At 58.5% G+C, this 195159-nt stretch carries 105 protein-coding genes, 17 pseudogenes and 1 other annotated feature; of the genes and pseudogenes, 76 read left to right on the forward strand and 46 right to left on the reverse strand.

The features are described from left to right. The 3 genes from KPG66_RS14720 to KPG66_RS14730 all read left to right on the forward strand — a co-directional run. A partial coding sequence (locus tag KPG66_RS14720; RefSeq protein WP_237071282.1) for a nodulation protein NodU occupies window positions 1-767 on the forward strand: 767 nt, incomplete at its 5' end. Next, window positions 742-1794, forward strand: coding sequence for a methyltransferase (locus tag KPG66_RS14725; protein ID WP_237071283.1), 1053 nt, complete (start codon window positions 742-744; stop codon window positions 1792-1794). The genes KPG66_RS14720 and KPG66_RS14725, both read left to right, overlap by 26 nt. A gap of 217 nt (window positions 1795-2011) precedes the next feature. Continuing rightward, window positions 2012-15538 (forward strand): non-ribosomal peptide synthetase, encoded by a 13527-nt coding sequence (locus KPG66_RS14730; protein ID WP_237071284.1) that lies wholly within the window; start codon window positions 2012-2014, stop codon window positions 15536-15538. 337 nt (window positions 15539-15875) lie between these two features. On the opposite strand, the gene KPG66_RS14735 is transcribed toward KPG66_RS14730, so the two are convergent. The 5 genes and pseudogenes from KPG66_RS14735 to KPG66_RS14755 form a co-directional block, all read right to left on the reverse strand. After that, window positions 15876-17162, reverse strand: coding sequence for an ATP-binding protein (locus KPG66_RS14735; protein ID WP_237071285.1), 1287 nt, complete (start codon window positions 17160-17162; stop codon window positions 15876-15878). Then, window positions 17163-17806, reverse strand: a pseudogene (locus tag KPG66_RS14740) (response regulator). 601 nt (window positions 17807-18407) lie between these two features. Beyond that, entirely contained in the window at window positions 18408-18575 is a 168-nt protein-coding gene (locus tag KPG66_RS14745) for a hypothetical protein (RefSeq protein ID WP_237071286.1), read from the reverse strand. A 107-nt stretch (window positions 18576-18682) separates the two neighbouring features. After that, the gene (locus KPG66_RS14750) at window positions 18683-19879 is read right to left on the reverse strand and encodes an amino acid aminotransferase (RefSeq protein WP_237071287.1); all 1197 of its coding nucleotides are present in this window, start codon (window positions 19877-19879) and stop codon (window positions 18683-18685) included. Between the two features lie 23 nt (window positions 19880-19902). Continuing rightward, entirely contained in the window at window positions 19903-21291 is a 1389-nt protein-coding gene (locus KPG66_RS14755) for an amino acid permease (RefSeq protein ID WP_237071288.1), read from the reverse strand. Between the two features lie 157 nt (window positions 21292-21448). On the opposite strand from KPG66_RS14755, the gene KPG66_RS14760 reads away from it, so the two are divergent. Next, complete coding sequence (locus tag KPG66_RS14760; RefSeq protein WP_237071289.1) at window positions 21449-21757, forward strand: Lrp/AsnC family transcriptional regulator; 309 nt, start codon at window positions 21449-21451, stop codon at window positions 21755-21757. Between the two features lie 35 nt (window positions 21758-21792). Here the strand turns inward: KPG66_RS14760 and KPG66_RS14765 are convergent, their stop codons facing one another. The 3 genes from KPG66_RS14765 to KPG66_RS14775 form a co-directional block, all read right to left on the reverse strand. Further along, complete coding sequence (locus KPG66_RS14765) at window positions 21793-22674, reverse strand: alpha/beta fold hydrolase (RefSeq protein ID WP_237071290.1); 882 nt, start codon at window positions 22672-22674, stop codon at window positions 21793-21795. Window positions 22675-22681: 7 nt separating this feature from the next. Next, window positions 22682-24286, reverse strand: coding sequence for a benzoate-CoA ligase family protein (locus KPG66_RS14770; protein ID WP_237071291.1), 1605 nt, complete (start codon window positions 24284-24286; stop codon window positions 22682-22684). Between the two features lie 114 nt (window positions 24287-24400). Beyond that, window positions 24401-24868, reverse strand: a complete 468-nt coding sequence (locus tag KPG66_RS14775) for a DUF4863 family protein (RefSeq protein ID WP_237071350.1) — start codon at window positions 24866-24868, stop codon at window positions 24401-24403. A gap of 223 nt (window positions 24869-25091) precedes the next feature. Here KPG66_RS14775 and KPG66_RS14780 point away from each other — a divergent pair, with 223 nt between their 5' ends. The 4 genes from KPG66_RS14780 to boxA all read left to right on the forward strand — a co-directional run bounded on the left by KPG66_RS14780 (window position 25092) and on the right by boxA (window position 30524). Next, the gene (locus tag KPG66_RS14780; RefSeq protein WP_237071351.1) at window positions 25092-26012 is read left to right on the forward strand and encodes a helix-turn-helix transcriptional regulator; all 921 of its coding nucleotides are present in this window, start codon (window positions 25092-25094) and stop codon (window positions 26010-26012) included. A gap of 120 nt (window positions 26013-26132) precedes the next feature. Continuing rightward, window positions 26133-27803, forward strand: a complete 1671-nt coding sequence (boxC, locus tag KPG66_RS14785; protein WP_237071292.1) for a 2,3-epoxybenzoyl-CoA dihydrolase — start codon at window positions 26133-26135, stop codon at window positions 27801-27803. A 50-nt stretch (window positions 27804-27853) separates the two neighbouring features. Then, a complete protein-coding gene (boxB, locus tag KPG66_RS14790; RefSeq protein WP_237071293.1) occupies window positions 27854-29281 on the forward strand; it encodes a benzoyl-CoA 2,3-epoxidase subunit BoxB in 1428 nt (475 codons plus the stop codon). 22 nt (window positions 29282-29303) lie between these two features. Then, window positions 29304-30524 (forward strand): benzoyl-CoA 2,3-epoxidase subunit BoxA, encoded by a 1221-nt coding sequence (gene boxA, locus KPG66_RS14795; protein ID WP_013428443.1) that lies wholly within the window; start codon window positions 29304-29306, stop codon window positions 30522-30524. Between the two features lie 116 nt (window positions 30525-30640). Here boxA and KPG66_RS14800 read toward each other — a convergent pair whose 3' ends face one another. Beyond that, complete coding sequence (locus KPG66_RS14800; protein WP_041754678.1) at window positions 30641-30844, reverse strand: hypothetical protein; 204 nt, start codon at window positions 30842-30844, stop codon at window positions 30641-30643. Window positions 30845-30939: 95 nt separating this feature from the next. On the opposite strand from KPG66_RS14800, the pseudogene livG reads away from it, so the two are divergent. After that, window positions 30940-31122 (forward strand): annotated as a pseudogene (livG, locus tag KPG66_RS14805) (high-affinity branched-chain amino acid ABC transporter ATP-binding protein LivG); the annotation flags it as partial. Beyond that, a pseudogene (locus KPG66_RS14810) lies at window positions 31110-31277 on the forward strand (branched-chain amino acid ABC transporter ATP-binding protein); the annotation flags it as partial. The pseudogenes livG and KPG66_RS14810, both read left to right, overlap by 13 nt. Before the next feature lie 66 nt (window positions 31278-31343). Here the strand turns inward: KPG66_RS14810 and KPG66_RS14815 are convergent. Together KPG66_RS14815 and KPG66_RS14820 are read right to left on the reverse strand one after the other, a co-directional pair. Then, on the reverse strand, window positions 31344-31745 hold the full coding sequence (locus KPG66_RS14815) for a GreA/GreB family elongation factor (RefSeq protein ID WP_041754681.1): 402 nt from the start codon (window positions 31743-31745) through the stop codon (window positions 31344-31346). Between the two features lie 553 nt (window positions 31746-32298). Continuing rightward, window positions 32299-32806: pseudogene (locus KPG66_RS14820) on the reverse strand (transposase); the annotation flags it as partial. Between the two features lie 793 nt (window positions 32807-33599). Here KPG66_RS14820 and KPG66_RS14825 point away from each other — a divergent pair. Together KPG66_RS14825 and KPG66_RS14830 are read left to right on the forward strand one after the other, a co-directional pair. Then, complete coding sequence (locus KPG66_RS14825; protein WP_237071294.1) at window positions 33600-47120, forward strand: non-ribosomal peptide synthetase; 13521 nt, start codon at window positions 33600-33602, stop codon at window positions 47118-47120. A gap of 67 nt (window positions 47121-47187) precedes the next feature. Then, a pseudogene (locus tag KPG66_RS14830) lies at window positions 47188-47655 on the forward strand (IS110 family transposase); the annotation flags it as partial. Window positions 47656-47726: 71 nt separating this feature from the next. On the opposite strand, the pseudogene KPG66_RS14835 reads toward KPG66_RS14830, so the two are convergent. Beyond that, window positions 47727-48121: pseudogene (locus KPG66_RS14835) on the reverse strand (transposase); the annotation flags it as partial. A 401-nt stretch (window positions 48122-48522) separates the two neighbouring features. Here KPG66_RS14835 and KPG66_RS14840 point away from each other — a divergent pair. From KPG66_RS14840 to KPG66_RS14860, 5 genes are all read left to right on the forward strand, one after another. Further along, window positions 48523-48675: a hypothetical protein gene (locus KPG66_RS14840; protein ID WP_237071295.1), complete on the forward strand. Its 153-nt coding sequence runs from the start codon at window positions 48523-48525 to the stop codon at window positions 48673-48675. A gap of 628 nt (window positions 48676-49303) precedes the next feature. Next, window positions 49304-53044 (forward strand): Tc toxin subunit A, encoded by a 3741-nt coding sequence (locus KPG66_RS14845; protein ID WP_237071296.1) that lies wholly within the window; start codon window positions 49304-49306, stop codon window positions 53042-53044. A gap of 61 nt (window positions 53045-53105) precedes the next feature. Further along, a complete protein-coding gene (locus tag KPG66_RS14850; protein WP_237071297.1) occupies window positions 53106-57854 on the forward strand; it encodes a neuraminidase-like domain-containing protein in 4749 nt (1582 codons plus the stop codon). Between the two features lie 255 nt (window positions 57855-58109). After that, window positions 58110-65501, forward strand: a complete 7392-nt coding sequence (locus KPG66_RS14855; RefSeq protein ID WP_237071298.1) for a SpvB/TcaC N-terminal domain-containing protein — start codon at window positions 58110-58112, stop codon at window positions 65499-65501. Continuing rightward, window positions 65494-65715: a hypothetical protein gene (locus tag KPG66_RS14860; protein ID WP_237071353.1), complete on the forward strand. Its 222-nt coding sequence runs from the start codon at window positions 65494-65496 to the stop codon at window positions 65713-65715. Before KPG66_RS14855 ends, KPG66_RS14860 begins: the two co-directional genes overlap by 8 nt. On the opposite strand, the pseudogene KPG66_RS14865 reads toward KPG66_RS14860, so the two are convergent. From KPG66_RS14865 to KPG66_RS14875, 3 genes and pseudogenes are all read right to left on the reverse strand, one after another. Beyond that, a pseudogene (locus KPG66_RS14865) lies at window positions 65676-65951 on the reverse strand (ISNCY family transposase); the annotation flags it as partial. The gene KPG66_RS14860 and the pseudogene KPG66_RS14865 overlap by 40 nt on opposite strands. Then, window positions 65947-66735 (reverse strand): Fic family protein, encoded by a 789-nt coding sequence (locus KPG66_RS14870; protein ID WP_237071299.1) that lies wholly within the window; start codon window positions 66733-66735, stop codon window positions 65947-65949. The pseudogene KPG66_RS14865 and the gene KPG66_RS14870, both read right to left, overlap by 5 nt. A gap of 872 nt (window positions 66736-67607) precedes the next feature. Then, window positions 67608-68483 (reverse strand): J domain-containing protein, encoded by an 876-nt coding sequence (locus KPG66_RS14875; protein WP_237071300.1) that lies wholly within the window; start codon window positions 68481-68483, stop codon window positions 67608-67610. Between the two features lie 813 nt (window positions 68484-69296). On the opposite strand from KPG66_RS14875, the pseudogene KPG66_RS14880 reads away from it, so the two are divergent. From KPG66_RS14880 to KPG66_RS14915, 8 genes and pseudogenes are all read left to right on the forward strand, one after another. Further along, window positions 69297-70670: pseudogene (locus KPG66_RS14880) on the forward strand (sigma 54-interacting transcriptional regulator); the annotation flags it as partial. Between the two features lie 442 nt (window positions 70671-71112). Further along, window positions 71113-71364, forward strand: coding sequence for an acyl carrier protein (locus KPG66_RS14885; protein ID WP_237071302.1), 252 nt, complete (start codon window positions 71113-71115; stop codon window positions 71362-71364). Next, complete coding sequence (locus tag KPG66_RS14890) at window positions 71361-72611, forward strand: acyl-CoA dehydrogenase family protein (RefSeq protein ID WP_237071303.1); 1251 nt, start codon at window positions 71361-71363, stop codon at window positions 72609-72611. Before KPG66_RS14885 ends, KPG66_RS14890 begins: the two co-directional genes overlap by 4 nt. Before the next feature lie 742 nt (window positions 72612-73353). Beyond that, complete coding sequence (locus tag KPG66_RS14895) at window positions 73354-74163, forward strand: Crp/Fnr family transcriptional regulator (RefSeq protein WP_237071304.1); 810 nt, start codon at window positions 73354-73356, stop codon at window positions 74161-74163. A 23-nt stretch (window positions 74164-74186) separates the two neighbouring features. After that, the gene (locus KPG66_RS14900; RefSeq protein ID WP_237071305.1) at window positions 74187-75563 is read left to right on the forward strand and encodes an undecaprenyl-phosphate glucose phosphotransferase; all 1377 of its coding nucleotides are present in this window, start codon (window positions 74187-74189) and stop codon (window positions 75561-75563) included. Window positions 75564-75709: 146 nt separating this feature from the next. Further along, the gene (locus tag KPG66_RS14905) at window positions 75710-76990 is read left to right on the forward strand and encodes a polysaccharide biosynthesis/export family protein (RefSeq protein WP_237071306.1); all 1281 of its coding nucleotides are present in this window, start codon (window positions 75710-75712) and stop codon (window positions 76988-76990) included. A gap of 70 nt (window positions 76991-77060) precedes the next feature. Then, on the forward strand, window positions 77061-79397 hold the full coding sequence (locus KPG66_RS14910; RefSeq protein WP_237071307.1) for a polysaccharide biosynthesis tyrosine autokinase: 2337 nt from the start codon (window positions 77061-77063) through the stop codon (window positions 79395-79397). Further along, complete coding sequence (locus KPG66_RS14915; protein ID WP_237071308.1) at window positions 79381-80565, forward strand: glycosyltransferase family 4 protein; 1185 nt, start codon at window positions 79381-79383, stop codon at window positions 80563-80565. Before KPG66_RS14910 ends, KPG66_RS14915 begins: the two co-directional genes overlap by 17 nt. Window positions 80566-80746: 181 nt before the next feature. On the opposite strand, the gene KPG66_RS14920 is transcribed toward KPG66_RS14915, so the two are convergent. Then, window positions 80747-82798, reverse strand: coding sequence for a sigma-54-dependent Fis family transcriptional regulator (locus tag KPG66_RS14920; protein ID WP_237071309.1), 2052 nt, complete (start codon window positions 82796-82798; stop codon window positions 80747-80749). A 488-nt stretch (window positions 82799-83286) separates the two neighbouring features. On the opposite strand from KPG66_RS14920, the gene KPG66_RS14925 reads away from it, so the two are divergent. After that, a complete protein-coding gene (locus KPG66_RS14925) occupies window positions 83287-84117 on the forward strand; it encodes a response regulator transcription factor (RefSeq protein ID WP_237071310.1) in 831 nt (276 codons plus the stop codon). Between the two features lie 30 nt (window positions 84118-84147). On the opposite strand, the gene KPG66_RS14930 is transcribed toward KPG66_RS14925, so the two are convergent. The 4 genes from KPG66_RS14930 to KPG66_RS14945 all read right to left on the reverse strand — a co-directional run bounded on the left by KPG66_RS14930 (window position 84148) and on the right by KPG66_RS14945 (window position 90599). Continuing rightward, window positions 84148-84357, reverse strand: a complete 210-nt coding sequence (locus tag KPG66_RS14930) for a dodecin (protein ID WP_041754685.1) — start codon at window positions 84355-84357, stop codon at window positions 84148-84150. 196 nt (window positions 84358-84553) lie between these two features. Further along, on the reverse strand, window positions 84554-86146 hold the full coding sequence (locus tag KPG66_RS14935) for an efflux transporter outer membrane subunit (RefSeq protein ID WP_336886366.1): 1593 nt from the start codon (window positions 86144-86146) through the stop codon (window positions 84554-84556). Continuing rightward, window positions 86146-89373, reverse strand: a complete 3228-nt coding sequence (locus KPG66_RS14940) for an efflux RND transporter permease subunit (RefSeq protein WP_237071312.1) — start codon at window positions 89371-89373, stop codon at window positions 86146-86148. Before KPG66_RS14940 ends, KPG66_RS14935 begins: the two co-directional genes overlap by 1 nt. After that, window positions 89370-90599, reverse strand: coding sequence for an efflux RND transporter periplasmic adaptor subunit (locus KPG66_RS14945; protein WP_442929453.1), 1230 nt, complete (start codon window positions 90597-90599; stop codon window positions 89370-89372). Before KPG66_RS14945 ends, KPG66_RS14940 begins: the two co-directional genes overlap by 4 nt. A gap of 108 nt (window positions 90600-90707) precedes the next feature. Here KPG66_RS14945 and KPG66_RS14950 point away from each other — a divergent pair, with 108 nt between their 5' ends. Continuing rightward, a complete protein-coding gene (locus tag KPG66_RS14950; RefSeq protein WP_237071313.1) occupies window positions 90708-90857 on the forward strand; it encodes a hypothetical protein in 150 nt (49 codons plus the stop codon). Between the two features lie 23 nt (window positions 90858-90880). On the opposite strand, the gene KPG66_RS14955 is transcribed toward KPG66_RS14950, so the two are convergent. The 6 genes from KPG66_RS14955 to KPG66_RS14980 form a co-directional block, all read right to left on the reverse strand. Next, window positions 90881-91099: a DUF2795 domain-containing protein gene (locus tag KPG66_RS14955; RefSeq protein WP_013428475.1), complete on the reverse strand. Its 219-nt coding sequence runs from the start codon at window positions 91097-91099 to the stop codon at window positions 90881-90883. Between the two features lie 57 nt (window positions 91100-91156). Continuing rightward, window positions 91157-91297 carry a hypothetical protein gene (locus KPG66_RS14960; RefSeq protein ID WP_237071314.1) on the reverse strand — a complete coding sequence of 47 codons (141 nt, stop codon included), beginning with the start codon at window positions 91295-91297 and terminating at the stop codon, window positions 91157-91159. A gap of 97 nt (window positions 91298-91394) precedes the next feature. Beyond that, complete coding sequence (locus KPG66_RS14965) at window positions 91395-92732, reverse strand: C45 family autoproteolytic acyltransferase/hydolase (protein WP_237071315.1); 1338 nt, start codon at window positions 92730-92732, stop codon at window positions 91395-91397. 75 nt (window positions 92733-92807) lie between these two features. Then, entirely contained in the window at window positions 92808-94562 is a 1755-nt protein-coding gene (locus KPG66_RS14970) for a ClcB-like voltage-gated chloride channel protein (protein WP_237071316.1), read from the reverse strand. Continuing rightward, entirely contained in the window at window positions 94559-95320 is a 762-nt protein-coding gene (locus tag KPG66_RS14975) for a glutathione S-transferase (RefSeq protein ID WP_041754692.1), read from the reverse strand. Before KPG66_RS14975 ends, KPG66_RS14970 begins: the two co-directional genes overlap by 4 nt. A gap of 143 nt (window positions 95321-95463) precedes the next feature. Beyond that, window positions 95464-96561 (reverse strand): YeiH family protein, encoded by a 1098-nt coding sequence (locus KPG66_RS14980; RefSeq protein ID WP_049786574.1) that lies wholly within the window; start codon window positions 96559-96561, stop codon window positions 95464-95466. Between the two features lie 110 nt (window positions 96562-96671). Here KPG66_RS14980 and KPG66_RS14985 point away from each other — a divergent pair, with 110 nt between their 5' ends. Both KPG66_RS14985 and KPG66_RS14990 read left to right on the forward strand, forming a co-directional pair. After that, entirely contained in the window at window positions 96672-97553 is an 882-nt protein-coding gene (locus KPG66_RS14985) for a LysR substrate-binding domain-containing protein (protein ID WP_013428481.1), read from the forward strand. A 135-nt stretch (window positions 97554-97688) separates the two neighbouring features. Further along, the gene (locus KPG66_RS14990) at window positions 97689-98645 is read left to right on the forward strand and encodes a sugar kinase (RefSeq protein ID WP_013428482.1); all 957 of its coding nucleotides are present in this window, start codon (window positions 97689-97691) and stop codon (window positions 98643-98645) included. Between the two features lie 190 nt (window positions 98646-98835). Here KPG66_RS14990 and KPG66_RS14995 read toward each other — a convergent pair whose 3' ends face one another. After that, window positions 98836-99483 carry a phosphatase PAP2 family protein gene (locus tag KPG66_RS14995; protein WP_041754695.1) on the reverse strand — a complete coding sequence of 216 codons (648 nt, stop codon included), beginning with the start codon at window positions 99481-99483 and terminating at the stop codon, window positions 98836-98838. A gap of 186 nt (window positions 99484-99669) precedes the next feature. Between KPG66_RS14995 and KPG66_RS15000 the strand changes: the two genes are divergently transcribed. Then, window positions 99670-100035, forward strand: coding sequence for a DUF3022 domain-containing protein (locus KPG66_RS15000; RefSeq protein WP_049786515.1), 366 nt, complete (start codon window positions 99670-99672; stop codon window positions 100033-100035). Between the two features lie 37 nt (window positions 100036-100072). After that, a pseudogene (locus KPG66_RS15005) lies at window positions 100073-100251 on the forward strand (saccharopine dehydrogenase family protein); the annotation flags it as partial. Here the strand turns inward: KPG66_RS15005 and KPG66_RS15010 are convergent. The 3 genes from KPG66_RS15010 to KPG66_RS15020 all read right to left on the reverse strand — a co-directional run bounded on the left by KPG66_RS15010 (window position 100238) and on the right by KPG66_RS15020 (window position 101713). Then, a complete protein-coding gene (locus tag KPG66_RS15010) occupies window positions 100238-100876 on the reverse strand; it encodes an AAA family ATPase (RefSeq protein ID WP_237071317.1) in 639 nt (212 codons plus the stop codon). The pseudogene KPG66_RS15005 and the gene KPG66_RS15010 sit on opposite strands and share 14 nt — an antisense overlap. Before the next feature lie 82 nt (window positions 100877-100958). Further along, window positions 100959-101087: a cytochrome bd-I oxidase subunit CydX gene (gene cydX, locus KPG66_RS15015; protein WP_237071318.1), complete on the reverse strand. Its 129-nt coding sequence runs from the start codon at window positions 101085-101087 to the stop codon at window positions 100959-100961. Window positions 101088-101227: 140 nt separating this feature from the next. Then, complete coding sequence (locus KPG66_RS15020) at window positions 101228-101713, reverse strand: universal stress protein (protein ID WP_041754698.1); 486 nt, start codon at window positions 101711-101713, stop codon at window positions 101228-101230. 292 nt (window positions 101714-102005) lie between these two features. Between KPG66_RS15020 and KPG66_RS15025 the strand changes: the two genes are divergently transcribed. The 3 genes from KPG66_RS15025 (at window position 102006) to KPG66_RS15035 (ending at window position 104328) form a co-directional block, all read left to right on the forward strand. Then, on the forward strand, window positions 102006-102185 hold the full coding sequence (locus tag KPG66_RS15025) for a hypothetical protein (protein WP_237071319.1): 180 nt from the start codon (window positions 102006-102008) through the stop codon (window positions 102183-102185). 87 nt (window positions 102186-102272) lie between these two features. Beyond that, on the forward strand, window positions 102273-102902 hold the full coding sequence (gene ribA, locus KPG66_RS15030; RefSeq protein WP_013428490.1) for a GTP cyclohydrolase II: 630 nt from the start codon (window positions 102273-102275) through the stop codon (window positions 102900-102902). Between the two features lie 292 nt (window positions 102903-103194). Next, window positions 103195-104328 carry a hypothetical protein gene (locus KPG66_RS15035; RefSeq protein ID WP_013428491.1) on the forward strand — a complete coding sequence of 378 codons (1134 nt, stop codon included), beginning with the start codon at window positions 103195-103197 and terminating at the stop codon, window positions 104326-104328. A gap of 292 nt (window positions 104329-104620) precedes the next feature. On the opposite strand, the gene KPG66_RS15040 is transcribed toward KPG66_RS15035, so the two are convergent. Together KPG66_RS15040 and KPG66_RS15045 are read right to left on the reverse strand one after the other, a co-directional pair. After that, window positions 104621-105235: an OmpW/AlkL family protein gene (locus KPG66_RS15040; protein WP_237071320.1), complete on the reverse strand. Its 615-nt coding sequence runs from the start codon at window positions 105233-105235 to the stop codon at window positions 104621-104623. Between the two features lie 423 nt (window positions 105236-105658). Next, window positions 105659-106546 (reverse strand): LysR substrate-binding domain-containing protein, encoded by an 888-nt coding sequence (locus KPG66_RS15045; protein ID WP_041754700.1) that lies wholly within the window; start codon window positions 106544-106546, stop codon window positions 105659-105661. A 200-nt stretch (window positions 106547-106746) separates the two neighbouring features. Here KPG66_RS15045 and KPG66_RS15050 point away from each other — a divergent pair, with 200 nt between their 5' ends. From KPG66_RS15050 to rpsU, 11 genes and pseudogenes are all read left to right on the forward strand, one after another. Then, window positions 106747-107502 (forward strand): sulfite exporter TauE/SafE family protein, encoded by a 756-nt coding sequence (locus KPG66_RS15050; RefSeq protein ID WP_013428495.1) that lies wholly within the window; start codon window positions 106747-106749, stop codon window positions 107500-107502. A gap of 77 nt (window positions 107503-107579) precedes the next feature. Beyond that, window positions 107580-109142, forward strand: coding sequence for a 4-hydroxyphenylacetate 3-hydroxylase family protein (locus KPG66_RS15055; protein WP_237071321.1), 1563 nt, complete (start codon window positions 107580-107582; stop codon window positions 109140-109142). Window positions 109143-109153: 11 nt separating this feature from the next. Then, complete coding sequence (locus tag KPG66_RS15060) at window positions 109154-110230, forward strand: aromatic ring-hydroxylating dioxygenase subunit alpha (RefSeq protein ID WP_237071322.1); 1077 nt, start codon at window positions 109154-109156, stop codon at window positions 110228-110230. Next, window positions 110223-111629 (forward strand): diaminobutyrate--2-oxoglutarate transaminase family protein, encoded by a 1407-nt coding sequence (locus KPG66_RS15065; protein WP_237071323.1) that lies wholly within the window; start codon window positions 110223-110225, stop codon window positions 111627-111629. Before KPG66_RS15060 ends, KPG66_RS15065 begins: the two co-directional genes overlap by 8 nt. Beyond that, complete coding sequence (locus KPG66_RS15070) at window positions 111626-113065, forward strand: SidA/IucD/PvdA family monooxygenase (protein ID WP_237071324.1); 1440 nt, start codon at window positions 111626-111628, stop codon at window positions 113063-113065. The genes KPG66_RS15065 and KPG66_RS15070 overlap by 4 nt, the downstream gene beginning before the upstream one ends. Beyond that, the gene (locus KPG66_RS15075; RefSeq protein ID WP_083813560.1) at window positions 113025-113672 is read left to right on the forward strand and encodes an FMN-binding negative transcriptional regulator; all 648 of its coding nucleotides are present in this window, start codon (window positions 113025-113027) and stop codon (window positions 113670-113672) included. The genes KPG66_RS15070 and KPG66_RS15075 overlap by 41 nt, the downstream gene beginning before the upstream one ends. Next, the gene (gene zapE, locus KPG66_RS15080; protein WP_237071325.1) at window positions 113662-114732 is read left to right on the forward strand and encodes a cell division protein ZapE; all 1071 of its coding nucleotides are present in this window, start codon (window positions 113662-113664) and stop codon (window positions 114730-114732) included. Before KPG66_RS15075 ends, zapE begins: the two co-directional genes overlap by 11 nt. Before the next feature lie 2 nt (window positions 114733-114734). Next, a complete protein-coding gene (locus KPG66_RS15085; protein WP_237071326.1) occupies window positions 114735-115124 on the forward strand; it encodes a tautomerase family protein in 390 nt (129 codons plus the stop codon). Window positions 115125-115508: 384 nt separating this feature from the next. Next, window positions 115509-115887, forward strand: a pseudogene (locus KPG66_RS15090) (transposase family protein); the annotation flags it as partial. A gap of 96 nt (window positions 115888-115983) precedes the next feature. Then, window positions 115984-116271 (forward strand): hypothetical protein, encoded by a 288-nt coding sequence (locus KPG66_RS15095; protein ID WP_013428506.1) that lies wholly within the window; start codon window positions 115984-115986, stop codon window positions 116269-116271. Between the two features lie 108 nt (window positions 116272-116379). Continuing rightward, window positions 116380-116592: a 30S ribosomal protein S21 gene (gene rpsU / locus KPG66_RS15100; protein ID WP_013428507.1), complete on the forward strand. Its 213-nt coding sequence runs from the start codon at window positions 116380-116382 to the stop codon at window positions 116590-116592. A gap of 126 nt (window positions 116593-116718) precedes the next feature. On the opposite strand, the pseudogene KPG66_RS15105 reads toward rpsU, so the two are convergent. The 6 genes and pseudogenes from KPG66_RS15105 to KPG66_RS15130 all read right to left on the reverse strand — a co-directional run. Further along, window positions 116719-116922 (reverse strand): annotated as a pseudogene (locus tag KPG66_RS15105) (hypothetical protein); the annotation flags it as partial. Window positions 116923-116942: 20 nt separating this feature from the next. Beyond that, the gene (locus tag KPG66_RS15110; RefSeq protein WP_237071327.1) at window positions 116943-119402 is read right to left on the reverse strand and encodes a mechanosensitive ion channel family protein; all 2460 of its coding nucleotides are present in this window, start codon (window positions 119400-119402) and stop codon (window positions 116943-116945) included. Between the two features lie 430 nt (window positions 119403-119832). Then, window positions 119833-121080 carry a 2-hydroxycarboxylate transporter family protein gene (locus KPG66_RS15115; protein WP_237071328.1) on the reverse strand — a complete coding sequence of 416 codons (1248 nt, stop codon included), beginning with the start codon at window positions 121078-121080 and terminating at the stop codon, window positions 119833-119835. A gap of 641 nt (window positions 121081-121721) precedes the next feature. Continuing rightward, window positions 121722-124397, reverse strand: coding sequence for an amino acid adenylation domain-containing protein (locus KPG66_RS15120; RefSeq protein ID WP_237071329.1), 2676 nt, complete (start codon window positions 124395-124397; stop codon window positions 121722-121724). 311 nt (window positions 124398-124708) lie between these two features. After that, the gene (locus tag KPG66_RS15125; RefSeq protein ID WP_013428512.1) at window positions 124709-125533 is read right to left on the reverse strand and encodes an SDR family oxidoreductase; all 825 of its coding nucleotides are present in this window, start codon (window positions 125531-125533) and stop codon (window positions 124709-124711) included. Continuing rightward, the gene (locus tag KPG66_RS15130) at window positions 125523-126236 is read right to left on the reverse strand and encodes a thioesterase II family protein (RefSeq protein WP_237071330.1); all 714 of its coding nucleotides are present in this window, start codon (window positions 126234-126236) and stop codon (window positions 125523-125525) included. Before KPG66_RS15130 ends, KPG66_RS15125 begins: the two co-directional genes overlap by 11 nt. A 916-nt stretch (window positions 126237-127152) precedes the next feature. Here KPG66_RS15130 and KPG66_RS15135 point away from each other — a divergent pair. The 8 genes and pseudogenes from KPG66_RS15135 to KPG66_RS15170 all read left to right on the forward strand — a co-directional run. Then, window positions 127153-128178, forward strand: coding sequence for a cupin-like domain-containing protein (locus tag KPG66_RS15135; protein WP_237071331.1), 1026 nt, complete (start codon window positions 127153-127155; stop codon window positions 128176-128178). Window positions 128179-128654: 476 nt separating this feature from the next. After that, window positions 128655-136202, forward strand: a complete 7548-nt coding sequence (locus KPG66_RS15140) for a non-ribosomal peptide synthetase (protein ID WP_237071332.1) — start codon at window positions 128655-128657, stop codon at window positions 136200-136202. Window positions 136203-136249: 47 nt separating this feature from the next. Then, window positions 136250-137497 (forward strand): TauD/TfdA family dioxygenase, encoded by a 1248-nt coding sequence (locus tag KPG66_RS15145; RefSeq protein WP_013428516.1) that lies wholly within the window; start codon window positions 136250-136252, stop codon window positions 137495-137497. Between the two features lie 173 nt (window positions 137498-137670). Continuing rightward, the gene (locus KPG66_RS15150; protein WP_237071333.1) at window positions 137671-138993 is read left to right on the forward strand and encodes an aspartate aminotransferase family protein; all 1323 of its coding nucleotides are present in this window, start codon (window positions 137671-137673) and stop codon (window positions 138991-138993) included. Between the two features lie 250 nt (window positions 138994-139243). After that, entirely contained in the window at window positions 139244-140641 is a 1398-nt protein-coding gene (locus tag KPG66_RS15155; protein ID WP_013428520.1) for an MATE family efflux transporter, read from the forward strand. 193 nt (window positions 140642-140834) lie between these two features. Then, a pseudogene (locus tag KPG66_RS15160) lies at window positions 140835-141095 on the forward strand (dihydroxy-acid dehydratase); the annotation flags it as partial. Between the two features lie 96 nt (window positions 141096-141191). After that, on the forward strand, window positions 141192-141668 hold the full coding sequence (gene mscL, locus KPG66_RS15165; protein ID WP_013428522.1) for a large conductance mechanosensitive channel protein MscL: 477 nt from the start codon (window positions 141192-141194) through the stop codon (window positions 141666-141668). Between the two features lie 153 nt (window positions 141669-141821). After that, a pseudogene (locus KPG66_RS15170) lies at window positions 141822-141956 on the forward strand (divalent metal cation transporter); the annotation flags it as partial. Window positions 141957-142022: 66 nt separating this feature from the next. On the opposite strand, the gene KPG66_RS15175 reads toward KPG66_RS15170, so the two are convergent. Further along, a complete protein-coding gene (locus KPG66_RS15175) occupies window positions 142023-142517 on the reverse strand; it encodes a CoA transferase (protein ID WP_013428523.1) in 495 nt (164 codons plus the stop codon). 20 nt (window positions 142518-142537) lie between these two features. Here KPG66_RS15175 and KPG66_RS15180 point away from each other — a divergent pair. The 8 genes and pseudogenes from KPG66_RS15180 to KPG66_RS15215 all read left to right on the forward strand — a co-directional run. Beyond that, window positions 142538-143516 (forward strand): annotated as a pseudogene (locus KPG66_RS15180) (acyl-CoA dehydrogenase family protein); the annotation flags it as partial. Between the two features lie 1178 nt (window positions 143517-144694). Then, window positions 144695-147979, forward strand: coding sequence for a Tc toxin subunit A (locus KPG66_RS15185; RefSeq protein ID WP_049786526.1), 3285 nt, complete (start codon window positions 144695-144697; stop codon window positions 147977-147979). Window positions 147980-148001: 22 nt separating this feature from the next. Then, window positions 148002-151610 (forward strand): neuraminidase-like domain-containing protein, encoded by a 3609-nt coding sequence (locus KPG66_RS15190; RefSeq protein WP_013428528.1) that lies wholly within the window; start codon window positions 148002-148004, stop codon window positions 151608-151610. A 227-nt stretch (window positions 151611-151837) separates the two neighbouring features. Beyond that, a complete protein-coding gene (locus KPG66_RS15195) occupies window positions 151838-158983 on the forward strand; it encodes a SpvB/TcaC N-terminal domain-containing protein (protein ID WP_237071334.1) in 7146 nt (2381 codons plus the stop codon). 1045 nt (window positions 158984-160028) lie between these two features. Then, window positions 160029-163490: a Tc toxin subunit A gene (locus tag KPG66_RS15200; RefSeq protein ID WP_237071335.1), complete on the forward strand. Its 3462-nt coding sequence runs from the start codon at window positions 160029-160031 to the stop codon at window positions 163488-163490. 83 nt (window positions 163491-163573) lie between these two features. Continuing rightward, the gene (locus KPG66_RS15205; protein WP_237071336.1) at window positions 163574-168340 is read left to right on the forward strand and encodes a neuraminidase-like domain-containing protein; all 4767 of its coding nucleotides are present in this window, start codon (window positions 163574-163576) and stop codon (window positions 168338-168340) included. A 203-nt stretch (window positions 168341-168543) separates the two neighbouring features. Next, window positions 168544-173007 carry a SpvB/TcaC N-terminal domain-containing protein gene (locus KPG66_RS15210; RefSeq protein WP_041754713.1) on the forward strand — a complete coding sequence of 1488 codons (4464 nt, stop codon included), beginning with the start codon at window positions 168544-168546 and terminating at the stop codon, window positions 173005-173007. Window positions 173008-173046: 39 nt separating this feature from the next. After that, a complete protein-coding gene (locus KPG66_RS15215; RefSeq protein WP_237071337.1) occupies window positions 173047-176343 on the forward strand; it encodes an RHS repeat-associated core domain-containing protein in 3297 nt (1098 codons plus the stop codon). A 282-nt stretch (window positions 176344-176625) separates the two neighbouring features. Here KPG66_RS15215 and hydA read toward each other — a convergent pair whose 3' ends face one another. From hydA to KPG66_RS15235, 4 genes are all read right to left on the reverse strand, one after another. Then, window positions 176626-178083, reverse strand: a complete 1458-nt coding sequence (hydA, locus tag KPG66_RS15220; RefSeq protein ID WP_237071338.1) for a dihydropyrimidinase — start codon at window positions 178081-178083, stop codon at window positions 176626-176628. A 127-nt stretch (window positions 178084-178210) separates the two neighbouring features. After that, window positions 178211-179488, reverse strand: coding sequence for an NAD-dependent dihydropyrimidine dehydrogenase subunit PreA (preA, locus tag KPG66_RS15225; RefSeq protein WP_237071339.1), 1278 nt, complete (start codon window positions 179486-179488; stop codon window positions 178211-178213). 71 nt (window positions 179489-179559) lie between these two features. Continuing rightward, a complete protein-coding gene (locus KPG66_RS15230; RefSeq protein ID WP_237071340.1) occupies window positions 179560-180960 on the reverse strand; it encodes an NAD(P)-dependent oxidoreductase in 1401 nt (466 codons plus the stop codon). Between the two features lie 90 nt (window positions 180961-181050). After that, window positions 181051-182316, reverse strand: coding sequence for a Zn-dependent hydrolase (locus tag KPG66_RS15235; protein ID WP_237071341.1), 1266 nt, complete (start codon window positions 182314-182316; stop codon window positions 181051-181053). Window positions 182317-182632: 316 nt separating this feature from the next. Here KPG66_RS15235 and KPG66_RS15240 point away from each other — a divergent pair, with 316 nt between their 5' ends. Both KPG66_RS15240 and KPG66_RS15245 read left to right on the forward strand, forming a co-directional pair. Beyond that, complete coding sequence (locus KPG66_RS15240) at window positions 182633-183046, forward strand: DUF6306 domain-containing protein (protein WP_013428545.1); 414 nt, start codon at window positions 182633-182635, stop codon at window positions 183044-183046. A 276-nt stretch (window positions 183047-183322) separates the two neighbouring features. Continuing rightward, the gene (locus KPG66_RS15245) at window positions 183323-183676 is read left to right on the forward strand and encodes a hypothetical protein (protein ID WP_013428547.1); all 354 of its coding nucleotides are present in this window, start codon (window positions 183323-183325) and stop codon (window positions 183674-183676) included. 115 nt (window positions 183677-183791) lie between these two features. On the opposite strand, the gene KPG66_RS15250 is transcribed toward KPG66_RS15245, so the two are convergent. After that, on the reverse strand, window positions 183792-183944 hold the full coding sequence (locus KPG66_RS15250) for a hypothetical protein (protein ID WP_237071342.1): 153 nt from the start codon (window positions 183942-183944) through the stop codon (window positions 183792-183794). Window positions 183945-184553: 609 nt separating this feature from the next. Here KPG66_RS15250 and KPG66_RS15255 point away from each other — a divergent pair. From KPG66_RS15255 to KPG66_RS18105, 8 genes and pseudogenes are all read left to right on the forward strand, one after another. Further along, on the forward strand, window positions 184554-184889 hold the full coding sequence (locus KPG66_RS15255; RefSeq protein ID WP_237071343.1) for a hypothetical protein: 336 nt from the start codon (window positions 184554-184556) through the stop codon (window positions 184887-184889). A gap of 160 nt (window positions 184890-185049) precedes the next feature. Beyond that, a complete protein-coding gene (locus KPG66_RS15260) occupies window positions 185050-185670 on the forward strand; it encodes a uracil-DNA glycosylase family protein (protein WP_237071344.1) in 621 nt (206 codons plus the stop codon). Window positions 185671-186122: 452 nt separating this feature from the next. Further along, window positions 186123-186746, forward strand: coding sequence for a cupin domain-containing protein (locus KPG66_RS15265; protein WP_237071345.1), 624 nt, complete (start codon window positions 186123-186125; stop codon window positions 186744-186746). Between the two features lie 25 nt (window positions 186747-186771). Continuing rightward, entirely contained in the window at window positions 186772-187161 is a 390-nt protein-coding gene (locus tag KPG66_RS15270; protein WP_013428552.1) for a DUF488 domain-containing protein, read from the forward strand. Between the two features lie 152 nt (window positions 187162-187313). Then, window positions 187314-187510 (forward strand): annotated as a pseudogene (locus KPG66_RS17800) (winged helix-turn-helix domain-containing protein); the annotation flags it as partial. 225 nt (window positions 187511-187735) lie between these two features. Further along, a complete protein-coding gene (locus tag KPG66_RS15280) occupies window positions 187736-188056 on the forward strand; it encodes a DUF4148 domain-containing protein (protein ID WP_041754716.1) in 321 nt (106 codons plus the stop codon). A 302-nt stretch (window positions 188057-188358) separates the two neighbouring features. Then, complete coding sequence (locus KPG66_RS18100; RefSeq protein WP_370645103.1) at window positions 188359-188595, forward strand: acetyltransferase; 237 nt, start codon at window positions 188359-188361, stop codon at window positions 188593-188595. A gap of 9 nt (window positions 188596-188604) precedes the next feature. After that, on the forward strand, window positions 188605-188865 hold the full coding sequence (locus KPG66_RS18105; RefSeq protein ID WP_422393289.1) for an acetyltransferase: 261 nt from the start codon (window positions 188605-188607) through the stop codon (window positions 188863-188865). Window positions 188866-188940: 75 nt separating this feature from the next. Here the strand turns inward: KPG66_RS18105 and KPG66_RS15290 are convergent, their stop codons facing one another. Then, window positions 188941-189816, reverse strand: coding sequence for an AraC family transcriptional regulator (locus tag KPG66_RS15290; protein WP_237071347.1), 876 nt, complete (start codon window positions 189814-189816; stop codon window positions 188941-188943). 301 nt (window positions 189817-190117) lie between these two features. Here KPG66_RS15290 and KPG66_RS15295 point away from each other — a divergent pair. The 4 genes and pseudogenes from KPG66_RS15295 (at window position 190118) to KPG66_RS15310 (ending at window position 191714) form a co-directional block, all read left to right on the forward strand. Beyond that, window positions 190118-190462: pseudogene (locus tag KPG66_RS15295) on the forward strand (S-adenosylmethionine:2-demethylmenaquinone methyltransferase). 15 nt (window positions 190463-190477) lie between these two features. Next, window positions 190478-190942: a gamma-glutamylcyclotransferase family protein gene (locus KPG66_RS15300; protein ID WP_237071348.1), complete on the forward strand. Its 465-nt coding sequence runs from the start codon at window positions 190478-190480 to the stop codon at window positions 190940-190942. Window positions 190943-191187: 245 nt separating this feature from the next. Beyond that, complete coding sequence (locus tag KPG66_RS15305) at window positions 191188-191448, forward strand: type II toxin-antitoxin system Phd/YefM family antitoxin (protein ID WP_041754717.1); 261 nt, start codon at window positions 191188-191190, stop codon at window positions 191446-191448. Continuing rightward, window positions 191445-191714, forward strand: coding sequence for a Txe/YoeB family addiction module toxin (locus tag KPG66_RS15310; protein WP_013428562.1), 270 nt, complete (start codon window positions 191445-191447; stop codon window positions 191712-191714). The genes KPG66_RS15305 and KPG66_RS15310 overlap by 4 nt, the downstream gene beginning before the upstream one ends. A gap of 154 nt (window positions 191715-191868) precedes the next feature. Here KPG66_RS15310 and KPG66_RS15315 read toward each other — a convergent pair. Continuing rightward, window positions 191869-192284, reverse strand: a pseudogene (locus KPG66_RS15315) (IS3 family transposase); the annotation flags it as partial. After that, window positions 191872-191988 (reverse strand) — a sequence feature (AL1L pseudoknot). (Overlaps the previous pseudogene by 117 nt.) A 639-nt stretch (window positions 192285-192923) precedes the next feature. Here KPG66_RS15315 and KPG66_RS15320 point away from each other — a divergent pair. Then, on the forward strand, window positions 192924-195159 hold a 2236-nt coding region (locus KPG66_RS15320), incomplete at its 3' end, for an AMP-binding protein (protein ID WP_237071349.1).

Raw genomic sequence — 195159 nt, forward strand, 5'->3', positions numbered from 1 at the left:
GCGTCAGCAATTCCGTCATCAAGGAAAGCGGCTTGTTCTCTCAAATGTATGTCCCCACCGCGCCCCATGACGCAGGCACGGCGGTTGGCGCGGCGCTGCATCTTTATTATTCGCTTTCCGGCCAACGTCCATCGCAGGCCGATGACAACCCGTACCTGGGCCCGGCGTTTTCCGATGCGGCGATCGATGCCGCATTCCGTGACGCCGGTCTGTCGCCCCGACACAGCGCCGATCCCGCGCGCGATGCGGCCACGCTGATCGCCGACGGCAAGATCGTAGCTTGGTTTCAAGACCGCATGGAATTTGGTCCCCGCGCGCTGGGTAACCGTTCACTACTGGCCGATCCTCGCAGCGCGTCGATGCGCGAGGTACTCAATGTGAAGGTCAAGCACCGCGAAGAATTTCGTCCTCTCGCACCCAGCGTACTGGCTGAAGAAGCGGCCAACTGGTTCGAGCTGGGCCAAGCGTCGATGAGCCACCAATCGATGCTGTTCGCCTGCCCGGCCAAACAAGATCGTCAAGCATCGATCCCAGCAGTCCTGCATAAGGATCATTCCGCCCGTGTGCAGATGGTCAGTCGAGAGCGCAACCCTAAATTCCACGCGCTGATCCAGCATTTCTTTGAAATGACCGGTGTACCCGTGGTGCTCAACACCTCATTCAACGATAGCGAACCCATCGTCTGCACGCCATCGGATGCGATCAAGACGTTCCAGGGAACGGCCATTGATGCTTTGTTTATTGGCAATCGGTTTGTCGTCAGATAAACTAGGGTTCGATCGCCAGACCAACAACAGCCAGACCAACAACAGGATGGTACGGGACATCGCGATGCACCACACAAACGAAGAAAAATGTATTTTTTTCATCACGAAAAACCATGGCCAGACGGCAAGCCATCATCAAATAGCTGACTGCTTGCCGATAGCCCAGTGGAATTCAATGCATCATGGCTTGAATGGTCAACATGACGAGAAAAATAATTTATTGTCGTCGCCCTATCCCATCAAGGTCGTGACGGATGCCTTTCACTATCCTCATGCTGATCAGGTTCTTCCTATACAGCCGGAACAGTTATTTTTCATGGACTACACGTCCGCAGAAGATTTGGAACAAGCCAGCGTCCTAGACATCGGCGTTGGCTCGGGCGTATTGAGCATTTTTTGCCTACTCAATGGTGCCACTTCTTGTGTTGGATTGGATGTCAACCCAAGAGCGAAAATATTGGCCGGACACAACGCCATCCTCAACCATATCGATAAGAATTTCGATATTCGGGATGGCAGCACTTCGGATATTTTTGCATCTGTCAAGGATAAGCAATTCGATTTTATTTGTTCTAACCCGCCGTTCGAGCCTACGCCACCCGGAATCGATTACTACGTCAATTCCGCAGCCGGCATTTACGGGATGGATTTTGCTGAAAAGATATTGTCCAATATCAACCCGCACTTAACAGATGATGGCACGCTCCAGGTGGTCACGATGGCGCCGGGAGATGCGAAGAGGCCATTCAAACTATATGAAATTCTCGAGACTCATTTGCCAGGCCAAGCGGTGGAGATTATTCTAGACCGGCAGCCCATTCCCTATGATGATTTTGTCGGCAGGTTTAACACTATTTTTGGATACGGCGAAGGTGTCGTTTCCCAAATGAAAAAGACTGCTCGCGATGACGGCGTCACGCATCTCCATATGCTGATATTGAAATATAAAAAAGGACGACACGGCAGCATCACGGAAAAGGTGGCCGGTAGAATTTATGAAAATTGGACAACCCCACTTGGGTTATAGCACCCAATGTTGCACTCATCCTAGTGGCATGCTAGGGGGTGTACATATCTTTAATAAAGGCATAATTAAAATTATGTCTCGCTACATCATGCTGGCAGTATTCTAATCTGCTAATCCTTTTCAATGCCTCATCTTTTAAGCAGTATGCCATAGTCGCTTAGCCTACTCGGTAAGTGGCAAGTAAAGATAAAACTTTTATCTAAATTGGAGGCCGTTGATGCCTGCTTGCGTTGCCCCACTCACCCATCCGTTATCCACCGCGCAAACAGAAATTTGGCTTGCCCAAGAACTCCATCCTAACAGCCCCGTCTACAACATTGCTCAGTACACGACCATTGACGGTGCTGTTGACCCGGTTCTATTTGAAGTGGCGCTGCGGCAGGTGATCAACGAAGCGGATAGCCTGCGGCTGCAATTTGTCGAAACCGATCAGGGCCTTCAGCAGACGGTTGGCTCAGTCGATGGGTTTCTGCCGTTCATTGATGTGAGCCGAGAAGCAGATCCCCAAGCAGCCGCCCACGCATGGATGCGTACCGATTACGAGCGGCCAGTGAATGTTCTACGAGATCCGCTATTCTGTTATGCGTTGTTGAAAGTCGGGCCCGAGCATTTTTTTTGGTATCAGCGCTACCATCATATTATGATGGATGGGTTTAGCCTATATCTCATTGCGCAGCGTGTCGCGCAGCTCTATAGCGCGCTATGCAAACATGCCGAGCCGCCGCCGTGTCCTTTTGGATCGGTCTTTCAGCTGTTAGAAAGCGACGTGCAGTACCGCACTTCCGCACAATGGGTACAGGATGAATCGTATTGGCTCAAACGTTGCATGGACTGGCCCGAACCCGCTACATTGGCGAGCCGGTCCGCGCCTGCGGTTGCTCATCGGTTCCGGCAAACCATCTACCTTGATTCTAAATCAATAGGTATTGAGACGGCGGATAGTAGAAATTTAGCCCAGTTCGGCGTTGCTACGCTGGCTGCTTACCTGTGCCGTTGGACCAGTGTGCAAGACATCGTATTCGGTTTACCAGTTAAAGCCCGGTTTGGGGCAAACCGACAGATTCCTGGTATGCAGTCCAATGTACTCCCTTTGCGGCTTACGGTACAGCCGGATATGAGTTTGTCATTGTTGATGCAGCAAGCCGCTCAAGCAATACAAAGCGCTCTTGAACATCAACGCTACCCCAGTGAAAGAGTGCGGCGCCAGCTTGGGTTGGTGAACCACCAACAACTGTTTAATACGGCGGTCAATGTAATGCCGTTTGACTATGATTTGTCTTTTGATGGTAACGCATCGACAAACCATAATTTGCTCAACGGTCCGGTGGATGATCTAATGATTGTCATTACCCAACCTGACGCCAATACGCTACAAATTGACTTTGACTTTAACCCCGCTCGCTATACTGAAGATGAGTGCATTGCTCACCAACGCCGTTTTATTCAGTTTTTAAGAACGCTGGCCGCCAATTCCACGCAGCCGCTGCGCAGTATCGATATTCTCACTGTCGATGAGCGCCAATTAATGCTTGAAACGTGGAATGCCACACAGCAGGATTATCCGGCGCACCAATGCATTCACCAGGTGTTCGAAGCGCAGGTTGAGCGCACGCCCGACGCCAGGGCGCTAGTGGCTGAAGGGCAGACACTGAGTTATGCGCAACTGAATGCACGAGCCAATCGCCTCGCGCACCAGTTGATCGAATTGGGCGTCAAGCCAGAGGCGCGCGTGGCGATTTGTGTCGAGCGTTCACCCGCTATGATCATTGGGCTGCTGGCGATTTTGAAGGCTGGTGGCGCGTATGTGCCGCTCGATCCCGCGTATCCGAGCGAGCGCCTCGTGCATATTCTTGCAGACGCAGCACCGGCCATTGTGATCGCGGATGCAACAGGCCGGGCCGTGCTGGGAGACGCGACGCTCGCATCCCGCACCGTGCTGGACCCGAACACACTGTCGGAGCTGGCCGACACCAATCCATGGGTACCAGAGATCACCGCTCGGCATCTTGCGTATGTGATCTATACGTCCGGCTCCACTGGCATGCCCAAGGGCGTGATGGTCGAGCATGCTCAAGCGGTCAATTTATTGTTCTGGGCTCTTCAAGCCTTTACCCCATCGGAGACACAGCATACGCTGTTTTCAACTTCAATCAATTTTGATCTTTCCGTCTACGAATGCTTCGTGCCGCTCGCGCAAGGTTCAACCGTGCGCTTGGTCGATAATGCATTGGCTTTGACAAACCATTCCGAGCCCATTTCACTGATCAATACGGTACCTTCTGCAATGCGGTCCTTGTTGGATCATCGAGCAGATTTGTCGTCGGCAACTACCATCAATTTGGCAGGTGAGCCGCTAAAAGCACAACTGATTCAGCAAATTTTTGAGCAGACACCAGTCCAGCGTCTATGCAATCTTTATGGGCCTTCAGAGTGTACTACTTATTCAACCTGGCTCTCAATCCATCGCGAAGAACCGTGGATTGAAAGCATCGGCCGACCGATTGCGAACACTCGCATTTACCTGCTCGATGCGCAGGGCCAGCCGGTGCCGCTCGGTGCGGTCGGGGAGCTGTATATTGGTGGTGCGGGGGTTGCGCGCGGCTATTGGAACCGGCCGCAGTTGACCGCCGAGCGTTTTGTGCCGGATCCGTTCTCGATGGTACCGGATGCGCGCATGTATAAAACCGGTGATTTGGCGCGTTACTTGCCCGATGGCAATTTGCAATACTTGGGGCGCAATGATGAGCAAATCAAGCTGCGCGGTTTTCGCATTGAGCCTGGCGAAATCGAGGCGTGCTTGACTCAGCACCCGCAAGTGCACGACGCAGTCGTGCTCGCGCGCGAAGGCTCGGATAAGCGGCTTGTCGCGTATGTGGAGGCTGCGCCCGATGAGCAGCTGGCCAGCACGCTGCGCTCACATGTGGCAGCGGCGCTGCCCGAGTACATGGTGCCCAGTGTGTTCGTGCGGCTCGATGCGTGGCCACTGACGCCCAATGGCAAGCTGGACCGGCGCGCGCTGCCGGCGCCCGATGATGAAGCATTAGTGCGTCAGGTGTATGAAGCACCGCAAGGTGAGCTTGAGACGACGCTGGCGGCGTTCTGGGCGGAGTTGCTTGGTGTTGAGCAGGTGGGCCGGCACGACAACTTCTTCGCGCTCGGTGGCCATTCGCTGCTCGCGATGCAGTTGATTGAGCGCCTGCGACGCCGGGGATTTGGGGTGTCCGTGCGCACGCTATTTGACACACCAGTGCTCAGTGCGTTGGCGCAGACGCTAGGCCAGCATTGTGGAGTGGTCGTGCCACCCAACATGATCACGTCCGACACGGCCGCGCTCACACCATCGATGCTGCCGCTGATCGACCTGTCTCAGTCCGATCTTGACCACATCGTTGAGCAAGTACCTGGTGGTGTCGCCAATCTCCAGGACATCTATGCGCTCTCGCCGTTGCAGGACGGTATCTTATTCCACCATTTGCTGGCCAGTGACGGTGATCCGTATCTGCTAATCACACAACTAGCCTTTGACTCTCGAGAGCGGCTAGACCAGTATCTGGACGCACTACAGCAGGTCGTCAACCGCCACGACATTCTGCGCACCGCGTTTGTCTGGGAAGGGCTGTCCACGCCCGCGCAAGTGGTTTGGCGCCATGCGCCGCTGTCGGTGACCGAGCTTGCGCTGGAGGCGAAGGAGGGGCCCGTTGCCGAGCAGTTGGCGCGGCGCTTCGATCCTCGGCACACTCGCCTAGACCTAACGCAAGCGCCGCTGCTGCGCTTGGCGATTGCGCAGGATACCGATGGCCGCTGGCTGTTGGTCCAGTTGCTGCACCACTTGATTGGCGATCACTCGACGCTGGAGGCGATGCACACGGAGATACGAGCGTTTATCGAAGGAAAAGGTGAGACGCTGCCGGCGCCGCAGCCGTTCCGCAATCTGATTGCGCAAGCGCGTCTGGGCGTGGGTCAAACCGAGCATGAGCGCTTCTTTACCGAGCAGCTCGCCGACATCGAGGAACCGACGTTGCCGTTTGGTCTGTCGCAGGTGCATCGCGACGGTGCACAGGTCGCCGAAGCGCAGCGGATGTTGCCGCAGGCATTGAACGATCGGCTGCGTGCGCACGCTAGGCGGCTGGGTGTGAGTCTGGCGAGCCTGTGTCACCTGGCGTGGGCCCAGGTGCTCGCACGCGCCAGTGGCCAACGACGTGTGGTGTTTGGTACGGTGCTGTTTGGCCGGATGCAAGCGGGTGAGGGCGCCGTTAGTGCGATGGGCCTCTTTATCAATACGCTGCCGCTGCGTGTGGACTTGGAGGGCACTGTGGAGTCAGCCGTGCGCGCCACGCATGCGCGGCTGGCGTCGCTGCTTGAACATGAGCATGCGTCGCTGGCATTGGCACAGCGCTGCAGTGGGGTGCCGGCGGGCACGCCGCTGTTTAGCGCACTGCTCAATTACCGGCACAATGCGCCTAGCTCAAGCGAGCGCAGCATACTGCCCGGTGTCGAGTTGCTCAGTGTCCAAGAACGTGACAACTATCCGATCGGACTGTCGGTAGAAGACTATGGTCAAGTGTTGGGGTTGACTGCACAAATCGTTGAGCCAATGGATCCTGACCGGGTGTGCGGGTATATGCAGCAGGCGCTACTTAGCCTGGCTGAGGCGCTCGAGACAGCGCCTGAGTGGCCGGTTGAACAGTCAGAGGTACTGCCCGCAAACGAACGGACCTTACTGCTTAAGACGTGGAACGCGACGCAGCGGGACTATCCAGCACACCAATGCCTTCACCAGCTGTTCGAGGCGCAGGTAGTCCGCACGCCCGAGGCGACAGCATTGGTCTATGAGGGCCAGACGCTGAGCTACGCGGAGTTGAATGCGCGGGCGAATCGCTTGGCGCATCAGCTCATCGTGTTGGGTGTCCAACCGGATGCGCGGGTGGTGTTGTACGCGCAGCGCAGTCCGGAAATGGTAGTGGGCATGCTTGCCACGCTCAAGGCCGGCGGCGCGTACGTGCCGCTCGATCCCACCTATCCGCGAGAGCGCTTGGCCTATATGGTGACGGACAGTGCGCCGATAGTCCTGCTTAGTGTGGGTACACCACCTACCGCAGTGACGCAACGCCTAAGGGCCGGGGTTCCGGTACTGGACCTGCAGGCTGATGCAGCACAGTGGGCACATCAAAGCACACACAATCCTGGATTGGCACTGACTGCACAGAGCCTGGCCTACGTGATTTATACGTCAGGTTCCACTGACCAGCCCAAAGGGGTGATGGTTCCGCACCAGGGTGGGGTAAATCTCGTCACCGCTATAGCGCGAGAGCTTGAACTCACCGCACAAGACAGGATGCTGCAATTTGCGCCATTGTCTTTTGATACATCAGTCGAGGAACTGTTTACGCCGTTGACTCAAGGTGCGACAGTTGTGCTGCGCACGGATGCCTGGTTGGCTGAAGCCGAACAGTTCTGGGCGCTTTGTGATACTCATCATGTAAGCGTGGTGGATTTGCCGGTGCAGTTTTGGACACAGCTGGTGCAAGAAGCGGCTCCCATAGCAAGCAGTGTGCGCGTGATCCTTATTGGGGGAGACGCGTTGAGCGCGACGGCGCGTGATGCCTGGTTTGCAAATAATGGCCACCGGCCGCGCCTGTTGAACGTTTATGGTCCGACAGAGACGACGGTGACCTCCACGGTGCATGAGGTCACCGACGACGAAAATAGCTGGCGCACGATCGGCCGGCCGCTTGACAACACTCGGCTCTATATCCTAGATGCCTACGGTCAGCCGGTGCCGATGGGTGCGATCGGCGAGTTGTATATCGGTGGCGCGGGGGTGGCGCGTGGCTACCTAAACCGTCCCGAATTGACCGCTGAGCGCTTCGTACGCGATCCGTTCGTAGCTGAGCCGGATGCGCGGATGTACAAAACGGGGGATTTGGCGCGCTACCTGCCCAATGGGAACTTGGAATTCCTGGGCCGCAATGACCATCAAGTCAAGATCCGGGGCTTTCGCATCGAGCCGGGCGAGATCGAGGCGTGCTTGGGCCAACACCCACAGGTGCGCGAGGCGGTCGTGCTGGCGGTGGGCGAAGGCAGCGCCAAGCGCTTGGTGGCGTATGTGGTGGCCGAGCCCGATGATGCGTTAGCCGGTACATTGCGCGCCCATGTGGCGGAAGCGTTGCCTGAATACATGGTGCCCAGTGCGTTCGTGCGGCTTGATGCATTGCCACTGACGCCAAACGGCAAGCTCGACCGGCGTTCTCTGCCGGCGCCTGATGTGCAGGCGTTTGCGCGCCAGGCGTATGAGGCACCGCAAGGCGAACTTGAGACCACGCTGGCTCAGATTTGGTCTGAATTGCTCGGTGTGGAGCAGGTAGGCCGACACGACAGCTTTTTCGCCCTGGGCGGGCATTCGCTGCTGGCGGTGCGCTTGATGAACCGAGTTGCCGCGCTCGGTATCGCATTGCCGCTGGCGACCTTGTTTGCTGCTCCGACGCTGGCCGGGTTGGCTGCCGCGCTCGATGCGCAGCACACATCAAATGGTGCGGCGCTGCCGGCGATCACGCCCGTGTCGCGTGACGGTACGTTGCCGCTGTCGTTCGCGCAGCAACGGCTGTGGTTCCTCGCGCAGCTCGATGGCGCGAGCGACTCATATCATATTCCACTAGCGCTGCGCCTGCGCGGCACCTTAAACCGCGTGGCGTGGCAGCACGCGCTGGATGCACTGTGGGCACGCCATGAAGCGCTGCGCTCGGTGTTCGTAAGTGTCGAGGGTCAGCCGCAGGTACAGCTGTTGCCCGCCGAAACAGGCATGCCGATGAGCTGGCATAACCTGCGCGGCGCGCCCGACGCCGACGTGCAGCTGGCACAACTTAGCGCTGAGGCAGCCCGCACGCCGTTCGATCTGGAGCGCGGGCCGCTGATTCGCGCATGCGGCATTCAATTGGCTGAAGACGAGTACGTGGTGTTGCTCACACATCACCATATCGTCTCGGATGGCTGGTCAATCGGGGTGCTGGTACGCGAGTTGAATACCCTATACACTGCTGCGTGTGCTGGTCAAGCCGATCCGTTGCCACCACCTGCAATCCAGTATCCAGATTACGCAGCCTGGCAGCGGCAGTGGCTCACAGGCGAACAACTCCAGCGCCAGAGTCACTATTGGCGCACAACGCTGGCCGATGCACCGGTGCTGCTCGAGTTACCGACTGATCGGCCCCGTCCGCCGCAACAATCATTTGCCGGCGCGCAGGTGCCCATTCACATTGATGCAAAAACGACGCGCGCGCTCAAACGCCTCAGCCACGCGCACGGCACAACGCTGTTCATGACGGTACTTGCCGCGTGGGGCGCGGTGCTCTCGCGCCTGTCCGGTCAAGAGGATCTGATTATCGGCGTTCCGAGCGCCAATCGCAATCACCGCGAGATCGAGCCGCTGGTCGGCTTTTTTGTCAACACGCTGGCATTGCGCCTCGATTTATCTGGTGAGCCGGACACTGCGCAACTGCTTGAGCGGGTGCGGCGCACGACGCTGGAAGCGCATGCGCACCAGGATCTGCCGTTCGAGCAGGTAGTCGAAATCGTACAGCCGCCGCGCCGGCTCGACTATACGCCGCTGTTTCAAGTGATGTTTGCATGGCAAAACAATGAAATAGCAAACTGGCGGCTGCCGAATTTAGCGGTCACGCCGGTCGAACTTAATTACGATACGGTCAAGTTTGATCTTGAACTAGGTCTGTATGAGTCGGGCGAGGAGATTATCGGAGAATTAGGCTATGCAAGCGCATTGTTTGACCAATCCACAATTTCGCGGCACGTTGGTTATTTCAAGGCGATGTTGCAAGCGATGGTCGCCCATCCACGGCAACCGGTGGCAACGTTTGAGCTGCTTGCTGACGATGAACGTAAACTGCTGCTTTACACGTGGAATGCGACGCAGCGCGATTATCCATCGCAATTATGCGTTCATCAACTGTTCGAGATGCAAGCCAAGCGTACGCCAGAGGCAATCGCGCTCATGTACGAGCAACAAACGCTCAGTTATGCTGAGCTGAACGCACAAGCTAACCGCCTCGCACATCAGCTGCGAGAGTTGGGTGTGCGCGCCAACAGTCGCGTAGCACTGTATGCATACCGCTGTCCGGAAATGGTAGTTGGCATTCTTGCTACGCTTAAGGCGGGAGGAGCTTATGTGCCGCTCGATCCCACCTATCCGCCAGAACGGTTAGCTTATATGATGGCGGACAGTAAACCAGTCGTTTTGCTCAGCGTCGGCACCCCGCAAGCTGCAGTGACGCAATGCGTGGAAAATGGCGTACCAATACTAGATATACAAGCGGGTACAGCGCAGTGGGAACACCGAAGTGCATACGGTTTTGAGTCGCATAAACTAGCACTGAATGCACAGCATTTAGCTTATGTAGTGTACACCTCGGGCTCCACGGGCCAACCTAAAGGGGTATTGATTAAACATCACAGCTTGGTCAATCTTGTGACGGCCATGGCTCGCAGACTTGACTTGGCTGCGCAAGACCGAGTTTTGCAATGTTCTTCGCTGTCCTTTGATGCGGCGATTGGGGAAATCTTTGTCACCTTAACTCAGGGTGCGACGCTAGTGCTACGCACCGATGCCTGGTTAGCCGGGGCCCAGCAATTCTGGGCGCTTTGCAAAGCCAACCGTGTAAGTGTGACGGATTTACCCACTCAATTTTGGACACAATTAACGCAGGAAAAAGTCGCTGTTCCAGATTGTGTCCGCGTGGTCATGATTAGTGGAGATGCGTTAAGTGCGGCGGCACGCGATGCATGGTTTGCCGGCGGTGGCCATCGGCCAAGGTTGTTTAATGTTTACGGTCCGACCGAAACAACGATAACTGCTACTGTGCATGAAATCACCCGAGACGATGACAACTGGCGCAGCATTGGCCGACCGATTGACAATACGCAACTTTATATTTTAGACACGTACCGGCACCCCGTCCCGATGGGTGTGGCCGGGGAGCTATACATTGGCGGAGTGGGTGTCGCGTGCGGCTATCTGAACCGTCCGGGCTTGAGCGCCGAGCGCTTTATACCTAATCCATTCTCGGTGATGCCCAGCGCGCGGATGTATAAAAGTGGGGATCTGGTGCGTTATTTGCCCAATGGCAATCTCGAATTCTTGGGTCGCAACGACCACCAAGTTAAGGTTCGCGGCTTTCGGGTTGAGCTTGGCGAGATCGAGGCGCACTTGACTCAGCACCCACAGGTGCGTGAGGCGGCGGTGTTGGCGCGGGGTGAAAGCAATGAAAAGCGGCTGATTGCATATGTGGTCGCTGAGCCCGATGAGCAGCTAGCGAGCACGCTGCGCACGCACATCGCAGCCCGCCTGCCCGACCACATGGTACCAGCCGCATTTGTGCGGCTCGATGCGCTCCCCCTGACGCCCAATGGCAAACTCGATCGGCACGCTCTGCCCGCGCCGGACGATGCAGCGTGGGTCCGTCAAGTATACGAGGCACCGCAAGGCGAACTTGAAACCACGCTTGCAGCCATTTGGAGCGAACTGCTCGGCGTTAAGCAGGTGGGTCGGCACGACAGCTTCTTCGCGCTCGGTGGACATTCGCTGCTCGCGGTGCAGTTGATTGAGCGCCTGCGCCGCCGCGGCTTGGGGATGTCCGTGCGTGCGTTGTTTGACACACCGGTGCTCAGTATGCTGGCCCAGTTGCTGGGTCAGCATCGCGAAGTGGCTGTGCCGCCCAATCGCATCATGCCTGAGACGAGCGCGCTGACACCGGACTTGCTGCCGCTGATCGAGCTGACGCAGGCCGAGATCGATCGCATTGTTGAGCAGGTGCCAGGTGGCGTCGCCAATATCCAGGACATCTATGCGCTGTCACCCCTGCAGGATGGCATCCTGTTCCATCATCTGCTGGCCAGCGAGGGTGATCCGTATCTGCTGACCACACAACTGGCTTTCGACACGCGAGCGCGGCTCGATCAGTATCTCGATGCTATTCAGCAGGTTGTCAACCGCCACGACATTCTGCGCACCGCATTTGTCTGGGAAGGGCTATCCACGCCCGCGCAAGTGGTTTGGCGCCATGCGCCGCTGTCGGTGACCGAGCTTGCGCTAGATGCGAAGGAGGGGCCCGTTGCCGAGCAGTTGGCGCGGCGCTTCGATCCTCGGCACACTCGCCTGGACCTGACGCAAGCGCCGCTGCTGCGCTTGGCGATTGCGCAGGATACCGATGGTCGCTGGCTGTTGGTCCAGTTGCTGCACCACTTGATTGGTGATCACTCGACTGCTGAGGTCATGCAGGCGGAGGTGCGCGCGCTCATCGAAGGGCGAGGTGAGACGCTGCCCGCGGCACAGCCGTTCCGCAATCTGATCGCGCAGGCGCGACTGGGCGTGAGTCCAGCAGCACACGCGCGCTTCTTTACCGAGCAGCTCGGCGACATCGAGGAACCGACGTTGCCGTTTGGTCTGTCGCAGGTGCATCACGACAGTGCACAGGTCGCCGAAGCGCAGCGGATGTTGCCGCAGGCATTGAACGATCGGCTGCGTGTGCACGCTAGGCGGCTGGGTGTGAGTCTGGCGAGCCTGTGTCACCTGGCGTGGGCACAGGTGCTCGCACGCGCCAGTGGCCAACGACGTGTGGTGTTTGGTACGGTGCTGTTTGGCCGGATGCAAGCGGGTGAGGGCGCCGATAGTGCGATGGGGCTGTTTATTAATACGCTGCCGCTGCGTGTGGACTTGGAGGGCACTGTGGAGTCAGCCGTGCGCGCCACGCATGCGCGGCTGGCGTCACTGCTTGAGCATGAGCATGCGTCGTTGGCACTGGCACAGCGCTGCAGTGGGGTGCCGGCGGGCACGCCGCTGTTTAGCGCAATGCTCAATTACCGGCACAATGCGCCTAGTTCAAGCGAGCGCAGCATACTGCCCGGTGTCGAGCTATTGACGGCGGAGGAGCGCACTAATTACCCGTTGACACTGTCGGTGGAGGACTTTGGCCAAGCGTTGGGGCTCACCGCGCAAGCGGTGGCATCGTTGGACCCAGATCGGATATGCGGGTATATGCAGCGGGCGCTGCATAGCTTGGCTGAGGCGCTCGAGACGGCGCCTGAGGGGCCGATTGAGCAATTGGAGGTATTGCCCAATGAGGAGCGGGAACTGCTGCTGCAGACATGGAACGCGACGCAGCAGGACTATCCAGCACACCAATGCATCCACCAATTGTTCGAGGCGCAAGTCGAGCGCACGCCAGAAGCGACAGCATTGGTCTATGAGGACCAGGCGCTAAGTTACGCTGAACTGAATGCACGAGCGAATCGCTTGGCGCATCAGCTCATTGAACTGGGTGTCCAACCGGACGCGCGAGTGGCAATCTGTGTGCAGCGCAGCCCGGCAATGGTGGTGGGGCTGCTGGCGATTTTGAAAGCGGGCGGGGCGTATGTGCCGCTGGACGTGGCGTACCCGGGCAAGCGACTCGCGCATATTCTACAGGATGCGGCACCGGAGATTGTGCTGGCCGATGCGGCGGGCCGGGTGGCACTGGGTGAAGCGGCCTTGACCAATCGCACGGTGCTGGACCCGAACACGTTGCCGCAGCAGGCGAGAACGAATCCGCTGATACCGGCGCTAACGTGCCGTCATCTTGCGTATGTAATCTATACGTCCGGTTCGACCGGTACGCCCAAGGGCGTGATGAATGAACACCAGGCGTTGGTCAACCGCTTGCTTTGGATGCAACAAGCCTATGGCTTAACGGTTGCTGACCGCGTGCTTCAAAAAACACCCTTTGGTTTTGATGTGTCTGTTTGGGAGTTTTTCTGGACGTTGCTCAATGGTGCAACTTTGGTTGTGGCGGCTCCCGAGGTCCATAAAGATCCTACCGCCTTGATGGAGCTGATTATTCGGCAGCGCATTACCACCGTTCATTTCGTGCCGTCCATGCTTGGCACGTTCCTGCACAATGAAGGAGTTGAGCAGTGTACATCCGTAAAACGGCTAATTTGTAGTGGTGAAGCGTTGCCAGGAACAAGTGTGCGGCTTTGCCAAAGGCGGTTGCCGGGGGCGCAGTTATATAACCTGTATGGTCCGACGGAAGCTGCAATTGACGTAACAGCCTGGAATTGTCCATCGGATTATGCGGAAGACACCGTGCCAATTGGCCGCCCGATTGCGAATACGCAAATCTATCTATTTGATGCCTACGGCCAGCTGGTGCCATTAGGCGCGGTCGGGGAGCTATATATTGGGGGGGCGGGCGTGGCGCGCGGCTACCTGAACCGCCCGGAGCTCACGGCTGAGCGTTTTGTGCGCAATCCGTTCTCGGCTGAAACCAACGCTCAAATGTACAAGACAGGAGACCTTGCCCGCTACCGGTCCGACGGCAATCTGGAATTCCTGGGCCGTAACGACGATCAGGTCAAGATTCGCGGCTTTCGCATCGAGTTGGGTGAGATCGAGGCGTGCTTGGCGAAGCACTCGCAGGTGCGCGAGGCGGTGGTGCTCACGACAGGTGAAGGCAGCGTCAAGCGCCTGGTGGCCTATGTGGTGGCCCAGGCCGATGAGCAACTGGTCAATACGTTGCGTGTGCATGTGGCGGAAGCGTTGCCTGAATACATGGTGCCCAGTGCGTTTGTGCGGCTTGATGCATTGCCACTGACGCCAAACGGCAAGCTTGATAGACGTGCCCTACCGGCCCCCAATGCCGACGCGTTCGCGCATCAAGCGTACGAGGCGCCGCAGGGTGAGCTCGAGACCACGCTCGCGGCGATCTGGGCCGAGCTGCTGGGCGTGGAGAAGATCAGCCGGCACGACAATTTCTTTGCGCTTGGCGGCCATTCACTGCTGGCGGTGCGAATGGCTAGCTGCAGTCGCACAGCACTGAACGTTTCTATCCCGATACGGATGCTGTTCGAAACTCCCACCGTCGCTGCATTGGCACAGCGCTTATTGACGCACCGTAGCATGCAAGACGATTCCTTTGCTGTATTGCTACCGATTCAGACCAATGGTAGCCGTCCCCCGCTTTTCTGTGTCCACCCTTTTAGTGGACTCAGCTGGCATTACCGGGGCCTGGCAAGCCATTTAGATGCCGAGCAGCCCGTTTATGGTTTACAAGCCCGGGGTTTTGATGGCGAGACGTTGGCACCCACGCTCGACGCAATGGCCGCGGATTATATCCAGCAAATTCGACGCATTCAGCCTCATGGGCCTTACTATCTGCTTGGATGGTCTTTGGGCGGTAACATCGCCTATAACATGGCCACACAACTTGAAGAGCTAGGCGAACAAATTGCGCTACTGGCACTGTTGGACAGTGCACCAAAGCATGTGCAACGAGACGATGAACCGGAGATGGATTTGAAGGAGGCTTATATTAAGCTACTGGCTCATGATGATGGACAAATTAAGTCAAATGTCGGTCACGATTTATGGGAAAAAAGCCGGACAGTTGTTCAAAATAATTATAAGCTTTTGAAGAGTTTTTCCCCCCGCATGTATGCGGGTAACATGCTGTTTTTCCGGGCAACGGTCGTGCAGGATGCATCGACTGATCTCATTCCGTCTGACGCATGGCGGCCGTACGTGTTAGGGGAGATTGAAATACAAAACATTCCATGCAAACATCATGACATGGATAAGCCTTTGCCAACTACGATAATTGGCCAGATTTTACAACGCAAGCTCAATATATTACATAAGTGTGATAAAAAAACCTGCAGTTGTTGTGCGAAAAGTAAAAATGAGCCACTTCGCGCAAAGTAAATCTGGACCACCTTTCAGTACAGTCAGCCTTTTTCGCGAGAAGGCTGGCGACGCTCCAGAAGGAACAGGGCGCCAGCCGTGCTGCGTATACTGCGTCGTAGTCGTGGCCGATACCTGCCGCGAATCGCCGCATTTCCGGCACGCCGCTGGCCTGCACTTGACGCATCCAGCTTGCCAGCGCTTCGTGTGAACGACGCTTTACCCTATCGGCGAACTCAAGCGACAATCGTCGGAGCGCTGCGATGTGCTCGAATCCTTGAGAACATGAAGACGATAAACAAATCGAATCGATCTTTCGCTCAAGTCCGGGGGCGCACCGTCCACAGGGGGAGCCGCTTCACGCCGCGGCGGGTACAGGCTCCTCCGTCAGCGATTGTTGGGGTTCCTCGCCCGGCAGCGCAGGCAATGTCATGACAAAGCGCGCGCCGCCAAGTTCACCGTGCTCGAGCCATACACTGCCGCCGTGCAGCAGCGCGACGCGTCGCACGATCGCCAGTCCTAAGCCGAAGCCGCCGGTTTGCCGGTCGCGGCTGGAGTGCGGCCGGTAGAACGGCTCGAGTATCCGTTGCCGATCTTCGACGGGGATGCCCGGGCCGTCGTCCTCGACAGCAAGCTGCAGCGCGCCATGCGCGTCAGTCGTCGCGCTCAGCGTGATGGTGTTGGCTGCATAGCGCAGGCTGTTGCGGACCAGGTTTAATAACGCGCGGGCGACCAGCTTCGGATCGCATACGTGCCACTGTGGCGCGCCCTGCGTCGATACAGACAGTGTTAGCCCTCGGTTGCCGACGTCATGTGCGACGCTGTCGGCGACGCTATCGAGCAGCTCGCCGACTGCCACGCGCATCGGCGTTTTGTGCGACGCCCGCTGCTCAAAACGGCATAGTGTCAGCAATTCGGTAACCAGATCGTCGAGTTCCCGCACGTCAGCGTGTAGCGCGTCGTAGCGTTCGCGCTGGCGCTCAGGCGAGTCCGGCGATGCAAGCAGTGCCAGCCCAAACTCGAGTCTGGCTAGCGGCGTCTTCAGCTCGTGCGAAATACCGTACATCATGTCACGTTGCTGCAGGATCGAGGCTTCGATCTGCTCGGCCATCTCGTTGAATTGCCGCGACAGCTCATAGATGCTCGACTTGCTGGATATCGGGGCCCGCGTGGACAGCTTGCCTGCGCCGAATGCACGGGCGGCGGCCTCGAGCGCGCGCAGATCGCGCCAGTGGTAATGAACCCATGCCCCGACGGCCAGCAGCGTGGCGAGCACGATGAACCCGTATGCGTAGATCTGGATGTCCAGATTGGTCGGCTCCTGCGGATTGGCGTGCACGACCTTGCTGGCACGCAGCTCGCTCAACTGCCGCGCGTCGAGCAACTGCTCGACGTCCTGCCATGTCATGAGGCTGAAGCCCTCGGTGTCATGCTTGCTCAACGCGCGTAGCGCCGCGGCGCGCTGATTGCCGGCGTGCCGCTCGAGATAGTCGGTCAGTACAAACGCGTAGGTGCTCAGCGAATGGCGCGCCTGCTCGCTGGCGCGCTCGGAAAAAATGCGAACGGACGACACGTCGACCAATACGATGGCGGCGCCTGCGACGATGATGACGGCCAAGTACAGACGGATCAGCGAACGAAGCATTTACTCCTCCCACGTGGACGGGCTGAACAGGTCGCCGCGTCTCCAGATGGTCTTGACCTTGTGCGGCTCCGAAGAAGTTTCGAAGCGTCGCCTGACTCGCGAGATGCTGGAATTGACGGAATGGTCCAGTCCGTCGAATTCGATGCCGCGCAGCGCTTTTAGCATTTCGCCGCGCCATATGATCTTGCGATTGGGCGGCGAGGTCACGATCTCGCCGGATCTCAGCGCGTCGCCGACCGGTGGAGCGCCAACCGCCGTCGGCGCTGGCTGCATGCGGCGCAGCAACGTTCGCGCCCGCGCGATTAGCAGCCGCGGCCCGAGGAGCTTGATCCTGTAGTCGTTCGCGCCGGTCTCTAGACCGGCGATCTGATCGTGGGCGTCCACGCGTGCGGTCAGGATCAGCACGGCACGTTGGACAGCTTGCGGATGCGGCGGCACACTGCCATATCGTTCAAGTTCGGCGGCATCGGCTCCAAGATCATCAGCGCGAGACGGTGCTCGCGCAGCGCATCCAGCGCGACGTCACCGCGCCGGTCTCCATGGACCGAGAATTTGTAGTTGTCGAGGTACTCGCGCACCCACTGCGCGAGCCGGTCGTCATCCTCGACCAGCAGGACCTTGTGTTTGAGTGGTACGTCTTCCATGGTCTTTCTTGCGTCACACTGGCCGATTCTATCCGGCCTGGCGGTGCCATGGATAGTGCGCAGACAGCCCAGGACAACCTGTCAAACGTGGACACCAATCTGCACCACTTCAAAACAAATGTAAAGTCGGTGCGCTCCTAGACTATCGTTTCCACCACAACCTTTTTCCGACCTGCGTTTCGACCTGCGTTTCGACCCGCGTACAAACGTCTGCTCTCCCTAGCGTTACCGCTGGCCACGCTGCCCGTCGCGCCACCGGCCCATGCTGAGAACACCGATACGATCGTGGACGGCAGCGGTGTAGCACCGCGCTACCTGGGCAGTCGCCGTTATCGGCCGGAGTTCGACTTGGGCTTTTGCGCGCAGTTTGGCAATGGCTTTTTATCAGCGTAATAGACGGCGCCGGCTACCACAAGCCATTCGACAACGACATGTTCGCGCAGATCGCACGAAACTATGACGACGGGCGCGCTGAGCGCCCCACCGCACCGATCGCGTTAGTTCGACTCACTGAAAAGAATGGGCAACCTCCTGAGTGCAGTGATCGTGCCAGTTGTTTGGTGCACGGGTGGTCGAGCCTCAATAAAGCACGGCAGGATCGCTAGCGCATGGCCTTGCAGCGCCGCGTAATATTGCGCGATTTGTCGAACAGCACGGCGCCCAGCGCGGTTTCGAGGAAGTAGCGCAGGTCGTCCCAATTCAGCGGTCTTGGGGCCCCGTTGTGTTCTTTGGCGTGCCAGGCGTGTTCCTGCTCTGCGTATCGCGGCAACGGGCGTTACTATCACTATACTTGGGTTCGTCGCGGGCCGGCTGCGACGCGGGCCACGCCTTTTTCAGCGGGCGAGTGAGCCGTACGGGCCTAGCGTCTGCCAGCCATCACGCGCGCAGCACGCTTGCGATGGCGTTGGCGACCACGCCGACGTTCTGCTCGTTCAGGCCCGCGACGCACATCCGCCCGGAGCGAACCAGATACACGCCGTGCTCGGTGCGCAGCCGGTCCACCTGCGCGGCGCTCAGTCCGGTATAGGTGAACATGCCGCGCTGTCGGATATAGCGCGACAAGGCTTCGTCGGCGATATGGCCTTGCAACCGCTGGTGGATCGCGCGGCGCATCGCGGCAATGCGCTTGCACATCGAGGCGAGTTCGGACTGCCAAGACGCGCGTAGCGCCGGCGTGCAGAGCACCTTGTGCACCACCTTGGCGCCATAGGTCGGCGGATTGCTATAGTTAGCTCGTATCGCGCCGGTCAATTGCCCGAGTACGCGTGTTGCCTCGTCGGCGGATCGGCACACGACGCTTAGGCCACCGCAGCGCTCGCCATACAGCGAAAAGTTCTTCGAAAACGAGTTCGCGACTAGGCACGATATGCCGCGCGCGGCCAGTTCTCGCACCGCGAAGGCATCATCGTCCAGATCTGTGCCAAAACCCTGGTATGCCATGTCGACGAACGGCAGCAGCTCGTTTTGCTCGATTAGCGAGATGACCTCACGCCATTGGTTGTGGTCCAGGTCGACGCCGGTCGGGTTATGGCAACACGCATGCAGTAGCACGATGTGGCGCTTCGGAATCGCGCGCAACGCATCGAGCATCGCATCAAAGCGCAAGCCGCCGGTGGCGCCATCGTAGTACGGATAGGTGTTTACCGTGAAGCCGGCGCGTTCAAACACCACGCGGTGGTTTTCCCAACTGGGGTCGCTGATCCACACCTGCACATCGGGGAAGGTGCGTCGCAGAAAGTCTGCGCCGACTTTCAACGCACCTGAGCCGCCCAGTGTCTGCAGCGTCGCGATGCGCCGCCCGGCGCGCGCGCCGCATGTGTCGCCGAACACCAGTTGTTGTACTGCGTCGCGATACGCGGGCAGTCCCGACATCGGCAGGTAGGGGCGGGGTCCGATCGCGCCGGCCAGCGCCTGCTCCGCATCGCGCACGGCAGCCATCACCGGCAGCTTGCCGTGCGCGTCGAAGTAGATGCCAATGCTCAAATTCACCTTGTCGGACCGAGGGTCAACCTGAAAATCCTCGTTGAGCGACAGGATTGGATCACCGGGAAACGCTTCGACGTGCTCGAACATGAACTATCCTGAAAAATAAGATGTTACCGCTTGGAGGTCCCGCCGGATATCGTCAACGGCGCACTGGGTTGGCGAAAGCGATAGCTTACCGCCAACACTGCCAGCCAGACAGGAATTAAGTAGACCGACAGGCGCAACGGCGGCGTGCGGTACATCACGATCAAGATCGCGGCGAGGAACGCCAGGCACAGGTAGTTCGTGAACGGATGGCCGACGCTGGCGAAGTGGCTCGTCTGGCCGGTCCTGCGCTTATGCTGCCGGAAGCGCAGGTGGATGATGCTGATCATGGCCCAGTTGATCAGCAGCGCCGATACCACGAGCCCCATCAACAGTTCAAGCGCCTGGGCTGGCATCACATAATTAATGACCACGCACACGCCGGTGATTGTCGCCGACACAGCGAGGGCGGCGACCGGCACGCCGCGCCGGTTCAGCGCGCCGAGTGCGCGCGGCGCATTGCGTTGCTGCGCGAGCGCGTACAGCATCCGACTGTTGCTGTAGACCCCGCTGTTATAAACCGACAGCGCGGCGGTCAGTACCACGACGTTGAGCACAGTGGCCACCACGTTGCTGTTCATCGCGTGGAAGATCATCACGAACGGGCTGCTGCCGCTAGTGATATTCTGCCATGGATAAAGCGACAGCAGCACGGCGAGTGCGCCGACATAGAAAATCAGGATTCGGTAGACGACCTGGTTGGTGGCGCGCGGGATACTGTTGTGCGGATCGTCGGCCTCGGCGGCCGTGATGCCGACCAACTCCAGGCCGCCAAACGAGAACATGATCACTGCCATCGACATCGCCAGGCCAGTGGCGCCGTTCGGAAAAAAGCCACCGTGCTGCCACAGGTTGGCAATGCTCGCTTGCGGGCCCGCCGAGCCGGACAACAGCAGGTAGGCGCCGAATACGATCATGCCGGCGATCGCGGCCACTTTGACGATCGAGAACCAGAATTCCATCTCGCCGTAGGATTTCACGCTGCCCAGGTTGATCGCGTTGATTAGCACGAAAAACGCCAGCGCCGAGGCCCACGTCGGCACGCCGGGCCACCAATATTGGATATAGATGCCGACCGCCGACAACTCGGCCATGCCCACGAGAATGTACAGTACCCAGTAGTTCCAACCGGACAGGAAGCCGGCGAAGCGGCCACAGTACTTGTCGGCGAAGTAGCTGAACGAGCCGGCGACCGGCTCGTCGACCACCATCTCACCGAGTTGCCGCATGATCAAAAAAGCAATGCCGCCGGCCAACGCGTAGCCGAGTAATACTGACGGTCCCGCCATTTGGATCGTCTGCGCGATGCCCAGGAACAAACCGGTGCCGATGGCGCCGCCCAACGCAATCAACTGGATATGCCTGTTTTTCAATCCGCGCTTGAGTGCGGTATCTGTATCGTTTGCTACTACCATGTGACCCTCTATTCTTGTGGAATTCGGTGTGGTGCCGTGTCAATGGGGAGGTCGGCCGGCCATGCGGCCCTTGAGTACACGCTGAGTTTATCGATTGCGTTGGGAAAAAGTATTGTGCAACCCGCTGAGGTAAACCCTTGCTATAAAGTTCCGTGTTTTGCGAAAACCGGGAATCAAAGTGCAGATACTCGAGTTCGATTGTACGGTCCGCCAGTTATTGAGCGTACTACAGGAACAGGCGCGTGCATCACACTTGGAGTGGGCTAAGACGATCCGGCTATCGCTGGCGCAGAGGCTGTGTTGCCATCGGCGCCTGGAGGAGCACGGTGTGATCAAGCGGTACGAGGTCCGCCGCGCTGCACCAAAAATGGGCATTGACGTCGTCGCGTCCGTCCATGTGACGATGGAGCGCGGGTCTATCCGCCACAGGGCGCCGTTTCGCGAACGGATTGTCGAACTTACGTAGATACAGGAGTGCTTCTCGATAACAGGGAACATCGACTACATGTTAAAGGTCGTGGTGCGGATGAAGTCCGCAATCACCCGATTGAGTTCGACCGGTGCGTCTCGGTGCGGCAAATGGCCGCAGGTGGGCAGCTTAGCCACCCGCGCGTGACGCACGTTGTGCTGGATTATATCGATCTGTGCCATCGTGCCGTACTTGTCGTCGTAGCCTTGAATCGCCAGCAGGTGGCATTGGATGCGCGGTAGCATGCCGGTGATGTCCCAGTCACGGAACGCCGGGTCCAGCCAGATGTCATTCCAGCCGTAGAATGCGGAATCGACATCGTCGTGGTAGCGTGCAAGTTTGTTGCGCAGGCTCGCGCGTTCGTAGTCAATCTTCATTTGCGCGATGCTGTCCACCGATAGCTGCTCGACCCTCACGTGCGGTGCGATGACGACCGCACCGGCCAGCGCGCGAGGAAACGCGCTGGCGTACAGCAACGCGATCGAGCCGCCGTCACTATGCCCAATGAGCCACATCCGCGCGCGCTCGCTCGCGTCGATGCCCAGCGCATCGAGCAGCGACGGCAGCACGTCGTGGGCCTGCTCGTGCATGAACCGCACGGGCCACTTAACGCCCGGCTCGCGCGGCGTGGAGCGCCCGTAGCCGGGCCGCGAATAGAGGAGTGCGCGCCAGCCGAGCGCGTCGCACAGCGTTTGTGGCCAGTCCCTCCACATCGCCACGCTGCCCAGTCCCTCATGCAAAAATACCGCGATCGGCGCGTCGTGACGCGTGCGGTTCAGCCAACGATACTCAATTTGCAGCGTGCCGCGCGTCGCACCGGCGGGCAGCGTCGTCAGCCCGCCATCTGTGGTGACTGGGCCCGGTGTGCCGGCCTTGGCGGTGTGTGCCCTGGCGGAGCTTGCGCAATGATGCATGAAGACCTCAGGATTGTGCTCGCAACTTGAAGCGTTGGATTTTACCTGTCGCGGTCTTCGGCAACTCGTCGACGAATACGATTTCGCGCGGACACTTGTGTGGCGCGAGCCGTTGCTTGGCGAATGCTCGGATCTCATCGGCCAGCGCATCCGACGCACTCACGTGAGCCTTGAGCACGACAAACGCGTACGCCTTCAGCAAACCGTCGCGCTCGACGCCGACGACGGCGGCCTCCAGCACCGCCTCATGATGCGCCAGCGACATCTCGACCTCAACGGGTGAGACGTACTGGCCGCTGACCTTGAACATGTCGTCGCTGCGGCCCGCGTACACATAGCGGCCGTTGGACTGACGGCGGAATTTGTCGCCGCTGCGCAACCAATCGCCCAGGAACGTCGTACGGGACTTTTCGCGGTTGCACCAATACATCAGCGCCGCGCTGGGGCCCTTAATGAACAGGTCGCCGATCTCGCCGTCCGCGACGGGCGCGCCGGTCTCGTCGCGTAGTTCGACCTCGTAGCCAGGTACCGGCGTGCCGGTGGTGCCATACTCGACGTCGCCCGGCCGATTCGACAGGAAAATATGCAGCATTTCCGTCGAGCCGATGCCATCGAGGATCTCGCAGCCGAAGTGTGCGCTGAATCGCTCGCCGACCGCCTTGGGCAGCGCTTCGCCGGCGGACGTGCAGAGGCGCAGCGCAACCTGCTCGCGTCTGGGCAGGCGCGCACAGGCAAGCATGCTTGCGTACAGTGTGGGCACGCCGTAGAAGATTGTGGCGCGATGCCGTACGAGCCGTGCGAACACCGCCTTTGCGCTGGGGCGTTCGGCCATCAGCACGGTGGTTGCGCCGACCGAGAGTGGAAAGGTCAGCGCGTTGCCCAATCCGTAGGCGAAGAACAGCTTGGCCGCCGAGAACACGACATCATGCTCGTTGATGGCCAGCACCGACTTGCCATACAGTTCTGCGGTCCAGTACAGGTTGGCGTGAGTATGCACGGTGCCCTTCGGCTTGCCGGTCGAACCGGACGAATAGAGCCAGAACGCGATGTCGTCGCGGCTACTGCGGATCGGCTCGGCCATGGGCATCGCGGTGTCCAGCAAGTGTTGCAACGTAGGCGCAGTATTGTGGTGAGACGCTGGCATCGCACCGTGGTCGACGCCGCTGATAATGAGCTCGCATGAATCGGCCTGTGCTTGGTCCAGTGCTGGCAGGACGGCGGGCAGCAGTGACGCGGAAGCAATCACGATGCGTGCGCGGCTGTGCGCGATCATGTACGCATATTCGCTTGGGCCGAGCAGCGTGTTGGCAATGACCGGGACCACACCGGCATAAAGTGCGCCGAGGAACGCGATGGGCAACTCGACGGTGTCCAGCATCACCAGCAAAATCCGCTCTTCCGGCCGCACCCTTCGTGCACGCATGATGCTCGCGAAGCGGCGTGCATGCTCCTGCAACGCCCCATAAGTGAGTGTGCCGGCGTCGTCGATGTAGGCCAATCGCTGCGCGCGCTGGCGATTCAGCTCGAACAGATGCGTGGCGAAGTTAAACTGGGCCGGCGGCGAGCTGGCCGAAATCGTCGCGCCAGCGTGGGACTCCATTAAGGCTTGCATTTTTCCTCCGACAATGACGCGAAAGGGGGCCATGACACGCCAGCGCGCAAGCACGCGCACGGCAGGTGTGCGTGTGGTGGACCGCCGCGCATGCCGTGCAGCCTGGTATGTTGATCAGGCGGGGGAGAATTCGATTGCGCCGTGGGGTAGCAGATACATCACCAGCGCGCGGCCGTTCGAGACCGTTGGCCGATGCGCGCTGCCGGGATCGTAGACGCACCAGCCGGCAGCGTGGCCGTCAAACGTTGCGTTCGGCGTGAGCGGCATGATCAAGTCGATCTCGCCGTGCGGATGGACGTGATGTGGGCCGGCCACGTCGGCCATGTCGACGACGTCGCCGGAGAAGCCGCCAATGCTGGCGTCGGGTTTGAAAATCCGGCCATAACGGATGCCCGCGTGTTCGCGGTTGCACATCCAACCCTGTGAGACACCGGCCCGACAGGCTTGCGCCAACTCGCGGTATTCGGTGCTCTCTGGCGACCAGCGGGTATTGAGCCAGTCGGCCAGCGCGCCGTCAAGTTCACGTCCGACCAACGGTTCCGTTACACGCGCGATCATGCGGTGAAAGTCTTGTGGCGACATGTGGGCCTCCGGGTTAGCGTTGTGGGCGTCGGTCAGCGGCGTCGGTATGCCGCCGTGATGCGATGCCGGTGGCTGGCCACGGTTATCATTCAATACGATGGGGATGAAATTAGTCGTTGAGCATGCTGTTGTCAAGCAATATAGTGCATATATAGTGACAGGGTGACAAAAGTGGCTGAAGATGAAGCACAGTGATACATCGCGGCGGCTTGCCGACTCGCCCATGGAGTACAGTCCCGAGTCGCCCGCCAACGACGGCTCGCTCGCCGGACGTGATCCGCGCGATCCGTTCCTGACCGCCATGGGCGAGCGCGTGCGACTGCTGCGGGCACGACGCGGGATGACGCGCAAGAGCCTGGCGGCTGAAACCGGCCTGTCGGAGCGGCATCTAGCGAATTTAGAGTCCGGCGTCGGTAACGCTTCAGTGCTGGTACTGCGCCAGATCGCGCTGGCCTTGAATTGCCCGCTCGCGGAAGTGATCGGCGACGAGACCACGTCGTCGGCCGAATGGCTGTTGATTCGCCAGTTGCTGCACGGGCGCGATCCGGCGTCACTACAACGCGCACGCATGGCGCTCGCTGACCTGTTCGAGCAGACGCAGCGCGACCCCGACCGGAATCACAGGATCGCGCTGATCGGCTTGCGGGGCGCCGGTAAGTCCACGCTTGGCCGGATGCTGGCGCAAGAGCGCAAGGTGCCGTTTGTCGAACTCAACCGGGTGATCGAGCAGCTAGCTGGGTGCTCCCCGTCCGAAATTCACTCGCTATATGGCGCTAACGCGTACCGGCGCTACGAGCATCGCGCGCTGGAGGCGGTGATTGCCGAACACCCGCGCGCGGTGATCGCGACAACGGGCGGCCTCGTGTCGGAGCCGGCCACGTTCAACATGCTGCTCGCTCATTGCTTTACGGTATGGCTGCAAGCCAGCCCGGATGAACATATGCGTCGCGTCATCGCCCAAGGTGATCTGCGTCCAATGTCCGGCAGCAGCGAGGCCATGGAAGATTTAAAGCGGATCCTGGCGGGGCGCGGCGAATTGTACGGCCGGGCCGACCTGAATTTCGATACCAGTGATAAGACGTTGGCCGATGCTTATTTGCAGTTGCGCGATCGGCTGGCCGTGCGGTTGGCGGCGGATAATTAATTTATGAGTCTGAATGTCAACCAAAATATGAAATAAAATTCATTAATCGTCTTTGAGGTGGCGTTGACATGCACTATTATTCAAATAAACAATCGTGTACTGCCTTATTCGGAGACGCCTATGGCCACGCTGGAACCCGCTGCTGCCCCCGTCGACTTTCGTACTGATCCGTCGCACTACAAGCATTGGAAACTGCGCTTCGACGGTTCGGTGGCGACGTTGGCACTCGATGTGGACGAGGGGGGTGGCATTCGCAGCGGCTATAAGCTCAAGCTCAATTCCTATGATCTGGGCGTGGACATCGAACTGCACGATGCATTGCAGCGTATCCGCTTTGAGCATCCCGAGGTATGTGCTGTTGTGGTCACGAGCAGCAAAGCGCGGGTGTTTAGCGCCGGCGCGAACATTTTCATGCTTGGCATGTCGTCGCATGCGTGGAAGGTCAACTTCTGCAAGTTCACGAATGAAACCCGCAACAGCATCGAGGATGCATCGCGCCATTCGGGGCTGAAGTTTTTGGCTGCCGTGAATGGCGCGTGCGTCGGTGGAGGCTACGAGCTTGCGATGGCTTGCGATGAGATCTGGCTGATCGATGACCGGACATCGTCTGTCGCGTTGCCGGAGGTGCCGCTGCTTGGCGTGCTGCCCGGCACCGGCGGCCTCACGCGGCTCACCGATAAACGCAAGGTCAGACACGACCGGGCCGATTTGTTCTGCACTGTGGTGGAGGGTATTCGAGGCGAGCGCGCGAAACAATGGCGGCTGGTCGACGAGGTGGTCAAGCCCAGCCAGTTTGCGCAGGCGGTCCAGGCGCGCGCGCTCGAACTGGCAGCACAAAGCGATCGTCCCGGCGACGCGCGGGGCGTCGCATTGACCCCAATCGAGTGCAGCACCCGCGACGACGGCATCGTGTACCAGACGCTCGAGGTCAGGCTAGATCGGGCCGCGCGCACCGCGACGTTGACCGCGAAGGCGCCGTGTGGGCCGCAGCCCGCGGACCTCGATGCGATCGTTGCGACCGGGGCCAACTGGTGGCCGCTGCGGTTCGGCCGCGAATTGGATGATGCGATCCTGTCGCTGCGCACGAACGAAGGCGAGATCGGCACGTGGGTTCTTAGAACATCGGGCGATGCGCAGGCCGTGCTTGACGTCGATGCTGCGCTTATAAGCCATCGTGATCATTGGTTCGTGCGCGAGACGATTGGCTTGCTGCGTCGTGCGCTGGCGCGCATCGACGTGTCGTCGCGATCATTGTTCGCGCTGATTGAATCCGGGTCATGCTTTGCCGGCACACTCGCTGAACTCGCGTTCGCGGCGGACCGTTCATACATGCAGGCGCTGCCGGGCAGTCCGTCGCGGCAGCCGGCAATCGTGCTGTCCGAGGCCAATTTCGGCCTATACCCGATGGTCACGCAGCAGTCGCGGCTGGCGCGGCGCTTCTACGGTGACGACGCGCTGCTCGAGGCGCTGCGCGACAAGTTCGGCATACCGGTCGATCCGCTGCAGGCGGAACGACTGGGTCTGGTCACCGCCGCGCCCGACGACCTAGACTGGCCCGATGAGATCCGCATCGCGCTCGAGGAGCGCGCCGCGATGTCGCCGGATGCGTTGACTGGTCTGGAAGCCAACCTGCGCTTCAACGGTCCGGAAACAATGGAGTCGCGGATCTTCGGACGCCTCAGTGCATGGCAGAACTGGATTTTCAATCGCCCGAATGCGGCCGGCGACAAAGGCGCGTTGAAGGTTTATGGCGAGGGCGTCAAGCCTCAATTCGATGTCGCTCGCGTTTAAGGCGAGTTGCTGGCGCACGCATGCAACGTTTTTCGATCAAGGAATCGATCATGTCTTCGATCAATTACAGCGACAAGATTCCCAATAACGTCAACCTGGCCGATGACCGCATGCTGCAGCGCGCGCTCGAGCAGTGGCAACCGAATTTCTTGTCGTGGTGGAATGATATGGGACCATCTGGCAGTCAGCTTGACGACGTCTACCTGCGCACCGCGGTGAGCGTCGAGCCCGGCGGCTGGGCACATTTCGATTACGTCAGGATGCCAGATTACCGGTGGGGCATCTTTCTGGCGCCCGGCGAGCCCGATCGTAAGATTCAATTCGGCGAGTACCGCGGCGAGGCAGTGTGGCAGGACGTGCCTGGCGAGCATCGCGCGAAACTGCGGCGCATCATCGTTACGCAGGGCGATACCGAGCCCGCGTCAGTCGAGCAGCAGCGGCACCTCGGGCTGACCGCGCCGTCGCTGTACGATTTGCGCAACCTGTTTCAGGTCAACGTCGAGGAAGGCCGTCACCTGTGGGCGATGGTGTACCTGCTGCACCGCTATTTTGGCCGCGACGGCCGCGAGGAAGCGCAGGCGCTGCTGGAGCGCCACTCCGGCGACGAAAACCATCCCCGCATTCTGGGCGCGTTCAACGAACGCACACCGGACTGGCTAGCGTTTTTCATGTTTACGTACTTCACCGATCGCGACGGTAAGTTTCAACTGTCGGCGCTGGCCGAATCGGGCTTCGATCCGCTGGCTCGCACTACCCGCTTTATGCTGACGGAGGAGGCGCACCATATGTTCGTCGGTGAGTCTGGCGTGTCGCGAGTAATTCAGCGCACCGCTCAGGTCATGAACGCGTTGTGCACAGACGATGTGAGTGCGCTGCGGGCGGCGGGCGTGATCGACTTGCCGACGATCCAGCGCTACCTGAATTTCCATTACTCAGTGACCATCGACTTGTTCGGCGCAGACCAGTCATCCAATGCCGCGACGTTCTACTCATTGGGCCTGAAGGGGCGTTTTGGGGAGAGCAAGCGGGACGACGATCATCGGCTCGATACACAGCGCTACTGGCTGCTCGACGTGCGCGACGGTCAACTGGTCGAGCGCGAAGTGCCGATGCTTAACGCGATGAACGAAGTGCTACGTGACGACTATATCAAGGACTCGATAGCCGGCGTTAACCGTTGGAATAAGGCGTTGGAGAAGGCGGGCATTGAATCTAGACTAAGCGTGCCGCACAAGGCATTCAACCGCAGGATCGGCTCGTTTGCCGGCGTGCGCGTGTCGCCGCACGGTCGGGTGATCGACGAAGCCGAATGGGCGGCCAACCAGGCAAGTTGGCTGCCGACGCCGGAAGATCGCGCGTTCGTGGCCTCGCTAATGGGCCGCGTAGTCGAGCCGGGTCGGTTCGCAAACTGGATCGCGCCGCCGGCGATGGGCATTAACCGGCAGCCCATCGACTTCCAATATGTCAGGTTCAATTGACCGCTGACATGCGCCGGCGCCAATGGCTATGCTGAATCAACACTTGATCGATCCGCAGGTCTGCATCCGTTGCAACACGTGCGAGGAGACGTGCCCGAATGATGCGATCACGCACGATGCGAACAACTACGTCGTGAACGCGCAGGTTTGCAATGGCTGCATGGCGTGCGTGCCGCCGTGTCCGACCGGCGCGATCGACAATTGGCACCAAGTGCTCGAGGCCGATGCGTACAGTATCGACGCCCAGCTTGCCTGGGAAGAACTCCCGCCCCGACAGTCGCCCGCCCAGCAGGGTGCCGGCGTGGGCGTCGCGAGCGCCCTGCACCGGCCGGAGCACTTGGCGGTCAGCAGCAGCGACGTACTGCGGGGCGCCAGCGTGGCGCCGGGGTCGGCGGCTAGACCGCATGTGAATTTGTATACGTGCGATGCGCCCGCTACGGCAATCGTGGCGGACAATTATCGCTTGACGGACGAGTCTGCCGACAGTGCCATCCATCACATCGTGCTGGACTTTGGCGCGACGCTCTTCCCCGTACTCGAAGGCCAATCGATCGGTGTCGTGCCGCCGGGCGCCGCGCCCAACGGCAGGCCGCACCACGCGCGCCAATATTCGCTGGCCAACCCGCGTGACGGAGAGCGGCGCGGTTACAACAATGTATCGCTCACGGTCAAGCGTGTGACTTGCGACCACGAGGGCAACCCTGCCCTCGGCGTGTGTTCGAATTACTTGTGCGACCTGCGCAAAGGTGACCGGGTTGCGGTGATCGGTCCGTTCGGCAGTACGTTCCTGATGCCAAACCATCCCGGTTCACACCTGTTGATGATCTGCACCGGCACGGGTGCCGCGCCGATGCGCGCGATGACCGAATATCGCCGCCGACATCGGGGCGATGGCGCGAGCGGCCGGTTGATGCTGTTCTTTGGCGCGCGCACGCCGCAGGAGTTGCCGTATTTTGGGCCACTGACGACCCTACCGAAAGACTTTATCGATGCCGAGCTCGCGTTCTCACGCATGCCCGGGCGGCCAAAGCGGTACGTGCAGGATGCGCTGCGCGAACGAGCGGCCGACGTGGGGCCATGGCTGGCGGACCGCAATACCCATGTCTATGTGTGCGGGCTGAAGGGAATGGAAGAAGGGGTACTGCTCGCACTCAGGGATATTGCGCAGTGTTATGGATTGGATTGGCAACGGGTGTGGGCTGACCTCAGACGTGAAGGGCGCCTCCATTTGGAGACCTACTGATCGGCGGCGGATCGCGCTACGTTAGCGCCAAGTTCATCCCCGGCAAGGCGTTCAAGGACGCGGTGAGCGCCGCGTGACGCCGTGCCGCGCGCAGGCATGTTGCCCTGCGCTCGATGTCAAAACAGCTGCCTGCCCAGGCTGGACAGGCTGATCCATTTGACCGTGCTTATCAGCGTCCGCCCCGTTTCATCGATCGATTCGATCATCGCGCGCTGTCCGCGGGCTTCGGCGACGACGCGCACGATCCGTTGTCGATAGCGCATCAGCGCGCCGATGGGGGGACATTCGATGTTCTTTCGTCTTTTGACGGGCTTGGGCATACGGGCGAGGACGCGAGTAGGCAAACGCGGCCGGGATTATCGCACGAAGGCGGGCGGACGTTGTCGCCCGCAGCGGCGGCAGCCTCGATCCGCACCGCGGGCTGGTGCGCACATGCCAGAACATCCGACTGTTCAAGTCGTTGGCCGTGATCGAGAACCTGCTAGCCGCGCAGCACCGGTTGACTCAAAGCGGGCTATTGCGCGGGTTGCTGGCCACGCCGGTATATCGGCGCGTGGAACGCGATGCACTAAAGCGTGCGGCGCGCTTCGCGACGAGGGCGTGACGGTGTTTCTGGTCGAGCAGAACGCGAACAAGGCACTGCAGGTGGCCGATCGCGGCTCCGTAGTGGAAACCGGCCGCGTGATGCTGGCCGATACCGGCGCGAATTTGCTGGCTAACGAACGCGTTAAAAGCGCGTACCTGGGTGGCTGACCGGGGGCACGCCCGCGGCCACACCCGACGGCATGGCTGCGCCGTCGGGCCGGCGCGGCCACGGCGTCAAAGCCGATAGTCGCCAGCCGCCTCGGGCTGGAATACGATCTGCTCGACCTTGAGCGTTTGCGGTGCCCCGCTGGGGGGCGTCACGCGCAACTCGTCGCCCGGCGTTGCGCCGAGCAGCGCGAGGCCGACCGGCGAGAACACGTTCAACCGTCCCTGTGAGAAGTCGGCGTTCGGTGGGTAGACGACGGTCCACGTCATGCGTTCGCCGGACGACGGATTCGACAGCGTCACAGTCGAATTCATCGTAACGACGCTCGGGTCGATGTCGGTGGCTTCGACCACGGCCGCGCGCTCGAGCAGGGCATCGAGCATCGTCTGGTAGCCGGATTGCGGGCTCGCTTGTGCCGCATGGCGCTCGAGTCGGCTGACGTCGGTTTCTGTCAGATAGCAGGTCTTCATCTTGTTTCTCCAACGCAACGAAAAGTCAAATGGTTGGGTGTGCCCGGTACCCGCCCAGGCAGCGGCTGAAACAAGGGGCCGCTTAGTGCGAGTGCCGGGCCAATGAAAGCGGTGCCGCGGCGATGTATCGGAGCAGGTTGATACCAGGTCGGTCCGTTCGGATCGCGCGCGCCGCTGCCGCCGCACGCATGGCGTGGCGACGTCGCAACGGCACTGGGAACAGGAACGCGCGCATGGCGGGTCTCAACCGGAGAACGGGGAATGAAGAAAACAACACGATGCTATCACAGCGTGCCGTATCAGGTAGCCCGGATGCGGTATTGTTACGCGTGCGCGTCGCGATGCGGCGACATTGCGCGCATGATAGTTGGCGCCCCGCGTCCGGCTCCGTATTGCGCTTGCGTACGGACTAGCGAGGATGACTCGCATGGGCATGGGGTTGAAGTGGCCGGCGCGTGGGGGCAGGATACCGCGTTCATGGCATCGCACGTCGGCGGGAGTGCTGCGATCGCGATGCTGGTCAATGCAAGCGCGCTGCTCGTGGTCGGTATCGATCTCGAATCATGCCTATGATGCTGCGACTGCCAGCACAGCTTCGGCTCTCGACGAACAGCTCGTGCACGCGGCAGCGCAGCGCCATGCGCGCGACATTAACGCGCTGGGCACGCTCCCGGTGTGCATACAGGCAGGAGCGCGATACGTCGAATACCGCACAAATCAGCCCGACCGATTCGCTTCTACAGATCTGATCGATTACCTCGTGCGTTCGATGCCTTCCGACATCAAGCGTGCGGTAGCTTTTTTAAAATGGCTTTTTCTCGCTCGAGGCGTTCGATGCGCGCCTCAAGTTCCTGGATGCGTTGCTGATCCGGCGTGATGGTCTTGCCGTGCGGCGTGATGCCCTGACGTTCCAGTTGAACGTGTTGCACGCAGCGACGCAGCACGGACTCGCCGACGCCGACCGAGCGGCTCGCCTCCCTATGGCTATAGCTCTGATCCAGCACCAGACAGGCCGCCTGCTGTTTGAACTGGGGGGGAAATGAACGACGTTGCTTGGTCATCAGACACCTCTTCGTGGTGAATATTCTCGCCTAAATTAGTGTCCGGGTTCATTAGACCACTACAGTCTCAGCTAAGAGCGTGCCAAACCTTGCGGATAGGTTAGCACAGTGGCGAACCGCAATGGCTTGCCTTCCGCTGTTTGTTGCAAATTTCGGCTTTATCGTTTCATTTGTTCAAGACCTGTCGTTTTAAGCAAAGATAATAGGCTTGAGTGCATCATAGCGAGTGCTTTACAGTCTTTCAACCAGGCGCTAAGCGTTGCAATGACCTCAATCTTTGTAGCGGCTCCTGACAGTTGGGTGCAGTGCTTGCGAGACGTCAAGCAGTTAACGTTGTGCTGATTAATCAGCGAACGGTGCGTTGCTGTAGCCGTATGGCTAAAAAAGTAATATCTGGAGGGAGAAATGAAGCAGTACCCCAGTACTGAACCCAATGACGCCGCGCCAGTGCGGTGCGGTTGCTTGCCCTATTCTTTTGACTGTCTTGCTTGGCCGACTGCAATGCCAATTCGCGCACAGCCTCACGCGTGTGATGCTCAGCGTCTTCGCTAAAGCTTGGCATAAATTGGTCATGGCGTGATCAATGGCCAATCAAGCGACACGAACGACACACCGACGCGTGCCGATAGGTGGCCCTGATCGCCGCAGTGAATGACTAAAAATTGCACGCGACGTGTCATCAAAGCCGTCGTGGTTCCTGAAGAGCAACGATAGATTCTTGGTACCGTATTAATATCTGTTCGTACAACTATTAAACATCAGGCTGCTCGGTTGCCTGAATCGGAGCTTTGTTATGGACGCTAGCATCACGCCTGTTACACAGCCGTTATCCAGTGCGCAAACCGAAATCTGGCTCGCGCAGCAGCTGCATCCAGACAGCCCCGTGTACAACATTGCGCAGTACATAGTTATCGAAGGCGCGATTGAACCGGCCGTCTTTGAAGCGGCATTGCGTCAAGTGATCGATGAAGCCGACACCCTGCGCTTGCAATTTGTCGACAGCGATGATGGGCTGCGGCAGAGGATCGGTGCACCCGCATGGTCAATGCCGGTGCTGGACCTCACGGCGCAAGCCGACCCTCAGGCAGCGGCCCAGGCGTGGATGTGCGCCGATTATCAGCAGCCGGTGAATCTGATGCAGGGCCCGCTTTTTTGCTATGCGTTGCTGAAAGTGGCGCCCGCGCAATGGATTTGGTACCAGCGCTATCACCATATCATGATGGATGGCTATGGCCAGTCCCTGATCACCCAACGCGTTGCACACGTGTATAGCGCGCTGTGCGCGGGCGTAACGTCAGAGCCGTGCACTTTCGGCTCCGTCCTGGAGTTGTTGGAAAGCGATGCGCAATACCAGGCGTCTGCTCAGCGCGCACGGGACGAAGCGTATTGGCTCAAGCACTGCGCCAATTGGCCCGAGCCCGCAACGCTGGCAAGCCGCAGTGCCCCTGTTTTACAGCAGCGGCTGCGTCAGACGACTTATCTGGCCACCCAGGCGTTGGGCGACACTGCGTCGGATGCCCGTCGGCTAGCACAGTTTGTGACGGCGGCGATGGCCGCGTATCTTTATCGATTCACGGGTGAACAAGACGTCGTATTAGGTCTTCCGGTCAAGGCCCGCTTCGGTGCCGACCGCCATATTCCCGGTATGATATCCAACATACTGCCACTGCGGCTCACAATGCGACCAGGGATGAACCTATCGTCGTTCATGCAGCAGGTCGCGCAGGAGATGCAAAGTGGGTTGCAGCACCAACGCTACCCGAGCGAAGCGCTGCGGCGCCAACTTGGGCTGTCGTCCGGGCAACAGCTGTTTGGTACCACAGTCAACGTGATGCCATTTTACCAGGATCTATTGTTTGCTGGGTATCCGTCGACAAGACATAGTCTGCTCAGTGGTCCGGTCGAGGACTTGATGCTGTGTGTCTATTGGACACCGGGCAGCCATCAATTACGGATTGACTTGAACGCCAATCCTGCCTGCTACACCACGGAGGCACTCGGCGCACATCAGCGTCGGTTTATCCGGTTCATGCAGGTGTTAGCTGCCGATGCTACGCAACCGATTGACAGCATCGACCTGCTCGACGCCAACGAGCGGCATCGGCTGCTGGTCGAGTGGAACGCAACACAGCGCGATTATCCAGCGCATCTGTGTGTCCACCAATTGTTTGAAGCGCAAGTTGAGCGCACGCCCAAGGCCACGGCGTTGGTCTATGAAGATCAAACACTGAGCTATACGCAACTGAATGCGCAGGCCAACCGCTTGGCACACCAGCTCATCGAGCTGGGCGTTAAACCCGATGTACGAGTGGCGATCTGTGTCGAGCGTTCGCCGGCGATGGTCGTCGGACTGCTGGCGATCCTGAAAGCCGGCGGCGCGTATGTGCCGCTCGACCCAAGCTATCCGGGCGAGCGGCTCGCGCATATTTTACGGGATGCCGCGCCGATGACTGTGCTGGTCCAGACTTCGACACGAGACTTGATTGGCAAGCAACTAATACCGGTCATCGATTTGGATGCCGGCGCTGAATGGAATTACCCGGAGCATAACTTACGAGTGCCGTCTTTGACACCGCACCATCTAGCTTATGTGATTTATACCTCTGGCTCTACGGGCCAGCCCAAGGGGGTTGGAGCAACCATTGGTGGACTGACTAACCGCCTGCTGTGGTTCACTCAAGATGTACTAGAGGAACCCCCGGTCACTGCATTGAAGACGAGTATCGGTTTTGTGGATTCGATCACCGAGACGCTCGGGGCGTTGCTCGCAGGTGGCATGCTAGTCGTATTTGACAACGCCACCGTTAAAGATGTGCCTTTGTTCGCGCGACGCTTGCGGCAGACTGGCGTGACCCATCTAGTTATCGTGCCGTCATTGCTCAAATGCTTTTTGGAAAAAGAAAAAAACCAACTCGACAGACTGCGAGTGCTCATATGCAGCGGTGAGCGGTTAGCACCCGAGTTGGCGCGACAGGTTATTGCCACATGGCCGAGTATTCAGTTGTTCAATTTTTACGGGTCGTCGGAAGTGAATGGTGACGTCACGAGTTATCAATACGGCCGCGTGGACCAAATATTGCCACAGGAGGTCATCGGCCGCCCAATTGCAAACACACGCATTTATCTGCTCGATGCGCAGGGGCAGCCGGTGCCGCTGGGCGCGGTCGGCGAATTGTATATTGGCGGCGTGGGCGTGGCGCGTGGTTACCTAAACCGCCCGGAGCTGAGCGCCGAGCGCTTCGTGCGCGATCCATTCTCTCAAGAGCCCTATGCGCGGATGTACAAAACGGGCGATCTAGCCCGTTATTTACCGGACGGCAACCTGGAGTTCCTGGGCCGCAACGATGATCAGGTCAAGATCCGCGGCTTTCGCATTGAGCCGGGCGAGATCGAAGCATGCCTCACTCAGCATTCGCAGGTGCGTGACGCGGTGGTGCTCGTGCGAGGCGAAGACAACGGCAAGCGTCTGGTCGCGTACGTGGTCGCTGAGGCCGTTGAGCACTTGGCCAGCACGCTGCGCGCGCATGTGGCGGCGAGTTTGCCTGAATACATGGTGCCCAGTGCCTTTGTGCGGCTTGACGCGCTCCCCTTGACGCCCAATGGCAAGCTAGACCGACGTGCGTTGCCCACCCCAAGCGCTGACGCGTTCGCGCATCACGCGTACGAGGCTCCGCAAGGCGAGTTCGAGACCACACTGGCTCAAATCTGGGCCGAGCTGCTAGGCGTCGAGCGTGTAAGCCGGCATGATAGCTTCTTTGCGCTTGGTGGCCATTCGCTGCTCGCGGTGCGATTGATTGAGCGCCTGCGCCTACTAGGCTTGGACCTGTCCGTGCGCGCGCTATTTGACACCCCGGTGCTCAGTGCGCTGGTGCAAACGTTGAGCCAGCATCATGACGTAGTGGTGCCACCCAACGTCATTACGCCCGACACGACGGCGCTCACGCCTTCGATGCTGCCGCTTATTGAGCTGACGCAGGCTGATATTGACCACATTGTCGAACAGGTGCCCGGTGGCGTCGCGAATATCCAGGATATCTATGCGCTGTCGCCGCTACAGGACGGGATTCTCTTTCACCATCTGCTCGCCAGCGAAGGTGATCCGTATCTGCTGATCACGCAACTAGCCTTTGATACGCGAGCGCGGCTCGATCAGTATCTGGATGCGGTCCAGCAAATCGTGAATCGCCACGACATTTTGCGCACTGCGTTTATTTGGAAAGGCTTGTCCACGCCCGCGCAGGTGGTCTGGCGTGATGCGCCGCTGTCGACCACTGAACTGACTCTGGATCCTGCCAACGGGCCGATTGCCGAGCAGTTGGTGCAGCGCTTCGATTCTCGCCATACTCGGCTGGATCTGACGCAAGCGCCGCTGCTGCGTTTTGCAATTGCTCAGAACACCGATGGCCGCTGGTTGCTGGTGCGACTACTGCACCATCTGATTGGCGATCGCTCGACTGCTGAAATGATGCACGCGGAGGTGCAAGCGTTCATTGCAGGTCAAGGCTGGACGCTGCCTGCGGCACAGCCGTTCCGTAACTTGGTCGCGCAAGCGCGCCTGGGTGTAAGCCAAGCCGAACACGAGCACTTTTTTACCGACATGCTCGCCGACATCGAGGAGCCAACGCTGCCGTTCGGCTTGGCGCAAGTGCATCGTGACGGCGCACACGTGCGTGAAGCGCACCGCAGGCTACCGCAGGCACTAAACGATAGGCTGCGCGCGCATGCGAAGCGCCTAAACGTGAGTGTCGCGAGCCTGTGCCATTTGGCGTGGGCACAGGTGCTCTCATGCGCCAGTGGCCAACAGTCGGTTGTGTTTGGTACGGTGCTGTTTGGTCGGATGCGCGCGGGCGACGGTGCCGATTGCGCGATGGGGCTGTTTATCAATACGCTGCCGCTGCGCGTGGACTTAGAGGGCAGTGTGGAGGCAGCGGTGCGTGCCACGCATGCGCGTCTAGCGGCGCTGCTCGAGCATGAGCATGCGTCGCTGGCGCTGGCGCAGCGCTGCAGTGGGGTGCCGGCCGGCACGCCGCTCTTTAGTGCGCTGCTCAATTACCGGCACAATACGATGGGCTCAAACGAGCGCAACATCCTCCCGGGTGTGGAGCTGCTGTATGCCGAAGAGCGTGACAATTATCCGATCGGGCTGTCGATTGAAGATTTTGGACAAGCGTTGGAACTAATTGCGCAAATCGTTGAGCCACTGGATCCCAACCGGCTGTGCGGATATATGCAGCAGGCGCTGGAAAGCCTGGCTGATGCGCTTGAGGGAACGCCCGGCCAGCCGATTGGGCAGCTGCAGGTACTCCCCAGCGAGGAGCGAACCTTACTGCTTCAGACGTGGAACGCGACGCAGCGTGATTACCCGGCACATCAATGCGTTCACCAACTGTTCGAAGCACAGGTGGCGTGCACACCGGAGGCAACCGCGCTAGTCTATGAAAGCCAGACACTGAGCTATGCGCAACTGAATGCACAGGCTAACCGTTTGGCGCATCAGCTGATCGAGTTAGGCGTGAAGCCCAATACACGCGTGGCCCTATGCGCTCAGCGCAGCCCGGAAACGGTCATGGGCATGCTCGCCACGCTCAAGGCTGGCGGCGTGTATGTGCCGCTCGATCCCACCTATCCGCCAGAACGCCTGGCTTATATGGTGACGGATAGTGCGCCCATCGTATTGCTCAGCATGGGAGTACCGCCTGCCACAGTGACGCAAAGCTTAGGCGCTAGCGTGCCGGTACTGGACCTGTACGCTGATGCAGCGCAGTGGGCCCATCAAAGCGCGCACAATCTTGACGCGTGCAAGTTGTCGCTGAATGCACAGCATTTGGCCTATGTAATTTATACGTCAGGCTCCACAGGCCAGCCCAAAGGGGTCATGGTTCCCCACCAAGGCGTCACCAATCTTGTCACCGCAATCGCGCGAGCGCTTGGCATCACGGCGCAGGACAGGATGCTGCAATTTGCGCCGCTGTCTTTTGATACGTCGGTCGAGGAGATCTTTACGCCGTTGACACAGGGGGCGGCAGTGGTGCTGCGCACGGATGCATGGTTGAGCGGGGCCGCACCATTTTGGACGCTTTGTGAACGTCACCAGGTGAGCGTGGTGGATTTACCCGTGCAGTTTTGGACACAGTTGGCGCAAGACGCAGCGCCCGTTGCCAGCCGGATACGCGCCATTCTCATTGGGGGAGAGGCGTTAAGCGCGTCAGCACGTGATGCCTGGTTTGCAGGTGAGGGGCACCGGCCACGCTTGCTGAACGTTTATGGCCCGACCGAGACAACGGTGACTGCGACTGTGTATGAGGTCACCGACGACGAAAGTAGCTGGCGCACGATTGGACGGCCCATTGACAACACCCGGCTCTATATCCTAGATCGCTACGGCCAGCCGGTGCCGCTGGGCGCAGTCGGCGAGTTGTATATTGGCGGTGCGGGCGTCGCGCGCGGTTACTTAAACCGCCCGGAGCTGACCGCTAAGCGTTTTGTGCGCGATCCGTTCTCGGTTGAGCCCGACGCGCGGATGTACAAAACGGGCGACTTGGCTCGTTATTTGTCTGATGGCAATCTTGAATTTTTGGGCCGCAACGATGATCAAGTCAAGATTCGCGGCTTTCGCATTGAGTTGGGGGAAATCGAAGCGTGCTTAACGGCGCACCCGCAGGTGCGTGATGCGGTGGTGCTGGCAACAGGGGAGGGCTCGGCTAAGCGGCTGGTGGCGTATGTGCAGGCCGAAGCGGACGAGCAACTCGCAAGCACACTGCGTGCACAGGTGGCGGCGAGGCTGCCTGAGTATATGGTGCCCAGTGCGTTCGTGCGGCTCGATGCGTGGCCCCTGACGCCCAACGGTAAGCTGGACCGGCGTGCGCTGCCCGCGCCAAGCGCGGACGCGCTTGCGCATCAAGCGTATGAAGCGCCGCGAGGCGAGCTCGAGACCACACTGGCGCAAATCTGGGCCGAGTTGCTGGGCGTCGAGCAGGTGGGCCGGCATGATAACTTTTTCGCACTGGGCGGCCATTCACTGCTCGCGATACGTTTGATGAATCGGGTGACCGCACTCGGTATGCCATTGCCGCTCGCGGCATTGTTTGCCGCGCCCACGCTGGCTGGGCTAGCTGCCGCGATCAGTGCGCAACGCACGTCAGGCAGTAGCGTATCGTCGGCGATTACGCCGGTGTCGCGTGACGGAGCATTGCCGCTGTCGTTTGCGCAGCAACGGCTATGGTTCCTCGCGCAGCTCGACGGGGCGAGCGACGCCTATCATATACCGCTTGCGCTGCGCGTGCGGGGGCCGCTAAATCGGGGCGCATGGCAGCAGGCGCTGGATGCGCTCTTGGCGCGCCACGAAGCGCTGCGCTCGGTGTTTGTGAACATTGACGGTCAACCGCAGGTGCAGCTGTTGTCCGCCGAGACAGGCGTGCCGATGACTTGGCATAACCTGCGCGGCGTGCCCGACGCGGATACCCAACTCGCCCGGCTCAGCGCGAGAGAAACACAGGCGCCGTTCGATCTGGCGCGTGGCCCGCTGATGCGCGCCTGCGGCATTCAATTGGCTGATGACGAGTACGTCATGCTGCTCGTGCAGCACCATATTGTGTCGGATGGCTGGTCGATCGGCGTGATGGTGCGCGAACTGAATGCGCTGTACCGCGCAGCCTGTGACGGCCAAGCCGATCCATTGCCGCCGCTGGCGATTCAGTATCCGGACTATGCAGCCTGGCAACGGCAGTGGCTTTTGGGTGAGCGGCTGCAAGCGCAAAGCGACTATTGGCGTACGACGCTCGCGGATGCACCGGTGATGCTGGAGTTGCCCACTGATCGGCCTCGTCCGGCGCAGCAATCGTTTGCCGGTGCGCAGGTGCCGATTCGTATCGATGCCCAAACCACGGGGGCGCTCAAGCGCGTAAGCCAAGCGCACGGCGCAACGCTGTTCATGACGGTGCTCGCGGCGTGGAGCGCGGTGCTCGCGCGGCTGTCGGGGCAGGATGATCTGGTCATTGGCACACCGAGCGCCAATCGCAACCACTATCAAATCGAGCCGTTAATTGGCTTTTTTGTCAATACGCTCGCACTGCGCGTAGATTTGTCCGGTGAGCCCAGTGTGACACAGTTGCTCGAGCGCGTGCGGCGCACGACGCTGGACGCACAAGCGTATCAAGATTTGCCATTCGAGCAAGTCGTGGAGATCGTGCAGCCGCCGCGCCGGCTCGAGCATACGCCGCTGTTTCAGGTGATGTTTGCGTGGCAGGACAGTGAGATCGCGGCTTGTAACCTACCCGGCTTGACTGTGCAGCCGATGGAGCTCGTCTATGACGTTGCCAAGTTTGATCTGGAGTTAGGTCTGTACGAGGCGGGCGAGGAAATCGTCGGTAGTCTGGGCTATGCGACGGCGTTATTTGATCGCGTGACGATCGAGCGGCATGTCGGGTATCTGCAGGCCATGTTGCAGGCGATAGCCGCTGACGACCAGTGCCTGGTTAATCGCGTCGAGTTGCTGGCGCCGGCTGAGCGCACCCTGTTGCTTGAGACGTGGAACGCGACGCAGCGCGATTATCCAGCGCATCTGTGTGTCCACCTATTGTTTGAAGCGCAAGTTGAGCGCACGCCCCAGGCGACGGCACTGGTCTACGAAGACCAGACGCTCAGCTACACAGAGCTCAATGCGCAAGCTAACCGCTTGGCACACCAGCTGATCGAGTTAGGTGTGAAGCCCGATGCACGGGTGGCGCTATGCGCTCAGCGCAGCCCGGAGACGGTCGTGGGCATGCTCGCCACGCTCAAGGCCGGCGGCGCGTATGTGCCGCTGGATACCACCTATCCACCAGAACGCTTGGCTTATATGGTGAAAGATAGTGCCCCTGCAGTATTGCTCAGCGTGGGGACACCGCCTGCCGCGGTAACGCAAAGCTTAGGAGCCGGTGTGCCGGTACTGGATCTGCACGCTGATGCAGCGCAGTGGGCCCATCAAAGCGCGCACAATCTTGACGCGTGCAAGTTGTCGCTGAATGCACAGCATTTGGCCTATGTAATTTATACGTCAGGTTCCACAGGCCAGCCTAAAGGGGTGATGGTTACACACCACAGCTTGGTCAACCTGGTGACAGCGATGGTGCGCAGCCTTGGCTTAACTGCGCAAGACAGGATGTTGCAGTGTTCGTCTTTGTCCTTTGATGCGTCAATTGGGGAAATGTTCGTCACGCTCACTCAGGGCGCGACTTTAGTGCTCCGCACTGATGCTTGGTTAGCCGGGGCCCAGTCATTCTGGGCACTTTGCCAGGCCAACCGTGTCAGCGTAATGGATTTGCCGACTCAATTCTGGACTCAACTGGTCCAGGAAAAAATTCCCCTCCCCAACAGTGTACGTGTGGTCATGATTAGTGGAGACGCGTTGAGCGCGTCAGCACGTGATGCATGGTTTGCCGGCGAGGGACACCGGCCGCGTTTGCTGAACGTTTATGGCCCGACCGAGACGACGGTCACCGCAACTGTGTATGAGGTCACCGACGACGAAAGTAGCTGGCGCACGATTGGACGGCCCATTGACAACACCCGGCTCTATATTCTGGATGCGTATCAACAACCCGTCCCGTTGGGCGCGGTCGGCGAGCTGTATATTGGCGGTGCGGGCGTTGCGCGCGGTTACCTGAACCGGCCGGAGTTGAGCGTCGAGCGCTTCGTGCGTGATCCGTTCTCGACTGAACCCGATGCTCGGATGTACAAGACGGGCGATCTAGCCCGTTACTTACCGGACGGCAACCTGGAGTTCCTGGGCCGTAACGATGACCAGGTCAAAATTCGCGGCTTTCGCATTGAGCCCGGTGAGGTTGAGGCGTGCTTGGTGCAACACCCCCAGGTGCACGATGCGGTGGTGCTCGCACAAGGCGAAGGCAACGCCAAGCGCCTGATCGCGTATGTGGTCGCTGAGGCGGATGAAACGCTGGCGAGCACATTGCGCGCGCATGTGGCCTCAGCGTTGCCCGAGTATATGGTGCCCAGCGCGTTTGTGCGGCTCGATGCGTTCCCCTTGACGCCCGGCGGCAAGCTCGATCGTCGTGCGCTGCCGGCACCGGATGCGCAAGCATTCGCGCATCAGGCGTATGAGGCGCCGCAAGGCGAGCTCGAGACCACGCTGGCTGCGATTTGGTCCGAGCTACTGGGTGTAGATAAGATTAGTCGTCGCGACAGCTTTTTTGCCTTGGGCGGTCACTCGCTGCTGGCGGTGCAGCTCATTGAGCGCCTGCGCCGTCGCGGTCTGGGGATGTCCGTGCGCGCATTGTTTGACACGCCGGTGCTCAGCGCACTGGCCCAGTCGCTGGGCCAGCATCGTGACGTGGTGGTGCCACCCAACGTCATGACGCCCGAGACGACGGTGCTCACGCCCTCGATGCTGCCGCTCATCGAGCTGACGCAGGCCGATATTGACCACATTGTCAAGCAGGTGCCCGGTGGCATCACGAATATCCAAGACATCTATGCACTGTCGCCGCTGCAGGACGGTATCCTGTTTCACCATGTGCTGGCCACCGAAGGCGATCCCTATTTGCTGATCACGCAGTTCGCTTTTGATAGTCGTGAGCGGCTTGACCAGTATCTGCACGCGCTGCAGCAGGTGATCGATCGTCACGATATTTTGCGTACCGCGTTCGTGTGGGAAGGCGTGTCTATGCCCGCGCAAGTGGTGTGGCGCTACGCGCGGCTGCCGGTGACCGAGCTGACGCTCGATCCGACCGATGGACCGATCGCCGAGCAGTTGGCGCAGCGCTTCGATCCGCGTCACACTCGGATGGATTTGACGCAAGCGCCGCTGCTGCGTTTTGCGATTGCTCAGGACAACGATGGCCGCTGGCAGGTAGTCCAGCTGTTGCACCACCTGATTGGTGACCACTCGACTGCTGAAATGATGCACGCGGAGGTGCAAGCGTTCATTGCAGGTGAAGGCCGAACGCTGCCTGCTGCACAACCGTTCCGTAATTTGGTCGCGCAGGCACACCTGGGTGTAAGCCAAGCCGAACACGAGCACTTTTTTACCGACATGCTCGCCGACATCGAGGAGCCAACGCTGCCGTTCGGCTTGGCGCAGGTGCATCATGACGGTGCACACGTGCGTGAAGCGCACCGGATGCTGCCGCAGGCATTGAACGATCGGCTGCGCGCGCACGCCCGAGGCCTGGGCGTGAGCTTAGCGAGCCTGTGCCACCTGGCGTGGGCACAGGTGCTCGCACGCACGAGCGGTCAGCAGCACGTGGTGTTTGGCACGGTGCTGTTCGGGCGGATGCAAGCGGGTGAGGGTGCCGATCGTGCGATGGGGCTCTTTATCAATACGCTGCCGCTGCGCGTGGATTTGGACGGCAGTGTTCAGGCGTGTGTGCGGGACACGCACGCGCGGCTGGCGGCGCTGCTGGAACACGAGCATGCGTCACTGGCGCTCGCGCAGCGCTGCAGTGGGGTGCCGGCGGGCACGCCGCTGTTTAGTGCGCTGCTCAATTACCGGCACAATGCGATGGACTCAAACGGGCGCGGCGGGCTACCGGGTGTCGAATTGTTGAGCGCGCAGGAGCGCACCAATTACCCGTTGACACTGTCGGTGGAGGACTTTGGGCAGGCGCTGGGGCTAACGGCCCAGAGCGTGCCGTCGCTGGAGCCCGAGCGAGTGTGCGCGTATATGCAGCAGGCGCTGCACAGCTTGGCCGACGCGCTCGAGACGGCGCCCGACACCGCCGTGCAGCAGTTGCAGGTGCTGCCCGAGGCCGAGCGCCAGTTGTTACTTAACACGTGGAATGCGACGCAGCGGGACTATCCGTCGCACTTATGCATCCACCAGTTGTTCGAAGCGCAGGTTGAGCGTACTCCCGAGGCGCCAGCGCTGGTGTATGAAGACCAAACGTTGAGCTATGCGCAGCTGAACGCACAGGCCAATCGCCTCGCGCACCAGTTGATCGAGTGGGGCGTCAAGCCCGATGCGCGCGTGGCGATCTGCGTGCAGCGCAGTGCTGCGCTGGTCGTGGGGTTGTTGGCGATTTTGAAGGCCGGGGGTGCGTATGTGCCGCTGGATCCGAGCTATCCGAGTGAGCGCTTGGTGCACATCCTCACCGATGCGGCGCCGAACATTGTGCTGGCCGATGCGGCCGGGCGCGCTGCGCTGGGCGAGGCGGCGCTGGCCGAGTGTACGGTGCTCGATCCGGCCACCCTGCCGGCGTTGCCAGACACGAATCCGTCGGTGGCGGGCCTGACGGCCCGGCATCTGGCGTATGTGATCTATACGTCGGGCTCCACCGGCACACCCAAGGGTGTACAGAATGAGCACCAAGCGCTCGTCAATCGTCTGGTGTGGATGCAACAAGCTTATGGTTTGACGACGGCCGATCGTGTGCTGCAAAAAACACCCGTGAGTTTTGACGTGTCTGTGTGGGAATTTTTCTGGACTTTACTCAATGGCGCTACCCTGGTTGTGGCGGCACCCGATGTGCATAAAGATCCGGCTGCCTTGATAGAGTTGATCATTCGGCAGCGCATCACTACGGCTCATTTTGTGCCGTCCATGCTTAGCGTGTTTTTGCACAATGAAGGGGTTCAGCACTGTACGTCTGTAAAACGGCTGATTTGCAGTGGCGAAGCGCTGCCAGGGGCGAGTGTGCGGCTTTGCCAAACGCTGTTACCGGGCGCGCAGCTGTATAACTTGTATGGTCCGACGGAAGCGGCAATTGACGTGACGGCCTGGAGCTGCCCGGCAAACTATACAGGGGACACTGTGCCAATCGGCCGGCCGATAGCGAACATAAGGATCTATCTGCTCGATGCGCACAGCCAGCCAGTGCCACTGGATGCGGTCGGCGAGTTGTATATTGGTGGCGCTGGGGTGGCACGGGGCTATCTGAACCGCCCGGCGTTGAGCGCCGAGCGCTTTGTACCTGATCCGTTCTCAGAGGACGCGGATGCACGGCTGTATAAGACTGGGGATTTGGCACGGTATTTACCGGATGGCAATCTGGAGTTTGTGGGGCGCAACGATGAGCAAGTGAAGATTCGCGGCTTTCGGATTGAACCGGGCGAGATCGAAGCGTGCTTAACGGCACACCCGCAGGTGCGTGATGCGGTGGTGCTCGCGTGCGGTGAGGGCACGGATAAGCGGCTTGTTGCGTATGTGGTCGCTGAGGCCGATGAGTCGCTGGCGAGCACGCTGCGTGCGCAGGTGGCAGCAAGCCTGCCCGAATATATGGTACCCAGTGCGTTTGTGCGGCTGGATGCGTGGCCGCTGACACCGAACGGCAAGCTCGATCGACGTGCACTGCCCGCACCCGATGATCAGGCGCTTGCGCGGCAAGCATATGAAGCGCCGCAAGGCGAACTCGAGACGACGCTCGCGATGATTTGGGCTGAGCTATTGGGTGTGAAGCGTATCAGTCGGCACGACAGCTTCTTTGCGTTCGGGGGCCATTCGTTGCTCGCAGTACAGATGATTAGTCGCAGCCGCACGGCATTAGGCTTGTCCATTTCGATGCGCACGCTGTTTGAGGCGCCGACTCTCGCGGCACTAGCACAGCGTGTATCCGCGCAAGACAGCGAGCAGGATGACTCGTTTGCTGTTTTGCTGCCGATTCAGCCGCACGGCACTCGCCCTGCGCTTTTCTGCGTCCATCCCGTCAGTGGACTGAGCTGGCACTATCGAGGTCTATCGAGCCATTTAGAGGCGGATCAACCGGTCTATGGCTTGCAAGCACGTGGACTTGATGGCGTTTCGTCGCCTGCTCCCACAATCGAGGCGATGGCGGCGGACTATATTGATCAAATCCGCCGTATTCAGCCCAATGGGCCTTACTATCTGCTGGGCTGGTCGTTGGGTGGAAACGTCGTGCACAGCATGGCCACGCAGCTTGAACAACAGGGTGAGCGGGTCGCATTGCTGGCGGTGCTCGATGCCACGCCAGACCATGCTCAACGACATGATGAGTCGGAAGTCATCGAAGGAGCGGATTTTTATATCTCTCTGTTTGCGCGCCACGATGCAGCCAGTTCGTCAGACGCAGGCCATTATTTGTGGGAGAAAATCCGCGCGGTGATTCAGAACAACCAGCGCATTGTGACGAGCTTTTCGCCACGTATTTATGGTGGCGACATGCTTTTTTTCCGTGCCACGATGCTACAGGATACGTCTGATAAGCTCATTCCACCGCAGGCATGGCAGCCTTACGTTCGGGGCTATGTTGAAGTGCACGACATTGCCTGTAAGCATTACGATATGGAGTTGCCGACCCCGACTGCCCAGATTGGTCATATTCTTCGCCAGAAGTTAAATGCATTACATAAGCATCAAAAATGATGTTAGAAAGAATATGTATTATATTAATTAATAATTGGATTTTATAAAATCGGTTTGTATAGCCAGCATGGACAACGATAGCACGCTATACGTTGGTTTGGATGTACATAAGGAATCGATCACAGTCGCCTATGCCATCAATGGGGGCGAAGTCGAATCGATGGGCAAGATTGGAGCGACTGCGACGAACATCGATTGCCTATGTAAACGGCTACAGTCGAGAGCACGGCAGGTGTGCGTCGTGTATGAAGCGGGTCCTTGTGGCTACGGCCTGTATCGGCGTCTGAACAAGCAAGGTTTCGACTGCATGGTATGCGCGCCGTCACTGATTCCGCGCAAGCCCGGGAAACGCGCGAAGATGGATCGGCGTGATTCGATCAAGTTGGTGCGTTCCCTGCGCGCTGGAGACTTATCGGCAGTCTACGTGCCGAGCCTTGAAGATGAGATGTTCAGAGATCTGGCGCGGGCCTGGACATCTGCCAGGGATAATTTACGGCAAGCTCGGCAGCGGCTGAAGTCATTTCTGCTGTCGCACCGGTCCGGCGCGCGCATCTCGCTTGCGATGACCGCGAAGCCGCGCCGCTGTTCCTCGGCGCGCTGTTTCCACGGCCGCGCTCGATAATACGCGCTCGATCTCGCGATGCCCACTAGCCGCGCTTGCTGCAAAACCGGCAGCGCATGCGTACGCTCGATCATCGCTTTGCGCTCAGCAATCCCGCTTGGGTGAGCGCACCTTCTAAAAAATCGTTCTCCAGGGTCAAATGGCCGATCTTCGCATGCAGCGCCTTCAGGTCTACCGGCGGCTCACTCGACAACATGCCAGCCGTGCCGAACACGTCCGCCGCGTGTTCCTGCAACTGCCGTTTCCATTGCGTGATCTGGTTCGGGTGAACATCGAACTGCTGCGCTAGTTCGGCCAGCCTCCGCTCGCCTTTGAGCGCCGCCAGCGCCACCTTTGCTTTGAACGTCGCTGAATGCGTCCGTCTCGTTCTCTTCGTCATCTTCCAGGTTCCTTTGCCAGCATTATCGCCGGTTCAGGCCCCCGTCCTTTCCACTTATCCAACTGTCCGAACTTGCGCAGCCACCTCTGCGAATTGCGGCAACCAATGCGATGCAAATGTTAAAGGGCTGGTGCTAAGAGTTAAACAATGCTAGATAAAAGAGGGATTCAGTCATATGATAAATGGCACAATATATGAACACTGCCAGCTAAACTGTTTATTGAAGCTCTTGGTGCAGTATGCTTAACGCACAGGCGTGATGTGCTATGCCTATCCCATAAGGAACGACGAAATTGGACGTGAATTTTTCGCAATAAGATGAATAACCCTATATTTCATTCATGTGTCGTTAATTCATGTAATTAAAATCGGGCCGCTCTTTTGCCTGGGCTGGAGCTCACATGTCGGTTGGCGATACGTCCGTTACCTATCCGTTATCCACTGTCCAAACAGAAATCTGGCTCGCGCAGCAGTTTCATCCCGACAGCCCAGTCTACAACATCGCCCAGTACAAGGTGATAACTATTGTTTCGAAAAATCCTCCGTCAAGCTAAATTTTATTTAATTGTTTCTTTGTGTGGATCACTGTTTAGATGCTTTTTATTCTAATTTTGGCGGATTTATAAAAGCAAAACTATTTGAATGGTTTGCGATTTGGGCCTATAGTGGACCCACCTCATTGGCAAACTGTGCACGTAAGAAGAGGTTTCATCTTCGTACGTGGTGCGGGCCATTAAGAAGAATGGGGTGATTCGTCGGCAGCCAAGACTGCCGTTTCATACAGGCGATGTCTGGAGTGAAAGCAATGACGAAGTACCTCATCGTAGCCCGAATAACGTTGTGCCAGTGCGGTCCCAGCTTTTCTTTTTTCAGCACCTAGATCGATCCTGTCTAGCCTGCTGTGCAGCGATTTTACGCTGAGCGCATTTCATATCACTGCAAAGCCTTTGCGGCTCGACAGAAGTTTGTGGTTATCGCTGACGCAATCAATCCCATTTAGAAGTTGCACTGCGTAGGGCTGGCATCTCATCGGCCTGCGAAGCCGAGGCCTTGCGCGATGCTTGCAATGTGACAGTGCATGCATGTTAGCGGCGCGCTTCGCGCTGTCATGCCAGTTGTAGCGCATTCAATCACTGTTGCCTCGTTACAGCAGGCAACGCTTGTATTGTTCCAGGAGCTTGCATGAATGACACCACCGTTTCTGTCCCTTCCTCCGACGAGCCGCCAGAGCGAGGCGAGCAAGGTGCAACCGACACGCAAGCGGCGCCAAGTCTGGGGCCGGTCAAAGAGGTGGCGTCCAGTCGCCTGCTCCAGCAGCTTGCCCCTGAGCATGGCGTGAAAGCCCAGCATACCGACTTGTCTCTTCAAAGTGTGCTGGAACAAACAGGCTTTCGGTCAGTGTTTGATATCGTTGCCAAGCCAAAGCATACGTTCATGGGAGTGCTTGGCGTCCAATGGCGGGGCGATACGGAGCAGGTGTACGACAACGCGTTGCGTTATGCGGTTCAAATTGCGCGAATCTATCGCGAGCACGCCGTTACGCGTCCCAAAAGGGAACCAGGTCAAGCCACTCGAGGTTTGGTTGATGAAGGACCGTTTTACGCAGACCAATTTCAGGAAAAATGGTTTGAATTTTGCGAGAGTGGAGCACTAGAGGCGTGGGATGCGCCGCTAGCTTATTTGTACGACATCTACAAATTTGCCCAGAAATTAGAAAGCGAGCATGCAGAATCAGGAGGGAGGCGTATCCCGCTGGATCTGCGCAGACCTGATTTAAAGGATTTGCGCATCGATCACGCGTCAACGTATGAGGTTGTGCCGGCACTGGCCATTGTCAATCGTGTTCTGACGGCGCTTGTTGACGCATACAAAGAAGACACGGAAGATAAAGGAAAGACGGTTCATCAACTTTTGGCACAAAGGCATCATCCGTTTCGCTTTCCCTATGAGTTTGCGCACCATCAAACCATGTTAGGGCTTGCGGAACTGAAAGCGCCGCTTGGCACACTGATTTATCGTTTGCAGCCCAATGTGCCAATCGAAATTAAAACCATTGACGATCAAAAGGCATTTGGCTATGCGCTACCCGCGCTGTCACAGCTTTCTTCGGCGCAGCAAGCGATACTGACGCACCCTCCCTTTTTTGCCAATCTCTATTTTGTGACGGGATCGGAATTCGATTCTACCTACTGGCTTAGCCCAGGTACCCATGCGCGACCTGAATGGGCGGAGCGGGCTAACCAAATGTTATACGTCATACCGTCCCAGCCAGATATAGAAGGGCCGGGCGAGCCCAGCGAACAAAACGATGACAAGAGCGAGACGTTCGTCACATTTAACATTACCAATGCCGACGGCGAGTCACACCAGGTTAAGTTGCTGGCTCGAAAAGATATTAGATTTATAGATTTTTATGCGATGAACGCTGGGATTGGGCATAAGGAAAGGCCGGTTTCCTTTCGGCTTCAATATCGCCCAGAGGACAACGAAGGTCAGAACTTGCCAGAAAATGAAAAAACCTATACAGGTTCGTTTGCGGTCGACGCGCAGACGCGTTGGTCGATAAGGCCGCCTGGATACAATAAATTTTTGCGTTGGCGTATTGGCTTTGTTCATAACAGTGAGCAGAAAGGTTTTTTTAAATTGTCGGATGATGCGCAAGATTTTTTCAAAAATTATTATGGTCTACCGATTGCAGACTCGAGTGCGATCGAATTGACCCACTTGGTCACATTTTTAAAGCAGACTGATCTAGAGGGCGACGCATTAGACGCACTCCTTGCTCGTGGCCAGTACGCGCCAGTTGTTTCTGCGAACGTCCCGCCACTTAACAGTTTTTTGTTGCAACAAGGATATGAGCAGCCGGCGTGCTGCCGCTATCCTTATCCCCACCACTATGGGGCAGTCTATGTCAATGGCACTGGGGTGGATAATAAGCCAAAGGACTGGTATTCAGCCTCGATGGACATTGAACCCGCTACAGGCGACCCGACCCAACAGTATCTTGTGAATACCTCGTTGGACCGTTTTGACAGGCTGCAGCGCATGATTCGATTGCAGCGCTGGACAGGTCTTTCTTTTGCCGAGTTAGATACGTTGATCGTTGCCGCAATGCGCGCGGAATTCGATGATAATCTGAGTCTGGAAACCAATTTAAACACCGTTCGCACGCTGGGCGCGTTCAGTTACTTCAATGGAAAATACAGTATCGAGGCGGAGGAATTTGCCGCGTTTTTTTATGTCATCAGTCCATACGCGTCGGCAGGGCGACAAAACTTATTCGACCGCGTGTTCAACGACCCGCCGTTATTGGAAGTACCACTCGTGCCAGATGGCACACCAATGGGAGAGCCTGATGACGACGCGTACCGGCAAACTGCAATACAGCTATGTGCGGCATTGAACCTTACCGATACGCCTGAATCCTTCGGTCGTGTGGCAGAACTCATGCGCAAGCTGTGTCCTAACCATCACTGGTCACGGACCGTTGAACTGTTCTCAATGTTTTACCGGCTGGCGCGCATCGCGCAAATGTTTGGGTTGTCTACTGAGCATTGTTTAGATTTGTTAGAGGTGCTCGGCGGCGAAAACTATACGCACATAATCGCATACGGGCGTCTCACTGGCCGCCCTCACTCTACGCCGGTAGGGGGGCAGCAAAGCGTGGACAACGCCGCACTTAGCGAGGGGAAAGCGGTAGATGCACTAGATATTCTGATGCAGTTGGACTGGGTCATTGACTGGCTGTGCGACGCGAAGTTAAGTGTCGAGCAAGTGCGGCACTATCTTGGGCATGAAACGGCCAATGTGCTGGCGACGGCCGCAGTCGCGCAGATGATTGAGCGGATCACGCAGGGGGCTGTAAGTCACGCAGTCACGCCAACGATGCTGAATAATCTTGATTTGCCTCGATACGAAACGGAAGGAACGGCAGTCAAGAGCCGCAATAAATCAGATCGTCAGCCGATCAACTGGATGGAGGTAATTACGACGACAAGCGTTGAAGAAGGTGCTGGAGGCGGCACGCTAGTGGACGACTACGGGTTGGTCAACCCGTTTTCATGGCCGTATGGACAAGTAGAAGACGTGATGCTTCGAGAGCGGGTGCAGAGCGTCGTCGGTTCGTTGGAACTGACAGAGCAAGAAGAGGACAAGGCGACAGAGTTGCTGACGGCGGCACTGGCCGGTGCGCAGCGTCAGCAAGCTGCGGTGGTAGAAGTCGAGCTGGATCAGCTTATTGGCTTACCGTATGAGATGGCGCCAAGCGTGTTGGCCTTGAGCGGCTATACGATTCACGCTTTTTTGGTGAGCACGCTTGAAGAAAGTGAACATGCAGCCGGCCCGGTCAATGAAGACGACATTTCCAGTGATTACTTAAGGTTACTAGGCACAGTTGTGCGTCATGCTCAGGCCGTGCTTGAGCTTCGCTTGTTCAGTACGTCGTTACATGCACTGACGAGTCGACCGGCTTGGCTCGATGCTCGCTTGGACCCAGCGTTACGGTTATCCGATTTGCGCACCTTGTATCTACTACAGCGCTATCAGGCATGGCTGCCCGACGTGGCAGGCGGAGAAGATGCGGTGCTGCGGTACTTCGCATTGGCCAACCCGGAAGAGGCTAAAAACAATGACGAGTGGTTGTGCGCTTGCCATCGTGCACTGGCCGATCTGCTTGGATGGACGCTTGCTGATGTGGAAGCGGTCACACGGCGCTTGCCGCAGCAGGTGGCACGCAGCTTTGCCGATGTCGAGTGGCTGTTGCGTATCGATGCGCAAGCAAAGCGCACGAACCTCAGTGTAGCGGCGCTGCTTGCCCTATCCGGCATGCACGCGGCGAGCGATGCCAGCGACTGGCAGCAAGCCGGTCAATGGGCGATGGCTGCCCAACGGGCGCAATCTTCACCCACCGCCGCGCAGCGCTAACCATTTTCTCATCACTGTGATTCTGCCCGCCATGATCCGCGGGCATCCCGGGAGAATTCGCATGACAACAAGCATTGAAGGCAAGTTGAATGAAACACTACGCGACGCGCTGGTGGACTATGTCTTAGAAGAAGTGATCCCCAATCACAAGGGTTTTCGGTCAGAGTGGGAGTTGACCCACAAGGTTAAGACGCCAAATGATCTTTACCAATTTTTGTTATTAGATCCGCTGGTCACGCAAAACGTGGAGACTAGCTGGGTGACCTCAGCCATCGCAAGCGTACAGCAGTACGTCAATGCCATTATGATGAACATGGAACCGGGCTACACAACCCGTGGCGTAGAGTCCCACGATGTGGCTGAGTGGCGCGATCAAAAGAGCCAGTATCCGATTTGGGCGGCTAGTCAGCAGTTGAGCTTTCACCCGTCGATCTACCTAGATCCGGCACTGCGCCTAAAAAAATCTGCCTACTTTGAGGAACTTGAAACCGCGATTACGCAAAATCGCATTCAGGCTGACTCTGTCCAAAGTGCGGTGCTCGCGTATCTTGCCAAATTCGAGGAGGTGGCCAACTTATCGATCATCAATGGATATGCGAGCAGCGATGACTTTGCAAACGCCACCTACTACTTCGTTGGCCGGTCCAGTGCCGAGAACGCGTACTACTGGCGCAGCGTCGACATGTCTGACCGAGCAAAAATGTCCGGATCAATTGAACACAAAGTAGACACGATCAATCCGGGCGCTTGGTCGGATTGGAAGCGTATCGATTTACCGGTGGGGGAGGCCACAATCGAGCGCACCATCCGCCCGATCTTTTTCAACAATCGTCTATTCATCGTGTGGTTGGACTGGTATCCGACTGGAGCGCCAAAAGGTGAGCCGTTGCCCATTGTAGACAAAACGTCACGCCTGGCCGATGATCCGCCCTCGATGATTCGCCCACAGATAAGGCTTAATGCAATTTACAAAAAATATGATGACAGTTGGAGTGCCATTCGGTCCTATATTGATACGATGGTGCCAGCCGGCATTTCATTAGATAAATTTGACACCATTGCGGTGCATGACAGCTCGGCGCAACCGTACAAAATGATGTTAAGTGTATATGGGGAATACGAAAAGGGAGAAAGTTCAGAGGGTAAGCAGGATAAATGTGTATTTTTGCATAATATTGCGGTTGATCCCAGCTTTAAGATTGAAAGGATTTGGCCGCAAGACGAAGAAAAAATGGATGCTATGGCGGAGACTCAAGAAGTTGGTATCAAGTCGTCGCCGGGCACTGAACACTATATGCGTAGGATTGTCCGTCACTTTGCTCAGGATATCAACATTGAACGACGATTTCAGCATGCATTTTCTATCTTCCCGAAACTCAAGTCTGCTTGTACAACGTCGCCACACCGTGATCAGAACGCTAATTGGAACTGGCAAGACAATCAACAATATATCTCTGACATGCGGGTAGATAACGAAGTAATATTCGATTCAGAAAATAAAAAACTTAATTTAACAGTTAAAATAAGCAAAGATATTGTATTTAATGATAAAAAATATGTGATAATTGGCCGTCAATTAATCTACACTGAAATTTATGAAAAGGGGTTTTATTTTTTAAAAAATATCTCATCAGAAGATATTAATACTAAGATTTTCCTTGTCATCTCAAATAAGGAAAACTCAGGATACAGGGGTTTTGAATTCGAAGATGGATTAAAATTATCTCCGGGCCAAGAGGTTGATATTACGAAATATTGCGCCAGCGGCGATGGGGAATTTATTAATAATGATTTTTGTCTTATGGGCAATTTTTATCCATTAAGAGATTCTGGTTACGTATCTACAACCTCTATCCCTAACCCCAATGCCATTTTCCGTCTCGTGCTCTGGCACTCGAACAACCAAGCTCCAGACGCTAACAATGACCCGCCCATCCCATTGAACGGGAACGCGACAACTGTTATTGTTGGTGATGACCATAAAGAGATGTTGCCAAACACAGCAAGTCTATCTGCCACGATCGACATTAATCCAAACACGCTGGTCCCCGATGGATGGGGGCATGCTGATAATAATAAAAAAATTTATCTTCAACCTGGTATTTGGGTTCAAGACGATAGTAAAGATATTGCTTGGCCGCGCCGATTAACCGAGATCGAACTCGAGGTGGGCGGTTTTAACGGCAAGTCGCCGCGAATTGCAAGGAACGCTGATAATCGGCTTGGCGTGGTCGAATTTATCGACTTTGCCGGCTCGACAGCAGAAAAAAGTGACGACGGTCAAACCCCACGCCGGCCTATCCGGATGAACACGTTGTTCGTCAAGGATTTGATTAACCACGCCAACATTGCGCTGGAGCGTCTGCTGTCATGGGACTCTCAAATGATTGAGGAGCCGGCCATAACGGGTACTGAGGTAGAGACAATGGATTTCAAGGGCGCTAACGGGCTGTACTTTTGGGAGCTCTTTTTTCATCTGCCGTTCATGATTGCGCATCGCTTTCATACGGAACAAAGCTTTGCCGACAGCGACGAATGGCTCAACTTTGTCTTTAACCCAGCGTATCGTCGCCAAGAGGGCAGTGATCGACCGGATTACTGGAACGTACGCCCGATCGCGCCGGAGTACGAGCGCCCCGCGCTAGAGTATGCGGTCCGTGCGCCAGTGGACCCCGACGGGGTGGCGGCGGCCTATCCGGTGCACTATCGCAAGGCGGTGTTCATGCTCATGATCCGCAATTTGATCGCACGCGGAGACTGGGCGTACCGCGAGCTGACACCAGATAGCCTGGGCGAGGCCAAGCTATGGTATATGCGGGCGCTGAATTTGTTGGGACCGCGCCCGAATGCAGGGGCAACAAACCACTGGTCGCCTATCACGTTAGGTGAGTTGGCGCAAACGAGAAACCTTGCGCTGCGTGAGCTGGAAAACGAGGTGGCGCAGACGCCGTCGATGTTTGATGACGATCAGCGCTTGCAGAAGGCGAGCCCCGCGTCATCGTCTGGTGGCCAATTGATTCCATCGACGGGGCGGCCATTGCCCAAGGTGTTGCTCATGCACACCGAGCCGGATCCCACCATGTCAGTACTCGACACCGACAAGTTCAAGGTGCCGATGAACAAGCTGTTGGTTGAAATGTGGGACATAATCGAATCCCGTCTACGTAATCTGCGTGACAGTCGCACCATCGATGGCAAGGCGCTGCAGTTGCCGCTGTTCGCGCCGCCGCTTGATCCCAAAGCACTGCTGGCGCGTTTTGCCGCAGGTGGCACAGCGCGCAGTGGCGGACGGCTAGCGCTGGCGGTAGTGCCGCACTACCGCTATTCAGTTATGTACGGCCGTGCACTGAATGCGGTGGAAACACTGATCCAATTTGGTAACACGCTGCTGGCGATGCTCGAGCGGCGCGATCAAGCCGAACTCCAGGAGCGTGGGCAGGCGCATCTGTGGGAATTGTCAGAGTTTGCCATCGAATTGCAGCGCGCGACGCAGGCTGTTGACGCGACCAACGAGGAAGCGCTAAAGGCGAGCCAGCGTATTACGCGGGCACGGATTCGTTTTTATGAACAGCTGATCAGGGAAGGCGTGCTGTCGGAAGAAAATCAGGCCGATGAGATGCGCCGTGCAGCCGGCATTGTTGAGTCAACATACGGCATAGCACGCGGCACAGCGCTGGCACTGGATATTGCACCGAACGTATTTGGTTTGGCAAACGGTGGCAGTAATTACTCATCGGTGCCGGAGGGCATTGCCACAGGTGTTGCCGCCGTTGCACGAACGATGTACACGAGTGCAGAATCGTTGGCGACGACGGCCTCCTATAAGCGTCGAGAGCAGGAGTGGAAGCTTGCGCTTGAGCAGGCGCAGCTCGAAGAGGAACAGATCGACGAGCAGCTAAAAGTACTACAGGCACAAACACAGGCGACGCGGGTTCAGTTGCGGCACGCGGAGCGCGCGCAGGAACAGGCGCGCGAGCTGATGGATTTTCTCGCCACGCGCTTTACCAAAGCTTCGCTCTACCAGTGGCTGGCCAGCCAAACCTCGACGTTCTACTACCAAGCCTATGACGCAGTGCTGTCGTTGTGTCTGGCCGCCGAGGCCGCTTGGCAGTATGAAATGGGGGACTTTACCACGCGCTTTATCCAACCCGGCACTTGGAAGGACGCGTATCGCGGCTTGCTAGTGGGCGAAGGGCTGAAGCTCAATCTCATCAAAATGGATGCCGCGTATTTGGCGCGCAACGAGCGCCCGTTAGAAATTGTCAAGACGGTGTCGCTTAAGCAGTTGCTGGGTGCAGATTGGAAAAAATCGCTAACTGATTCGCATAAAAATGAAGACGATTACGGTCGCATCACTTTTAACTTGTGCGAGAAAGATTTTGACGACGACTATCCGGGGCTCTATCAACGGCGCATTACGCGCGTGAGCGTCTCGCTGCCCGGGATCTTGGGCCCCTATGAGAATGTATGCGCAACGCTCACGCAGGCGTACAACGCCTTCCTAGCTTCGCCCGATCCCGACGGAGCTAAGTTCTTACGCGGTGAGGTCCAAGTGGCGCCTTCCAGCGTCGTGCAAAATCTGCGGGCTAGCCAACAGGTGGCGCTGTCCACAGGCCTTGATGACGATGGGCTTTTTATCATGCGCTTTGACGATGAACGTTATTTGCCGTTTGAAGGTACGGGCGCCCACTCTAGCTGGGAACTGGCGTTTCCCAACCCGCTCCGACAACAAGCGCTTTTAGCCTCGCTCACGGATGTGATTGTGCGCGTGCACTATACGGCTAAAAATGGCGGTGAGGCGTTTGTATAGTCAGTTGTTCGGACACGTCATGAATAACGCATGTGCCCAAGCTCATGGGATTCGATGCAAATTAGTGCGTGGCTAAAACGGCTGATGCGCGTCGAATGACGCGACGCGGCGGCATGCATTCCCATGAAGCAGTCGTTGACCAACCGATATTGTGGTGGGCCACTTTTGCATGGGAAGCAGGCGTGGCTTGAACGCTTGATAACGCCCAACTCAAACGCGGTTCGCTTAAAACTGCATTGACCAAAGGATAACGCGATGGACATGGCCACACGCACTGAGACAACCGCATCCCCCGCAGTTGGGCTGCCATCGCTGTCGCTGCCCAAAGGCGGTGGCGCGATTCAGGGCCTTGGCGAGACAATCAGCGCCGGGGGCGTCAGTGGTACCGCGTCTTTAAGTCTGCCGCTGCCGCTCACCGATGCCGGCACGGTCACGCCAGCGCTCACGCTTACCTACCACAGCGGCGCGGGCAACGGCGCGTTTGGGCTTGGGATGACACTGAGCGTGCCCAGCATTAGCCGACGCACCGCGACAGGTGTGCCACGCTACACGGAGTCGGACGAATTCGTCGATGCAAGTGGCGAAGTGCTGGTGCGGGTTGATGACGCAGCCACGCAGACGTTGAACGGGCGCAGTTTTCAAGTCACGCGGTTTATGCCGCGCGTCGAGGGCCGCTTTGATCGGCTCGAGTACTGGCAGGCGCAAAATGACGATACTTTTGTTTTTTGGCGTGTGGCAGCGGCCGATGGCACCCAACACGTGTTCGGCTATACCCCGGCGGCGCGCGTGGCCGATCCGGCCGCACCCAAGCGCATCGCACGCTGGTGGCTTGAAGAGAGCGTCACCCCGCACGGTGAGCATGTGTATTATGACTACAAGAGCGAAGATGATGCGGGTGTTCAGCTCAGCGACGCCGTCGAGCAGTCGCGCGAGCGGTGCGCACAGCGGTATCTCAAGCGCGCGTGCTATGGCAATCGTCAAGCTTGTCGCGACTTGTATCTGATCAGCGGCACGCCGGTGCCCACCGACTGGCATTTCGAGTTGGTGTTCGACTACGGTGAACATGCATTGTGCATCGAAGCCACGCCCACCTATGAGGGAGAGCATGACTGGCGAGCCCGCTTAGACCCGTTCTCCGACTATGCGAGCGGCTTTGAAGTGCGCACGCATCGGCTGTGCCGGCAGGTGCTGATGTTTCACCGCTTCGATGCGCTAGGGGAAAAGCCGGTATTGGTGCGGCGTCTGGCTTTTGAATACGATGAAGAGCCGGTACTGAGCCGCCTGCGCGCCGCGTGGGTGACCGGCTATGGGCCGGATCCGGCGAGCGACAAGCCGGATCCGGTGGCGGTCAGTTTGCCGCCCGTCGAGCTTGGTTTTGGTGCCTTTGCACCGGATCAAGGGCAGTTTAAGCCGTTTGAGCCGCTCGCGGGGCTTAATGATGGTGCCCTGTATCAACTGGTCGATCTGTATGGTGAAGGCGTGCCGGGCGTGCTGTACCGCGATGGTGTAAGCTACTGGTATCGTGCGCCAGTGCGCGCTGAAAACGGCGAAGACGCGATCACGTACGATGCGTGGCAGCCGTTGCCGCAACTGCCTGCAGGAGGTCTGGGTCCGTCAAGTCGATCTGCGCTGATGGATTTGACCGGCGACGGCCAGCTCGATTGGGTGATCGCGCAACCGGGGCTTGCGGGCTTTTTCTCGTTGGGCCCGGACAAGCAGTGGCAAGCGTTCGTGCCGTTTGATGCGTTTCCGACCGAGTTTTTGCACCCGGACGCGCAACTGGCCGATCTGATCGGTGCGGGGCTGCCAGATTTGGCGCTGATTGGCCCCAAAAGCGTGCGGCTGTACGCGAACCGGCGTGAGGCCGGTTTTGCTGGGCCCAAAGACGTGGCACATGAGCCCGATCGATTGCCCAGCGGGGCGAGCGTCTCCAATGAACTGGTTGCGTTCAGTGATGTGCTCGGCTCGGGCCAGTCACACCTGGTACGGATACGTCACGACGCAGTGGTGTGTTGGCCGAATCTGGGACGCGGGCGGTTTGGCGCACCAATCACGTTAGCGACATTGCCGTTCGAGGCGCGCACTTTTCACCCAGCCCGGGTGCGGCTGGCCGATCTGGACGGCTCGGGTGCGGCCGATCTGATTTATCTGGAGAGCAATCGTTTCCGAGTATGCCGGAATCAGGGGGGGAATGGCTTTGCTCCCCCTGTCGATCTGGCTTGGCCCGATGGCGTACACTATGACGACACCTGTCAAGTCAGCTTCGCGGACGTACATGGCACCGGCTGTGCGGCACTGGTGCTGACCGTGCCCCATCCCACGCCGCGGCATTGGATCGTGGATTTTGTGGGCGGTAAAAAGCCGTATTTGCTCGAGCGTGTGAACAATAACCGTGGACTGGCCATGCAGCTCACGTATCGCAGCTCCGCGCAGGTGTGGCTCGACGAGAAGCAGGCGATGCCCGATGCCGTCAGCCATCTGCCATTTCCCGTGCAGCTTATCTCGCAGCTCACGCAAATCGATGAGATCACCGGCAATACGTTGATACAACGCTATACGTATCGGCACGGTTTTTACGACGGACACGAGCGCGAGTTTGCAGGCTTCGGTTACCTCGAACAGTGGGATACCGAGCACAATGTATCAAACCATAACGACGACGACACGCTTACCGCGCCGGTGCTCACGAAGACATGGTTTAGGGTCGGTGCTGCTCAAGACGACGGCTATCGAGCCGACTACTACACGAAGGACGACAAAGCGCCGTCATTGGCCGATACTCGTTGGGTCGATTGCGACGATCAGCCGATCACGCGCCCCGATGCAGAACAGTTACGCGCGATGCGTCGCGCATTGCACGGGCGTGTGATGCGCGAGGAGGTGTATGGCGTTGATAGCACGCCCGAAGCCCTGCATCCCTATACGGTGACCGAGTACCGTTACCAGGTGCGCGAGGTACCGGACACATCCGGCGCGCGTGTATTGTTGCCGATGCAACTCGAGCAGTTCAGCATGCAGTACGAGCGTACGCCGGATGACCCGATGAGCGCGCACCAGGTGCTGCTGGCCGCGGATCGGTATGGCCATCCGACCTGCTCCGCCACCGTCCACTATCCGCGTCGCGCGAATACTGCCACATCGGAAGAGTATAACGACCCCCAACAACAAATATTGCGTGTGACGCGCACTGAGCAACGGCTGATTCACTTGGACCAGGATCCCGACCACTGGCGGCTGGGACTGCCATGCGAGACTCAAACAGTGGTGTTGGAGCCGCAAGCCAGCGAGGATGAATGGCTCGGCTACGAGCGGCTGACCGACGGCAGACTTGAGACGGCACCGTGCGAGTTAATCGGCTGGCAACGCTTTGCCTATGTCGATGCGGAAGATGCCGAGCTGCCATTCGGTCAGGCGACACTCGAAGGGTTGCTCGCTGGTACATGTCAAGCTGAGGTGACGCTGGATCAGTTAAAGCAAGCCTGCAAAGACTTGCCATCGCCTAGTGACATTGATCAATGGATGACGCAAGCGAAATATCGGAAGTTCAACGAAGACAGCAACGACTATTACTGGATCGAGTCGCCGCGCGCGCATTATTTTGGGGCAAGCGACTTTTATCGGCTCAGCCACCAGACCGATGCGTTCGGCGCTCAAACGCGGCTCGAATACGATGCTTCCGGCTACTGTGTGACATGCATCACGGACGCGTTGGGCCATGTCACCCAGGCCGACTATGATTATCGGCAGCTGCAGCCGATGCGCGTGACCGATGCGAACGAGAACCGGCATGAAGTCGCGTACGATCCGCTTGGCCGATTGCGCGTGTCGAGCTTTTATGGCACGCAAGGTGATGACACGGTCGGCTTTGCACCGGTGAGTGACTATCGCACCGACGTCACGACGCTCGATGCAGCACTGGCCGCACCCGCCGGCGCGATCCAGCACGCGGCCAGCGTCTGCTACGATGCGCTGTTCAGCTGGATGGGCCAGCTTGGGGCTGACGCACTGAGCGAAGCTGAACAAGCTACGCTGTATCAACAGGGGCTGTTCACGCCCGGCGGTCAAATCCGCGCGCGTTGGCGATGGTTGACTGCCACGCCCCCCGGCCTGTCTCCCGAGCGTTGGGTTCAGATTCAAGCACTGCTCAATGGCGCGTCTCGTACACCGGTGCATACAGCGAGCTTCATGCACGACAGTTATCTGGATGATGCGCGGCAGATCCGCTGCACGGTCGCGTTTACCGATGGCTTTGGCCGCGCGCGGCAAGCCAAGCAACGTGTTGCTTCAGGCCCCGCATGGACGACCGATGCGCACGGCAATTTGGCGCTCGAAGCAGGACAGCCAGTGAGCCAGGAGACGCAGACGCGTTGGGCGGTCTCGGGCCGCGTCGAGTACAACAATAAGGGACTGGCTGTGCGCGTGTATCAACCGTATTTTGTGGATACGCCCCGCTATTTGAACGATGCGTCGCTGCGGCAGTTCGTGCCCCATGACACATTTTATTACGATCCGTTGGGCCGTAATACGCGGGTGCACACCGCGGCTGGCCATCAGCGGTATAGCGAGTTTGGTGTTTGGTTCGACGCACACGAGGACGAAAACGACACGTCGGACAACCCTTTATATCACGACACACCAACGATACAGGTACGCGATAATCGGGGCTTGACGGTGCGGGACGTGCAATACAACCGTGTGGCCGAGGAGGACGGGCGACAGGTTCTGGTGACCTGCCATACATTCGATGCGAGTGGTGCGCTCGTGAGTAGCGCCGATCCGCGGCTCGGCGCGCAAGGCAAATGCAATTTTAGTTACCTGCGCACACTGTCCGGTCAACTATTGCGTACCGACAGCGTTGATGCGGGCGCGCAACTGCAACTGTACGATGCGCGTGGGTTGACCGTGTGGACGGCGACCGGCAACGGACATCGGCAGCGGTGGACATACGATAACCTAGGCCGTCCGAGTGCGCGGTTCGAGCAGCCTGCCGATGCTGAAAATGAAGCCTGTCGCGAACGGTTTGGCTATGGGGCGCCGGATAGCGATGCGCGCTACAATTGCCGCGGCCAATTGATCCGCCATGCGGATCCCGCTGGCCTCACCATAATCGGCAGTTACAGCGTCAGTGGCCCGCCGCTGAGCGAGACGCGCGGCTTTTTAGCGATCGCTGATGCGCCCGATTGGCCCGAAGACGACGATGAGCAGCGTGATCTGCTTGAGTCCAAGCACTATACGACCTACTGGACTTATAACGCATTGGGCGAGACGCGCACGCACACCGATGCCGGCGGGCATCGCCGACGTTATGAGGCGGATATCGCCGGCCAGCTTCAGGCCGTGTGGCTGCAACTCGCTAACCAAGATGAGCACTGTGTCGCGTCGCATTTTACGTATAACGCAAACAGCCAACCGTTGCAGATACGCGCCAGGAATGGCGTGGTGCGTACCTACGCGTATGAGCCACGCACCCAACGGCTGGCGCGCTTATGCACACGACGCGAGCACGATAGCGCCACGTTGCAAGATCTAAGCTACACGTACGATCAGGTGGGCAATATCACACGGATCGAAGACGCGGCCCAGCCAGTGCGTTATACGCGCAACCAGCGGGTCGAAGCGGCGAGCGATTACCGGTACGACGCACTGTATCAACTCATCCAGGCCAGCGGCCGCGAGAGTGCTCAGGCAGGTCAGCAAAGTGCCGCGTTGCCGCCGTGGCAAAGCCTGGATGCCACACAACGGGTGAAATACACGCGTCATTATGCTTATGATGCGAGCGGTAACCTACACCGAATGCAACATGCGGGCGCGCAAAACTATACGCTGGAGATGACCGTGGCAACTGGCGCGAACCGCGCGGTGCCGCGCAATTGGACCGAACACCCTGATCAAGTGGATCAGTATTTCGATAAGCATGGTAATTTGACGCAATTGCAGTCGGGCCAGCCGGTAGACTGGAATGCGTGCGCTCAGCTGAGCCGTGCCGTGCAAGTCGAACGCGGCGAGAGCAATGATGACGACGAGCGCTACGCATACAACAGCGCGGGCCAACGCGCGCGCAAGGTGCGCCGCTGGCTGGCGGGCTCTCAGCAGCATACCGAAGACGTGCGCTATCTGCCGGGGCTGGAGTGGCGCGAGCATCGGCAGGCCAGTACGGGCAATCCTGCGCAGGCCAATGTTACCGAAGCGATGCAGGTGATCGTTGTGGATGCGGGCGGCATTGCGCTGCGCGTGATGCATTGGGAAACGGGAAAACCGGAGCAGATCGCTCCTGATCAACAGCGCTACAGCTTGGATGATCACCTGAGTTCCAGCACGCTGGAGCTCGATAGTGAGGCGCAGCTGTTGACATATGAAGAGTATTACCCCTATGGCGGCACGGCCGTGTGGGCGGCAAAAAGCGAGGTCGAGGCGAAATATAAAACTGTACGCTACTCGGGCAAGGAGCGAGATGCAACGGGATTGTACTATTATGGTTTGCGCTATTACGCGCCATGGTTGCAGCGTTGGATGAGTCCCGATCCGACGGGCGTCGTGGATGGTACGAATCTATATCGGATGACACAGAATAATCCGATAACTTACGTAGATAATGAAGGTGCAAAAAGCCAAAATAGAAATAAACATATATTCTGGGCCTCGACGTTTCTTTCCAGGAAAAAAGGAGAGGGATTAGGAAGCTCACTAAAACGGGGGCACACTATTGCGCGAACTCTGATAGGAGGACTGGTTGTCGCTGGCCTCGCCATTACTGCTGCGACAACCTTGGGTGCTGGAATCGGTGTCATTGCAGCTGTCGCGGCGATCGGTTTTGGTGTGGGTGCGCTGTTAGGATACAACACAAGCAAAATCACGGAGTCTGTTGCAGGGGGCGCGCGCGACTGGCTGAAAAAAGGAAAATCCCCAAAAGCGCATGCGGCCGCGGGCGGTGGTGTGGCAGCGCTTGCTGCGACTGCCAATGGAGCGAGGGTTCAAGGCATCGCGACGGCGACTGGAGTAGGTGCTGTCTCAGGTTTGGCAGGCGGATTGATCGATAATCCCGATCGGGGCATGGGAGGGGCGAATGCCGCTGGTACCGCGGTTGGAACGGTTGATCTTCTCGCAGGTAAACAAATCAGCACTGCAATGGAAGTCTCGGCCGCTACGTGGGGAGGCGTGGGTGGCTTCATAACCGGCGTAGAAGGGAGTGCGAACGTCGGGGAAAATGCAGGATATGGTGCTTATATAGGCGGGATGGCTGGACGTTATGCTGATAATGCCGTGAGTTATACGTTTAAATGGGCTGGGGGTGAAGCGATGAAAGCCACGCTCCAGCACTATGCAGATGGCTATCTTCCTACCTGGTCCACCAACGCAGTAGCGGACAAGGTTGTCAACAGCGTTGTCTCAAAAACGGGATCTGCTGGAGCGTTGGAGTGGACAGGCAGTATGGCGGGGGCTGCCGTTGGTGGCGTGGGCACCGCACTGATCGAGGCCGTGCCTGACGCTAGGGCTAGGGAGTGGCTGGAATGGGGGGCGCAGGGTATCAGCGCCGCGGGCGGATATGTCATGGATTTGGTTAGCACAAGAGTGATAGAACATTCGTCCCGAGAGCTTGCCAAGGAGGCCATTAAGAAGGCAGCCAGTACTGCATTGTCCTATGCTTGATGTCCTAAAAGAGGTGTTCGACGCTGCGAACAGGCGGAGCGGCTACCATGGAGGAGGCGCGCACGGCGTCCAGATCGTTGCGCGCGGCGAGCTGCGCAGTCTCGCGCGTGCCGCGATGGGTGCCGTCGCACCCGTCCAAATGCTCGGGCAACGCGAGCGCCTCGACCGGTTGCACGGCGCTTTACCGATCCGGCTGCTGTCGCGTTGCGCTTGAATATACTGTCTGCTGGGCAACACATGGCCGTTGGCTCGAAACTCAATGCGGCCATCCGTATATTCTTATACGTCGATGTATTGATCGATCAGCTTTCGGTGCTCCGGCGTATCGTCCAGCAGGTACATGACGCGGTCGTATTGCACCGTCAGCGACTGCGTTACCCTGCGCGGCTTGCGCCATGTGAGCACGAAATCAAGACTCTCGTCAAAGCGCAGCGGCCAATGTGCATCAAATAGAACGTATCGATGTCCCGGATAATGGCGGCTCATCGTTGGGCCGGTGATCCTCGCGCAGACCGAGCACGTCGAGGTATGTGCCGAGAGCACGCTGAACCGACGCAGCGACCAACTGTGTAATGCCGCTGTAATTGCCTGTCATGCACGCCTCATCCAATGAGTCGTAGTAAGCGAGGCGATCTTCTTTACGGATAACGGCAGGTGGATAACCAAACTTCATCAACTCAAAGTTGAGCAGCAGTCGGCCCGTTCTGCCGTTACCGCCCACAAACGGGTGGATTTTTACAAACCGTGTATGCAGCTCGGCTGCACGCGTGACAGGATGCACCGTCTGAGCTTGCGTGTGCCAATCAATTAGCGCAGCCATTTCAGCCGGCAGATGCAGGAAGTCCGGCGGCGTTGTACTAGCGCCTGCGATCACCACGTTCTCATGGTGATATTGGCCGGCTTCTTTGCCATCGATCCCTTTCAGCACTAGGCTGTGAAGGTTGCGAATCTGCCATTCAGACAGCGTCTCGTTCTTCGCGACGATCTCTTCGACGTAGAGAATAGCGTCGCGATGGTTCGTGGCCTCGAAGTGCTCGCGCAGCGACTTGCCCCCCACCGTAATGCCTTCCAGTACCACCTTCGTCTCACGCAATGTTAGCGTGTTGCCTTCGATTGCGTTCGAGTGGTACGTCCATTCCAGCATCAGCTTCTCGCGCAGTGATGCGACCGTATGCGGCGGCAGTGGACACGCCGCATCAAGCTTCGCCTTGTCGGCGTCAACCGCTTCCAGCATAGGCTGTATTCTTAGTAGGACAAGATAGACTGGCCGTTTCAAATGCGGTTTGCGCCTTCTTCACGGACTGCGCAGCATTGAGCTTCGTCTTATACGTGATGTGTTGCTATGTTGCAAGGTGGTCGTGGTTGCGGCATCCTGATTATGCAGTTAACAGTCATTGCTTCAGCGTCGCCACAACGGCGCTGCTGTGCAATAGATCAAAATGCAGCCATGCCCGGCGATGCGGATCGTTGGGCATGACTTTTTTCTTGCGCGTCTAGATGGTAGAATGCGCTCCGCCCTTTCCCGGGGTGATGAAATTGGTAAACATAGCGGACTTGACAATTTGAGTGCACGGCCGGAAACGGCCGATGTAGAACCCTTCAAATTCGGCGAACCCCCTGGCGCATGAGCCGAGGCAACGCCGAGCCAAGCCGGTCGGGCCTGCTGGGCCTGGCAGGAAGGTGTAGAGACTAGACGGAGGGCGCCTAATGCGCGATACCGCAGTAACACGAGCGGTGCCGCGCGATGGCGAAGGCATAGTCCAGCGCACGAACGCCGGTCATTGCGATGATCAGCGGCGCCGAAAGGCGTGGTGTGAAGAAAATCCGCCGCTTCACGGCTTGCCGGTTCGAGTCCGGTCCCCGGGACCACAAATTACGTCAGCGAAACTACTAAATGACGGATGATGTGCTCTGCAGGGCCAGGCTACGCTTGTGTGATTAGCCGCTCGAGCACCTGACGCTTCGTCACCGTGTAACGTCACATCAGCCGCACAAGTGCAAGGCCGGCTTTCCGTAATGATTGGCATGCCTAGCTGGCAATCTTCGTTGCCATCGTTGCCTGCCGTGGCTCGTATTGCCTGTTAGGCTGCCTGTCGAATTGCTCATTTATGTTCGTTGCCGAACTGAATGCCTCGGCGGGCCGCGCCGGCGCGTTGCGCGAGCCGACGCGGCGGGTCTCACGAACGAGGCCGGTTGTGGCTGGCGGCCGGCAGGCGACGTACGAGGCTGAGCCGTGCCGCCGCGTATGGAACGGGCCGCAGACAAGGCGGGATCGCGGGGCTCGTGCCGTGGTGAGCCTGCCGCGGCGCGGCCACGTGAGGCGACCAACGGTGAGCTGGCCATGATCGGGGCGGTGGCGGGCGGCGTGGCCGCCTCAGCGTTGGCGCGCGGATGACGATCGCGTCCCGCCGGGGCTGTATCGTCGCGCGCGGTACGCGCCAGCGCGCGCAATTGTGCGAGCGCAGTATGCATCTCTTCCAGCGCAGGGTCGGCTTCGGACGTCGCCGCCGCAGCGCCGGTCGTGGGCACGAAATTTGAGCGCAGTGGCGCATCGTCGACGCTCAGCTCAGCAATCAGCACGACGGCGGCGATCGCGGTACCGATACCGGCCATCCAGTGCGAACGTGACACGTCTCGTGCGGCCCTACGCGCGTGTGGCACCCGGCGTGCGTTGCGTAGAAACAGGCGCATCCACTTGCTCCACCGCCACCGCCACCGCGATGTTCGTCGATGGCGGCCGTGGGACTGCGGCGCAATACGGCGCACGCCGGCATGCAGTGCAAGATCGTATTGGGCGCGGCGTAACGGGTGGGTCAACGCGGCGTATGCGTCGTTAATCCGCTGGAATTGCGCTTGCGCATAGTGTTCCCGCCCGCGATTGCGGTCCGGATGCCACTTCATCGCTGCACGCCGCCACGCCGCCTTTAACTCGGTTGGCGTTGCGTGAGGCGTGACCCCCAGGATGTCATATAACGTTTTCATCGCGGCGTTCTTTATCGGCACGCCACGCCCGTCGCGTACCGAGGGTTTTACGGATGCGGGGCACGAGTGTTTGTACGCGAACGCACGCTGACAGGCGGGCTGCTTCGCGCGAGTTGCCTTCGCTTCGCACGGTTTCTCCTTGCCCGCCGTGAACCGCTGCCTAATTCGGACGGCCTAAACGATCTATCAGACACGCCAGGGGAAAGAAATGTTTCGAGTGGTAACCCGGGATGGATGGGCAAGCATAGCAAAAACGAAGCTGACCATTGCAGGTGTCGCGAAATGGAGTCTTTGCGGCACGAACGCGCCAATGCCATACCGGATTTTCATGGGACTGCGAAGATACAAAGATTTACAAACCGTCGGCGTCCGTAACGCTTCGACGCCATAATGACGTCGTGCTCGCTTACTATGGGTTTTGTTTCGGCGGTGCTTGTAAGACCGGCGCCTTTTTACAGAACTTTGCAGAGGCCAGGATCGGTGACTGACGGTCTCAGCGATCGGACGCGCGAGCGCCGTGTACCGCTCGGGCCAGCCAATAGGCAATGTGAGGTGGTGATGTCCGAGCGTGGGGCGCTGCGTGCCGTAGGCCGTGCGCCAACCTGGCTTGTCGCCCCGTCCAAGAGGGCATTGACATGACGCAACGCAACGCTTTTTGTCACGGGCTGAATTTTCGTACGCAGTCCGTGATGATGGCATGGCCGTCACTCAGATAGGGTTGTGTGCGGGATCAGGGCAATTGTACGCTCAACGAGGTACAGGTTCGCCGGGACAGGGTGCCACGCGCTATCCTATCGATAAGGGGCAGAGTGAATGAACAGCGGACACAGGCGGCAACTCGTCTATGTGACGCGGTCAGCGGACCGTGCGCTACAACGGTTGCTGGCCCGGCATGGATGGAGCGTCGCGACGTGCGATACGGCGCGTCAGGCAGAGCGCCTGGTGAACACCACTGGCGCACGCGTGGGCATCTTTGATGTCAGCAGCGGCTTTGATGAGGCAATCGCGCAGTTCGAACCAGTGCTGCTGCGCCCGGACATGATGTGGGTGGCCACGCCTACGGCCGCGCAATTGGCGGCGGCGCATGTGCGTCGATGTGTGCGCAGCCATTGTTTTGACTTCGTGGCGATGCCGGGCCCCGCGCAATTAGTGGTAGATGTGGTCGCACGCGCGTACCAGATGGCAACGCTTGACGCGGGGGACGACGCACCGCGTGCACAAGGTGAGATGATCGGCGCCTGCGAGGCGATGCAGCAATTGTTCCGCGTGATTGGCAAGGTTGCCAATACTGACGCGCCAGTGTTAATTTTTGGAGAGTCCGGCACGGGCAAGGAGCTTACGGCCAAGTCGATCCACGATCAGTCGATTCGCGCAACGGGGCCGTTCGTTGCAATCAACTGCGGTGCGATTCCGCCTCATCTGCTGCAATCCGAACTGTTCGGCTACGAGCGGGGAGCGTTTACCGGCGCGAATCAGCGCAAGATCGGCTACGTCGAAGCGGCCAATGGCGGTACGCTTTTTCTAGACGAGATTGGCGATCTTCCGCTTGAGAGCCAAGCGGGCCTGCTGCGCTTTCTGCAGGAGCGCACGATACAACGCCTGGGCGGACACGATGCGATTTCGGTGGATGTGCGAATCGTCTCTGCCACGCACGTCGACTTGGAGGCGGCGGTGAGCGCGGGGCGCTTCCGTTCAGACCTCTATCATCGATTGTGCGTGCTCAGGCTCGAGGAGCCGCCGTTGCGCGCCCGCGGTCGTGACATCGAGTTGCTTGCGCAGCGCATGTTCGAGCGCTATCGTGGCGACAGCCCGAGGCACATACGCGGCTTCTCTGCGGCGGCGCTCAACGCGATGTATCGTTATGCGTGGCCGGGCAACGTGCGCGAGTTGATCAATCGAGTGCGCCGCGCGATCGTGATGGCCGAGGGGCGGGTGATCACCCCCGAGGACCTGGAGCTAGAGGATGTCCTTGAGCAACGGGCACCGACGCTGGCGCTCGCTCGCGAGGACGCCGAGCGCCGCGCGATCGAAGGGGCGCTCGCGCGACATCGGAACCGGCTTGCCGGTGCCGCGCAGGAACTCGGCGTGTCCCGCGCCACGCTGTACCGGCTGATGCTCGCGCACGGTATGCGCACGCGCCAGGGCCAGGATAATACCCGGCCGAGGCCGTCGCGCGCCGTGTCGGTGGCGCGCGATGTCGATCCCCACCGGTCGTGTTCATCGACGACAGCGCGGGCTGACGCCACATCGTTGCATGCGCATCGGCGCAATCCATGGCTTCCCGGCAGCCCGCATGCCGGCGCCGATACGCTGCCCGATTCAGACGAACGTAGCTGGCACGGCGTTTTCGACCTTGCCGGCAGCGGTCGCCGCACGATGCTTGACGAGGCATTGAACGACATCGTCAAGGATCTTCGGCTCTTGCAGCGCAATTAACGCGCTGTGGCTGCTGATACGCGTCGGGCGTGCGCGCCCCCGGTCCCCAGGCCGGCGGCGCTGCGACTTTGTTCGCAAGCGTACTGAATGCAATGCCTCTCAACGGATTAAATCGGTTCGGTTATTAACGAATCTTTAAGAGGCAGGCTCTGCCGCCGCCGAGTAGCGGTGCCGGGCCGTACCTGGGGACACCATGAATAGCAAGCTGCGAGAAATCCTTGCCCAATGGGCCGACCTGGACGTGCCCATCGCGTCCCTGTCCGACGATGCCAGCCTGTACGATGCCGGTATGTCGTCGCTGGCCACCGTCAAGATTCTGATGGCGATTGAGAACGCCTTTAATGTTGAAATTCCGGACGAGTGGCTCACGCGCGAGTTGTTTACGAGCGTTGCTTCGTTGAGCCAGGCCATCAAGCAGCTCCAGTCCGACGAGGCAGCCGCATGATGGTGGCGCCCGGGCGGCAGAAAGCGGTAGCGATCGCGCGAGGCCCAACGCGGGCGATGCCGGCCAGGGCCGGCGGCGTGGCCCGCACGAGCTTACGGCGATGGTCCGGGCTGGCCTCGGCCGAACACGCCCACCTGCAGCCGCTGCTGTACATCGCGTCCGAACATGCCACCGATGTGGATCGCGACGCGCGCTTTCCCACCGAGGCGCTGGGCGCGTTGCGTGAAGCAGGCTTGATGTCATCGCTGGTGCCGGCGTCACTGGGCGGAGCCGCAACATCGCTCAAGACCGTTGCGGGTATTTGCGAGGTGCTGGCGCGCGCTTGTGCATCCAGCGCGATGATGTTCGCGATGCATCAGGCGAGCGTCGCATGGCTCGTGCTGCATCACGAAGCGCATGAGGCCAGTCGCGCATTGCTGCAGCGATTGTGCGCCGAGCAAATGCTGTTCGGCATTGCCGGTATGGCCGACGCGACCCCGGCCGCGGGCACCGCCAGTGGGCCCAGGCCCGCATTGCTGCAGCACCATGCGGGGCAATTCACACTGGTGATCGACGGCACGACGATCCCGTATGGCGCTTACGCGGACGCTCTATTGCTGCCGGCGAGCGAAAACGGCTTTATCGCCGTGTCCAAGGAACAGTACAAGCTGGAGCGGCGCGAAAGCTGGGATGCGCTTGGCATGCGAGGATTGTGCAGCGACGAATTCTGTGTGGTCGTCACGGGCGAGTCGAGCCAGATTCTGCATACGGCGCGCCATGGCACAGGCAACCTTCATGCGATTGTCCAATTGCTGCACAGCGCCGTATGGGTCGGCATCGCCGCCAGCGCATTGGAACGCGCGCAGGCTTACTCGAGAGGGCAGGGCGAGGCGGCGCACGCGCTGATGCCTGGTGCCGCGCGCCTGGCCGAAGCTAATGCGCTGTTGCAGATGATGCGCGCGCATCTGGGCAGTGCACTGGAGCAGGCCAGCAGCGGTCCGGACGGCTTGCCGCCGCGCGATGGCGCCTTCGTCGATGAAATGCAGATGTTGAGGACCGGCGTATCGAGAAGCGCGCTGGCGCTGGTCAATCACGCGATGATGGTCTGCGGCATAGACGGTTATCGCAACGATACGGAGGTCAGTGTCGCGCGGCATCTGCGCGATTTGTACGCTGCGCCGCTTGGGTTGGGGGCCCCCCGTCATGCAGCAATTCCTTCCGCCTCCGCCTCCGACGTCACGCCGTCGAGCGATATTCTCCCCGAATAATCTCTCTGGTGTTGCGCATGCACCGCCGCGCGCGCAGTCCATGCGTTTCAAACTGTAAATTCGATGTCGATAGTGTTACATCGACGCCATGGATCACGATCGAGATGGCGGCGTCTAGACCATTATCGGTAACTATTACGCGGATCCGCGGGTTACAGTTTATGCGTTTCGCTAAATTAATAAAAACTATGACTAATCAATCGATTGCGATTGGAGTGTGGGGTAGCGAACATAGACTGGCCCTAGCTTAGCAATTCAGATTTGAAACAGTTTTGCGTGTTTTATCACGCCGCTTTTCAGGCGTCGATCCGGTGCCTCGACGGGGTGTTTGGTGATGCCGAACGCGTCTTAACCCGCGTGCAGGAAAGCGATAAGCGGTAAAGCGCACGTTTTGAACCGGGCCATGCTCATGGCGCAATGCAACATCTGGTGTGTCCCGCGGCAGCTAGTCTGTTCATAAATGCGACGCTTTTGGGCGGCGCGGCGGTGTCGCGGCGGCGCCCGTCACGCGCAGATCTTTATTAATCAAGGACTTCTGATCTAGTGGCACACAACTCGCTGAATCAAGGCTATGTCCCCTTCAGAGGGCGACACGGCAACGTGACAGAAAACGTTCAACAGGCCGCGGATCCGAGGTCAAGGTAAAGATTGCAGCGGTTGCAATTGTCCTTGGATGGTGATCAGCGAAATTCGACGGACACCACGCTGCGTTTGCGCAGCATAGCCAAACCGGAACACGAATATGCTCTACCCCAGAGAGGATCTGCATGTGAACCACTTGCTCGGCGCCTTGAGCGAGGAGGACTGGCGATCGCTCGAGCCGCACCTCGAGCTGGTTCGCGTCAAGAGCCCGCAACTGCTTTGCGATGCCGACGAGCCGATCCGCCACATGTATTTCCCAACGACGGCGGTGATGTCGATGTTGTATTTGATGGAGGACGGCGCGACGGTCGAGGTCGCGGCGATCGGCAACGAGGGCGTGGTCGGGGTACCCGTGCTCACGGGCGGCGGTACGATGCCCAGCCGTGTCGAGGTGCGCAGCAGCGGTTTTGCATACCGCGTGCCTGCCAGCGTATTCCGAAAGGAGTTCGAAAGGTCGATGGGTATTCATCGACTGATGCTGTTGTACATTCAAGCGCTGATGACGCAAATCGCTCAAAGTGCGCTATGCAACAGACACCATTCGGTGAATGAGCAACTCTGTCGTTGGCTCCTGCTTGCGCATGACCGCTTGGCTACGGATGAACTGGCGGTCACCCAACAGATGATTGCGAACATGCTGGGGGTACGTCGCGAGGGGGTGACCGAGGCGGCCGGCAAACTGCAGGAAGCAGGTTTGATCAGGCAACGCCGAGGGCATATCACCGTGCTTGACCGGCAGGGCCTCGAGGCGCGTGCCTGTGAATGTTACAGCATGATCCGCCGAGAATTTGATCGGCTGTTGCCGCGTGCCGCCGATGTCGTGGCGCTGGAGCGCTCGCGCACGAACGCGCCGGCCGAGGGACGTGCACTGCGCACGCTCGGCTACGTCCGTGTGCTGCAACCCGCCTAAGCGTTCGCGCGGAGAAATTCATAATGCTAGGAATCGTTGCAAGGCTATCGGACGTCTTGCTCGTTGCGGCGGGCGCATGGCTGGCGCATGCGTTGCGCTACAACGGCTCATTCGACCTGACTGACGCGGAGCGCTCGCTGGTGGCGCTGTCGTGTGCATTGACGCTGCTGGTCTTCCCGCCATTGGGTATCTACCGCTCGTGGCGGGGGCAGACACTGTACCGATTGTTGTCACGCGTCACACTTGCTTGGTCCGCGGTGGTCGTGCTCGGCTTGTGTTTCATCTTCACGCTGCATCGCAGCAACGACATCTCGCGCCTGTGGCTGGGTACGGCGGTGTTGGCCTGCGGCGCGTTGCTGCTCGCGGGCAAGTTGTTTATCCATGTGGTATTGCGCAAGGTCCGGCAAAGCGGAAAGAACCAACGCTCGGTGATCATCGTCGGCACCGAAAGCTATAGCCGCGCCGTTCTCGACCAGATGCATGCGGCGTCGGAAGCGGGTTTTCGGCCGGTGTATGTGTTCGACGATAGCGGCACGGCGCCTTCGGCTTGCATTGGCGGCGTGCCGGTACTGACGGACTTCGCGCAACTTGCTCGCATCGTGCGTGCCGGCGGGATCGATGAAATGTGGCTTGCGTTGCCGTTGTCGCATGAACGTGCGATTCAGCGCATCGTGCGTGAGTTTCGCCACGATTTCGTCAACCTGAGGTTCTTGCCGGACGTGCGAAGTATGACGCTGTTCAGTCAGTCGGTCACCGAGGTGTTAGGCATGCCGGCGATCAACCTGGCGGCCAATCCGGTTTCCGACCCGCAACTGTGGCCCAAGCGGGTGTTTGACCGGTTGTTCGCCTTAGCCGTGCTGGTGCCTTTGTTGCCGCTGTTCATTGTGCTGGGCATCGCGGTGAAGCTCTCGTCTCCCGGCCCGGTGCTATTCAAGCAAAAGCGCAAGGGCGTTGATGGACAGGAGTTTGAGATCTTCAAATTCCGCACGATGCGCGTGCACCAGGAGCAGCATGGTGTGGTGCGCCAGGCTTCGCGTCATGACGCGCGCATCACCAAAGTCGGCGCGTTCCTGCGCCGCACGTCGCTGGACGAGCTGCCGCAATTTTTGAACGTACTGCTGGGGCAAATGTCGGTGGTTGGCCCGCGGCCGCACGCGATCGAGCACGACGACCTGTACAAGGAATTGATCGACGGCTACATGTATCGCTACCGCATCCGCCCGGGGATCACCGGGTGGGCTCAAGTCAATGGTTACCGCGGTGAGACGCGCAAAGTGGAAAAGATGGAAGCGAGAGTCAAATTTGATTTGTTCTACATACAAAACTGGACGTTCTGGTTCGACATCAAGATTATCTTAATTACGCTGGTGAAGGGTTTTGTCGGCCGTAACGCATTTTGAGCCGTACCGATCGATGTACCGCGCGTCGGCCCGGTGGCCCGACGCATTGCTGCTGGACGAAGTGGAAAGAAAATCTGCGCCCAAGGCCATCCGCCGCGCATGTCGCGCGTTTGCTCCGGCCAGCCGCGCAAAAAGGAGAAACGAAGATGTTGAAGTGCCCCATGTGGATGACTGTCGCCATGACGGTGGCATTGTCCGGCTGTGCGTTGGCTCCGGGACCGACATTGGACTCGAGCCGCATGCATGACGATCTAAGCAAACCGACTGATACGACGACCTACGACGTGAACCTGATCACTCCGGAACTCGTCTTCAAGCTGAAAGAATCGGATGCGGCCGATGCGCGCGCGCGCGAAGCGAGCCTGCACGCGATGCCGGCTGATGAGGTAAGCGACTACCGGGTCGGGGTGAACGACGTGCTGGGCATCACCGTATGGGGGCATCCGGAGCTGACGCAAGGCGGCAATGCGGCGACGGCTCCGCTGCCGGACACGGGCACGCTGCAGGGCATGGGCAGCCTGGGGGCCGGCCAGCAGCAGCCGCAAAGCGCATTCAGCACCAATGGTCCGGGCGAGCTTGACGCGCAGGGCCAACGGGTCGCCGCCGATGGCGCGATCTTCTTTCCGTCGCTGGGTCGCGTGCGGGTCCTGGGACAGAGCACGGTGCAGATCTCGCGACTGTTGTATAACCGGTTGAAGGGCCGTCTAAAGAACCCGCAGATTGACGTGCGCGTGATCCAGTATCGCAGCCAGCAAGTACAGGTGACTGGCGGTGTGAAAAATCCGGGGCAGTTGTCGCTGACCGGCTCGCCGATGCGGGTGATTGATGCGATCAATCGTGCCGGCGGTGGTAATCCGGACGCGGATTTGCAGCGGGTGCTGGTGTCGCGTGGCGGTAAAGTGATCACGATCGATGCGACGCGAATCCTGAACCGGGGCGATATGCGGCAGAACATCGTGTTGCAGAACGGCGACATCGTGAACGTGCCGGACCGGACGCAGAACCGCGTGTTTGTAATGGGCGAGGTACCTAAGCCGCAGACGGTGTTCATGAACCAAGGCCAGTTGACATTGGCTGACGCGCTGACCGCAGCCGGCAGTATTGATCCGGCCGGGGCGAACCCACGGCAGATCATCGTGATCCGCCATCCCAATCCGCCGCTCACGCAAATTTCCAATGGGCAGGATGGCCTGGAGGAGGGCTTTAAAAAGGCCAGCTACGCGCCGGCCGACAACAAGCCGGAGATCTTCCGACTGGACATGACACAGGTCGATGCCATGATGCTGGCCACCGAGTTCGACATGAAGCCGTTGGACGTGGTCTACGTCGGCACCGCACCGGCTGCTCGCTTCAACCGCCTGCTTGCACAAATCCTGCCTTCGGCCGAATCGTTCTATCTGGTCTGGTCGGTGGCGCACAACCGCTAACAATCGATCGACGCAGACACCCTGGGCATGATTCGAATCTATGGCAACGAGCGATAACTGAGGATTTCACATGGAAGCGCGACACATCGACATGGGCTATTTGCCGCCGTCGGGCGCAAGCGAGGGGCTCGTACCGCGAGACCTGGTTCGCGTGATCACTGACAACCTGTGGGCTGTGGTCGGCATCGCGGCGGTGATGACGGCGCTGGCGAGCGCGTACGCGTTCTTCGCCACGCCGCTGTATTCGGCAGACACGCTGGTACAGGTCGAAGTGCCCAAGCAAAACGAGTTGGCAGACCTGGTCACCAAGCAGCCAAGCCAGAGCAACAGCTCGCCGAATGAACCGCCGACGCAGACCGAAATGGCGATCGTCACCAGCCGCGCGGTCCTTGCACCGGTGATCGCTCAGTACAAGCTGGACGTGCTCGTGACGCCGCATCGGTTTCCGGTGCTGGGCAAGATCGCCGACGCGTTAGCCACGCGTGGCGAGCCGTCGCGGGCGTGGTTTGGCCTGTCTAAGTACGCATGGGGCGGCGAACTGGTGGACATTGCCCAACTGAACGTACCGCGCGAGTTGCAGGACAAGAAGCTCGAGCTTAAGGTGCTCGGCGCTCGGCGTTATCAGTTGCTGAACGAACGGGGCAACCTGCTGGTGAATGGTGTCGAGGGCCAACTGGCGCAAGCCGGCCCGGTATCGATGCTGGTCGAACGGCTGGCGGCGCGCGACGGCGAGACGTTCACAGTCGAGCGTTTGAACGAAGTGACGGCGGTACGGCGCTTCATCAATCAGCTCAAGGTCGTGCAGATCGGCAAGGAAACCGGCATCGTGCAGATCAGCTACGAGAACGGTGATCCGGCATTGGCCACAGCGGTGGCCAATGCGGTGACGCAGAATTACATCGGCTCGCGTGTCACGCAGACGCAGGAAGAGGCGAGCAAGATGCTGGCGTTCATCAACAATGAGCTGCCGCGGCTGCGCGACGACCTGAAGCAAGCTGAGGCGCAACTGCAGTCGCATCGGGTTGCATCCGGCTCGATGCAGGCGACTACCGAGAGTCAGAGCTATCTGCAAGGCAGCATTGAATTCGACCGCCAGATCGCCGCACTGAACCTGCAGCGTACTCAACTGCTGGATCGGTTTACGCCGCAAAGTCCTGAAGTCAAGACGGTCGATGCGCAGCTGGCGCAGTTGCGTGCGGCCAAGGGCAAGTTCGAGTCGCGTTTCGATTCGCTGCCAAGCGCTGACCGGCAATCTGCCGATCTGGCGCGTGATGCGAAGGTGGCTGAGGAAATTTACGTAGCGATGGTCAATAAGGCACACGAGCTGTCCGTGTCGCGCGCCGGCACGGTAGGCAACGTGCATGTGATCGACACCGCGGTGCAACCTTCCACGCCGGTCAAGCCGCGACGCGCGTTGATCATTTCGGCCGCGATCGTGCTCGGTCTGATGCTCGGCGTGCTGTATGTGATATCACGCCGCTATCTGTCGCAATCGGTCAGCGAGCCCGAGCAGCTCGAGAGCAAGCTGCGCCTGCCGGTGTTCGGTGCGGTATTGTTCAGCGACGAGCAGGTGCGGCTGGCGCGCACGCCGCCGCTGCCCGTGTTGCCCGGGGCACGCGAGCCGTCGCTGCATGGCGACGCGCGCGGCGCGACGGCGCTGGTCGCGTCGCCCGATGCAGTAGCGGGCGGGTATCAGCCGCGTCCGCACGCCGGCGGACTGCTGGCGGCCACGCGCCCACACGATGTCGCGACCGAAGCGCTGCGCGGCATTCGCACGATGCTCAACTCAAAACTGCTCAGTGCTACGAACCGGATCGTGATGGTGACCGGCGCGACGCCTAGTACCGGCAAGAGCTTTATTTCCGCCAATCTCGCTTTGCTGTACGCGCAAGCGGGCAAGCGCGTATTGCTGGTCGATGCGGATCTGCGCCGTGGCCGGCTGGGCATGCATTTCGGACTAGCGGCGGATACGGTGGGGTTGGCCGAGCTACTCGGCGACGGATTGGCGCCGGAACAGGCGATCCATCCGACCAGTGTGGCCAACCTGTCGCTGCTGCCGGCCGGCGCACGTCCCGGCAACCCGTCAGAGCTGTTGGCGATGGAGCGCATGGCGGAGCAACTCACGCAGTTCAATGAACGGTATGACTTGGTGTTGGTCGATACACCGCCGGTGCTGGCGGTCGCCGATGCGTCAATCGTCGCCGGCTACGCGGGCGCAACGGTGCTCGTGATGCGGGAGAACGCGCAGACCGAACTGGAAGTGCAGGAAACGCTCAAGCGCCTGGGCCGGGCCGGCGCCCAGATAGCCGGCGCGATCTTTAACGGGATGTCGGCGCGCCGCAGCGACCGCCGCAGTTACGAGTACATCTACGCTTATACGCGGGAAGGCGATGCGTCGGCAGCCTGAGCGTAAGTGTTCGCATGGTGGCGCCGCGCCGCTCGCGGCCGTCTCGCCGCCGCGCGTGCGGCCCGCCGCTGGCGGCGCCGCGCCGGCGCCCATCACAATCAACGGCAAGTTCACGTCGCAGCGGCTCACCGGCGTACAGCGCGTGGCGCGCGAATTGACCGCGGCGTTATCGCAGCAGTGCGGCACACTCGCTGCGTCGCCGCTGCTGCTGGTGCCCCGCGACCACATAGACAGTGAACTGCCGGCCGCCACGCCGCGGCACGTGGTGCCGTATCTGCGCGGTATGCTCTGGGAGCAGCTCGCGCTGCCGTTTGCCGCTGGCTCGCGCACGCTGCTCAGCCTGTGCAACATCGGCCCGCTGTTTAAGCGCCGCCAGGTCTTGATGATCCACGATGCTGCCGTATTTGACTTGCCGCAAGGTTACTCGACCCAGTTCCGCCTGTGGTATCGCTTCGCGTTCGCGCTGCTCAAGCGTAACGTGCAGCATATTATCACGGTCTCGTCGTTCTCGAAGGGGCGCATCGCTGCGCGGCTCGGCGTGCCGCCCGAGCGCATTTCCGTGATTCCGCCCGGTGTTGACCACTTTGATCGACTCGAGAGCGACTATGCCGTGCTGCAGCGGTTGAGCCTGTCGTTTGACCGTTTCGTGCTAATCGTCGGTTCGCTGGCGCCGGGCAAGAATCTCGCACGCACGCTGGAAGCAATCGCCTTGCTCGAGCGCGAGCATCCGGGGCTCACGTTTGTGATCGCCGGCGGGCAAAACGTGAAGGTGTTCGGTTCATCGTTGCCGCGCGCCGCCAGCGTCGCCAAGCACATCGTCTGGGCCGGTTACGTCAGCGATGGTGAGCTTAAGGCGTTGTACGAGAATGCGGCATGCTTCGTGTTTCCGTCGTTATACGAAGGGTTCGGCTTGCCGCCGCTCGAGGCGATGTACTGCGGCTGCCCGGTAATCGCCTCGCGTGAGGCGTCGTTGCCCGAAGTGTGTGGTGACGCGGCACTTTACTGCGACGCGCATGATGCAGCTGACATTGCAGCGAAGATCGTCGAGTTGATGGGCGACGTTGAGCAGCGCCGCGCAATGCGCGAGAAGGGTCGCGCTCATGCGCAGCAGTATCGCTGGGATACGTCTGCGAGCCGCTTGCTACAGGTGCTACGCCAGTTCGGATGAGGGCAGCGCCGCGGCGCACGGCCGCCTGGCGGAGGACCACCGCCAGGGTGTGCCCGTGCGATGCTCGCTCGGCATCGCCGCCGTTGTCGCAGATCAACGCGTAGATGAAAGATGTGGACGGCGCGTTGCCGAAGTCAGGCCGCCGCGGTGCTTCACGTCGGCACCATAGGCGCGTGTTGTGTCAGCCGGCTTCGCCGAAGCGGGGGCGAGCGATGCCCAGCTTGGCCAGTCGCCGATACAGTGTGGCACGCGACATGCCCAATGCACGCGCGGCGCGCGTGGCATGCCAGCGATGCTCAGCCAGTGCGTCCAGGATCCTGGACCGCTCGATGGCCAGCATATCGTAGGCATGCGTGTTGCCGAACCGCTCGCCCGTTGCATCGCCATTCGTAGCGTGCCATGCTACGCTTGCGTGCGGCGGATGTGGATGCGAATGCGGTGATTGCGCCAGAGTATCGAGCTGCGTGCGGACATCAGCCGGCAAGTGCGCTGCCGTGATCAGCTGCGTATCGCAAAGCAGGCACGCGTAGCGCAGCACGTTGCGCAGTTGCCGGACGTTGCCCGGCCACGGGTGGCGCGCCAGCCGTGCGAGCAGCGTGCTGTCGAGCGTGAGCGCGCGGGGCACACGCCGCGCCTCGTCCTGAAATACGGCGACGATCACATCTTCGATATCGGCTCGATCGCGTAACGCCGGCATCGTCAGCACGACGCCGCTGAGCCGATAATACAAATCCTCGCGGAACTGCCCGGAAGCGACCATCGCGTCCAAGTCGCGGTGGGTCGCGCAAATCACGCTCAGGTCGACCTGCACTGGCGTATCGGCACCCAACGGCAACACCTCGCCTTCGGCGAGCACGCGTAGCAACCGCGTTTGCAGATCGATCGGCATGTCGCCGATTTCATCGAGGAACAGCGTGCCGCCGTCGGCTTGCGCGATGCGCCCGCGCGCGCCTTTCGAGCGCGCGCCGGTGAACGCGCCAGGCGCGTAGCCGAACAACTCGCTCTCGATCAGCGATTCCGGAATGGCGCCGCAGTTCACCGCAATGAAGGGCTGTTTGCTTCGTTCGCCGGACGCATGGATGGCTTTAGCGAACATTTCCTTGCCGGCGCCTGTTTCGCCCAGGATCAGGATGGGTAGATGTTCGCCCGACAGACGTAATGCGATGCGCGCATTGCGCGCGATCACCGGGTCACGGCTGTCGAGAAATACGCGCATCGACGGCGGCGCCGAGCGCACCGATGTATCGTCGGCCGCGCGAGGGGAGGCCGGTAAGGTTAGCGGCGACGGTTGCCACGGCGACATGCCTGCCTGTGGCGCGCGTATCCGCGCGTACAGCATATCGCTCGTGGCATGCGAGCGCAGCGCAGTCATTCGTTGCAGCCCGTCGATGGAAAACAGGTCCGCGTCACGCACGTCGAACAGCATCGACAGGTGCGCGGGCGCGCCCGACGCGAGTATCGGAAACCGCTGCTTGGCCTCGCGGTTTGCCGCGACAATGGCGCCACGCTCATCGAACGCAATCAGCACTTCCGGATTCACCTCGACGAAGTGCGGGTTGCCGTGACCGAACAACAGCCAGTACTGCGCCGTCTGCTTCACGAAGTACCCATCCTCGATCAACTGCGCGGTATGCCGTACCAGTTGATGAACGATGCTCTGGCTGTCCGCGCTATCGGGCGACTGCAGCGCGGACGCATCCACAACGCCGATCAGCTTGCCGTCCGGCGCGAGAATCGGCGCGGCGGTGCACGTGAGGGTCGTGAACAGCGAACGGAAATGTTCGACCTTATGCACGGTCATCGGCGTGCATTCGGCGAGCGCGCTGCCGATGCCGCAAGTGCCTTGCTCGCGCTCGGACCAGCAGGACCCAATGTACAGTCCCACCTCTTTGTACTGACGGCGTAAATGCGGATCGACTCGGTAGTCCACCGTCACGCCTTGCGCGTTGGCCAGCAGCACGCAGTAGCCCGCGCTGCGCAGCGTGTCATGCAGGCGTGATAGGTATTGACCGGAGGCGAGCAGGAAATCCTCTTCCTGTTGCTGGATCTGCTTGAGTTCGTACGCCGTCAGGATCCGCGGCGATACCGGCGATGTCGGGTCGATGCCATACAGTTGCAGTGACCTGTGCCACGACGACAGCAGCCGCGGGCTGGTATCCGGAGAATCACTCGTGCCATTGCGGACCGCATCGATCACACGGTCTACGTGGGCGGTTTTCGGATCCCTTGCCATGAAGTCACCACCCTTCGGCCGTCATGCGCCTGATTGTTCCTTCGTATCCCGCAGGCATTCGAGGCCCATATCCCGCCACCCGTCTTTCATTTGCGAATGTATCAGTGTATCGATGCGTGAGATACTGTGTGCCAGGCCCATGAATCGCCTTGCCGGCCCCGTCAATCGCGGCTGGCGGTCCGAAGCGCGTGCATCCGGCACTCGGCCGGCGGTGCTGCATGGGTCAAAACTGTCTCAAGCCATCGTTTGCATGTGAGCATGCCGAAACTCGTAAACGTTTGCAAGAGTTCGTTTTTTACGACAGCTCGACGCCAATGGCATGGTCGTTGCTTTTAGCAGTCTGAATCGGACAGCGATCGTTGCTTCGCCGTCAGATAAATGAAATAAGTTGAAAGAATAATGAAATGTTAGCGTAAGTCGTTGCCCGCAGCAATGGGTCGATGTGGTTCAGTGCGACGTGGGTAGACGTCAACACCTTATGGACTACTATGTTTTGTGTCACCGATCGAAATAGTGACCTGCTCCAGTCACCGCGCGCGGGGCAACGGGGCGTCCCGGCCAACGCCACGTGCCTGTTGGATGAGGGTGCCGCGGGCTTGACCGTCGCAGTGCTGGTCCAGGACGTGGGGCTTCATGCGCGTGTGAGGGCTGTGCTGCAGGAATATGGGATCGCCTGCCGCCAATTCGACGACGACATCTCGCTGGTCCGTGCGGTATCTCGCCATGCATTCAGTGCGGTGCTGCTCGACGCGACGGCAGGCGTCGATCCATTGCAACCCATCTTGGCGCGCCGGCTTTGCTATCGCGCGCTGCTGATGCCGGTGATCCTGATTGGCGTGGCAGGCGACGTGGCGGACAGCACGGCGGTGTTCGAGTCGGGCGCCGACGACGTCGTGTTGGCGCCGGTCAACGCGCGCGATTTAATGATCCGGCTGCAACTCGCGATACTGCGTCATCGCCGCGACGCGCGCGCGCGCGACGGTCTGGAGCCTGTATTGCAGCGTGGCGAGTACCGGCTGGATCGGGGCGCATGCACCGTATCGCTGCAGGACAGACAGGTGCGGCTTACGCCGCGCGAATTCGAAGTCGCATGGATACTGTTCTCGAACGAAGGCGAATACGTTAGCCGTGAACATATCGCGCGCACGGTATGGGCCGGTTCTGACAAACGCGTCGATGGCGCGCTGGACCAGCACATTTACAAACTGCGCAAGAAGCTCGCGCTCAACGGCGAGAACGGATGGGCGATTCAGCCGCTATACGGGCATGGGTACCGCGTCGTCGCACTGGATGCGACGGGGCCGCGGCAGGCGGCGTGAGCGGCACCACGTCGGTTCGGCAGCGGTGGATCAGTCCTCGATCCGCAGCCCGACTTTGAGGCTGACCTGCCAGTGAATGACCTTGCCGCTCTCGATATGGCCGCGCGTGTCGGTGACCTCAAACCAATGCAGGTTGCGCAAGGTCCGTGACGCCTTCTCGATTGCGTTTTCGATGGCGTGCTGGATGGATTGCGTCGACGATCCGGTCAATTCGATCTGTTTATACACGTGGTCGCTCATGGCTTTCTCCCGGCAAGGTGGACAACGCTGGTGGCGCGTCGTCGCGTTCAGTCTCGTATGGTCGTAGCACGGCGTATGCCAGCTGCTACCTGCGCCGCGTGGGTGATATGGCGGTGCGCCAATAAGGCATGGCATGGCAGCGAGGGCAATCCGCATGTCGCTCGAACAGCCTGACGTCTGCGCACGGCGAGCGGCGCTAGCGTTGCGCCGATGTGTCGACGGCGGGCGAGCCCATGGCCTGGAACAACGATGCGGTATTTGCCAGTCTCGCGGCGCGCGCGCGTACCGCATGGATACGTGCGGACTGCGTTTGCTGTTCGCTGGCGCGCACCGCCGATATCGGTAATGCACCCGACTCATAGCGTTGTCTTGCCGCTTGCGTGGCTTGTTCGGCCGCCTGCTGCGCGGCAAGCGCGGCTGCCTGCGTGCGGGCATCCTGCTCCAGGGCGACAAGCGTATCAGCCACGTCGCGGAATGCGTTCAGCACGGTTTGCCGGTACTGGTCGAGCGCCGCATCATAGGCGTGGAGTGCGGCCCTGCGCTGCGCGCGCAGGGCACCGCCATGGAACAGCGGCTGAGTTAGACCCGCGCCGAGGTTCCACAGACGGCCGGCGGCACGGGTCGCCAACGGCCAGCTCAAGCCGCCTTGGCCCCACGATGCCGACAAGGTCACGCTCGGAAACATCTGTGCAGTTGCGACGCCGACCTCGGCCGCTGCCGCCTGCACCGCCGCGTCGGCGGCGAGCACGTCTGGACGCTCGTGTAGCAGCGTCGATGGCAGTGATACGGGCACGGTGTCCGGCAATGTGAGGCGGTCCAGCGCGAGGTCTTCAGGCGCTGCATCCGGCGTGCGGCCCATCAACACGGCCAGGGCATGCCGCGCCGCTAGCCATTGCGCGCGCAGTGGCGGCACCGCGGCCGCGGCCGCCTGCGCGCTTTGACGTGCATTGAGCGTATCGATCTGCGAGGCGGCGCCCAGTGCGACGCGCTTGTCCGTGTCGTCGGCTTCGGCCGCCGCCAATGCGGCGATGCGCGCTTGGGCATCCCATTGTTCGTGCAGCGACGCCGCGGCTAGCGCGGCGCTGACGATGTTGGCCGCGAGCGTGCGACGCGCGGCGTCGAACTGGTACGACTGGACATCGACCCGCCGAGACACTGCCTGGTTGGCCAGCCGCGCTGCGCCAAACAGGTCGATCGTGTAGTTTGCGCGAATTTGTCCGACAAAGGTGTTGTAGCGCAATGTCGGCGGCCCCTGGGTGGGCATGCCCAGCGCCCGTTGGCGCTGCACCTGCCCCCCAGCGTCGATTGACGGCAGCATGGATTCGCCGATCTGCGCATGCAGCTGTTCACGCGCGGCAGCGAGGGTTTTTTCTGCTGCCGCCAGCGTGGCGTTGTTGCGCAGCCCTTCATCGACCCACGCGTTGAGGGTGTCGGACTGGTACAGCATCCACCAGCGCGGCACTGCACGCGCGCCGAGCGCGAAGCGCTGCGCTACGCCTGCCGCTGTTACGCTCTGCGCCGCACCGGGCTGTGCGGCATAGTGGGGCGGCGCAGGCGGCGCGGGCCGTTCGCTCGGCGCGAAAGCGCACCCGCCGAGCAGCGTGGCGCATGCCGCGGCGACGCAGGCTGTCGTGGCGAGCGCCGCTCGCCTATTGACGACGCGGTACGGATGGATCCTGCAGGTGGGTGATGCGCGTAAGCCAGGCCACCGCCTCGACATGAAGAACAAGCTCGACACGGGCTCCGGCGTTGACATGGGTGACAACAACACTCTTGGAAAACGACGCATCATCGTGCCTCCTGCGGCGGCTGGGTTTCGTCGTTACGCACACGGAACCACGTGGCGTACAGCGCGGGCAGGTAGAACAGCGTCAATATGGTGGCGCTGGTGATACCGCCCATCAGCGCAGTCGCCATCGGGCCGAAGAAATTGCTGCGCAGTAGCGGGATCAGTGCCAGCACCGCAGCGGCGGCAGTCAGTGTGATGGGCCTGAAACGGCGTACCGTCGCGCCGACGATGGCGGCAAGGCGGCCATGTCCGGCCGCGATATCCTGCTCGATTTGATCGACCAGGATCACGGAGTTACGCATGATGATGCCGAACATCGCGATCACGCCGAGCAATGCGACGAAGCCAAACGGCTGGCCGAACGCGAGCAGTGCGGCGACTACGCCGATTAGCCCGAGCGGTGCGGTCAACACCACCATCATCACGCGAGAGAAGCTTTGCAACTGGATCATCAGCAAGGTCAGTACGGCGATGACCATCAGCGGCAGTTGCGCATTGATCGATGCTTGCGCCTTCGCGTTTTCCTCTACCGAGCCGCCGACCTCGATGCGATAGCCTATCGGCAGCTTCGCACGCAGCCCCGCCAATGCCTTGTCGATCGACTTTGTGACGTCGATGCCCTGGGCGCCGCCGCGCACATCGGACTGCACCGTGATCGTTGGTTGCCGATCGCGCTCCCAGATCACCGCGTATTCGAGCCCATACGACAGTTGCCCGAGCGTGCCGAGCGGCACAGGCCCGGACGGCGTGGGCATCGCCAGCGACGCGAGCGCCGACGGGTCAACACGCTCGTTGCGGGGCGCGCGCAAATCTACCCCGATCAGCTTGTCACGCTCGCGGTATTGCGTGACCGTGTAGCCGGACAGCGACATCTGCAGGAAGCTGGCAATATCCTGCGACGATACGCCCAACTCGCGAGCCTTGGCCTGATCGACCACCCAATGCACCGAGCGCTGCCCGGGCTCGTCCCAGTCGAATTGAACGTTGCGCGTGCGAGCGTCGTCCTGCATCACCGAGGCGACTTGTGTGGCGATTGAGCGTACCGTCGCGATGTCGTCGCCGCTGACGCGGAATTGCACCGGATAGCCGATGGGTGGGCCATTCTCCAGTCGGGACAGCCGCGTGCGAACGCCACTGAAGTCGGTCGTGAGTTTGTCGTCAAGGAAGCGCGCGAGCGCGTCACGGTCCTTCACGGACTTTGCGGTGACGACGAACTGCGCGAAGTTGGGCAGTTGTAGTTGCTGGTCTAGCGGCAGGTAGAAGCGCGGCGCGCCGCTGCCCACGAAGCTGACCGCATGATCGATCTCCGGCCGCCCTTTGAGCAGCGCCTCAATGCGCTGCGTTTCCCGCAACGTCGCGTCGAATGATGCGCTTTCGGTCAGCCGCACGTCGATCAACAGCTCTGGCCGCTCCGAACTCGGGAAGAACTGCTGCGCGACCAAACCGAAGCCGCCGAGCGCGACCACGAAAAGCACGAGCGTCACGACTAGCACGGTGAAGCGGCGCTTGACGCACCAGGTAATCCATACGCGCAGGCGTGCATAAAAGCGCGTGTCGTAGATATCATGCTCGTGTTCTTGTTCTTGTTCTTGTTCTTGTTCTTGTTCTTGTTCGTGCCCATTCCGTTGCTTGTGTCCGTATACTTGCTTCTGTTCGCGTTCGTCTGCGTGCCTCCGTGCTTCGGGAACAGCAGGCCGCTTGCGCTCGGGCAGCAGGTGATAGCCGAGCAGCGGGATCACGATCACCGCGGCGAGCCACGATAACAGCAACGCGATCGCGGAAACCTCAAAGATCGACCGGGTGTATTCGCCGGTGGCCGACTTGGCCAACGCGATCGGCAGAAAACCGGATACGGTTACCAGCGTACCGGTGAGCATGGGAAACGCGGTGCTGGTGTACGCGAATGCAGCCGCTTTCGCGCGGCTCCAGCCTTGTTCGAGCTTGACTGCCATCATCTCGACCGCAATGATCGCATCATCGACCAGCAGGCCGAGGGCGAGCACCAGCGTGCCCAGCGACACCTTATGTAGCCCGATATTGAACACGCCCATCACCAGCGCGGTCACGGCCAGCACGATCGGGATCGAGATGACCACGACCATCCCGGTGCGCAGCCCGAGCGATACGAGGCTGACCACCAGCACGATGCCGACCGCCTCGGCGACGGCCTCCATAAAGTCGTCCACCGAATGCGACACGGCGTGCGGCATGCTGGAGACCTCGGTCAGCGCTAGCCCGGCAGGCAACTGCGTGCGCAACTGCTGGACGCGCGCGTCCAGCGCCTTGCCGAGCTTGATCACGTCGCCGTCTGGCTGCATCGTCACGCCGATGCCGAGCACTGGGCGGCCGTTGAAGCGCATCTGCGTGACCGGCGGATCATCGTAGCCGCGGCGGATCGTGGCGATGTCCCCCAGCCGGAACGAACGGTTGTTGATGCGCACCAGCGTATCGGCGAGCGCGTCGACATGATTGTATTGGCCACTCGGCCGCACGAACACGCGGTCATCGGCGGTGGTCAGCACGCCGGCCGCAGCGACGGCGTTTTGCGTGTCGATCGCATGGGCGAGTTGTTGGGGGCTGATGCCGAGCCGGGACAACTGTGCGTTCGAAATTTCAATATAGATGCGCTGGTTCGGATCGCCGAAATAATCGACTTTTGCGACGCCGGGCACGCGCAGCAACTCGCCGCGCAACTGGTCCGCATAGTCGTGCAGCTGCGCGGCAGAAAATCCGTCGCCCTCCAGCGCATAGATGTTCGTGTAGACGTCGCCGAACTCGTCGTTGAAAAAGGGTCCCTGCACGCCGGGCGGCAAGGTAGGGGCGATGTCGCTGATCTTCTTGCGGACCTGGTACCACGTGTCTGGCACGGTCGAGGCTGGGGCCGAATCCTTGATCGTGAAGAACAGCAGCGACTCACCAGGGCGCGAGTAGCTGCGCAGGAAGTCGATCTTTGGGGTTTCCTGCAGCTTGCGGGCGAGCCGGTCGGTGATTTGCTGCTGGACTTGCTGGGCATCGGCGCCGGGCCACCGTGTCTGGATCACCATCACTTTGAAGGTGAAGGGCGGATCTTCCGATTGCGATAGATTCCGGTACGACAGGATGCCGGCAAGCGTCACCAGCACCAACAGGAAGACCACCAATGCCTGGTGTCGCAGTGTCCAGGCGGACAAATTGAAGCGTCCTTCGTCATGTGAATGACCAGGCGGTTTGTATGGAGCGCCGGTCATAGTGCGAAATCCTCCGGATGCAGCGGCGCAACGGGCTTGACCTGCTCACCCGCGCTGACCGTGTGCACGCCGCGTAGCACGACGCGCTCGCCGTCGGTCAGGCCGGCGCTGACCACTACGCTGCGCTCCGTGTAGTGCGACACCGTGACCGGGCGCAGTTCCAGCGTGCCCACGTCTTGTTTGTGCGCATCGCGCGGCTGGCCGGCGTCGCGCGACGCGGCATTGGCACGAATCACCCATACCGCCGGGTGTTCGTTTTGATGAAACAGTGCGGTGGCGGGCAGGACGATGTCATGGTTGAGCGCCGCGCGCGTGGCGTCCGGCTGAAAGGCCACGCGGGCAGTCATGCCCAGGCGCACCGTGTCGGCGCTGCCGTGAGGCAACTCGAGCGTGAGCTTGGCGCGATAGGTCCGGCTGGCCGGATCGGCGCACGGCGCCAACTCGCGCAGCGTCGCGGTGAACGCCTGGCCAGGCAACGCGGCAAGCGTGACGCTGGCCTTCGCGCCGAGACCGATGAAGGCCAGGGTGCGCTCCGGCAGGTCGCAGATCACGTCCCGCGCGCCAGACCACGCGAGTTGGTAGACTGCTTGTCCGGCCGACAGGTTCTGTCCAGTGTCGGCTAGTTCCTGCGTGATTACCCCCTCGTGGTCAGCGACGAGCGTGGTGTAGCCGAGTTGATCCTTCGCCAGCGCGGCTTGCTGAGCGGCGACATCGCGCTGCGCGAGGGCCGCGGCATGGTTGTCCTCGGTTTGCTCCAGTTGCAGCTTGCTAATCAGGTTTGACTGCGCTTGCGCGCGGTCGCGCTCGAGCTGCTGCCGGGTGAACAGCAGCCGGTGTTCGGCCGCGCGCAACTGTGCGGCGGCGCTCGCGGCGTTCTTGCGCGCATCGGCGGGATCGAGTTGCGCGACGATCTGACCGGCGCGCACGGCGTCGCCCAGGTGGACCCGGCGCTCGATCAGTTTGCCGCCGACGCGAAACGACAGCGGCGTCGAGAATCGTGCGGCCACCTCGCCGGGAACGGTTGTCGCGGCCATGGCGCCGGCTGTGGCACTGTGCACGGTAGCCGCCACGACTGGTCGAGCGGGCGCGGCCGGTGCAGCACGGTCGCGGCACGCGTTAAGCAACACGAGCGCGCTCAGCACGCTGGCGATCGCGGTGCAGTACGACGAGTACGGCGCCAGGCGCGGGCGACGACGTGAGGCGGAAGGCAAGACAAGAGCTTTCACAGCAACTCCGGCGAGGGGCGACGGACGCAATGAGCCGATGCGTCGCCCGGACACGCCTGTGATGCGCGTGGCGCCGCATCTGCCCGCTAGATACTGGGTCGCATTTTAATGCACTGTCTTGGCCTGGTGGCGCTGTGCGACGGCATCCAGCTCTTCCACGCGTCGGATCCGCACGTGACCGACGAAATGACAGAGAAGGTGCTGGCGGCGTTCTTCAGCGCGGCGGTGTTCGGTCATCGGGCGGCAGGGCCCCGCTGAGTGCGTCGCCGCGCGCATACACGCTAGGCGGATAGGCCGGGGCCCGCGGCACTGCCGATCCAGCGCGCGACCGACTGCGGATCCGGGTAGTCACGCTCGGGCAGCGCCTGCAGCGCGAGCAATACGTCGTTGCTGGCACCCGCCGAGCAGGCAGCAGCCACCAGCGTATCCCGCGTGGCCGGGTAGCGCACGTTGCGCAGCGTCTGGCTGATTTGTTGGTCGATTGGGTCGGTGGTGCTCATTCGTTAGGTCTCCAGATGAGGCAACAGGGGGTAGGCGCATTGGCGATACCGTGCCGCTCATGTTCGGATCTTGACATGCCGCGCGAGCTTGGCGACAGCGTTGGGCACACCGCTGTCGCACGGCACGATGGCGACGAACGGCGTGCTGACAATGGCCGCGGCCAGTGCCGCCATCGGATGTGACACGGACAGATTCATGGCGTCGGGCCTCCACTGAAGCGCAATGGCGATGCTCATGCAACCTGCGTGCCCGTGTTCCTCGAGGGCACGCGCCGCGCTGCGCGCCGGCATGCGGTCAACGGACCGCATCGAACAGCGTCCACGGCTGGGACGCGCGATCGCGCATGTAACCGTTGAGCCAATTCCACTGTGGATGGCGGCACATAAACGCTTGTGCGTCGAACGGCCGGCCGCATGGGTGACCCCAGCGGGCCCACAATTCGAGCCGCACCGCCATGTCGCTGTCGACCACCTTGCCGTCGTTGGCCCCCCACGGATTGAACGGACCCTGAGTGGCGCCGCCAAAGCGTGCGTCGTCCAGTTCCAGATGGCCGCAGAGGGTGCGCGAACTCGGATGATCATCGCGGTCGAGGTACACATCGTAATGGTCGGCGATGATTTCTTTGGCCAGTTCAACATCGATCCGGCCGTGGTGCTTTTCCATCAGTTGCATCCAGCGCAGCCGGCGCGCACCATTGCGCCGCACGTCGTTGTAGTCGTCCCCCTCGCTGACGCATTCCTGGTTGCGGATCTTCAAGTCATTGGCCGTGTTGAAGCCGCTGTAAAAGCCATCCTTGGTGACCTCGAACCCGGAATAATGCAGCCCGAGTTCATAGCGCGCGATTTCGCCGGTTTTGGTGTCGCCAAGCAGCCAGCTGTTCGCGTAGCCGCCGTTGTTGTCGGTCGCGAAGCGCTCGCACCACGAGCCGATGCTATCCGCGTACTGCGTCGCCTTGCGCGAGCGGTAGAACTCCGGCGAGCCGGAGGTGTTGTAGCCGACAAAATTGGAGATCGTCGTCTCGGTCACCATTAGGCCCGCCGACGTGATCCAGAAGTCCGTCAGGCTGGAGATGCAGCCGGGCAGCCCCTGCATTAGGATCCGGTTGCCCTGCTCGGGCACGATATCGAAGATCACGTTGAACGCATCGCCAACCGCATAGCGGTCCCACGAGTTGTGCGCCATCACGATGCGACCATCGCGCGTGGCGCTGCCGGTTGCAATGAACGCACTGCAGTGATGGCCGAGGCGCCCGCGCCATGGCTTGCCGGCAAGCTGTGGCCGTGTTTGGCTGACATGCGTGGGCCACCAGCTTTGCAGCAGGTCCATGTAGCCGTTCCAGGCGAGCACCAGTTCGTAGGGCAGCTGCGCGCCATCGGCAATGCCGCGCATCTCGGCGGTGAACTCGTCATCGACACGGTCGGTGAACTGATCGATTGCAGCGTTCACAAAGGTGTCGAACTCCTCGCCAGTGTCCCACTTGGCCAGGTATTGCGCGGTGCGGATCGCGCTGCTGATCTCGCGGGCGAGTAATTGGCCGTGCTGCAGGCCGCGCTCGTACGGCGCGCCCTCGATATGCACGAAGATCCAGCCGGCCTGGTCGCGCCGCAGTGCAGGAGTCGATTGTTCGGACATGTTGCACCCTCCGAATCCATTGTAGTGAATCCGTTGCGCTTTGCCATCGCGGCGGCGCGCCGCACATGGCGTGGTTCAGTCGCTGGCATTCATCTGGAAGTATGCCTGCAGCAGCGCGGTTTTGTAGACTACGCCTAGCAATTTAGGCGCCTGCGTCGATGCGACGACAGGCAGCCGCTCGCCTTGGAAAGCGAGAAAGTGCTGCAACGCGGCGGCAAGCGGCATGTCCGGTGTCAGCGCGGCGAAATCTCGGCGCAGGTAGTCGCGCGCGCGGCGCTCGCGCGGACCGTGCTTGTCGAGCAGGTCGGAGGTGATGTCCTTTAACGCGACCACGCCCTGGAACCAGCCGGCGGCGTCGACGATATAGATGTACTTGACCGGATACTCGAGAAAGACACGCGTCATGTCCGCCACGCTCGCGTCCAGGCCAAGGACAGTGTCGGCCGGGCGCACCAGTTCGCGCATCTGCGTGGCCTTCAGGCGCAGCCGTTCACGACGTTCGCGGTTGCGCCGCAGCGTGACCTCGTACATTGAGGTCTCGGCCAGGGCCCGCGCGATGAAATAGGCGATCACGCTGGCCAGCATCAACGGCAGCACGACCTGGTAGCTGAGCGTCATCTCGAAGATCATCAGGATCGCCATCAATGGCGCATGGGTCGCTGCCGCGAGGAAAGCGCCCATCCCGACGATCGCATACGCGAGTGGCGCCGACGTGGCGAGCGGCAAGTGCGCATGGGCCGCGAGTCCGTAAATCGCACCAAGCGCCGCGCCGACGAACAGCGTTGGCGTGAAAATACCGCCGACCGCGCCTGAGCCGGCTGTCGCGCAGGTCGCCGCCACCTTGAGCACCAGCACCGCGACGAGCGCTTGCCAGGTCCACGGCTGGTGCAGGATGGCGTTCACCACGCTATAGCCATTGCCCCACACTTGCGGTGCCTGGATCGACAAGGCGCCCACTAACGCGCCGCCCAGCGCGAGCCGCCGGGGCAAGGGCGCTACCCATCGGCCGAACAGCCGGCGCGATGCGCTCAGCAAAAGCAGGAACGCCGGCGCGAGCATCCCGCACAGGATGCCGAGCCCGACGAACCACAGCACTTCGAGGCCGGAGATGGCCGGAAAGGGCGGCATCTCGTAGGGCGCTTGGTAGCCGGACAATGCGCGCATCGTGACATTGGCGACCACGGATGACACGATGATCGGCCCGAAGCTCTCCATCGCGATCGAGCCCAGCACGATTTCGGTGACGAACAGCGCGCCGGCGATCGGAGCGCTGTACGCGGACGTGATGCCGGCCGCGGCGCCGCACGCTACCAGCAAGCGCAGACGTTCGGGGTCGACATGCACGAGGCGGCCGAGCAGCGACGCGCTGAGCGCGGCAAGCTGCACCATCGAGCCCTCGCGGCCGATCGAGCCACCGGAGGCGATCGTGACCAGCGACGAGCCGCTGCGCCACAGGCTTTGTCGCACGGGTACCACCCCTTCGCCGATGGTCATCGCTTCCATATAGTCGGCATGGCCCTTGCCATCGTCGTTGCGCCGGGCCGCCAGCAGTAGCATGCCGGCCACGGCGCCTCCAGCGCTGGGCAGCGCGAGCCGCGCGTACCACGGCAAGTCGCGCGCGATCTGCACCAATCCGCTCGCATTGGGGTCGATGAGCGATTCCAGCCAGTCGATGCCGAGGCGGAACACGAGGGTCGCGGCTGCGCCGACCAAGCCGGCGAGGGTAGCCCACAGCAGCATCGTATGCTTGTCGGACAGCTTGAACAGGCGTTGCGCACGGGTGCGCAGCCTGAGCAAGAAGGCCAGTACGGCGCGGTGACGATGGGTCAACGCGTGTCCAATTCCGCGTAGTGCCGGAACACGCACGACTCGTTGTGCGGGACGCGGCGAGGCGACGCCAGGTACGCGGCGATGCGCGGCCGCGTGCGCACCGCTTCATGTAGCGCCGTGAGCTTCGGATACTGTGTCGCGAAGCGAGCGGTGGCACGCGGAAACGCGTAGTGCAGTCCATCGATGAGTTGGAACATCGACAGGTCTGCGTAGCTCAATGTCGCGCCAACCAAGTGCGTGCATCCCGCGGGATTCTGCTCGAGCACACGCTCGAAATAATGCATGAACTTCGGTATTCGGTTGGCGATGAAATCGGCGGCGCGCTGCCGGGCGGCGTCGCGCTGCTGCTCGAAATACAGCGCGCTGGCGATCGGGTGGTGCGTGTCGTGTGCCTCGGTCACCATGTCGGCAATCGTCAGCTGTAGCCCGTGGACCCAGTGGCGTAGCGCTTCATCGGCGGGCGCCAGGCCGAGCCGGGGCCCTAGGTACAACAGGATGTTAGCGGTCTGCGCGACGAGCGTCGTGCCGTCGCGCAGGAAGGGGGGAGCGAATGGGAGGTAGGGCTCGGTTTGGCTTTGCAGGATCGACATCATCGCGCCGATGCCGTGCTCCGTGCCCTGCGGATTGGCGTCCTCGCGGCGACCGGACGGCGGCAGGCGCGCGACGTCGAGATAATCCGCACCCGCCTCTTCGAGCGCTAGGCGGACGAATTCACCGCGGCCCTGCAAGCCCGGCCAGTAGTACAGTTCGTAGCTCATAATCACAGTGCTGGGACAGTGTGCCGACGGACAGCGGCCGTCGGCAGCCGGTGACCCGGCGTGCAACGGCCGCTGTACCCGCGCGGCGCCGCAAGTCGGGCCGCGCCTGTCGTTACGATACCATTGACTGCCGTATCGCTGCGCTAGCCGAGCCAGCGCTCGACGCCGAGCGTCAGCGCGTAACCCCCGGCGATCAGCCAGAGCTGCAGCAGCGCGCCGGCGATCAGCGCACGCGGCCCGGCCTCGCGAATCTGCGCGACCCGGGTTTCGATTCCGAGCGCGGTCATCGCCATTGTCAGCGCGAAGGTGTCTAGGCTATTGAGGATGTAGGACACGTGCGACGGGATCACGTGCAGCGAGTTCACCAGCACCAGCACGAGAAAGCCGAGCGCGAACCACGGCACGGGCAACTTGCCGCGCCGTGTGCTACTGCCGGCCGGTTGCGCATTGCGCGCGGCCCGGGCGATGAAGCCGGCGACCACGAAAATCGCCGGCACCAGCAGCATTACACGGGTCATCTTGACGATCGTCGCCACGTGTACCGTTTGCGCGTTGATCGCGCTGGCGGCGCCGACCACCTGCGCTACCTCGTGGATGGTGCCGCCGAAGTACAGACCGAGCCCGGTCGCGTCCAAATGAAGCCATCCGGCATTGGCCATCAGTGGATAGACGAACATCGACAGCGTGCCGAACAGCACCACCGTGCCGACCGCCATCGCACTCTTGTGTGGCTTGGATTGCAACGTGGACTCGAACGCGACGACGGCTGCCGCGCCGCAGATCGCGCTGCCCGCGGCTGTGAGCAGCGCGGTGTCCCGGTCTAGCTTCAGCCATCGGGTTCCGACCCACCAGCCAATAGCCAGCGTCGCAGCGACGACCACGACGGACATCGCCAGCCCGGTTAGTCCGACTTGCGCGATTTCCTGCAGACTGACGCGTAGCCCAAAAAATGCGACCGCGATGCGCAGCAGTTTGCGCGCGGAGAAGTTCACGCCGGCGGCCCAACTGTCCGGCATGGCGACGCGCAATGCGTTACCGTACACCGCACCGCACGCAATGCCCACGATCAGCGGACTCATGCCGAGTCTGGCGATGGGCGGCCACGCGGCCAATTGTGTGACTGCAAAGGCAAACAGCGCGACGAACAGCACGCCGTTGAGCAGCCCGCGGCGTGATGCCGCGCCCGCGCCCGCGGGCGTGCCCGGCGACAGCGAGGATGACTTGGAAATGAGGATGGACATGGCGTTCAAGTGACAGGTGACCTCGACAGTCCCATCCTAAATTGGATATATCGTTATGAAAAATCGTCATTTGAAATGTAAACTATCGGCTTAACTGATGGTTTGAATGCATGACCCCTGATCAACTTTTGACCTTTGCCGCCGTCGCGGAACATCAGAACATCAGCCGGGCGGCCGAAGCGGTGCATTTGTCGCAACCCGCGGTGTCCGGTCAGCTGCGGCTGCTGCAAGAGGAATTTGGCGAGTCGTTGTACGTGCGCAACGGCCGCGGCGTGCGGCTCACGGATGCCGGCCGGCAACTGGCCGTCCATGCCGCGCGGCTGCGCGATACGTGGCAACAGGCGCATGCGCTGCGCGACGCGTTGCGGGGTTTGGAGCGTGGCACATTGCGCATCGGGGCCAGCACGACGCCAGCCAGCTATCTGCTGCCGTATCTGGTCGCGCACTTTCACCGCGCCCATCCCGATATCGAGATCCGCACCATCTATGGCAACACGAGCGATGTCTGCCATGCGCTACAGGAGTTGGACATCGCGCTGATTGAAGGCAGTGTGCCCGCTGAGCTACCGGCCGACACGCACGTGCATCCGTGGCACGACGACGAGATTGTCGCGATCGTGCCAGCCGGTCACCCGCTGGCAAGCGATGGAGCCGCACCGTTGTCGCGGATCAGCCAGTTTCCACTGATCTGGCGTGAGTCCGGCTCCGGCGTGCGGCACGAGGTCGAGCGCGCGTTCGCGCGGGCCGGTGCGAGCGCGCGGGCCGCGTTGGAGTTGGCCGGCGTCGAGGGGGTGAAGGAGGCGGTGCGCGCCGGCATGGGCGTGGGTTTCGTGTCGGCGATGGCGATGCGGCATGAGGATGCGCGCCTGATCAGCGTGTCGCTGGCGCCGCAACCGCTGACGCGGCGTTTCTCGATCCTGGTCATGCACGGTTCGGCGGCGTCGCGCGCGGCGCTCAAATTCCTGGCCCTATGCGGCATCGACTCGGGATAGTCTCTATGGCGTGATGTGCAGCCTGTGCGGACCATTTCTGCCTCAATGAGGCACAGACCTCGCGCCTTTTGGGTGTGGACTGGGAACCGGTTCCCCGACATAGATTAAGACTGCACTGGCAGTCGAGGACGAACGATGATCGAAACCCTGTTGCCGCTGGATGTGGTGACCTACGGCGAAGCGATGGCGCTGTTCGTGGCGACTGAGCGTGCTCATGACCTTGCCCACGTCAGGCATTTCACCAAACGCATCGCCGGCGCGGACCTGAACGTCGCCACTGGGCTCGCGCGGCTCGGTTTCCGTGTTGGCTGGATCAGCCGCGTCGGCGCGGATTCATTTGGTCGCTATGTACTGGACGTATTGGCCGAAGAGGGGATCGATGCAACGCATGTGACGGTCGATCCGCGCTATCCGACCGGCTTCCAACTGAAAAGCCGCGCCGATGACGGCCGCGATCCGCAAGTAGAGCATTTTCGTCGTGGCTCGGCGGCAAGCCACCTGTCGCTCGACGACTATGCGGCCGATTACGTGCTCGGCGCGCGGCACCTGCACTTGACCGGCGTCGCCGCGGCCATCTCGGAGAGCTCCCGCGAGTTGGCATTCAAATTGGCTCGCGAAATGCGCGGGGCCGGCAAGACAGTGTCGTTCGACCCGAATCTGCGTCCGACGCTATGGCCATCGCGCGAAGCGATGGTCGAGCAGATTAATGCGTTGGCGGCGCTCGCCGATTGGGTGTTGCCGGGCGTGGCGGAGGGCGCGGTGTTGACCGGCAGCGGCGATCCGGCCGCGATCGCGCGCTTCTACATCGAGCGGGGCGCGCGTGGCGTGGTGGTCAAGCTGGGGGCGCACGGCGCGTACTATCGGCACGGCGATGATGAGGGCATCGTGCCGGGTGTTTACGTCGAGCGGGTGGTGGACACGGTCGGCGCCGGCGATGGCTTTGCGGTCGGCGTGATCAGTGCGCTGCTGCAGGGGCGCACGGTCCGGCACGCAGTCGAGCGCGGCAATCGAATCGGTGCGTTGGCGATCCAGGTCATCGGCGACAGCGAAGGCTTGCCTACACGGGCGGCGCTGGATGCGCTTGAGCAGTGAGTGTCATCGTGCGCGATCGGTGTACAGGAATCGGTCCCGTGTCCGTTGCGCGATGGCGAGTGGCCTGCCGTGCTCGTTGACCGCACCCTTGACGGGCAGCCGGGCGACACGGTTGGCTTGGACAATAGGCAGGCGACAGGCAGGTGATAGGCAAGCGACGCGCGTCGACACAGCAGTGCTGACGGCCGTCCTACGCGACCGCCCAGCCGCGCCGGATCAGCGCCGCGCACAGGAACCGATAGGGCGGCTCACTGCGGCGCAACAGTGGCGGCACGACCCGGGGTGCGAGACGGTGAGCGAGCACGGCGCACGCCATGCCGAGCAGCATGCCGCAGCCGACATCCAGCGGGAAGTGGATGCCCGCATAAATGCGGGCCCAGCCGACCAGCAGCCCGGCCAACGCCAGGGCCGCTCCGGCCACCCGAGTGCCGGCGTGCAGCAGTAGGCTGCAGGCGACTGAAAAGGCGAGCGTGGTATGGTCGCTGGGCAGCGATGCGTCGTCGATGTGAGCAATCCATGCGTGTCCCAGGCCGATCGCGAACGGCCGGGGGTGGGGCCACATTGCCCCGATGATCTGGGCGATTCCAACGCCGAGCGCGGCGGCCAGGGCGGCTTCGACGAAATGGCCGCGGCATGCTTGTGAGCGGCCGGCGGCAGGGGTGGGGACCCCCACGTGTGTTGGACGCGTGCGGCTCGGCACGCGCAACCAGCCGGCGACGAGCGTCGCCGGCATGGCCCAGATCAGCGCATTCGCGCAAAATGACATCAACGCGTGCATCGCCGGCGACGGCGCGCTTGCGTTGAGTAACAGGAACAGCGTTTGATTCAAGGATTCCATCGATGGGGGCGGCACGATTTCAGAAATGACGAACGCCCAAGGATATCGCAGCCACCTTAACGTGCGCTTAGCGCTGCGGCCACGGCAAGCTTGTCGCGGCGGCGGACTTCATAGGGCCGATACCTTCCCGACTTGCATGCGCGGCCCGTTATGATAGCCTCGGCACTCTTTCGAGGCTCCCCATCCATGGCCCGTCCGCCTTTTCTTTTTAATGATCCGCTGCGCGAGCACCTTGCCCGCGTCGTCAGCGACCTGTTGCCGGAAACCGCCCATTTCACCGATACGCAGACCGAGGCCGGCCATCCGGCGCTGCGCATCGACTGGACAGTCTCGCCCTTTTCGCGGCGGCACTCGAAGGTCATGCTCGATGTGGTGTTCGTCGATTCGAGTCTGGCGCGCTATGCGGCCGCGCCGCCCAACGAGCGCGCTCGGGCCGAAGCCGTGCTGCGCGCCTACTTAGAGGCGGTGATCGGTTCGATGGAAGAGCAGTACGCGCTGGGCAAGGAGATCGAGCCGGTGTCTGAGGTCGAGCTCGGGCGCGAGTTCGCATGACACGCGCGTTGCGGCCAGGCGCACGCCATGCCATACCAGTGCGATCGAGCTGACGAGCGCCGGTGCAGTCTGTGCGGTCGTGGCGCTGTTTCGTGAAGGCAGGTTGCCACAAAGCCGCTTTATCCGGCAGAAGCAGGTCGAGCTCGATGCCTTCTGGAGAATTGCTTTGGCCGCCTATACACGGGACAGCCGAAGCGGGAACTCATCCTGGCTTGAACGGCGGCCTGTTGGCAGCGGGGGCGGCGGGCGCAGCGGGACGGGCCGGCGCGAGGAGCCGATCTCGCAGCGCACGCCGGTCTGCGTCGCGTGGCGCGCTGTTGTCGAAAATCAGCAGTTGGGGGTAGTCGGCCGGATCGGGCTCGAAACATCGTTGGCGGTAGGTTTCCCAATGCGCGAGCTTGTACGCGTCATGAACGTTCGCGCGCCGCACGATGCGCTCGTGCGCGATATGTTCCGGCACACTGACCCAGACCCAGTGCACGTCGACATGCGCTGGCACGCGCAGCCATTCGCGATCGAAGATCCGCCGGTCACGCACCTCCCGTGATAGAGGGCCGACGACAACTGCGCTGATGCCCAGCGACACGTTTTCGCGCGCGGTGTCGAGCAGCCCCTCGTATTCAGGGTCACGCAATGTCTGTAGATAGACTGGGCTGTCGCGGTCGTTCGGGTCGTGCGTGAGGGCCTGCATCGCGGCTGCGCTGTAGCGGCCGTACAGCGTGTCCTTGTCGAGTAGGCACAGCGGCTCACGCGTGGCCTCGAGCAACGCCGGGACCAGTTGCTTGGCCAGCGTGGTTTTGCCGGTGCCGGCGTGCCCGCAAAAGAAAAGTAATCGTGTCATCGTCGTGGCCGCCCGCAGCCCGCCCGGTGCAGCGCGACCAGGGCACGCGCGGGGCGGCTCATGCGGACCAGTCGCGCCAACGTCAGGCGCGACCGTCCAGCGAGTCGGATCGCATCCGCGCCAGGTTTCCTTCGTTTTCCAGCCACATCGCGTTGATCACGCCGAAGCCCAGCGCCACGCCGATACCTAGTATCCAGCAGAAGTACCACATTGCGGTTTCCTCCATTGGGTTGGATGCTGCCTCGTGGCCGGCCGCAGCGGCACGCAACCGTACCCGATAAAGTCATAATGACCGCGTAAGCGTGCGCACGCAAGCATCACGATGCGCGATGCGTGGTGCAGTGCGCGGCGTTAACCGTTCGCGATGCTCGACGGCGCCGCTTGCGGCGCGTGACTTGCCGAGGGAATCAGCAACACCGGTCGCTGCGCGAGCCGCAGCGTCTGTTCCGCCACGCTACCCAGCACCAGTCGGCGCACGCCGCGCCGTCCATGGGTACCGAGCACGAGCAGATCCGCGTTGAACGCTTGCGCCGCCCGCACGATACACTCGGCAATCCCTTCGAGGGACGATGTCGTCAATATCTGCGGCGTGCCGGCGATGCCTCGAGCACGCATCGCGTCAGCTGCCTCGTCGATCACCCGTTGGCCTTCCTCGGTCTGCGCGCGCACGACGATGGACGGATCGTAGCCGGGCACCGAATAGTAGAGCGGGACGTCGTCGATGATGAAGACCGGCTGAAGCTGCGCGCCCTCGGACGCTGCAAGATCGAGCGCGGCGTTGAGTGCATGGCGTGAGGTGTGGCTGCCGTCGATGGCCACGAGGATGCGGTGGTACATGCTGGCGTTCTCCTGGTGTGATGGACCATTTGTGCGCCCGGGCGCGCGCACGCACCCTTGCATTATCGTCGCAAAGGAGCGCGCGCGCAGCGTATGCCGCTCCAGGGGCTGAGAAATGGCTGCATATGGACCAGACTGCCCGTGTGCACGCGCAGCGGCTCCGGCGTCCGGGCTGGCGCGCCTTCGCACCTGGGGTAGCCACATCGAGGCTCGCCGTGCCAGGACTTGCGCCGGCTTGCGCGTTGGCGTGGTCCGCATCGTGCAAGCCGGCGGCCGCATGCGGCAGCGAGAAATGGACAAGCAAAAAGTCGCGCGCGACATCGTCCGGCAATACCGCTTTCGGGCAAAAGCGGCGTGCGTCAATGTGAACGGTAACGCGGTGCCCACCGGCAGGTTGTCGGCTGTCAATGGCGTGCAATTATCGCCCGCGCGTGGCGCAATGCGAGTGCAGACCAGCGCCTGCAGCCGGTAACCAGCGCGCGCAGGCGGCAGCCGACGCCACGACGCGGTAGACTTGCATCCGAAGCCCCTGTGGCGGTGCGAATGATTTGAGGTTACGATGCAGCAACAACATTTTGACGAGGCCAGCGAATGCGCGGCACACATTGCCAGCGCGACGCTGCCGACCCGCTATGGGATTTTTGCGTCCCACGTGTTTCGCGTCAGGGGCGATGGCACGGAGCACCTGGCATTGGTCATGGGGGAGGTGCGCGCGCGCGAGGCGGTGCTCACACGGCTGCATTCGGAGTGTCTGACCGGCGACGTGCTCGGCTCGTTCCGCTGCGATTGCGGCGAGCAGTTGGACGCGGCGCTGCGCCAGATCGCGGCTGAGGCGGCAGGCGTGCTGCTGTACCTGCGCGGACACGAAGGACGCGGCATCGGATTGTCGAACAAGATCCTCGCGTACGCATTGCAGGAGCAGGGCCGCGACACGGTCGATGCAAACCGGGACCTCGGGCTGCCCGATGATGCGCGCGAATACGATTCAGCCGCGAGCATCCTGCGCTGGCTCGGCGTGTCGTCGGTACGATTGATGAGCAACAATCCGGACAAGTTCGACACGCTACGGCGTCATGGTATTCCCGTGCATGACCGCGTCGACCTCGCCATCCCAATGCGCGAGGAAAATGAACGCTATATCTGGACCAAGCGCAAGCGCTTTGGCCACTATTTCAGCGAGAACGAATAGTGTACGAGTTGGTTCTGCGAGGCGCCCATCTGTCGATATTGGCAGGCACTTCAAAGGAAGTTCTGGCCGAAATTGGAAAACCGCTTGCCGGCCGCGTGTGAAAGCGGCCTGCGTTAGCAGGCGTGCGCCGCTGGAATAAGGCTTGATTTCGTCCTCTATGTACATATCATGTGCCTGTAGTATTGGAAGCGACGTTGGGATTGTTGTTGGGCGCAGGCGCAGAGAGTAAGAAGCTGCCGCGCTCGTAAGCAGGAAAACAAGGCAGGGAAATCGTTGTTCAGACCGGCACGCCATGACCATGCTTGACGAGGTGTCCGCACTGTCAAGCCCCGGCTCGCTGCTGTCGCCACACGCCCACGTGGTGGCTCCGTATGACCTAGAGGTGACCGGCAAACGGGCGCATGGCTATCGGCCGTTGTCGACGGTGAGCTGGATCCGCAATGCGAATGCGGCGCCCTTCACGATTGACTATCGCCAGCAAACGCATTTGCATCTGATCAATGGCATGGGCGTCACGCTCGGCGACTCGATTATTGGTTTGAGCGCGCTAGATGCAATCCGACGTCTGCATCCGTCGTTGTCGGTGACGATCTATCGGCCCGCCCATGCGCCGGATTACGTGAAGCAACTGTATGCATTGGCGGCACCCCGCTTCGGCGGCATGATCGACTTGCCGGTGCCGCTCGACTCGATTCCGGCAACCGAGCTTGCCATCGACGTTGGCAACCATCTTTTCTGGCCGGGCTTCGCGACCCTACCAATGATCGATTTTTTCCTGTGCGCGCTCGGCATGGCGCCCCACACCGTGCCCGCGCGGTACAAGGCGAACGAATGGCTCACCACACTAACATTACCAGCTCCCGGCGGGGCGTGGCGTGCGCGTGGCTACACGTTGCTTTGTTCGGAGGCGAGCACGCCGGTGCGCAGTATCCCGGCCGCCGTGCGCGTGTCGATCGTCGATGAGATGTGGCGCACCTTTGGCTTGCCGGTGCTGGGCTTCGGCACGCTGGAGCACGATCACTATACGGATATTGCCGCACTGTCGCCCGATACCGCGAGCTTTCTAAGTTGGATCGCCCATGCCCGCCACGTGGTGACGTCCGACACGGCCGCGGTACACGTGGCGGCAGGCTTTGGCGTGCCAAGTACTGCGTATTTCACGACGATTGCACCGGCGCTACGCGTGCGCGACTATCCATACTGCGAGGCGTTCGCACTGGACGTGCCGGAATTGGACGAGATGCATGCGAGCGGGCGGGAGGCCGACTTGCGTCGGGTCGAGCGCGCATACCAAGAATGGCATGCGGCCCGCGGCAACTGGTTGCCACCCCGTGATTGCGCGCCGGGGCAATCGGTGCTGAGCCAATTGATGACGAGCCAACCGAAACTGACCCTGCCGGAAATGACGCCGAGCGGGCTCGGCTAGCCGGCGACGTCGGTCCGCAACCCATAGTCGCGCGTGAGTCGATACAGCGAGACCGAGTTGGCCGCCAGGTGGGCCGCACGATGGACGCGATCACGCTGGCGGTGTAAACGTCTGCTTGTTGCTGTAAGCCTTCGCGCCGGAAAGCCATCAAAGCGCTCCAAGCTGGTATGCGTTCTTGGCGGCCTGGTCAGCCGGGAAGCCGCGTCGATCGGCGGTTGTGCTGCGGGCCACCGCACGACAGGCTGGCAGCACACGCTCGGCGCGAACGCCGGCTGCGCGTGGCGCGAGCGTATCAGAAGCGCATCCCGACGCCGATGCCCGCCACCAGCGGGTCGATCTTCAATGAGCCAAGCTGCGTGTCGCCGATCGATGCGCTGGTGCGCATCCAGATCTTCTTGATATCGGCGTTGACGAAGACGCGCTTGGTCACTTGCACGTCCACGCCAGCCTGCAGCGCCGGGCCGAAACTGGAATGCTTGATTGACACCGGCGTGTCGCCCGCATGCAGCCCATCATTATAGAAATAGGTGTAGTTCAACCCGGCACCCACATACGGGCGGATCGTGCCGGCTGGATTGAAGTGATATTGCAACAACAACGTAGGCGGCAGCACGTTGACACCACCCAATGCGCCGATGTTGGACGTGACCTGGTGCCGCGATGTCCCAAGGATCAACTCGATGCCGATGTTGCGTGTCGCCATGTACGTAAAATCGAGTTCCGGAACGATCGCATTGTTGATCCCGGTGCCAAGTTGGCCGAGTGTGCCACCGGCCGACACGTCGGGTTGAATGCTGATAGCGCGCAAGCGGGCCAGGATATCACCCTGCTCGGCATGGACGGGCGCCGCGAATACAACGGGCGCCGCGAGCAGCAGGCCGGCTGCGATACGATAAAATGCGTTCATGGTGTAGTCCTCTTGTGCAATGTTGTGGGTGGGCCATGCATATTGTCGAACGCACGTTCACACCCTGTATTGACGTGAGTCAATACCCGTGCTCTTGCTGGGGGATGGGCCGCCGCGAGTCGGGATCGGTGCGGGAAGCGGCTACGTCAAAGTTGCGCGTGCAACCAGCGTGGCGGCGTGAGCGTCGATTGCGCCACGGTCGCCGGCACACTTCGCTTGCTTGCTGGCGGGCGCCCATCTGACGGATGAGTGCGACGCCCGGCAGTCCTTGCGCACACGACTAGCCTTGAGGCTTACTTATCGATGCGTTGCCGCGCACCGGAAACGGCAAGCTCAAACGGTTCGCGTTGCTGCGGGGGGCCGGATGACGCCAAGCGGGCAGTGCCACGCCATGGGCGTGGACCGCGCCGGCGATGACCGTACTCAGTTTTTCCCCATGGTTGCCGCCACGAACGCTTGGACGAGTGCGGATGCATTGCTCCGATACAGCATCGCAACGGCAGTGGTATTGCCGGTGCCGGCCAGCCGAATGAAGCGCACGCCTGCCGGCGCGATCAAGCGCATGCTTTCCGCAACCAGTGATACGCCGAAACCCGCTTCGATCAGACTCAGTTGCGTGGTCTTGCGTGACGTTACGCGAGCCGAACGCGGAAAATAGCCGTTTTTCATGCACAATTCCGCGACACGAAAACTGAGCCCGCCTCGTTCGTGATGCGGCAGTGACACGAACGGCTCCTCGCGTAGCTCGGCAATCGAGACTGCTTCGCGTCCCGCAAGCGGATGCGTGGCACTGACGGCAAGCATCAGTGGCTCCGAATAAAGCTCGTCAGCACGCACACCGGGATATTCCAGGTGAACGGGCAGTCGTACAAAGCCGACATCGTTCACGCCTTGCTCGATACTCGCCATCTGCTCCTCGGACGGCATTTGGGACACCTGCGCTGAAACGTGCTCGTTGGCGTCAAGATAGCATCGAACGCGTTCCAGCAAGGGTCCAGCAAATGGCACCGAGCTTGAATGAACCAGGCGGATGATGCCTTGCTCGCCACGATTCGCATGACGCGTCTGCACAAGCGTTTCATTGAGGTTGAACAGTAGACGCTTGGCGCCATCATACAGCGCCTTCCCAGCCCGGGTCAGTTCAACCCGGCGCGCACCGCGCACGAGTAACTGCACTTGTGCCGTTGCCTCTAGCTCCTTGATCTGCCTGCTCAATGCGGATTGCGCGATGAAAAGCCGCTCGGCGGCAAGACTGTAGCTGCCCGCCTCGACAATTTCCACAAAGTAACGCAGTTGCCGTAGCGACATCATGCTCCATGCCTCATTGAGATAGCACTTTGCCAAAATTATATTGGTTGGCCCAAATTTAGCGCGATATATTGCCTGCGGATTTGGCGGTTAGGCTAAATAAATGGGCTGATAAATAAGGGACATAACATATTCTGTGGTTTTCCCCTATTTCTAGTGACTGGTGGATAACACCAAAATAGCAATAAATCAAGGGGCCGCAATTGATATTCGATCTGACTGTAACGCATGTGTTCATCGTATGGTTAGGGATCGCATTAGCGTACGTCGTGTTTGGCATGACTGGATTTGGCACGGCACTGGTGGCCAGTCCGCTGTTGGCTCAGTTCATACCGGTATCGCACATCGTCCCGCTGCTCGCATTGCTGGATTTTTGTGCGGCCACCACGAATGTGGTGCGAGACGGCAGAAAAGCCGAGCTTGGCGAATTGAAGCGACTGGTTCCTTTGATGGTTGCCGGCAGCGGAATGGGTGCGGTGATTTTGTTGGCGACGAAACCGGATTTGCTGTTGTTGCTACTTGGGATTTTTGTGATCGGTTACGCGGCATACTCGCTAAGTGGCTATCGGCCAATGACCCAATTGAGTTCATGGTCGTCGGTGCCTTTCGGCCTTGTGGGTGGCATCTTCAGCGCGTTATTTGGTAGTGGCGGTTTTATTTATGCGATTTACCTGCAGGGCAGGCTTGAAAACAAGGAGCATATCCGCATCACGCAAACCACGCTGATTGGATTGTCGACGCTCACCAGGCTGGTGATGTTTCTGGTGGCCGGCGTCTACGCCAACCGCAGCCTGCTGCTGCTCGCGGTGCTGCTCGCGCCAGGCATGCTGGCTGGCGTGTGGATGGGACGCCGCATCACGCTGAAGCTCTCGCGTGAGCAATTCGTCAAGCTGGTGAATAGCGTCATTCTTGTATCCGGCGTGTTTTTGCTGGTGCGGTATTTTTCGTCAATTTCATAGGCTATACCCGGCCGGATCGGGCGGTTCCATAGCGCTGTAGGCAGTCGCGGTTAGACTCAACGTTACCAGGAGTATTCATGACTCAAAGCACATCCGCGGCATTGAAGTTGAAAGCCGCAGAGAAGGACGAAATGTTGACGGCTGACGAGTATCTTGCCAGTCTCGACGACGGCCGTGAAGTGTTCATCTATGGTGAAAAGGTTCGATCCGTCACGCAGCACGTGGCGTTTCGCAATAGTGCGAGATCAATCGCTCGGTTATACGATGCGCTGCATGCACCGGCGTTCCGAGACACCATGACGACACTGGATCCGGCCGGTTATCGCACGCATCGCTATTTCACCCCAGCGCGTTCGGCCGACGACTTGCTGCGGGCCCGCGCCGCAATCGCACACTGGTCGCGGCTGTCATATGGCTTCATGGGGCGCACGCCCGACTATAAGGCGGGCTTTACCGCAACGTTGCTGTCCGATCCTGACTTCTATGATCCGTTCCGCGATAATGCGATCCGCTGGTATCACGAGACGGCGCGCAAGGTGCTGTTTATGAATCATGTCCTGGTGAATCCACCGGTGGGCCGGGCCAAGGCGATTGACAGCATGCGTGATGTCTATCTGCATGTGGAAAAAGAGCGTGACGACGGTATTGTCGTGCGTGGCGCCAAGATGGTGGCGACTAGTGCGGCGATATCGAATGCCACGTTCGTAGCACAGAACAGTGCAACGCAGTACCAGCAGGGTCGGGAGGAGGATTTTGCGCTGTGCTTCATTTTGCCAATGGGCACGCCAAACTTGAAGATTGTTTGTCGGCGCTCATACGAAGCTTCGTCGTTAAGTCCGTTTGACAATCCGTTGTCCAGCCGTTTTGACGAGAATGACTCGGTGCTGATTTTCGATGGCGTGTTCGTGCCATGGGAAAACGTGTTGATCTACCGGGACATACCGAAGGCGCGCAGTTTCTATTCGGCCTCGGGATTCCTGAATCGTTATCCGTTGCAATCCGGCACGCGGCTCGCGGTCAAATTAGATTTCCTATGCGGCGCGTTGATTAAGCTGCTCGAATCGAACGGCAGCTACGAATTCAGGGGCGTGCGCACGAAGGTGGCCGATGTAGTCGGCTGGCGCAACGCGATGTGGGCGATGACCGAAGCGATGTGCATGGCGCCGCAAAAGCGCAGCGACGGTTCTGTCGTACCGCGGCTCGAAGCGGCGGCGACAGTGCGGCACTTCGGCGCGCAGGTGATGACCCACATCAAGCCGATTTTCGACACGATTCTCGGTGGCTCGCTAATCATGCAGGTGGCCAGTTTCGCGGACATGCGCAATCCAGAATTGCGTGGGCTCATCGATACGTACTTTCAAGGTACCGATTCGAGCGCACAGGAGCGGCTCAAGCTTGTGAAGTTGCTGTGGGACGCGATCGGCAGCGAGTTTGGCGGCCGGCATGAGCTTTACGAGTACAACTATGCGGGTAACCATGAGCAGGTACGGCTAGACATGCTGAACCATTCCACCGCATGTGGCGCGATCGACCAATGTAAGTCGCTCGTCGAGCAGTGTCTTGCCGATTACGACCTCGATGGCTGGCACGATCCGTCGTGGCAGTTTGACGGCCAGCGTGAAGTCCACCCGTTTGCGTGATGAGGCGAATAATGATCTATTCTGGAAAGTGGGACCGGGATGCACTCGACTACCGGGCACTGCGCGACCAATGGCACGTGGTCGCCCGCTCGGACGATGTGGCACGCGATATGCCGCTCGCTGTGCGCTTGCTGGGTGAGGACTTGGTGCTGTGGCGGGACCATGCCGGCATCAACGCGTGGCTCGATTATTGCGGCCACCGCGGCGCGCGGCTTTCGCTGGGTTGTGTGCGCGATGGGGAAATTGAGTGCCCTTATCATGGATGGCGTTATGCGTCGTCGGGACAATGCACGAAAGTACCTGCGCATCCGGGCCAAACGCCGCCCGCGCAGCGGCTTGTCCGCGTGTACCGTGTCACTGAGCGCTACGGACTAGTCTGGGTCTGTGTCGGACAACCGGTGATCGACGTGCCGCCGTTCCCCGAATGGGATGACGCGAGCTTCCGCAAGGTGTATGCGGGACCTTACCGCTATCGGGCCAACGCATTGCGCTCAGTAGAGAACTTCCTCGATGCTTCGCATTTTCCATTCGTGCATGCGAATCTGAACGGCGATCCAAATTGTCCCGATAAAATTGAGGACTACGAAGTGAAAATGACGAAAAACGGTCTTGAAACATCGGAAATCGAGGTATTTCAGCCGTATGGCGATCACCGTGGGATCCCGGTTACCGCTCGTTATACCTATCACGCTTTTCGGCCCACGACCGCCTATTTCTCGAAGAAGACCGGTGTGACTGAACGCTTTTGCACGTTTTTGAATGCGACGCCCGTTGATGAGGACGAGTGCGTGATACAGCTTATTGTGGCGATTAACTTCGGTGAAAACTTGAGCGACGCACAAATCCTCCAGCGCCAGGACCGGGTGTTTGAACAGGATCGCCACATCGTCGAATCGCAGCGTCCCTATCGACTGCCACTGGACTTGCGCGAAGAGATGCATGTGCGCAGCGACCGCCTCGCGGTGGAGTATCGACGCTGGTTGCGTGCGCTAGGTGAGGCTGCAACAGCGGATTGCGGTGTGCGCCAATCTGCTGGCGCGCAGCAGCATGCCAGCAGTGAGCGTTCAAAGGAGTCGTATCATGCATAAGCAGACGCTGGACGCATTGTCCATGCTCGAGCATCGTGAGTCCAATGCCCGTACGTATGCGCGCTCGATCACTCGCGTCCTCACGCGAGCAGAGCTTGCGACAGTCTACGATAGTGAAGGCCGTCAGTATTTGGACTGCCTCGCGTGCGCCGGCGCGCTGCCGTTGGGACACAATCACCCGTACGTCATGGAACGGGTCAGCCAGTTTCTCGCATCGGGCCATCTCCTACAGGCACTGGACATCGCGACGCCGGCGAAGATTGAATTTGTTGAAGCGTTATATCGCGTATTGCCGCCGCAGTTTGCCAACGATGCCAAGCTTCAGTTTTGTGGGCCGACCGGCTCGGACGCGGTCGAGGCGGCAATCAAGCTATTCAAGACGGTCACGGGCCGTCGGTCGGTACTGGCATTTCATGGCGCGTATCACGGCATGACGATGGGCGCGTTGAGTCTGATGGGCAACCGGGGGCCGAAGGAAAGCGTGGCCGGGGCGATGGCGGAAGTGCATTTTTTGCCTTATCCGAATGCCTATCGATGCCCGTTCGGCGTGGGCGGTGCACAAAGCGATGCGTTGTCGTTGACGTATATCCGCCACCTTCTTGAGGATCCGGAGAGCGGCATCACGAAGCCCGCGCTGATCCTGCTGGAAGCGGTGCAGGGCGAGGGCGGCTGCATTCCGGCCAGTGCCGGCTGGTTGGCCGGATTATCTGAGCTGGCGCTGCGTCATCAGATTCCGCTTGTCATTGATGAGGTGCAGACCGGCTTCGGTCGTACCGGCACAATGTTCGCGCATGAGGTGGCTGGCATCATACCAGACGCGATCGTCATGTCTAAGGCAGTGGGCGGTGGTTTTCCACTGTCCGTGCTTGCCTATCGGCGCTGCTACGACGGTTGGCGACCTGGTGCCCATGCGGGGACGTTTCGCGGCAACCAAATCGCACTGGTCGCGGGTGCAGCCACGCTCGAATTTCTACGTTCGCAGGGCATCGCGCAGCAGGCAGCTGAGCGTGGGGCTAGGCTGCGCGCCGGCCTCGAATCGTTGCAGCGGCGCTACGCGTGTATCGGCGATGTGCGTGGCCGCGGCCTGATGCTCGGCATCGAGATCGTTGATCCGCACGGTCCGCCGGATGCGCGCGGATTACCGCCAGCGGCGGGGGAACTGGCGCGGCGCATCAAGCATGCTTGTCTGGACGAAGGCTTGATCATTGAGACGGGAGGACGTCACGGTGCAGTGCTACGGCTGCTGCCGCCGCTGATCATTACAGAGGCTGAAACGGACGAAATACTCGCTCGTCTCGAACGAGCGTTGTCGACGGTGATCAGCGCGATGGATGCGCCGTTGCTTGCCCCTGCTGGCGTGAGCTGCAACGCTCACAATCCTGTATCGGAGACCTTATGAAAGCAGGACACGACGCCGCCACGGCGCTTGAACCTTGCGTTCACGATGTGATTGGAATCGGCTTTGGCCCCGCCAACATTGCGCTTGCCGTAGCGATCGAGGAGCTGACCGACGGCCTCGACGTTTTGTTTCTCGAAAAGCACGATGCGGCTTACTGGCAGCAGGGCATGCTGTTGGAGGAGTCGGACATTCAGAACCATCCGCTGCGCGATCTAGTCACGCCGCGCAATCCACGCAGTCGCTATTCGTTCACCAATTTCCTGTTTGAGAACGGGCGATTATTCGAGCACTTGAACCTCGGGTTATCGTTTCCATTGCGGATCGAGTATGCGCAGTACGTGCAGTGGGTGGCCAGCTTCTTCGCGCATCAAGTCAGCTATGGCGTGGACGTGACGAGCATCGAGCCGGTCATCGACGCGCGCTCTGGGCTGCTGGATGGCTATGTGGTGCGCGATTGCACCGGCCGCGCATGGCGGGCCCGCTCGGTCGTCGTCGCGCCGGGGCGTACGCCGAACGTGCCGGCGCAGTTCGCCAGCTTGGACGATCCGCGCATTGTCCACTTAAATGACTATCTCTTTGCGCTGCGACGGGTGTGTGACGGCGGCCGCAAGCCGCGAATCGCGGTCATTGGTGGTAGCCAGAGCGCAGTTGAGATTTTGCTGCACGCGTACGGTACCGGCTCGTGTGCTTCGGTTGTCGGTATCACGCGTAACTTTGCATTCCGGCAGAAGGACACGAGCCCATTTTCCGACGAAGTTTATTTTCCTGAGTTTGTCAAAACATTCTTTTTTGCGGATCAAGCAACGCGCAATCGGCTGCGCGCGGAACTGATGCCGACCAATTATGCTTCGGCGGACAAGGACGTACTCGATGCGCTGTACGTCAAGCGCTACGTGAACCGGATATTGGGACGCGAGGGTCTGGCGATACGGACCAATACGTACGTCGACGCGGTGACGGCCACAGCAGAGGGGATTCGCCTGGCGCTCGTCAACTCGGTGAGCGGTGAGCATGCGCTCGACTGCTTCGACCTGGTCGTGCTGGCAACGGGCTTTCTTGACATTGGCGATGGTCCACGGTACGAGCCCTATCCACCGCTGCTGCGGCAGCTGGCGCCGCTGCTCGACTTAAGCCGCGGGCACCTGGACGTGTCGTTCGACTACCGCGTGCATTTCTCGTGTGCCGTGGCGCCGGATGCACCGTTGTATCTAAACGGGCTATGCGAGTCATCCCACGGCATGGGGGACTCTGGTTCGTTCAGTCTGCTGGCGTTGCGCTCCGAGGCCATTGCGCGGTCGCTCTATGCGCAGCTGTCGCGCCCCGCGGCACGTGCCGGCTCGAATACCGTCGCGCCTTCTGCCACGGCCATTACGGCCATCCACGATACGGACAAAAATGGAACCTCTAGCGAATCAACCCGTTTCGTTTCATTATGATGCGTTCCGCTTTACTGATCCGGAGCGGATCGACGCGATCATCGACAGCTTTCCGCTGGCGTTGATTGCCAGTACGGACGCGGGGCTATCTCACGCGAGCCATGTCCCGCTTTTTCGCGAGCGCCAGTCGCGCAATCTATTCGGTCACGTTGATGCGGCAAATCCTCAGTTCTGTGGTGCCAACACGACGCGTGCGCGTATCGTGTTCACCGGACCCGACAGTTATATTCCGCCCGAAGCGTACGTGACACGACAGCTTCCGACGTGGAACTACGTGGCCGTCCATCTGGTGGGCACTGTGCATGTTGTGACCGATCTGGCGCAGAAGATCGAGGTGCTGCGCGAGACAGCGGCCCGCTTGCAGCCCGACGATGCGCGATGGCAGTTCGATGCGAATGATGAACGGGTGGCGCGGTTCGCGCCGGGCGTGCTCGCGTTGCGCGTGCACGTCGAGCATGAGGAGGCGCGCATCAAGCTTTCGCAGGACAAGGGCTTAGAGGACCAGTATGCGGCGCTCGACTGCCTGTTGTCTACGCGCGCGCGTAGTTTGCGGCCGCTGTTGGAGACATTCCTGCCGCCCTGGGAGGAGGCCGCGCATGCTCGATGACGCGCAGGTCGTAACCTCGCTTCGCAGCAGCGGAATCGAGCCGGATGCAAGCCAGCGCCGGGCGATCGAAGCGTTATGCATGCTACTTGTGACACCGGGTCGGCGCTGGTTGGGTGCGCTGCACCGGTTACATGGCGTGTATTGCTATGGTCTACCCGGACGAGGCAAAAGCATGGTCGTCGATGCGGTTTTTCAGCTCGCGCCAGGATCGAAGCGGCGGATTCATTTTCATGAGTTTCTGCGGGACATCCACTGCAGGTTGGTGAAGGCACCGCGCAGCAGCGATCGGCTCGCGGACGTCGCGAAGGCTTGGCTGCATGGCGTCGATCTGCTGTGCTTTGATGAATTTCATGTGCATGACATCGCCGATGCGTTTCTCATTGGGCGCTTTCTGACGACCGCCGTCGCCGAGGGCGTGCGTATCGTGCTTACATCGAACTATGCGCCAGACGATCTGCTGCCGAACCGGGAATACCACGCGCGTTTCGCACCGACGATCGACATGATTAAGCGTCATTTCACGATCGTGCACTTCGATGGACCGCGCGATTATCGGTTCAGTGAGGCGGATACCGCGCAGCCCCGGTTTTTTTCGCCGCTTGCGCTGGCTCGCGAGCCGTTGCGCGCCATTTTCGTCGCTCGAGAAGGCGAAGCTGTGCTGCAACCTGGCGTTGTGGAGTTGGCTGGTCGGCCGTTGCCGGTGAGCGCCGCAGGTGAGTCAACGGTGTGGGTGGATTTCGACGCGCTTTGTATGGCGCAGCGTTCGCATGTCGATTACCTGGCGATGGCTGATCGCTGGCGATGGGTCATCATCGACAACGTCCACGCGACGGCACTGGAAAATCCCGATACATTGCAGCGTCTGGTGTGGTTGATCGACATCCTGTACGACCGCAAGTGCGGTGTCTGTATCGCATCGGACATCGCGATCAGCGATGCGCTCAATGGTCTCGAAGGTGCGCATGATCTATCGAGGACAGTCAGCCGCCTTGCCGAGATGCAGTCTCGTGCCTACGCCTGTTTCACGGAAAATCCACTGATCATTGCTCAGGAAAACTGATTATGCCCCTCATTAAAATCGAAGAGCAGCGGCCGCGCACAGCGGACGAGAAGGCTCGACTCGTCGACTTGCTGTTCAGCGTACTTCGACAAACACTGGGTGTCAGCCCGAACGAATTGCAAGCGAGATACCAGACGTTCAAACCAGAGGATTTTTATCCGCCGGCGGGCACCGGCGAGTATCTAGGGATCGAGATTACGTTGTTCGCTGGACGCTCGCTCGATGTCAAGCGCCGACTTTACGAACGCATTGTCGCGGAGGTTGCGCAGGCGCGCCAGATTGATCCATCCCGCATCCTAGTCCTGTTGCGTGAAGAGCCGCTCGACAACTGGGGATTACATGGCGGCCATGCCGCCACGGACCTGAAGTTCGATTACGCGATTGCGATATGAAATGCGATGAATCCGGCTCGGCGGATTCCGACGCCGGATCGACGCACGTGCCGGCAGAAGACACTTTTCCGTCGGCCGGTATTGCGTTCTGGTGCCAAGGCACCGGCCTGGTCGTGTCCGCCGTCGATCGACGACAGCTCGCCTCCCCGACGTTATGGCGCATGCTGGAGGCAGCGCGGCGATCGCTTCAAGGTGCCGCTTGTGCGGCGGCAGCGCCCGGCTCTGACGGTGGTGACGGGCATGCGTCTGATGAGTCGCCGGTGAGGTCGCGCGACCCATGAGCGGCAACCATTTGCCGGCATGCCGCGCCGGTATGGACACAGCACTCGCTGTTTGTCGCCAACGGCTTTATCCTTTGTCGGTTGCAAAAATGGGATTCTTAAATTACCGCGCTTGATCAAGCCGGACAATGGGAGCGAATTCCTCTCCAAGGTGCTCGACAAGTGGACGAATGAAAACGGCGTCAAGGATCGACTTCTCTCGCCCCGGCAAGCCAACCGATAAAGTGAAGAACGAGTCTTTCAACGGGCGCTTCCAAGAGAAATGCCTGAGCGCGCATGGGTTCTTGTCACTTGAGGACGCCAGGCGCCAAATCGAGGCTTGGCGCTGGTATTATAATGAGGCGTTTTCCCACTGGGTATTGGTATTGCAGAGGATATTGCAGTGGAGGACGCCGTCAGAGTGCGCCCGTCAGTGCGGGCCCCAGGACGATTCTGTCACCCCGAAGCGCTGGAAATTCCACTTGAGAACGGCCTTGATGTGAGGGTAGCCTCACCGATATTCTCGGAGCATCAGAATATCGGGACCTGCTCCGTGATTTGCGTGTATAGTGGCCGACGTCCCCTGTTGAGGAGCGACTATGTCGACACCGCTGCGACTTCTATACAAGGGGTTCGAGCTTCGTCCGCTCGTTTTCGCGCGCCAATTCAGCCGTTTCGACGGCCACTCGCGCTATGCCGAAGGTTATGATGTTGCTGTGCGCATCTGCCGTCTGGGAACAGACGGCGTCGCGGGCGCGGGCCGCGTGTTCAAGGTAGACCAGGAACATGTGTTTGCCGATTTCGGCGTGGCTCGACGCGCCGCTTGTCAGCGAGCGCAGGACATCATCGACGGCAAGGTGGACGGCGCGTCGGTGATCGGCATGTGAGCGGGCCAGCCGCTACTGGCTTTCGCTGATGTTTCGCACGAGTATGCGGCGCCTTTGGTTTCGCACAGGCGTGCGGTGCTTTTTTCCCATTGAACTCAAAGGAATGATTTGACTACTGTTATCCCGAAGCCCAATGAGCCCGTCGAGGTTGCACTCCGGCGTTTCCGCCGTTCGATCGAAAGCACCGGCTTGATCAAAGAGTTGCGTGCCCGTATGGCATATGAAAAGCCCACCACAGAGCGCAAGCGCAAGAAGGCAGCCGCCGTGGCGAGATTGCGCAAGCAGATGCGCCGCTCTTTGCCGCCCCGGAAGTTGTATTGACCCATATCGCGCGCGGCGAGTCAGCCGCCCGGTGCGCGCATCCAATACAGCGATAGCGACACCAGGGAGCCAGCCGTGGACAGCAGGATCATCTGCGACGTCACGGCGGCTGCGCGGCGGTAAAACAACAGAGAACGTGACGACCAGCGCCAGATTGGCCAGTTGCGACCAGTCCGAATGGGCGGTGATGTCGAACAGCAGCGCTGGCAGCGCGAGCCATACGACAAAACGGTTCAATTCGGACGCGGCCGTCTGGCCAAGCAGTGCGCGCCGGCGGCACACGAAGCCGGGCACCTGATCGGCGCGCCGGGATTCGCGTCTACGGTTCAGTCCATCTTTCGAGCGGAATCCTACCGGTTCGGTGACGTGCCCGCATCCGGCCCGCTCGGCTGCTGGGCCGTCGCGCGCGCATCGATTACGAAGTTGCGCTGTGGATTGGCCAACTCGATGCCCCGTTCCGTGAAACGCTCCAACACGCGCCGGTTGAATTCACGCTGAACCGGCCAGCGACGGGTATCGCGGCACGCGATCTGACCGACCAGCGTAATGCTCGCGCCATCGATTTGGTCGACGCCCCAAAAGCTGAAGTCGGACAAAATACCATCCTTGAACTTGTCATCGCTGCGCAACTCGGCACCGATATCGACCAGTGTCTGGATCGCGTACTGGACGTCTGCTCCTGCTGCGATCACCACCTTTACCGCGGCGTTGCCGATGCCGCGATTGGTGTTGTTGACCGTCGTGACAGAGCTGAATGGCACCGTGTACAACGAGCCGTCACCGCCACGCAAACGAACAGTGCGGATAGACAAATACTCGACAGAGCCCGATACGCCGGCGACCGTCACCCAGTCGCCAACCTGCATCGCGTTTTCCATCAATAGGAAAATGCCGGTGATGAAGTCTTGCACCAGCTTTTGCGAGCCGAATCCAAGCGCGACGCCGAAGATGCTCGCGCCGGCCAGCAAGGGGCCCGTGTTGACGCCAATTTGGCTCAGCGCGGTGAGCCCGACGATCATCAGGGTCGCGATGAACAGCGTGGTACGCAGCATCGGCAATAGCGTGCGCAGCCGTGCCGCCCGGATCACGTCGCCAGCCGCCGTCCAGCGCTCAAGCCGACGCTCGGCTCCCACGTTTGCGATCTCCCAGACCAACACGGCGACCAGCGCCGCGATCGCGATCGTCACCAGCGCCGAGCCAAGTCGGTTGCCGATCGGATTGTGGACAAGAAACGTGCCGACATGTAGCCCCCATATCGACAGCAGCACCAACAAAGTTGCCACGCCGATCACTACGGACAAGACTTTGCGCAGCAGCGGATAATAGCGGTACGCACGTCGACGTCCGACGCTGGAAATGCTGTCGTCCACGCCTTGTCCAAACACGCGTCCGAGCGCGCCGAACACAACAATGGCAACGACGCGTGCGGCGAGCAGCACGGCGAGTGACAGTCCGCCCAGGTGCAACACCATCTCGTAGCCGTGGCGCACGTCGAGCGCCCAGACCAGCCACAGCGCGAGGATCACGAATACTGTCGAGCCTGCCCAGATGTCCGCCAGCCAGTGGCCCAGGTACGCGAGCGCTGGCCGTTTCGTGAAATAACCACGGATTGCCCGCGCCACGGGTACCCGGCATTGTAGGATCGCGATCGCCGCCATGATGTGTACCGCCAGCGCGACCAGCTTGACCAGTGCCAACTGCGCCTCCTGCGTCATGCCGAGCCGGCCGGCTGCGCCCGCCAATGCTCCGCTGGCCCCTGCGACGACCACTATCCGAGTCATCCAGCCTTGTGCAAACGACGCCCAGCGATCTTGCAAAGGAAGTAGCCGCAGGTGTGGCGCGTTGGGCGCAAAGAAGAATGCGCATGCGAGTAACACCGCTCGTCCAATCACGTACGCGTCAACGACCACGCCCACCGCGCTCGCTGCCTGAGTGTTGGAATCGTCCAACACGGACAGCAGCATGGACGCACACAGCGCAAACGCAGTCAATGGCACCGCGCCAAGTAACAAGTGGACCAGCGCGCGCGGTAGCACTTGTAAGCGACTCCAATGGTGTGCCGCATGCGACGCAAACGCTCGCGGCGCGCTTGCGTCGCCGGGCCGGAGGTCACTTTGGCGCGATGGGGCAGGTGGCTCATGCGGTGTGGCATGATGGGCCGCGAGCGCACTGCGTGAGCGCCGCACCGTCCGTCGAACCAGCATTTCTAGCATCAGTGACGGCACCAGCGCGGCAAGCAGTAGTTCCAGCAGCCCTAGCAACGTATGCCTGCCCTGTGGGCTAGATAAATGCCACGCCCACCATTGACGCACGGACGGAAAGTCGAGCAGAGCCGAGCTTGATAGGCGCACGCGCTGCCCGAAAGTGGAAGCGGATTGTGCAATGTGCCGCGATAACTGTGTCACCAGTCCATCCGCGTCGAGTGCCTTGGCCAACGACCCAGCCGGACCACTGGCGGCCGGCGGCGCACTCGCGGCGACGGCAAGGGGCGGCGGTACGGTCGGGCTTGCCAGCGTACCCGCCGCGGCGATCGCCCGCAGCGTGTCCTCGAACTGCGCGCGGCGCCGAGGATCGTTCAATACTTGCAGAGCGGCACGCGCCTGCTCCGGCGTGAGTGCGACTACGGCGTTGCTCGCGGGCGTGGCCGGCGTGCCAGATGACGGTGACGCAGCGGCGCTAGGAGCGGGGGTGGGCGCTGCGCTTACTCGCACTGCGACAGACAAAGCGACCACCATCACTACGAATACGGTTGCGACCCAGGCAAGCTGACGGGCGGGTTGGCAAAGCGGCGGGCGGAAAGGAACGAGCATGGCAGTGATTCGAAAAGGCATAGACCGATTACGACAGCGTTCGCGCAGAGGAATTCAACCTTGACGCCATTTCAGGCCGATGCAGCAACATGTCGATGTCCTATTGCTACGGTACGCTACGCTGCAACAGATACGTTGGACATCCCAAGAAAACCGGCGCCGATCAGCTAAGCATTTTTTATCATCGAATCGTCAAGCGATGTGTCCTGCTTTCAAGCGGGGTCGGCTTTGGCGGATGAGTGCAGATAAAATGGCGTCGGGTCGTTTAATTTTACCTGAAACGGAACGTGCTTTTCCAACCCGAGGCGGATAATTCCGGAGCCGAATGACGGCCACAATGACATGCGACGTGATTATTGTTACGATGCGAAGGCAACAACATGGCTGGCGTTGGTTAAGCAATTGACGCAGAAAACATTTTCATTTTGCATCAAACACATTGGCCTAATAATAACAGCGCTACCATCACCGTAAGCGCGCCACCGATCCGAGTGGCAAGTTGCGCAAACGGCATCAATGGTAGACGGTTGGCTGCGGTGAGAATCGCCAGGTCCCCGACACTACCCATGCCACTATGACATGCGTTGATCAACGCGCTTTCAATCGCCGGTAGCCCCGTCCAACGTCCAACGAGAAAGCCGGTTGTCATCAGTACAAGCACCGTGACAAGTGCTGTGACAAAGTGCACGGGACTCAGAGCGGCGATGACTGCATCCCATGGCATCAATGTGATGCCCACGCCACATAGCAATGGATAGGACACTGCGCAGGCGAAGAAACGATAATTCCAGTGCGCGCCATGTTCAAGGTGAGAGGGTACTGCACCGATTAGCTTAATCAAAACGGCGAAACCTAGCATGCCGATCGGTGCGGGCAAGCCCGTAAAATGTTGGGTAACCAGGCCAGCAAAATACAAGCTAATGGCAATCGTTGCGGCTGCTGCAATGTGCTCAATGGGAACAGACTTACGGCATAACAGTGTCGGGTTATCCGCCGTCTTCAGCCAAACCTGGGTGTCTTGGGGCCAACTTCGGCTGACTCGATGCAGTATCGCGGCACTAGCGACGGCACCTAAATTACCTAGTACAATCGCCGGCACCACTTGCGCAAACAATTGGCCTTGTGGCTGCTGTAATAACGCGGCATAACCGATGGTAAGAGGAATCGCACCTTCGCCGATTCCGCCGGCCATAATAGGTACAACAATGAAAAAGAATGTATTGTGCGCACTTAAGCCGAATGCAATGCCCGTTGCGGTGCCAGCCAATGCAGCAGTCACTGAACCGGCTACGACGGGGACGCAAAATCGCGTAATGCCTCTGATCAATACTTGTCGATCCATGCCCAGTAGGCAGCCCGCGATCACGAGGATGCAGAATAGATAAAGGATATTCGTTGCCGCCCACAGCTCGCGGATTGAAACAATCAAGCTTGTTGGCAGCCATTGATGATGGGTCAAACAAGAGGGTAATAATAGTGTCACGATCACCGGACCACCCATGTGACGCAGCACAGGCACCCGGGCGCCGATTTCAAAACAGGTGAACCCGACAACTGCAAGCGCGGCGATGAGCACCGGCAATTCGCTCGGTAGCTTCTCAAGCGCAATAAGTGCGCTTAAGCATGCGAGGGTGAGCCCATACGCTGGCAATGGGATAATGCCAATATGTCGCTTCATTAGTCGTTGCCAACACGCAGAGGCATCGAATCCGCGAAAACGGAAAAGAAGTGCTTGGCGAAGGAACTGCCGAGTCGAGCGAACAGCACTAGGCGGCATAGCCATGGCTTGGCTCCTTGAGCAGGGTTTTGTATTGCCCCCCCTTCTCTTGCAGGGACGCGAATCGATTGAATTGACAACTTGAGAGCAAGAAACTGGCCTAGCCGAGATACTGCCAGCCCGGGTTTGAGTGCAACTTTGGCCGTGTGATGACTGTCGATCAATCGCTTGTTTAGCCTCCTCCCGACTATGCTGAACAACGGATGCTGCGAAGTTTCATAGATAAAGACCTCGCCGTTGTAGAGGTCCAATGTCGGTGCAAAATACAGCTTCTGGCCGCCATTTTGCGGTTCGTCATGTCGGTTACGCGCTTTGGGTCCAGACGTTGCACGTTGAACTGTCGCTCAAGAAAATGGGGCGTACTGTGGCCTTTGTACGCTCGGTTTTTCTTTATTCGAACGTAGCCCTTTAAGCTTCAGTTCAGTCATCAGGCGTTAGACGGCCTTGCGGTTGATCGCAAGGCCGTCTTGAAGGAGCCTGACCGTCATGCGCCGATACCTGTATCGCTATGCGTTCTCTATAGCGTTAGGACAGACCCTCGCTTACGCAGGCTCGTGAACATCGTTCAAGTAGTCGACAACACTGCGTAGCGTTTGGCGCAGATAGAGCTCACGCGGTGGCAATGGCGGCAGGCCTTGCTCGCGCATCACCCTTGCAATGCGCACCGCGAAAAGCGAATTGCCACCCAACTCAAAGAAGTTGTCGTCATGGCCTACCTCCACGCCGAATGCATCGCCCCAGATACACCGCAACTTCTCCAGTAGTGTGTCGCTGGCAGGATCCTGCGAGACTTCGAGGGCCGGCTGGCGAGTGGCCTTGTCCGTCGACGAGCTGAGTTTTGGCGCGGGTAGCTTGGACACATCGAGTTTTCCATTGGCCGTTAATGGTAGAGATTCAAGCGCCGTAAAAGTCGACGGCACCATATGCTCTGGGAGCAAACGCATAGCATGGCAACGGACGTCAGCTATCCTATCTTGGTCGATTACAACATACGCATCGAGCCGGGCGGATGCGGCGTCGTCAACGCTTGCGCGATTCACCACAACAGCCGCAGCGCTGACGTACGGGTATTCGAGCAGGACGGCGCGGATTTCGTCGAGCTCGATACGAAACCCACGAATCTTCACTTGATTGTCAAGACGGCCTAGGTGTTCGAGGCGGCCGTCGATTCCCAAACGTCCGCGATCGCCGCTGCGATACATGCGGCCATCGACAAACGGATCATTCAGAAAACGCTGCGCGTTTAGGTCTTCACGGTTCAGATAATGCTGCGCGACGCCGGCACCGCCGACATAGATTTCTCCCGGTACACCTGGTGGCAGCATGTGTCCGTAAGCATCCATTACGTACACTTTCCAACCCGGAAGCGCGCGGCCGACTGTGCGCGAATTGGTCAGCGCATGGGCACGCGTTAAGGTTTCGGCAGTCACGTGGACAGTGGTTTCTGTGATGCCGAACATGTTGACGAGACGACATGCGGTTTCCGGATAGCGGTCGAACCAACGTAGCAGCATGCGCGTATCCAGCGGTTCGCCACCGAATATCACCAATCTGACTGCGAGCTTCTCGCAGGAACGGCTTTCAGACGCAATCAGTTGAGCAAACGCCGAGGGTGTCTGGCTCAACACCGTCACGTGTTCACGCACGAGCAGCTGCACGAATTCATCAGGCGAACGGGTGACCCAATAGGGCGCGACGACCAGATGGCCGCCCGTCGCGAGACAACCCCAGACTTCCCAGACGGAAAAATCGAATGCGCTCGAATGAAACATTGTCCAGGTGTCTTGACTCGACAGTTCGAAGTCGTCCGCTGTTGCGGCGACAAGCGAGGCGACGTTTCGGTGTGGGACGACAACGCCTTTCGGGCGCCCGGTCGAGCCCGACGTATAGATGACATAGGCAGCGACACCCGACTCTGCCGCCGGTGGTCGCACAGCGCCGTCAAACGCCGCTGCGCGCTCAAGCAAGGAGGCGACGTCGATTGTCCGAATGTTCTGTGCCACTGCCGTGGCCTTGTCTGAGATGACGAGCGACGGGCATGCGTCCTCGAGCGTATAGGCGATTCGATCCGCCGGATAACCCGGGTCGATCGGCACATAAGCTGCGCCCGCTTTAAGAACCGCAAGCATCACCGGTACGAGTTCCAGCGAACGGGCAAGGCAGACGCCAACACGATCGCCTTCACGAACACCCAACATCCCTAAGACGCCTGCTATTCGGTTTGCCAGCTCCTCTAGCTCGAGGTAAGTGAGGCTTCGATCCTCAAAAGTTAGCGCTTTTGCGTCGGGCTGGCTGAGCGCAAAGGACGCGATCCGTTGCTCGATTCGAAATGGCGTGAAGTCGGCCGGCAGCACGCCGCAGGTGCCGATCGCTGCGACCTGCGATGCGCTTGCCGCGTCGAGTAGGCCAATGGTTGCGAGAGCCTTGTTTTTCCCGCTGCCTTGTTCTCGGGTAAGCTCGGCGCAAACAATGGCGAGCGCGCGGTCGAACGCACGGACCATCTCTAGTGAGAAACAGCTTTGATTGAAGCCGTACGCAATCCTGACAACACGCCCATCTTGCACGCATGGTTCGAGGGTTAGATCAAACGGTGGTGTCAAGTAGGATCGTACGTGGATTGCCTCGTCATATGCTTCGCGTTTGTCATCCCAGACGATTCCGACTGGAGTGATGTTCACATCGCCTGAGATTTTTGTTTCGGGAGCGAACGACAGGCAGCGATTGACTTCGGCGGCCAGCTCCGCAACGCTTGTGTCATCCTTGACACTGACGCGCACGACGCATGCCGCAGGCAATCCAGCATCGCCCGTCATGTCCGGGTGACCGATCATGCCAAACTCAGCTTGGGTTTGGCCATCGAATCGCGTTAGCACGACGCTGATCGCTTCGACCAAGCACCGTGGGTTCACCGCTAAATCCCACACGTGCCCTATGGTTGCGCTGTAGCCTGGCCGAGCGGGCTGACCACCCAGTCCCCATTCGGGGATGCTTGCCGAACGATGGCTATCAGGCACGTTGTCGGTGGCAGGATAGCTCCGGACAAACGGCGCACGCGTATCCGGCAAATCCGTTCCCGTCAGCCATTTTGCGATTGTGCGCAGCGCGGGGCTGTCAATGAAGCGACGACTGCCAATCAAAATCAATTCAGCAACATCGTCTGCAAATGCGAGCACTACCGCGCGCAGCGCGCTGCTGCCTGAATCGATTGGTCGGCTCAATTCGAACGTAATTCTGCGGGCTGCCGCCGCAGAGTGTGACGAGATCGGCAGCTCCTCATGCCATAGCGCGGCCTGATCGGAGGCGAGTCCTGCACAGGCAATACATTCGTGGAACCGTGCGATCAGCCGGCTCGCATCGCTGCGGTTGCCGACTCGAACGTGCATTCCGTGACAGAGTGCACTAATCGGCCGGCCCTTGCTAAGAAGGGGCAAGTAGTCGTAATTGTCAGTCGCTTCGTCGCAATGTGGCTCGGCTTGAAGCGAGACGTTGGGTGTGACGTGAAGTGACATAGCATTAGAAAGTTGGATGATCAACGAGCCGAGAAACCGCCATCGACGGTGACGATTGAACCCGTAACCTGACGAGCTCCGTCCGACGCAAGCCAAACCGCTGCGGATGCGATATCTTCAGGTTCGATCAGCGCGTTCATAGGCTGGGCTTGGACAAAAGTCGCTTCGTGCTCGTCCACCGACACCGACAGCGATCGCGCAATTTCGGAGAGCATTCGCCCTTCGACGCCTGCGTCGTCACGGACCGAGCCTGGACAGATCGCGTTGACCCGCACTTTGAATGGCGCAAAATCGAGCGCGGCCGCACGCGTCAAACCGATTACGCCGTGCTTAGCCGCCACATAACCCGCAAAGTGGCGATAGCCGACAAGTCCGGCCGTCGACGATACGTTGATGATGCTTCCTGAGCGGCGTTCCAACATCGACTGGCCAACCGCGCGAATCATTCGCCATGCGCCTGAAAGGTCGACATCAATCATCAGCTGCCATTCGTTTTCGTCGATTTCATGTACAGCCTTACCGGAAGGGGCGGCGATACCCGCGTTGTTCAAGAGAACGTCGATGGAGCCGCACCGTTTGATGGCAAACTCGATGGCTTCGTGGATAGCATGTGGGTCGCGTACGTCAACCGATAAAGCCCATGCGGGTGCGCCTTCTGCACGGCACAACGCTTCGGTGCAAGCGAGCTGGCTCTGTGAGCCTAGCGGATAGGGCACGCCATTGATGTCGTTTGCGATGTCCAGCAAAATGAGTTGAGCGCCTTCGCGCGCGAATTGTTGCGCGCAGGCTCGCCCGATGCCACGCGCGGCACCCGTAATGACGGCAACCTTCCCGTTAAGCTGCATAGCGTTTTCCCGAAAGCATTCGGTTACCGGCCTGCCTAAACAGATCGAATAGCCTCTCAGGCGTCTCGGTTAGATACATGTGGCCACCCTCTACTTCGACATACTCGAAAACGGATTGCGTTGCGTCGCCCCACGCCACAACGTCCTCGCGACTCACAAGCTCGTCGCGATCGCCGCGTACACCCACGATCGGCATCTTGAGCGCCGTGGTGCTAATCGGCTTATATCCTTCATGCATTTCTACATCTGCACGCAGTGTCGGAAGTAGCAGTTCGCGCATGTCCGGGTCTTCAAGTGCTGGGTGACTGTAGCCTGCAAGCTCCCTCACGCGCTCGACGAATTGTTCATCATCTAAACCCGTCGCGCGTTGTTCGCGCATGCGGCTTGGGGCTGGAGAGCCGCTGACCATTAGCAGACAAGACTTATCCGCGTGTATCGTTTTAGCGAATTCGTAGGCAAGAACTGCTCCAAGGCTGTGCCCGAAAACGACGATTTCATGCGCTTCGGCAACGGCTGGGGCCAAATGGGCGCTTATCTTAGAAATGGCTTGATGGACATTGGTAAACGGTGGTGCCGCAAGCAATTGCTCTCGACCTGGCAATTGCACCGAAACGACTTCAATGCTGTCCGAAAGCGGCTCGATCCATGGCCGGAAAACGGAGGCCCCTGCACCAGCAAATGGAAAGCAAAAGAGTTTTCGCATAGTTGGGCTAACCAGAAAGGAAAGGTTTCAGTTTTTGAAATAATTGCAGATGAAACGTCAGTCTTTTTCAGCTGAACGTGGCTCGGGTGCTGTCAATGCGCTACTAGCGTTTCAGCTGTCAGCTGTATTCGCTTTGGCATGTGAGACAAGCGGCCCCTGCCACGTAGAGCATAGTCGTCAAAAACCAACATCGCAAGCAAAGAAAGCATCTCGAGAGTGAATCGAAAGTGAATAGTCCGCTAGTCAATAGGTGTGACTGTATGAGGCCTGATGTAAGTCCCGCTCCTTGTTGGTCGGTCGTCGATCTTTGTGCATAATTTGTCCGATTAAGCAAAGGTTAAATGTTTGATATGGTCTGACTAATGTTCTAGAGTGATATTTAACTTATGGTGAGTTTGCTAGTAGTATCAGCTGGGCGGCTATAAGAAAGCGTGTGTGAGCGGTAAGGTGGTTCGTTGTAGAATTAGGTAGATCGTAGCTGGCCGGTTCCTGTTCATAAACGATGTGTGGAGTTAACAATAATGACGAAGTGCCTCGGACTAAACCAAAAAGTGTCATACTTGTATAACGCGGCTCTTTGTTCTCAAACGAATACTACTGGTACTCAACTGTCTGCAATCATTTCTTGTTGTTGGCTGGACGTTTTTGCCCTGTACGGGTAACGGGGTTATGGCACGGGTCGACCTCTCAATTGAATTTTCAGCGGGTACGGCAAGCTGCCGCTCGATAGGTCGAAGTAAGATGTAGAAGTTAGTGTGCCAAGATAAGGCTTGTGTTTGAAGATAAGGCGCGTGCCTTAAACCAATGCTTATGCTACAAGAAGGGGCTTTGCTTTTTATAAGAGTTGTGGCCATTGCAATCCTTAGAACAAAGGATTTAGGCGTAAAGCAAGGTAGATAATCAACCTAAATTGAATATGAATAATCATATGCAAATCAATAGGGTAAGGAACATATCGACCGATGATTTCAATGAACTTGTCCAGCTTTATCAGCCATTTATCTTAGAAAACGCGATTGAAGATTGGGGTGCCTTGACTAAATGGACGCCCGCTTATCTTCGTCACGCTTTGGGAGGTTTGCAAGTAAAATGCAAACATTCTGATACTCATATCCACCCTAATATTGGCTCCTATTATGAAACGCAAAAGCCAATATCAAGGTGGAGATATTTTTTGAAACGCATTCGCCCCAAATCTTCAAAAGAAGCAATGTCCCTAAAAAGCATGAGCTTTGGGGAATACTTGGATTTGATCAGTGACCCAGTCGAAGGGGCTCGTTATTACCTAACTGGCGACGAACTATTAATTTTTAATGGGAAGTGGTCTCCTGAGCTTGAGGTTCTGCGCGATGACTTTATCTTGCCAAAATATTTTGATGAGCAAAGCATGAACTCGGCAGGGTTATGGTTTAGCGCAAAGGGTGTGCGCTCTCATCTTCATTTTGATGGTGGTGGGTCTCATAATCTGAATGCACAAATCACAGGAAGAAAATATGTGCAAATGTATTCTCCATATCAGATGAGTTCTTTGTATCCCTATTATTTTACCCATTTCTCGAATATAGGTAGATATAATTTCTCAAAAATCGACGTAGAGAATTTTAGCAAGAAAAAATTTCCTCTTTTTGACGGCGTCGAGTGCCACGAAGGGGAAATTAAGAAGGGGGATTTGCTATTTGTTCCTGCTTATTGGTACCATTCATTCAAGCATCTTGATGAATTTAATAGTAATATTAATTTTTGGTGGGTTCCGGAATCCATTCAATTGTCTCCTGTCTCCGCTAGGGATGCATTAATGCGAGCTTCGCAAAAAATTCTATCCAAGGATAAGGTTGCGCCGTTTGGTTTATTAAAATTGATAAACCGTCTTGAAGAAAATATTATAAAAGAGACATTTGAAGAGAACGGCGGTAAGCTATCCAGGTCTGGTGTGCAGATTTGACGTAAGTTAGCGCTTATTAACGCTTCCTGATTTGGCTGCCAGCTTATCAAAGTATTCTAGATGTCACCAAGGCTGGAGCGATTTTCAATATGGTGGCCGATTACTATTTAGATAGCTAATTTCTATCGGAATCGGCATCGCCGAAACGTACGGGTAATTTGCGTTGGCGGTTTTGAGTGGCCCCTTTAGTGCCAGGTGACTAGCTATGCAAGCCTTTTTGAAGAGCGTTTTCCGGATGATGGCCCATCGCTCGTCACCAAGCTTATCCTCGTTGCATCATCAAAATTCGCTGAGGCGATAGGTGGCCAATGCAGCCCTCTCCATAGGGGCTATATCTCTATAGGTTCCAACGTAGGAATAGGCTACGTCTGTGTCTTTGGTTCTCGAGGCCCAAATTTTGCTAACGATGCTAATGGTATTTAGCTAGTGTTCGTATTTAGATCGGGCAATCCTTTTGCCTGGATTGGAGCTCAATTATGTCTGATAGCATCACATCGTCTATGCATCCGTTAACCACAGGGCAAACAGCGATTTGGCTCGCGCAGCAGCTCCGCCCAGACAGCCCTGTCTATAACATCGGGCAGTACACATCCATCGAAGGTGCTATTGATCCGGCTGTGTTTGAAGCGGCAATGCGGCAGGTAGTTGATGAAGTGGACAGCCTGCGTTTGCAATTTGTCGAAAGCAACGAGGGTGTTCGACAGTATGTTGGTTCCCCGGAATGGTCCTTTCCATTGGTCGATTTTAGTGCAGAATCGGACCCGCAAGCGGCCGCCGATGCATGGATGCGTGCTGATTATGAGCAGCCGGTGGACATATTAAAAGGGCCTTTGTTCAACTATGCATTATTAAAAGTTGCACCGGATCGGGTGCTTTGGTACCAGCGCTGTCATCATATTGTGATGGATGGGTTTGGTTTCTTCCTTATCGCGCAACGCGTCGCCCATCTGTATAGCGCGATGTGCGAAGGTACCGAGTTGGAGCCGTGTCCTTTTGGGTCGGTACACCAGTTGTTTGAAAGCGATGTTCAATACAGTGCCTCCGCACAATGGAAACGCGACGAAGCGTATTGGCTCAAGCGTTGCGCGGATTGGTCGTCGCCAGCGACACTGGCGAGTCGATCTGCTCCTCCTTTACAACATCGACTGCGTCAAACAATTTACTTTTCTGCTCAATCGATAGAGCGCTATGCGGATGACGCCAATCGGTTAGCACAGCTTATCACAGCGGCGATGGCCGCGTATTTTTATCGGCTAACCGGCGTGGAGGACGTGGTATTGGGCTTTCCGGTTACGGCACGCTTTGGTGCTGATCGGAATACGCCTGGCATGATGTCTAATGTGTTGCCCGTTCGGATAGCCGTGCAGCCGGACATGAATCTGTCATCGTTGATGCAGCACGCAGCGCAAGAGATCCAGCGTGGGTTCCGGTATCAGCGCTACCCTAACGAAGCGTTGCGGCGCAAACTGGGATTGATGCCTGACCAGCGGCTGTTGGGTACCATGGTCAACGTGATGCCGTTTGACTACGACCTGAAATTTGGTGGGTGCAAATCGATTAACTATAATCTACTGAATGGTCCAGTCGAAGATTTGATGGTCGCAGTATATACGCTTCCGGGAAGCCATCAGTTACGGATTGACTTTAACGCGAATCCCGCATGCTATACAAAGGATGAACTTGTTGCCCATCAACGTCGTTTTATTCAATTTTTAGAAACGCTTGCTGCTGATTTTGAACGGCCGATTAAAGACATTGAATTGCTTGATGCCGCCGAGCGGCATTTGCTGCTGGTCGAGAGAAACACGACACAATGTGATTATCCTGCCGATTGGTGCGTGCACCAGATGGTTGAGGCGCAAGTCGCACGCACACCAGATGCGACTGCGCTAGTATACAACGCACAAACGCTTAGCTATGCGCAGCTGAACGCACAGGCTAATCGTCTCGCGCATCGGTTGGTTGAGTTGGGCGTGAAACCCGACGCGCGTGTTGCAATTTGTGTTGAGCGTTCGCCCGCGATGGTCGTCGGACTGCTGGCGATTCTGAAAGCTGGTGGCGCCTATGTGCCGCTTAATCCGGCCTATCCAAACGAGCGTCTCGCGCACATTTTGGCTGATGCTGAGCCAGTGATCGTACTGGCTGACATGGCAGGCCGTGCGGCGCTTGGTGAGACCATGCTCGCGTCGCGCACGGTGCTTGATCCGAATGTGCTATCGCAGTGTGCTGACACCAATCCGTCGGTTGCGCAGCTCACTGCGCGCCATCTCATGTATGTCATCTATACGTCTGGCTCGAGCGGTGCTCCCAAAGGTGTGCAAAACGAACACCAAGCGTTGGTTAACCGCTTGATATGGATGCAACAAGCCTATCAGTTGACGCCCGCTGATCGGGTGCTACAAAAAACGCCTTTTGACTTTGACGTGTCCGTCTGGGAGTTCTTCTGGACGCTAATGAGTGGTGCGACTTTGGTCGTGGCAGCGCCCGATGCTCATCGGGATACTGCCGTCTTGACCGATCTCATCATTCGGCAGCGTATCACCACTGTTCATTTCGTGCCGTCCATGTTGGAACCCTTCCTGCGCAGCGAAGGTGTTCAATATTGCACGTCACTAAAACGGCTATTCTGCAGTGGTGAAGCGCTGCCAGGCGCGAGTGTGAAACTTTGCCGGACGCTGCTGCCTGATACCCAATTATATAACCTCTATGGTCCGACTGAAGCCGCGATTGACGTAACAGCCTGGTGCTGTCCAGCGAATTATGCGGAAGAAACCGTGCCGATTGGCCGACCAATCGCGAACACGTGCATTTACCTGCTGGACCGACATGGCCATTTAGTGCCATCAGGCGCGGTCGGTGAACTATACATTGGTGGAGCGGGTGTCGCGCGTGGTTATCTGAACCGCCCCGAACTCACCGCTGCGTGCTTCCTATCTGATCCGTTCTCGACTGCGCCCAATGCACGAATGTACAAGACCGGGGACTTTGCGCGCTATCTGCCTGACGGCAATCTAGAATTCATGGGTCGTAGTGACCATCAAGTCAAGGTCCGCGGCTATCGCGTCGAGCTAAGCGAAATCGAAGCCGTATTGCAACGCCATCCGGATGTAGCTCAGGCCATTGTCGCCATTCGTGATGATCGACAAGGACATAAGCAATTGATTGGCTATGTGGTGGCCGACCCGCAAGGGAAAAACAAACTGGACGTCGCCGGGTTACGTCAGCATGTAGCGCATCACTTGCCGGAGTATATGGTACCTGTAGCAGTAGTATTGCTCGATGCGCTGCCGCTCACTCCTAGCGGAAAAGTGGACCGCCACGCACTTCCTGAACCGGAGGTTGTTTCGGGCTATTCTCGTACGCCACGCTCCCCGCAAGAACAAAAACTAGCTGAGCTATTCGCCGAAGTACTCGATGTTCAACAGGTGGGCATTGACGACAACTTCTTCGACCTAGGTGGTACTTCTTTGCTAGCCATGCGTCTGGTTAGTCGCATTCGCACGGCGCTGGATGTCGAATTCACCATTCGAATGTTGTTTGAAAACCTCACAGTTGCAAGTCTGGCGCAACGCCTTACGCAAAACACGGCCGTTCGCCCACCTTTGCGCCCGCAACAACGGCCTGAGCCATTGCCGCTATCTTTTGCGCAGAGCAGGTTATGGTTTATTCAGCAACTCAATGGGCCCAGTGCAATTTACAACATCCCTGTTGCTTTGCGCTTATCTGGTCAGCTGAATGTGGATGCACTGCAAACTGCTTTTCATGATTTGCTTGCGCGTCACGAAAGTTTGCGAACCGGCTTTACTGAAGTGGATGGCGTACCCGCTCAGCATATTTTTGCCCAAGAGGATATCCATTTTCTCCTTGAAGTAGTCAAGGTTACCGAACAAACGTTACCGGACGCATTGAAGCAGGCTGCAGCTCGCCCTTTCGATCTACACGAAGGGATTCCACTGCGCGCCGCGCTGTTCCGGCTTGATGCTCAAGAACACGTGCTGCTTGTAACCTTGCACCACATTGCTGGCGACGGCTGGTCATGGACGCCATTCGGTCGTGATCTCAGCAAGGCTTATGCGTCTCGCCTTGTTGGCGAGGCCCCAGACTGGGAGCCGCTGCCCGTGCAATATGCGGATTATACGCTATGGCAGCGGAACCTACTCAGCTGCGAAGACAAGGCCGATAGCCTCATCGCACAGCAGCTCGAATATTGGCGTCAGGCGCTGGCAGGACTACCCGAACGTTTGATGTTGCCGACCGATAGACCGCATCCGCCTGTAGCTAGCCACAAAGGCGCTTGTTTATCTTTTCATATCGACGCCGATCTACATCGCCAATTATTAGTACTGGCGCGTGAGCAGCAAGCAAGCCTATTTATGGTGCTACACGCTGCGCTGGCTACCTTGCTAACACGCATGGGTTCGGGCAACGATATAGCGGTGGGCAGCCCTATCGCTGGGCGAACCGATGAAGCGCTGAATAATTTGGTTGGCTTTTTTGTCAACACGCTGGTGTTGCGTACAAACACCTCGGGAAACCCGCATTTCCGCGCATTGTTGCAACAGGTCAGGGAGACCTGCCTGGCGGCTTATTCTCGTCAGGATCTCCAATTTGAACGACTGGTGGAAGTCCTGAACCCAGCGCGCTCGTCTGCGCATCATCCATTGTTTCAAGTCTCTTTGACGATGTATAACAATGCGCTGCCACAGTTCAACCTAGCAGGACTGCATATCGAAGAAGAAAAGGTTGAATTACTGGTCACTAAACTCGACATATCTTTTCATTTTGATGAGACTCCAAATGAAAATGGGATCAATGCAATCGTTCAATACGCGACAGACTTATTTGATCGCAAAACCATTGAACAATTGACGCAGCGCTTCGTCCGGCTGCTTGAATCTGTAACCCAAGAGCCTGACCAGCCCATTGGCAATATTCGGTTGCTTGATGACGCGGAACGGCGAAAGCTACTTATCGAATGGAATGACACTATCCGTCCAATTCGCGAAACGACGCTGCCCGCATTATTTGAAGACCAGGTTGCTAAGACGCCCAATGCTATCGCACTAGTTTTTAATGGCCAGTCTGTTAGCTACGCAGAGCTTGACATTCGAGCAAACCGGCTTGCTCATTTTTTGATAGCAAAAGGAGTGGGGCCAGAAGATGTCGTGGCGATCGCGATGCCACGCTCGCCATCCATGGTCATTGCGATGCTCGCGGTCCTCAAAGCCGGAGCGGCGTATCTTCCTCTTGACCCACATCATTCTGCCGAGCGGTTCTTTATCACACTAAGTGATGCGCAGCCTGTGGCCATGCTTAGGTTTGGCCAAGCTAATCAAACTGTAGCGAACAATCTTTTAGTGCTGCAGCTAGACGATCTCGATTTGCAAGCAGCGCTTGAAACGTGCCCGAACGTTGCGCCTACCGATCGCGATCGCATAAGTCCACTCAACCCTCGTCATCCCGCTTATGTAATCTACACATCGGGCTCTACCGGAACCCCCAAAGGTGTTGTCGTCACTCATCACTCTTTGGTCAATTACATTGATTCTATTCAATCATGGGTCAGTGAACATGCCAATATGGTATGGATTTCCAATGTGTCGGCTGATCTAGGCAATACTTCTCTTTATGGCGCCATTTTCTCAGGCAAAAAACTCACTATCGTAAGAGACGAAGAAATACTGGATCCGAAATTTATTTCGGAAAATTATTTAGAAGATGAATCTGTATTCAAAATTACGCCAAGTCACCTATCGTCTCTTATCAAGTCGATGCCTAATAAAGGCGACAACTCAAAGAGAACATTTTTTCTTGGTGGAGAGCGAATTGATGGTGAGCTAGTTGCTGGTATTAGGCTGAACTGGCGAAATAGTAGAATAATCAATCACTATGGACCCACAGAAGCCACTATCGGTATGTTGGTCGGAGAACTCCCTCATGAAAATTCATTGGAGTCAACGCCTTTTCTACCTTTAGGGCGTCCGATTTCGAATACGCAAGCGTATGTTTTGGATAACGGATTACAACCTGTGCCTGTCGGTGTAGCGGGGGAATTGTACATTGCGGGCTCAAGCTTGGCCCGAGGCTATCTCGATCGCCCTGGTTTAACCTCTGAGCGTTTTGTTGCCGATCCGTTCGGCCCTCCCGGCAGCCGAATGTATCGCAGTGGTGATCTCATGAAATGGCGTTCCGATGGCTCCTTAGACTTTCTCGGACGTGTAGATGACCAGGTCAAGATACGAGGTTTTCGCATCGAGCTGCGCGAAATCGAGGCAGTGTTGCGTCGTAATCCAGCTGTGAGGCAAGTTGCGGTCATTACACGCGACGATCATTCCGGTAGTCAGCAACTGGTGAGTTACGTTGTGCCCAAAGGAGACGGCACATCTATCGATCCAGTTTTGCTGCGCCGACAAATAGCACAGCAATTGCCTGATTACATGGTGCCTGCCGCCATTGTTTTACTAGATGCGCTGCCCCTTACGCCGAACGGAAAACTTGACCGTAAAGCGTTGCCCATACCCAGTTTCACGTCTGAACGTTACCGTGCTCCCGATACACTGCAAGAACAGGCTTTAGCTACGCTATTCGCTAAGGCGCTTAACCTACCGCATGTCGGAATCGATGATAGCTTTTTTGATCTTGGCGGCCATTCTTTGTCTGCGGTACAGCTAACCTTAAAAATACAAAAAGTATTTAATGTTAATGTGCCTGTTCGGATGTTGTTTGAAGCTGATACTGTTGCGAAGCTTGCTGAGCGTATCGAGTCAGATGCATTGGCGACGTCCCAATCAGCAGATTCTGACGGAACAGAACAGTTAATGAGGGCAGATGCCCTTCTGGCAGAAGACATTAGCAAAAAGACTATATCTAATGATTCACACGGAACCTGGGAGAATGTGCTACTCACTGGCGCTACAGGTTTTGTTGGGCGTTATATTCTACTAGAGTTGTTGAGACAAACTAACGCTAACGTTATTTGTTTAGTGAACGAGAAAGATAAAAAAGAGGCAATGAAAAGGGTTGTGTCCGCATTGAAGGAAACCCAAAGGCAGGATCTAGATATAAGTAGAATTTCTACTATATGCGGTGATTTATCAAAAAAAGATTTTGGTCTTTCTCATCAAGAGATAGAATACCTTTCCGACAAGGTTGACGCTATTTTACATAACGGCGCGGCGGTCAATCATTTCTTTTCCTACCATGAGTTGCGCCAAGCGAACGTGCTCGCCACTGAAGCACTTATTCGCCTCTCAGCGACGGGCCGCAGCAAAAGCTTCCATTACGTTTCCACCGTATCCGTTATGCCACGGGCGAAAACAGGAACATTTACTGAGATAAGCGATACGTCTATTATGCCCATTGCTAACGGCTACGTACAAAGTAAATGGGTGGGAGAGCAACTAACAAGCGCGGCAGCTATGCGAGGAATTCCGTCCAGCATTTATAGGCTTGGAAGGATTACAGCAGATTCCCAGACGGGATATTGCAATATGAAAGATAGCGTCTATCGTATTATTTGTGCAATCAAAACGCTTGGCTTGTCTTTCAATACCAATAAGCTGTTTTTCCAAACTCCTGTCGACTGCGCCGCACAGGCTATTGTCAAATTAGCGACGCGCCAAGATAAATCTTATCAAGTTGCACACATCATGAACAACCAGTCTTTAAAGTTGAATGACTTTGTATGCGAAATTGACAAAAAGGAAAATTGTTCAATAAAAAATGTCGACTTCAATGAGTGGTTGGCAAGATTGAAGGAGAGGGCGGATGAGACATTGGATGAAAATCTAATGTCGCTGTTGTCTATCATGGATAAAAATACATTAGAAGATAAAAAGAGAGATCCACTGGAAAATAGTGAAAGCTTGATATCTATAAGTGCAGAAGACACGATCAACAAGTTGCGAGAATTGGGTTTTGAATATCCTTCTGTAGAAAACGATTATATTGAATCTATAATCGATTTTCTTATGAAACAAGAAGCCAAAATAATGTTGGAGGGCGATGTGGTTGTGAGAAAGTAACAGCTGACAATAGGCGCCAACATTTCAACCGGGGAATTTTATTCAAAATGGAAAATCAATATAAGGGCGTTACAACTCGAGCATTGAGAAATGACGAAAGGGCCATTAGCAGTAGCGAGCCGCAAACACCTTTAGTAATAGAGCCTTTGCACTCAAAAAATCGTAATTTTCTTAAAAGATTTATGAAGGAAAATTCATGTCAGATTATTTCTGATATTGAAAGGTATGGTGCAGTTTTATTTCGTGGGTTTGATATACACTCAGCTGCTGACTTTGAAGAGCAAGTTCTCTCTATTCAAGGGATGAGAGGTATGAGTGAATTTATGATGTCTGAGCCCGGAAGAATAACGGTGTCTGGCACGCGTCATGTGATACATCCGAATGTAAATTTTAAAACTGGAGGGACGTTGGATCCAGTGGGGGGCATTCACAGTGAAAGCTATTACGTGCCTGATGTGCCAAGATTTATTTCATTTTTTTGTGAAAAACCACCACTTCTAGGTGGTGAAACGGGTTTATTTGATATCTGCAAAATATACAATGACCTTCCGGAGCGTCTAAAGGAAAAATTAGAGCAGCAGCGGTATTTGGCCGGTATATTTAGTATATGGCAAATTGCGAAAAGATACAATTTGCCATATGAAGTTGCAAAAGATTTTTGCGAGAAGATAGATATGTCTATGGTCGACTACCATGGAGATCAGTATGCTTTTATGTATAAACCAAGTGTCGCTGAACATCCTACAACAAAAGAAAAGTCTATTATTATTCACTTTGCCGGGGAATTAAATGGCCATGGGTTGACTAAAGAATTGATTAGGCAATTTTCTTCTGACTATGCTTCTTTTAAATGGTGTATTCATAGGTTGGTCTGGAGTTTTCCATATATTAGAAAAAATCTTTTTGCTTTAAGGCATCCAATAATTGTTCTTACTTGCGGGGGGCGTCTTATGGGACGAGTGTTCGATTCCTCCAGCAATGTCATACCAAGCCGTGAGACAGACAACCTTCGTGTTGGCAATGTATTTGAAAAAGAAGAAATACAGTTAATTGCGAAGCTTATGCGCAAATACCACTCTTCCTTCCCTTGGAAGCGTGGCGATTTTATCATTATAGATAATTTAAAGCTTGCTCATGCTGGCATGCCAGGATTGGGTTCCCGGATTATTAAGGTGTTAATGTGCAATCCTTTGAATATGACTTACGGAAAGAATTCATCTGGTTTATATAAGGCTGAGGAGGCTGCCGAAACCAGGGGGGCGGAAGTTATCAAATGCAGCTCCGCGTGCGTATAATCTTAATATATTGAAAATTGGTGGGTTTAATGTTTAAATTGCATGTGCTGCAAATGATAGATTATGGTGCATATAATTTAATCCGAAAATAAAGCGTTGAATAGTAAGCATAATTAATATGGTGGATTATGCTGAACGCCAAGATGCCAATATTTTTTTGATGGAGATTGTTCATGACCTCTCATGCTGTCCTTGATGACATGTCTCACTTTTGGATGCCTTTTACAGCTAACCGTCAATTCAAAATGGCGCCGCGTTTGTTTGAATCAGCAAAGGGCATGTATTATTGGACGAGCGATGGCCAGCAAATACTTGATGCCTGCGCTGGCCTTTGGTGTATTAATGCTGGACACTGTCGTGAAGAGATTATCTCAGCGGTCAGTACAGCGATGGCTAAGCTAGATTATGCGCCAACTGTCCAGTTTGGTCACCCGCTTGCATTCGAGGCAGCGTCGAAAGTTGCCAGACTGATGCCGGAAGGACTTAATCGGATTTTTTTCACCAATTCCGGTTCTGAGGCAGTCGATACTGCGCTTAAAATTGCGCTTGCTTACCATCGGGCGCGCGGCGAAGGCCAACGTACTTGTTTTATTGGTCGAGACGGTAGCTATCATGGTGCTGGATTCGGTGGTATGTCGGTTGGTGGAATAGGGGCTAACCGAAAAGCATTCTCGGGTTCATTGTTACCGCGAACCAACCATATGCCGACTATCCATAACCTCGAGCATAACGCTTTCTCACGTGGACAACCGGCATGGGGCGCACACTTAGCAGACGAGCTAGAAAGGCTAATTGCAGTGAACGATCCCTCGACTATTGCGGCGGTTATCGTTGATCCAACGGCCGGCACAGTTTTGGTACCGCCACAGGGCTACCTGCAAAGATTGCGGGAAATTACAGCTAAGCACGGTATTTTATTGATTTTCGATGAAGTGATTACCGGTTTTGGTCGTCTTGGTAAAGCAACTGCTTCAGAGTTCTTCGGCGTTACACCGGATTTGCTGACAATGGCTAAGGCGATCAATAGCGGTGCTATCCCGATGGGTGGTGTAGCCGCACATCAACGGATATATGACACCATTGTCGATGGAACTGAACCTGAAGAAGTCGAATTATTCCACGGCTATACCTACTCGGCACATCCGACGGCTGCCGCTGCAGCCATTGCAGCGCTAAATATATATCATAATGAGAAGCTCTTTGACCGGGCTGCTTTACTTGCGCCAATTTTCGAAGATGCTGTACATGCGTTACGCGATGTGCCTTACGTAAAAGATATTCGCAATATCGGTTTATGTGCTGCTATTGAACTGGAGCCTAGGCCAAACGGGGAAGGTAATAGAGCCAAAGAAGCGTTCGCTAAGTGTTTCGAGGCTGGCGTGTTAATTCGTCAAGGAGGGAATATTCTTGCATTCGCTCCTCCTTTAATTATCGATGAAGCGCAGATCGGGCAGATTTTTGAAACTGTTCGTAAAGTGCTTGTCGATATAAAGTAAGGTTTATGGATGGTAATCTTGGAAGGTTTAAAAAATAAAAATAATCAGATTTAAGAAATGCGGAATTTTGTGGAATATTGAGGGCGGCTCCTTCAGGGAGCCGACTTTACGTAAAGTTTTAAGCGGCACAAGCAGGAAGTTATTGTAAGGTAACGCCAAATTAAAGTTAATTTGATGTGAAAGTAGATTAACAAGATGTTTTGTGTGGTATGAAACATAAAAGGTTATCCTTTATGGAAAATCATATAGAATGAGCTTCTATAAAAAATCTGGCTATGACATCAGTGTCCCGTTCACTTGGCCTCGAATTCAAGAGGAGGTTCGTGCAATCTTGGCGCTTGCCGTTCCGCTGTTTGGAGGCCACCTGTCGTTTATCGGTACGGGTTTAATCAATGTAATGCTCGCAGGTCAGCTGAGCGCCCATGTGCTCGCCGCAGTGACGATCGGGTCAAGCGTCTGGATGCTAGCGGTTCTTGTTCTAAGCGGGCTGATGATGGCACTACAGGCTTTGGTGGCACAACTCAAAGGCGCGGGCCGACACGCTGAAGTGGGACCACTTTTCCTGCAAGCGCTGTGGGGCAGCATTATGCTTAGTCTGTTTTTGACAGCGCTTGCATGTTTCTTGGGCCCATTTTTAATTCAATTCATTGCGACGACACCAGAACTGGTCCGGGATACACGCAATTTTTTATTTGCTATATGCATCGCTGGGCCTGCGCTTGGCATTTTCTATGCTTGCCGAGGGCTATTTGAAGGACTGTCAATGGCGCGGCAAACTTTTAAGTTTAATCTGATCGGATTTGCGCTTACAGGTCCAATTGGATATGTGCTAATGTATGGTGCATTTGGTTTGCCAGCACTTGGTGCAGTTGGCAATGGAATAGCAGGTGGCATCATTGCTTGGGTGCAAACGCTTGCCTTTCTTGTTTATATTTATCGCAAAGGTTTTTATTTTAAATTAAGGCATCAAGTGGGCAGCGTAATGCCTAAATTTAAAATTATATATGATTTGCTTAGATTTGGCTTGTCGGTAGGCATGACGCGTTTGATAGAGGGAGGATTTTTTATCGCATCGGCACTTGTTATTGGGAGAATCGGTGCGGAGTCAGTGGCGAATCACCAAATTGCAATTAATACCGTAGCTATCGCTTGCACGGTGTCATTTGTTTTATCGGTAGCGATTACGGTACGCGTAGCGCAAGCAAAAGGTTGTGGCAATCCCGATGATATATGGAAATCTGGTATTATTGGAATTGGATTGACTTTTTTTACACAGTCTTGTTGCGGTTGTTTGATATTGTTAGGCTCTAATTCGATTGTCTCACTTTATACAAGTGATTCGTCCATAATTGCCAATTCGGCGATACTGATGCAGTTTGCATGTCTACTTCAGTTGCTAGATGGTCTCCAGACAGTATTTTGCGGTGTTTTAAGAGGTTTGAGGGACACACGTGTGCCGATATTTATTACGTTTTTTGCTTATTGGATAGTGGGTATGCCGGTTGGTTGGTGGCTATCGATCACTCGTCACTGGGGCATGGTAGGAATGTGGATTGGCCTTATAGTCGGTCTGGGCCTGGCTGGTGGGCTGCTTCTTGTCCGTTTCGTCAGGATTAGTCATGGTGGTAGGCTTTATAACCGTCAATAAGCGTAGACGGGTTGGGCAGCGGCGACGCATTACTGCGCCGCGGCTGTCGAAAGATTCGAGAATTGGCGCGCTGACGCAAGTGGTTGGGCGAAGCCGGTAGTTGAAGAACTGCTGGCTGAGCCGCTCGAAGCGGCCAAGCGCGCCCACGTCATCAAGACTTCAAGCCTGAGCTAGAGGATCAGTGGTCTGCCATCGCGCCGTGCCGCTGATGCAGCATACCGGGCTGGCGGTATTACGCGGCAACCTGGCGCCTGACGGCGCCGTCATCCAAACCGGTGCCGCCGATCCGGGGCTACTCGTGCGTACGAGGCCGGCCGTTGTATCCCGCGACTACAACGACATGACCGCCCGCATCGAGAGCGATGCGCTGTTCGTGGACCAGTACCGTGTGATCGTGCTTCAGCATGCGGGGCCAGCTAGGGCGCCGGGGGTGCCCGAGTGGGGGCAGTTGCCGTCAAGTTGATCCAGATCCGAAGCTTCACTGACGCGGCTCGACCGAGCTGGCACGCGGATCGCTTAAGCGCCCGGGATATATTTTTCAGAACATGAGATGGCTCAACTCATCCAAGAATTCAAGCAATTCGCGATCAAAGGCAACGTGATGGACCTGGCCGTTGGTGTGATCATCGGCGGCGCATTTTCGACGATTGTCAATTCGGTGGTTAAGGACTTGATTATGCCAGTCATCGGTGCCGTCACGGGCGGGCTGGACTTTTCAAACAAGTTCATCCGTATTGGACACGTTCCTGCCACGTTCATGGGTAATCCCGGCTCGTACAAAGACCTGCAGGCAGCAGGCGTCGCGGTGTTTGGCTACGGGGCGTTCATTACAGTGGTAGTGAATTTTTTGATCCTGGCGGTGATCGTCTTCTTGCTTGTCAAGGCAGTGAACGAGTTGCGCAGGCTGGACGCGCATAAGGCTGAGGAGACGCCAGCCGCCTCTGCACCGCCGTCCGAGGATATCCTACTGCTGCGCGAGATCCGTGATGCTTTGAAGCGCAGCGACGACGGCGTCGAACGCACGTAGGGCGCTTGACGCCGCTGGCCTGGCTTAGCAATGGGCAGCCCGTTACTACCGCTAACGGCGCGGCAACCGAAATCGGCACGAAAACTGCTCACTTCCCGCTACCGGCATTGGGCACCGTCCGCAGCCGTCGTCTAACTCGAGGTGGGGAAGCCAATGAGGCAATCGATCTCCGAGCCGTCGCCGGTCGATGAGAAGCGGGGCTCATGCATGCGCCGTCTCGGCTCAGGCTTGGTCACCGGCGCCGCTGATGATGATCCGAGTGGAATTGGAACATACTCGCAGGCAGGTCCCCGTGCAGTCGTCCGCGCGGGCGCGGCTGGAGCTAGGTGGCGCACGGCTCCGCACGCGCCGAGATTAAATGACGCGCGCATTCCTCAACCGGGCGATTTCTTCCGAATCTAGCCCGCAGACCGACGACAGAACTGATTTGGTGTGCTGACCAAGTGTCGGTGGTGCGCCGCGGTAGTGGATCGGGGAACCTGACATCTTGATCGGATTGGCCACCGTGGGCACGGTACCGGCCAATGGATGCGCAAGGTCGGCACGCATGCCGCGGTGCACCACCTGCGGATTCGTGAAGGTCTGCGCGATATTATTGATCGGCCCGCAGGGCACACCGGCGCTGGTTAGTGGCCCAATCCATTGCTCGATTGTACGCGTGTTCAATACCTGTTGGATTATCGGGATGAGCGTGTCGCGATGGGTAACCCGTGCAGCATTAGTGGCAAAACGCGGATCCGTTGCCCACGACGCGCAATGGACGACTTCGCAGAATTTGCGGAACTGGCCGTCGTTGCCTATCGTCAGCACCATTTGCCCGTCCTTCGCGGCGAATACCTGGTAGGGCACGATATTCGCATGCGCGTTGTTTCCGGTCGCTGGTGGGCACCAATAACGGGATCGGCTCGCAGGGCTTAATCCTAGATGGTTCGCCGGAGCAGAAGGCCCGCTACTTGCCTAGGCTGGCGTCCGGAGAACTTGATCGCATCGTTTGCATTGACCGAGCCAGGTGCCGGGTCGGACGCGGCATCGTTGCGCACGCGCGCCGAGCGCGACGACGAGTACGTGATCAACGGAACCAAGCGCTTCATCACAAACGCGCCTGAGGCGGGGATCTATACCGTCATGGCCCGTACTCAGCCGGATATTGCCGGTGCAGACGGTATCTCTGCCATCCTGGTGGAGCGCGGTACGCCCGGCCTGTCGCTCGGCAAACCGGACAAGAAGATGGGCCAGCGCGGCGCGCATACATGCGACGTGATTTTCGAAAACTGCCGTGTGCCCGTGTAGAACGTCATCGGTAGCGTCGAAGGCCGTGGGTTCAAGACCGCGATGAAAGTGCTGGACAAGGGACGGCTGCATATCGCCGCCATTTGTGTCGGGGCGGCGCAGCGGATGCTCGACGACGCGCTACGCTACGCGATGCAGCGCGAGCAGTTCGGCCAGCCCATTGCCGAGTTCCAGTTGATACAGGCGATGCTCGCCGACAGCCAGGCCGAGATCTATGCAGCGCGCTCAATGGTGCTCGATACCGCGCGGCGCCGGGACAATAACGAAGACGTATCGATGGAGGCATCGTGCTGCAAGCTCTTTGCTTCGGAAATGTGCGGCCGCGTGGCGGATCGTGCCGTCCAGATCCATGGTGGCGCCGGATATGTGTCCGAGTATGCAATCGAGCGTTTCTGCCGGGACGTCCGTCTGTTCCGTAATTTGGCGTTGCGCAGTGCTGGCATGATTTGCTCAGCGGGCCGTTCGAAATCCGTTAGCAATATCGCGGCCAGGCACACGCGCGCATTCCGCCAAGCGGGTTCGCCGACAGGATGGCACGCGCAGCGCCGGTCAGGTTGACGTTGCCGATCTTGCTCCAGAGATTGCCAGGCGTGTGGGGAGCACGAGCGAGTCGAGCGGTAGCACGGAGGCGAATTGGGCCAAGTTCACAGGTCGAGCATTTTGAAGGCGAAGTGAAGCGGAAGTAGTCGGTTGACGGCTGTGGCACAACATAGTGGTAACGGAGGAAGTTAGGAATGCGTGATGTAATGCAAGCGCTTTGTACATGAATGCCTGATGGGCTAAGCGGGGCATTAGCTCGCAGTGGCGCACAATAGGCTATCTATGTGGCTTACGCCAGTCAAGGGCGTCATCGGGCGAGCGCGGGCACGGCATCCGGTGAGATTGTGACGCCCCCGTGTGGCGAGCGGTCGGACTCAACGCTGCTGCTGGATTATCGTGGCGTAGAGCAATGGCGATTTGATGATGGTCGAGTCGATTGAGCCGCTTCATATCATGCAATCGAGTGGGTGGCGCTTGTCACGCAGCCATGTTCTTCTGCGAGGCGGCACAGCCTCTGCAGGTCAACGCCTGAGGTTGCCCACGGCAATTTGTCGCATTGAATAAAGGGAATTCGCTTGAATGCTGTCCGTCTAGTGCTTTATAGTTGTTGCTACCTTAAGTGTCGAAGCAGCATATGGCAGTTGAGCACGACGCTCGAGCGCGTTGTGAGTAGCAGTCAAACGATGAGGTGATCTGTCAGAGAACGGGTGCATCGCAGTAACCGTTTTTGCTGAATAAAGACGACGTCTGGAGGGAAGAAAGTGAAGAAGTACCCCAGCTTAAACACTATGACCTCGCGCCTGCGCGACACGTCTACTTTCTCTTTTATTCTGTTCCCAAATTTTGTCCGCTTGATGTACGGCGACACGGCTTCGCTTTAAGCGCGTTGTGCGTCATAGTGACGTGTTGCGGACAAGGCTGACATTGTTGATCCTTGCCGTTTAAGGCAATCTATGCCCCATATACCACCCTCTATGGGGCCGCTGGGGGATAGTACCGTCCTATCCAATAGTCGCTATCAATTGACTATAGGATGGTAAGTAATGGGTATGGATTTCACTACGCTGGCTGCATCGATTTTGTAACGGTTCACGACACCGAGATCGTTTGAGGTGTAGCATCCAGATTAGACCGAATAGCGCTGTTCCGATGCACGTACCCACCTTTTAAAATATTTGTTTAGTATAGCTAAAATTATGCCAGACTTATTCACCTCTCAGTCGGGTAACGCAGATCAGCATCTGCTTGACGCGGGCTATCGTAATGTGTTTGATATCGCGTTGACCAGTCGAGCTGCTTTCATTGAATCCGTGCCAGCGCTGACCGCCAAAGATGCCCGTGCGGTGTACCATCAGGCACGTCAGCGTGCGACCAATTTGAAGGCTCTTTATCGTGCCTGGCAACTGCACCAGGAGCCAGTGATACAAAGGCTCACGAAGCTCAATACCCGGCCTGACGCCCCCCTCTTGAAAGATGCGCTGGTCCGCAATATTGGCGGTGATGGCGATTTTACCGATCTGATGGAGCGAGCCAGCGCGTATGCGGATGCTACCTCCATTCAATCGCTGTTTTCCCCTGGCCGTTACGCTGCCGCGCTGTACCGAGTGGCAAGCGCGTTGCACGATGCGGACTCTAATTTGCACATTGATCAGCGTCGGCCGGATTTGAAAAATTTGGTGTTGAGCGAAGCCACGATGCAACAAGAGGTCACGTCGCTTGATATCTTGTTGCAGGTGCTGCAGTCAGGCAGTGAGGGTATCAGCGCATTGTCTGATCGATATTTTCCAATGACGCTGCCTTATGACGATAACTTAACACAAATCAATGTCGCATTGTCCGCTCAGGCACGGACTTTGAATGGCCTTTGGGACACCCTGACGGACAGCACCGCCAAGGCCGTGTCGCAGCAAGCCCTTGCGCTAGGTGCCGCCCGTCGCGCCGAGAATGTGCGGGCAGACAGTGTTTACTTGACAGGCAATGTGTTTTATCTGCAAGCGCTAGATGGCGACACAGAGCCTATGGTCTATTTATCGCACTACACAAACGGTAATGGGGTCGTTGGCGCCCAACTGGTCGCGGGCAATGCCGATAATGCGGCAGCCGCCATTGTGGCGCCGCTCGTGTTGACCTGGTCAGTTGCGCAACACTGTTATTACCTGGGTGTGCCGGACGGAACGCAGATGGCAGGTAATGCCGCTAACGTGTTGAATGGTTGCTTCCTGAGGGGTAATCACAACACGAATCCGGACAAGGATGGCGATTTTGCGCAGATGGCGAGCCGATCCGGCGGCACGAAACCCATGTCTAGTTTTCATTTGCCGATCACGTTGATACCCGGCAAACAAAAGAATCAATACTATCTAAAAACCGATAAAGGATATGTCGGTGTGGACAATTCCGGTCAGTCCAATTGGAAAGCGGCACTGATCGTGACGGCGCCGCGGGATAAGGCGCTGCTGGTGATGATGTGCCAAGACGATGCTGGCAATCCGATTGAAGACGGCTCAACGCCGTTTCCCGAGGTCGTGTTTGAGCAGCCGTCGCCGCCGGCGCGTGAGACCTTGTCGATGACGCCGGTGAGCTATCAGCTCATGACCAACACCGACTTGAGCGAAACCGATATCGCTGATCACTACGGTATGGAAGGAGCCGGCCTACGCAGTGCAGGGGCGCTAGCGACGACGCTGAATCCGATCTCGACCTTCTGTGAAAAAACCCGCCTGAACTTTAATCAGCTGCTGGAGTTGACTGCTCAGCAGTCTTACCTGGATAACGGCAAAGAAAGCCGCGCGTATAGCCGCTTTTTGCATTTTGGCGAACAAGAGCCTACACGAGTCAATGTGTACGGTGCGGCCTATCTAAATGGCACGCTGGGCGACACAGAGACGGACCAGTCGCGTTATCTGTGGGTACAAAAAGACGGCAAAAACCTTAACCTGATGGATGACACGGTAGTTGAGTTGGCGGGCCGTGCGGAAAAGCTGGTGCGCCTGTCCCACTTAACCGGTCTATCGTTTGAGGCATTGGACTGGGTGATAGTCAACGCCAGCCGCTGCGTGCCGGAGCACCACAATAAGCCGGTGCTGGACAAACCCGTACTGGAAGCTTTGGCGGAGTATGTGCGGCTCAAACAGCGCTACGGTTTGGATGTCAATACATTTGTGACCTTCATCGACGCCGCGAACACGTATGCGCCGGATCAAGTGTCAAGCTTCTACGCGTCCACGTTCCGTCCGGCAGACGGCGGCGACGCGATTGCGTTGGGCACGGCAGTGAACTATAAGCAGAATCAGCAGGACGAACTGTCTACGATCTGTTGCAAGGCGTTAGGCGTGACCAGCGACGAGTTCGCGCGGATTGGCGGTTGGTGCTTTGGGCGCGCAGGAAAATTTACGCTGGATGAACACACCGCGGGTCAGTTGTATCGCTTTGGCGCGATACCGCGTCTGTTGGGGCTCACGTTTGCACAGGCCGAAGTGTTGTGGCGCTTGATGGGCGGTGGGCAGGACACGTTGTTGGAACAGCTAGGGCAGCCGCAGTCGCTGGCCCCCTTGGCGATTCTGAGCCGCACGGAAAAGATCCTGGACTGGATGGCTTCAGTGGGACTGAACCTGCTCCAGTTGCAGGGGATGGTGAGTACCGTTTGGAGTGGCACAGCTACCGCGGAAATGTTTAACTTCCTGAAAAATGTTTGCGATAGCGTCAATCCTTCGAGCACCGCTGCCACTCGGCAGGATGCGCTGGATGAAGCGCTGCAGCAAAAGGTGCTGCGGGCGTTGGCTGCGGGCTTCAATCTGAAAAGCAATGTGATGGGCGGTGTGACCACGTGGCTTGAGAAGCTGACCGCCCAGACCGACTCCGCCTTTACGCTCGCTCACTATTGGTATGCCATTCAAACACGGTTCAGTCAGGCCAACGTCAATTTGGACGATTTGCAGAAGGATACCGGCCTTGTGCTGACGACGCAGCGTCTGAGTCAGCTAGTGCTGATTGCGCAATGGCTAACGTTGACTGAGCAAGATCTGCAGCTGCTCACGGCGTATCCGGCGCGCCTGATCGGCGCAGCCGTCACTGTTCCCACGCCGGACATGGCAGTGCTATTGACGCTATCACGCTTTAAGCAGTGGCAAACGCAGGTCGTGGTCTCGCGCGACGAGGCGATGCGCTGTTTTGATCAGCTCAATGCCAAGGAAATGACGCTTGGCAAGGCTGCCGAGTTGATCGCGGCACTGCATCAACTAGATGCCAATACTGTCGCGCAAATGAGCGTCTCATTATTGGGCGAGGACACATGGCCGAAAAGTTTTGATGTGCTGTGGCAGCTGCTTACATGGCTGCGCGTGGGGCAAGCGCTGAACGTGGGGACGACCACGTTGGAACAACTTCAGACGATGATGCAGGCTGATCCGTCTGCTGAAGACCGCACCCTCTTAGCGTCGGTGGCTAGGAATCTAAGTGCAGGAATCAGCGCTCGTCGATAAACGAAATTAAAGGAACTACCTCATGTCAGCCTCGCTATTTTCCCAAACCTTGAAAGAAGCCCGCCGCGACGCGCTGGTAGATCGCTATATTGCGACGCAGGTGCCGGCGGATTTGAAGGATCGTATCCACAACGCCAATGATCTGTATGAGTATTTGCTGCTCGACACCCAGATCAGCGATCGAGTGAGCACGTCACCGCTGGCGGAAGCGATCAGCAGCTTACAATTGTTTATCCATCGGGCGATCGAAGGCTATGACGGTGCGTTGGCGGAGGACGCAAAGTCGTACTTTGCACAGGAGCATTTTTTGTACAACTGGGACGCTTTTAACCGGCGCTATAGCACATGGGCCGGTAAGGAACGGCTCAAATTCTATGCAGGCAACTATATTGACCCAACCTTACGATTGAACAAGACCCAGCTATTCCAAACACTGGAGCAAGGGATTTCGCAAGGAAAATTAAGTGACGCGCTGGTTCAGTCAAAAATAAGTGAGTATTTAGCTGAATACAACACGCTTTCGAATCTTGAATATATCCATGCGGCCAAAGGCGGGGATGAGAAAACGGTATTTTTTGCTGCAAGAACTCAGAACCAGCCTTACAAATTTTATTGGAGAAAGCTGACGCTAGCCGCTAGGGAGGATGAGCGGGGGCCAATCCCAATCCAGTGGACCGAGTGGCGAGAAATAGCCGCTGGAATTGCTGATCCGTACAAGGGTTTGGTCAAGCTCTTTTGGGATAAAAGTAGATTAAATGTTTGCTGGTATAACAAAATAGATAAAGGTGATGAAGGGTTTAGTTGCGCTAAAAATATTTGGTGCATGGATAATAATTTTAGTTGGGCTTCAAAGGAAAAAAGATTTGCATATTGTTTTGAGGAAATTGAGAGAAAAGGCGTAACAGGTACCGTTGAGGATCAACATATCAAAACACAATATAGTTCTGATGCAGAATTTATATTTTGCAAAGATTATTTTGTTTTGAAAAATGCAGACTCTGGTGTCCAGCCCGGTTTTGGGGTTACCCTGGGTGATGAATCTGGAAATATTATTAAAACATTGAGCGATTTGGGGGATTATATATTTTATAATAATGATTTTTATCCAAAAAAGATTTTAAAAATTAGTCACGGAAAAGGTGATTCCGGATCTAATTATTTGATATTTTCCTGCAATGGAAGTTTTAGTGATTTCGGTAAAATTGAAAAGTTAAAAGATTTTATAAATTATGATAGTTATGGAGAATTTACTACTTCTGGAAATTTTAAGCTATCAAGTGATGGTGAAGAAATTTCGCTGAGTTTGACAAATAATGTTGACCTGCCTAAACTTTTTGATGATCGGCATGATGCGCTGTTTAATTACAGCGTGCAAAAGGATTTAGGCGGTCTAACCGCGTTCAGCGGCCCTTACGGAATGTACTTGTGGGAAATTTTCTTTCATATCCCGTTCCTGGTAGCTGTGCGGATGCAGACCGAACAACGGTATGACGAGGCGAATACCTGGTTTAAGCGGATTTTCAACAGCAGCGGCTACCGCGATGACGATGGCAATCTGCTTTACGATGACAACAGCAATCCACGCTATTGGAATGTGCTGCCGCTGCAGCTTGACACTGCCTGGGACACGAGCCAACCGGCGACCACCGATCCAGACGTCATCGCAGTGGCCGACCCAATGCACTATAAGCTGGCGATCTTTTTGCATGTGCTGGACTTGTTGATTGCACGCGGCGATCACGCGTATCGAATGCTGGAGCGGGACACGCTGGTCGAAGCCAAAATGTATTATATCCAAGCGCAGCAACTGCTCGGGCCGCGCCCGGATATTCGCATCACGAATACGTGGCCCAACCCGACACTCAGTGCCGAGGCAGGGGCGATTGACAAACCGACCCGCAGCCATCTATCCGGCGCGCTCACCTTTGCGAGTTGGTTGCGCACGGGTGACGCGGCCGACATGGGCGATGGCCATTTTCTGCCGCCGTACAACGATGTGCTGTTGGGCTACTGGGATAAGCTTGAACTGCGCCTGTATAACCTGCGACATAACCTGAGCTTGGATGGTCAGCCGCTCAATCTGCCGCTTTACGCAACGCCGGTGGACCCGGCTGAGCTACAACGCCAGCAGGCCGGAGGCGACGACGCGAGCAGCGGTGTGATGAGCAGCCAGGGCCATGTGCAGGGCTGGCGTTACCCGCTGGTAGCTGATCGCGCGCGCAGCGCGGTGGGACTATTAACGCAATTTGGCAGCAGCTTGCAGCTGGCGCTGGAGCGTCAAGACAATGAAAAAATGACGTTGTTGCTACAGACGCAGCAGCAGATAGTGCTGAAACAACAGGCCGACTTACAGCAGAGTAATTTAAAAGGGCTGCAGCATAGTTTAAGCGCGCTGCAAGCCAGCCGTGACGGCGCAACGTTGCGCCAGAGCCACTTTCGTAACTTGATTGATGGTAACTTGTCCGCGGCGGAAATCGCCGGGCTGACGCTGCGCAGCACCGCGATGACGACCAACCTGGCCGCGACCGGGTTACTGATTGCCGGTGGCGTCGCGGACGCGGTGCCAAATACGTTCGGTCTGGCCAACGGTGGGTCTCAATGGGGTGCGCCTGTGCTGGGGACCGCGCATGCTACTCAAGCGGTGGCCGTTGCACAAGATCAAAGTGCGGGCATCTCTGAGGTGACAGCCAGCTATCAGCGCCGCCAAGAAGAATGGCAACTGCAACATGATATTGCCAAAAATGAGGTGACCCAGCTAGACGCACAGATCAAGAGCTTGACCGAACAAATTGCGATGGCTCAAAAACAAATCGCACTGGCCGAAACTGAGCAAGCGCATGCACAGGCGCTGTACGAGTTCCAAACCACACGTTTTACCGGACAAGCGTTATATAACTGGCTGGCTGCGCGATTGTCCGCACTTTATTATCAACTATACGACGTTACGTTGCCGATATGCCTGCAGGCAAAAGCGGCCTTGGTGCAAGAGTTGGGCGACCAAGACACCGATGGTGTGTTCCGGGTACCGGTGTGGGACAACCTGTGGCAAGGTTTGCTGGCGGGCGAAGGGTTGAGCGTGGAGTTGCAAAAGCTTGACAGCATTTGGCTGGCACGCGGTGCCATGGGGCTGGAGGCAACGCGCACGGTATCGCTGGCTACGTTATTCGGTGCTGAGACTTTCAAAGACAAGCTCCAAACTGTGCTGGACGGCAACCCTGTGGACCCATCGGGCGGCGTGAGGCTATCGCTGACGGACAACATTTTCCAGGCTACGCTGGACTTGAGTGTGTTGGAGTTGGATAAATCCTACAACATGAAGGGCAAGACGCGTCGCATTAAGAGCGTCGCGGTGACGCTGCCGACGCTGCTCGGACCGTATCAAGATATCGAGGCGACGCTGATATTTGGGAAGGAGACGGCGACGCTCTCGCATGGCCTAAATGATAGCGGCCGATTTGTGACCGATCTCAACGACAGCCGTTTCTTGCCGTTTGAGGGTATGGATGTGACTCAGGGCACGCTGTCGCTCAATATTTTCCATGCGGGCAAGGACGATGGCGCACAACGCGATGTGGTGGCTAATTTGAACGATATCATCGTGCATCTACATTACATCATCCGAGACACATAATACCCACAATATTTCAATAGCTGCGTTTCAGGGCCTGAGAAAACTAATATGCTGAATTCCCAGATATTCGACTGAACTGATGCTATAGGAAGTTAGCAACGCAATGTATGGTTTAGACGCGTCGTTAAGAGGGGGCTAGTCAAAGAAGGCGATCCCCCAAGCTGGCACCAGCACGCGTGAGCCAACGGAACGCTCATTCCCAGAAATTGCATTAAAAGGATATCGTGATGGACCGCACCATCCGTGCTGAATCAAACACCCCGCGCGTCATCGAATTGCCATTCTTGTCATTGCCTAAAGGCGGCGGCGCTATTCAGGGCTTGAGCGAGACGCTCAGTGTCGGCGGTGTAAGTGGCGCCGCGTCGTTAACATTGACGTTGCCGACTACCGATGCAGGTGGTATCACACCGGCGCTCGCACTAGCCTACAGCAGTGGCGCAGGCAACGGTGCGTTCGGGCTGGGTGTGGCCCTAAGCATGCCGAGCATTAGCCGGCGCACCGCGAAAGGCGTGCCGCGCTATACGGATACGGATGAGTTTGTCGACGCAGGTGGCGAAGTATTGGTGCGCGTCGGTAAAACTGCCGATCAGACGTTGAACGACCGCGTCTTTCACGTTACGCCCTATGCGCCGCGTGTTGCCAGTAGTTTCGATCGGCTCGATTACTGGCAAGCGCAAGACGACGCGAGTTGCGCATTTTGGCGTGTGCAAGCCGCCGATGGTACGCAGCATCTGTTCGGTTATACACAGGCGGCGCGCTTGGCCGATCCTGCTACGCCCGAGCATATTGCTCGCTGGTGTCTTGAAGAAAGCGTCACGCCGCACGGTGAGCATGTGTACTATGCGTACCAGGGTGAAGACAATAGTGGCATTGACACTAGCGTTCCCGTTGAGCAACCGCGTGAGCGGCGCGCGCAGCGTTATTTGAAGCGCGTATGCTACGGCAATCGCCAAGCGTGTGCCGACTTGTACCTGATGAGCGGCACGCCCGTGCCAACCAATTGGTACTTCGAGCTGGTGTTCGACTATGGCGAGCATGCGGCTGATGCGAACGCGATACCCACGTATGCGCCGCAACGCGCGTGGTGCGCGCGCCTAGACCCGTTCTCCGACTATGCGGCTGGCTTTGAAGTACGCACGCACCGGCTATGCCGGCAGGTACTGATGTTTCACCGCTTTGAGGCGCTGGGACCGGACCCGGTGCTAGTGCGACGGCTGTACCTCGAATACGACGAACAACCGGTGCTCAGTCGCTTGCGCGCGGCGTGGATGACCGGCTATGGGCCGGATCCGGCCAGCGGCGAGCCCGCGGCGGTGAGCCTACCGCCGGTCGAGCTAGATTTTGGCACCTTTGTACTGGGTCAAGGTCAGTTTGAATCGTTTGCGCCGCTGGCCGGCTTGAACGATGGCATGGTGTATCAGCTGGTCGATTTGTATGGTGAAGGGGTGCCCGGTGTGCTATACCGCGATGGCACCAGCTACTGGTACCGTGCACCGGTGCGCGCTGAAAACGGCGAAGACGCGATCGCGTATGAAGCCTGGCAGCCGCTGCCGCAGTTGCCCGTTGGGGGACTCGGTCCCAACACACGACAGTCGTTGATGGATTTGACCGGCAACGGGCAACTCGATTGGGTAATTGCGCAGCCGGGGCTGGCGGGCTTTTTTGCGCTGGGCCCAGACAAGCACTGGCAGGCGTTTGTGCCGTTTAGCGCGTTTCCGACGGAGTTTTTGCATCCGGATGCACAACTTGTTAACCTGGTTGGCGCTGGGTTGCCGGATCTGGCGCTGATCGGCCCAAAAAGTGTGCGACTGTACGCGAACCGGCGTGAGGCTGGCTTTGACAGACCCGAAGAAGTGCCCTATACGCCGCCGGGGCGGCTGCCGGGCAATAACGGCGCGCATACCGAACTGGTCGCGTTTAGTGACGTGCTTGGCTCGGGCCAGCCGCATTTGGTGCGCGTGCGCCATGACACCCTAGTGTGCTGGCCAAACTTGGGTCGCGCACGTTTGGGTGCTCCGATCACGCTGGCGACGTTGCCGTTTGAAGCGCATACTTTTCACCCAGCACGGGTGCGGCTGGCGGATCTAGACGGCTCGGGCGCGGCCGATCTGATTTATTTGGGTAGTACGAGCTTTCAAGTATTTTTCAATCATGGCGGCAACGGTTTAGCAGAACCGGTCGTGTTCGCGTGGCCCGACGGCGTGCGCTATGACGACACCTGTCAGGTCAGTTTCGCGGACATACATGGCACCGGCTGCGCGGCACTGGTACTCACAGTGCCGCACCCAACACCGCGTCACTGGGTCTACGATTTCGTCGCAGGCAAGAAACCATATCTACTTGAGCGCGTGAATAATAACCGCGGGCTCGACACGCAACTCACCTATCGCAGCTCCGCGCAAGCGTGGCTCGATGAAAAGCAGGCGACGCCCGATGCGGTCAGCCACCTGCCGTTTCCAGTGCAAGTAATCTCGCAGGTCACGCACACTGACGAGATCACTGGTAATACGTTGACGCAAACTTACCAGTATCGGCACGGCTTTTATGATGGGTACGAGCGCGAGTTTGCCGGCTTTGGCTCGCTCGAGCAGTGGGATACGGAGCGTAACGCCTCGAACGCTGACGACGACACGCTGACCGCGCCGGTGCTGACCAAAACGTGGTTTAGGATCGGTGCCGAGCAGGACGACGCACCTCATGCCGACTACTACGCAGGGAATGAAAAAGCGCCGGCGCTGGGCCCTACGCGCTGGACCGATGATCAGCATCAACCGATCGTGCAGCCCGATGCAGAGTTGTTGCGCGCGATGCGCCGCGCGCTGCGTGGGCGGGTGATGCGCGAGGAAGTGTACGGGGTCGATGATACGCCCGCGGCGGCGCATCCTTATACCGTCACTGAATACCGCTATCAGGTGCGCGTGGTGCACGATGCGCCCGACGCGCGCGTGCTGCTGCCGATGCAGCTTGAACAATGGAGCGCGCAGTATGAGCGCATGCCCGATGATCCGATGATGACGCACCAGGTGTTGCTGCAGGCGGATCAGTACGGTTACCCAACTGACACGGCCACGGTGCACTATCCGCGCCGCACGAATCCTGCTCCTTCGGATGAATGCCAAGATACGCAGCAGCAGCAGTTGCGCGTGACGCGCACGCAACAACGGTGGATTCACTTAAATCAACCCAACGCGCCGTGGCGATTGGGCCTGCCGTGCGAGGCGAAAGCACAAGCGTTGCAGCCGCCCGCTAGCGCAGGCGAGTGGCTCGGCTATGAGCAACTCACCGACGGCCGAATGGACACGGCGCCAGGTGAGTTAATCCATTGGCAGCGGCAGAACTATGCCGATGCACACGACAGTGTGCTGCCGTTTGGTCAAGCGAGCGTGGAAGGTTTGCTGGCTTGCACGTGGCAGGCTGAAATGACGTTGGAGATGCTGCAGCAGGCGTGCGATGGTCTCCCGCCTCCTGGCGCGCTCGAACCATGGGTTGAGCAAGCGCGGTATCGCATTGAGGAAGGTTACTATTGGATCGAGTCGCCGCGCGCACATTATCTCGGAGCAAGCCATTTCTACCGGCTCAGCCATCAGCGTGATGCATTTGGCGCCGAGACCCACATCGAATACGATGGGTCCGGACTATGCGTGACGCGCGTGACGGATGCACTAGGGTATGTCATGCAGGCGGACCATGACTATCGACGTCTGCAGCCAACGTGCGTAGTTGATGTGAACGAGAACCGGCACGAAGCCGCGTATGATCCGCTGGGCCGGGTGCGGGTCACCAGCTTTTACGGTACGCAAGGGGATGACAAGGTCGGTTTCGCTCCAGTGAACGAGTATCGCAGCGCGGTGACTACGCTCGACGCGGCGCTGGCCGATCCTGCCGGCGCGATACAACACGCGGCTAGTGTTTGGTACGATGCGCTGTCGAGCTGGATGGGGCGGCTGGAGCCGTCCACGTTAAATGAGTCCGAGCAAGCCATGCTGTGTCGCCATGGGCTGCTCACGGCCGATGGCCAAATCCGTGCGCGTTGGCGGTGGCTGGCTGCCGCGCCCCCCGGGCTATCACTCGAGCGCTGGGCGCACATCCAGGTGCAACTGGACCAAGCGCCTCGCACGCCGATGCATACGGCCTGCTTCACGAGCGATGGCTATCCGGATGACGCACACCAACAAATCCGCTGTACGGTGGCGTTCACTGATGGCTTAGGCCGAGCGCTGCAAACCAAGCAGCGTGTTGCCGCGGGTCCCGCGTGGACGAGCGATGCGCACGGCAATTTGGTGCTTGAAGCAGGACAGCCAGTAAGCCAAGATACGCCGACACGTTGGGCAGTTTCGGGCCGCGTCGAATACAACAATAAAGGGCTGGCCGTGCGCGTGTATCAGCCGTATTTTATTGATACGCCCCGCTATGTGAATGATGCGTCGCTGCGGCAGTGCGCACCTCACGACACCCTCTACTACGATCCGCTAGGCCGCAACACGCGGGTGCAAACGGCGGCCGGATATCAGCGACGTAGCCGCTTTGATGTGTGGTTCGACACGCACGAAGATGAAAATGACACAGGCGACGATCCACTGTATCGCGACACGCCCACGGTTGAGGTGCGCGACAATCGGGGCTTGACGGTGCGGCAGATCCGTTACAACCGCGTGCCCGATGATCCCGAGCGGCAAGTTCTGGTGACGCGACATGCATTCGATGCGAGCGGCGCGCTGGTGAGCAGCGCCGATCCGCGGCATGTGGGGCCAGATAAGGTCAACTTCCATTACCAGCGCACCCTGTCGGGCCAGCTGCTACGCACGGACAGTGTCGATGCGGGCGCGCAGTTGCAGCTGCGCGATGCGCGCGGGCTCATCACGTGGGTGGCCAGTGGTAACGGGCACGGTCAACACTGGACATATGATTTGCTAGGCCGTCCTATCGCGCGGTTTGAGCAGCCCGCCGGTGCCGTGCAAGCGTGCCGCGAACGGCTTATCTATGGGGCACCGGACAGTGACGCGCGCCGCAATGATCGTGGTCAGCTGGTTCGCCATGCAGATCCAGCGGGCATAAATGAAATCGGAGGCTACAGCTTGAGCGGCGAGCCACTGAGTGAAACGCGCGGCTTCCTAGCCACGTTGGACGCGCCCAATTGGCCCGAAGACGAAGCCGCGCAGCGCGCCTTACTTGAGTCAGAGCGCTACACAAGCCGCTGGACCTATAATGCGCTGGGCGAGACGGTGACACACACCGATGCAGGCGGACATTGCCGCCGCTACGAATTGAATATTGCCGGTCAGCTTCAGACGGTATGGCTACGCTTAGCGGGTCAGAATGAGCGTTGCATAGCATCGGATTTTACCTACAATGCGTCGAACCAGCCGCTCCAGGTACGTGCAGGCAATGGTGTCGTGCGTACCTATGTGTATGAAGTCAGCACACAGCGACTTAGCCGCCTGAGCGCGCAACGTGAGCGTGATGCCACGGTGCTGCAGAATTTGAGCTACACGTATGATCCGGTAGGCAATATCACGCGCATCGAAGATGCGGCACAGCCGGTGCACTATACACGCAACCAGCGCGTTGAAGCGGCGAGCGACTATCGCTACGACGCGCTGTATCAATTAGTCCAGGCCACTGGCCGTGAAAGCGCGCAGACGAGCCAGCAAAGTGCCGCCTTGCCGCTGTGGCAAAGCTTAGACGCCACACAACGGGTGAACTACACGCGTCAGTACACGTATGATGCGAGCGGCAATCTATGTCAGATGCAACATACCGGTGCGCAGCACTATACGCTGCGCATGGTGGTGGCCGCCGGCTCAAACCGAGCAGTGCCTGAAGCTTGGGATGTGGCGCCTGAACAGGTCGATCGGTATTTCGATGCAAACGGCAATTTGACGCAATTGCAGCCAGGTCAGCCGGTAGACTGGAACACGTGCGATCAGCTTAGCCGCGTCGTGCAAATCGAACGCGGCGACAATGAGAGTGACGATGAGCGCTACGCCTACAGCAGTGCGGGCCAACGCGCGCGTAAGGTACGCCGTTGGCGCGCGGGCAGTCAGCAGCATAGCGACGACGTGCGCTATCTGCCTGGGCTCGAGCGACGCGAGCATCGGCAAGCCGATGTAGACGATCCTACGCGGTCCAACGTGACAGAAGCGTTGCAGGTGGTCGTGGTGGACGCGAGCGGCATTGCGTTGCGGGTGATGCACTGGGAAGCGGGAAAACCTGAACAGATTGATAACGATCAAGTGCGCTACAGTCTGGATAATCAGTTGGGCTCGAGCACGCTGGAGCTTGATAACACGGGGCAGTTGCTTACCTACGAAGAATATTATCCGTACGGTGGCACCGCAGTGTGGGCGGCAAAAAGCGAGTTGGAGGCGAAATACAAGTACGTGCGCTACTCGGGTAAGGAGCGTGATGCGACCGGGCTCTATTATTATGGGTACCGTTACTATATGCCTTGGCTAGGGCGATGGCTCAATCCCGATCCGGCTAGAATAGTCGATGGCTTGAATCTCTATCAGATGGTAAAAAATAGTCCAATTTTACGCTATGATGATAATGGCCTGATGTGGAAGACGGCCATTACAGGAGTAACTGGAGTGGCCGGGGTTGTTTACGAAGCCTATAAGCATAGGCAAAAATTACCTGCTCATTCGGAGACTGAAATTAAAGCACATGAAGCTTCAAAAAAAACTTACGGTGACCAGAAGGCAGACGAGATAATTAATAAAATCGGTGAAAGAAAAGATAAGTTTGATATATCTATAAAAATAGAGGAAACTATAATAGGCAGGGTTAAGGCAGTAGGCCACGTTGCTCAAGGTAAAGTGCCAGGCGTGGAAGCACTAAAAACAGGCGTTGATACTGTGGCAACCGTCGGGGAATTTGCTACTACGGGTGATGTGAAGCAGGTGAATAAATCTGCTTTGACAAAGGCTGCTGCAACCGATGCCTATAATAATCTAGGTTTAAGTGTTGAGGCGATAAAAAAGGCTTCTAAGGGTGCGGCCGTAGCGACGACAATGTCTTCAGAGAAAAATGAAGAGCTTGTAACAGCTGCTAACCAATTCAAAGAAGAGGTAAAAGACGAAGTCATAACAGGTGTGGCGACTGGTATGAGTGTTGGTGCTGTGTTGGACGGTGCGGCAGCAGTAGTGCCTCATCCAGCCGCAAAGATAGCCTTAAAAGGGGCATCAGTTCTTTGGCGTGTTGGTGGGGCAGTCAATATGGCGGAGAAAGTTGCTGAGGCATCAGAAAAACATAAAGAAGCCATATCAAGCGAGTTTGGCCATGAAGCGTTCAGTCAAATGAAAAATATAAATAGTATAAAAAGGGGGGAGATACTGGAAAAATACAAAATTATGACAGGAGGTAAAAGTTAGAAATTTTTATGTGGCTTTTGCCGCTTAGCTTGTGAACAAAAGCCGCCTTGGAGTGTGTCACGAACACGGACGGGAGCCTGTGATGCTGTATTAAAGACTAGGCATGTGGGGAGCGCGAGCGAGTCGAGCGGTAGCACGGGGGCGAATTGGGCCAGCGGGAGCAGTCGGTTGACGGCTGTGACACGACATAATTGTAATGTAAAAATTAGGAGTACGTTGCATAATGCAAGCGCTCCGTACCAGAATGCCTGATGGGCTAAGCGGGGCATTAGCTCGAGGTGGTGCGCAATAGGCTATTTATGTGGCGCGCGCCAGTCAAGAGCGTCATCGGGCGAGCGCGGGTACGGCACCCGGTGAGATCGTGACGTCCCCGTGTGGCGGGCGGTCGGACTCAACGCTGCTGCTGGATTATCGTGGCGTAGAGCAATGGTGATTTGATGATGGCTGAGGCGATTGAGTCGCTTCATATCATGCAATCGCGCGGATGGTGCTTGTCACGCAGCCGCGTCCTTCTGCGAGGCGGCACAGCCCCGGCAGGTCAACGCCTGATGGTGCCCACGGCAATTTGTCGCATTGAATAAAGGGAATTCGCTTGAATGTTTTCCGGCTAGTGCTTTACAGTTGTTGCTAACTTAAGTGTCGAAGCAGCGTATGGCAGTTGAGCATGACGCTCAAACGCGTTGTGAGCAGCAGTCAAACGATGAGGCGACCTGTTAGCGAACGGGTGCATCGCAGTAACCGTTTTTGCTGAATAAAGACGACGTCTGGAGGGAAGAAGATGAAGAAGTACCCCAGCTTAAACACAATGACCTCGCGCCTGCGCGGCACGTCTATTTTCTCTGTTTTATCCTGCTCCCGAATTTTGTCCGCTTGACGTACGGCGACACAGTTTTGCTTTAAGTGCGTGCAGCCCGAGGTTGACGGACAGCACTATCTTGGTGAAGTGTCCTGTTGGGCACGCGTTCGTGCGCATATCTGTCATCAGTCGAGCAGTCCTGGCTCGTGCTGAATTGCTTTATGTGGCTAACCTTTGCCTGGAGGCAAGATGAATCAAAAGACTAGCCCGCTGATTAACGTGCTTGAGAGCCGATATGGCGCCACAGGCCAGCTTGCCACACTGGGCTACGAGTCGGTATTCGATGTGTCGCGTGTGACACGCGAGCAATTTATTCGCGAGCATCGCGAGCGGATCAGCGTGCAAAGCGCGGGTGTGCTGTATGACCAAGCGCTCGGGTACGCGCAGCAAGTGGCGTTTCGTTTTCGTCAGCGGCGCCTAACCCGTTTGGTGCAGCAAACATTGGGGCCCTTTACGGTACCGGGTCCCAGCTATGACGAGCAGTTTCAAGTGAACTGGCACCAGATGAGCGCGGTCGATGCCATTGAAGCGAATACGTCACCGGCGGCCTACCTAGTGTCCCTGTATAACTTGGCGATAAAACAGGAAAATGATAATGCCAGCGCGCCGGGCAATAACGCCATCCATCCGCTCGCGCAACGCCGCCCCGATATTCCAAAGCTGGTGGTGGACAACGACAGCCTGAATCAGCGGCTACCTGCGTTGACGATGGTCAACCAAATTCTGAACAGCGCGATTGAACCGACCTTGCCCACCGGCAAGACGGTGGATGAAATATTGGCCGCTACTTACTATCCCCACACGCTGCCCTATCATTTTGCGTATCAGCAAACTACCGAGGGTTTCGCTGTGAGCGGTACATCACTGGCGGACGTGATACAGCAGGTGGACACCGCATGGCCCTACTTTATTAAACCTATTACAGGGACCGACACGCCAGCAAGAAAGCATGCGATACAGCTTGCCAGCCCATTGGCGCCGCCGCTGCAAGCATTGCTGAAAACACCCCCGTATTTTAGTACCCATATGCTGACGTTAGAGCAGCTCACAGCGCAATGGGGCAGTGGAGATTACTCGACTACTGAGATGACGTTGTGGCAAGACCTTAGTGCTCACGCTTATGTCACGCCATTGCAGGAATCCGTGGTAGACGGGCCAACTGAGTTGATTTGGAATGGCGAGGACGTTGCTGCAAAAATTACATTAAAAACAAGTGGTGGTCAAACAGTTGTGGTAAGGGGAAAAAGAAAAGAATATTGGAATCGGAGCATAAATAATGCAAGTATGACGGATGGCGCCCCTTACCAACGCTATCCCCAGCTTCAGTTCATCGATGCAGATAATGCCGAATTGGATCTAAGAAAAGACCCGCTGCGCGCTGATTTTTTTATCCGTATGCAGCAATATTCTGATAATAAAAGCTATTACACTGACATCAGCTTTACGTTGATTCTGGATGGTAACGAGCGCCCTGTACTTTATACTACAACTCAAAAGGATTTTTACAAAAATCAGTTTGGTATTAATCCTGATCTCATTGTGAAGGATTATCCAACTTATTTTAGCTCGGTCAAGATTCTGACCGAGCGCACGGGGCTGACTGTCTCGCAGTTGGAAAACATGCTTTGCGCGCGAGTTGGCGGCGATACGGTGGTGTTGTCGCCGAATATCGTGATTCGTAACGCGATTTTTACCAACGGGCATACCGATCAAACTCCGCATATGCCGTACCATTATGGCGCCGTCTATTTGCACGCGGGGAAAAAACCAGCGATTGCCATGATGCAAGACGACGATGGCAAATTGACCCTAACCGGCTTAACAGACGATCGCCTGGATCGGCTCAATCGCCTGATGCGCGTGCAGCGTGCCATGCAGCTACCGTTTGATCAACTTGATCAACTCATCATCGCCGGCATGCGTGCCGAAGGGGCCGATCCCCGAAAAGCGGACGGTAACCTTGGCCTGTACATGAACGCAAATACGACGCGGCTGCTCGGTGTCTTTTGCCACTATCGACAGCATTACGGTGCAACCGCGGAGCAGTTTGCCGCGCTGGTGCATCAGATCACCCCGTATGCGATCACGCCCAATGTGCCGCTGCTCGACCGCTTGTTTAACAGTCAGCGACTATTTGATGAGCCGTACACGCTAGATTGGGAAAACGTCGATTACACGGCCACAGCCACGACGCCCAATAAGGGGCGTGATGCGCGCATCGCCAAGCAACTGGCTGCAGGCCTCAAACTGACCGATGCAGAATTCGCGTTGCTGGCTGGACTTGTGGCACAGCACCAGGGCAATATAACTGAACATACGTTCCCCAACAGTCTCGATGCCGTATCTGCGCTGTACCGTTTAACGACCCTAGCGCGGTGGCTTGACATGTCAATTGCCAGCGCGCTCGCGCTGATTCGCTTGTTGGACAACGCCAAGATGTTGGGTGACGATCGTCCGCTGTTGGCTCAACTGGCCGGGGTGCCGTCCATTGCGGTGTTAAACGAGAACGGCGAGGGGAAAACGCATGATGTGCTCGATGGGCTGATGTTATTGTCCAATGCAGTGCACTGGCTGCAAGCACAAAACTTGACCGTGGAGCAATGTGCGATGTGGCTGCTGCCGGTGCCGCCGCACATTGGCAACCAACGCCAGTTGGACTTTATCCGCCAGCTTAGTGAAAGTGTTGCACGCACGTTGGTGACGCCCACCCATTATGATCATTCGGGCGCCCCATCGATCGATACCGAGGGGAAACCGATAGACTGGGGCGTGCTGATGACCGAAAAAGAGCTGGTCAATGCGCAGGGGCTAGTTATGGACAATGCGCATACGGCCACTCAAACGCAGATTGAAGCCGCGGTGCGTGCGGTAGTCGATCAGCAAAAGCTGGAGGCTGCGGAAAAGGCGCAAGCGACAGCGGCACTGAGCGCATTAATTTATAACGCACAACAATCGCAGCGCGGCATTTTGAGCAGTACGCTGGCGCAATTGCTGGCGCAGCCGCAAGCGGTGGTGTCGTCGCTGGTACGCTGGGCGGGTAGCACACCGTGCGCATTATTGCAGCACACGCTTGCGCTAAGCGAGCTCAGCAGTGCGCAGCAAATTCCCGCTGACTATCTGGCGTTGCTCGCGATGCTGACGCGTGGGGCGCAGATGAGCACGTGTTTTCAACTGAGCGCCGCGATGCTGGACGCTTACCTTGCGCATCCGGCATGGTTTGGCGAGACCACTCCTACGTTGACGGCACTCGATTTTGCCACGTTGTATCGCCTAGGCTGTTATCGCGATTGGTTGCATCAAACGTCACAGACAGAAAACGATTTGCTCGCTTATTTAAGCTGGGTCAACGGTGAAAAACCGCCGCCTGCTGATGAGGTAGCGCAGTCGCTGGCGGGTTTGCTGGGATGGCAGGCCAACGAAGTGCAAGTGGCGGCGGCCTATGTAATGGGTAGCGAAGAGACCCCGGCACACATGGTGCCGCAAATCGCAACGATTCTACGCTTATACCACTTGTCACAGCAAACGGGTTTGGCAGTTGCGTCATTGGTCGCAACCGTGAGCATTGACCCCGAAAGTGACTATGCGAGTTGGCAGCAACTCGGACAGGCGGTCGCGGCCGCGAGCGAGCAGCAGATAACTTCCGTGTATTAGCCACGCCTTGCTGGCAGGCGCAGCAGCTAAGCGATCAGCGTGCGCCGTTAGCGGCTCCGTAGTGCTTCATTTAAGAGACGATCATGCAAAGTAACTTTGCTAAACAGCTCAATGAATCCCGGCGCGATGCGCTACAGGCTTACTATCTCGGCTATGTGGCGCCGACGTTGCCGAATGTCGAGAACCAGCCAGTCACCGCGGACGATCTTTATCAATATTTGCTCATTGACACCAAGGTGGGCAAAGAGGTCGAGACTAGCCAGGTGGCGCAGGCCATCGCGAGCCTGCAGCAATACCTGTACCGCATTGCACTGAATCAGGAGCCGGGCTTCAATCCGATGTCACCGCAGGATGTGGCGTCCTGGCGTGAGATCGATAGTCAGTATGCGCGCTGGTCAGCCAGCCAACAGGTCAGTGACTATCCGGAAAACTATATTTTCCCGTCTACGCGTCAGGACAAAAGCCACTTTTTCGAGGAGCTGGAAAATTCTCTAAACCAAAATCGACTCAACGCGGACCGTGTGCAGGACGCGGTACTTAGCTACCTGAACGAGTTCGAGGCGGTCAGCAATTTGCTGGTAATCAATGGCTGCTGCAGCCAGATTGATTTTGGTGGCGGGACCTATTATTTTATCGGGCGCACCGCTGCGGAGCCGCATAGCTATTACTGGCGCAGCATGGATTTGAGTAAAAACGGGGGTACCGACGAATATCCGCAGATTACGCCAAACTGTTGGAATGATTGGCGAGCAATCGATCTGCCATTGAATAGTCGCAATGTATTGAGTTGGACCGTACGGCCAGTATTTTTCAATAATCGGTTGTACGTCAGCTGGGTCGAGCGGGATCCTACACCGAAGAAAAAGAGCGACGGCACCAACGTCACGCCGGAAGTGCATGCATACCGTGTGTACTACGGTTATTTGCGCTATGACGGCTCTTGGTCGGCACCCAATACCGCGGAACTGCAAGAAGTTAAGCAAGACGGGGGGAGTTCATCTGTGCTATCAGGCGGGGTGCTGGAGATTGAAGAAGGCACTAATTTCGTGTTAAGAAAAGTTGATACGGTCGCGATTGTGGATTTCAGTCGCGGGGTACTTGGTGGCACGCGACCTGAAGGAAATCTATTTATCGGGATATTTGTTTATGAAGGTGGGCAGGATAAGATTCCCACGCAATCGGCATTTCTGTTTTGTGATACGTCTTTTATCAACATCGCCACCACTGGGGATAATGTTAAGCCAAACTTCTTAGTTTATCGGCCCGGCGAGCAAAAAAATGGTATTTTTTACCAATCGTTGCAATATAGTTTGCAAGGAAAAAAATACCGGATTCAATCGTGCGAGAAGAGATCCTCCCATACTGATTCAGGGATACCCAGCAGCTGGCCAGACGCTTTGGCCGCCCCTTCAGTGTCGATTGCCAACGACGGATTGACGCTGCAGGTTGGCGCTAACTTAGGTCGATGCCCCGATGAAACCCGTGACGGAGGCGTATGGGAAAGCCTGTATGTCTTTCCGGACACCGATCAGGCACCAGCCGGAAGCACAAGTAATCGAACGCATTATCATTTGACAGCGGGTGATGCTAGCCGGTCAATCAAGTTTAGCTTTGATGGGTCAAATTACCGTTTTTACAACACTAAGATTAAATACGATGCTGCTTATGGGAATGTGGATATTTCGGCTGGTGTTTATACATTTTATACTGCTACTCTTCCTGACTACAGGGGAAACTGGGGTGGTCCGTTAAAATTTGTTACTGATGGCTCGCATAACATTGCTTTTAAAGGCGGTGTGCCTACTTCAAAAACACTGGACTTGCATGGAAAGTCTTTTCGCTTCTATAATAATCCAGCCACTGAAATATTTTTTTCTGTCGGTCCGGAAAATGGTTATTGGGATTCGTATCATTTAACTTATGCCATCAAAAAGAATGCCAATAAAATCAGTGTCACATACCAGTTCCAGCATAAACTAAAGGTTTATACAGTCCAAAATGGTAACGAAAAAAGCGTGGTGGCAAGCAATGAAACTGCACAACGCTGGGTGCTGCAACCGACGGACCACCGTGCGGCCACGCATGTGATTAGCAGCGAGGACTATCCAAACCAGGGAATTATTACCTACCATCTACGTCACGAGATTGTGCGCACACCGTCTTCTGGCAGTGCAGGTAGCGCTTATCAAACTTGGTCAGTGCAAGTTGAGTTGGTGTCCGTGGACACACCGACCCAGGTGCCCCAGCTGTGTACGCGCTATGATAGTCAGCAAGGCAATGTCCAATTTATTACCTTTAACGGTGTTCAAGCGGAAGACGGTGGGTTTGCGTTGCCTGATACGCGGCTCAATACGACGTTTGTGCGCGAATTGATTCGCCGGGCCAATGTTAGTTTGGGCACGCTGCTGCATTATACGACCCAGGCGATGCCGCAAGAACCGCAGTTGCGTGTCGATAGCGGTGCACCCGATGGTCGTTTGCAGCCAATGGACTTCACAAGTGCCAACGGTCTGTATTTTTGGGAGTTGTTTGTCCACGTGCCGTATCTGGTCGCCACTCGCTTTGGCGACGAAAACCAAAACACCGACGCACAGCACTGGTTGCACTATATCTTCGATCCGTCTGCCAAAGATAAAGCCACGGATGCGGTCACCGGTCTGACCCCGCCCGATTACTGGAACGTCTATCCACTCTGTCCGCTCGGCGAAGGCGCCAAGGTGGCGACGGCCAGCTTTTTAATGCGCGATGCGCTCAATCCGGATGCTCAAGCGTATGCCAATCCGGTTATCTATCAAAAAGCGGTATTTATGGCCTATGTGCGCACGCTCATTGCCACGGGCGATAACGAGTATCGGTTGCTTACGCCTGATGGCCTGACTGCCGCGCGCGTATTTTATGATCAGGCCCGCGAGCTGATGGGACCACTGCCTACGGTCTCGATGAGCAGTCATTGGAAGCCCAATACATTGGAGGCGATCGCGAGCCAAAAACATGCAGCGGTGCGTGAATTGGAGCACGAGCCAGGCGTACAGTGGCTGGCGTTGCCGGCACAAAACCTCAGTTTGCTCAGTATTTTAGACAACCCGAACTTTCGACCCCCGCTCAATACGCAACTGCTTACATATTGGCAAATGCTCGAGGCACGGCTGTATAACCTACGTCATAGTTTGACCTTGGATGGCAAACCGCTCGTTCTGCCACTGTACGCGACACCGGCTGACCCGCTGGCGCTGTTGACGCAGCGCGCCCAAGCGGGCTCATTGGGCAACAGCGGCAATGGCGCCAGCCAGGTGATTTTGCCGTATCGCTTCCAGTCGCTGCTGCCCAGCGCCTATCGCGCAATCGATATGCTCAGCCAGTTTGGCAATACGCTGCTCAGCGTGTTGGAGCGCGGTGAGAATGCCCATCAGCTGGAACTGAGTCAACAACACTTGGTCGACCTGTCCAACTTCACGATCAGCTTGCAGCAGCAAGAGTTGGATGCGCTCAATGCCGATGTCGACACGCTACAGGCGCAAAAAGCAATCGCGGAGCAACGCTACCAATACTATTTGGATAGCTACAACGACAATATCAGTCGCGCCGAGCAAGAATCGATGGATCTGCAAACTACCGCCAGTGCGATGACAGTGAGCGAAGCGGCAATGTATGCGGTTGCTGGCGGACTCGATATGGCGCCCAATGTGTTTGGTCTGGCCAATGGAGGGTCCCGTTGGGGCGCGGCTACGCAGGCCGTCTCGCTTGGCATGAGCGTGGCGCGCACGGCGATGGAAGCGAAAGCCGGCCGTCTTGCGCAAAGCGAAGCGTACCGGCGACGACGCGATGACTGGCGACTTCAGTATGAACAAGCGCAATTGGAATCCCAGGTCATCGATAAACAACTACAGGCGCTCGCGATACGGCAAAAGGCCGCTCAGACGGTGATTGACCAAGCTTATACGCAGCAAGCCCAACAGCAGGCGATGCTCGATTTCTTAAGCTCGCGCTTCACGCAAGCGAGCTTGTATCAGTGGTTGGCTAGCCAGCTCTCCGCACTGTATTACCAGGCGTACGATGCGGTCCTGTCGCTGTGCATGAACGTACAGGCGTGCTGGCAGTATGAGTTGGGGGATTTCAGCACGTACTGGGTTCCGACTAACGCGTGGAACGATAATTATCGTGGGCTGCTAGTCGGCGAGACACTGTCGCTTAGCTTACAACGAATGGAATCTGCTTATCTGTCGCGCAATGACCGTCGGCTCAATATCACGCGCACCTTTTCGCTCAAAGCTTTGCTAGCGGATAAGCCGAACGATTTCGAAAAGCAGAAAGCACAAGGCAAATTTGAATTTACGTTGTCAGAGCAAGATTTCGACACCAATTATCCGGGGCATTATGCGCGCTGTTTGCAACAAATCAGTGTCACCTTGCCCACACTGACCGGCCCGTATCAAGATGTGCAGGCGCTGCTGACCCAAACGCGTAGCCAAACGCTGCTGCAGCCAGACATTGATGGCGTGCGCTATATGAACAACAACCAAGAGGGTAGCGGCACGCATGTTGTGAGTAACTTGCGTCCAAGCCAGCAAATCGCGCTGTCATCAGGCATCGACGACAGCGGCACCTTCGCGCTGCTCGCTCAGGATGGGCGCTATCTGCCATTTGAGGGCACTGGCGCGGTATCCAGTTGGACCCTTGTCTTTCCACGTGCGGTAGACGAAACGATTGATGGCAGAAAATTGCCCGCCGACCCTGCACAACAAGCGACGTTGGAGGCGCTCAACGATGTGCTCATTCAAGTGCAGTACACCGCATTGGATGGTGGAGCCAGTTTTGCCAATGCGGTCAAACAAACGTTGATTCCGAGTTGAAGCAGCGGTTTGGCCCACACGCGACGCGCTTATCGGACCATGCTCGGATAGCTACATCAAGCGCCGAGTCAAGTTGGGGAGGGCCGGTCGGCGCTCGCTTGCACGAGGACACTAGTCGCCTGCAGTCTCGTCAACGTGGGGCATCGAGCGTGGGCGCAGTCAGCCAGTTTATAAAATGCGTCAGCATCTCTTAGGAGTTGAATATGCCAGTCACGCAGTCAGCGTCCAATGTCACCCTATCCGAGCCGACACTGCCCAAAGGCGGCGGGGCCATGCGTGGGTTAGGCGAGGCGTTGGGGCCCGTTGGCTCCTCGGGCGTGGCGACGATGACGTTGCCGCTGCCCATATCGGCCGGGCGCGGCTACGCACCGCAACTGGCATTGCGTTATGCGAGCGGCAGTGGCAATGGCCCCTTTGGCGTCGGATGGCACCTCGGGTTGACCAGCATCGGGCGACGCACGGCCTGCGGCACGCCCCAATACGGCGACGAAGACGAATTTATCGGCCCGGGCGGTGATGTCCTCGAGCCGGAGCGTGATGCCGATGGCGCTATGGTGCCGCCCTCTGAGGTCAGTACCTATAACGACTTAGATTTAGACGACACCTACCGGGTGACGCGCTACTTTCCGCGCATCGAGCGCGACTTCGCGCGCATCGAGCATTGGATCGGTCAGACCCATGGTGGCGACTTTTGGCTCGTTCATGACGCGGGCGGTGATCTGCATTGCTTCGGCAAAACTGCGTCGGCCCGCATTGCCGATCCAGCGCAACCGTCCCATATCGCGGTGTGGTTGCTCGAAGAGTCGGTCTCGCCCAACGGGCAGCACATCGGGTATTGGTACAAGCCGGAAGATGATGCCGGTGTTGACCTGCAAGGCAGTGAGGCGCGACGCGACCATGCCGCCAATCGCTACCTTACCCAAGTGAAGTACGGCAACGTGTTGGCCGCCAACGCACTGTATCTGTTCACTTCATCGAAGCTGGACGACGAGCCATGGTTGTTTTCGCTGGTGTTTGATTACGGTGAGCGCGGCACTGACCCGCTAATCCGGCCACCGTGGTTGGCGGCTGCGCATTGGCCGGTCCGGCACGATGCGTTCTCGCGCTACGACTACGGGTTCGAAGTGCGCTGTCACCGTTTATGTCGTCAGGCGCTGATGTTTCATCACTTTCCTGATGAGCTAGGCGAGCCCGCCACACTCGTCGCAAGGCTGCTGCTCGAGTATGACGAGAATCCGGTGCTCACCCGGCTCGTTGGCGTGCAGCGGCTAGCTTATGAGCCAGACGACACTGATGAGCCAGACGACACGCTGCAGTCACTGCCGCCGCTAGAGTTAGACTACACGCCGTTCGACGCTTCGGTGTCATCGGGCCAGTGGCAGCCATGTGATCTCTTTCCTGGATTGAACAACGCGCACCCGTACCAGCTGGTGGATTTATATGGCGAGGGCATCGCCGGCATCCTGTATCGAGTGGGCCACCTTTGGTATTACCGGGCGCCTATGCGTAGCAGTGAAGGCGGCGACGCGGTGACCTATGACGCGTGGCGGCCGCTGCCCGAGATTCCGTCATTGCAGTCGCCGGCAATGGCGCTGACGGATATCAACGGCGATGGCAGGCTGGATTGGCTTGTGACGCAGCCTGGTCTGGCTGGCTACTTTAGCCTGGCGCCCGACGGCACTTGGTCGACCTTTACGCCGCTCTCAGCGCTGCCCGTTGAGTTTTTCAGCCAACAGGCAACACTGGCCGATTTGATGGGCGCGGGGCTCTCTGACCTAGCGCTCATTGGTCCCAAGAGCGTGCGCTTGTACGCGAACAAGCGGCATGGCTTTGCGCGCGGCATCGATGTGGAGCAGGCATCGACACTGCCCATTGCCGGGCGCGATGCGCGGGAGGTGGTGGCATTTTGTGACCTGTTGGGCTCTGGCCAGCAGCACCTCATCCGCATTCGCTGTGATGAGGTGACCGTCTGGCCGAACCTTGGGCGGGGCCGCTTAGGGCAACCGTTCAGCTTTGCACCGTTGCCATTTAGTGCACAGCAGTTTAATCCTGCTTGTGTCTATCTAGCGGATTTGGACGGCTCGGGAGCGGCCGATCTGTTATATGCGCAAAGTGACCGCATTCGTATCTTCTTCAATCAATCCGGCAACGGGTTTGCGCCGCCCGTTGACCTGGCCTTGCCACCGGGCGTGCGCTTCGACCGGCTCTGTGCGCTCAGCGTAGCGGACATCCAGGGGCAGGGCATGGCCAGCCTCGTGTTGTCGGTGCCTCATCCAAGCCCGAAGCATTGGCGCTACGATCTCGCCCGGGCCAAGCCCTATCTGATGAACGTCATCAACAACAACATGGGGATGGCGCACCGGATCGTCTACCGCAGCTCGGCTCAGGAATGGCTCGATGAAAAGCAGTCAAGCACGCGCTCAGTCAGTGGCTTGCCGTTTCCAGTGCACGTGGTGTCACGGCACATTCAACTCGACGAAATCTCTGGCAATCAACTGGTCCAGCAATACCAATATCGTCAAGGGGTCTACGATGGGCGCGAGCGGGAATTCCGCGGATTTGGTTTTGTCGAGACACAAGATACCCATGAAGATGCGAAGCCTGCAGGGCGCAACGTCAGCGATGCGCCGCCGCGGTTGAGTCGAACCTGGTACCACACTGGCCGGGAAGCGGACGAAGCGACGCTGTACGGCGAGCCTTGGCAGGACCCCGACGCGTTCAACTGTTCCCCGACACGTTTGACGCGATGGGATGCCAACACGAGCCAGGATGTGCTGCTTGACGATTCGGACGCGAAGCGTCGATGGTGGCTGTACCGCGCGTTAAACGGCAGTGTATTGCGCACGGAAGTCTATGGTCTAGACGGAACGTCCCGCCAGCAGACGCCCTATCGCGTGACCATGGCCCGTTATCAGGTGCGCGAGGTCCAGTCGGCAGGCAGCGATCACACGCCAGTTGCTATGCCGTTGCCGCTGGAGCAGCTGGACTATGCGTACGAGCGCATCGATGGCGATCCGCAGGTCAGCCAGACGGTGACATTGCGCATCGACGCTTATGGTGTGCCGCTGCACAGCGTGACGGTTCACTATCCCCGGCGTGCCAAACCATTGACGTCGCCTTACCCGGATACGTTGCCGCCGAGCGCCTGGCACAGTTCGTACGACCCGCAGCAGCAGTGCCTGCGGCTCACCGAGCAGCGCGCAAGCGTTTGGCATCTGACGCATCCCCAGCAGTGGCGGCTTGGCCTGCCGTGGCAGCAACGCCACAACGCGTTGACCTACGATGCGGCGCGCGTGCCGGTCGGGGGCCTGAATTTTGAAAACTTAAGTCAGGTAGACGGTTTGTTGGGTGATGATCAGGTGCGCGTATTCGGCGGTCAAAGCGTCGTCGTGTACCGGGACACGGACGCTCACGGTGCCCCTGATTTTGTGGCGCTGGTCGATCATCAAGAAGTCGCGGAGCTTGATTCATCCAGTCTGGCCGCCTATGACGGCCTACTCGACGAGCCGACGCTGACCGCAAAACTTACGCAGGCCGGCTATCACACTTCACCGACCGTATTGGCCGTGCCCAATGCAGTCGAAGCGCCGGTGTGGGTAATCGCCAGCGACTATCGCACCTACCGTGGGCCGGACAACTTTTATGTGCCGAGTGAAGTGCAGAAAACCCGGCTCACCGGTGCCACGCAGCTTTCGTACGATCCGTATTACTGTGTGGTGACGCAGGTACAGGACGCGCTAGGCAACATCACGTCGGCGCAATATGACTATCGATTCCTGCAGCCGTGGCGCATGACTGATGTTAACGACAACCACCATGAGGTGCAGTTCGATGCGATGGGCCGCGTGGTGGCCAGCACATTCTATGGTACGGAGCAGGCGCGCGACGTGGGATTTGATCCCATCACGGTTTCCCCGGTACCCACCGGGCTGACCGTTGCACAGGCGATCGACCAAGCCGGGGTCTCGGCGCAGCGAGTGGCGAGCGTTCATGCGACGGATCTGTTTGCGTGGATGGGGCAGGTGTCCCGGGCAGACCTGCCGACAGAAGACGCGGACGAATGCTGGCAGCAACTGATCGCCGAGCGGCTTATTACGCCCCAGGGCCACATTCGTGCGAGCGCGCGTGACGGGCTGTGTAGCGGCGTGCTGAAGCGCCTTTCCGAACCTGTGCGCCAAGCGCTTGCTCGCGCTGCACGCAACCCGGTGAACGTCGTGACGCTGACCGCTGACCGCTATCCGAATGACACAGAGCAGCAAGTTCGGGTGGACATCGCGTATACGGATGGCTTTGGCCGCACGCTGCAAGGCTGCGCCAAGGTGCCCGGCGGCTTGGCGTGGCAGTGCACTGCTGACGGTGAGATCGTCGTCGGTGCCGATGGCAAGCCCGAGGAAGTGGATACTGGTTCAGCACCACGCTGGGCGGTGTCGGGGCGGATCGAATACGACAACAAGGGTCAGCCGGTGCGTCGCTACCAGCCCTACTTCATGAATGACTGGGCGTATGTTGCGGATCGCGCCATGCGCAGTTGCGGTTACGCGGATACCACCTACTACGATCCAATCGGACGGGCGATGCGCGTCGTAACCGCGAAAGGGTATGAGCGCAGGACGAGTATTTATCCGTGGTTTGTCGTCAATGAAGATGAAAATGACACGGCCGGCTAATCCTGTCAATGCACGGTGGTCAAACACGAAAGGTACGCGATGAACGAAACCGAGTGGGAAAACGTCTGTCGGGGCACGCCGGTCATACAAGTGATGGATAACCGCGGGTTAGGCGTCCGCACGCTTCACTACAATCGCGATAGCAGCACGTCACCGTTGGACGAGCGCGTGAGTGTGGCGCAGCACACGGAATGGGGGCATCTGCGCTCAACGACCGATGCACGCCTGTTTGATGCGCAGCAGCAGGATCCCAGGGTGGCACCGAATGTGCGTTGCGTCAGCTCATTGAGCGGTCGCGCGCTGCGTCGTGACAGTGTGGATGCGGGGTTGAGCGTGGCGCTGTTCGACGTGGAGGGCCGTATGGCCTGGAGCCAGGATGGTCGCGGCACCCAATGGCGGCAGGTCTGCGACACGCTGGGGCGTACTGTGGCCACCTACGTTCAGGCTTCAGATGAAGTTGAGCGGTGTCACGAGCGCATCGTTTATGGCGAACAAGTGCCCCAGGCGTCGGCGCATAATCTAAGAGGACAGGTGGCGCGCTATTACGATTCGGCGGGTCAGGTCCGCACGGCGGGATATACCCTAAGCGGGAAGTCGTTGCAGGATACCCGGCAGTTGCTAGCCAATCGAGATACGCCGGCCAATTGGGCGGGTGATGACGAAACGGCGTGGACGGCTCAACTGTCGGCCGACGCGTGGACCACCGCGCGGCAATACGATGCGCTGGGCGACACGGTCTCCCAAACGGATGCGAAAGGTAACCGGCAGCGCTTTCGTGTCGACGTGTCGGGTCGGCTACAGACGAGTTGGTTAAAACTGGCCGACGCCCGTGACGAGCAGATCATTGTGGGCGATATGCAGTACACTGCCGCCGGTCAGCGGCTCAGCCAGACGGCTGGCAATGGCGTGGTCACAACCTACGACTACGAAGCTCAAACCCAACGGCTGCTACGCACCGACACGCGCCGCGAGGATGGCACGTCGCTGCAAGCCCAGGAGTACACGTATGATCCGGTTGGCAACATCCTAGCCGTTGGCGACGCTACGCAGCCCACCCGCCATTTTCGCAATCAGCGCGTAGCGCCGCTGCACACGTACCGCTACGATGCGCTATACCAATTGCTGGAGGCCAGCGGACGAGAGAACGCCTCGGCTGGCCGCCAGGGGCCGGCTCTGCCGACACCGCAGCGCGATCCGATCAATTTGACCAACTACACCCGCAGCTATACATACGATCGGGGGGGCAACCTCACCGCGATCCGGCATCAAGGCCAGGGGGCCAACGCTTATCGCAACGACATCGTGATTGCGACCCAAAGCAACCACGGTGTCGCGCAGACCGAACAGGGCAATCTGCGCCCGGAAGACATCGACGGTGGCGGTTTTTTTGATCGTAATGGCAACGGCTTGCAGTTGCAGCCCGGCCAGCCTCTTGAGTGGAGCGAGCGCAACCAGTTGAGGCAGGTCACGATCGTCGATCGTGGCAATGACGATGACAATGACCGAGAAACATACGGCTACGATGGCAGCGGGATGCGGGTGTGGAAACAGCGTCGCACAAAGACCGGCAGCACATGGCGCACTGAAGAGGTAGTCTATCTGCCGGGCCTGGAGCTTCGCACGACGCGCGTGGACGACAATGTCGAAGAAGCGTTGGAAGTGGTCACCGCCGCAGACGGCGTGGCACGCGTGTTGCACTGGCGCGTGGGGCAGCCCACGCAGATACCCAACGACCAGTACCGCTGGAGCGTGAGTAATCTGATCGGCTCGGTGAACCTGGAGCTGGACAGTGACGCCCGCATTCTGACGCGCGAGGAATACTACCCGTACGGCGGCACCGCGGTGTGGGGCGGCAACGATTGTGAAGTGAAATATAAGTTTGTCCGGTATTCAGGTAAGGAGCGCGATGCGACGGGCTTGTATTACTACGGCCATCGCTATTACCAGCCGTGGTTGGGGCGATGGGCGAGTGCCGATCCAGCGGGGCCCGTCGATGGTCTCAATCTCTACATGATGGTCAAAAACAATCCCATCAACCATGAAGATCCGAATGGCTTAAAGGCATCGAACTGGCAGCTATTTAAAACCATGGCAAAAAAGCACGGCCCGAAGTTGGTGCCTTGGGTGACGCCGATCCTAGCGGCGGGTGCTGTGGCGTTAGGTGTGCCAGGGGTGGTCATCGGCGCGGTAGCGGCGACTGCGGGGCTCATTTACTCAGGCTACCAAGGTTATAAAGCTTTCCAGCGATTCAGACGCGGCGACGGTTCAGGTGACGCGACCCGGCGCAGCCAGGAAGCTGTTATTGCGACAGCGTCACCCAAACAATTAAGTTTCTTGGGCAAAGTTGGCAGGGCATTGCGCTGGGGCGGGGCTGCCGCCGCAGTGGCGGGAGGCATTGCGGCGGCAGTCGGCGCGGCGCCGCTTGTCGTCGCGGGCGTAGGTATTGCCGCGGCCCTTGGCGGTGCGGCATTTGCGGTAGGGGCGGCCTCGCGGCTTGCACGAAGACATGCAGCGCATCAGGCTCGTCAAATCCAACGAGAGGGGGGCGGTATCGTCAGTTACGGCGCCCGTTCTGCGGCCACTACGTTTGTGTCAGCCGAGATGCATGGCGCCTCGCATACTGGAGCTGCGGTGGCGATGGCCGGTACTGCGCCGATTTCAATGCTAGGGTGGGCGGAACAAAATGCTGAAGCGAGCGTAGCCGGTGCACACGCAGGCGGCGTGGCTGTGGGGGAATATGAAAGTATCTCACGGGCGGTCGGCGTTGAAACGGCGACGGATATACCGGCGCTCGTTGGCACGGCGCTGGGCGGTGGTGCAATGGGCTATTTACATGGCCAGCTTGAGGGAGCCACAGAAGTGGGTCAGGCGGCGGGAGCGATGGCCCGCCAAACGCGGGCTCGGCTTTGGCTGGGATTCGATGCTGTCAATGCGTACACTCGAAGCTTGGGAGAATCCATGTTCGACACCGGCGTGTCGTTGGTGCGAGATGTCGCCCATTACATGGGATTCACTGGAGGACGCTCATGGGCAGGACGGGCTGTTCAATTCGGGTCGCGCATGGCAGGCTGGTTGCTGGGGAACCGGATCAGGGCGGCTGCAGGATACACGATTGGCAGCGCCGTCTTGGGTGCGGTTGGCGTAGGGGCACTGCCAGCGAGCACCGGTGCGATAACATTCGCCGCTGCAGCGGGTGGGGCCGCTTACGGGGGGTACCACGCCCTTCCTGAGGGCGGGTTTATCTCGGGTATGCGGCGCATAGCCACTGGAGTAATCAATCGGGCGACGACCCATTGGTTGACGTTTCCTAACCTTGGAACTAGTTCAACAGCCTAAAGTCGGCTTTTGTTAGGGAAGTAGTGATTTATTGGGCTCGGTGTTCATCGAAGAGGTAGCCGAGGACGTTGAAGGAGGCTCACGGAACGGCTTCCAACGATGAGCGTATGGTCTCGCGCGGAAAGCGACTCGGCGATCCGCCGATTGGGTCCAACAGGAACTGCGGGATCGCGGTGCAAATGGTAGCGCTGAAGTGCGTCTCGATCATTGTGTGGGACTTCGGCGCGTCATTCTGTGGCGCCTGCGCGTGGCCATAGTACTCCCGGCACTAGCCTGCCCGCGCTATTGATCTCGTTGCACCGGCTGTACCTCGCGTCTTCGATTGGCGAGCCGCGCGGCCTCAAAGTAGCTGGGGTTCGACGGCCGTTTTAGATACCGTCCGGCACCGCGACATGCACGCAGCTCGCCATCGGCCCACACCAGTTTGCCGCGTGCAATCGTATGCGTTGCGACGCCGCGTACCGTGATGCCTTCGAACACGTTAAAGTCCACGTTCTGGTGATGCGTGCTGGATGAGATTGTCCGCGTCGCCAGTGGGTCCCAGACCACGAGATCCGCATCGGCGCCCACCGCGATCGCCCCCTTGCGCGGGTACAGGTTAAAGATCTGCGCAGCGTTGGTTGACGTCACGCGCACGAATTCATTCGGTGTCAGCCGTCCGGTGTTCACGCCCCGATCCCATAAAATCGCCATCCGGTCTTCAATGCCGCCGCAGCCGTTCGGGATCTTCGTGAAATCGTTGCGGCCTATCGCCTTTTGCGATGCACAGAATACACAGTGATCGGTCGCGGTCGTATGCAGGTATCCGCCCTGCAGTCCGTGCCACAAGGCTTCGCGGTGCTCGGCCGAGCGAAATGGCGGGCTCATCACGTGCGCGGCGGCGCGCGTAAAGTCTGGGTCACGGTAGACCGACTCGTCGATCACCAGGTGACCGGCGAGTACTTCGCCGAACACGCGCTGACCTTCGCTGCGTGCACGTGCGATTGAGTCCAGCGCATCCTTGGTCGACACGTGCACGATGTAGACGGGCACGCCAAGCACCTGCGCGATACGTATCGCACGGTTGGCCGCCTCGCCCTCGACCTCCGGCGGCCGTGACAGCGGATGGGCTTCGGGGCCGGTGAGGCCGCGCGCCAGCAATTGGCGCTGCAACTGGAACACCAGCTCGCCGTTTTCCGCATGCACGGTCGGCAATGCGCCGAGTTCCAGTGACCGCGCGAAGCTGTTCACGAGGGTCTCGTCATCGGCCATGATTGCGTTCTTGTATGCCATGAAATGCTTGAAACTGGATACGCCGTGCTCGTGTACGAGTACGCCCATGTCGCGGTGCACGGATTCATCCCACCACGTGACCGCAACGTGGAAACCATAGTCGGCAGCCGCTTTTTCAGCCCAGCTGCGCCATTGGTGGAACGCGTCCATCAGCGATTGACGCGGACCGGGAATCACGAAGTCGATGATCGACGTCGTTCCGCCCGCGAACCCGGCCGCCGTCCCCGTGTAGAAGTCATCACTCGCCACGGTGCCCATGAATGGCAGTTCCATGTGCGTGTGTGGATCGATGCCGCCAGGCATCACGTATTGGCTGACCGCGTCGATGACTGTCGCGCCGGCAGGCGCGTGCAACTCGGCTCCAATCTGCACGATCGTGCCGCCCTCGTTGCTGCCCGCGCACAGCACGTCAGCCCGCCAGGCCTGGTTCGCATCGATTAGCGTGCCGCCTCGAATCAGAATCGCCATCGCTTGTCTCCTTCAGTAAAAATGCCGCCGCGGCTAAGCACTTGCCACGCTGGCGCGCATACTTTTGCCGAACTGCATCATCGCGGCATAGCATCCGCGGCGAAGACGGTTGCGATAGCAGCGCTGTTCATGCGGTTGGCGACTTGACCACGCGCGCCGGATTGTTTGGATGCGTGGTCCAGTTCGCATAACGGCCGGCATCGACGCGCTCCATTGTGATGCATTGATCGACTGGACACACATGCATGCACAAATTGCACCCCACGCAGTTGGCATCGATCACCTCGAAATGGCGCCGGCCGTCGCGGTACCCCGTGATCGCCTGATGTGCCGTGTCTTCGCACGCGATATGGCATAGCCCGCATTGGATGCACTTAGATTGGTCGATGCGTGCCTTGATGTCGTATTGCAGGTTCAGGTACTTCCAGTCGGTCACATTTGGCACGGCACGCCCGCGCACCTCGTCCAGTGTCGCGAAACCCTTGTCATCCATCCAGTTCGACAAACCGTCGATCATGTCGGTGACGATACGGAATCCGTAGTGCATCGCTGCTGTGCAGACCTGCACGCTGCCGGCACCCAGCACGATGAACTCGGCCGCATCGCGCCAGTTCGAGATGCCACCCATGCCTGAAATCGGCAGCCCCGGCGTATTAGGATCGCGCGCGATCTCGGCCACCATGTTCAATGCAATTGGCTTGACCGCTGGTCCGCAGTAGCCGCCGTGCGTGCCCTTGCCGTCGACGGTGGGCATCGGCGCCATCTGCTCTAGGTCGACCGCGACGATCGAATTGATCGTGTTGATCAGCGATACGCCGTCGGCGCCACCCGCGTAGGCAGCCCGGGAACCCAGCCGGATGTCGGTGATGTTCGGCGTGAGCTTGACCAGGCAGGGGAGCCGGCTCGCCTGCTTGACCCAGCGGGTGACCATCTCGACGTACTCGGGTACCTGGCCGACCGCGGCGCCCATGCCGCGCTCGCTCATCCCATGCGGACAGCCAAAGTTCAACTCGACGGCGTCGGCACCCGTATCCTCGACCTGCGGCAGAATCGATTTCCACGCCTGCTCATTGCACGGCACCATCATCGATACGATTAGCGCTCGGTCCGGCCAGTCGTGCTTGATTTGGGCGATCTCGCGCAGGTTCACGTCTAGAGGGCGGTCGGTGATCAACTCGATATTGTTTAGCCCGGCGATGCGCTGACCGTTGTATGTCGTGGCCCCGTAGCGTGAGCTGACATTGATCACGTGCGGGTCCAGGCCCAGTGTTTTCCAGACCGCGCCGCCCCAGCCGGCCTCGAATGCACGGTTGACATTGTAGGCCTTGTCGGTGGGCGGCGCGGATGCCAGCCAGAATGGGTTCGGCGATGCGATGCCGGCTATCGTGCAGCGAAGGTCAGCCATGATCGGCGCTCCGGTTTCTGATATCGATGTGGGGTTGTCATGTCATACGCTCGGCAGGCCGTGCTGTGGGGTCATGCCGCCTTGACCGCGGTGCGTGTGAAGTGACGGTGGATCGCATGCGCAGCCAGCTTACCATCTTGGACCGCCTGTACAGTCAGATCCAGTCCCGGGTGGTTGGTGCAGTCACCGCCGGCCCAGACACCGGGCATCGACGTTGCACCGTCGGCGTCAACGACGATCCGGCCGCCATCGACAGTCAGTAAGCGGGCCTCCAATCCGTCCGGTATGAGCGTCTGGCCGATCGCTTTCAGTACGACATCCGCATCGATGTTGAAAGTCTCGCCGGTGCCGACGAGCTTGCCGTCGGCGTCCAAGGTCGTGGCCTCGAATCGCACCGCGCTGACCTGTGGGCGGCGCCCTGGTTGTGGATGCGGTGCGCCGACGATGCACAGCGGCCTCGCCCATTCGCGCAGCACCACGCCTTGTTTGCGCGCGAATTCGCGCTCGGCCCAGGTTGCGCTCATCTGCTCGACGCTGCGCCGGTAGACCATCGTGACTTGCTGCGCGCCGAGCTTGAGGCTCTGCACGGCGGCGTCGATCGCTGTGTTGCCGCCGCCGATCACTACCACGCGCCGGCCGACGGGTACGGCGTCGAGCGTGACGCTTTGGCGCAGCCGAGCGATGAAGTCCACCGCGTCGAGTACGCCGTCGATCGTCTCACCGTCAACGTGTAGCGCATTGACGCCACTCAACCCGATGCCAATGAATACCGCATCGAATTGCGCGCACAACCGCGCGACGGTAATGTCGCGGCCGAGCCGCTGCCCGGCGCGCAGTTCGATACCCCCAATTGACAGCAGCCATCGCACTTCACGCTGCGCAAAGTCGTCGACTGTTTTGTATGCGGCAATGCCGTATTCGTTCAAGCCGCCCGGCTTGTCATGCGCGTCGAAGATCGTCACCCGGTGTCCGGCCTGGGCCAGCGTATGCGCGCAGGCTAACCCGGCCGGGCCCGAGCCGACCACCGCGACATGCCTTCCGGTGTCGGCGGCCCGCGTGAACAGCGGTTTGCCTGATGTTGCCTCGCGCGCCATCTGATGGTCGGTTGCATGCCGTTGCAGCGCGCCAATTGCAACCGGCTTGCCATCCTGCTTGTTGCGCACACAAGCGCCTTCACAAAGGATTTCGGTCGGGCAGACGCGCGCGCACATGCCGCCGAGCGGGTTGACCAACAGGATGTCACGCGCTGCGCCCTTCAGGTTGCCGTTGCCGATTTTGCGAATGAACCCCGGGATGTCGATGCCCGTCGGGCAAGCGCTCACGCATGGCGCGTCGTAGCAATAATGACAGCGGTTCGCCTCGACGACAGCCGCGTGGGCGCCCAGCGGTGGAGCGACATCGGCGAAGTTTGCCGCAAGCTGGTCCGCAGACAATCGGCCTGCTGTGATATCACCGGTTTGGGACGAAGACATCAAAGATTCCTTTGAGCAGAAAACATAATCCTGCCGGCCGCGATGTACGGCTAGCAGGAACCGAACCGATCACCCCATGACGGCAAACGGCTATTCCGGCTCGCACGCGCGTTCGAGCATCGCGTGCAGCAACACGTTGGCACCGGCCTCGATCCATTCAGGCTTCGCGTCCTCGACCTCGTTGTGACTGATGCCGTCGATACACGGGACAAAGATCATCGACGTGGGCGTGACCTGGGCGAGATAGCACGCGTCGTGGCCAGCGCCCGATACGATGTCGCGATGCGAGTAGCCAAAGCGCTCGGCCGCCGCGCGCACTGAACGAACGCATGTGGCGTCGAATGGCACCGGCGCGTAGTAGAAAATTTGCTCGACCTGTGCGTCCAGGCGGCCTGCGTCGGCGATTTGTGCGATACCCTCGCGCAACTCGGCATCCATCCGGGCCAGTACGTCGTCGCTCGGGTGCCGGAAGTCGACCGTAAAGAGCACACGTCCCGGGATCACGTTGCGCGAATTTGGATGAACCTGCATCATGCCGACCGTCGCGCACGCGAGTGGCGCGTGCCGCAGCCCAATCTCGTTGACCAGTTGCACCACGCGCGAGGCGCCAAGCAACGCATCGCGGCGACGCGGCATTGGGGTTGGGCCGGCATGCGCTTCCTGCCCGGCCAGCACGATTTCGTACCAGCGCTGGCCTTGTGCGTCGGTGACCACGCCGATCGTCTTGTTCTCGCTCTCCAGGATCGGTCCCTGCTCGATGTGCAGTTCAAATGCCGCGTGAATTGGCCGCCCGCCGCATGGCTGCTCGCCCGCATAGCCGATGCGCGAGAGTTCATCGCCGATCGTTTTACCATCGACATCTTTGCGCGACAGTCCGTACTCGAGTGAAAACACACCGGCGAACACGCCGGAGGCTACCATCGCCGGCGCGAAGCGCGAGCCTTCCTCGTTGGTCCAGATTACCGTCTCGATGGGTCGTTCAGTGACGATCCCATGATCGTTCAGTGCGCGGATTACCTCGAGGCCGCCGAGGACACCGTAGATGCCATCAAAGCGCCCGCCAGTCGGCTGCGAATCGGCGTGCGAGCCGGTCACCACGGGCGGCAAAGTGTCGTCCCGGCCAGCACGGCGCATGAAGACGTTGCCCATCCGGTCGACGCTGACCGTGCAACCGGCCGCCTTCGCCCAGTCCACGATCAAATCGCGCGCTTGCTTGTCTAGGTCGGTGAGGGCAAGCCTGCAGACGCCACCACGCGGCGTCGCGCCGATCCTGGCCATCTCGATCAAGCTGTCCCACAAGCGCTTGCCATTCACCTTGAGCGCGGTGCTGAGCACACCGTCCGTTATGGTGTTCATCCCCGTCCTCTATGCATGTGGCGCATCGCGAACGCGATGCGCGTGACTACGTTTAGAACGTGCATTTGTGTCGTGATTGCAGCCATGACGCCTGATCACAGTGCATCGTTTATGCGGCCGGACTGGCCTCGATACCGCTGAAACGCAATCCTGTTCAATTGGAAGGTTGTAGGCGATAAACGACGCAAATTCAATGTCGGATCGGAGTGAAAAGTATGCTATCGATGTTGCACCGCATGAACGAAAGCAGCAACGATCGCATGCGGCGGGCCGCGCCTTGGATGCTGCACGGCTACATTGACGCGATAGGGTAAGCGTGCGGGCAGGCGCCCGGGTTGCCTCGCAGACCGCGGTCGAGCTGGTCGAACCGGCGCTAAGGCAGTGGGTCACCGACATCCGGCAGGACGAAGCACGCTGGTGCGCTATGCTCACTCACGCAATCATTTCGCTGGATGCCACGCCGACATCGCGCACTGGCGCGTTCTACGGCAAGGCCATGGCGATCAGGAACATCGGCGAACGGCTCGCGTTCTTGAATCGCGGCCAGCGCTGGGTCATGCGGCGGCTCTGCGCGCTGCTGCCAACGGTCCGCGACGCACGACTGCGCAGCGATCTGCAGGCGATGCTAGCTGCCCACCAGCGTAACGTCCTGCGCGTCGATGCGCGCGCCGGCACGGCCGCGGATGAGCCGGGCATGCCTGCACCGCAGCGGCCTGCCGCGCCGCAGTAGTGCTCCGGGCTGCCGGGCCTGCGCCACGAAGATGACGGTTGTCTGCATCCAACACGATGCAGGCATTCGAGCACTAGCGAGCCAAAGCCGGTATGGATATTGCGTCTGCCCCCCGTGCTTGACGCGTCGCGTCGAACCGTGGCGCCCGGATTGGCGTCTTAAAGCAAAAGGGTGGCGGGCACCGTGTGGATTGCGGGGGGCCGAGTTACCACCCGTGCTATTTCATTTCCCGGACGATGTAGTTTTTCCGCAGTCCGGGACCACTAAGGTAGGGAGATGAACAACGGTTTGAATTCACGAGATACCGGCGTCGAGCATGCCCGCACGTCGGTTGCCACCACGCTGCGCGAAGCGACCTGGCAGGGTAGTCGTCACGCGCGCGCGGCTCAGCCCGCCACGGTGCGGCTCACAGTACACGCATCGACAGGCGAGTTGCGGATCATTGCCGTGTGGGCGGCATTAGGCGCCTATGCGGGTCACGTCACGCAGAGCCGAATTCGCTGCAACCGCAAACTTGCCGTGGACGTCCTGGAACTGGACTTTCGCGACATACCGGATGCTGCCCTCATGGACATCGCAGCTCATCTATCCGCAGCACCGTGGGTACGAGACGCGCGCGTACAAGGATGACACCAGCATACGAGAACCGGCTGGCCACCACGACACTCGCGGACCCGTTAATGGCAGGCCGGCCGCGGTGGCCCGATATACGCGATCCCAACCGCGGCAACCGTGAACTATTGGCCTATTGGCTCGCCCCGGACGCTGGCGCGACCGTGCTGCTCGAGCCGCTGGGCGCGACCTCGGAATTGTCGGCGCGCCTACATCCCTCGATGCCGGCGGCCAGCATGACCATTAACGTGGTGAATAGTAGGTGGACAACGTGCCGTTTCATCACGGGTTCTCCTTTGACGAATGTCGTAATGAACCTTGCAACGTGCGTACCCGGGCGCTCACTTATTGGCCCCCTTTTAAATCCGCCGTAACCATGCGCTGGCCGTCGGATAGCATGGGGCCAGGCTTGCGATGTAGCCTGGGGCCCTCTATCGCCGCCTTCGTGACCGCGTTCCGTGCCGCGATGGCCATTGCCGCGGCGCTCGCGTTCGCGTGCCGGACATAGGCTTTATCGGTGGATATCTAGGAGTGGTTTTAGAATTTGGGGAAAAATCCTGCGCTAAGCCGGCTCAGCCCTTGGCGCGTCACCTACGTGGTTGTCTATCGCGTCATAGCTTCCGCGATTGAGGTCGTAACGGTAGTGCACGCGTGGATACCAAGAACATTCGTCACGAGGGCACTCCGCTATGAGCATGACGGCCAAAGATTACATCGCCAAGGCGGGACGCGTACTCGAAAAGACGCGTGTACTGTGCTGAATGCGGGCGGATTGGGAAAGGCATGCAATCGAGTCTATTATGAGATATGTAATATGGTACATGCGGCGTTACTCGTGGCAGCGAGTATGTCAGAATGAAGTCGATTAAAGTCCGATGCTTTCAAGGAGGCAACCATGGCAGGCGTTGGTAGTGAAAAGGTTTTTGAGAATAGCAAAGTTATTGTCTGGAACTTTACTCTTGAGCCCGGTGCTTTCTCCCCGCTCCACACGCATGAACACGACTACATGTGGTACACTATCGAGGGCGCGGTTCTACAGATTTTTGATGAAGATGGAAAGGATCTTGGAACGCTCGACGTACCGACGGGCGCAGTCTACTCTTTAAAGCTTGATAACGGCTATCTTGAGGTGCTTTCAGAGATCGGAAACGGCATTCAAGTACCCGCAACCCATAAGACGCGCAACACTGGCACAACTCCGTACCGTGAGATTCTTGTGGAATATAAATAATAAAAAAATGCGCGCCGACGATCGGTTCGAGGCCTTGATCTACGCGACACACTGGTCGGCATGTTGGCACGATGACGCATCGCTGGCACGCGACGATGGCGCGGGGCCCGCCTCAGGTGTATGCTGCCCGCTGGTCTGATTTGATGTGCGTTGAAGCGGTATGAAGCTCGTGCAGCCCCATCTCCGATATGCATCTCTGGACACGTTGCTGCGCGACGTGCGCGCATGCCGTGTCTGCGATACGCAGTTGCCGGCCGGCGCGCGGCCGGTGGTCAGGGCCAGCCGCGATGCGCGTCTGTTGATCGTCGGCCAGGCGCCGGGAGCAAAAGTTCATGCGTCCGGGGTGCCATGGAGTGACGCCAGCGGCAAGCGGTTGCGGGACTGGCTCGACATGACCGAGGCCGAATTTTACGATACGTCTCGCGTCGCGATCATTCCGATGGGCTTCTGCTACCCGGGTCGGGGTGCAAGCGGGGACAATCCCCCGCGACCGGAATGCGCGCAATTGTGGCTTGAACAGCTGCTGTCCCATTTGCCACGGGTCGAGTTGACCCTGTTAATTGGGCAATATGCGCAGCGCCATTTCCTCGGCGCACGGCGCAAGTCGTCGCTGACTGAGACGGTCCGCGCGTGGGCCGAGTACGCCCCAGCGTATGTGCCACTGCCGCACCCGTCGCCGCGCAACCAATTATGGTTCAAGCGCCACCCGTGGTTCGGCGACCAGGTGCTGCCAATGCTCAAGCAGCGCATCGCGGCGTTGTTCGGCACGCCGCCACGCTAACGGACGAGTCCCCGATATACGACAACCAGCGCGCATGCGGCTGTGCGGCACTTATCTTGCGCGCTCCATCGTGTTGCTGGCATGGCTCGCCCGAGCAGTACCGATGCGAGCCGCCGGCCGTGGCGACGAACCGACGGTGTTCCAAGATGCCGCACTGCGGCGTGCCACGGTGATAATCCACAAGCGATGAAATGCAGAAAAGCGCATTATAGGCGTTACATGGTAAGCGGCATCGTGCTCACCGCGGTGCAATGGGCACCGTGCGAGGCCGATGCGGATCAGTCCAGCAGACAATTGCGCCAGTGGACGCAAGCTTTTGCAGTCCGGTGTGCAAGGTCACTCATGCAGGCCGCGCCGGCTAGAGCCGCGACCTGGTACGGACCGCGCATCCACGCTGGCGATGTGCGCTGAGTAGAAAACCGGAGCGGACGCAGACTTGAAGGAGCACCGTTATGCCACGTCCTTTCTACTTGCGCCGCGCGCCGCGTGGCTTCGGCGCCGAGGGCGACGGCCATGTCCGCCGCGGCGGCGCAACCTCGGCGCGTCCGCCCGGCGTATCGTACGCCCCCGTGCCCACGCCCGAAGCGTTCATGTTGCCACCGAACGACTGGATACCGAACAACGATCGCTTGCCGGTGCTGCTCTACCGTGCAGGACTCAGTCCGTATGAGTACGATCTGGCGGCGTGTTTCGAGGCAACCTTTGCCCGCTATGGCTGGCCACCGCGATGGCGGGGCTGCATCTACGATTTCCCGCACTTTCACTCGACCGCACACGAGGCGCTGGGCATCGCGCAGGGCGTGGCCAGCGTCGAGTTGGGCGGCCCCGGCGCACGCAAGGTGCAACTGGAGCGTGGCGACGTGCTCGTGCTGCCAGCGGGCACAGGCCACCGCTGCTTGTCGGCCAGCGAAGACCTGGTGGTAGTGGGTGCTTATCCGGCTGGGCAGCAGTGGGGCATCTGCCGAGAGCCATTGCCGGAGGACGCGGTGCAAGCCATGCGCTCGCTGGCGGTGCCGGATAGTGATCCATTGGGCGGTGCCCACGGCCCATTGACGCGTTTGTGGCGCGCGGGATGACACACCAACACAATAGGAGTGAGCGATGAGCATACGAATCGTGCAACTCGGCTCGCCGCGCGCCGATGACGAGGGCTTGCGCATCGGCACGGTGCGCAGGCCGCCACGCGGCGTGCCCAAGGCTGAATTCGCCCGACGCGACTACTATGACGTGTGGTTGCCGATTCTGTCGCCGGATGCAGACGGCGTGGCGCAGGCGAAATCGGCGCACGGTCAAGCCGAATGGAACGCGTTCGCCCGTAGCTTTCGTGCCGCCATGAACAGCGGTGACGCCAGCAAGGTACTGGACGTGCTCGCCGCGCTTTCCAAGTCGACAAATTTCTCGATCGGCTGCTATTGCGAAGACGAAAGCCGTTGTCACCGCAGCATTCTGCGCGAGCTGCTGAAGGCACGCGGCGCGCAGATTCGGTCGTGAAGCGACGGCCGGTCAGCGAATCCGCTCGCGGTCAAGCCCCCGGCACGTCGGACGAGGGCTACGTCGCAAGCGGGACACCTCACGTGCGAGATACGTCGCAAGGTCCATGGCCAAGCCTTCGCCAGCAGCCACGCCACGCTCGCGGCAAGTGGATGCGTATCCGCACCGGGGATACCGTCGCCATCGGTCCCGGTAGGATCGGATCGCATTGCTCGAAGCCGTGCCCATGCACGGTTCGATCTCGGCCGCCGCGCGCAGCCTAGGCATGTCCTATCGGTGCGCATGGCGGTTGCTCGACGAGTTGAATCAGTCGCTGAAGTCCCCGGCGACCGTCTCGAAGCAGGGCGGATAACGGGGTGATTACCGAGGCTGCACACTCACGGCGGTCAGCGAGCAGATCTCACGGTGGTCGGCGAGCAGATCGTGCGGCTTTATCGGGACCTGCAATTGTTTCGAAAAAACTAATTTAGTGTCGCAAAAATAGGGATCTACCCTAGAAAACTTAATCTCTAGACTGCAATTGTCGTCCCAAGCAATTTGGCGGGACACCTCAATAATAGTGCGGAGGTTCATAATGAAGTCCATGTTCTATGCGGCCGTGGCTGCTTCGGTTTTCGCTGTGCCGATTGCTTCCTTCGCTCAGGCGAACGCGCCGTTGACCCGTGCTCAAGTGCAGGCTGAGTTGGCCCAGCTCGAAAAGGCTGGCTATCAGCCAGGTCTCGCAAGTCCGTATTACCCGGCCGATATCCAGGCGGCAGAAGCGCGCCTGTCCGCGCAGCAAACGTCGTCAGTCGGGGGTGTCGCGACCGGGGCCTCGCGTAGCGGCGCAGGCAATGCCGCCGTGTCACCGCGTGAACCGGCAAACGAGGTCAACTCGGTCTACTTCGGCCAGTAAGCGGCCGGGCGCAACCGGCCGACGGTTCACGCGCGCTTAATAACACTGATTGCATTACCTCCACCGCCCGGCGACGGACGGCATGCCCAGGCGCCCCGCCTGGGCTTTTTTCCACCTGGCTTATCCCCGCGAAACGCAATCGGCTTTTCTGCGCGCCGTCAAGGCAGTTTCGGGTCACGACTGGTAGGCGCGGGACATCGTTGAGCAGTCTGCCAATGGCCGAGTGGGCGCCATAGCGCACGGTACATCATTTGGTTCGCGCCCAAGGTCCTGCCCAGCCCCGATTGCACGACGGTGCGCAGATGTCGTACCGTGAGGCCCGTGCCGCTTGGTTGACCGTCATGCCCGTACCGCCCTGTATTCCATTTCACTGTACATTGCGTGCGGCAACGCTGGAAGACTTCGACTTCGCCGAGGCACTCACGTGCACGAACATGGGTGTCTACTATCGCCGCCGCCATGGTCTGACATGGCACGCCGACCTGTTTCTGACCAGTTGGTGGCTGTTGGAAAACTACATTGTCGAACGGGACCGCTAACGCATCGGCGTGCTGCACATCAGCAACGAAGAGGATGCACTGCATATCCGCGACCTGCAACTGGCGTCTGAAGTCGGCGGTGCGGGCGGTGGCACGTTCCTGCTAGAAACCGTGCACGCGTGGGCTCGCCGGCGTTGCCTAAGGATATTGCGTCTGCATGTGTTCGCCGACAACCCCGTCACAAGACTGGATGCGCGGCGCGGCTATCAGGACGTCGGGGGACAGCTTGCCGACTTCGGAATGATCAAGCAGATGGAGCGCGTTGCCTGACTGCGGCAGTCCAGCATCACCGCCGGATTGATTCCGCGCACCGCCGATCGATTAGACATCCTTTAAAATCGTCGGCTACGGTGCCGGCGGCCAGGTTGAGCCGATCGGCCCGGCTACCTCGTCAGGTTCGAAGACTTGGGATTCGCACGCACCGGACACACCGTCCTGCCGCGTGAAGAATGCACGGGGGCTCTCGCCAAACGCGCGACGAAACATCGCCGAGAAAGCACTCTGGCTCTGGTAGCCGAACTGACGAGCCACGCGCGCGAGTGGATACCCTTGGCTGAGCAGCGGGATCGCGCGAGCCAGTACCGCCTGCTGTCGCCATTGCGAAAAACTCACGCCCAGTTCCTGCCGGAACAACCGTGCAATGGTACGCACGCTGGCGCCCGCCCGCGCGGCTACCATCTCGAGCGTTTGCGCATGCGCGGGATCGACCAGCACGGCCTCGCACAGCCCCCGCAGGCGCTTCTCGGTCGGCAGCGGCACGCCAAGCGGCAGCGGCCGGGAGCGCATCATTTCGTCCAACAGCAACTCGCACAGCAGCACTTCGCGCCGCCTGGGCAGCTCGCGTGCATCGAGCGCCGCAATCACCTCGCGCATCAAAGGCGAAACTTCGACAACCCGGCATCCGCTGAGCCCCACCGGACACGCGGATCCGTCAATATAGATCGTGCGCAGGAACGCGTCCTCAATGACGGCGACCTGGTGTGGCACGTGCGGCGGCACATACACGGCGCGCGACGGCGGCACAATCCAGGTGGTGTTCATACTGGTCATGCGCAACACGCCGCGCGACGAGTAGGTCAGTTGCGCCCACGGATGCGTATGGCCCGCAAAACCATGACCGGCTGGCATGGGCCGGGACCGAACCCGGATTGGATGACCGCGGGTCGGCGCGTGATGCGACGCAATGTCGGTCCTCAGGACCGGAATGTCGGCAGAGAGCATGGCGCTAACAACGGCACAAACAAAAATGAAATAATGGCGCAGTTTCGCAGCAATTTGGCCCGCTGATAAGCAATGTCATGATGGTCTCCGGGTGCCGCGTATGGCATACGCGGACACGCGCCGACACTAGCCGGCCGATTCATGCGTTGAGTGGCCGTTTTTTAGCTTCATCCGCCTGAATGAATTCACTGTCTTGGCACGCGCACTATGCTACGGGGCGAGCGGCCCGGCCGTGCGCCCGTGCTGGTGAAAATCCATGGCGTGCAAACGGCATCGGGCCGCTCTTATTCCAGGAGATACGATGACAACGTTCGCCGCCCCGGATCTGTGCGACGCCCATGAAGGCAGCTTGGCCACCGGCACGCTGCGGGTGCTGGCGCTAGTCTTCCGCGCCTTCGGGCGGGCGAGCGCATTCGCTGGGCCTGTGTTGACGCATCCTCGCCTATGGCGCGGTGCGGGACACACGCGAGTTGAACGCATGCGAAATCGGCATCCGCGCGTTCGCGGTGCACCCACAGCGCAGCCCAAAACGGGCGTCGGCGAACGGGACGTTGCCGTCGTGCTCCCTGGCGTCACGACCCGGTCGGGCGAGTGGATCTATGGGGATGCGGATGGCATCCTCGTCTTCACCACGAAGCTAACTTGAGCGAGAGAGACCATTATGCTGAACGTCTTTGTCTACGGAACACTGCGCGAGAACGAGGCCAACGATATTGGCCGCGCCGCCCAACGAAGCGGCCTCCCGCAGCCGCGCTGGCTCGGCCGAGGCAGCGTGAAAGGCACGCTGTACGACCTCGGCGCGTACCCGGGTTTGGTGCCCGATACAGGGGCCGGTGAAGTCTACGGCGACGTGTTCGAAATCGACGAGACGCTGTTACCAGTGTTGGATAAGATCGAGGCGGTATTTCCGCACCATCCGCTCGAATTTCAGCGCAACATGATTCAGGTTCAACTCAACGGCAGGCTGTTGCCGTGCCAGTTCTATCCTGTTGATGCAGCTTCGACGGTAGGGCGCACGCCCATCAAATGTGGCGATTGGGTCGCTCACCGCCAGATGCGTGATCACGGTGCTCAGCCGGGCGAGCCGGACATTGCGCTATCTAAGGTGGTCGAGAGCGCGGCGTAGCCGCAAGCTGTACTTGCCGGGCGGTATTGACCGCCCCGCCCATCATCTATCCGTTTTGAGCGACAAATGCGCCAGGTGGCGCACGCATGGACTGTGCACTGGGGGCACCAGGCTTCAGGGTCACGCCATCGAGGAATCCTCGTCCCGATTGAACCGGACCCGGGCCACTGCTCTCACTGGCTCATATACATGTCCAGCCCAAGTTGCTATACTTGTACAATTTATCGTACATTGAAAGTAACCCAATGCGTACAATTCATTTTTCGGATGCACGCAGTAACCTCAAAACCGTGATCGACCAGGTTGTCGACGATGCCGACGTGACGCTCGTCACGCGTCGCGATGCGCCCAATGCTGTCATCATGTCGCAGGATTATTATGACAGCCTGATGGAGACAGTACACCTGCTGCGCTCGCCGGCCAATGTCGGCCACCTCGAGCGCTCGATCGCGCAGCTGCGCAAGGGCAAAGCAACGGAGCGCAAGCTGGCCGAGGATGCTGAGTGAGCGATCGCCGCGTGCTTTTTACGCCCGACGCATGGGAGGACTACGTCTACTGGCAAGGACAGGACCGCAAGACTCTCAAACGCATCAACCAGCTCATTCGCGAAGCACAGCGTGCGCCGTTCGAGGGGATCGGCAAGCCGGAGCCACTGAAGGCAAACCTCTCCGGCTTTTGGTCCCGCCGCATCGACGACACGAACCGCCTCGTGTATGAGGCAGACGATTTCCAGATCAGCGTCATCTCCTGCCGCTACCACTACCAGGCGTGACGGCGCGTCGCCGGCGCAGCTTGTTCCTGTCGCACCGTTGTCCCCCTTCGTCCGCTATCTAATGACGCGCAGAATGGCTTACGAGCCTGTGTCCAAGCCTTCTTAAAAGGTCCAGCCCTCGGCTAAATACAAATGTCCGGTTTTTGGTTTGGTTGGACGGGGCAATCCGCAAGACCTTGCAGATCGGCTCGGCCCCGAAGGTGCCGCGATGCTGATCAATAAAGGCCTTCAGGACTTGAAACGGCGCTCGAGCTGTGCCTGGGCGAAAAACGCGCTCGCCAGCTTGAGAATCTCGTTGGTTCGACGCAGTTCTTTGACCTCGCGCTCCAGGGCCTTGATGCGTTCACGTTCGGCCGTGCTCACGCCATCGCGTTTCCCACGGGCGCGCTCGTCGCGTTTGACACAATCCAGCAGCGTCTGCGGCGTGCAGCCGATCATCGGTGCAATCGATTCGACTGCCGCCCACATCGACGGGTGTTTGCTACGTTGCTCGCGTACCAGGCGCACGGCGCGCTCTCGCACTTCCGGGGAAACTTGTTTGGCTTCTTGTTCATGACTCAATTTTCTCAAGAGTTGGCGCCTCCACAAAACCCGGGGCGGTTCAGGATACCGACGCTACTTGTCCATTAGCGGTAGTACGGTCATGATGGGCGATATCAAAGTTTTAATTTTGCTAGCTCAGCTTTGCTGTGCTGATCACGACCGGTGACCTGGGGCACGACCTTAAGCCGTACTTCATCCATCTCGTGAGTGATCGTGTAGCTTCTGGTTGCAATTTTTGGCCTTATCGTTTCTTTTGTTCAAAACCTATCGTTTTAAGCAAATATAATAGGCGAGAGTGCATCATGGCGAGTGCTTTACAGTCTTTTAACCCGGTGCTAAGCGTTGCGTTTACCTGAAACTTTGTAGCGGCTCATGACAGTCGGGCACAGTGCTTGCGAAACGTGAAGCAGTTACCGTCGAGTTAATAGGTCAGTAAACGGGTGCGTTGCCGTAGCTGTATGGCTAAATAAAAGTGATGTTTGGCGGGAAAATGAAGCAGTACCCAATACTGAACCCAATGACGCCACGCTAGAAATTGTACGCGACGTGTTATGAAAGTCGTAGTGGTTACTAAGCAGTAACGAGAGATTATGAATGTGATGTTAATATTAATTTGTACATCTATTAAAAATAAGGCTGCTTAGTCGCCTGAACCGGAGCTGTGTTATGGATGCTAGCATCATGCCCACTACGTATGCATTATCCGCTGCCCAAACGGAGATTTGGCTCGCGCAGCAGCTGCATCCAGACAGCCCCGTGTACAACATTGCACAGTACACGGTGATCGAAGGGGCGATTGATGCGACCGTCTTTGAAGCGGCATTGCGTCAAGTGATCGATGAGGCCGACACTCTACGCTTACAATTTATCGACAGCGATGACGGGCTGCGGCAGAGGATCGGTGCACCCGCATGGTCAATGCCGGTGCTGGACCTCACGGCGAAAGCGGATCCTCAGGCAGCGGCCCAGGCGTGGATGCGCACCGATTATCAGCAGCCGGTGAATCTGATGCAGGGACCGCTTTTTTGCTATGCGTTGTTGAAAGTGGCGCCCGCGCAATGGATGTGGTACCAGCGCTATCACCATATCATTATGGATGGGTTAGGCCAGTATCTAATCGCGCAACGTGTCGCGCACGTATACAGCGCAATGTGTGCGGGCGGGGAGCCAAAGCCGTGCGCGTTGGGTTCGGTTCTGAAGCTGTTGAACAGCGATGCACAGTACCAGACCTCTGCTCAACGAGAGCGAGACGAAGCGTATTGGCTTAAGCACTGTGCCAATTGGCCCGAGCCCACGACGCTGGCGAGCCGTGCCGCATCGGCCTTACAGCACCGACTACGCCAGACAGCGTATGTGGCGACACAAGCGCTAGGCGACGCTGCGTCGGATGTGAGCCAACTGGCGCAGCTTCTCACCGCTGCGTTGGCCGCGTATTTGCACCGGCTGACCGGTGCGCAGGACGTGGTGCTGGGCTTTCCCGTGACGGCCCGCCTGGGCACGGATCGGCATATTCCCGGTACACTGGCGCACGATATTTCGCTGCGCTTCACGGTGCAGCCGGAAATGAACCTGTCGTCATTACTACAGCAAGCTGCGCAGATCCAGCGCGGCTTCCGGTATCAGCGCTACCCGAGTGAAGCGCTGCGGCGTCGATTGGGACTGCCGCCAGGGCAAGCGCTATTCGGTGCCGCAGTCAACGTAATGCCGTTCGACTACGATTTATCGTTCGATGGGTATCCGTCTACGAACCATAACCTGCTCAATGGTCCGGTTGACGATCTGATGCTCGGCGTTTATTGGACACCCAATAACTCTCAATGTCGGATTGACTTTAATGCGAATCCCGCATGCTACACAGCAGAAGAGCTCGAGGCACATCAGCGCCGGTTTGTTCGGTTCGTGCAAGCGTTGGCTGCGGATGCAACGCGGCCGATTTGCGGGTTCGATTTGCTGGATGCGGAGGAACGGCATCGGCTGTTGGTCGAATGGAACGCGACGCAGCAGGACTATCCGGCCCACCAATGTATCCACCAACTGTTCGAAGCGCAAGTGGAGCGCACATTCGAGGCGACAGCGCTAGTCTATGAAGACCAAGCCCTCAGCTATGCGGAGTTGAATGCACAGGCGAACCGCTTGGCGCATGAACTGATCGGACTGGGCGTGAAGCCGGATGCGCGGGTGGCAATCTGTGTGGAGCGTTCCCCAGCGATGGTAGTGGGACTGCTGGCGATCCTGAAAGCCGGAGGAGGTTATGTGCCGCTGGACCCAGCGTATCCTGGTGAGCGGCTCGCGCATATTTTAGAGGATGCGGCGCCAGAGATTGTATTGGCCGATGCGTCAGGCCGGGCAGCCCTGGGTGAGGTGGCCTTGGCTGATCGTACGGTGCTCGATCCTAACACACTGCCGGAGCAAGCTGAGACGAATCCCTCGGTGCCCGCGCTCACGTCCCGGCATCTCGCGTATGTGATCTATACATCGGGCTCCACCGGTATGCCAAAGGGGGTAATGGTGCATCACCAAGGCGTGGTCCGGCTGGTCAGAAATACTGATTACGTACAGGTCGAGCCGGAAGCGTGCTTTGCATTTGCGTCGAACATGGCGTTCGATGCGACGACTTTCGAAATTTGGGCGCCTTTGTTGAATGGAGCACGCATCGAGGTTATCGACCGAGATATTCTGCTTTCTCCTTCCGCACTAGCCTGTAAACTCAAGCAGAGTAGGGTGACAATACTATTTCTGACAACGGCGCTTTTTAATCAGGTCGCTAGAGAACAGGTTGACGCTTTTAGTGATCTGCATTATCTGTTGTTTGGAGGAGATGACCTGCCCCCGGCAAACAGGGCCGGCCGGAGTTTAGTAAAGTTCGTTTTCGGAGAAGAAGACGAACATGAAGAAGCGCTTT

This window comes from Mycetohabitans sp. B2 (genome assembly GCF_021733735.1).
GTDB classification, from domain to species: domain Bacteria; phylum Pseudomonadota; class Gammaproteobacteria; order Burkholderiales; family Burkholderiaceae; genus Mycetohabitans; species Mycetohabitans rhizoxinica.

Bases quoted from the DNA above. Each gene is read 5' to 3' on its own strand.
- KPG66_RS14730 (WP_237071284.1), top strand. From the start codon at position 2,012: ATGCCTGCTTGCGTTGCCCCACTCACCCATCCGTTATCCACCGCGCAA.
- KPG66_RS14735 (WP_237071285.1), bottom strand. From the start codon at position 17,162: ATGCTTCGTTCGCTGATCCGTCTGTACTTGGCCGTCATCATCGTCGCA.
- KPG66_RS14750 (WP_237071287.1), bottom strand. From the start codon at position 19,879: ATGTTCGAGCACGTCGAAGCGTTTCCCGGTGATCCAATCCTGTCGCTC.
- KPG66_RS14755 (WP_237071288.1), bottom strand. From the start codon at position 21,291: ATGGTAGTAGCAAACGATACAGATACCGCACTCAAGCGCGGATTGAAA.
- KPG66_RS14765 (WP_237071290.1), bottom strand. From the start codon at position 22,674: ATGCATCATTGCGCAAGCTCCGCCAGGGCACACACCGCCAAGGCCGGC.
- KPG66_RS14770 (WP_237071291.1), bottom strand. From the start codon at position 24,286: ATGCAAGCCTTAATGGAGTCCCACGCTGGCGCGACGATTTCGGCCAGC.
- KPG66_RS14775 (WP_237071350.1), bottom strand. From the start codon at position 24,868: ATGTCGCCACAAGACTTTCACCGCATGATCGCGCGTGTAACGGAACCG.
- KPG66_RS14780 (WP_237071351.1), top strand. From the start codon at position 25,092: ATGGAGTACAGTCCCGAGTCGCCCGCCAACGACGGCTCGCTCGCCGGA.
- boxC (WP_237071292.1), top strand. From the start codon at position 26,133: ATGGCCACGCTGGAACCCGCTGCTGCCCCCGTCGACTTTCGTACTGAT.
- boxB (WP_237071293.1), top strand. From the start codon at position 27,854: ATGTCTTCGATCAATTACAGCGACAAGATTCCCAATAACGTCAACCTG.
- boxA (WP_013428443.1), top strand. From the start codon at position 29,304: ATGGCTATGCTGAATCAACACTTGATCGATCCGCAGGTCTGCATCCGT.
- KPG66_RS14800 (WP_041754678.1), bottom strand. From the start codon at position 30,844: ATGCCCAAGCCCGTCAAAAGACGAAAGAACATCGAATGTCCCCCCATC.
- KPG66_RS14815 (WP_041754681.1), bottom strand. From the start codon at position 31,745: ATGAAGACCTGCTATCTGACAGAAACCGACGTCAGCCGACTCGAGCGC.
- KPG66_RS14825 (WP_237071294.1), top strand. From the start codon at position 33,600: ATGGACGCTAGCATCACGCCTGTTACACAGCCGTTATCCAGTGCGCAA.
- KPG66_RS14840 (WP_237071295.1), top strand. From the start codon at position 48,523: ATGTCGGTTGGCGATACGTCCGTTACCTATCCGTTATCCACTGTCCAA.
- KPG66_RS14845 (WP_237071296.1), top strand. From the start codon at position 49,304: ATGAATGACACCACCGTTTCTGTCCCTTCCTCCGACGAGCCGCCAGAG.
- KPG66_RS14850 (WP_237071297.1), top strand. From the start codon at position 53,106: ATGACAACAAGCATTGAAGGCAAGTTGAATGAAACACTACGCGACGCG.
- KPG66_RS14855 (WP_237071298.1), top strand. From the start codon at position 58,110: ATGGACATGGCCACACGCACTGAGACAACCGCATCCCCCGCAGTTGGG.
- KPG66_RS14860 (WP_237071353.1), top strand. From the start codon at position 65,494: ATGCTTGATGTCCTAAAAGAGGTGTTCGACGCTGCGAACAGGCGGAGC.
- KPG66_RS14870 (WP_237071299.1), bottom strand. From the start codon at position 66,735: ATGCTGGAAGCGGTTGACGCCGACAAGGCGAAGCTTGATGCGGCGTGT.
- KPG66_RS14875 (WP_237071300.1), bottom strand. From the start codon at position 68,483: ATGAAAACGTTATATGACATCCTGGGGGTCACGCCTCACGCAACGCCA.
- KPG66_RS14885 (WP_237071302.1), top strand. From the start codon at position 71,113: ATGAATAGCAAGCTGCGAGAAATCCTTGCCCAATGGGCCGACCTGGAC.
- KPG66_RS14890 (WP_237071303.1), top strand. From the start codon at position 71,361: ATGATGGTGGCGCCCGGGCGGCAGAAAGCGGTAGCGATCGCGCGAGGC.
- KPG66_RS14895 (WP_237071304.1), top strand. From the start codon at position 73,354: ATGCTCTACCCCAGAGAGGATCTGCATGTGAACCACTTGCTCGGCGCC.
- KPG66_RS14900 (WP_237071305.1), top strand. From the start codon at position 74,187: ATGCTAGGAATCGTTGCAAGGCTATCGGACGTCTTGCTCGTTGCGGCG.
- KPG66_RS14905 (WP_237071306.1), top strand. From the start codon at position 75,710: ATGTTGAAGTGCCCCATGTGGATGACTGTCGCCATGACGGTGGCATTG.
- KPG66_RS14910 (WP_237071307.1), top strand. From the start codon at position 77,061: ATGGAAGCGCGACACATCGACATGGGCTATTTGCCGCCGTCGGGCGCA.
- KPG66_RS14915 (WP_237071308.1), top strand. From the start codon at position 79,381: ATGCGTCGGCAGCCTGAGCGTAAGTGTTCGCATGGTGGCGCCGCGCCG.
- KPG66_RS14920 (WP_237071309.1), bottom strand. From the start codon at position 82,798: ATGGCAAGGGATCCGAAAACCGCCCACGTAGACCGTGTGATCGATGCG.
- KPG66_RS14925 (WP_237071310.1), top strand. From the start codon at position 83,287: ATGTTTTGTGTCACCGATCGAAATAGTGACCTGCTCCAGTCACCGCGC.
- KPG66_RS14930 (WP_041754685.1), bottom strand. From the start codon at position 84,357: ATGAGCGACCACGTGTATAAACAGATCGAATTGACCGGATCGTCGACG.
- KPG66_RS14935 (WP_336886366.1), bottom strand. From the start codon at position 86,146: ATGCGTCGTTTTCCAAGAGTGTTGTTGTCACCCATGTCAACGCCGGAG.
- KPG66_RS14940 (WP_237071312.1), bottom strand. From the start codon at position 89,373: ATGACCGGCGCTCCATACAAACCGCCTGGTCATTCACATGACGAAGGA.
- KPG66_RS14950 (WP_237071313.1), top strand. From the start codon at position 90,708: ATGCACTGTCTTGGCCTGGTGGCGCTGTGCGACGGCATCCAGCTCTTC.
- KPG66_RS14955 (WP_013428475.1), bottom strand. From the start codon at position 91,099: ATGAGCACCACCGACCCAATCGACCAACAAATCAGCCAGACGCTGCGC.
- KPG66_RS14960 (WP_237071314.1), bottom strand. From the start codon at position 91,297: ATGAATCTGTCCGTGTCACATCCGATGGCGGCACTGGCCGCGGCCATT.
- KPG66_RS14965 (WP_237071315.1), bottom strand. From the start codon at position 92,732: ATGTCCGAACAATCGACTCCTGCACTGCGGCGCGACCAGGCCGGCTGG.
- KPG66_RS14975 (WP_041754692.1), bottom strand. From the start codon at position 95,320: ATGAGCTACGAACTGTACTACTGGCCGGGCTTGCAGGGCCGCGGTGAA.
- KPG66_RS14980 (WP_049786574.1), bottom strand. From the start codon at position 96,561: ATGTCCATCCTCATTTCCAAGTCATCCTCGCTGTCGCCGGGCACGCCC.
- KPG66_RS14985 (WP_013428481.1), top strand. From the start codon at position 96,672: ATGACCCCTGATCAACTTTTGACCTTTGCCGCCGTCGCGGAACATCAG.
- KPG66_RS14990 (WP_013428482.1), top strand. From the start codon at position 97,689: ATGATCGAAACCCTGTTGCCGCTGGATGTGGTGACCTACGGCGAAGCG.
- KPG66_RS14995 (WP_041754695.1), bottom strand. From the start codon at position 99,483: ATGGAATCCTTGAATCAAACGCTGTTCCTGTTACTCAACGCAAGCGCG.
- KPG66_RS15000 (WP_049786515.1), top strand. From the start codon at position 99,670: ATGGCCCGTCCGCCTTTTCTTTTTAATGATCCGCTGCGCGAGCACCTT.
- KPG66_RS15010 (WP_237071317.1), bottom strand. From the start codon at position 100,876: ATGACACGATTACTTTTCTTTTGCGGGCACGCCGGCACCGGCAAAACC.
- cydX (WP_237071318.1), bottom strand. From the start codon at position 101,087: ATGTGGTACTTCTGCTGGATACTAGGTATCGGCGTGGCGCTGGGCTTC.
- KPG66_RS15020 (WP_041754698.1), bottom strand. From the start codon at position 101,713: ATGTACCACCGCATCCTCGTGGCCATCGACGGCAGCCACACCTCACGC.
- KPG66_RS15025 (WP_237071319.1), top strand. From the start codon at position 102,006: ATGGACAAGCAAAAAGTCGCGCGCGACATCGTCCGGCAATACCGCTTT.
- ribA (WP_013428490.1), top strand. From the start codon at position 102,273: ATGCAGCAACAACATTTTGACGAGGCCAGCGAATGCGCGGCACACATT.
- KPG66_RS15035 (WP_013428491.1), top strand. From the start codon at position 103,195: ATGACCATGCTTGACGAGGTGTCCGCACTGTCAAGCCCCGGCTCGCTG.
- KPG66_RS15040 (WP_237071320.1), bottom strand. From the start codon at position 105,235: ATGAACGCATTTTATCGTATCGCAGCCGGCCTGCTGCTCGCGGCGCCC.
- KPG66_RS15045 (WP_041754700.1), bottom strand. From the start codon at position 106,546: ATGATGTCGCTACGGCAACTGCGTTACTTTGTGGAAATTGTCGAGGCG.
- KPG66_RS15055 (WP_237071321.1), top strand. From the start codon at position 107,580: ATGACTCAAAGCACATCCGCGGCATTGAAGTTGAAAGCCGCAGAGAAG.
- KPG66_RS15060 (WP_237071322.1), top strand. From the start codon at position 109,154: ATGATCTATTCTGGAAAGTGGGACCGGGATGCACTCGACTACCGGGCA.
- KPG66_RS15065 (WP_237071323.1), top strand. From the start codon at position 110,223: ATGCATAAGCAGACGCTGGACGCATTGTCCATGCTCGAGCATCGTGAG.
- KPG66_RS15070 (WP_237071324.1), top strand. From the start codon at position 111,626: ATGAAAGCAGGACACGACGCCGCCACGGCGCTTGAACCTTGCGTTCAC.
- KPG66_RS15075 (WP_083813560.1), top strand. From the start codon at position 113,025: ATGGAACCTCTAGCGAATCAACCCGTTTCGTTTCATTATGATGCGTTC.
- zapE (WP_237071325.1), top strand. From the start codon at position 113,662: ATGCTCGATGACGCGCAGGTCGTAACCTCGCTTCGCAGCAGCGGAATC.
- KPG66_RS15085 (WP_237071326.1), top strand. From the start codon at position 114,735: ATGCCCCTCATTAAAATCGAAGAGCAGCGGCCGCGCACAGCGGACGAG.
- KPG66_RS15095 (WP_013428506.1), top strand. From the start codon at position 115,984: ATGTCGACACCGCTGCGACTTCTATACAAGGGGTTCGAGCTTCGTCCG.
- KPG66_RS15110 (WP_237071327.1), bottom strand. From the start codon at position 119,402: ATGCTCGTTCCTTTCCGCCCGCCGCTTTGCCAACCCGCCCGTCAGCTT.
- KPG66_RS15115 (WP_237071328.1), bottom strand. From the start codon at position 121,080: ATGAAGCGACATATTGGCATTATCCCATTGCCAGCGTATGGGCTCACC.
- KPG66_RS15125 (WP_013428512.1), bottom strand. From the start codon at position 125,533: ATGCAGCTTAACGGGAAGGTTGCCGTCATTACGGGTGCCGCGCGTGGC.
- KPG66_RS15130 (WP_237071330.1), bottom strand. From the start codon at position 126,236: ATGCGAAAACTCTTTTGCTTTCCATTTGCTGGTGCAGGGGCCTCCGTT.
- KPG66_RS15135 (WP_237071331.1), top strand. From the start codon at position 127,153: ATGAATAATCATATGCAAATCAATAGGGTAAGGAACATATCGACCGAT.
- KPG66_RS15140 (WP_237071332.1), top strand. From the start codon at position 128,655: ATGTCTGATAGCATCACATCGTCTATGCATCCGTTAACCACAGGGCAA.
- KPG66_RS15145 (WP_013428516.1), top strand. From the start codon at position 136,250: ATGGAAAATCAATATAAGGGCGTTACAACTCGAGCATTGAGAAATGAC.
- KPG66_RS15150 (WP_237071333.1), top strand. From the start codon at position 137,671: ATGACCTCTCATGCTGTCCTTGATGACATGTCTCACTTTTGGATGCCT.
- KPG66_RS15155 (WP_013428520.1), top strand. From the start codon at position 139,244: ATGAGCTTCTATAAAAAATCTGGCTATGACATCAGTGTCCCGTTCACT.
- mscL (WP_013428522.1), top strand. From the start codon at position 141,192: ATGGCTCAACTCATCCAAGAATTCAAGCAATTCGCGATCAAAGGCAAC.
- KPG66_RS15185 (WP_049786526.1), top strand. From the start codon at position 144,695: ATGCCAGACTTATTCACCTCTCAGTCGGGTAACGCAGATCAGCATCTG.
- KPG66_RS15190 (WP_013428528.1), top strand. From the start codon at position 148,002: ATGTCAGCCTCGCTATTTTCCCAAACCTTGAAAGAAGCCCGCCGCGAC.
- KPG66_RS15195 (WP_237071334.1), top strand. From the start codon at position 151,838: ATGGACCGCACCATCCGTGCTGAATCAAACACCCCGCGCGTCATCGAA.
- KPG66_RS15200 (WP_237071335.1), top strand. From the start codon at position 160,029: ATGAATCAAAAGACTAGCCCGCTGATTAACGTGCTTGAGAGCCGATAT.
- KPG66_RS15205 (WP_237071336.1), top strand. From the start codon at position 163,574: ATGCAAAGTAACTTTGCTAAACAGCTCAATGAATCCCGGCGCGATGCG.
- KPG66_RS15210 (WP_041754713.1), top strand. From the start codon at position 168,544: ATGCCAGTCACGCAGTCAGCGTCCAATGTCACCCTATCCGAGCCGACA.
- KPG66_RS15215 (WP_237071337.1), top strand. From the start codon at position 173,047: ATGAACGAAACCGAGTGGGAAAACGTCTGTCGGGGCACGCCGGTCATA.
- hydA (WP_237071338.1), bottom strand. From the start codon at position 178,083: ATGGCGATTCTGATTCGAGGCGGCACGCTAATCGATGCGAACCAGGCC.
- preA (WP_237071339.1), bottom strand. From the start codon at position 179,488: ATGGCTGACCTTCGCTGCACGATAGCCGGCATCGCATCGCCGAACCCA.
- KPG66_RS15230 (WP_237071340.1), bottom strand. From the start codon at position 180,960: ATGTCTTCGTCCCAAACCGGTGATATCACAGCAGGCCGATTGTCTGCG.
- KPG66_RS15235 (WP_237071341.1), bottom strand. From the start codon at position 182,316: ATGAACACCATAACGGACGGTGTGCTCAGCACCGCGCTCAAGGTGAAT.
- KPG66_RS15245 (WP_013428547.1), top strand. From the start codon at position 183,323: ATGAACAACGGTTTGAATTCACGAGATACCGGCGTCGAGCATGCCCGC.
- KPG66_RS15255 (WP_237071343.1), top strand. From the start codon at position 184,554: ATGGCAGGCGTTGGTAGTGAAAAGGTTTTTGAGAATAGCAAAGTTATT.
- KPG66_RS15260 (WP_237071344.1), top strand. From the start codon at position 185,050: ATGAAGCTCGTGCAGCCCCATCTCCGATATGCATCTCTGGACACGTTG.
- KPG66_RS15265 (WP_237071345.1), top strand. From the start codon at position 186,123: ATGCCACGTCCTTTCTACTTGCGCCGCGCGCCGCGTGGCTTCGGCGCC.
- KPG66_RS15270 (WP_013428552.1), top strand. From the start codon at position 186,772: ATGAGCATACGAATCGTGCAACTCGGCTCGCCGCGCGCCGATGACGAG.
- KPG66_RS15280 (WP_041754716.1), top strand. From the start codon at position 187,736: ATGAAGTCCATGTTCTATGCGGCCGTGGCTGCTTCGGTTTTCGCTGTG.
- KPG66_RS18100 (WP_370645103.1), top strand. From the start codon at position 188,359: ATGTCGTACCGTGAGGCCCGTGCCGCTTGGTTGACCGTCATGCCCGTA.
- KPG66_RS15290 (WP_237071347.1), bottom strand. From the start codon at position 189,816: ATGCTCTCTGCCGACATTCCGGTCCTGAGGACCGACATTGCGTCGCAT.
- KPG66_RS15300 (WP_237071348.1), top strand. From the start codon at position 190,478: ATGCTGAACGTCTTTGTCTACGGAACACTGCGCGAGAACGAGGCCAAC.
- KPG66_RS15305 (WP_041754717.1), top strand. From the start codon at position 191,188: ATGCGTACAATTCATTTTTCGGATGCACGCAGTAACCTCAAAACCGTG.